Source organism: Paenibacillus sp. FSL R7-0345 (assembly GCF_038595055.1).
GTDB lineage: Bacteria > Bacillota > Bacilli > Paenibacillales > Paenibacillaceae > Paenibacillus_AQ.
In genome coordinates, this window is the sequence record NZ_CP152002.1 from 6,786,200 (window position 1) to 6,979,603 (window position 193,404).

Genomic DNA, 193,404 nt, shown 5'->3' on the forward strand with positions numbered 1-193,404 from the left:
GAGCCTCGGATTATATCTCCAAGCCAATCAACACTACCCAGCTGGTAACTGTATTGAAGGTATGGCTAATCCAATAGCTCTAGCTATCACCACATGTTATTTTTCATTCTATCTTGTCCCGGGAGGAACTATGGATTATCCAGTTAATATTTTGCTTGTAGACGATCGTCCTGATGAATTCCTCTCCATACAAGCCCTGCTTGCGGATAAGCCTTATCAGCTGGTACATGCCAATTCAGGGATGGATGCCCTGAAGCATCTGCTGGAACAGGAATTTGCATTAATTATTATGGATGTCCTGATGCCTGATATGAATGGTTTTGAGACGGCCAAGCGGATTAAGATGCGCAAAAAGTCAAAGGATATCCCCATTATCTTTCTGACCTCGCTCACCTCGGAGCTGGAGAACTATATGATGGCTTACACGGCCGGAGCGATTGATTTCCTGACCAAGCCGTTCCATCCTCTGGTGCTGAAGAGCAAGATTGACGGATTCGTCCGTATGTTTCAGACCCGCAGGGAGCTGCAGCTCAAAACGCAGGAGCTGGAGTCGGCCAATATCGTGCTTACCGAGCTGAAAGACACGGCTGAGGTGGCACTCCGGATCAAAAGCGGTTTCCTTGCCATGATGAGCCATGAGATCAGAACTCCGCTTAACGGGATTATTGCGATGTCAGATGTACTCCGGAGCTCCGATCTGTCCGCAGATGATCTGGAGATGGCGGAGATTATCCATACCAGCGGTCATGCGCTGCTCTCGGTAATCAATCATGTGCTGGATTTTACCAAGATTGAATCGGGTAAAATGGAGCTGGACTACGAGCTGTTTAACCTGCACTCCTGCCTGAAGGAAACGCTCGATCTGTTCAGAGCGCTGGCTATGGAACGCAGCCTGACCCTCGAATTGATTATTGACCCTAATATCCCCGCTCTGCTGGTCGGCGATTCCAACCGTCTGAGACAGGTGCTTAACAATCTGATCGGCAATGCCATCAAGTTCACTGCCAGCGGCAGTGTGAAGGCGAGCGCCCGGCTTAGACAGGAAATGGACGGCGTACTGCAGCTGGAGTTCATAGTTGAGGATACCGGCATAGGCATTCCTGACGATAAAATGAAGTACTTGTTCCAGCCCTTCACCCAGGTTGACGCAACCATCAACCGGAAATTCGGCGGGACAGGCCTCGGCTTGTCCATCTGCAAAATGCTCGTCGAATTGATGGGCGGCACCATCCATGCCAGATCAGGCATGGATCAAGGGGCGGCTTTTATATTCACCATCCAAGTCACGGAAGGCAGCCCCGATTAAGCTTTTCGTTTATTCCCGACAAAAAAACCGCAAGTCTCCGGCATCAGGAGCACCTGCGGTTTTTTTTAATGTTATGATCCAGCTAATCCGGCAAAAGAATTACAGCTGCTCTGTACCCGCCGGCTGAGCGTTCATTTTCTTATGGTTCAGCATATTGTCTTCCAGTACGGCGAACTTATCACCGTACTCTCTGATAATATGCCGCTCACCCCAGGCACAGAGCGAATCAAGAATGGCGCGCAGCGACTGCCCGTATTCACTAAGCTCGTATTCCACCTTGGGCGGTACCTGATTGTAGCTGATCCGGTTGACGATCCCGTCCTCCTCCAGCTCGCGGAGCTGCTGGGTTAGCATCTTTTGCGTAATATTCGGCATATGCCGCTTCAAATCGCTCGTCCGCAGCTTGCCATGGGTCAAATGGCAGAGGATGACGCATTTCCATTTGCCTCCGATTACCTCGAGTGTAGCCTCAACGGAAATATTATATTTTTTAGACATGAAGTCCTCCTATAAGTTTTATGTTATAGGTACTTTTTAGTACCTATAGTACTTTAAAGTACGTACTATCCACTATTGCCCGCGTGGTTCATAATAGCATTTACCGGCCGGTGATTACCATACTACAGGAGTGGAAAACATGTCCTTGAATCAAAAAAGAAGCACACTCGCGCTGCTGGCGCTGGCAATCAGCGCTTTTGCAATCGGAACAACCGAGTTTATCAGTGTCGGGCTGCTGCCGCTGATTGCTGATGACCTGCATATATCCGTAACGGCGGCCGGACTGACGGTCACCCTCTACGCGCTTGGCGTTACCTTCGGGGCGCCTGTACTGACTTCGCTGACAACAGCGGTCTCCCGCAAAACGCTCCTGCTGGCGCTGATGGTGCTGTTCATCATCGGCAACAGCCTTGCCGCCGCTGCCGGCGGCATTGCCCTGCTGCTGACAGCCCGGGTCATCTCCGCCTTATCCCACGGCCTGTTCATGTCGATCGCCTCGACGATCGCGGCAGATCTGGTGCCGGAGAACCGCAGGGCCAGCGCCATCTCCATTATGTTCACCGGCCTGACCGTCGCCACCGTAACCGGCGTACCGCTCGGCACCCTGCTGGGCCAGCACCTGGGCTGGAGGGCAGCCTTTATTGCGATCGCCGCTGTCGGCGTCGCCGCTCTGGCCGCCAACCTGCTGCTCATCCCATCCGGACTGCGCAAGGGTCAGCGTACACCTCTTAACGAGCAGATTAAGCTCGTGACGAACGGACGGCTGCTGCTGGCTTTTGCCATCACAGCCCTCGGATACGGCGGCACCTTCGCCGTCTTCACCTATCTGTCCCCGCTGCTGCATGAAATCAGCGGCTTCAAGGAGCAGACGGTTGCCGTGATTCTGCTTGTCTACGGCCTGGCGATTGCCGCGGGCAACGTAATCGGCGGCAAAGCGGCCAACCGCAAGCCGATGAATGCCCTGTTTTATATGTTCGCCCTGCAGGCGGCCATACTGCTGGTCCTGACATTCACCGCGCCGTTCAAGGCTCCGGCACTTATTACTATTATCTTCATGGGTCTGCTGGCCTTCATGAACGTACCCGGCCTGCAATCCTATGTCGTCATACTCGCCGACCGGTACGCTCCGGGGGCCAGAGACATTGCCTCTGCGGTAAATATTGCCGCCTTCAATGCCGGCATCGCCATCGGCGCCTACCTCGGCGGATTCGTCACAGAGCATCTGGGTTTGATTCATACAGCCTGGGTTGGTTCGGTTATGGTGCTGGGAGCGGTAATGCTTACCGCGCGCAGCCGTTCGCTTGAACGCAGCGATGAGCAGGTCCCCCGGCGGCAAACTGCATGATTCAGCAGCATCTACTATTATTATTCATTACATTACGGAGGTTATTTATAATGACACAGCATACAGCACAGCATTTACAGGATACAACCGAACTACAGGGAGGCGTTAAGATGCCTTGGCTCGGACTGGGCGTATTCCAGGTGGCCGATGGCGAAGAGCTCGTGCAGGCGGTAAAGTCGGCCATTGCCCATGGTTACCGGAGCATTGATACTGCAGCCATTTATCAGAATGAGCGTGGCGTAGGACAAGCTATTGCAGAGGCACTGGCGGAGAACGGGCTGCGGCGCGAAGAGCTCTTCATCACTTCCAAAGTGTGGAATTCCGATCTCGGCTATGAAGAGACGCTGGCCGCTTATGAGGCCAGCTTAGAAAGACTCGGCCTGGATTATCTGGATCTGTACCTGATCCACTGGCCGGTAAAGGACAAATACAAAGAAGCCTGGAGAGCGCTTGAAACGCTCTACAAGGCAGGCCGGGTCAAAGCGGTCGGAGTCAGCAATTTTCAGATTCACCATCTGGAGGAGCTGCTGAAGGATGCGGAAATCCGCCCGGCGGTTAATCAGGTCGAGCTGCATCCCTACCTGTCCCAGCAGGCGCTGAGAAGCTACTGCCGGGAGCAGAGCATTCAGATCGAGGCCTGGTCGCCGCTGATGCAGGGCGGGCTGCTTGATCAGCCTGACCTGCAGAGCATAGCTGCCAGAGCCGGCAAATCCGTGGCCCAGGTCATTCTCCGCTGGGACCTGCAGCACGGCATTGTAACGATTCCGAAGTCAACCAAGGAGCAGCGGATTACGGAGAACGCCGCGCTGTTTGACTTTGAGCTGAGTGCTGAAGATATGGCCGTTATTGACGGCCTGAACCGGGACCAGCGGGTTGGCCCGGACCCGGACAACTTTGATTTCTAAGGCTGGACACTGCCCACCGCTGTAATCAGCACAGGCAGCACCAGGAAAGAGGCCAGCGTGGTCCAGACAATGCAGCGCGATACCAGCGAAGGTGAGCTCCCGAACCGCTCGGCCAGCACGACTGAATTGACGGCCACCGGCATCGAGGCCAGGACGAGCAGCACCGAGAACAAGGGGCCTGAAATATTCAGCAGCAGCAGGACCAGCAGGGCAAGCAGCGGGGACAGCAGCAGCCGGACGGACAAGCCTGTCCAGAAGGCCAGCTGCACATTTCGTTCGGTATGGCCGGCTCTGACCCTGACCATCTGCGCACCGAGAATCGCCAGTACAACGGGCGAATACGCTCCTGCTACCATAGATACGCCTGAGGCCAGCTCATGCGGCAGCTGCAGGCCAAGTCCCCGCAGCAGCAGGGCAAGCAGCGCCGCATAGACGGCCGGCAGGGCGAATACGGATTTGACTGCGCTTTTTACATTAAACTGTGACCGGGCTGCAAAGTAGACGCCAATGGTATTCACAATAACCATCTGGACGATCACATAAACCGAGGCCTTGTCGAGCCCAAGCTGGCCGAAGGCCAGCAGGACAAGCGGCAGCCCGTAGTTGACACTGTTCGTAAAGGTGGAGATCAGAGTCAGCCCGGCTGCCTCCGGCGGTGCCAGCTTCAGCAGCTTGCCGAGCACAAGCGATACAAGCCATAGGAGCAGCAAATTTAGCAGCGCGAAGGCAATCGTCTGATATACATCGCCAAAGGATATTTCGGCATTAGCCAGCGTATCCAGAATAATCGCCGGGGTCAGAAAGTACAGATAAAGCGTCAGTAACGGCTTGGTGTCCAGATTTTTGTAGCGGGCCAGCAGCGCCCCTGCCGTAACGGGGATGGCCAGCGGCACAATAACCTCCACTAAAGTCGATAACACCTGCTGTATCACGGGACAGGACTCCTCTATTCGATAGTTAATCCCTACTATACCCCCGGATGCAGACAGCGTCTAAGATATGGAAACAATATGCTTAATAGACACTGCCTATGGAGAGACTAAATATCATAGGCGGGTGCTCACAAAAAACCCCTGTCCCCGGAAGCCGGGAAACAGGGGTTTTTGTCTATTAATCTGCTTTGATCTCCAGAAGCTCATATTGAATGACGCCCATTGGAGCATTAACACTGATGATGTCGCCTACCTTTTTGCCGAGCAGCTCTTTGCCCAGCGGGCTTTCGTACGAAATCTTGTTTTCCAGCACATCTGCCTCGGCCGGACCCACTACTCTGTATTCAATCTTCTCAGCGAATTCCACATCATTAAGAATAACAACGGTACCCACGCTCACTTTGCTCAGATCCATGCTGCTGGCATCGACAACCTGTGCTTTAATCAGCATTTTCTCCAGAATCATAATGCGGGTTTCCATGAAGGACTGGTCTTCCTTGGCCGAGTGATACTCACTGTTCTCCTTAAGGTCGCCGTAGCTGATCGCCAGCTTCAGGCGGGCGGCAAGCTCTTTACGTCCTGCTCCCTTGAGCTCTCTAAGCTCTTCCTCGAGCTTGGCCAAACCTTCCTTGGTCAAGAATACTTCTTCATTAGACATGTTCACAACTCCTATTTTTGCCTGCTTTATTGTATTCTACCCTATATTTCAGTTCTGTAAAAGGATTGACGAAAAGCAGCACAGCTGGTAGATTAGATTAAATTAATCACACGAATTGACTCGGAATTACATTTTAGCCAAAGGGGCTGGTCACCATTAACTTTGTTTTCTTTTCCCCTCATTTCCCTAAAAACAGTGCTGATTTCTGTATTCAGCTGCAGCGCCAGGGAGTGTTCGTGCTCGGGATCGGTGATGCCGAATATGATCATCTGGAGGATCGGCTGCAGCTTGCACTAACGGAATACTACAAGGTATCGGACCTCGAGAATTACGAAGAAATTCTGCGGGCCGTCGGCTATTTCACCCACAAATACGGCAAGATCGACCGGTTTGAGTCGCTGAATGAGTACTGGCTGGAGCAGGATGCCGCGATCCGGACTGATTTTAACATCTACGGCACCAAAAACGATTTCGTCCAGAACCTGAAGCAGAAATCTAAAATGAAGGAATTTTTCCGCAAAAGCGGGGTAAGCACGGTCCAGTTCTCCACCGGAACCACCCGTGAAAGCGTGGATGAGTTCATCCAAAGCGCCGGCTTCCCGCTCGTGGTCAAGCCTGACCTCGGCTCAGGGGCCAGCAACACCTATAAGATCAGTAACGAAGCTGAGCTGCAGCATTTTTTTGACACCAAGCCTGCGGAAGTTTCATTTATCATTGAGGAATTTATCGACGGGGTGATTCTCACCTATGACGGTCTGGTTGATCGAAATGGAGAGGTGCGGTTCGCCGTCAGCCATCTGTTTGAGAACAGCGTTATGGACGTCGTTAACACGGACAACCACCTGTACTACTTCTGCCTGAAGGACATCAGTCCGGAGGTTGAGGAGGCCGGGCGGAGCATTCTGAAGGCTTTTGACATCAGGGAGCGGTTCTTCCATATCGAGCTGTTCAAATCGAACAAGGATGGGCGGATCATTGCGCTTGAAGTGAATATGCGGCCGCCCGGTGCCTGGATGACGGATGCCATTAACTTTTCCTATGATGTTGACGTGTATAAGGAATGGGCGGGCATGGTGGCCCGTGATGAAGTCGGCGGCCCTTATGAAGGCAAATACTACACCGGCTATGCCAGCCGCAAGCAGCACAAGCACTACACCCACAGCCATGAAGACATATACCGGACCTACGGTGATAAGATCGTGAACTACGCCGAAATTGAAGAGGTGTTCAGCAGAGCGATGGGCAACAGCGCTTATCAGTTCCGCTCACCGGACCTTGTAACTGTCAGGGAAATCGTGAAGTATATACAACAAGAAGAAGGATAGGATGTGCTAACGGATGAGGACAAGCTACCGCAAGGAATACAGCCGTCACCTGAACAGGGACATGGAGTATAAAGTATACGGCCACGCCGGCAAACCGATGCTTGTCTTCCCCACCTCGCTCGGCCGGTTCTACCAGTACGAGGACTCCGGGATGATTGCCACACTCTCCAGTTTCATTGAAGCCGGCAAGCTGCAGATCTGGGCCTGCGACAGCATCGATGAGGAGACGTTCTTCTCTACCCACTGGAATCATGAAGATAAGGCGGTCCGGCATGAGCAGTACGATAAATACATCACGCAGGAGCTCATTCCCGCTATCCTCCATGAGAGCAAAGGGAACAACGGCGGGGATGACCAGAAAATCCTGATTTCCGGCTGCTCGATGGGCGCCTATTACAGCGGCAGCTTCTTTTTCCGTTATCCGCACTATTTCGATACACTGATCGCCCTGAGCGGCGTCTATTCCACTTACTACTTCTTCGGCGATTATATGAGTGATAATGTCTATTACAACTCTCCGCTTCATTACCTGCCAAGCCTTGCGGATGAGGACTACCTGAACCAGTACCGCAGCAGCCGGATTATCCTCTGTGTCGGCCAGGGTGCTTACGAAGATGAAATGCTGCATGAAACCCGGCTGATCGAGGAGCTGCTGGAACGCAAGGGCATTCCGGCGCAGGTGGATTATTGGGGATATGATGTGGATCATGACTGGTACTGGTGGAACAGACAGATTTATTATTATATAAACAGCGTTTTGTAAAAAAATTTACGGACAGCAAAAAGCCCCGGGCACTTGGCTCCGGGGCTTTAGAAATTTCTGCGGTATACGCCGTTACTCCGGCAGATGCTCTTTGCAGAACTGCGCCAGCTCGGCTTCCTCTTCATCTTCCAGGTCAAATTCAAGCAGCCTGCCGGTGGTTGTCTCCAGCAGATCGTAAGTGACCAGCACCGCTTCGCCCGCTTCGGCCTTGACTATGGCCCGTACCGATACTCCGCTCTCCTCGTACAGCTCATCCTCTTCCGGAATATCCAGATTAATCATGAACTCGTACCGCTTGCCGCTCAGAATGCCAAACGGATCTTTAACATCCTCGACCGTATAACTTGTAAATGTCAGCACAAACGAACCTTCTCTCTTTAGATAGCTTCTTGGGTTTTCTTGATCTGCTTGCTGCGCAGCTGTCCGCAGGCAGCATCGATATCCACACCATGCTCCAGCCGTGTGCTGACACTGACTCCCTGCTTCTTCAGGGTGTCAAAGAAGGCGCGCACTACTTCACGGTCAGTCCGCTTGTACTGGCTGTGCTCATCGACCGGATTGTAAGGAATCAGGTTGACATTAACCAGCTGACGGCGCTGTTCACCGATCAGCTCCGCCAGCTCCAGCGCATGCTCATGCTGGTCATTGATATCCTTCAGCAGAATATATTCCAGCGTAATCCGCCGGTTCGTCTTCTCCAGATAATAATCGATCGCCGGCATCAGCTTCTCAAGAGGAATGGCACGGTTGATCTTCATGATCGAGGTCCGCAGCTCGTTATTCGGCGCATGCAGTGAAATAGCCAGATTCACCTGCGTGTTCGCATCGGCAAATTCCCTGATTTTGCCGGCCAGGCCGCTTGTCGATACAGTGATACCTTTGCCCGCAATTGCCAGACCCTTATGATCCTTAACTGTAGTGAGGAAGTTCAGCAGGTTCGTGAAGTTATCGAACGGCTCACCAATCCCCATCACTACAACATGGCTGACCCGCTGGCCCAGACCGGCCTGATCCAGGTGCAGCTGCACCTTCATAATCTGCTCGACGATCTCTCCGCTCGACAGGTCACGGCTCTTCGCCAGCAGTCCGCTCGCACAGAAGCTGCAGCCGATGTTGCAGCCGACCTGGGTGGTTACGCATACAGACAGTCCATATTTCTGCCGCATCAATACGGTTTCAATCAGGTTGCCGTCCTGCAGGCGGAACAGGAACTTGATAGTACCGTCCGCTGACTCCTGCTTCACATGCTCTTCCATCGTCTGAAACACAAAATGCTCGGACAGCAGCTGGACACATTCCTTGTTCGCCTCTGTCATATCTCCAAAATCAGTAACCCGCTTGCGGTATACATATTCCCAGACCTTGGCAGCGCGGGACTTCTTATGCCCGTGCTCCATCAGCCATGACGACAGCTCTTCTAAAGTTAATCCATAAATGGATTGTTTATTCATGGTTTACCTCTTTTCAAAACATCTTCTCAAAACACTAAAGTCCAATCTATTCTAACGTTCTCAGCCCATTATGCCAACAACAATATCTTCTCATTCTCTCAAATTTTACGTATTAAAACAAGGGTATTCCGTGACCCGGCCCCGGCAAATGCCAGAATACCACAAACTGTTCACAGGCCTGCCCGGCGCCCGGATCACAGACAAAAAACGCAGCCCGGAGGGACTGCGCTGAATGCTGGGATGATGCTTACTTGTACAGCACCTTTTCCACATTGTATTTCGCTCTCTGCTTATTCACAATGTACGTTTCATAAATTTCGCGGTCAACCGGATCTTCAACGATGCAGACCTCAATCTTGGTCACTTCATCACGGTGCGGCTTCATTACCGAAACATTGTCTTCGAAATGCTTTTTGATGCGTGGTCTGAGCTTTCTTGCCTTGCCCACAAACAGCAGCTCATCCTTATCGTTGTAGAACATAAAGATGCCGCCGGCTTCCCGCGTAATCAGGTGAAAGTCGGTAAATCCGTAAATATGGCTCAGCACAGGATTCTCCTGCTTATAAATAGTGACTTCCGGTGCCGGAATGGTAATATTGATCATTCTTGCTCACTTCCCTCTTACTGGACTAAGATTCCATAGTATCACAGATCAAACGGCCTGACTATTGATGAAAAGGGCATTTCATTTCCTGCACATGGACTGCAGGCTCCTCTTGGCTGGCGGGCTCGTCACGGTCCGGATTGCTGTCCCGCCCTGCAAAAGCCGGCTTCTGATAAATCAGGCGAGGACTAAGGTTAAGCTCCCTCAGCTTGTTATCTTCCCAGATGGGTGTCGAGGAAGGTGACATCGGCGGAATCAGCCAGTGCCATTTGCCGGATACCTCCCGGCCCTTCTGCCTCTCCTGCTCCTGAAACCGGACGAACTGGTCAGCAGCAGTATGATGATCTACTATGCTGACCCCCGCCTGTTTGAATGAATGGAGCACAGCACGGTTCAGCTCCAGCAATGCCCGGTCCTTCCACAGCGAGGTATTACTCGAACGGTCCAGGCCCAGCAGATCTGCTACCGCCGCCAGCCGGTTATACCTCCCCGTATCCCCCAGATTGCGCGAGCCGATCTCTGTTTCCATATACCATCCGTTAAAAGGTGCCGCCGGATAGTCGATGCCGCCAATCTCCAGCAGCATATCGGACACGACCGGAACGGCATACCAGCGCAGCCCGAGTTCACTGAACCGCTCCACTTCCGGATGTGTGAGCGGCACCTCCTGTACTAGCTCCTCCGGGATTGCAAACCAGCAAGGGGGTTCTTCCCCGATGCTGATGACCAGCGGCAGCACATCAAAATCACCGCCGGTGCCCTGCCAGCCGAGCCGCTGGCAGACGGCTGTAAAAGCATCCGAGGCCGGGTCGCCGCTGCGGGCCTGGCCGTCCTTATCCGGGTAACCAGCGTACCGGATTAGCTGATGATTCCAGATCCGGATGGCTTTATCCGGTTCTGTGCCGCTGCGGAACACGGTCATTACCGGACGGATACGGCCGCCGTTGCCTGCCCGTTCGAGATGACGGAAAAGCGCGGCCGCCACCTGAGAGGCGGTTTCAGCTTGCCGGGCATCTATAACCTCAAGTGAATGCCAGAATAAGCGGCCAATACAGCGGCTGTTATGCCGCCAGGCCATTTTTGCGCCTTGGGTTAACTCTTCCTGTGTATGAAGATATGTTCCCGTTCTGATAATTTCTTTATGTACAGATTCTATGCGCCCGTTCAGCTCAGCCGGTGATTTCTCCAATTCACTGTAACACTGCCGCAGAAATGACTCTGCCTGCTCCAGCAGTTCATTTATATCCAATCCTTCAGGAATGTTTGTATCCATATAATCCTCTTTCTGTAAATAGAATAAGTCATTCCGGGTCGGACAAGAACCGGACTTCTATATTATTTACCCCAGACGCCGCGATCATCAAGGAAAAGACAGAGCAACTGTTGAATATAGGGGTTTAGAGTGAACAACTTGTGAAAAGGGAGGCTGAAAAAAATGAGCAAATTCGGTATGTATGCCAAATTCACCGCCAAGTCTGGTGAGCGTGATGCGCTGGCAGCCATTTTGCTGGAAAGTGCCGCTGCGGCTGAAGCCGTGGCAGAATGTGAGCTGTATATCATTAATCACTCTGAGACAGAGCCTGATGTCCTCTGGGTAACGGAGGTATGGAACAGCCGGGAGGCCCATGCAGCCTCGCTTACTCTTGAAGCTACAAGGGCGGCGATCCAGCGGGCCATGCCGCTGATTGCGGCTGTCGAGTCTACAAAGATCAGGCCGGTCGGCGGAAAAGGGCTGGTGTTCGGCGGCAGGTAGGCTGCTGATGCCATAGCAGACCTTAGAAAATGCAAGTAAACTTTAGCTGCACCCCTGCTGTGCTAGGTACGGCACAGGTGCAGCCACCCCCTTATTCCTCATCCAGCTCGGCCAGCCGGGCCATGATTCTCCGTTTGCGGTAGAGCATCTGCGCTGCCTCCGCCACATCCTCCAGCGCCTTGCGGTTGGTATACGCACCGAAGAACATTCCGGCTACCGGGACCGTCTGCAGCAGCTTCTTCCAGCCCCAGTTATCGCGGTATACAGTAATGACTTCCTTCCAGCCCTGAATTTTGGAGACTGCGGCGTTCGTTCCGGCTGTAATATCGCCGTCCCCTCCGGCCTGCAGATTCAGCTCCTGAAGAATCGTGCGCTTGCCGACGACATCGGATGAAGCGAACTGCATGACTTTTACCGTAAAAATCCGCTCCGCCTTATCGGTAGGATCATAACCGTAGCATAAGCCGATTTCCTGTATGACCTTCAGCGACAACCCCAGAATGGCAGGGATATCCGCAGCCAGCATAAACACTCCGCCGAAGCCCGTTGTCGCCCCCTGCACTGTGGCAACATTCCGGCTGTTCCCGCTGAGCTTCTCCGCGGCGGCATCCATAACGGCCAGCGGATATGGCCCGTGTTCCGGCGCTCCCGCTGCTCTGCCTGCAGCCTCTACAAGCTGCCCTACCTTGCGTCCGGCTACCAGATAGTTACCGCCGTTCTGGATGTAGCTGCCCAGCTCGTCCAGCAGCTTGCCTATTTTTTCATGAATGATTTTGGGAGTGACCTTGTCGAGCAGCTTGAACGGGAGACGGGTAATCCGGTCCCAGATCATCAGCTTATTCTGATCCTTCTCCCACGCGGCTATTCCGGAAAGTGCGTTCAGCAGCTCGTCCCGCGTCTCCATTGATCCTGCATTTCCTGAGTAATCCGGCATCTTATTCCCTCCTCATGGTTAAACTTCAGCCCGGCGCTGCAGGCTGGGCTATGTTCCTGAAGTTCTACGCTCGGCCTGCACAGCCGGTTTCGTCATCTCTCCAATGATTAACCGGAAATGACAGGCTTGAATGCCGGGATGCCGGATGAAAAAAGGGCATTCCCGGATAATACCGGAAATGCCAGGGTGCGGTGCACGCGATAACCTAGTCCTCAAAACCGCCCAGCTGCTGCTTCAGGCCGTCCAGTCTTTCCTGTTCATCGGCCAGCCGCTCTTCTACCAGCTCCACGCCATGGCCGTTCACCGAGCCTTCCGGTGCATGACTGACAGCTTCCTCTGCATGCGCCAGGCTGTTCTCCGCCTGGGCAACCGTCTGCTCATCAGGATGGCTTAACGCCTGAGAGACAGCATTATGCAGCCTGGTGACTGAATCATGCGCCTGATCCACCGTACTGTTGGTCCGCAGACTGGATTCATAATGTGGTTTCATCCTTGATACTCCCCCTTCTCTCACACTGTTGTTCTTCCTTAGGATGGATAGGGGGAGCTTATCTTATGCACCTGCTGGCCGGGCAGGGCGGCCTAGATCAGGAACATGGCGGCTACTGTCATCGCCGCCAGACCCAGCAGGACCGGCTTCAGATTGCGCCGGGCCAGCTCGAACGGGCTGACGCCGCAGATGGCGGCAGCGGGAATGAGCGCCCACGGGATCAGTGTGCCTCCGCCAACCCAGATGGCGGCCACCTGCCCAAGGGCGGTGAGCGTTGCGGCGCCGGAATGGATCGCCGCCGCGAACATCTGGGCAATCGAGCCGGCCAGCGAGATGCCCGAGAAGCCGGAGCCGTCGAGACCGGTGATCGCGCCGATCACCGTCAGTGTTACGGCTCCCACTGCGCCGTTAAGCGGCACATGCTCCGCCAGGGCGACGCCGAGGTCGTTGACGATGCCGTGCGAGCCGTCCGGCAGCGCGTTGCCGTACAGCGCGGTAAAGGCTGAGTCGCCAAGATAGAAGAAGGCGGCGATCGGGATAACCGGGCCGAATACTTTGAAGCCGAAGACAAAGCCTTCGATCAGGTAGGACGTCGTTTTCTCCAATCCCTGATTGCGGTGTGCCAGCAGGGTAGTGACGATCAGAATGAGTACAGCGGTGCCGCCGATGAGTGCTGTAGCATCCCCTCCCTGCAGTTTCAGGACGAACATGCAGATCACATCGAGCAGGAACAGCAGCGGGATGGCGATAGCCAGCCCTTTGCGCAGCCCTGCACTCATATAGACAGGAGCCGCATCATCCGGTCCGGCTGCCGCGAGGTCTGATGGCCCTTTTCCCGTAACCAGCCCGTCTCTCCACGTCCCGTTCTTCTGGTCCCGGCGCATCATCCAGAAGGCTGTGACGGTGGTGACAAGCCCCATAACAATAACCAGCGGCACGCTGGCCTGCATCACACTGGATACCGGAAGGCCGGCGGCATCGGCAGTCAGCTTGGGTGCACCCTGGATGATATAATCTCCGGATAAAGCGATGCCGTGTCCGAACAGATTCATCGCCATCGCTGCACCGAGCGCCGGCAGGCCGACCCGCACAGCCACCGGCAGCAGCACAGCACCAACCAGCGCAACTGCCGGTGAGGGCCAGAAGAAGAAGGAGGTTACCATCATAATCAGACCGATTCCCCAGTAAGCCATTGCCGGCGTGCGCAGAAAACGGGTGAGCGGGGCGACCATCGTTTCGTTCACACCTGTAATGATCAGAATCCGGCTCATCGCCACAATAATGGAGATAATCATAATGGTGCCCATCAGTTCCTTGGTCGCGTAAATAAACGAATTGAATATTCCCGATACGGAGCCTGTTACTGTCGTTGTAGCCAGCAGACCCAAGGCGAAAATCCCGGCCACACAAATCATTGTCGTATCACGCCGCCGGATCAGCAGCGCCAGAATGAATACGATGAAGACCAGATATACATAGTGGATTGCACTTAAATGGATACCCATTGCGAAGCGCGCCCCCTTTCTTCTATAGCAGAATGGTGCTATATGCTATGCAGAAGGATGGGCTTATGTTCGCAGGTTCCGGGCTGAAGCGACAATATTCGCCGGGTCTAGAGAAGAGAGAGGAGCAATTGCCCCCTGCTGTACCTAAAAGACCGCCCCGGAGCCGGAGCGGCCTGAATCATTCTTATCTTTTCACAGCAACGATCATAAAACGGTGTTCCATGCTTTCAATATAACCTTCCCGCTCAAGCTGCTGTTGAAGCCGGATAAGCCGGTCATAGCCTTTTTCAACCGAGAAGCCGGGAAATTCCCACTCTATTATTTTTGCAAAGTACACCAGCGCCCCTACGTCCCTAAACCGCAGCAGCGGAAACGCCTCGGCAGTCTCTATAACCTTGAACCCGCTGCGCTGCAGCTCACTGCAGACCGGCTCCAGGCAGAAACCATAATCGGCAGGCGCTGCATCTTCACCAAGCAGCAACTCCGATAAAGCCCGGTTATTCCGGCCTCCGACCTGCTGGGTGATAAAGGCCCCGCCCGGCTGCAAAATCCGGTACACCTCCCCGGCGGAAAAGGCCTCATGCCGGTTCATAACCAGCTCAAACGATCCGTCCGCAAACGGCAGCGAATCATCCGAGAATACCTGCCTCAGCTCAATCCCATGCTGCGGGAGCAGCTTGCTGCAAATCTCCACATTAGGCGGGTAAGCCTCCGTAGCGTAAGTCCGTCCCGGCGGAGGCGACAGTGACAGCAGAAATTCTCCGCCGCCTGTGCCCATATCCAGCAGGTTACCTGCTGCAGCATTCATATATGTTCTAACCGCCGCTTCATAATTCCAGGGCAGCTCTTCCCCTTCCATCCGTCCGGCCAGCGCGGAGAAATCCCATCCCCGGAAGGAGCGCCGCTCCTCCTGCAGCCAGCTTTGCTTCCATTGATCCATTTCCGTTTTGCCTTTTCCCATTATAATGCCCCTCTCGCATGTGTATATTGTACGCTCTGCGGATGAGGTGCAGCCCGGGACCAGCCTGATAACAAATGATATCCTTCTATTGCCCGGTGCGATCCTGTTATCAGCTCAGTCTGGCTGCACCGGGCAGTTACCTCGTTTAATCACCATCGTTAATGCCTCACTTTCATAAGTAAGCTAGTATTCCCCCTCATAGTAGCATGCAGGCATGACAAGGGGAAGCCTGACGGCTCCCCCTGATTGCAAACTATAGTGTTTCTACTAAAATGCTATTTCCCCAGCGCAGCTGCCGCCGCATCCTCGCCGCCGAGACGCCCGGAGGTGAAGGAGTATCCGAGGCCCACGCCATTGCCGACATAGGTGTCATTATACAATACGCCTTCGGATTCCAGGCCGACAGCATACAGCCCATTAACCGGCACCCGCTTGTCGTTCAGCACCTGGAACTTTGTATTGACCAGCAGGCCGCCGACAGAACCCAGATTGTTGATCTCCGCAATTACCGCATAATAGGGGCCGCTTTCGCCCATCGGCAGCAGATATTCCTTTGCTTTGCCGAACTCGCTGTCCACGCCGCTCTTGGCAGCCGCCTCATACTTGGTGAAGGCCTCCTTGAACACAGCAGCATCCATGCCGGCGCTTGCAGCGAGCTCTTCAATGGTATTGCCTTTAAATCCGTCACCGTTTGCAGCCATGGAATCAAATACCTTGTCCACATCCTGCCAAGGATTCTCCAGGGTGAACTTGTCTGCAAAGGCAGCGTAGAACTCCGGCGGCATTCCCGGCAGGCCGGGTGCTTTTACCCCGTTCATTCCCTTGGCCTTCAGCGCGTCAAGCTGTGCCTTTGAGACAATAACCAGATGATAAGCCCCGTTAAAAGCACTGGTATTCGCTGCCGCTACAGCAGTAAGCGTCGCCGCCTCGTCCCTGAATCTCGCTCCCGATGGGCCAACGTTCATAAAGTTAGGCAGGTAGGTGGTCATGAGCGGATAACTGGCCTGGAACGGCTCATACTGGGCCTTCAGCTTCTCTGTTGCTCTGGCCAGCGTCTGGTGCAGCATCTGTCCGCCGAAGTTATCCGGCACCTTGGCTCCGGCTTCCCAGGCCATCTTCAGCCCTTCCCCGATATTCTGGCCGAGCCCGCCGTTTACGCCCTCGAACCCGAAGGCTTCCTTGACCATTTCCTTGTTGGCGGCATAACCTCCGGTTGCCATTACAACGCTTTTGCCGGAAATCTCTAGCGTCGTGCCGTCAGCTTTCTCAGCTACCACCCCGGTTACTTCACCGCCTGCGCCTGTAAGCAGCTTCTTAGCTGTCGTTTCGGTGAGAACCTGTCCGCCGCCCTTTTCCACTGATTCAGCCAGCATGGCCCGCAGCAGATCCTGGCGTGTCTCATAGGCCGGAAGCATGTGCAGCTGTTCACCGCCGAAGTTGATAAAGGTTGTCTGATAGCCCTTCCCGGTCAGCCAGTCGTAGGTTTCACCGGACTTGGTTACATACTGGCGGACTGCTGCCGCATCCACCCGCCAGTGGTTGTTAACGATCCAGTCGGAAATTTCCTTCTCGACGCTGACTTTAAGCCCGCTGCTGACGGCGGCTGAGGAATTATAAAATTTCCCCGCCCAGGACAGATTGCTCGCCCCGCCGATGGTTGCTGTTTTTTCAATAAGAATAACCTTCGCACCTTTATCTGCAGCTGATACTGCCGCCGACACGCCGGAGGCTCCTGCACCGACAACCACGACGTCTGCCGCAAGCTGCTCTGTTTTGCCTGCACCGGCTTTGGCCACTTCCCTCGATTTAAAAGCGGCAACATCGCCGCCGGCCTGGTTAAGGGCATCTTCAACCGCAGCCAAAATGGCCTTGCTGGACTCGGAGGCACCGCTGACGGCATCCACCTTCAGGGTCTGGCCGGCAATAATCTGCTCTTTAATCTTGTCGATCGCCTCAACGCCGATTCCTGCCGTTTCGGTCTGGCTGAGGACTTTAATGTCCGTAATCGTCTGTTTGTCATCCAGTGTGACCTCCACCTGGACCTTGCCGTCTTTACCATCAGCTTCCGCCTTATAGGTTCCTGCTTTAAAAGAAGCCGGTATCCCGCTGTTATCTGCCGTCTGCTGCGTAGCTTCAGGCGAGGCTGACGGCTGCTCTGTTGCCGCCGGCTCTGCAGAGTTTCCGCTGCAGCCGCCAATGATGGCCAGGAGCATGATCAGACTGATTGACACATTGAACATTCTGGTTAAGCTTGGCTTACTCACTTCCTTGTTCCCCCTGTCGGATAAATAGCTATCCTTCTTTTCTGTCCGCCCTAATGCAGCGCTGCATTCTCGAGGCTGATGCCACTGAGTGTAAACCTTGGTGCTGCACCAAGGTCAATGAAGGAGTTGTGAATTTTTTCCCAAAGTAAGATTGGCCGAACGGACCGGATATTCAGATGCTGATGGGAATATTGATTTCCAGGTACGTCCTGTTCTCGTCCTGCAGCCGTTCTGTAAACAGGATTTTGCCGTAAACATCGCCGTCTACGTTATAGCCCTGCTCCCAGGCGTAATCCAGCATGAACTGGAACGCCTCTTGTTCCAGATAATCCTCATATGAGGTTACAATTACCGATGAGATGCATGTGCCGGACGGGATGTACTGCATGCTGTCATCGATACATACACCCAGCTTTTGCTGATCCTCCTCCAGCAAGGCCAGGCCCCAGTTGTAATCAAGCTCCCCGCCACTGCCGAGGTTATCCGTATTCTCCGTGCGGAAAGAATAAAAAGTGAACGGCAGCAGGTCCATCCAGGCCTGGACCGTCTGCTTCAGGCACTCCTTTTGCAGCAGCTGGTTCTTCTCCGTCTGCTGTAGCCGGTACATTCCCGGCATTTGCTTGATCCGGCACTTGCAGAGCTTATCTTCAAGCCCAACAAGCTCGTTATGGATAGTCCTGATCGTATCCAGCAGCATGGTGCTCCACCGGATCTCCTCCTCCAGCTGCAGCTGCGCGGTGTATATGGAATCTACCACCCGCTCTGCCGGTGCCCCGTTAATCAGCCCGGCCACATTTTGCAGCGGGATCTGCATACTGCGGTACCAGCGGCTCGACAGCAGATTCCGGGCATCGAGATCATTGAAATACCGGTAATTGTTGCGGCAGCCTTTTTCAGGCCTGACTATATCGTGCTTCTCGTATAAACGCAGCGTATCCGCCGTAATGCCAAGGATCGACGCGAACTCCCCAATTGAATATTTCATAAAAAAGCCCCCCAGCTTCAATGATAACGGGTTACTCTGGAAGACTTTGTAGTGTTTGTCACATTGCTGTGCTGCAGCACGCGAAATCCCCCATAATGCGGGCCCCCCCAAGAACATTGAATTCTTATTCATCAAAAAAAGCGGCCGGGGGCCGCTTCTTGTAAACAATATGCTATTGAGGCCGGGAGATGCCTATTGAGCCCGTCCCTCGCCCAGCGTCTGAACCGCCTTGCTGATGCGCCGCTGCCGTGTCTCTGCCGTTTTGGCATCCTCAATGGATAAAACAAACCGCCGTTTGTTGCTGTAGGATAATCCGTCAAAAAAGCTCCGGGCCGCCGGCTCGCGGTCCAGTGCCTCACTGAAATCAGGCGGGACTGTCACTTCTCTCGGCTCGTTGTCGGGCGCAAGCTCTACCTCAATTTCCTCCCCGGCGTTCACCCCCGCCCCCTTGCGATTCTCTGCACTGAGCGGGAGCATGAACTGGCCGCCCATCACCGCTACCGTGCTCGCATACGTATAGCCGTTGATGGTTACTTTGACCGCCGGCTTCTTGCCTGGCCCCAGGCTGGATACCACCTCAGGCGGAACGGAAATACCTGTGGCCGTCTTGCCGCTAAGTATGACTGTTGTCCGGAATTTCATCTGAATACCTCCAGTCCGAGTACAAATCGTTAAGATTAATCCCATTGTAGAGCTAAGGCTTGTGCTTTTCCAGTCGCCTGCCGGTGTAAATTTCGTATATACTTACAATATACCAAACTATGCTATACACAGAGGTGAATCCTCAATGAATCTGAAGGAAAAAGTGCACAGCCTCCCGCTAACGCCCGGCGTCTACCTGATGAAGGACAGCCTCGGCCACATTATCTATGTCGGTAAGGCCAAGCAGCTCCGTAAACGGGTACAGTCGTACTTTTATAATAATAAAGGTCATTCTCCCAAGGTCGTTCAGCTCGTCCGCAATATCAGGGATCTTGAATACAGGCTGACCGATACCGAATTTGAAGCCTTCATGCTGGAGTGCCAGCTTATTAAAGAAATCAAACCGATGTATAACCGGAAAATGAAAAATCCGCTCGCCTACAGCTATATCTCCGTCCGTCAGGATAAAATCCGCCGCCAGCTTGAAGTCAGCTATGATCCCGGTCCTCCCGGGGAAAAGCTGCATTTCGGCCCCTATACAAGCAGGAGCACTGTGGAGCGGGCGCTGCAGGGCATCAAGGAGAGTCAGCGGATTCTTTGCAGCAACCCGCATATTCAGGGCTCGCTGTGCCTTAATCATTCACTGGGCCTCTGCATCGGCATGTGCGGCGGCGGCGCTGCGCTTGATGTCTATAATAGAATTATAGACAAAGTGATCGCGCTTTTAGACGGTCAGGATCTGAGTATCCTGACCGCTCTGGAGCAGCGCATGAACGAAGCGGCGGAGCGGTTCGACTTCGAGACTGCGGCCAAATACCGCGACTATGTAGGAGCGGTCCAGGCACTGCTGCAAAAGGAGAAGGTCTCGCGGTTCACCGGCGAGAACAATAATATCGCCGTGCTGGAGCCGGTGGACACGGACAGCATTAAGCTGATCCTGATTAAGGGGGCACGGATTATATTCCGTACCACACTCGATTTGCAGCACATGGACCGCGGGCAGCTGCAGGCAGCGGTGCATTCAGCTATTCTGGAGCAGTTCGCTGCCGCAGCTCCTGAGGACGCTTCGGGGATTAACCGCCACACGATTGATGAGGCGCAGATTATCTACAGCTACCTCAAAAGCAGCTCCGGCAGCTATCTGATCGTTCCGCCGGAGTGGCTCACCGCTGCACCGGATCCGCTGCTTGCAGACGCCGTGGACAAGCTGCTGGCCGGGTATTTCGAGCAGCTGGAGGGGGCGGATTAGGCGGGAATGAGTGGCATTGAACAGGCTGAATAGGATAACGGGATAGTGGGATGAGCGGAATGTGCTGGATGAGCAGGGTTGTGCGGGGTTGTGCGGGTTGTGCAGATTTATGCGGAATTGGTCTTCTTCCTGTGACGCGCGAGGGTGTACTGAGACAACTAAGTGAAAATTCGACACTTAGATTCCCGAAATCAGCAGCAGCCGGACAATTAGGTGGAAAATCGACACTTAAAATGACACTTTTCACCGTACATGCGGGATATCGGCGAAAATAAGTAGCAAATTTCCACTTAATGCTTATAAAACCGGAGAAATGATAGAATTAGATGACGTTTTTACAACTAATTATGTAGGAAAATCCAGCCACGCCGGGGGCAACAGGATTTTTCCCCTCTATTCCTGCGTTCAGCAGGGCTGGGTGTGCTACTTTATTGAATTTTTCCCTCTATTGCCGCGCTCAGCGGGGCTGGGTAGGCTACTTTATAGGATTTTCCCCACTCTTCCTGCGTTCAGCGGGGCTGGGCGGGCTACTTTGTGGGATTTTCCCCTCTATTATCGCGCTCAGTGGGGCTGGGTAGGCTACTTTACGGGATTTTTCCATCTATTCCTGCGACTAAGCCCTATTACTGAGGTTAGCAGGCTCGATGAACACATACGCTTCGCTTAGCCGGCTAACCATATGTACAACAAAAAAAGCTGCCCCGGTCATTGACCGGAGGGCAGCTTTTGTCTAACCAGCTATCTGTCCATCAGCTCATTGCTGTCTCTCGCATGCTTACGCCTGCGCGACGTTCACTAGAGCGCTGATTCCCTCGCTGAGCGGGGTCTGCGGACGCTGCAGCAGCTTTTCCAGGTCGCCGCTCTCAATGTCCAGCGCGCCCTCACGGATTGCTGCCTGAATAGCTACCACAATCGGCAATGCCGCTTCAGGTACGCCTGCTCCCGCCATTACGCTTGCGTAAGTCTCGTCGTCTACCTGCTGCACAGGAATGTCTTTGCCGAGTACACCGCCGGCAACTGCGGCCAGCTCTGCCTGGGTCAGCGGCTTGCCGGACAATTCGTATACGGTATTGTCATGGCCTTCACCGGTAAGTACTGCTGCTGCCGCCTCTGCATAGTCGCGGCGCGTAGCCCAGCCTACCTTACCTTCGCCGGCGGAAGTCAGCCAAGGTGCTCCGGCTGCGGCTGCCTGGATGGAGCCGGCTTCATTTTCCAGGTACCAGTTGTTGCGGAGGAACGCATACGGAATCCCGGATTCACGGATGAATTGTTCAGTGGCCTTGTGTACCGGTGCCAGGAACAGGGAGCTGGATTCCGCATGTCCGACACTGGTGTAAGCAATGAAGCCCACGCCTGCCCGGACAGCCGCATCTACAGCCGCTTTATGCTGGCGGATCCGTGTGTCATTGTCGCCGTCTGCCGAAACAAGCAGCAGCCGGTCCACACCGGCAAACGCCTGATCCAACGTTTCCGGCTGGTCAAAATCACCATGGCGCACATCGACGCCGCGGGACCGCAGGCTTTCTGCCTTCTCCGGGTTTCTTACACTCGCTACGAGGCTGTCTGCGGAGACAGTCTTCAGCAATGCCTCTGCTACAATAGAACCAAACTGTCCGGTTGCTCCTGTGAATCCGATTTTCATCTCAAATTCCTCCATTACGATTTATTTTTATCAGAAAATACTGCCTGTATCTCACTTATTGCCTGTTTTGTATTACCTGTAACTATTGTAGTTACAATTTGAGCGGATGTCAAATCCTTTGTTATTACTTGTACCTCTTTAATAGTAAAAAAGGCGGCCTGTCCACATCCGGGGGTCCGCCGCAGCATATGCATTTGTTAGCCTTCCCGCATGGTGCTATTCTTACAACATGTACTTATACCGAACAAGAAAGGTTCTGTCCTCATGTCTAAACCCGGAGTATCTATTTACACACGCTACCTTCCGTCTGTCACACCTGATCCGCAATATACCGGCTCTGTCTACTGGCTTGTTACCCATTCCGGCAAGCTGCTGGTAACGCAATCGCCGGAGCGGACAGCCATTCCGCTGCTGCCTTCCCTTGAGCTGCTTGCAGCCGTTCCGAGCCGCACGCTGTATCTCGGCACTTTTGCAGGTACTCCCTGCTTCGCGGTTGAAGTTCCAGCCGATACGCCTGAGCCGCCGGGTATGGTCTTCCATCCGCTGCGCACTTTGTACGATGCGCTTGACGAGGATGTGTTCCATCTGGCCGGAAGGGCCCTGCAGCTGCTGGCCTGGGATGAGACCCACCAGTTCTGCGGCAAATGCGGCGCCGCAACAGTGCTCTCTACAACAGAGCACGCCCGCAGCTGCCCTGCGTGCGGACAGCTCTTTTATCCGCGGCTGGCTCCGGCTGTCATTACCGCTATCCTGAAGGACGGCGAGATTCTGCTCGCTCATGCCCCTCATTTTCAAAACAATATGTACGGGCTGATTGCCGGCTTTGTCGAGCCCGGTGAGACGCTGGAGGACTGTGTGGCGCGCGAGATCAGGGAAGAAGTCGGAATTACGGTGAAGAACATTACCTATTTCGGCAGCCAGCAGTGGCCGTTTCCCCATTCGCTGATGGTCGGCTTCCTGGCCGAATATGAGAGCGGTGAAATCAGCGTGGACGGGATCGAGCTCGATCATGCCGCCTGGTTCCGGCCGGACAGCCTGCCGGTGATACCGCCCCCGGTCAGCATCGCCCGCAAAATCATTGACTGGTACGTGCAGCAGTACAGCTAAGCTCTATGCACCTCCAGCTGCAGGACAAGCGGCCCCGCGGGATAATCCTTTCGATGGTTCCCTCCGCGGGGCCGCCGTTTATTTACTAAATTGCTGCCGTCTTGAAGTAACGATATACCCGCTCAAGCTTGCGTGCATGCTTGCCGCGCGGACTCTCCATGCTGCCGAACTCAAAAAACTTTACCTTACGGATGCCGACATAGTTGAACAACGCCTTACGCATCAGGATTTTGTGCGCATTCCCCAGCCACAGCAGCGGGTAGTTTGCCGGTCCTTTCATCACCGAAATGCAGACTACCGATTTTCCCTTAAGCAGTCCCTCCGGAAACAGCCCGCCCTTATCCTTATAAGCAAATCCTGAAGCAAACATCTGGTCGATGTAGCCCATCAGCATGGCCGGAGGCCGTCCCCACCATATCGGATAGACCAGTACAATCCGGTCAGCCCAGATCAGCTGCTCCCGGTATTTGGCCAGCCTTGGGTCACTATGCATATCCCGCCGCCGCTTCTCCTTATTGAAGACCAGCACCGGATCAAACCCCTCTTCATATAAATCCAGCACCTTTATTTCCTTCACCGTTTCATTATCCCGGCTGCCCCGCAGCACCTCCTGCAAAAAAGCATAGCTTAGGCTCTGATGGTTCGGATGTGTATAGATAACCAGTGTATTCATGCCGCCGGCACTCCTTTACTTATCATTTGATAAGTAAATCCTAGCACAATGGAAAATTAGTTGTCAATTGATAATTGTTTTATGATAATGTTTTTGCTATCGTCAAGGCAGAGGTGATCCCATGGACAATAACCCGTTATTCCAGCAAATCGTAGCTTTTACTGCTGCCGTGCATCAGGTTGCAAGCGATATAACCAAGGATGTGAAATCAGGGGCACTGACTCCTGTACAATATAAAATTCTCGAATACATTGCGGTGAGCCAGCCGGTAACACTGAGCGAAATCAGCGATTGCATGCATATGTCGATGCCCAATACGAGCCGCGAGCTGAAGAAGCTAACCGAAAAACAGCTCTGCTCCAGGGTCACCGACCCGGCCGACCGCCGCAGGCAGGGCATTACCCTCTCACCCGCCGGCGAGGCAATGATGGGCGAGGCTTTCCAGACCATCGGCGCCCGGTTTGAAGAGCGCATCGCCCATCTTAGCGACGCAGAACGCAAAGCGATCGGGCAGGCGCTGGAGCTTTTGCAGCAAAAGGTTTATTACTGAGCATTCCCGTACAGCACCGGACCCGCCCAGCATTTACCACAAAACCATTACGCCAGGCCAGCGTCCAACTATAGACTAAAAATCTATAGGCAAGGTGATACACACATGACAAAATGCAAACCTGCCCTGCTTCCGCTGCTAATCCTATCGCTATGCGGAGGAGGTGCGGCCTATGCAGATGCGCTTCCTCAGGAGACGGCAGCCGCTCCGGCTATCTCAGTCTATCTGGACGGAAAACCGCTGCCATCAGAGGTACCGCCCGTGAATGTTGACGGAACGGTGCTTGTACCGATGCGCGGGCTGTTCGAGGCGCAGGGAGCCGTGCTGAGCTGGGACAACACCGACAAAATTGTCACCGCAACCAAGGATAATACCAAGCTCAGCTATCAGATGGGTGCTTCCTCGGCAGATTTAAACGGCCAGGCCGTTAAGGTCGGCGTTCCCGGTGTAATCGCTGATGATACGGCGATGATCCCGCTGCGGATGGCCAGTGAGGCTCTGGGCAACAGTGTCAGCTGGGTCCCGGCTACCCAGTCGGTGCAGATCTCCTCGACTTCAGCAGCAGTCATCTTTGAAACCTCAATCCTCCGGGGTGTGACACTGCGCAGTAAGCCCGATGGCGAAAGCAAGCCTGTGACGGAGAAAATGCTGACTGAGGGAACCAGGGTCCATGTAATCAGCGTGGCCGACGCGCTCTGGCTGAAGGTCCGGACCGAGGACAATCAGACCGGCTACATCTCTGCCAAACCGAAGTTTACCGACTACACCAGTTCCTCCCTCGCAGACAAGCAGGCTGCCGCATTGATCGCCTACGGCAAAACGTTTAACGGCACACCTTATGAATTCGGCGCTTCTCCCGATCAGACCAAAACGTTCGACTGCTCCTCTTTTGTAAAGCGTCTGTTTGAGGATATTCTATCCGTCGAGCTGCCGCGGGTGTCCTATAAACAGGCGAAGGAAGGCAGCGAAGTCGGGCTGGACGAGCTGCGTCCGGGCGATCTGCTGTTCTTTACCGCACGCGGCCTGGATATCGGCCATGTTGCGATCTACGCCGGAAACAACAAGATTTTGCACACCTATTCCCCTAAGGAAGGGGTTCACACAGAGACCTTCGACGGCCAGTGGAAAAAGCGCTTTGTGACTGCCCGCAGAATTTTGTAGCAGGAGCCGAGGCAACAGCAGCAATACCAAAAGCCCCCGACAGATGTCACCGTAAGGTGCGCTGTTGAGGGCTTTTATCTATATTATGACTAATCGGGACTACATTAACTTTGCGGCAAAATCAAAGCTGTGCGTCACACGGTTTCTTCCGTTTTCTTTTGAAGCATAGAGGGCGGCATCGGCTTTGTGGAGCAAGGTCTTTTCCGAATCCTCAGCTGTGCATGTAGCGATCCCGATACTGACCGTAAGACGCCCGGTATCCCAGACAGCAAGCTCAGTTACCTGCCGCAGGTTTTCAGCAACCAGCCTGGATTCATCAGCTGTCAGACCAGGCAGAATCAGCACGAATTCCTCTCCGCCGTAGCGGGCAGCCGTATCCTTTTCACGGGAATGGAATTTCAGCAGACTCCCCAGCTTCTCCAGCACATAATCGCCCGTCTGATGGCCGAAGGTGTCGTTAATCCGCTTAAAGTAGTCGATATCCATAATCAGCAGAGAAAAGGGCTCTCCGGTCTCCCGGAACAGCTCCAGCTGCCCGCTCAGCATGTCCTCGAAATAACGTCTGTTCTTGAGCCCGGTGAGCTTATCCGTCGTAGACAGCTCTACCAGAGCGGCATTAAGCTCCATCAGCTCACTTTGCTTTTGCTGGATTTCGGAGTGGATCTGGCCCAGTCTGGCCAGCGCCTGCTCTTTTTCCCAGTAAGCCTCCTCAATCTGCTTCTTGGCCGAACGCAGCTCCTGCTCGTAATCAATGCGTTTGCTCATCTGCATCAATACACAGTCAATAACCGCCACACCCCCGGCTACCAGGCTACGACCGTTCAGCATATACGGAACCGTTCCACCGCTGACATCCTTCAGGCTGATAAACAGCTCCTCGACATGGCCATGCAGATTAATATTAGGGTAAAAATAAGAATGGAAAACAAGCTGGTTCGCCTTCGACATAATGGTATCGATATGTTTATGCAGCAGTGCCTCCCTCGTGTACCCCAGCAAATAAAGGAAGGTATGATTCATATCCGTAATGATGCCCTGATGTGTAATCGATATATACCCGCACGGGGCGTATTCCAGCCGTTCATTCATTTTAAATAACCTCTCAATACCGCGTAGTGTTCTAATTCTTCTTATAGATAACCGTGGATCAGCGCAATGGTCTCCTCCGGATGGCTGATATGCGGATAATGCCCCTTGGCCTGCATCAGCCGGAACTCGCTGTTCTTCAAATGTTTGTGCAGATATTCACCTACCTCAATAGGCACAATACTGTCATCCGAGCACTGCAAAATCAGCGTCGGTACGGTAGCTTCAGCCAGCAGCCTGCGGTGGTCCGACAGGAAAGTAACCTCGGCGAACTCCCGGGTTATTACCGGATCAGCAGAAACAAAGCTGTGTTCCAGATTCTGTGTCAGCTCAGGCAGATGCGGATTGTTCATGGCAAGCGGTGCCATAAAGCTGGCCCAGCCGCTAAAATTCATCTCCATCATCTCCAGCAGCTCGGTAATATCGCTTTTTTCGAACCCGCCGAAGTAGTCCTCACCGTCATTCAGATAGCGCGGGGAAGGGCCGATCATCACCATTTTGGCAAAAAGCTCCGGCCGTTCAATGGAAGCCAGCATCCCGATCATGGAGCTGACAGAATGTCCTATAAAAATGATATCGGTCAGCTGCAGCCATTCGATAACATCGAGTAAATCCTGCACATATCCGCGGAATTTTCCATACCGCTCCGTAGTGTATGCGCTTAAATCGGAATTCCCGGAACCCACATAATCAAAGAGCACCAGCCGGTACTCCTGCTCAAAAGCCGGTGATATAAACTGCCACATGCTCTGGTCACAACCGAAGCCGTGGGCAAGCACGATGGTCTGCTCACCTTTTCCGATCACCTTTACTTTATTTCTGGCTAAAATATCATTCATATGCCAAAACCCCTTATCCTCCAAATGCTATTCACTAATTGTGAAGGCGGATGCCCTAATTGACAAGTAAATCGTTATGCCAATCCCCCTGATCGTTCCAGCTAAAATGTGGAATTGTGAAATGCATTAGCCCGTCCGCAGACTGCTGCGGACGAGCCGGAGCTACAGCTTCTGGGCGAATGCATTCAGCTGCTCGGACATCTGCTGGATTTCATCGATAAAAGCCGAGATCTGCTCCGACGTTGCCGCCTGCTCCTGGACAATTGAAGCGATCTGTTCAATAGAGATACCCATCTGGGCCGTCGCTGTCTTGAAAGCCGCCAGTGTATCCTGAATCGTTCGGGCCCGGCTGACCGTTTCATTCGACAGCTTGCGGATTTCCTGGGCTACGACTCCGAAGCCCCTGCCCTTGTCCCCCGCATGGGCTGCTTCGATTGCGGCATTGATACCCAGCAGATGCGTCTGGCTGGCCACATTATTTATAATCGTCAATACCTTATCTGTATTGCTCACCTGCTCGCCGCTTCTTTGTGCAAGAACAAGCAGCTGCTGGGTAGAGGCAGCCAGTTCATTTGAGCCGTCGGCGATCTGCATCAGCCGGGTGCTCGCCTGGACGAGCGAGCCGGCGATCTGATCCGATATGATCCGCAGCTCACGCTGGCGGCGCAGCTGCACTGCAATCCCGCCGATGATCCGGCCTTCGCGGTCATGGACCGGGGTAGCCGTGCCGGTGAACTCGAAGCCGTAAAACTCCGCCGGCACCTCCGCCCGCAGCGGCGCATTATCGCGGATGGCCGCGGTCAGCGGCTCCTCGGCATGCAGGAGCTGACCCTCCCGGATATGCAAATCTATATTTTCTCCCGGCCAATAAGCGAGGAACTTCTCCAGGTCGCAGATTGCGATCGATAAATCAGCAGGGACGGCCGCCCTGATTACCGGGATTGCTGCCATGAGCTGTTCCAGTGATTCAACCTTGTACATTGTGTAGCCACCTTTTTCAGTAAATCTGGTATGGCAGATATATTTAGGAGTCACAGACTCTTAATTTCATTTCATAATGGTAATCATAAAATTTTAAGCAATTAGTTTTTATATCGGCTCACTACGACTGTTATTCAAGCGTTGTACCGCGTTTTGCAGCAAGTTGGGAAGAACGGCTTAACCGGGTAAGGGGGTCAAGAGGACTATTTCCTATTCGTGCCGGCTGCAGACTGCGGGCTGTGGACGCGCTCGGCGGAGTGTAGGCTGGGGCCGCTAGTCTTGTGCTAACCGCGGGCTGATGCGGCTCATTTAGGGGATTTTTCCCTTTATTCTGCACTAACTACTGCCTGGAGTAGCTCGTTAATGGGATTTTTCCCTTTGTTCTCTACTAACTACCGGCTGGAGTAGCTCATCAATGGGATTTTTCCCTTTATTCTGTACTAACTACCGGCTGGAATAGCCCATTAATGGGATTTTTCCCTTTATTCTGTACTAACTACCCGCTGGAGTAGCTCATCAATGGGATTTTTCCCTTTATTCCAACCCGACTACGGGCTTCACCAGCATATCAGAGGCATTTTTGCCCTTCATTTCGCACTTTCAGCCACTTGGGCCAGAATCAGAGGCATTTTTGCCCTTCATTTCGCGTTTTCAGCCACTTGGGCCAGAATCAGAGGCATTTTTGCCCTTCATTTCGCGTTTTCAGCCACTTGGGCTGGAATCAGAGGCATTTTTGCCCTTCATTTCGCGCTTTAACTTGCCAGCAGTAACTACAGATAAGATTCAAGCCCCTCTCAGAGAGCTTTAGATTCACACAAAGCATAATCACAGAGGCAATCAGTTAAAAAAGCGCCCCCTATAGGGCGCTGGAATATGTGTATTAGTTTACAGGGTGCGGGGTGCGGGGTGCGGGGTGCGGGGTGCGGGGTGCGGGGTGCGGGGTGCGGGGTGCGGGGTGCGGGGTGCGGTCACGTCTGCCCTACGGCCTTCGAGTACCACTTTCAGCACTTTAGATTCCCTGCTCCGCAACTCCTTATCCCACCTAAACGACTTCAGTCTTTACTCAGTCTTTACTAATCCTTTATCCATCCCTTTTACCTGCGCGACTCCACTTGGCATCTCCTAAAATGAATACCCCGCATACCTCTCCGCATTCCGGATGCTGGTCCAGATGTCCGGGCTCTCGCCGCTGATGTACCAGTAGGCGATCCCGGCGAGCTTTTGCTGGGCGGCCAGATTGATCTTGGCCGTCAGGGAGCGGCCATCCTCCAGCCAGATCGTGTGCTTCAGCTGTCCGGTATAGCTGACCACATATTGCCCGAGTGTGCTGTTCCAGACCGGCCGCAGGCCATAGCTGCCGACCAGCTGATTCTGCTCCGTAAGGGATAGCTCAGTTGAATAAGGCTGCGTGGAGCCTTGCTTCAGCACCCAATCCCGGGTGTACAGCGGCATGGCCAGAATCGTCTTCGCAGCCGGCACCGTCTGCAGCAGCTTGCTCACCGCCTGCCGGACGTACGGCAGCGAAGCATTTGAGCCGGGAGTCGGACTCCCGCTGTAGTGCTCGTCATAGCCCATCATCACCATGTAATCGGCCTGTTTGCCAAGCGCTGCATAGTCGAAGGCCTCCGTCCAGTCTGTCCCCAGATCAGGCGATACATCCACCGAGAGCACAGCGCCGAGCGCATGCAGCTTGCCGGCCAGCTGTGTAACAAAGGCAGTCAATGCAGCCTTGTCGGCCGCAGCCACATTCTCAAAATCGAGATTCAGGCCGTCCAGATCATATTTGCTGACCAGCGCCGCCAATTGATTAACCGCTGCCGTTCGTGCGGCCGTGCTGGACAGCAGCTGATGCGTCGCCGCCTGGTCAAACCGGTTGCCGACCTGCGGCCAGATCTGCTTGCCGTTCTGTTTAGCCCAGGTTACCAGAGAAGCCGCCGTTGAATCCGAAACCGTACCGGTACCGCCAACAAAATACCAGCGCGGAATCAGCGTGTTCACATTCGACTTTAAAATACTGCTCTGGTACTGTGCGGTCGTCTGGCCATACTGCCAGCCCATCACAATCTGCGTGTTCTTCTGTCCGGCAAGCTCGGCCGCCCACTTCTGCTGCTGCAGCGCGCGGTAGAGGAGCACCGCAGTCTCCTGTCTTGTAATAGGAGCCGCCGGCCGGAAAGCGCCTGTATCGTCTCCCTTCATCAGGCCTAAGCGGTTCATTGCCGCTACTGCACTGCCGGCCCAGCCGGCGACTGTACTGCTGTCCCGGAAGGCAGTCTGCACATCCGCAGCGTTGCCCGTCTGCTTAAACGCCCGGGCCAGCAGCACTGCGGCCTCCTGGCGGGTAACCGGCTGTGCCGGGGCAAAGGTCCGGTCTGAGGTACCGCCGGCCAGCTCCAGCTGAACAGCCGCCTGAACCCAGCCATAGTACCAGGCGCTCTTACCCACATCGGTAAACGGCGAGACCGGACTGTTGACGGGTTCCAGCTTGAGCAGACGGCCCAGCATGGTAACAAGCTCTGCTCTGGATACCAGCCCCCGGGGCGAGAAGGTATCTTCTGAAGTACCGGTTATAATCTTTTTGTTATATAAGTCTATGATTTCATTCTTGGCATAACTGCCAGCTATATCGCCAAACGGCAGCCCGGCCGCTGCTGAAGCGGCCGGGGTGTATGTAGTAAAAACAGCAGCTGCACACAAGACAGCGGCCGCTCCTGTTGCCATTCTTCCCAATACCCTTTTCACGTTCCGCCGGCCCCTCTCATGCTATCATTTTGCCGAAAGTATATCAGAGATAGAGTCTCTTATCACCGCGCAAATACTGGTAGAGGCAGAAGTGCCGACAGATTGTATGTCATCGGGGCATGCGGGGGTTTAATTCGAAACCCGCGTGGTTATGAATGAATTAGGGGTATAAGTCTCGGGTTCTATTAAATAAGAAATTGCCCAGGAGGGAATAGCACGATGAGAGATTCCAGTTCACCCGGCAGTATGCCGGCAGCGGAGAACAACGGCCTTGCCGCAGAAGCTGTTGATGCTATAGAGGGATTATCCGGTGTTCACCCGGGCTACCGCCGCGCCCATGCCAGAGGCATCTGCTGCCGTGCCGTGTTCCGGCCTAATGGGCTTGCTGCCGCCTTTACTACCGCTGCGCACCTGCAGGAGCAGGAGTCAGCGGCGGTAGTCCGATTCTCCGGCAGCTCCACCGATCCGGCGCTGGCTGATCTGCTGTCCCCGGCCAAAGGCATAGCGGTGCAGTTCAGCCTGCCGGACGGAGGGACTACAAGCCTTGTCGGCGCTACCCTGCCGGTCTTTTTCGCCCGGACGCCTGAATCCTTTATTGATATCGTCCGCACTGCGCATAAAGCGCGGGAAGGCAATCTGGGTCCGCTCGAGCTCATCAAAGAGATCACAACGCATTTCAGCGAGAGCAAGGAGAGCTTTCTCAGCCTGAACAAGCTGAAGCCGCCGGCCAGTTATGCCGAGTCGCATTATTACTGCATTCATGTCTATATCTTTGTAGACGCGCAAGGCAAAAAGCACCCGGTCAAATTTGAATGGGTGCCTGACGCCGGCGTGCGCAATCTTTCGCTCACAGATGCCCGGCAGCAGCCGGACCGCTATCTGGAGGATGAGCTTGAGCTTCGCCTGAAGGCGGAGCCTGTGGTCTTCCAGCTTAATGTTATTTTTGGCAAGGATGGAGATCCGACCAGTGACCCGACCAAAGCCTGGCCGGAGGACCGGCGGCAGATTGAGATCGGGCGTTTGTACCTCACAGAGGTCATAACGGAACCGGAAGAGCTGCTCATGGACCCGGCGGCCGTTACAGAAGGGATTGAACTCTCGGATGATCCTATTCTTCATTTCCGCCGCACCGCCTACGGAGAGTCCTTCCATAGGCGCCGCGGAGAACAATAACCCAAGAATGGAAGGACGGGAGTACTGATGGAGCAGGCTATGATTATTGTGAATCCAACCTCCGGGAAGGAAGAAGGCGCAGGGTACGTCCAGTTAGCCATGGATATTTTGGCGGAGCAGGGGTATACGGTCACTGTGATGGAGACGCAGAAGGAAGGGGATGCTACCATTTTCAGTACTACTGCATGTAAGCAGGGCTTCAGCCTGGTGGTATCGATCGGCGGGGATGGTACACTGCATGAGGTGATCAACGGGCTGAGCGGGGAGCCGGACTGTCCTAAGCTCGGGATCATTCCGCTGGGAACGGTTAATGATTTTGCCCGGGCGATCGGGCTTTCACTGAATCCTGAAGAAGCAGTCCGTACGCTTGCTTCCCCCGCTGCCCGCGCGGTCGATGTCGGACGGCTGAATGGACGGCTGTTCATCAATGTGGTAGCTGCCGGTGCCATTGCCGAGTCCGTATCTGCGGTAACCTCAGAAGATAAATCACGGCTCGGCTCGCTGGCTTACTTCAGGAAAGGGCTGAAGGAGCTCACAGGTAACACGCCTAACCATTTGACCATCACTCATGACGGCCAGGTATGGGAGGGTGACTCGCCGCTGTTTATTGCCGCCCTGACGAATTCGGTCGGCGGCTTTGAGCGGCTGGCTCCGGGCGCTGCCGTTGATGACGGCCTGATTCACTGCTTTGTCATCAAGGATCTGACAATCCTGAGCACTCTTTCCGTCAGCATTTCCCTGCTGCTGGGCAATCTGAAGAATCACAAGGAGGTTGTGTACTTTACAGCCCGCAGCGTGTCTGTAGAGTCCGCCGCCCCGATGCGGACCAACGTGGACGGCGAAGAAGGACCTGCACTGCCGGTGCGGCTCAGCGTCCTGCCGCGCCATATCCGGGTGGTCGTGCCTGAGGAAGAACACGGCTGACAGCCGGTTTCTTATCCCCCGGCAACTCCCCGCCCGGTAACTTCCTAACCGGCCATTCGCCAGCCGGCCTACACCTGCCGCTGCAGCTTCCGGGCATAGACAATCTGCCCGATGTGATAAGCATTGTGCGTGGCGGCATTGCTGATAATCTCCCACCACAGCGCGGGTTCCGGAAAACCATTCACCTGCGCTTCCAGGCTGTCCTCGGCAAGCAGCGTCTGCCAGTTTAGCAGCACCTCCAGCAAACCGCTCTTCAGCTCACCAAAGGAGACATTCTCCGGCAGAATAAAGCTGTTATTGTTATCACCTATGGGCGGTACGGCATCCACCCGGCCGGCCCCATAACGGGTCTGCCAGGTCTTATTCCAATACAGCAGATGCTGTGTCAGCTCGGCGATACTATTCAGGCCGGCACCCGGCTTCCAGAACGCCTCCTCTTCCGTCACCCCTTCCACCGCCTGCATGAATGGCAGATGCCAGCTCGGATCATTGGCACCGGCCAGCAATTGATTGGCTAATACTTCTTTTGCATGAGTCATTCTATTCCCTCCCCGGTCTGTACTGGTTGAGCTTGCCCTGATAGATCAATTCCAGCCGCTCACTCTGGCGGAAATCATCCGGTGTCACGAGCGCCGGCAGCTTATTCCACAGCTTGATCCCGGAACGGTCAAGAATTTCCGCAACGAACTGTGAGCAGAAATAAGAATTGCTGAACTCAACCGGCTCCTTAAGGGCGATGCCGATCACACCCAGAATGTTATACAGGTACTTCTGCCGGCTGCGGATAAAAATGTGCAGCACTCGCTGCATTTTTTCCACTTCCCGCTCTGTAACCTTTAGCTCATAGATAACACATGTAGTATTCGGATATTTACTGAACGTCCCCGTATGCAAATCTTCCTTTACAAACCCCCCGTTCAATGGATTGCTGGGATGCTTTCTGCCGAAGCTGTACATCTCCGACAGATCACGGGTAAAAGAGATGGATGCATGGTTGTACGGAGCCTTGGTATAGCCCTGAATAAGCCGTGTAAACAGTGTTCCGGTATTCGTAAGCAAAATAAAGACCGATTGGTTACCTTCCATTTACAAATTTTCCCCTTATCATGTTCGGACATTTCCTTCATAATAACATATGATTCCTTTATTGGAATCTATCCTGGAACAGGCTGGTGATCGGCTCTTGAACAGCTCTTTATTCACGCTACTCCTTATTACCGGCGGCCTTTCCGTCATCCATCTGATCTACCTTGCCGTCAGCCGGCTTCAGAAGGACAAGGATTATACCGGTATCGGCTTCCGCATTAAAACCTGGTGGGGCATGCTGTTTATTTTCTGCCTGGCCACGCTGTTCAATGCAGTGGTGTCCCTGCTGTCGCTGATGGTGCTGTGTTTCTTCTCGCTAAAAGAATATTTCTCCATGATCCGTACGCGCAAAGCCGACCGCAGGCTGTTCCTGTGGGCTTACCTGGCGATTCCGCTGCAGTTCTACTGGATTTATATCGAGTGGTACGGGATGTTCATCGTCTTTATTCCGGTCTACGTCTTCCTGCTGCTGCCGCTTCCGCGGCTGCTGAACAAGGGCACGCTCGGCTTTCTGCGCAGTGTCAGCTCCACCCAATGGGGAATGATGCTGATGGTGTTCGGGCTTAGCCATCTCGCTTATTTCCAGTTTGCCACCCCGGAATACGGCGCGGGACTGGTCCTGTTTCTGGTTGTGCTGACCCAGCTGAATGACGTAGTGCACTATCTGGCCTCCCTTTATTTCGGCAAGCATAAGGTCGTTCCGACCGCGAACCCGCATTTGACCTGGGAAGGCTTTGTGTGCGGATTTGTAGTAACAACCGCGGTTTCCTATCTTATCTATCCGTACCTGACCCCGCTCACTCCGCTGTTCGGGCTGCTGTCGGGAGTATTAATCAGCCTGAGCGGATATTTCGGCAGCCTGACTGTCTCTGTATTAAAGCGCGACCTGCTGATCGGGGACGATGACAAATTCGCTGCCCTGCAAAAAAGCTACCTGAGCCGGGTCGACAGCCTGGCGTACACCTCACCGATCTTTTTCCACGTCATCCGGTATTTCTTTGATTTCATGTAGCTGGCCGTGCGATAGGCATTCCTTTCAAGGGGATGTCTATTTTTTTGCAAAATAAAACGGATGACCTGCAGGGTTTAGAAAAGAGCCTTCGTCTATAACGGTGGGAAGGGGGAGAGGACTCATTGATGAGGAACGTTTGATCAAACAGATTTTACAGGGCGACCATGCCAAGTTCCGCTGTCTTATCGACAGTTACGGGCGGCACATCTACCAGGTAACCTATTCTGTGCTTCATCAGGCCCAGGATGCCGAGGATGCTGCCCAGGAGGCTTTTGTCCAAATTTACAGATCTCTCCCCCAGTACCGTTCAGAAGGCTTCAAGACATGGATCACCCGCATCGCCCTGCATAAAGCAATCGATATCAAACGCAAGCTGGAGCGCCGGAAGGCAGAGGCTAATAACAGCGGGGATATCATCCTGCAGATCGCTGACCATCAGTCAGACATTGTCCGCCAGCTGCTGAAGAAGGAGGAGAAGGAGCTTTTGCGGCAAAATATATTGTCCCTCCCCCGCCAGCACCGCGATATTATTGTTGATTTCTATTTAAAAGAAGAAAATTATGAGCAGATTGCCCTGAAGTCGCAGATTTCGGTAAGGACGGTGGAGTCAAGGCTGTACAGGGCCCGGCAATGGATCAGAACACACTGGAAGGAGAGCCCGCAGGATGAATAAACCTGATCAGCATGAATGGATACGTTATGTACAGGGAGAGGTGACCGGGCCGGAGCGGGAACAGATGGACAGACTGCTTCTTGAGGATCATGAGGCGCTTGACTCCTATATGGCCGCTCTGAATTACTCTACAGTACCGCCGCTGCCTGACGGGGACGCCTTTACCAAGGCGATTATGGACCAGATTACGCCTTATCCGTCTGCAGCAGAGCCCGTAACCAGACAGACAGGCGGCCGGCTTTACAAGATCCTGGGCAATCAATGGGTGCATTACATCGCAGCTGCCTGTATAACAATGCTGTTTATCTCCGCCGGCGTATTTGACCGGATTGCTCCGGGTAATCTGGATGCCGATGCCGGAATAAAGCAGCCTTACAGCGAAAAGATGGTCCAAAAAGCAACGGGATGGCTTAAAGACATCAAGCCTGCCCTCCATAAACCATAAGAAATGAAAGGATGGAATGCCAATGCCGCAGCAACGCAGCAAAATGCTGGCTTTTTTGCTTAATATGGTTCCTGGCCTAGGACACTATTATTACGGAAGCCGGCTGAAGGGGTTTATATACGGATTTATCTTTTTTGGAGGCCTGGGTCTTGCCTTTCTTGCACTCGTTGCGGGAAGTGATGAGGGCCTTGCCGCCTTCTGTCTTTTAGCAGCAGCCGTTCTCTGGTTCATCAGCATGTTCAGTATGGTGATCAGACTGATCCGGGAACCGGATTATCCGCCATACTACCAGCATTATCCCCACACTCAGGGGCACATGCCGGGCGGCCCCGAAGGGCCGCTGGAGCAGCCTGCGTACGGATACCCGCCGCAGGAAGGATATGAATATCCTCAGCAGAATATAGAGCCGCGCCGGGAGAGTGAGCGGTTCTATACCATCCTTCTCTCCTTTGTTCCGGGTCTCGGCCATTTACACTTAGGCCTGCTGCAGCGCGGGTTATCGTTCCTGATCGGGTTCTTCGGCCTTGGCATTATGCTCGTATTTGTAGCCGGCATTACCGGACAGCAGACGTTTCTGATCTTCCTGCTCCTGCTGCCGGTATTGTGGCTGTACTGCATGTTCGATGCCGCCCAGCATGTGAACCGCAAGCAGGCGGGCGAGCTGCTGGAGGACAAAACCATCTTCGAGCAGCTTGAGCACGGCAGCAGCGCCGGCAAAAAAAGCAAGGTCATCGCCACCCTGCTGGCCGCCTTCCCCGGAGCCGGACATATGTATCTGGGGCTGCAAAAAAGAGGCCTCCAGCTGATGCTCATCTTCCTCGGAAGCATCTATATTCTGGATCTGCTGAATCTTTCGCTGTTCCTGTTCTTTATTCCGATTGCCTGGTTTTACAGCTTTTTTGACGGGATGCAGCAGGCCGGCAAATACGGCAGGGAACCTCTCTATGACAGACCGGTCATTGAAGGCTGGACCCGGTATCAGGGCTGGATCGGCGGCGCTCTCCTGTTCCTGGGTGTGTATTACCTGTTCATCCGGGTTGTTGTTCCGGAGCTGGACTTTAGCTACGGCATGTATATTGCCCGGATTCAGTCGTATATGAATACACTGGTCGTTGCCCTGCTGATGATCGGCGGAGGCATCCGGTTATTAACGAATTCACGGAAAAAGAATACCGAAGCGGAGCGGTTTCTCAGAGCGCTGGAGCGCGAAACCGAGGTCCCGCCGGTCCGTGACCGCACTTGATTCCATAAAGCGAAAAGCACGTTCCCGGGTTAACGGGAACGTGCTTTTTGCTGTTCTTACATCTGAGTTGCGCTGTCCGTTCCGGCTGGTGCGGTAGTGCCAGCGTCCGCTGGTGCAGTCGTGCCGGCATCAGCAGGAGCAGTGCTGCCTGCGCTTCCGCGGTCAGGTCTTGTGCCGCCGCCCATTCCGCCCATGCCCTGGGTGGCTTCGGTGACACCGGACTCATTCAGCCAGGTCACACTGCTGGAGAGGTCGAAGCTTACAACGTCTGTGCCGCCGCTGTAAGTACCGCCGGTATACACTCCGTCAACTGCGGTGCCTGTAGAGCTGCCGCCGGTGGAGAGGGTGTACGAGCCGCCTTCTTTCAGGTCAGGCGAGCTGATGACAACCGAGCGGTAGCTCTTTGCTGGTGCAAAGGTTGCAACAGTGTTGCCGTCTTTATCCTTCAGGTTCACCAGCTGTCCGGCTTCCTGAGAATCGGTGAAGGTCATGGCGATGGAGTACTGGCTGGAGGTGTCACCAGGTGCCTGAAGCATACCTGCACTTCCTGCCGCGATCAGATATCCGCCGGTAATTTCAAAGGAACCGTCATAATCCAGTGCGCCGTTGCCGTCATCGGTCGGGCCGTAGACGGTAACAGTACCGCCGCTCATTGTGATTGACCCGTTGGAATCAAGGCCGTCACCAGAAGCATTTACGTTCAATGTGCCGCCGGTAATCGTCAGCATATTACTGCCAGAGCTTGCGAACTGATCCTGGCCGCCTGCAGTTTGTCCGGCATTAGTGTCATTGCCGCCCGCTACGTTGACACCGTCATCAGAAGCCACCACATCAATGTCACCGCCGGAGATGGTGATATTGCCGCCTTCAATTCCTTCATAGCTCTTGTTGATATTCACGGTTCCGCCGGAGATTGCGGTCAGGCCGTCAGCGTGAATACCGTCATCGCCTGCTGTAATCTCGAATTCGCCATCCGTGATCGATACGTTGCTGTTGCTGTGAACGGCATCATCTGCGGAGTCGATGGTGAAGCTGCCGCCGTTAACGGTCAGATCGCCGCCGGCTTTCAAGCCCTTCATGCTGGCTGTTTCTGTCTCAGTAGTGGTTGCGGTGGCGGCAGATGCTGTAGTGCTGCTGTCTGCTGCAGGAGCTGCCGCTGTTCCATTTGCTGCATCGCCTGATGGCATTTCCGGCGGCGTCCCCTGACCGGCTCCTGCATCACCTGCCGGCATGTCCGGCGGTGCTGCCTGTGTTCCGTCCGCTGACGGAGCCTGGCCGCGCATTCCGCCGCCCATTCCGCCTTTGCCGAATCCGCCGCCGCCAAAGCCTCCCTGATCGCCTGTCTTCACTTCCGCGTTGGCACTGCCGCCGCCGGTAACCAGGTTATACGTACCGCCGTCGATGACAAGGGCAGTTTCACCCTGAATGCCGTCGTTGGCAGCTGTGATGTCAAAGGTACCTCCGGCAATGGCGATGAAGCCCTTCTCGGTATCTTCATCATTGGTCGACTTGATGCCGTCGCCCTCTGCCTTAATGGTAATGCTGCCGTCCTGCACAGCTACCAGGTCTTTACCGACCAGGCCGTCATCCGCAGCCTGTACTTCAATGGTGCCGGAGACGATTTTCAGATCATCTTTACTTGTAATCCCGTCGTTGTAGTTACCGGTAACCTTCAGCATGCCTGTACCGTTAATGGTCAGATCGGCCTTGCTGAAAATCGCTGCACCCGGCTCATCCGTAGCGGCATCCGGGTACACATATTTAGCCGCATCTGTTACCGTGTTCACCGTACCGTCTTCCAGCGTCATGATTACCTTGCCGGCTTCCTTAATGTAGACCGGTGCGCTGCTGCTGTTCGTGAGCGTAGCCCCGTTCAGCACGAGATGCACGCTGCTGTCATCCTGAACATCGATGATAATCTGTCCGTCATTCAGTGTTCCGCTCAGCACATAGGTTCCTCCGGCCGTGATCGTTACGGTGCTGCCGGAAGCTGTTGCTCCCGAACCGGTTACCGCAGCAGTGGTGCCGCTAAACGCGATTGTTGTGGCAGTGTCAGCGCTCCAGGCTGTAGTGATATCTTCTTCATCAAAGCTTACGAGGTCCGCTGCTTTCACGCTTGCCAGCTGGACATTTGCGGCAGTTCCGCTTGTAGCGGCTGCTGTAGTTACTGCTGCCGTAGCAGCCGATGATGATGTAGCTGCGTTGTTAGTTGTACCGCAGGCTGACATGACGGCTGCCAATAACAGGACCAGCCCCGCTTTACTTCCCATTATAAATTTACTCATATCTGATCAATCCCTTCCATTCTCGTTTTAGTATTCCGTGGTAGTAGGACTCATGGTCAGCGACAGATCCAGATTGCCGTTCCGGGTGCGGATGGCGTCAAGGAATTCCTTCTGGCTGGTCTGCTCATTCAGGGTAACGCTGTATACCAGCTCGTACAGGCTGCCGAGCTCGGTGGTTCTGATTTTTTTTAGCTCATAAGCGACATTGAACTTATTGAATACTTCAGCAAAGGCTTCTTCGTAGCCCAGGTTTTCGGGAATAGTAACTTTAAGCGTCTTCTGTACTGATTTTCTTACGCCAAAGCCGGTACGGTTCAGCACAACCATGATAATGCAGAGAATGACGGTGAACAGGACCGCGTAGCCGTAAGCGCCGACGCCGCAGGCCAGACCGGATGCCATAGTGAACAGGACAAAGGTGATATCTTTAGGATCGCCGGGGGCACTTCTGAAGCGGATAATCGAGAATGCTCCGGCCAGGCTGAAGGCTCTGGCAACGTTGCTGCCGATCAAGAGAATGATGATGGCTACAATGACCGGCAGCAGCACCATGGTGAGCGTGAAGCTTTGCGAATAGCCGGCCGGGCTTGTTTTCATATAAGTGAAGCTGATCAGCGCACCCAGCGCCAGGGAAATCAGAATCGTCAAGACCGCGTTGCCAAAGGTTAAAGCCGTACTGTCAGAGACGGCGGTGAAGATGGAATCAAGCATACAGGACACTCTCGCTTTCTACTTTGCTGTTTCTCAGCATTTTTTTATATTCGTTGCCGTATTTGGAGAAGCTGGTGCGGTACATCTGGTGCTCGGAGAGCATTTTGGACAGCCAGACCGGAATGGTCTTCTCGGCTTTGACCTCCATCAGCCACTGGCCCGGCTCCATCAGCTGTTCGCCATAGGTGCCATGCTCCATTTTCAGATCACAGCGCCGGCTTCTGATATTCGTATCAAAGGTGATGCGCAGATCGCGGTTATTTTTGCAGAACAGCGCTTTGCGGTCATAGGACAGATACACCATCGGCTTCAAATCGTAGCAGCTCAGGAAGTATTTGATTTCCTCGACCACCTGCTTGTTCATATAGTCTTTGTATTCAGGTGCGATCCCTGTGCGGACAAAATCGTAAGCTTCGTGCAGCTTGAGCGAGGTTCTTCTTTTATTGACCAGGCCGAAGACCTTCTTCTTGATCTCCAGATAGACCTTGGAGTCACCATTCGGAACACCGTAAGCCCGCAGGCGGAGCTTCTCTTTGTATTTCGGCTTGGACAGGCTGTTGCGGATCAGCGTATTGCTCGGTGTGTCGTAGTACAGATTAGTAATGGAATAAAACTCGTGCTGTTTGTTGTAATCATCCGGTTCCATATATTCGAGCAGTTCGTTATAGAGCTTCAGATAGGCTGCATGATCGAACAGGTATTTGTTTTCGTAGCGGTTAAAAACCTCGATAGCCATTGGTATCAGATCCTTTCTTAGTGAAGTGTTTCGTGTGTCTCGCTTGCCTATGAATGTATCTTAGCTGGCGAACCTTTAATGAATCTTAAATGGATTTTACACTGCGTTTATTTTTTTACACTGGCTTTACAAAGGTTCCGGCGCGGCAAAAACACCTCCCGTCTATAGTAGAAGCTTTAAATTTCGCCTTCACGGTTAAGGTTGGTTAAAGGTAATCTTGCTATAATGGCGTAAGTTACAACAGACACTAGCTAACCAGGGGATGATAGACCTATGAGAATATTAATTGTGGAGGATGAGGTGCATCTGGCCGAGGCCGTGACCCAAATCCTGAAAAAGCATAACTATTCCGCAGACGCCGTGCATGACGGCAGAACGGGGCTCGATTACGCACTGAGCGGGATTTATGATCTGCTGCTGCTCGATATTATGATGCCGGAAATGGATGGAATCAGCCTGCTGCGGGCCTTGCGCAAAAAAAGCATTCCAACCCCCGTCATCTTCCTGACCGCCAAAGGCGATACAACCGACATGGTGACAGGGCTCGACTACGGGGCTGATGACTATATTGCCAAGCCGTTTTCATCGGAGGAGCTGCTGGCGAGAATCCGGGCGGTGCTGCGCCGCAAAGGCGAGGTGCTGCCGGATGATGCGCTGAAATACGGGGATCTGGAGCTGAATACGACGAACCTGAAGCTGATGGTGGGCGGCAAGGAAATGAAGCTGAATCTGAAGGAAAGCGAGCTGCTGGAGCTGCTGATGGTCCGCAAGCAGTCCGTCACCTCGAAGGAGCAGATTATTGAGAAGCTGTGGGGCTTTGACTCTGAGGCTGAGCATAACAACGTGGAGGTCTATATTTCTTTTCTGCGTAAAAAGCTTACGTTCCTCGGCGCTTCCACACGCATCAGCACAATCCGTAATGTGGGCTATGTATTAGAGGTGAACGCCTGATGTTCAAAAAGCTCAGAAACCGCTTCCTGATCGTCAACCTGGTGACCATTTCTGTAATGATGCTGGTTGCCTTCGCTACTATATATATTATTAACTACTTGAATGTTCAGAATGATATCCGTATGGATCTGCAGCGGATTACCGAGGCTTTCCAGAAGCCGGGCAGCGGCGAGCACCGCGGCGGGATGGACGACGGACTGGGCGAAGGCATCGGCAGCGCGCCGGAAAGTGCCATAGACAATGGAACACAGCGCCAGGATATTGGCGGCGGCACCTTCGGGCGAATGGGCGGAAGTCCGCCTCCGGAGCGCTCGATCTCTTTCATGATTCAGACGGATAATGACTGGAAGCAGACCGGTACGCCAGTCTCACAGCTCAGCATGGATGATGAATTCTATGCCCAGGCGCTGCATGAAGCCGCCGGTACGGACAAAACGACCGGAAGATTCGAGCTGGACGGCAGCCTCTGGGCTTTTGAAGTCAAGCAGACTGCTGACGGGCATATGCTGGTCTTCCTGGACATTACCTCCCAGCAAAAGATTCTCACAAACCTGATCTATATCTTTACTGTTGTCGGTATCATCATGCTGATCATCCTCTTCTTTATCAGCCGGTATTTTGCAAACCGCTCGATCAAGCCGGTACAGGAAGCCTTCGACAAGCAGAAGCAGTTCATCGCCGATGCCTCGCATGAGCTGAAAACGCCGCTGGCCATCATTAATACGAATACGGATGTGCTGCTCTCTAATCCCGAAGATACTATTCTGGAGCAGTCCAAATGGCTGCACTATATCAAATCGGAGACAGAGCGGATGGCCAAGCTGACGAATGATCTGCTCTACCTGACGGAAATGGATGACTCCCGCACCGGGATGATTCATGCCCCCTTCAACATCAGCGAAGCGGTGGAAAATATCATCCTGACGATGGAAGCCGTCATCTTCGAGAAAAATGTGGCGCTGGAGTATGACATCGAGCCTAATCTGACCGTGCACGGCAACAGCGAGCAGATCAAGCAGGTCGTCATGATTCTGCTGGACAATGCCGTCAAGTACACCGGGCCGAAGGGTGAGGTGACCCTGTCTCTGCGCAAGCAGCATAACGACGTGCTGCTGTCCGTCACCAATACCGGCGAGGGCATCGCCGCCGAGCATCTGACCCGGATCTTCGACCGGTTCTACCGCACCGATACCTCCCGCGCCCGCAAGCAGGGCGGCTACGGCCTTGGACTCGCAATCGCGAAGTCGATCGTCGAGCAGCAGCATAAGGGCAAGCTGTATGCCAAAAGCACGGTCGGGGAATCAACTACGTTTTATGTGCAGCTGTCTTAATTAATTGAAATTTTAGATAAACGGCTGAAACCCGGCAGAGGATACCTCCGTATCAGAGTTATTACCGATAAGGAGGAGATTCACAGCAATGTCCATGTTCAAAAGAATGCTCGCAAGCGCCGGAATCGGTGCCGCTGAAGTGAACCTCATGCTTCACCAGGATGCAGTAAAAGCCGGTGATACACTCAGCGGGATTGTCCGCATTCAGGGCGGCCGTGTGGATCAGAAGGTTGACGATGTTTATGCCTTCGTCAAGACACGCTACGTGAAGGAAAATGATAATTCCAAGAGCGAAGCAGAGGCGACGATTGCCAGATTCCTGCTGGCTTCCGGGTTCACCGTAGAGGCAGAAAAGGTCTATGAGTTTCCCGTATCCTTTCAGCTTCCCGCAATCACTCCTGTAACGATGGGCAGAACGCCTGTATGGATTCATACCGGACTTGATATCAAAGAAGCACTGGACCCGAAGGACGAGGACTACCTCAAGGTGCTGCCTCATCCGCACTCGGCAATTGTTCTGGATGCCGCGGCCCAGCTCGGCTTCCGGCTCCGCGAGGTCAGCTGTGAATATGCTCCTCATTACGGCCAAAGAAATGGGCTCCCCTTCGTCCAGGAATTTGAATTTCAGCCTTCCAGCCAGTTCCGCGGCCGGCTGGATGAGCTGGAGATTATGTTTTACCCGCATGAGGAGGGCGTTGAGCTGCTGCTGCAGATTGACCGCAAGGCCCGCGGCTTATCCGGGCTGCTGGCCGAAGCGCTTGATGCCGACGAGAAATTTGTCAGGCTGCGCCTGGACCGTACCCACCTGGAAGCAGGCACCGGCCATATTGCCAATCAGCTGCTTAACACGATCAACAAGTACGCGTAACAGAAAACGGCTGGACGGAATGATACTCCGTCCAGCCGTTTTTTTTAATATATGGCATGCCTCTTAATTTATAACCCTTGTTTGCAGCAGTTCCTTCAGATAGCTGCTTAACGTACCGGCTGCCTGCTCGTGGGCTGATATGCCCGGATGGCTTCGTGCCCCGGCACTTTCCGGTGTCATATTGGGCAGCTCGCAGACAGAGACCCTCTTGTCTTCCGACTTGCTTACATAGCTGTCCACCGCGCGGCGGATCGCCGGCATCATCGGAACGCCCAGCATTCCATAGGCCCAGACCAGATGCGCCTGCGGATTGTGGTGTCTGAGCTTCACCAGAAAATCTTCTGCTGCCTGCTCAAAAGCCTCCAGATCGCACTCATTAAAGGAGCCGTCTTCGTTCAGCCGCTGTTTATAGATTTTGCCGCTTACCGGGTCCTTCCAGTCAGGCGAGTAAAACGCGCCGCCGTCGTTGGTACCCAGATTAATGACCACTGCATCCGGCTGCCAGGCCGCAAAATCATTGGCCTCCAGCGCTCCGAGTGCTTCATTGCGCTGACCGCCAAGCAGGCCGCACACCTGGCTGTAATACATAGGGATATTACGTCCGGGATTATTGTCCCAGCTGGTCAGTACTCCCCAGCCGCTCTGGGAAATGACCCGGTAGTCCGCGTCCAGCGCCCCGGCCGTCATAGCGGTATAATTGCCGGTTGCGCTGAACCACATCGGAATCCAGTCTTCTTCGGCCTGGGCGCCGACGACGCCTTCACCCGAAGTAATGCTGTCCCCGATGAATTCCAGCTTCAGCGGTTTATCTGCCACCGGCAGAAACTCCCCGTCACACCTCACTGCATGGATCTGCAGCAGACAGCCCGGGTCATCGCTCATTGCCTGCAGCTCCTTAACGATCTTTACGTTCTTCACTGCCTGTTCATTCATGCCTCTGAAGACGCAGATCCAGTGTCTGCCTGCGGTTACCATCTGTCTGCTGACAGGAACACCGTTGATGACGATGCTGATCCACGGCTCATACGTGTCGTAATCAGCTTCTGCCTCGATCCACAGCTCTGATCCCCTGATATTGAATTCAAGCGCGCTGCCTGTCCAGAACAGCGTCAGGGGAGCAACGCTCCCCGTTGTTCTGCCATGAACCTTGAGATGTGCAACCTCAGACAACGCTGCGGCCTGCAGCTTCCCGTTCATTCTCATTGTTATGCTCCTCCCGGCTTTCTCCCAAGATCAACTATCCTTGCTTGATTGGTGCCGCCAGTACAATCTGCCCTCTGGGTGCTTCTCCGCCGCTGTCCGGCTCCAGTGTAATGGCAACAGTATCATATTGCTGCGGATCAAAGGTGTAATACAGCGCCCCGTTGCCGCCCTGTGATAAGAAGGTGCCCGCATTCTGCGGAGTATCCCCTTTAATCAGCCAAACCTGGTAGACCTCAGTACCGGTAAGCTCCGGCAGCCCTTCGGCCTGGACAACGAGATGCGTACCGCTGCTGTCGGAAGTGATGGTTGCCAAACCTTTGGTTGCAGATTCAACTGCTGCCGGACTCAGTACAACCGACTCCTCCACTTTAAGTTCCTGCAGCGGTCCTGAGCTGACTGCCGCCTGGCGCTGCAGCTGATCGATATCCTGGCGCAGCTGGCTTGTATAGATAAGCAAAACAACAACTGCTGCAGCAAGCCCTGCACTCAGATACCGCAGCACCGGCTTCTTGGAGGGAACCGGTACAGCCTTCACTTCACTTTCCTGCTCCTCCCGGACCGGAATCGCCGCAGGCACCTCGCCTACAGGCTTTTGAACCTTCTGAGCGGGAGCCTCGGCCTCCAATACCCGGGATAAAATGCGCTTCTTCATGCCTGTCGGCGGTTCCGCAGGCTCAGAGGCAAGAGGGAGCAGCTCAATTACCTGGCGGTATTCTTTTACCAGCTTCTCGCATTCAGGGCATTCCTGTAAATGAACCCCGAACTGCTCCATTTCATCGTCCTGCAGTGCACCAAGTGCATATAATTCAGCCCATTCACACAAATCTGTATTCTCCTCAGTCATGAGCCTGATCCCTCCTTCCCCAGTGGATTAACCGTTTCTGCAGCTGCTTCATGGCCAGCCTCACCCTGCTCTTAACCGTACCCAGCGGAACAGCCACGTGATAAGCTACCTCCTGCTGCGTAAGGCCCTGATAATAGATCAGATCCACTACCTGCTGCTGGTCCCTGCTCAGTTCAAGCAGGGCTTCTCTGACCAGCTCCCCTGCCATCAGCATTTCTACCATTTCCTCCGTCATCACTCCGGTATCACGGAGCTGCTGCACTTCCTCAGCATCGGCGGATTGCTGCGGCGGCCGTGTATTATTTTTACGCAGCTGGTCAAGCGCAATGTTCCGTGTAACCGTAAACATCCAGGTAGACAGCTTGCCCTTAGTGGAGTCATACTGCTCCGCGTTCTTCCAGATCCGCATAAATAATTCCTGCATCACTTCCTCTGCCGCCATTGAATCCTTCACAATCCGGTAAGCAAAGCTGTAAACCATCTGCTCATACCGGTCGTAGAGTATTTCGAGGGCATCCGGGTCCTTTTGCCTGATGCTCTTCATTAATTGTACGTCGTCAGCGGCTTCGCTCAATTGTTACCCCCCATTTCCCCAGCGTAGTTGGATGATGAATATTTAAAATTTTATTCTCTAAAAGTGATCCAACTTTAGAATACTTACGTTCCACTGAGTATAACCGCTTTTGATTAGCGGCTCAACTTTGAATGAAGGAGTGAACTGAATGAAAAAGCTACACAGTAAGCTGGCCATCCTGATGCTCTGTCTGAGTTTATTTGTACCTGCACTAGCAAACGCCCATGAAGTAGATACCAATGGTGCTGCACCTAACCTGCAGGCTGCGCTGGGTGAACTGCTGGGTGAGCATGCTCTGCTGGCCGTCATTGCCATGCAAAAGGGCTACGACGGCGCAGCGGATTTTAATGATGCTGCAGCCGCACTCGGCAAGAACACAGATGATCTCTCAGCCGCTATCGCTTCCGTATACGGCAGTGCCGCCGGTGAAGCGTTCAAGCCGATCTGGTCCTCCCATATCGGATATTTTGTAGATTATGTGAAAGCGACTGCTGCCGAGGATGAAGCCGGACGGCAAAAAGCAGTTGCTGATCTGGATAACTACCGGATGAAGCAGGCAGAGTTCTTTCACAGTGCCAACCCTGTATACTTCGAGACCACTACCATTACAGAAGGGCTGAAAATGCACATCAATCACCTGCTGGACGCCTTTAACAGCTATGTGAACAAGGACTATACAACCGCTTATAAGGACACACGGACTGCTTACGCTCATATGTTCATGACTGCAGGCGAGCTGGCTGCCGGCATTCAGGCCCAATTCCCTGCCAAGTTCCCTGCCGCTACCACAACCTCGCCAGGAATTGACCTGCGCGCAGGAATGGGACAGCTGCTGGGTGAGCATGCCACACTCGCTGCACTCGCCATGCAAAAGGGCATCGACGGCGCTCCAGACTTCACTGCAGCAGCAGCTGCCTTGAACAGCAATACCGATGACCTGTCTGCGGCGATTGCCTCCGTATATGGTACAGCAGCCGGTGAGGCCTTTAAGCCAATCTGGTCTTCCCATATCGGATATTTCGTCGATTATGTAAAAGCTACAGCCGCTAAGGACGAAGCCGGACGCCAGCAGGCGGTTGCTCAGCTGGAGGACTACCGCATGAAGCAGGCAGTATTCTTCAACAGTGCAAATCCTGCCTATTTTGAAACTGCAGCAATTGCCGAAGGCCTGAAAATGCATATCGGCCATCTGCTGGACACCTTCAACAGCTATGTAAATAAGGATTATGCCAATGCATACAGCCTGGAGCGTACCGCTTATTCCCACATGTTCATGACAGCAAGCGAGCTGGCCGGCGGGATTGTCGCCCAATTTCCGGACAAGTTCCACGGAAAAACTGCAGCCGCTGCTGAAATGACAACTATATCAATGAAGAAAGGCAGCACCGCTGTAACGGTTAACGGAACAACCAGCCGGATGGACGTTACCCCGGTCATGAAGAACGGCAGCCTCTTTATCCCGCTCCGTTACCTCGGTGAAGCCATTGGCGTCGATGTTACCTGGGATAATGCCAAGAAAACACTCTGGATCATGGACGGAGACAACACCGCCGTATTCTGGGCCGGACAGTCTTATATGGAATTGAACGGAGAGCGCAAGAACATCGGCGCACCGGTCTTCCTGGACAACGGCCGCGTGCAGGTGCCTGTCCGTTTCATCGCCGAGCTGCTCGGCTGGGATGTGAATTATACTCCGGCTGACGGAACCGTTACATTGACCAAAGCTATGGCGGCGGCAACTGCAACAATGGAGCATAGCCATTAATAACTATTTAAGAAGGGTAAACGAAAGGCCATCCCGCCGGGGATGGCCTTTTGGCTTTTTCTATTCTATTCCGCCGCATAGGGAACCCGTATACTTCATCGCTGATATGCACGAGACTCGGCTCGCATCCGTTAGTCAGATTAGTAGTTCTCCCCGCGGTAATAACGCTCCAGTTTATGCTCAAGATGGACAAGCTGGGCCTTCTTTTTCTGAATATCGTCCAGCAATACCTGCTTCTGCTCCTCAATCATTCTCGTTCTCTCCGGCAGGGTAGACGTTCCGGTCTTGACCATATCATAGTACCTCTTAATTTCCTCAATGCTCATCCCCGTCTCGCGCAGACACTTCAGAAATTCCAGCCAGCCGAGCTCTTCCTCTCTGTACAGCCGGTTGTTCTGCTCATTTCTGACTGCCGGCTCCAGCAGACCCTTACGCTCATAAAAGCGGATCGCTCCGATGTTCAGCCCGGTTTTCTTGGCAACCTGTCCGATCGTTAACATTGTGCCTGCCTCCCGAAAATTTAATGTTGACCTACACTAAGTGTAGCATAGTAATCTTCAGTTTATTGAAAGATATTACTTAGAGAAAAGAGGAACGATGATGACTAAAACTGCTTTTGTAACAGGAGCCAACAAAGGAATCGGACTGGAAACGGCCAGACAGCTGGGTGCAGCCGGATGGAAGGTAGTGCTCGGATCTCGCAGCGCAGAACGGGGAGAGGCCGCAGTTGCTGAGTTGGCCGGCCAGGGGATTGACGTAGAGCTTTTGCAGCTGGATATGACGAGCTTGGAAAGCATCGGGCAAGCCGCTGCCATAGTTCAAGACCGCTACCCTGAACTTACGCTACTGATCAACAACGCCGGGATGCCGGGTGCGTTCTCCAGCTCCTTCAGCACTACCCGTGAGGAGGATTTGCGGCAGGCTTTTGAAGTAAACTTCTTCGGCACGTTCCGGTTAAACCAGCAGCTTCTTCCGCTTATTAAGCAGAACGAAGGAACGATTATTAACGTTTCGACCGACATGGCTTCACTAAGCCTTATGCAAAATGCGGAATATCCGCTGAATTGCTTCGACTACAACGCCTCCAAAACGGCCAGTAATGCGATGACCACCGCTATGGCTATCGAACTTAGAGACAGCGGTGCCCAGGTCTTTGCAGTCACTCCCGGGTTTACAAAAACAGACCTCAATCACAACGCCGAGGGCGGACAATCCAAGGAAGCGGGGGCAGCGATTATTGTGGGCTACGCCATTGACGGCAAAAGGCATAACGGAGAGTTCCTGGATATGAACGGGGTTTATGCGTGGTAAAATGATAAGAATGACTGTCATGATTTCATGCGCATTCTATCTGATCTAAGGAGCCTGCTTAATATGCCTATTCAAGCGGTACTGTTTGATTTCGACGGAACGCTGGCTGACACGCTGCCCTTGTCATTCACAGCTTTCCGCACTGTGTTTAAGCAATACGAAAACAGAGAGGTAACGAACGAAGAATTGGTAGCCATGTTTGGCCCGACCGAAGAGGAGATAATTGAAGTTAACTTTACTGATAAGGCTGCTGCGCCGCAGGCTGTTCAGGATTATTTCTCTATTTATGAAGCCGGCCATAATGGGGAGTCAGTCCGGAACAGCGAGATTAACGGTCTGCTGCAGCTGCTGAAGGACCGCGGGATCAGGATGGCTGTCATTACCGGCAAAGCTGCCGGTCTGCGTACCTACGGTGTACGCTGGCTGTCTACTTTCCAGAGTCAGCGTTATGATGTGGAGCCGGACGGTGTTTTTAATAGTGTAGCTGAGTTCGTGGAGCTGCTGGATAAGGACCGTTTATAGTTATATAGAAGACCGCGGGCCTGCGCCTGCGGTCTTCTATATATTGAGAAAAAAGCAAAATCCGGCCGCATTATGTAGAACCATAAGCCGCTGCCTGTCTCGGCTTTGCTCGTATTACCACTTTGTTTAGCGAACGGGCACCACCTTTGTCACCCGTGCAGGGAGTCGCTTCAGAAGGGCGAATAGGTATATCACCAAATACCCAAGCGGAGGAATGGAAATGGAAATATTTAAAACAAAGGAAGTCGCAGAGCAATTGTCCGTCAGCCAGACCACAATTAAACGCTGGGCCGCAATGTTCCCGGCCAGCTTTCCCAAGGACCGGTTCGGGCACTATATCTTCACATCGCAGGAAGTCAGCCTGCTTAAATCGGTTAAAGAACGGCTTGAGCAAGGCGAGTCGCTGGACAGCATCACGCTGGCAGAGAATAAGCCGCTGAATGAGAACCAGCCGCAGGCAAAGCCGCTCCCTAATATCCGGTCGTTGACCGCCACTGAGCCTCCAATGCAGGAGGTATGGTCCCGCCTTGTCCGTATTGAGCGTTCGCTGGATGAGAAGGCTGACGAGGTTGTCTCCGTGCAGCTGCTTCAGCAGCGCCAGGAGCTTGAGGATCTGCGCCAGATGGTTCAGCAGCTTGCGGCATCCATTGAAAGCATCCAGCAGCCACGGCTACAGGCCGCTGCCGCCTATGAGGACATGCATCCCATTGCCTCCATGAAGCTGAAGGCCCCGTCCAAGAAGCGCGGGCTGTTGCGCACTTTTTTCTCACTGTAGCGTTAAAAAGCCTGAGCCCCGCAAAGCCGATGCTGTGCTCAGGCTGCCTGTTTTACTGTGTCAATAAGCTCACCGCCGCTAAAACTAACCTGCCGTTTATCAGATCCCGCGCCGCTGCCGCTCCTGCCAATCCAGCCACCGCCGTTCTTCCCAGCCGGGCCAGATTTTTTTAATCTCGGCTAACAGCCACTCCCCTGCAATTGTGATCGAATTTTCATGCGAAGCATAGATGACCCAGTCCATTTCAGCGGAAAACCAGTAGCCTTCACCGTTAAGGGTGTAAACAGGGTTGAATCCTTCTACATCAAGCTGATACTCAGGGGAATGTTCGAACTCACGCAGCTCAAAAATCCGCCCGATCCCGTGAGCACTTAATATCGCTCTCAATGCATTGAAGCCTATCTCTGCCGCAAAATAGTCTTCCATAAAAGCCTCAGTTTCCGGCGGCTTAGGCTCAGTCAGCGGATACCAGAAATCACGGATTTCCCACCTCCCGCTCAGGTCTTCCCATAGTAAAGTCCGCTCTATCTCCGACAAGGTTCGCCGGTACGGCAGCGGAGATACATGACTTATCCCTGCTGCAGCTCTTTTCTCCAAATAGCCGGCCAATGCTTGCCGCTCAGCTTCCGCAGTCCGCTGGAACACTCCCGGTTTATTCACGGTAAACAGGCTCTGGGCATTCCAGACAGCGGATAAAATCTTTTTATGCGCATCTTCCTCAGCGGCAAATTCTGCTCCGTCATACTGCTCAAGCTCAGCAAGGATCGCATCCAGAACTAAATAGCGGGGGAATAGCTCCTCTGCCTCTGCCGTATAGTCACCGCCCTCCGTCCTGTCCCCGCCGGAATTCATCAGCCGTGAATACTTTCTGCCCCAATATCCGGCCATGACCATGCAGTAACGCCTTGCGAGAGTATGAAGCTGTTCTGCCTGGTTCATAGTGCACCTCCTTTTTTATATACATCTATTTATATTTAAGCTGAAAAGCCTGAACCCCAACATACAGGGCCAGGCTTCTATTATATTACTCCTGTATTAAACTCTCAGCAGCCTCAATGAGCTGATCCTTAGTCACCGCCGCAGAATCAGTCTGTACATGGTAGGCAACAGACCTTTCCCCTGCATCGCTAACCCAGGTCACATCCTGATGGATACTGCTCTGCCCGTACAGCGACTGGTCGTTCTTGAGATAGTGTGCCGTCAGTCCGCCGAATTCGACATCTTCAGCCGTTATTCCGGGCGGGCTCAGCTGGTGTATAGCAGGATTCACATCCTCCCCGGCGATCTGCCAGGTTACATAGATGGGGTCATTGGATGCATTACGGTATACCGAAGTATAAGTATTAATAAAATCAATTGTTGCATCGCTTCGGCTCCACAGCACCTCATTTCCCGACGCGTTCCCTTCGGCCTTCAGCTCATCAAGAATACGGTAGGCATCTGCCCCTAAAGTGAATTGAAAAGGGGAGTCCTCCATCCCTTCCTGCAGGCTGTAGGTTCCTAGCAGGGTATCCGGGAGCTTTTCCTGGACATTCTTATTCTGCAGCAGTGTCCGCCACGCTTCTAACGGAACCCGTACAGGGTTGTTGATACCAAAGACAATCGGTGCTTCTCCAACTGTCAGGTCGAAATCACGAAGATATACGACGGCTGATTCCCCGGGGATTAGCTGCGCTTGTACCTTTTCCAGCTCGCCGCGGATTTTCGTCACATCCTCCTGCTTGAACTGCAGCTGCTGCTCCGTACGGTTGCTAACGGACAGCTTACCATGATCGGAGTACAGCAGCCTGCTGCCGGCATAGCCAAAGCCGCACAGCATAACTACAATGAGCGCGATTAAGAGATATGCGGGCATTTTTCTTTTCGTGGACATAAATGAGACTCCCCTTTGCTGCATCACCTGCTGCCTGTATTCCGCCCTAATCCGGATCTCCAGGCCCTCAGGGCATTTCCGGGAATCCTGCTTGAATTCCTCTGTCAGCTGCTGCTCAATAGACAAAGCCATCCCCCTCCTTCTCCAAGCCCTGCTGGGCGAACCGGCGGCGTAACTGTTTCAGTGCATGATGATGCCTCGATTTTACGGTGCCTAATGGAACCTTCAGCAGCACGGCGATTTCCGTCAGCGGGCAATCCTGATAATAACGCAGCACGACAACCTCCTTGAGCTTGAGCGGCAGCGTCTGGAGCAGCGGAAGCAGTTCCAGCTGGTCATCCAGCGCAGTGAACTTCAGCTCAGCCGCCGGGTCTGCAGATCTGCCGGTGCTGAGCTTCAGCTTTTCCGTAATCCGAAAAAGACGCCACTCCCTCCGCTTCCAGTTCCGCACCTGCCTGATCATCAGGCCGCTAAACCATGCACGGAAATTCTGCTGCGGATCATACGTGTGCACGCTTTTGTACAGCTCAAGGTAGACCTCGCTCATAATATCTCCTGCATCCTGCTGGCGGGGCGCAAGGTAGCTGATGAACCGGTACGCATGATCTTTTGTAGCTTCATACACAACCTGAAACGCTTCCTCATCCCCTTGACTCATCCGGATAAGCCACGGGTTTAAATCTAAATCCTTCATAGGACCGGCCTCCATTCAGGTGTTACAACGGATATTGGCCCGCTGGGGCTAAAAAGGTTCAAAGGGGGGAGGAACTATTTTGCTGTTAAAACTGACTTAGCCAGCCGCATGCCGGGTATTCGCCCTCGCATATGTTATCCTATAATTGAGCTAAATACCGACAGACCTTGCGGCAGCAAGCTGAAAGGAGTCCCATGTCTATCATTGAAATCATCCCCTGGATCGTCTCGTTTGCCGTTCTGCTGTCCGTACTCTGGATTGTACTCCTAAGCTGGAAGAATGGAATCTCGCCGATGCCTGCATCCGGGCCTGTCCGGCTGGCGGTGATTGCAGAGGTGCAGCGGATCCGGGGCTACGGCAATATTATCGAGGCGGGGTCCGGCTGGGGAACGCTAGGGCTGGAGGTCATCCGCCATTGTCCCGATAAACGGCTTACCGGAATCGAAAATTCAAGGATTCCTTTAGGATTCTCCAGGCTGCTCACTGTATGGTACGCCCGCTTATCGACGGAAAAGGGAAGCCGGGAGAGTCTGCGCAAGCGGATTATTTTTAAACGCGGGGATATCTATAACTGCTCCTATAGGGATGCCGATATTGTGCTCTGTTATCTGTTCCCGGGAGCCATGGAGCGTCTTGCGGAGAAGTTCAGGCAGGAGCTGCCGCCCGGTGCGACGGTCATCAGTGTCTGTTTTGCATTGCCGGACAGGCGGCCCGTGCGTGTTATTACCTGTAAGGACCGTCTGCGTACTAAGGTGTATGTGTATCGTTATTAACAGAGATTAGCCTCTTGAAATCATCAACCAATTCCATATGGTACTCCTTGTCAAACATGAAACCGCCGGACAGGGTTATGTCAGGCAAGCCTAAGCTATATTGGTGCTGAGTAAGAGAATGCAGGATCATAACGTCACCTTTTTTATTCGCACGCTTAACCGAGACTTTAAACTCCTCCGGCGACATTGCACTTAGGTCTGCATGTTCTAACGTATCCAAGTGTTCCAGCTCATGAACAAAACGCTGAAGCTGCTCCAGCTCAAACCAGACATTATGCCTCGAGCCGGTAAACTTGTTATTTACAACCTCAATACTACAACCCACACTGGGTAACCGTTCATGTATGTACTGTTCAAGATAAAATGTGATGTATGACGCTCTATCAGATGAGTATATTCTAAAATTGTAATCGGTTTGTCGGTTAAGCATGGCTCCCCCTAGCGAATAAAATGATTCCAACTCCTAAAATGTTCCAAACCTACTAATTTCATTGTAATCGCAAAATCTCCTCCCGGCCAATGCAGTTCTAACGGACTCAGCGGGCGTTATTTTCGTAATTTGTGCCTACCGGGAATTTAACGGACTCCAGCGACGTTATTTGCACCAAATTCACCCGCACCAGCACGTTTTCACCTAACTAACGTCATCTGAGTCCGTTAGCGCGCTAAAAACCCAAAAAGTAAGCAAATAACGCCTCCTGGGTCCGTTAGAGCGTCTCCTGTATCGCCGATGCCTTACACTAGCGATGCCCTCTCCGCCGCAGATACCCCGTGCGCTACCTATACTCCGTCTGCTATGACTACTGTCTCCCCCCAGCCGCACAAAAAAAACAGAGCAGCGCCCCCTATCAAGGGAGGACAACTGCCCTGCTCTTATCAACACACTATTACTTGTTCGCCAGGAACGCATCAATCTGCGCCTGCAGCTCCGTTTGAATCTTATCCAGACCCGCAGATTTCAGCTGCTTGTTCAGTTCAGCCAATCCTTTGTCGATGTCTTCGATTACGCCGTATTCCAGCGGAATAGCGTAGCGCAGCATCACGTTGCCGACGTTGGCGATTTCTGTCTTCACTTTGCTGTTGTCGAACACGAAGGTCTCGAGATCATAGTGGTATACACTGGCTTCCCAGCTGTTTACCAGATCGGAAGCTTCCTGCGGGAACGCTTCGTTGTCGCGGTTCAGCGGCGAGTTGAAGTTCCAGTTGGAGAAGCCGGTGTAGTTCGGGTTCTTCTCAAGCGCTTTGTATTTGTTGTCACCAACCGGCTCGTAATGAACGCCGTTGATTCCGTACATGATCAGGTCATGCAGCTGTTTATCATTTTGCATCAGTTCGATCATCATCAGGGAGCGCTCCACATTTTTGGAGGTCGCATGGATGGACGTACCGTTCTGCGTGGAGATGGCGATCGATTTCTTCTTGCCCTGGTTGATGTCGGCCAGCGCTACTTCATAAGGCGAATTCTCCTGGCGCATCAGGGCCATCAGGGCACCCAGTGTACCGTTGTTGTGCGTGATCGATGCCGTTTTGCCGGCTTTGAAGTCGGCCTGATGGTCGTTTTTGCTGTTCAGCACGTTCTTGGACCAGGCGTTGTTGTCGGCAAGATCCTTGTAGTACACCAGCAGATCCTTGAATTCCTGAGTTTCATAGACGTTGAATACTTTACCTGTCGGATCATCCAGCTTGAAGGCGAACGGCAGATCGAGGTCGAACATATTCCATTCATTCTGCTGCTTCAGCAGGACACGGTCGAGGTTATGATATTTCCAGTCTCCGGTTTCCGGAGTGAACGGGGCAACGCCCTTTTCTTTCTCAGCAATGGTTTTCAGGTAAGTCGCATAGGTTTCAGGGCTGTTAATCTCAGGCAGATTGTACTTTTTGCGCAAGTCTTCACGGTAGAGAATCAGCTTCTCAACAGACTCCCCTCTGTTCTGCGGAACCATGTACAGCTTGCCGTTCACTTTGGCCTGATCCCAGCTTACCTGCGGCATAGCCTTCATGGTTTCCGGCATATATTTGTTCAGCAGCTCATCGGTCAGCTCCAGGAAGCCGCCTTTCAGCGCCTGGTCATTGTAACCGGCCCAGTTCGCCGAGTAGATCAGGTCAAAATCCTCATTCGCCGCCAGCTTCAGCGGATATTTCTGCGCCCAGTCGGACCAGTCGAGGAACTCGCCTTCGATGGTGGCATTGATCTTTTCCTTCAGCACTTTATTGATTTCGGCGAACACGCTGTCATAATCGACCGGCTTAGGTCCGACAAAAATCATTTTTAGCTTCACTTCTTTGGATGTATCAATGGTACCGGAAGCCGCAGGATCTGTTGCAGTTCCTGTATCCGTGCTGTTACCGCCTGCCTCTGATGCATTATTAGTAGGCTCTGCCGGTGCATTGGCATTATTATTGCCGCCGCACGCACTTAGAATCATAACGAAGGTTAATACGAGCGCCAGCAGCATCATTCTATTTCTTTTCAGCATCTCAAGCCTTCCCCCTTGTAGTTGAATATGAAATCTATTGATAAACCGGATGACTCCGGGTTCACCCTTTGACAGCACCGATCGTTAAGCCTTGGACAAAATAACGCTGCACGAACGGATAAGCCAGCAAGATCGGGCCAGTAGCAACAACCGTCATCGCCATTTTGAGACTCTCGGTCGGAATGGACGTGGTCACAACAGCACCCGCACCCATCATCGCCTTGCGCATACCGTCCATGTTGCCCAGCATTTTGTATAGATAATACTGCAGCGGCATCAGATTCTCATTGGAAATGAACAGCAGCGCATTATACCAGTCATTCCAGTAAGCCAGGGCGAGAAACAAACCAATCGTAGCCAGTGCAGGCTTGGACAGCGGCAGAATCAGGCGGACATAAATCTTGAAGTCGCCGGCGCCGTCGATTTTGGCCGATTCCACAATGGCTTCCGGGATGCTGCTCATAAACGACTTCATGACGATAATATAGAACACATTCAGCATCATCGGCACAATCAGGGCCATCGGTGTGTCCTTCATATCGAGATAGTTAACGATAAGCAGGTACCACGGAACGAGTCCGCCGCTGAACAGGGTAGTGAAGAAGAAGAAGAACGAGAACTTGTTGCGCCATTTGAAATCCTTGCGGGACAGCGCGTAAGCGGTCATCGAGGTCAGGAACAGCCCCAGCAGAGTGCCGGTCACCGTAACCCCGATAGTCACCAGATAAGCATTAATCATTTCCTGAGGGTATTTGAAAAGAATGCTATAAGCCTCAGTGGAGAAGGCCGTCGGTATAAACTGATAGCCGTCCGTTACGATTTTGGTCTCTTCCGTCAGGGATGAGGAGACAACCAGAATGAACGGGAAGATACATAGCACGGCGAGAAGGATCAGTGAAACATAACCTATGGCTGAGAAAATTTTACGGTCAAGCTGCTTCATATCGTTACCTCCATTTCCTGTTTGTCCCTAGAACAGGGCGCGGTCTTTGTCGTATTTGCGGACAGCGTAGTTCACCGTCATGATGGTTGCGAATCCAAGCACCGACTGGAACACGCCTGCTGCAGCCGACATTCCGATGTCATTGGAAGTAATCAGTGACCGGAAGACAAAGGTATCGATAACATCCGTCGCGGAGAACAACAGCCCGTTATTACCGACCATATTGTAGAACATCCCGAAATCACCGCGGAATATGTTCCCGACCGCCAGCAGCACCAGAATAATGACTGTAGGATACAGGTTAGGCAGGGTCACTTTCATAATCCGCTGGAAAATATTAGCTCCGTCAATTTCAGCCGCTTCGTACATTTCTGTATCGATACCCGAAATCGCCGCCAGATACATTACCGTTCCGTACCCTAGACTCTTCCAAGCTGCTACAATAACCAGGATATAAGGCCAGTAGGCCGGCGTATTATAAATATCTACAGGCTCAAGACCAAGTCCTCTAAGCAGTGCATTCACTGTACCGATATCATAATTGAGCAGGTTATAGGCAATCGCACCAACTACGACCCAGGAGATAAAGTAAGGCAGGAACAGCGCCGATTGTGTAATTTTGCGGAACCATTTGCCTCCCACCTCAAACAGCATAATGGCAGCGAAGATCTGCAGGGCATTGTTTACCGTAATAAAAGCGATGTTATAAAGTGCTGTATTCCGCGTTACCCGCCAGGCGTCGCCTGATTCGAAGAAAAAGCGGAAGTTGTCCAGCCCGTTCCACGCACTGCCGAAGATACCGCCGGCGTAATCGTATTTTTTAAAAGCAATGATGATACCCGCCATCGGGATGTACGCGAACAGGAGAAAGAAGGCAACCGCCGGCAACAGCATCAGCAGGATAACCTTATAATTTTTTAAATCACTCCAGAATGTATGCCCTTTCATTTCTGCACCCCTCTCATCTCTATATCTCACATTATAAGCAGGGCGTGCTTTCGGCATAATTCAGCGAAACAACTAAACTTAATACTAATTCAACGATTTAATATAAAAAACAGCCCCGTCCCGTCAGGACAGAGGCTGCAATCATATTTTATTCCGCTTCCGGTACTCGCCTGGTGACATGCCCATGTACTGCTTGAACTGCCGGTTGAAGTAGATGATATTTTTGTAGCCGGCCTGCTCGGCAATTTCATAGACTTTTTTGGTCGGGTCCTCCAGCAGCTCGCAGACCCGCTTCATCCGCAGCTCACCGACATAGTCGCTGAACAGGCTGTCTGTTTCCACCTTGAACAGGTGGCCCAGGTAGTTAGGTGAGAAATCGAAGTGGGCGGCTACCTCGTTCAGTGTGATTTTCTGGTCCAGCCTTGCTTTTACATACTCCGTAATTTCATCGATCAGCTTGCGCTTCTGGCGCTGACGCTTCAGGTATAGCCGTTCCGACAGCTCGAAGAATCTCCGTCTCAGCCAAGAGAGGATGTCATGTACCGTCTCGAATTGAAACAGCACAAAAGGCTGATGGGCATCCCAGTTTAGAATCTCATACAGATGCTCGTTCATCTGCCGCAGATCGGCATGCAGCTTGGAGGTGATCCGGATAATGATGTCGTAGATATCATTTTTCTGGGAGATCGGGCTGTCCCCGGCAAACAGCTGCAGCAGGCAGTCATCAACGGTAGTAAGGTCATATTCCAGCATCGCTTTCAGCATCCGGTCGACAATCTCCTCCAGATCGGACGCGATTCTCTCCTTCGGATGCCACTCCGAGGCATCTTGAATGAGCCTGTTCTTGCCGACAATCCACTTAATGCTCAGCGCAGCCTGGGCCTGACGGTAGGAGTCGTGCAGCTTGTCCGGTTCAGCAGCATACATCCCTCTGCCAATAGTAATGGAGCAGGCAAACTCCTGGTAGAACGAGCGGATCAGCTCCTCCAGCAGAGCAGTGAAATGCTGCTCCTGAACCGCGGCCAGAATAATAAAATGATAGTCATAGCCGGTAATCACCATGCCCAGATTATGCTCCCGGGCGAACTTCCGGATGAACCCTCCGGCATTGCTGCTCCAGGCGGACCGTTCTTCCTCGGTCCAGCCGCGTATTTTCCAGGCGATATCATCCAGTTCAACAATGGCAACCGCTGATGAAGCCTCCAGATAAGGGGTGAGCACACTGCGGATATGCGCTTCCGCAAGCCCCGGAGCAGGTTCGCTGAACCAGCGCAGCAGCAGCTCCTGATTCACGAGTGACAGTGTCTCCGTCAAGGAATGATGCTGTCTTCGCTCCTGCTCAATCTTGGAGCAGATCCGGCCCAGCATGCCGCTGAGCTCATCATCATCCACGGGCTTCAGCAGATAATCAGCAGCATTCAACTGGATCGCTTCTTTGGCATAGCTGAAATCCTGATGGCCGCTAATAAAAACAATTTCAACCCCCGGATTCAGCTCCTTGGCCTTGCGGGCAAATTCGACCCCTGTCATGATCGGCATCCGGATGTCGGAGAGTATAATATCGATAGGGTGCTGCTCCATCACCTTCAGCGCAGCAAAGCCGCTGGCTGCCGTTCTTACGCTATGCAGCGGCAGATGGTCACTTCCGGCCACGCGCCTTCTCAGCCACTCCAGGTCAACAGCCTCATCATCCACCAGTAAAATATTAATCTCCACTGCCATAATCCTCTACTCCCCCATTACTTCGCGGATTTCCGCATTCTCTACCGGCAGGACAATCTGCACAGCTGTCCCGGCTCCGTAATAGCTGCCAATCTGAATACCGTAATCATTGCCGTATCTAAGCTTGATCCGTTCCTCCACGTTCTTCAGGCCATAGCTTCCCGGCTGAAAAGAGCCTGCGCGCATACTGCGCAGCGTATCCGGCCGCATACCGATGCCGTTATCAATCACCTTCAGTTCAATGCGGTCACCCAGCCGCCGGCCGGTAATCCGGATGGCAATACTTTCGCCGAACCAGGCGTGCTTGAATATATTTTCTACAAACGGCTGCAATATCAGCTTGATGACTGGAACCTGTAAAATTTCGGGATCGACATCATAATAGACCTCAAAAGCACCGGCATATTTCACCCGCTGGATTTCCAGATACATTTTGACCTGCTCCAGCTCTTTTTCAATGGAAATATAGACCCGTCCTTCGTTTAAGGTCAGCCTGTAAAACTTGGACAGTCCCTTCACCATCCGCGTAACCTTCCCGACCTCCCCAAGATTGGCCAGACTGCCGATGGTGGACAGGGTATTATACAGGAAATGCGGGCTGATCTGAGCCTGCAGCACATCCAGCTCGGCCTGTTTCTTCTGAAGGCCCTGAACATAGACGTTTCGGATCAGCTCCTGAATGCTCGCCGCCATCTGATTAAAGCTGTTGGCAATATAGACAAATTCATCATTTCCGGGGAACCCGATCCGTTTGTAGAAGTTCCCTTCCTGGAAGGAACGGGCCAGATAGACGATCCGCTTGATTTTTTTGCCGGATATACGGGCTACAAGGAACCCGATCGCTGCCATAACAGCAAAGCTGATCGTGCAGACAGCGCCGATGGCCCTCTGCATTCTGCTTGCATCCTTGTTGAGATAGCTCTGCGGCACCCGCGCCTCAATGACATAACCGGGTATCGGAATATCCTCGCTGATAATCAGATAATTGTCCGGCTTATCCGGCTTGTCCGGGGCTCCCTGCTCATAAATGGTCACGCCCTGCGCCCTGTCCACCAGCCGGAGCTCCAGCCCCTGATCCACCGGAAAAGTATCGAAGTTGCCAAACAGCTCGTCTATTCTCGCCGTGACCCGGATATAACCGATAACTGAAGGCGCCGCATTGGAAGCAACGAGCTTGCGGAAATACGAAATGTTGCCAAGCCCGCTGTCACTGTCGGCCTGCAGCCACAGGCTGTCCAGATTATTCATCAGGATCGACCGGAACCACTCCTTGTCCTCGATGACCCGCTCAGGCATCACATAATAATCGCTTCTGCCGATAGGCTCCGACATATCGTCTCCGGTAATCTCAAGCATGGTCTCATTAACCGTATACAGCGCCAGCCGCAGCTTGTTCCCGTATAACTGCAGCGGTGCCTTCATATAGGGAACGATATCATCCCGCATTTTCAGCATATTCTCCAGCGGATCGCCTTTGAACTGCAGCGCGTTCTGAAAATTTGTATTAAGAAACAGCGAGTTGCTCATCCGTTTAATCTCATCTGTCTGGTATTCTATATTGCTCCTTGTCTGCTTCAAGGCTGTCCGCACGTTCGTCTCCGCCATCTCGGTTCTTGATTCTACAAGCATCGTGTAGGCGATATAGCCGACCAGCAGATCGGTTAGCAGGACCAGAATCAGATAGGGAATCATCATTTTGTAGGTGAACGGAATGTACTTTTTATCCGGCAAAAATTTCTCCATACCAAGGTGCTCCCCCGTAACCGTTTAATAGCAGCTTCCCGCTATTGTCATCCATTCTACAACGAAGCGAAAGCGGTTACTACCACTTGTATGCAAAATAACCCCACAGAGTGGGGCTATTACCTGAAAGCCGGCCTAGCTTCCATACGCAAAATAACAGGGATATATCCTTTTTCGGAGTGCCGCTGCACCTCTTCATCTGGTAGAATTAGGATTGGCAGCCGGTTACGGCTGCATCCCGTCTTCAATCCGTTTCATGAATTCTTCGACGGCGCTGTAGCCCAGCTGCTTGAGATACCAGTTATTCGCGGCCGCTTCAATCAGTCCGGCAACATCACGTCCCGGCTGAAGCTGAACTTCAATATGCGGGATTTTTACGCCAAGATATTCAGTAAACTGCGGCACCAGCTCCAGCTCATTGTTGAGCGCATTCTCGCGCCAGGGGCATAGCTCAATATCCAGCACAATCCGTGTCTCATCCTGGAACGCCTTGCGCCCGTACTGGCGGACCACATTGATCAGGCCGATGCTGCGCAGCGCGAGGAATTCGCGTGTGGTTTCGTTATGGGTTCCTAGAAGTGTCGCCGGGCCTAGCTTTTTTAGCACCACAATGTCGTCTGCTACGAACCGGTGGCCTCTGCGGATCAGCGTGTGCGCGGTTTCGCTTTTGCCGATGCCTGATTTACCGCGCAGCAGGATGCCGATACCGGATACGTTAACACATACCCCGTGAATAGACAGCTCCGGTGCCAGCGCCTTAACAAGATAGCTGTCCAGCTTGGCAATGAACTCATTGGTCGTTTCTGCTGTCCGCAGCAGAGGAATCCCCTCCTGGTCACAGAAATGGGTAAGATAGGGGATTTCCTGCTGTCCGGTCGTTACAATGAAGCACGGAGGATGATATTTGACGATATTGCCGATATGCATCACACGGTCCTCTACGCTTAGCGTAAGCAGATAATTAATTTCCTTGCGGCCAAGCACCTGTACCCGCTCCATAGGAAAGAAATCAAAATACCCGACAAATTCCAATCCGGGCCGGTGTGTCCGCGGCCGTGTAACCAGACGGTCCATCCGGCTGGCTCCGGCAAGTACTTCCAGCTGGAACTTCTCGGTAAGACTCTGAACGGTGATCGATTTCATAGGGTTCTCCTCCTGCTGCTAAGGCGTATCCCGGATACGCCTGACTTTTAATAGTATAGTTGTCGGTTATATTCAACGGCTGGGGTAACTCTACCTTCTCTTTATTATAGATTCCCCTAAAAATCTTGTAATCTTGCATTGCTGATTATATAGTTAGAAATATTACCTAAGTCTCAAGACCCATAGAAGTTCATAATCTACCAATTAATGCAAGAAGGTGCGGCGTATGGATTTGGGATCATGGATCGATTTAATCATGTGCTTTATCTTGTTCCTGCTGTTTATATACATATTTGCTTCCGTTACTATAACCAAATTGCACAAAGTATACCTGGGCTTTCATTTTTCAATGATGGTATGGCCCTACTGCCAGTTCGCCATCAAGACGGTAGATGACCCGGTCTTTCAGCTGTTTTACGTAAAGGCAGCCTTTGTCGATGCTTCCCTGCTGATTGCCGGCTGGATCTTCTTCACGATTCTGATTTCCGGCCAGTCCCAGTTTCTTAAGCGCAAAATCTTAATCCTGCTGTTCCTGCCGGCTGCTTTTTCATCGCTTGGCGTGATTCTGAATCCGTATGAATGGTTTGTCCGTCCGGTAAACGGGGGGTACGTTGAACGGATTTACGGTCCTATTTTTTGGATCAACATTTCGATTCTGGTCATTCATGCGCTCGTATCCCTGTACATTATTTATGTTGCCCTTGTGTCCGATCAGGCTTCCCGGATCAAGAATCAGATCATGTCCATGCTCAGAGGGATTCTTGCGGTAACGATCTTTTTGCTGCTCGATGTCCTGCTCAACGTTGTCCTGGATGATTATCTGCCGGTCATTCCGGGGTTCACTTCGCTGGGCATTGTAATCTCGGCTATTTTCTTCGTGATTACAATTCATCAGGATAAAGTATTTGATATTGTGACGATTGCCCACCAGGATATCATTGATACGATGGAATACGGCATTCTTGTACTGGATGATCATGAGCGGGTAGTGGAGATGAATCAGGCCCTGTATCCTTACTCCAGGCTGGAGCCCGGAGACCGGTTCCATATGGAGGCTTTTCTGCCGGAGACGACCGATTCCATCAGACGCTTCCTGAACAAGTACCGGGAACATCCCGATGAGGTTGCCGAGATTGAATGTCTGCACCCCGGTGGCCGTATGTACATTAGCATTCATGCGGCGCCCATCATGGTGAGCTCGGTCAGAGTCGGGCGTACCATTACTTTCCAGGATATCACCGAGCTCCGCCGGCTTATTGATGAGACCAATCATCAGAATACCATTCTTCAGGAAAGAAATGAATCCTTGATCAAGGTTCAGGAGGAGCTGTTCCAGACCAACCGCAAGCTGACGAAGATGGCTATAACGGACAGTCTTACTGAATGCTATAACCGGCATTATCTCACACAGCAGCTGGAGAGGGAAGTGACCGAGAGCCGTGACCAACGGTTTCCTTCAGCAATGATCCTGATCGATATCGATTTCTTCAAGGCAGTCAATGACCGTTACGGCCATCTGGCCGGCGATCTGGTCATCTGCGGTACTGTAGAGGTGCTTCAGCAATCGCTGCGGGAGAAGGATATTCTGGCCCGCTATGGCGGCGAGGAATTTATCATTTATCTGCCGGATACGGAGGAGAAGGAAGCGGTCGCAATCGCAAAGCAGCTCAAATCTGCTGTGGCTGCCAATAAAATAAGCATAGACAACGTAGACCATCCTGTATGGGTTACGATCAGTATGGGAGTCCTCAGCATCAGCGATTTTAAGACGGGACAGCCCAAGGATGCATCAGCCTATCTGAACGATCTGTTCAAAACCGTAGACAAAGCGCTCTATGCCGCCAAGCATCAGGGCCGCAACCGGATTGTTTCCGTGCGGCAGTAAGCAGGGCAGACATTCCCCGGCGCCGTTCAGATATAAAAAAGACCATTCCCGGAAAGAGTATTCCCGGGAATGGTCTTTTTATTATAACTAACCTATTGCATCGCTTCTGCCAGTCCAGTAAAAATCACACCCAGCGCATAGGCGCCGGCATCCGGGTATCCAAGGCTGCGTTCGCCGACTGTACCGGCTCTGCCCATCCGGGCAACGATCTCCCCGGTCTGACGTGCTCCCTCCACGGCAGCCGCAGCCGCCTTGGTTGAAGCCGTGCCGAAGTCAACGCCCTGGGCAGCACTATCTTTCCAGGATTGCGCATACGGAACCAGCGCGTCAATCAGCGTCTTGTCGCCGACAACCGCCCCTCTGCCGAAGGCACGCTCGCCTGTATCCTGAATGCCCTTAACTACAGCTTCCAGCATTTCGGCCAGCTCTGCCATGCTCAAACCACTCCGGTCTCCGGCATATTTGCCGGCCGCCCGGAATGCAGAGCCCCAGATCGGGCCGGAGGCCCCCCCGCAGTGCTCCATAATAATCAGGGAGCAGGCATCCAGGAAGCTTCCCGCATCGGCTGTGTGATTGGCCATAATCTCCGGCCATTCGGTCTTAAGCTGCTTGAACCCTTTGGCCACGCTCATACCAAAGTCGCCGTCACCGGCATGGGCATCCAGCTCACAGAATGGAACCTCATTCTCAATAATGATCTCGCTCATTTTATCGATAGCATATACCAGATTATTCAGAGTAAACGTGTCTCCGGTAACCTTGGCATGCGCTGCATCTGTATCGCACTTAAAGGAAACTTCCTGCTCCGTTTCCGGCTTCAGGACAACCTCGGTGTATTGCACCGGCTCGAACGGCCCCTGCAGCACCAGTGCAGGCGTATGACATTCATCAGCCAGCAGCTCTTTAAGCTGATCGTCCAGCTTCATCAGCGACAGGGAGGCTCCGGCCATATCAATGCTTGTCATATAGTTGCCGACCAGCACATTATGCACCTTAACTCCTCTGGCATCCAGCTCGCGGATAACCGAGTTGCCCAGCAGGTACAGCTCTTGAAGCGGTGTCGCCCCGAAGCCGTTGACCAGTACAGTAAGCTCGGGCGATCCCGCCCCGCCGGAAACCGCCAGGCTGTCCAGCAGTGCATTCACCATTCTGGATGCCAGTTCATCAGCGCTTACAACCGGCTCCCTGCGGATGCCGGGCTCTCCGTGAATGCCTACTCCGTACTCCATCTCGTTATCCTCAAGCTGGAAGGTCGGTGTTCCCTTAGCAGGAACTGTACACGAAGTGAAGGCGAAACCGATGCTGCGGATATTTGCGATTGCCTTCTCGGCGGCCTCCTTAACCTCAGCCAGCGGTAAGCCACGCTCGGCCGCCGCACCGGCGATCTTGTGCACCAGCACGGTGCCGGCTACGCCTCTTTTACCGACAGTATACAGGCTGTCTTCAACGGCGATGTCATCATCGACCTTCACATAATCCACTTCAATGCCGTCTTCGCCGGCAAGATAAGCGGCATTCTTGAAGTTCATCATATCGCCGCTGTAGTTTTTAATAATCAGGAGAGTTCCCTTTTGCCCGGCCGTAGAACGGATCGCCTGGTATACCTGAATCTGCGACGGTGAAGCAAAGATATCGCCGCAGACCGCTGCATCCAGCATTCCTTTGCCGACAAATCCGGCATGAGCCGGCTCATGTCCGCTGCCGCCGCCGCTGATCAGCGTCACTTTATCCGGACTCAGCTGTTTTTTCTGAACAACCTTATGTTTACTGTTGAACACAAGAGACGGATGAGCCAGCACCAGCCCGCTGCACATCTCCCGTACCAGCGTCTCCGGTGCATTGATAATCTTCTTCATGTTATGCCCCCTTGCTCTGCTTGTAGTTCCGGCCGAGCTGATCCGCTACCCGGATCGCTGCCGCTACAGCCTCTACCGTAATAGGGAACGGCATGGAATGGATCGACTCCTCTGCAATGCAGGCCTTCCGTGCAACTTCCAGCAGCTCTTCCTGTGAAATGCTGTCTACTCCGATATCCTCAAGGCAGACCGGCAGGCCGATGGACAGGCAGAAGCCGAATACTTCGTTCAGCTCACTGGACGAAGCATTTTCCAGTACCAGCTGGGCAATCGTGCTGAAAGCTACCTTTTCCCCGTGGTAGTAGTGATGCGTTCCCTCAAGCGAGGTCAGGCCGTTATGAATTGCATGGGCTGCCGCCAGCCCGCCGCTTTCAAAGCCCAGTCCGGACAGCAGAATGTTCGCTTCAATGATATTTTCCAGCGCAGGCGTCACCTGATTGCAGTCGCTGGCTACTTTCGCATGTAAGCCGTCTTTCAAAAGAGTCTCATAGCAGAACTTAGCCATCATCAATGCCGTATTGGTTCCCTTTGCAGGTCCGCACACGCCCTCACGTACACCGCTCGGCAGGCCGGCGTTGACATTGGAGTAGGAATTTGAGGTAGCTCTCGCTTCAAAATAAGTCGAAAGCGCATCCCCCATCCCGGATACCAGGAACCGTGTCGGCGCATTGGCAATTACAGTCGTATCAATCATGACCACACTAGGGCTTTGCTTGAAGTAAGCATAGTCATCAAATTGTCCGTCCGGAGTATAGAGAACCGCCGAATGGCTCGTCGGTGCATCTGTAGCTGCAATCGTCGGCACGATAATCAGCGCTTCGCCTTCAGCTACGCATTTGGCAGTATCGATCGCTTTACCGCCGCCGAGGCCGATGGTACAGGCACAAGCATGCTCACGGGCCAGCTCCTTCAGGCGGGCAACCTCCTCACGCGAGCATTCGCCGCGGAAGTTGCTTTCGACGAGAGTGATTTTAAACGTTTCGGCTGTGGCATCCAGCTTGGCCTGCACACGCTTCACATCATCCGGGTGAGCAATAAGAAGCGCAGACTGGCCGAATGTCTGTACAAAATAACCCAAGTTAAGCAGCTCATCTTCACCCTGCACATATTTGGTCGGGCTGATAAAAGCTTTTCTCATCTTAATTCCTCCTAAAAGTGTGGTGAGCTATGCTTCCTGTGAACACCCGTACAAACGGGATTTCGGAGCATCCGCTTATTCCTTATATAGATCAAGTATAGTCTGCCCATTCTTTTTAAGCATTGTACTCTGCCTGCTACATTAAGCGTTTTCACATTGTGTTTTCTTGTTGTATACTTAGTTAATAGTATTATCTTGCACTTGGTACCCGATAGGAGGATCTTACACTCATGAGCAATCCGCTGTTCAAGCTGGAAAACATTATAGATCTCGAGAAATGGCATGTGCTCCAGGACTCTCTTGCGCTGGTCACCAAGATGGCGATCATCACCGTCAATTACAAAGGGATTCCGGTCAGCAGGCACAGCTATTGCCAGCCCTTCTGCCAGGGTGTGCGAAAGGATGACGTACTCTCCCCCTTCTGCCAGAAATGCGATGCCCGGGGCGGTCTTGAAGCCGTCCGGCTGAATGCCCCCTATATCTACAAATGCCACTTCAATATTATTGATATTGCCGTGCCGATCATAATAGACAATCAATACATAGGAGCGGTCATGGCCGGGCAGATCCGGCTGCGTGACTCTGACCAGCAGCTGGAGCAACTCGTTTCCCGGCCGCCCAGCGCCGATACGGAGCTTAAGTTCCAGGCGCTTGAAGCTGAATATGCCTCACTGCCCGTTTTGACCTATGATGAAGTATCGACCACGGCCAACATGCTGTTTCACCTCTGTAATTATATCGTCGAAGAAGCAATCACCAAGAATGCCACCATTCAGATGTACAAAAAAACACTGCTCGCCGAAGCGCCTCTAAGCCAGGCCGATGATTACGCCGCCGCGCCCGTACCCGCTGTCGGCAGCCTGCAGGCGATTCAGAACGAGCTGTCCAATACACTGGTCGAGCATTCGATCAAAGAGCTGAGCGTAAGCCAGTACCGCGCCGCCAATCCGCTGCTGCAGCCAGCCTTTGATTACCTCTACCAGCACAAGAATAAAAACTTCACCTTGGCCGATCTGGCCCGACAATGCCACATCAGCCCCAGCTATTTCAGCCGGATTTTCACGAAAGAAACCGGCGAGAACTTTTCTACCTTCGCACCACGGCTGAAGATCGAATGGGCTAAACAGCTGCTCAAGGCGACAGAGCAGCCCGTTAACCGGATCAGCGATGCACTGGGCTTCTGCGATGCCGGCTACTTTATCAAAACCTTTAAGAAGTTTGAGCATCTTACCCCTGCCGTATATCGGAACAGATACCGGGATGAGAAGTAGCGGGCTTCCCGGGGGAGGGGGAAGTGGCCCCGCTCCTGGAAAATCAGGAGATTGGTAGATATAACATGTGCGATGCGCGTAGCTAAGTGGAAATCTGCTACCTATTTCTTCTGTAAATCCTACTCTCGGGAGACTAATTGGAAAAATGCTACTTCATTCGGCTAAAATCGCTCATGGAGCAGTAAAGGACCCACTTTAGATGACGTTTTTCCAACTAATAGCCGAAAATACCGGGAAGCGCCAGAAATAAGTGACGAAAATCCAACTAACCGTCCGCTTCCCGCTGTCCCCGGTGACAAAGGCAGCCGCTAACGCTCTCAAACCCACAGCTTCCAAATCGGCAACTCAGGTCTTATCCCTTTTCACAGCTACAGCTTACAGCCCATAGCTCACAGCTCCAGTAACGCAGCAAAGGCAGGCCCCTCTGAACAGGGACCTGCCTTTGCACATTTCTATCTGAAATTGGCCTGCTTCTGCGGCTCCTCTTCACTGAGACCCAGCGTCTGGGTCACCGAGGTCATAACCTCTTTGAGCAATTCCGGCCGGGAGGCCAGTGGAACGCCGTAGGAGGGAATCATTTCCTTGATCTTCGGCTCCCATGACTTGATGTGCTGCGGGAAGCACTTGTTAAGCACCTCCAGCATGACATGAACCGCCGTAGATGCACCCGGCGACGCGCCGAGCAGTGCAGCTACCGAGCCGTCTGCGGCACTGACTACCTCGGTGCCAAACTGCAGCGTGCCCCGGCCGTCAGGTGTATCCTTGATAACCTGTACACGCTGGCCGGCTACGACCACCTTCCAGTCGCCGCTTTTGGCGTTCGGAATGAACTCGCGCAGCTCGTTCATGCGCTGCTCGCTCGAGAGCATCAGCTGCTGGATCAGGTATTTGGTCAGCGCCATTTCCTTGGCGCCGGCTGCCAGCATCGTAAACAGATTGTTCGGCTTCACCGAGCCGATCAGATCCAGGTTCGAGCCGGTCTTGAGGAACTTCGGCGAGAAGCCGGCGAACGGCCCGAACAGCAGGGCCTTCTTGTTGTTGATATAGCGGGTATCCAGATGGGGCACCGACATCGGCGGAGCGCCCAGCTTGGCTTTGCCGTACACCTTGGCATGATGCTGCTCCACAACCTCAGGATTGTCACAGACCAGGAACAGCCCGCTCACCGGGAAGCCCCCGATATGTCTGGATTCCGGAATCCCGGTCTTCTGCAGCAGTGCCAGACTGCCGCCGCCCGCGCCGATAAAAACAAATTTGGCGGAATGGGCCTCCGTCTGCCCGCTGCTCAGATTATGCACCTTAACCTTCCATAAGCCGTCCCCGGTACGCTTGATGTCTTTAATGGCGTGCCTGTAGTGAACCTCAACCTTCCGGCTCTGCAGATGGTCGAACAGCAGCCGGGTCAGTGCGCCGAAATTAACATCCGTTCCGGCAGTAATCCGCGTGGCTGCGACCGGTTCCTGCGAGGTGCGTCCCTCCATCATCAGCGGCACCCATTCCTTCAGCTTCCGGGGGTCTTCGGAGAATTCCATGCCCTGGAACAGCGGATTTTGTGAGAGCGCTTTAAATCGCTTATTCAGAAAGGCCACATTCTTCTCGCCTTCGACCCAGCTCATATGGGGAATTGGCATAATGAAATCCTGCGGGTTGCGGATCAGCTTATGCTTGACCAGATAAGACCAGAACTGCCGGGACAGCTGGAACTGCTCGTTGATTTTGACCGCTTTGCTGATATCGACCGAACCGTCCGGCTTCTCGGAGGTATAATTGAGCTCACAAAGGGCCGCATGGCCGGTACCGGCATTATTCCATTCGTTGGAGCTTTCTTCACCCGCGCCTGCAAGCTTCTCAAACACTTTAATGTTCCAATCCGGCGCCAGCTCTTTCAGCAGGGCTCCCAAAGTCGCACTCATGACTCCTGCACCAATCAAGATAACGTCTGTTTTTTTGTGTTCGCTGCTCATTAAAAAACCTTCCTTATCTCTTTGAATTTGCCAAAAGAGCCAGGCCGCTTTGATAGCTTGCAAGACGCATGGCTCCACTAGGAAAACTATTAAAATGTTCATCGGCTGTTATCAGATAATTATATACAATTTGAAGAAAATAAAAAATCAAAAATTCGCGCGGACCGCAGGGAATTTGGATAATCTCTAATCCAGCTCCGCCCGGGAAAACAAGTCCCGGATCAGCTCCTCATTCTCGCAGGCCTGCTTAAATCCGGTAATAAAGGCTCTTAGCGCTGCCCCATCTGCCGAATAGGCGCAGAACATATCCGCTTCCGGGTCAAAATGAATCTTCTCCTGCAGCTGCGGCAGCTGCTCTTCAAGGAATACTGCGGCCAGTGAAGCCCAGTCATAACCGTTGCCCTCAAAACCCTCGTCAGCCCTCGCAGCAAACACTTCCTGCCTGTAGCTGCCGACAACGAGAATGACGGACATTCCGCCGTTAGCCTGTTCGATCAGCTTAAAGGGGGCGACTTGCTCTTCGGCCGCTGCAATCTCCGCTTTTGTAGTCTGCGGTGTCTCTGCCGTTTCCAAAATGGCTCCATCCTGCTCCGCTGCCAATGCCGTCTCCGCCAGCCGTTCCTCCACCTGGCTTCGCGCCTCAGCAGTGAAGGCCAGCTTCCCGTGCGACTTCACAATCTGGCCCTCCTTGATCCGCCGGTCCAGCCAGTCACTGATGAAGCCGGGGGCATAGCCGCCCTGCCCGAACGCACCGCCGAAGGCAATCATCTTCGGATAAACCTCAAGATATTCGTCCCGCGTTGGCTGCGGGTAGCTTTCCGTATACAGCCAGAACTGTACATCATACATCAACAGCGACAGCTCATCGGCGTGGAAGGAGAAATAGCCCTTTTCGCGGACAACACGGTGGCACACAGCCCTGATCTGATTCTCCAGCTGCTCCGGATCAGGCAGCCTGCTGCACAGTTCGGCAAGCAAAGGCGAGAATTCGCCCTCTTTTACCTTACGCAGATCCTCTTCCCGGTCCTCTGCAGAGGTATCATATAACTCTTCATGCACCAGACCGCAGATAAAGGTCTCAAAGTCCGGGGCCAGATACGTAATCTCGTAATCCGCTTCCTGGTCCACATGAATGACCTCAGGCTCCCCGTCTTTGCCGCAGTGGCGGTAATCCAGCATAATGACATCATGCCCGGCGGACGGACAGTCACAGATAACCACTCCGATATCCGGATAACCCCATTCTTCAATCATGAACGGACTGCCGAGATCGCCGCACAGCGAATAGGATTTATCCCGGCCGATCCCCATAATCCCGGTGATGGCGACATGATCATCTGCCCATGAGGTAGGCACATTCGTCGGGAAGCAGGTGTTGTGCGGTACACCGCCGTTATGCTGCTTCATCAGCGTAATATAAGAAGCCGGCAGCTTGTAGCCGAGCTCTCCCTCCACCGAGGCGATCAGCCCGTCATCCGGCGGGTCGAGGACATAAGAATCCAGCGCATAATCGCTGTCATCCCAGAAGGCTGCCAGGTCCATCCCTTCAAAAGGCACACCCTTACGCCCTCCGGCCCTGCTGCGCTCCCGGTTAGCCGCGATCAGCCGCTCCTGCTCCAGCTTCCGCCGGCTCCAGTCCAGCAGCATAGCGGACTGCTCATCGGCCGGATCAAGTGCAATCGCCGTACTGAACGCCTGCACAGCCTCCTCATGCCGGTCCAGATAATAATAGGAATAACCGGTGCGGAAATGCCACAGCGGGTCCTTTTCCCCTTCTGCCGCAACCTGCTGAAACTGCTCCAGCCCCTCCTCATACCGGCCTAAATTGTTATATGCCCGCCCGAGGCTGCTGATGATTGCGTAACCGCGCTCCGCCGGAGGGATTTCCATGATTGTATCTGCTATTTTTTGATGCTCGCCGTCTTCATGCCACTGTGCCAGTTGTGCGCTTAGATCCTTATCCATAGTCTGCGGCCTGCCTCCCAGTGAAAATGTGATACTCTTATTCTACCAGACCGGGAACAGAGAATGAAAACCGGACTGCCGCCCGTGCTAAAGGTAATGAGGCCCTTTTGTCGAATAGTTATGCCTGAACGCGGATTTTGCAAGTATCAGCAACTACACACTGAACACGACAGGAGGAAGGACTCACTATGGCTTTTACCATTAATAATCTCAAAGACAACAGCAATGTTATTATCAAGGAGCAGCTTGGCGGTTTTACAGTGATTGAGTATAAAGAGGACCTGAGCAGCACCACCATGATGGAAGCGCAATTAAACTACTTCATGAGCAGAAGCAATATGCGCAACAAGCAGCTGATGATAGAGCTGAATAACAGCGAGGTTGTGCTTAGCGCAGGCGCTATGCAGTATATGGTCGGGAATATTGAAATGACCTCGGGCGTTAAAGGTGTCGGAGGGCTAATGCGCAACATTATGTCCAGTGCAGTTACCGGAACGACGGCCATCCGTCCACAGTACAAAGGAACCGGAACGATTCTGCTGGAGACCACTTACAAATACCTGTGGCTGATTGATGTCGACAACGATCATATTGTTATTGATGACGGCATGTTCCTGGCCTGCGAGAGTTCACTTGAGCTTTCTGTTTCTGCCCGCAAAAATCTGTCCTCGGCCGCACTCGGCGGAGAAGGCCTGTTCAATCTGAGCGCCCGCGGCAAAGGAATTCTCGCGCTGGAAGCGCCGATCCCTTCCGAAGAAGCGGTTGTGGTCGAGCTCAACAACGATGTGCTGAAGGTGGACGGCAATTTTGCGCTGATGTGGTCCAATACCCTTGATTTCACTGTAGAAAAATCCGGCAAAACCAAGCTCGGCTCCGCCGCCTCCGGCGAAGGGCTGGTCAACGTGTACCGCGGAACCGGCATGGTCTGGCTGGCCCCGCTGATGCAGTACAAGAACAGTATATTTACGCCTAATGCCTGACGGAGCAAAAGGGCAGCCCCAAGGCCGGATACCGGCCGATGGGGCTGCCCTCTTTTTAGACACCTACAGGTTCAATATACTTGTCCGCTTATCTGGCAATCCAGTACGTGTTAAGAAAGGCAAGCCTGAACCCGGCCCGCTCCATATTGGCATGGCTGGCTGAGCCGAACTCCACATCGGTATATACGGTCGTGGCACCGCGCTCTGCAGCATCTGTGAGGCGGCGCTTGATCAGTGCCGACTGGCAGCCTCTGGCCCGGAATTCCGGAAACGTGTAGTCATTAGCCAGATAGCCCTCTTCTCCGCTCAGAAACAGTGACCCCATCGATGCAGGCTTCCCGTCTATGCTTAACATATAATTCAGGAAATCTTCCCTGTAAAAATACTCCCGCGTCCGCGCAATCATCTCCCTGGTAACCCTCAGCCCGCCGGCAGATTTTCGGATCCATTCGATAAATTGTTCGGCTGTTTCTTCCGTCACCCTCTCAATCTGAAAGCCTGAAGCCTGTTCGGCCATACCCTGCAGATTTATATACAAGAAAGCAAGCTGTTCAGCGGGAATGAACCCTTTCTCACTGAGCGCCCGTCCTACCTCCTCCGTCATATGATCGGGAGTCATATCAAAGCAGGGGGCCGCCTCAGGATAATGGCTTAACAGCGTATCCAGCGCTGCAAGATCACCAGGACCAAATCCTTTGATCCGGTTATAGTAGCTTGAACCTCCATCCGTACGGTCACGCAGCATAACTGCCCCGCCTGCAGGCAGCACTTCCAGCTGACGCGGTATATTAACCAGCGAACGCGCCGCATTCAGCCGGGTCAGCTCAAGCTCAATCCGCTCAATATTTTTCAGATAATCCAAAGGCTTCACCGTACAATCCTCTCCTCTCTGACTCATTATAATGCCAACCTGCCAGCAATTACATAACAACAAGAGAGCAGTCCTGCCTCAAAAAAAGAGGAAGTACCGCTCTCCTGCGATCGCGCTATTTCACTACCGTGTCCTACTCCCGCTTCCTGTTATAGCCCTGCGATTAGCGCCTTAACCGAGCTGTCGGTTTCCAAAGCACGGATAATGAGCGTCACAGCTTCAGCTCGGGTCGCATTATGGCCCGGTGCGAACGATGAAGCCGATACCCCCTGCACCAGCTTGGCCGAGGCAGCCTGCTTAATCGCTGCGGCAGCCCAGTTATTGCTGCTTACATCGGTAAAATCAGCCGCGCCGCCGCTTTCCAGCACGCCGAAGTTCAGCACGCGCGAGAGGATCGTCACCATCTCGGCACGGGTGATGGTTGCATTCGGCTTAAAGCTGCCGTCCGCATAGCCGGTTACGATGCCTTTACCGGCAAGGGCACCGATAGATCCGGCAGCCCAGCTTGTGCCGGTGTCGCTGAATCCGGCTGCGGCCGGATTCCCGGCCAGCCCGAAGGCACGGGCGATCATGGCGGAGAACTCTGCTCTGCTGACTGCCGCATCCGGCCGGAAGGTGCCGTTCTCGTACCCGCTGATAATCTGCAGCTTCACAGCCGCTGCAATGGCATTGCTGCCCCAATGGCCTGCGGTATCACTGAACGACGTATTCGTGTTCTGTGTTCTGGCGATTGCATCGCTCACCGTCTTCAGCACGGCCTCCTGGCTGATTACAGCAGAATGGAACGGATTCAGGGTGGTTACCGGATTGGTGGTGCCCGGCTGTTCACTTGGAGTCACAGGTGTAGTTGTTCCGCCTGAAGTCCCCCCTGTTGTTCCGCCTGTATTATTGTTTGAGCCGCCGGAATTGCTGCCGCTGGTTGTGTCGGTAACCAGCAGGGCAACCTGGTTGGACTGATATACGACCTGGGCGCTGCGTGTGCTTGGCAGACCGTTAATCTGGACAGAAGTAAACTGGCCGGACCGCTGGTTGTCGCCATGTAAGATCAGCGGAATCAAGCCGCCGGCAGGCACGTAGCTGTTTTCGAAATCGATCTGCAGCTTACCGCTTGCTGCTACTTTGCCTTTAACGTCGAGCACATCGCCCGCTCCGGTAAGGTTCAGCTCCAGCGTACCTTCAGCCGCTTGGGTGAATGCGCCGCCGATTGTTATTTTGCCATAGACATTTTCGACTACAGAACCGTGTGTATTTACAACATCGCCGCTGCCAAAGGCTGTGGCCGAATCACCTTCGAGCCTACCCGCCTTCACCTCGGTGCCGCCCGAATACGAATTGCTGCCGGTCAGCTTCAGCGTTCCGGTTCCTTCCTTCGTCAGTCCGCCTGTGCCGGAAATATCATTGCGCCAGCGGTCGGCTGCATAGAAGCCGCTCTTTGCCGCATCCAGGGATACCGTCACATCGCTGTTGAATGCACCGTAGCCGTCAGCTGCAGCGAACAGGTTCAGACGGCCCCAGCCTTCAGGGTCATCCAGCAGCGGGTAGCCGGACTGAATCGCGGTTGTAGCCAGCACCGCACGGCGCTGCTCTGCGCTCAGATACGGCAGGCGGGTCTCCAGCAATACTTCTGCCCCTTTGGGAACAACAGCAGGCTTAACAGCAGAGTTAATCTGCGGGAAGTTGTAGGTCAGCCTTTGGGTGAACTGGGCTTTATTTTTGGCATAATCACTGAACCGGTCCTCTGCCGTTCCCGTTTCGGTCAGCAGCTTCTCGTGAGCCTGATCATAAGCAGCTTTCTTCAGCTCTGCATTATCCGGATCGGCCAGGGTTGCCGCCGCCAGTGCCGTTGCCATTACCCGGCCGCCCATTACATCAAACGGGGAGTGCATGCCGGCGACAATCCGGTTATTGCCCATTTCGGAAGCACGGGTCAGCAGCTCCTGGAACCGTTCAGGCACCGCATAGGCCAGCGACAGCGCAGCCAGATACGAGGCGTTGGTATGGCCGCTCGGGAACCCGCCGTCCGTAGCCGGTGTACTGCTCATCGCAGGCACAAGCGTAGGCACAATGACAGAGGTATCGAGCCAGCGAAATGGACGCATATAGCTGTAGAACGCTTTTGCCGGATTGGTTGAAGCATAATTGCCGCGGATGACGCCGATCAGATCCACCATCTTGCCCAGCTCCGAGCTGGAGTCACCCGCTTTGTTCGAGCCGTTGCCGTCATTATATTTCACTGATGTAGCATCGGCCGGAATGTCAGTAATCGTCGTGTACGTCCCTGATTTGGTGCGGTATACCTCAGAAAGGGAACCCAGGCCGTCAGCAGCACCGTAAGTCTGGTTCCGCCGGTCATCGAAATAGGCCATGTCCTCCTCTGCCTTGGTCCGCGTGGCCGCAACGTTAGCTACATATTGAATGTTTGCGTCAAGCACACTGCTGTTCAGCTTGGTGCCGTTGTTCCAGGAGGTACCCGGCGTCCACAGCTCCAGAAATCCGGAGAGGATGCCGATAGCAGGATTGGCATAAACGGCCTGATTAACAGAAGTGTTGTTCTTGTAGCTGTCTACGAAATGTCCCCACTCGGGAGCAGCCGGTACCGGAATTGATGAATCCGCGGGAGCGGCGGCTGCAGGCTGCAGCGCAACAGAATTAGAGAGGATGGCGAGACCGGCAGCAACAGATAACAGCTTTTTGGCAGTCTTTTTTTTCAAGTGGATTGGCTCCTATCGTCAATTGTAGTCGATTCGAATCGGTCTCAATGTAGCATCAGGCCGCGTGAACCGGCAATAAGACGATTTCTCTTTTGTATCACTTTGGGAGCATTACGGGCAGATTGCCTGATTTAATATTCTGTTAACAAAAATCGTGAATAGGCTTGTCAGAGGGTGGTGTATAATCCGCCTGGGAGGAGAATGTGCCGTGAAAAAATGGAACTCAGCATTTACCAGCCTGGCTCTTTCATATCTGTCCGTCGTTCTGGTCATCGTTCTCTTGCTCTGCTCCGTCTTCTCTGTCTATTTCTCCGGACATTATAAAGAAGAGCTGCGCAGCCGCAACCGCCTGGTGCTGGAGAATACCGCGCGGACCATTGACACCTCGGTGCTTCAGCGGGTTCAGCAGATCTATCTGGAGCTCTCTCTGGACAGAACCTCGGCCCTGCGTTTATTCAGTGATACTTCCTTCCAGCACAATCTCAGCAAAGTGAGTGGTCTGCAAAATCTGCTGAAAGCAGAGGTTGCCGGCAACTCCGATATCATCCAGGCGGTGCATCTGTATGCCCCGGAGCAGCAGGTCATGCTGTCGTCGCTGTATGGGCTGAGATACCAGGCTGACCAGGGGGACAGCGCAGCAGCTTTTATGGACTGGATCGGCGGAATGCGGAGTAATCCGGGCAACAGCTTCTGGACTCCGGCCCGTGAGGTGCCTGAGGATATTTACTCCAGCTTGCCTGGCGGCAAGCATAACACGCTCATTACCTATGCCCGCAGCTACCCTTTTCAGTCCTCCGGGGCTGAGAGTGATCTGATTGTGGCTATCGATGTTAAACAGAGCGCGGTCAGCAATATTATTCAGAATATGATGCCCTTGCAATATGAAGGTACTTTTATTGTTGATCCTTCCGGCCAGCTGGTTGTACCGGATACTTCTGCGGATCAAGTCTCCAGTGTCAGCGTGCCGCTAGAGTCTGCGGCCGGAGCCGGAAGCTTCAGCAGCAAGCTGGACGGTACTTCCTATGTCATCACCTATCAGACCCTGCCGGTTACCGGCTGGAAAATAGTCAGCGCTGTGCCGTCCAGCTTCTTTTATGCACCCTCCAATGGGATGCAGCAGCTGATTGCGGGACTATGTCTGCTTACCATATTACTTGGACTTTTTATGTCGGGAATTCTGGCCAAAGCCAACTATACACCGGTCAAACGGCTGGTCGGCAAGATCAGGGACCTCTCCGGCCATGCGCCTGAGCCGGTCGCTAATGAGTACCGGCTGATCGATACGGCCTTCACCCGGCTCAGCGAGCAGGTCAGCAGTCTGGAGGAAAGCCTCCAGGCCAGCGCGCCGGTTATTAAACATAATGCTGTGCTCAGTCTTTTGGACAGCCGCTCCAGCCGGGAGGAGAAGGCCGAGGCGCTTCAATGCCTGAGTATCTCCTGGGATTACCATCACTATTGCTGCCTGCTTGTAAATACACAGGGAGCCTGGAGCCATATGGGCTCAGCGCATATCCAGCATATGATGAGCACCATCATCGGACAGCTGGAGGCCGTCCGCCTGCCGGAGTGCCGCACCATTGCCGAGGAGCTGCCGGACAAGCGGATTGCCGTCATCGTATGCGCAGGCAGCGCTTCGGACAGTCTGCTGGACCAGCTCTCGCAGCGCATCACTTTGGAGGGCAGACAGCCGTTTCAGGCAGAGGTCCAGCTGGCCCGGGGCTGCTGGGTACAGGAGACTGCTGATCTTCACAGCAGCTATTCTGAAGCACAGCTTTTGATGAAGTATGCTTATTTTTTGCCGGAGCAGCCTGTCCTGAAGGGACGCAGCCTGCTGGAGCGGGAAAGCAGCCTGGATGAAATTCCGCAGGCGCTGCTGATTAAATTCAAAGACAAACTGCAATCGCGCCAGCCGGATGAGCTCACAGCCGTTGTCGGACAGCTCGTCACCGCCATGCGGGAGGGGTTGTATCCGGCCGATTATTGCCACTTTATGCTGGGGAATACCGTGTTTGTCTACTCGGATTATCTGAAGAGCGTCCGCTATAAGTCCGGCGATCTTTATCAGCAGTATATCGGAATGCCTGACATCCTCAGGTTTCAGAGCTGGCTCACCGGCTCGCTGACCGCCTTCATTAATGAGACAGACAAGCGTAACAGCGATAGGGCTGTGTCTACGATTGAAGCAGCCAGGCAATATATCGCGGAGCATCTGGCAGAGAATCTGTCACTGGATGCCGTGTCGTCCAAGGTCTATATCAGTCCGAAATATTTAAGCAAGCTCTTCAAAGAAGAGCTTGGAATCACCTACACCGACTATGTCACCGCCCGGCGGATGGAGCGCGCCAAAGCACTGCTGGAGAGCAACAGCATGACTGTTGAGCAGATCGCGGGGAGCGTGGGCTACGGGACGGCGGCTTATTTTATTAAACGGTTCAAAGAGATGTATGGCTGCACGCCCGGTAACTATTTGCGTACCCTTAATGAGGGTTAGTTCGAAGCGGCTGGAGGCAAAGCTGGCAAGGAGGGAAACTTAATGAGCATGATTAACCGGCGGTATGCTGTTCTCCTCACAGTCCCCGTCATCCTCACGGCTCTGGTTCTGCTCAGCGGCTGTGATCTGCGGGGCGAAAACGGTGTAAGTCCGTCGTCTGCTGCTTCGGCAAAACAACCGGAAGACGGCAGCACTAATTCCCCTGCCCCCGCTTACACGATCTCATGGACGATGCACCAGAACCTCCCGGTCCCTGAAGATGCGGCGGTAGTCCGTGAAGTGGAGCAGAAATTCGGCGCCAATCTCGACGTCTGGAATCTGGAAAACAACAAATATGAATCCCTGCTTGAGCTGAAGCTGGTACAAGGTTCCATTCCTGATCTGTTCCGGATCAGGCAGACCCAGGATCTGCTGAAATACCAGCAGCAAGGCGTACTGGCGGAAATTCCGCAGGACCTGCTGGACACCTATGCGCCTAATATCATGAAGGCGATCCGGGTAAATGCGCCTGCTTATCAGGATTCCGGCATCATTAACGGGGCTTACTACGGCATTCCTGTCGTAAACCCGACTAACATCTATCGTATTCCTGTTGTCTACCGCCAGGACTGGCTGGATAAGCTCGGCCTGTCTGTTCCGGATACACTGGCTGATTTTGAGAAGGTGCTTTATGCGTTCGCTAATGGGGACCCGGACGGCAACGGCGTCAAGGATACGTATGGCCTGTCACTGGAGGGGATGAATGTTGTCTTTGGGGCGTTCGGGCAGATTGTTTTTGCCGACCAGCTCTATTTCAGCAGACAGGATCAGCAGCTGGTGATCGGTGCCCTGCAGCCGGAAATGAAGGAGGCGCTGCGCTATCTGCGCAAATGGTATCAGGACGGGGTTATTGATCCGGAGTTTATCACCGGGGAGAATAAAGGCGGCTACAAGCATCTCTCCCATGCTTTTATTAATGGCCGGATCGGCATGACCTCCATGGGCAACTATTACCACTGGGTTCAGGACGGCGATTATTCCACCTGGACCACGGATGAGCTGGGCAAAACCGTGGAGACGCCGGTTGGCGCCACTTTTAATGTGAAGGAGCTAACGGCAAAAAATCCGCAGGCGCGGATTGTATTTGGCCGGCCCGTGAGCGGGCCTGACGGCAAGCGCGGTTCCAAAGCCTACGATATGCTGATGAGCTTCACTGCCATCGGCGCAGATGCCGTGAAGGAGCCGGGCAAGCTGGAGACCATCCTGAAGATTCTTGACTACGTCAGCGCCAATCCCAACCCGCAGGAGGATACAGCGATGAAATTCGGCATTCAGGGGGAGCACTGGGACTGGGCGGACAACCTGAATAAAGAAGTGGTGGTGCTGCCGCCGTATGACCAGACCTTCAGCTACCAGAACACCATCGGCGCAGGTCTTGGCATGACGGTGCCTGTGATGCCCGGCGACCGCAGAGAGCAGTGGGCGGCGACCCTGGGTCTCGACCGGGACGGCATCTACAATGCCCTGGAGGTCGCAACGCCCTCCCTGGTCAAGAACGGGCCGGAGCTGATCCAGCTGCGGAACGAGGCTTACATCGCCTTCATTACCGGCGAACGTCCGCTTGAGGCGTTCGGCAGCTTTGTTAAGGAATTTATGGCAGCGGGCGGGGCTGAGGTGCTGCGGGAGGCGAATTAGCCTGCAGCTACACCACATACTCAGCCATAATCTGCTCAATGTGGTACGGAGTAATTCCCTGCTCTACTGAGAATACAGTATCGGCATGGCGCGGCGATTCAGCAAGCTGGCCCCGGGCTTTGACATGGAGCATGAACAGGTCGTACAGATCCGGCTTTTTGAGTGCGGCCATTGCTTTGCCGATCAGTACCATTCCTTTCTGGTTACCCTCAACATTATTGTAGTACTGGGGAGCTCTTGTCAGCGACAGATCGGTCCAGATGACCTTCCTTTCAACCAGATCCAATATGACAGGGATGGCTATCTGGGTATCGGCAGTAACGTCAATCTTATTGGCTACAGTCGAAGGCTCAAAAATCTCACCCGAGCCAGGCTTCTTCCGCATCATCCAGCCGGCAAAGCATTCCGGCAGATTACAATACGGCTGCTCCGTGAAGGAATTCAGCGACGCCACCACGTATCTTCCGCCATATTCGACGATAGAGGGAATATGCAGATCAATGAACTCGCAGGCCCCGTGAGGCGCCGAGACAATATCCCCGCTGTGCGCCGCCAGATAGTTGGACGAGCGCAGATTCGTGTAGGAGATATGCTCCACATAATTCCAGTTCTGGTCATACATGACCGCAGACAGATCAATATCGACCCGCCCTGTAGATACACCGTTAACCTTCCCCTCTTTCCACCAGCTGAAAAAGCGGATCGTATCCCCTTCCCCCATCGGCAGCCGGCTTCCCCGTACAAGCGTATGCAGCGCTTTGCTGGCCGATCTCTGGGAAAAGGGAACATTGTAGCTTTTGAGCCGCTCATCCACGTAAGCATTCCCTAAAGGCGGCAGCTCCGCGAAGCGCCCGATTAACGCCTGCTCGCATACGTCCACGATGTCCTGGCAGGCTCTGGAATCAATCTCCGGCAGCGTATCAGGAATTGCAAAGGCTTTGGCAACATTTCCTTTCGGGAAAAAGACACGCAGCTCAGGCGAATCCAGCCGGTTAGCAAAATGGTTCTTCACCTGCAGCAGCACCGGAGTCGATACCTGTCCTGCCACTTCACCAAAAGCCAGCACAACGTACTCTGTATGTTCCGTTCCTCGCAGCAGCTGATCCAGTCTCCGCGCAAACTCGCCCGGGCGTTTGATCAGCAGATCCAGCGCATCCCAGACCTGTTTGTACTTTATCGCCAGCTCCACGCTGCTGTTAAAGGTCGTAACCGGTTTGTTATTGCGCAAAATATCCCAGGCTTCTTCACAGCGCACATACCGCTGCTTGTATTCAGACGGATGCAGGATCTCGCCCAAGCGAATCCAGCGGTCCTTATATCTCAGCATATCCTCGGTAATCGGATGGCACTGTTCAAGTAACCCGAGCAGCATCCGGCGTTCACTGCGCTTGAATTTGCGGAAACGCACCGGTACCGCCAGGCTGACACCGCCGTCCGACCAGGCTACGGCCAGGCGCAGCACATCGGTAGCTGTTTTGAAATACCGCCCCAGCCGCGCCAGGTTAGCCTTGTCATAAATCAGCAGCGATGACGCCACGAACGCGGCATTTTCCTTGAACGGAATATCCTCCGGCAGAATCGCATCCAGCTCCTCCGGTTCAAACGCCGCTATCACGGCATCAATATCCTCTTTGTCGGCTGCAGAGATCGAGCCTTTGGCCTGAATAAGCCGGCGGATCATTAAGCAAAAATCCTCTTTGTCCCCAAGCTCAATCACCTTCAGCTTTCCCTGTTCCTGCAGCGGCGGTCTCTTTACGGCCTCATCGTATTGTGGGAAATCCCACGTATAGTAATGGTACATTGCATTCAGGTACAGGACGGCATCGTGCTCCAGCATCACCTGCTCGGGAAACCCGGGATACATCGGCGTATATTTTACATGCGCACCAACCATAACCTTCAAATCTGCAACCAGCTGCTGGTACAGCGCCTCAAACTCTTCCTTCGGCAGCCCGCGCACCGCGCGGAACAATGCAGGAGACAAAGCAAAGCCCAGCGCTTCCAGATTGCGGACCGCCGCCGCCAAATACCCTTCCGGCAGCCGACCGTTCCCGTTATATGGATCAACAATGATCTTGCGTGCTCTTTGCAGATAAATCGAATTTTTTTTCATAGTAAAAGTGTCCAGGAAAGCCGTATCCCTATTTAGATCATCCTCTGGGTTTAGAAGGAAGGAATACAATAGCCTGGACGCCTCCTCTCTGGATGAGCATCCTTCAGGAAAGCTGCGGCCCTGTGTCATTTACAGTGAGTTAGAAGGAAGGACCGCAATAGCCTGAAGTTCAAGCGTCCGGATTCGGGTGAACCCGGCCGTTTGATGCCCTTATCATCGCATACGGGGAGGAGTGTAAACAGGGCGGAAGTATTACGACAATGGAAAAAACGGGAAAATTTTGTTCCTTACAGTTTCCTTATAACTCCCCTTTACACTGTCTAAGTGGAAAGGATGATATAATATGCCGGACATTATTTTAGAAACGAGAAACCTATGTAAAAGCTTCAAAAAACAGCCCGCTGTAAGCAACGTATCACTGTCAGTGCCCCGGAATTCCGTTTACGGGCTGCTCGGACCGAACGGTGCGGGGAAGTCGACGACGCTGAAGATGATCGCAGGCATGCTGCGTCCAGGCTCAGGGAGCATTCTTTTCCAGGGCCATGAGTGGGTACGGAAGGACTTGAGCGAGATCGGCGTGCTGATTGAGTCGCCGCCGCTGTACGGGAACCTGACGGCCCGAGAGAATCTGCAGGTGCGGACGCTGGCGCTCGGGCTGCCGGAGTCGCGGATTGCCGAGACGCTCGCCATCGTCGATCTGGCCCATACCGGGAAGAAGCGGGCCGGCCAGTTCTCGATGGGCATGAAGCAGCGGCTGGGCATCGCAATTGCGCTGCTGAACCAGCCGAAGCTGCTCATTCTGGATGAGCCGTCGAACGGGCTCGACCCTATTGGAATTCAGGAGCTGCGGGAGCTGATCCGCTCTTTCCCCGGTCAGGGAATCACGGTCATTCTGTCGAGCCATATTCTTTCCGAGGTGGAACAGGTAGCGGATCAGATCGGAATTATTGCCGGCGGGCAGCTGGGATATCAGGGGGCTGCGCCGCATGGAGCAGAGCTGGAAGCTCTGTTCATGCAGGTAGCCGCTGCGAACCGAAGGGCGGGTGAAGCCAGTGCTTACACTCATTAGTGCGGAGCGCCTGAAGTGGCGCCGCACCTTTATTCCGCAGCTGTTGTGGGTTACGCCGCTGTTTACCCTGCTGCTCTGCGGTGTCCTGATGGGCGGGCGTTATTTTCAGACCGGGGCATATAACTGGTGGTATACGATGCTCCTGCCGGGCGCACTGACCCTGGTATGCGCACTGGCGGTGCAAAAGGATGCCAAGCTGCAGTACCGCGCCCTCTTGGCGCTGCCCCTCCGTCCGCAGAAGCTCTGGTCGGCCAAAATCGCCGCCGTCACCGGCTGGCTGCTGGCCGCAAGCCTGCTGTTCTTCGCCGGCATCTCGTCCGGAGGCTGGCTGTTTGGCGCTTCAATTCCGCTGATGAACAGTGCGGCAGGGAGCCTGCTGATTGTCATCACATTCCTGTGGCAGATTCCGCTCTGCCTGTTCCTGGCTGCACGGTTTGGCCTGTTCACAGCCGTGCTGATCAATATGGCCTTGAACATTGCAGGTGTAGTCACCTTTGACACCGGCGGGCTGTGGGATTTCATGCCCTACACGATTACGTTCCGGCTGATGTGCCCGGTGCTGCATATTCTGCCGAACGGCCTGCCGGTTCCAGAGGGCAGCCCGCTGAGAAGCACAGACACCATTCTACGGGATGTGCTGGCTTCTCTCGTCTGGTTCGGCAGCCTGTTTTTCCTGACAGCGCGCAGATTCCGCAGGCAGGAGGCGAAGTAGGATGGCCTCCTTACTTTGGCTGTTCAAGGCGGACCTGCTCAAAAACCGCCGCACGCCGTTTCTGCTTCTTCATATCCTGGCCCCGCTTAGCGCGGCGGCGATATTCCTGGCGTACTACTCGTATTCTCCATGGAGCGACACTGATAAGGTACAGGCTTATCTCCAGGCACTGGGCTGTGCTCTTCCAACGCTTATTGCCCTGGTCTGTTCAATGGCAGCGGAGCAGGAAGCGCTGGCCGGGCATTTTCAGGGGATGCTGGCGCTCCCCGCCGGACGAACCAGGGTTTACGCCAGCAAGTTGCTGGTTCTGCTGTTCTACGGCCTTTGCGCGGTTTTGCTGGCCGCCGTCATGTTCGGCACCGGATTCCGCTTTGTACTGAATCAGGACAACCTCGGGATGGCTTTTTACTGGAGCAGCGCATTGATCCTGTCGGGAAGCACGGTATTTCTCTATCTGCTGCATGGATTCATCAACCTGCGGTTTGGCCGGGGCCCGTCGATTGGAATCGGCATCGCAGGCAGTCTGACTGCGGCCCTGCTGCTTACCGGACTCGGTGAAGGTATCTGGCTGTATGTCCCTTTTGCCTGGGCAGCACGCTTCATTTCCATATGGACAGCCATCAGCTCGGGGGCCCCGCTATCACCCGCCGCAACACAGGCCGATACCGGAGCCCTTGTATGTGCTGCTGCAACAATACTCGCTGTCCCCCTGTCCTTCCTCTGGTTTCAGCGGTGGGAAGGGCGGTCTGCCGATAATTAAATTAGAAACGTTTTTTGATACACAACTATTATTAATAGAGGGAATGCATATGGCTAAAATACTTGCCGTCGACGATGAGCCCGCCATCCTGGCGCTGATCCGCAGTGCCCTGGGCGCAGACCGTCACTTGGTAACAACCATTCAGGATTCAACCACTGTGCGCCAGAGCGATCTGGGTACCTATGATCTCATTCTGCTCGATGTGATGATGCCCGGGGTAGACGGCTTTACACTATGCCGGGAGATTCGCGCGGCGGTGGATAGTCCGATCCTTTTTCTGACCGCCAAGACGCTGGAATCCGACTTGATGTACGGGCTGGGATTGGGCGCGGACGACTATATTATGAAGCCCTTCAGTATTGGCGCGCTGCGGGCGCGGATTAACGCCCATCTCAGACGGGAGACCCGGGAACGGAGGAATGTGCTGTACTCCGAGCATATCCACTTCAATCTCTCCGGCAGAGAGCTGCTTGCCCGCGGCAGCAAGGTGCCTCTGACCAAAAGCGAATACGATATTTGCGAGTTTCTGGCGAAGAGCCGCGGACAGGTTTTTTCCAAGGAGCTTATCTATGAGGCGGTCTTCGGGTTTGACGGGGAAAGTGACAGCAGCGCCATCACAGAGCATATCAAGAATATCCGCGCCAAGCTGAACAAAGCGGACATTGAAGCCATTGAGACAGTCTGGGGGATCGGTTACAAGTGGAAGCTGTAAAAAGAGCACCGGGGATGCGCCTGCGCACCTTTTTTCTGCAATATCTCCTGATTCTAAGTGCCGGAACCATTTTACTGCTGCTCCTGCTGCTGGGCTTGTTCACGGCGACTTTTTCGGCCAATGTGATTCTGCCCGCCAATTATGCAGAGAAGGAGATCGAGGCTGTTAAGCATGAACTTGAAGCGGGTGACGAAGATGCCGCTGCTGTCATTCCGAAGCTGGCGGACTACGCCATATTTACAGCCGAAGGGAAGCTGCTTACAGGCAGCCTGAATACAAAGGATGCGGATCACGCCCGGGAGCTTATACTGCAAGGCAAAAACCGGGACTCCTATTTCTACACTTCCTTCCGGCATGAAGGGGAGCTCTGGATTTTCCGCTACACGCTAACTCCGCAGTTCGCCTCCCCGCTGCTGCGCAGCTACTTGCCTAATCCGCAGCTGGTGGCCGTGCTGCTCTTCATCCTGGGTGTACTGATTCTGGCCGCTGTGCTTGCCGCCCGATTCGGCCGCAGGCTTACCCAGAAAATGGCCGGCTTACAGGAGGCGACCGACAGCATCCGGCAGGAAAATCTGGCGTTCACCGTCCGGCCAAGCGGAATCATCGAAATCGACGAGATGCTGGTCTCGCTGGACCAGATGAAGGAAGCGCTGCAGGCCTCACTGAAACGCCAGTGGGAGCTGGAACGGTCCCGCAGAGAGCAGATTTCTGCGCTCGCCCACGACATTAAGACCCCCCTCACGATTATCCGGGGCAACGCCGAGCTGCTGCAGGAAACCGTCCAGGATGAAGCCCAGCGGGAATACAACGAATATATTCTGCAAAGTGCAGCGGATATTGAAGCCTTTGTGCAGGAGGTCATTGATCTGTCCAGCCAGCAGGCAGCTCCCCGGAAACGTAAAGCGCTGACGCACCTTACGGATTTAATGGCCGAACTGGAGAGTCAGCTGCGGGCCTTATCCTCAGGCAGGGACATTTCCGCACAAGTTACTATGGACAACGCGCTGCCTGAAAGGATTGTTATAGATAAGGAGCTGCTCCAGCGGGGAATTATCAATATTCTTGCAAATGCTGTAGAGCATACGCCGCCGCAAGGGAAGGTTACTCTGGATATCCGCCGGGATGGGGACGGGGCTATTTCTTTTACCGTTACAGACACGGGCAGCGGCTTCTCCCCGGCCGGATTACGGGAGGCGGCAAGTCAGTTCTACATGGGCGACCAGAGCCGCAGCTCCGGCAAGCATCACGGGATGGGCCTGTACATTGCCGAATCTGCTGCTCAGCAGCATGGGGGAACACTTACACTGGAGAATGCTGCGCCTTCCGGCGGAGCGAAGGTGACAGTGCGGATCAAGACGGATAGCAACACCGGTCCGAGCTGATCCACCGAGCACAGACCGGATCAAACTAAGTGGAAATCCGATATCTATTTTCAGGGGAGACCGCTGAATGAGGATAATAGGTGGAAAAAAGCTACTTAATTCTGCTGAATTTAGATATACGGAGCGTTTTTGGCCCAAATAAGTAGCAATTTTACACCTAATGCTTATAAATCTTAAGAACCTACAGATCTAAGTAGCAAAAATCCAACTAGGTGCCAGACCCTCCGTTTTACCGTAATATATGAATCTATTAGAAAGGAGAGCCTGCATGCACAGAGTCGACAAAATCAGATTTACGCTCTTTTATGGTGAAGCTCCTCCAGCAGACAGTTACGGCTACATGGAGCTCAACCGGGAGGGAAACATGCTTGCGCTCTACACCAAAGACGGTGAGGAAATGGACATCTATGGCGGGCATGAATTCGTCAGGTTAGGTACACTCGGCAGATTCGATGATAAGGACCGTGATCATTTCTATTCGTTATTGGAAAAGGATGGGGTAGGCTGAGCCGTACAGCTGACCGGGAAGCAGAAAAGGCCACCCCTCACGGGATGGCCCATTACCTATACTTGAAAAGATAAATCAGAACGGATTCGTAGCAATGAAGCTCGCCGTCTTCACATACACACGCGGGTTCAATTTAAGCTGGTCGATAATAAACTCCGCGATATCCTCAGGCTGAACGAACTTGGAATCATTGTTCTCCTTGATCAGGTTCAGGTCGAGCGCCAGATCTGTTGCAATGGTGCTCGGGGTCAGCGCCGATACACGGATGTTGTTGCGGCGGACCTCCTGGGCCAGGGATTCGGTCAAGCCGATCATGGCGAACTTGGAGGCGCTGTATGCACTGGAGGTAGCTGCGCCGTTCAAGCCGTTGGTGGAGGAGATGTTGATGATGTCTCCGGCATTTTTTTCAATGAGCTGCGGCAGCACCGCACGTGTTACATAGTAAGTACCCATCAGGTTGACGTCGATCATGCCCTTCCACTCTTCCGGGTCCATCTCCAGCAGTGTGCCGAACGTAGCGATCCCCGCGTTATTGATCAGAATGTCCGCAGCTCCCAGCTCGCTCTTGAGTGCTTCAACCGCTGCATCTACCTGTTCCTTGGAAGAAATATCAGCGACGGCAAAAGCAGCCTTAACTCCGTAGCCCTCAATCTCGGCAGCCAGTGTCTGCAGTGCAGCTTCACTTCTGGCCAGCAGGCCGACGCTGACGCCCTCCTTGGCAAGCGCAACAGCGGTTGCCTTTCCGATTCCTCTTGCTGCTCCGGTTACAATTGCCACTTTTCCTTGCAATGATTGTGCCATGTAAGCAGGCTCCTCTCCAATCTTCTTTTAAAAATCCTCTTCTATTATACTATGTCCGGACAACGGGAGCTAAATGCTCCAGGTGATATTGACGTCTCAAAACTGTCATAAATGCTATCAATCCAAATTTAATTTACCACTTTTTTATTGACACTGCTGGAAATTCCATATATATTGTTCGATAATGAGAATCGTTATCAAGTATTGTTAAATACACAATATAAAGGATGGGGTCACACAAATGAAACACATGAACACAACAAGAAAGTATACTTTCAGAACGCTGCTTGCTCCGCTTGCGCTTACACTTGCGCTGGTAGGCTGCGGTAACAACAATGCTTCGAATAGTGCGGCTTCCCCGACAAACGCTGCGGCTACCACTGCACCAGCTGCTACAGAAGCACCGGCTGCTACAGATGCCGTTCAATATCCGGTTACAATCAAAACTGCACTGGGCGAGGCTGTACTTGAGAGCAAGCCTGAGCGTGTTGTTACCATTCAATGGGGTAATCAGGACGTTGCCCTCGCGCTGGGTGTTGTTCCAGTGGGCTTCTCGGCAGCAAACTTCGGCGTTCAGGACGACAGCGGTCTGCTCCCTTGGACCAAACAGAAGCTGGACGAGCTGGGCGTAACCGATCCAAACGTATTCCAGGATACAGACGGCCTTGATTTCGAAGCGATCTCCGATGCTGATCCGGACGTCATTCTTGCCGCTTACTCCGGCATCACACAAGAAGACTTCGACACACTGAGCCAGATCGCTCCGGTGGTCGCTTACCCGGTTTCCCCTTGGACCACCACATGGCGTGAGCAGGTTAACCTGATTGCTGAAGGCATGGGCATGAAGGCCGAAGGCGAGCAGTTGATCAAGGACACCGAGGACCTGGTGAACGAAAAGCTGACTGCCTATCCGCAAATCGCCGGCAAAAAAGTCGTATGGGTTAACTTCTCCGCTGACGACCTGTCCAAGCTGCATATCTATGCGCCACTTGATTCCCGCGTCTCCTTCCTGTACGAGCTGGGAATGGAATATCCGGAAAGCATCACCAGCCAGATTACGGATCCGACAAGCTACTCTCTGAGCCTGAGTTCCGAGAACGTAGAAGCACTCAACGATGCAGATTTGATTATCGGATATGGCAATGACGAACTACTGAAGGCTCTTCAGGCAGATTCCCTGCTGGGCAAAATCCCTGCGATTGAGCGCGGTTCAGTTGCTTTCATCGACAGCGATACACCGCTTGTTGCTGCCGGAACGCCTAACCCGCTGCCTATTGCCTACACTATTGATGAGTATCTGAAGCTGATCGGCGGAGCTATCGACAAGATAAATGAATAGTTCTGAGACTTCTGAATATAAAAAGCCAGCCCTGCATACCCCGCGGAATTTCACGCTGGTCCTGATCCTCTGCTTCATCCTGCTTGGCTTATGCATTGTCGCCTCGCTGGCCTTGGGCTCGCGTGTGACCAGCTTAAGAGAGCTGCTCGACGGTTTATTTCATCCGGACGTGCAGTCCTTCGGAGCCAACGTAGTCCGCAAGCGGATATCCCGGACAGTATTCAGCATAATGTGCGGTGCAGCGCTCGGCGTATCCGGGGCGCTTATGCAATCGGTCACCCGCAATCCTATTGCGGACCCGAGTATACTGGGAGTCAATACCGGCGCTGCCTTGTTCGTAGTGTGCGGAATTGCCTTTCTAAACATAAGCTCAGCCAGCCAATTCATTTGGCTGGCTTTGGCCGGAGCTGCGCTTACTGCAGTATTCGTATTCGGAATAGGTTCAATGGGGCGTGGCGGAGCCACCCCCATTAAGCTCGTTCTGGCGGGTGCTGCGACAAGCGCGGCCCTTTCGTCTCTCGTCACTGCGATCATGATCCCGCGTTCCTATGTTATGGATAAATTCAGGTTCTGGCAGGTGGGCAGCGTCGGTTCAGGAAGCTGGGATAACATCTCCACCTTCATCCCTTTTCTGATCGCCGGCATGCTGATTGCCGTGCTGACAGCGCCTGCGCTGAATGCGCTGGCCCTGGGCGATGATGTCGCCACCGGACTCGGTGTTAAGACAGGCTTTCTGCGGTTTACCGCCGCTCTCGCAGGAGTTGTCCTTTGCGGTGCAACAACGGCGCTTGCAGGCCCGATCGGTTTTATCGGCCTTTTATCCACCCATGTTATCAGGCTTATTCTGGGCCCTGATCTGCGTTTTGTCATTCCCATGTCGGCGGTTGCCGGAGCTATTATTCTGACCGTAGCCGATGTCGGCGGCAGGCTGCTCGGCAGCCCCGGAGAGCTTGAAGTCGGTGTTGTGACAGCGTTCATCGGAGCACCGATATTAATCATATTAGCTATGAGATCGAAAGTGCGGTCCTTATGACAAATTATCTACCTTCAACCGAATTTATCATGGCTGGCAGACGGCAAAGACGCCGCCGCTGGATACTGGTTACCAGCCTTTTGGGCGTTCTTGCCTGTGCACTCTGTATAGCTATGCTGCTGCTCGGAAATACCATCTATCCGCTTTCGGAGGTAATCCGGGCCCTTTCGGGAGAGCAGATTAAGGGCGTTTCCTTTGCTGTGAGTACAATCCGTCTGCCGCGGATGCTGGCCGGCCTGTTTGCCGGGTTTGCTTTTGGCGTTGCAGGCTACACCTTCCAGACGATGCTGCGTAACCCGCTGGCTAATCCGAATGTCATCGGGATTACGTCCGGCTCCAGTGCGGCTGCTGTGTTCTGTATTGTTATCCTTCATGCCGGCGGGGCTGTGGTTTCTCTGGCCGCCGTCCTTGCCGGTCTGGCTACTGTCATTCTGATCTATATCCTGTCCAGAGGAAGAACCTTTTCCATCGGGCGTCTGATCCTTGTTGGTATTGGCGTACAGGCGATGCTCGATGCCATAATCTCCTATCTTCTGCTGATCAGCTCGGAGAAGGATGTACCTACAGCTATCCGCTGGCTGACAGGCAGTCTCAACGGCTCGCAGATGAGCGAGCTGCCTCCGCTTGTGCTTACAGTGATCATTTGTGCGCCTATCCTAATTCTGCTGGGCAAGCACCTTGATATTCTGGAGCTCGGCGAACAATCTGCATCCTCACTTGGCGTACATACGGACAAGACCCGGATCCTGCTGATTGTCGGCTCTGTCTGCATGATTGCTATAGCCACTGCAACAACAGGTCCGATAGCCTTTGTCTCCTTCCTTTCCGGACCGATTGCCAAAAGACTGACCGGGGCCGGCTTCTCCGGCATTGTCCCTTCAGGACTGGTTGGCGTTGTTCTGGTTCTGGCGGCAGATCTGATCGGCCAGTTCGCCTTCGTGACCCGCTTCCCGGTAGGTGTAATCACCGGGCTGCTCGGAGCGCCGTATCTGATATACCTGCTGATCCAGATGAACCGGAAGGGAGAATTATAATGAATCAGGCGCATACTTTTAAAGTCGAACGCCTCGTAGCAGGCTATGAGAATAAAACGGTCATCCAGGATGTCAGCCTTGTGCTGCCGAGCAGCAAAATCAGCGTCATTATCGGCTCCAACGGCTGCGGCAAGTCCACGCTCCTGAAGACGATGGCCCGGCTGATCAAGCCCTCCTCCGGCACCATTACGATTGACGGAAAGCCGCTTGCCAAAATTGCCTCTAAGCCCCTGGCCCGCACGGTCGGAATGCTGCCGCAGTCGCCGATTGTTCCGGAGGGAATTTCCGTAGCTGATCTGGTTGGCCGGGGCAGATTTCCGCACCAGTCGCTCTTCGGCAGCTGGAGCAAAAAGGACTATGAGGCCGTTGCCGAAGCGATGGAGATTATGAAGATTACGGAATTTGCCAATCATCATATTGATGAGCTGTCCGGCGGCCAGCGCCAGCGCGTCTGGATCGCCATGGCACTGGCGCAGCAGACCGATATCCTGTTCCTTGATGAACCGACAACGTTCCTCGACATCACCTACCAGGTAGAGATTCTGGACCTGCTGACCGATCTGAACCGCAAGCACGGCACTACCATCGTCATGGTGCTGCATGATATTAACCTGTCGGCCCGGTATGCCGACCATATCTTTGCCCTTCATTCAGGCAAGCTGGTTGCTGAAGGCACACCGGATAAGGTTATTACGAGCACCCTGGTCAAAGACATCTTCGGACTGGACTGCGCGGTAATCAAGGACCCGGTTGCCGGCTCGCCGATGATTGTGCCCAAGGGACGCTATCACGCCGATTATGTGCCTGTTCCTTAGCGGATACAGATAGCCCGATATAAATAAAACCACCCCGGTTAACGGAGTGGTTTTTATTGTGTCTACAGCTGGATATGGTTCCCGGCACCGGTATTAATTCCGGTCTCCCCGCGGCTCTTCTGCTTCCTGCTTCTCACCGAATACAGGACGAACAGCAGGATGAACCAGACCGGAGTGAACAGCAGCGCCGGACGGGTCTCCTCGGCAATCAGCATAATGATCAGGATTGCTGCGAACAGCGCCAGAACCATATAGTTAACTGCCGGAGTGAACGGTGCCTTGAATTTGGAGGCAGCCTGCAGGTCCGGACGGTTCCGCTTGTATTTGATGTGGCATACCAGCACTACGCCCCAGACCCAAATAAAGCAAATGGCGCTGACCGTAGTCACAATGCCGAAGGCCTGCTCCGGAACCAGCTTGCTCAGCAGCGCACCGGCTGAAACAACCAGTGTAGAAATGAACAGCGAATTGGCCGGCACATGATTTTTGTTCAGCTTGCCGAACCGGGCAGAAGCCTGATCCTTGCGGCTCAGATTGTAGAGAATCCGGCTGGTCGAGAACATCCCGCTGTTGCAGGCCGACGCAGCTGAGGTCAGGACGACGAAGTTGATAATCCCGGCAGCAACCGGAATACCCACGAGGCTAAAGGTTCTTACGAACGGGCTCTCCGCCGGGCTGAGCTGGGTCCACGGGTTAACGCACAGCAGAACGAACAGCGCGCCGACGTAGAAGAACAGAATCCGCAGCGGGATTTTGTTAATCGCTGACGGGATATTTTTCTCAGGATCAGCCGTTTCTGCCGCCGACACCCCTACGAGCTCTACACCGACATAAGCAAACACGACCATCTGGAAGGAGAACAGGAAGCCTGTGATGCCGTTAGGGAATACTCCGCCATGCTGCCACAGATTGCGGACCGTTACCGCTCCTGCATCTGTCTTGAAGCCCATGACGAGCAGGACAATCCCGAGCCCGATCAGGGCAAGAATCGTAACCACCTTGATTAATGCGAACCAGAACTCCAGCTCGCCGAAGCTTTTGACGGTCAGCAGATTAAGTCCCAGCAGAATAATCAGACAGATGACGGCAGGTATCCACTGCGGGATATCAAACCAGTATTGCACATAGACCCCTACCGCAATGACATCGGCCATCGCCGTCATAATCCAGCAGAACCAGTACGTCCAGCCTGTGACAAAAGCGGCCTTAGGCCCTAAATAATCCTCAGCTATATCCGTAAAGGACTGGTACCCCGCCTTGGACAGCAGCAGTTCCCCCAGTGCCCTCATTACAAAAAACACAGCGATTCCCACAATCAGATAAGTGAACATGATCGACGGACCCGCCTTTTCAATCGCCCGCCCTGATCCCAGGAATAACCCTGTTCCAATCGTTCCTCCAATTGCGATTAACTGTACGTGCCGGTTAGCCAGCTCTCTCTTTAACTCTGCCATGCCTGTTTCCCCCTTATGATTACAGCCTGCTGCTGCCAATAAAAAAAGAGACTGGATACGATCATCCAATCTCCCGGCTCATAAGAATATCAAACACTATCCGCCCTGCGGGCAGCAGCCCGCAAGGCAGATAAATATTCAGTACTCTTCTGTCCTTTTGCCTGAGATTGTGAACCCTTCGGCGCTGCGGTAGCCCGCAGTCTCTCCAGAAGCTGCTCCTGCTATAGTGTGATCCATAGCATTCATAGCCTGTAGTGTATTAAGTTGGTGAAGCGTTAATGCATTCTGATATTCTAACATATTACTCGCGGTGTGAGTATTAGAGCTGTGAAAAAAGTCTCATTGCCAATTTTATACTTAACGTGCGCCTAACCCTGTACCTGCTCCTCCTCAGCCTTTCCGTAAAACTTGAGAAAAACAATGATACCGATCACCGCTACAACGATGCCCGACCAGAAAAACCACACCTGCACCCCGTACCGGTCTGCAACCGGCCCGGCCAGGGCCAGCCCGATTGGAGAAGACAGCATCCCGATGCTGGAAACGAGCGAAATGACGCGCCCTAACGTTTCCGGCTCGTAAGCCTTCTGGATCATAGCCATATAAGGGCCGTTGAACAGCGGAGCAGCAGCGCCCATGAAGAAGGACAGCACAGCAAAGACCACGAAGGCTCCGCTGCCGACAACTCCGCTCAGCAGACAGGTCAGGCCGATAATAACAAGGCTTACGCTCATATAGGTGGAGTCACGCCACTTGGAGGACAATACCGACAGCAGCACGCCCCCGATGATCATGCCGATGCCGAATACCGCCTCTATAACACTCGCGCTGTATCCGCCCCGGCCAAAGTGCTCCAGCGTCATCAGCGGGAACAGCATGGCCAGCGGCATGAAGACAACACTAAAGCCTGCCATGGCAATCGTGATAAAGACAATCTGCTTAGAGGAAACAAAGGTCCGCCAGCCGAGAATGAACTCCTGCCGGAAGGACAGTGCCTGCACCACTTCCGGCTTCGGCTGATGAATCTTCACCATCAGCAGCATGACGTTAGCGATCAGTGCGCCCGCCACATCAAGCAGCAGCACGGTTCCCAGCGATGTAGCCGAGTATACGGCGATCCCAAGCGCCGGTCCCAGGATGCTGGAAGCGGAGAAGACCATCTGCTGCCAGCCCGCTACCCGGGTTAACTGGTCCTCCGGGGCAATCAGCGGGACGGCCGCCTGGAAAGACGGCGCGTGGAACGAAGAGGCCACGGAGCGGATGAACAGTACGACATACACAACCCACAGGCTCGGGTCGCCCCATAAATAGTAAGCGCCCAGGATCAGGCTGGTGACAGCAATCATGCTGTCGGAGATGATCATGGTCCGCTTGCGGTTCCAGCGGTCCAGCCAGACGCCGATGAACGGCCCCAGGATGGCCTGCGGCAGGAAGCCGACCAGCCCGGCGATCATCAGCACAGAGGCTGACCCTGTCGTTTCTGTCAGATGCCAGATAATCGAGAACTGCACCATCGATGAAGTCAGAATCGAGAAAATCTGACCGCTAAAGATAAAAGCGAATGTCCTCTTCCAGTGCATATGATTCATAAATTGTACCTCCCAAAAGTAAATGGATTTCGTTTCTGAAGCAGCTATGCCGTTAGTCAAAAAAAACAGACCCAAGTCCAGTGGGCTTGAGTCTGCTTGCTTTACGTGTCGGAACAGGGCATAGCCAAATAAGGCTCTGCATATAAACCGTCAGGATTACGGCCTATGTCCATACGTATAGATAAGCAACCCAAAAAAGCCCACCTTAATGGTGAAATTTGCTCTTTCGGGTACTCATCTCAAGCGCATGGATGGGGTCATAGCCGCAGTCCTCCTTTTCATAGTTAGCCGTATCTTATCATCGGTAACAGAAGCTGTCAAACCTAAAAAAGCGACAAAAAAAGCAGGCAAGCCAACGCTTACCCGCTCCTCTGAATAATTAGATTATTTAATGATTACATATTCCAAGCCTACGAGCTTAGCGTAGCTGACGATCTGGTCGGTAGTCAGGTTCAGGGAAACCACGGTGTGGTGGCCGCCGCCGTTCTCGATCCAGGCCTTCACTCCGTCCTGGAAGTTAGGCTTAACCTTCCACAGAACACGCGCTACCGGAAGGTTAGGAGCCGCAACCTCAGGCTCAAAGGCTTCCACTTCATTGATCAGCAGCTTGTAGTGTGTGCCGAAGTCTGCCATCGATACAACGACGCCTTCGCCTGCTTTGCCGTCAAATACGAGGCGGGCCGGATCTTCACGGTCGCCGATACCCAGCGGTGATACCAGCACCTTAGGCTTGCTGCTTGCCAGGCTTGGATCAACCTCAAGCATGTGGGACTGCAGAATCGCTTCCTTGCCTTCTGCCATTTCATACGTGTAATCTTCCATGAAGCCGGTGTTCACGTTATGGGCCATTACCTTCAGCAGGCGGTCAAGGGCAGCCGTCTTCCAGTCGCCTTCGCCGGCGAAGCCGTAGCCTTGTGCCATCAGGCGTTGTACGGCCAGACCCGGAAGCTGCTTCATGCCATGCAGGTCTTCAAAGTTCGATGTGAAGGCATTGTAGCCGCCGTTGTCCAGGAAACGCTTCAGGGCGATTTCGTAGCTGGCCTGAACCTTAACGCTCGCTTCCCATGCTTCCTTGCTGTAGCTGCCGTAATCGAAATCGTACTGCTCTGCATATTCAGCGAACAGGGCATTGATCTCTTCTTCCGTTACTTCGTTTACATAAGCAACAAGGTCGCCGATACCGAAGTAGTCAACGGTCCAGCCGAACTGGATCTGAGCTTCTACTTTATCGCCTTCGGTAACCCCTACATTGCGCATGTTGTCGCCGAAACGGGCAACCTTGATGTTGAAGCTCTCGTTGTAAGCAACCGCTACGTCCATCCACTCGGCAATTTGCTTCTGTACATTAGGGCGCTGCCAGTAGCCTACAACCACTTTATTCTGTTTGTTCAGGCGGGCATTGATGAAGCCGTACTCACGGTCACCATGGGCAGCCTGGTTAAGGTTCATGAAATCCATGTCGATCGTTGCCCAAGGAATGCTCTCATTGTACTGGGTAGCCAGGTGAAGAAGAGGCTTCTGCAGCAGCTTGGTGCCGCGGATCCACATTTTGGCCGGGGAGAAAGTGTGCATCCAGGTGATTACACCCGCAACCTCATCACGGTAGTTAACTTCCTTCATGATGGTGGTGATTTTGTCCGCGCTGACTGCCAGATCCTGCAATACAAGCGGGTAAGGCAGAACGCCGCTGTTATTCAGTGCATCGACCATTTCCTGGGCGTGGGCCTTAACTTCTCCGAGTGCTTCTTCTCCGTACAGATGCTGCGATCCAACAACGAACCAGAACTGCTTGTCACTAACTGTTGTCATTTATATTCATCCTCTTCTCTTAAATTGTGATAGTAGGGTAATCCGTACCCCCATATTACTTCTGGCCGTAGTAGGCATCCTTGCCGTGCTTGCGCAAATAGTGCTTATCCAGAATCCGCTGCGGCAGCTCCTCGGCGAAATGATTCAGCTCACGGGCAAAATGGTTCATCTTAGCCACTTCCTCCAGCACCACACTGTTCATAACAGCGGAATGGGCATCCTTGCCCCAGGTGAATGGTCCATGACCCTTCAGCAGTACGCCGGGAACCGCCATAATATCAATGCCCCGCTGCTCAAACGTCTCGATGATTACATGCCCTGTCTCTGCTTCATACCCGCGGTCAATCTCCTCTTGTGTGAGGAACCGGGTACAAGGTACAGCGCCGTAGAAGGTGTCAGCATGTGTAGTTCCCATAACCGGAACATCAAGGCCCGCCTGCGCCCAGACGGTTGCCCACATGGAGTGCGTATGCACAATGCCGCCGATTTCCTTATAATGCTTATACAGCACAGCGTGGGTCGGTGTATCTGAGGAAGGTCTAAGATCGCCCTCAACAACGTTACCGTCAAAATCGACAACGACCATATCGCTGGCTTTCATTTTCTCATAGCTGACTCCGCTTGGTTTAATGACGAACAGGTTACGCTCACGGTCAACCGCGCTGACATTACCCCAGGTGTACTTGATAAGTCCTTGCTTAGGCAGATCCAGATTGGCCTGGAATACCTCTTCCTTCAATTGCTCTAACACATTAACCCCTCCCGTTCTCTACCAGATGATCTACAGCAGCCTGCTCAATCGCCAGTCCTTCCACATACCGCTCCATAAAGAGCTCAAAGCCCTTAACGTCAGCTGCATCCGGATGAATGACCTGTCCTTCCGTATCCTTAAATACCTTGTTATCGAGAAAATCGTCCAGACGCTCCTGCTGCTCCCTGTTCTGCATGAACGCGGCCAGAATCGCCATCCCCCAGGCACCGCCCTCGCTGGCTGTTGCCATTACGGAGACAGGTACGTTCATCGAGGCTGCCACGATCTTTTGACCGACCACAGGTGTTTTGAATAAGCCGCCGTGCGCCAGAATGCTGTCAATTGCGACATTCTCCTTCTTCGTGAGGATGTCCATCCCGATCTTCAGCGCGGCAAAAGCGGTAAACAGGTGCGTACGCATAAAGTTAGCCAGATTGAAGCGGCTCTCAGGCGAGCGTACGAAGAGAGGGCGTCCCTTCTCGATGCCTGTAATATTTTCCCCGGAAAAATAACCGTAGCTCAGCAGACCGCCGCCGTCGGCATCTGCCTCAAGCGCCTTGCCAAACAGCACGCTGAACAGCTTGCCGGAATCCGCCTGGAAGCCCATAGCCTCCGCAAATTCACGGAACAGGCCAACCCATGCGTTGATGTCACTGGAGCAGTTATTCGCATGCACCATCCCTACCGGACTGCCGTCCGGCGTAGTAACCATATCAATCTCCGGATACACGGTGGACAGATCGTTCTCTAGCACGATCATCGCGAATACGGAGGTACCTACAGAGATGTTACCGGTGCGTTTTCTTACACTATTAGTAGCAACCATGCCTGTTCCGGCATCCCCCTCAGGAGGGCACAGCGGAATACCTGCCTGCAAGTCCCCGGACACGTCCAGAATCGCAGCACCCGCTTCAGTTAGTACGCCTGCATGCTCGCCTGCATGATACACCTTTGGCAAAAGCTCTCCAAGCTTCAAAGAATAGCCCTTAGCCGCTGTCAGCTCGTCGAACTGCTTTACCATTGCCGGATTGTAATCCTGCGCAGCTTCATCAATCGGGAAAATCCCCGAAGCATCGCCGATGCCGATCGCTTTAGTTCCGGTCAGCAGCCAGTGGATGTACCCGGCCAGTGTGGTTACAAAATCAACGTCCGGCACATGCTCTTCCTTGTTAAGAATCGCCTGATACAGATGGGCAATGCTCCACCGTTCAGGGATGTTGAACTGGAATGCCTCAGTAAGCTCCTTGGCCGCAGCTCCGGTTGTCGCATTGCGCCAGGTCCGGAACGGAACCAGCAGCTCTCCCTTGCTGTCAAAAGCCATATATCCGTGCATCATGGCCGAGAATCCGATCGACCCCACCTTGCTCAGGGTGACTTCGTATTTCTGCTGTACTTCCTGCTTCAATTCACTGTAGGCAGTCTGCAGGCCCTTGATGATATCATTCAAATCATACGTCCAGTATCCGTCAACCAGCTGGTTCTCCCACTCATAGCTGCCGGAGGCAACCGTCTCAAACTTCCGGTCAATCAGTACCGCCTTGATACGTGTGGACCCAAATTCGATACCCAGTGAGGTTCCTCCCTCAAGTATCGCTTGCCTGATGTTCTGATCCATGCCCACGTTACTCCTCCCTAAGCCAACCTGTTATAATTTTAACAATAAAAAGAAGGCGCTTCCCTTTAACAGCTCCAGTATATTTTTTGTTCGTACATTTGTCAATACAACTTGTAAGATATACATACAAATTAACTTTATGTTTATACATATACGCTCATAGACTATAATAAGCTAATATCTGTGTTACAATATGTACGTACAACTTTTACACAGGCAATACATTCCGTTCTGAACTACCTCGAAAGAAGTGAGTCCGATGAAGACAAAATACCAGATTATTTTTGATGATATAAAAAGCAATATTCTATCCGGAGCCTATAGTGTGGGCGAACAGATTCCTACCGAGCTGGCCTTGCAGGAGACTTATAACGTCAGCCGTCAGACGGTGCGCAAGGCGATTCTGGAGCTGTCTAATGAAGGGTTTTTACGCAGCGAAAAGGGCTCCGGCACCTATGTCAGCAGCCAGTTCCGCTCCAAAGCGGCAGGCGGCTCCAGCAAGCGGACGATTGGGGTCATTACCACGTACCTCTCAGATTATATCTTTCCTTCTATTATCCGCGGGATTGAGGGACGGCTGAATGAGGATAATTATTCGCTGCTGTTGGCCAGTACCAATAATGATGTAGCCCAGGAGAAGAAGGCGCTGGAGATGATGCTGTCCTTCGGGGTCGACGGCCTGATTGTGGAGCCTACGAAGAGTAACCTGTACAATCCTAACATCGCCTACTACCTGTCCTTCAAGGAGCAGGACGTACCGTTCATCATGATCAATGCGTATTATGAGGAGCTGGAGGTGCCGTTCTTTTGCCTCGATGATGTGCAGTCCAGTTATCTGGCTACCAAGGAGCTGATCTCTAAGGGCCATACCCAGATCGGTATCATTGCCAAGATGGATGACCTGCAGGGCAAGTACCGGATGAAGGGCTACATCAAGGCGCTCGGCGAAGCGAAGCTGCGGTTCCATCCCGAGCAGGTATTGTCCTTTGATACCGAGACGAAGCAGGTGCTGCAGGGCAGCCTCAAGACATTCCTGAGCGAAAATAGGGACATGCTGACAGCCATCGTCTGCTACAACGACGAGGTCGGCCTGGAGGCAGTAAATGTATGCCGCCAGCTGGACATCTCGGTCCCGGAGGACCTGTCGATCATCGGCCAGGACAATTCCTACATTGCCAAGAACGCCAACATCAAGCTGACCACCCTGACCCACCCGCAGGAGCAGATGGGCCGCGACGCCGCCGAATGGGTAATCAAGAAGCTGCAGGGCAAAAAGGATCTGCGGAACAGCACCTACTACCAGCCGGTGCTGGTGGAGGGGGAGACGGTGCGGGAGCTGGAGTGAGGGTTTGATGTGCAGAGAAGTGTAAAAGGTACCCGGTTGGGTACCTTTTTGGTTGGGCCAAACAAGCCCGGGGATGGTAGCGATTAGAGGCACTTTTGCCTTTCCTTTCGGCCATTGGGGTAGCGTCAAGAAGTTTGTGTAAGAAAGTGAAAAGTGGGTTCTCAGGTCTTTATTATTTCAATATGGGTGTTCTAGGGGCGGGGGAACCCCGGCCCTAGAACACGGGAATTAGGTTGCTTGCTACAGGTCTTCTAGCACCGGGTACCTGGCTTCAAACATAGCAGTCAGTTTCTTCCGGACTCCCGGATCGCCAAAGCCACGAGTGACTCGCTCGGCAAAACGGCTGTTGTACTCCATTATTTCAAGGTAAATAATTTTCTCTGCTGCGTCCATGTTCGTCAGACTGTTCATCGGCTTAAGACGCTTGCGGATTTCCTTGTTCATTCGTTCAATTGGATTCGAGGTGTAAATGGCCTCCTTTATGAGCGGAGGGTACTTGTAGAATGTCAGCAAGGTAGAGAATTGGTTCTCCCAAGACTGTAACTCTTTTGAATACAACTTGCCCCATTTCGCCTTCACCGTATCGAACGCAGCCAGTGCTAATTCATGGTCTACAGCTGTATACACTGTCTTCAAATCTTCAAAAAAATCGGTCTTGTGCTGAACCCGAATATTAGGAAAGGTTCCACGGATTTTGTGGACGACGCAGTGCTGCACATCCGCCTTGGGATAGGTTTCACGGAAGGCGGTATCTAGTCCTGGCAGCCCGTCAAATACACCCAGCAAGACTTCATGGACGCCGCGGCTGTACAGATCTTTAAGCACCTCACGCCAGCCGTTTGCGCTCTCCTGGCCGCCGACATAGAAGCCAAGGATCTGGCGCTGTCCATCTTCGTCGATTCCCATCGCGAAATAGACGACTTCACCACTCACGGTTCCGCGCTTCAGTTTGACGTATAAACCATCCAGATAGATGACCGAGTAACGTTTGTTTAGCGGCCGTTTCTGCCATTGCTGGATGTCTTCGAGTACAGTTGCTGTAATGTTGCTGACGGTGGTCGCAGAGTAGTGGCTGCCAAACATACTTTCAATGAAACGGGCTACATCCCGTGTGCCCATGCCTGCTTTGTACATTTGGATGACAGCCTCTTCTAGCCAACCGTCTCGTCTTTGGTACGGTTCAAACATCTGAGTCTGGAATAGGCCCTGACGGTCGCGGGGGACCTCTAGATCCTCCACATTGCCATACTTCGTGTGTAGATTTCGGGTGTAGTATCCGTTGCGGCTGTTGCGTGTACCGGCAGCTTCACTGGACATGAAGGCCCCAATTTCCGCACGCAGGATCGATTCCAAATTTTCTTTTACGAAGTCAGTGACAAGTTTTTCAAATAGATTATTCAGCATATTTTCGGGTACAATAGTCATTGAGTAGGGCTCCTTCTCGGTGGTGTGGTAATCCCGAGAATACCCTACTTTTTTGTTGCCTGCTAGGCTCCAAATCTTGGTACACAACTTATTTTACGCCATCGCCATTGGCCTTCTGAGCCGAAATCAGAGGCACTTTTGCCCTTCATTTCGGCCATTTGGCTGTCCGGGCCGAAATCAGAGGCATTTTTGCTCTTCATTTCGGTCACCGGCCTCACTCATATAGCCAAATCCCCGCCACCGTCATCACCCCCGGCAGGCGATCCTCATCCACCGCTACATTGTTGTCGTACCAGCCGCCCAAGGCCAGGTTGAGGATCAGATAAAACGGCTGGTCGAACGGCATACCGGGCTCCAGCCGGCGCTCGGCGAAGCAGTGGCCGTCCACCAGCCAGCGGATGGAATCCGCACTCCACTCCAGGCCGTAATCACGGAACTGGCTGATCGTACCGTCCGCAAGCTCATGGGTAAATTCCTCGACTACCTTGCTGTCCAGATCCTTGCCATAGTGCAGCGTACCGGCAATCTCCCGGGGCAGGCGGCCCTTGGCCTCCAGCATGTCCAGCTCGCCGGACGCCGGCCACGGGCCGTAGGCGTAATCCTGCGGCATCAGCCAGATTGCCGGCCACAGGCCCTGGCCGACAGGCAGCCTGGCGCGAATAACCAATTTGCCGTAGCAGAAGGAGAAATGGTTTCTTGTATCAAGTCGGGCTGAGGTATAGCCGAAGCTCCGCCCGTCCTGCTCTATTTTTTCACGGCATGCCCGAAGGTTCAGCCCTTGCTCATCAAAGTAAAGGTTATCGGCACGGCCTGTATAAAACTGCTGCTCATTATTGCCCCAGCCCGGATAGACGGGCTTATCATTCAGATCGAGCAGATCATTGCCCGTCCGGATGTTCCAGAGGCTGAGATCGCCCCCGTTCTTTACAAAATCCTGCTCCCACACCAGCTTGCTCATCGCTTGGCACACTCCTCTCATGTAAACACAGCATACTGCATTTCGGAACACGCATATCGGAATCCAAAAAATTGGGATGGCGGCAAAAACGGTGGCCTTTTTTTCCCTGCCCTTTTTTCTTACGATGAAGAGGAAAGGGGGGACATAAGACATGGTTCGATTCCGGGGGGAACAAATGAAAGCGTTTTTTAGACAGTGGCAGCTGCAAAGCATGGTTATTCCGGGCATTGTCTGGATGGTTATTTTTTGTTATCTTCCGATGTTCTGGCTCGTTATCGCCTTTATGGACTACAGTATCGCTAAGCCCATGCTCGAGTCACCGTTTGTCGGGCTGAAGCATTTTGAGGCCTTCGTGAGCGATGACCGGTTCTGGCGTTCGATCCGCAATACGCTGGGGATGAGCAGTATCAAGCTGATCTTAGGCTTTCCGATTCCGATTCTGTTCGCGCTGCTGCTTAATGAAATCCGCAGTTTACGCTTCAAGCGTACGGTGCAGACCATATCGTATCTGCCGCATTTTATCGCGTGGACGATCTTCGGCGGGATTGCGCTCAACTGGCTCGGCGAAGGCGGGGTGGTCAATCAGCTGATGATGGCGATCGGGCTGCAGGACCGCGAAATTTTGTTTAACAGTGATGCCAAATACTTCTGGTGGATTACCTTTTTTACCGATACGCTGAAGGAAACGGGCTGGAGTGCCATTATTTACATTGCGGCTATCTCGGGCATTGATCCCGGATTATATGAAGCTGCGGAGCTTGATGGTGCAGGGCGCTGGCAGCGGATGTGGCATATTACCGTGCAGAGCATCCGTCCGACGATTGCCATCCTATTCATTCTCGCAGTGAGCGGTATTCTGGGCAGTAATTTTGAACAGATTTTTATGCTGAAAAACAACATGAACATGAAAATGGCGGAAAGCCTCGACCTGTACATTTATAACATGGGGCTTGTGTCAGGGCGGCATTCTTTCTCCACAGCTGTACTGTTTGCCCGTTCCATCGTGGCGCTGGGGCTGCTGTTCATGGCGAATCAGACATCCAAAAAACTGACCGGGGACAGTATCTTCTAGAAAGGGGGCAGACCGGTGAAAAGACGCACAGGCTTAAGGAGCATCGGCGTATTTGAAGTCTGTAACACCCTAGTAATGCTGGGGGTATGCTTTCTGACGCTGTACCCGATGTGGTTCGTGCTGATTAACTCGCTTAACGCGCCGGAGCAGGCGCTGCTGGGCACCGTCAACTGGTTCCCGGAGCAGCTGTCGCTGGCCAGCTACAGTGTTGTTTTTAATGATAAAACGATGATGAACGGGTTCCTGATCACCACGCTGCGTACCATAATCGGCTCGGCGGCACATGTGCTGTTCACCGCCATTATCGCTTATGGGCTGAGTAAGACGACGCTGATCGGACGTAAGGTGTACATGAAGGTGGCCCTGGTGACCATGCTTTTCTCAGGCGGACTCATTCCTACCTTTATTCTGATGACGAAGCTGGGGCTGTATGATAACTTCTGGGTGTTCGTCATTCCCGGCATGTACAGCTTTTTCAATATGGTGATTTTTATGAGCTTCTTCCGTACCATTCCTGACAGTCTGGAGGAGTCGGCCAAAGTGGATGGGGCATCGGACTATGGTGTGCTGTTCCGGATTGTATTGCCCAACAGTATGGCTGTAATCGCTACCATCTCGCTGTTCTCCGCCGTCTATCACTGGAATGACTATTATCAGGGTGTTATTTATATCCGTTCGCAGGATATTTTGCCGCTGCAGACGATCCTGTACAAAATCATCGCTGAAAACTCCATGTCGTTCATGCAGCAGCAGGCGATGGCCCAGTTCGGGGCAAGGCTGCCCGGCAACTCGATCAAGTTCGCCTCCATGATGGTAGCTACACTGCCGATTCTGCTGTTCTACCCCTTCATTCAGCGTTATCTGGTCAAAGGGGTTATGATCGGCGCAATTAAGGGATAACCAAACCGAAAGGATGATCTTCTAATGAAGCGTAACTCCGTTAAAAGAAGTCTGACCCTGCTGCTGACGGCGATGCTCTCGCTGTCCCTGGCCGCCTGCAGCGGCAATTCTGCCAATAACGAAAGCGCACCGACGGCAGCACCTCCGGCTGACGCTACTGCTGCACCGCAGGAAGAAGCCACACTGAATCCCGATGAGCCGGCCTGGAAGCTGGACACAAGCCCGATTGACCTGACCTGGTTCGTCGGAGCCAACTGGTACGCCCATTCCTGGGGGGAGAGCCTGACCTCGAAATACGTTACGGAAAAAACCGGCGTCAACGTCAAGCTTGAAGTACCTTCCGGTGAAGCGAACGAGCATATTACTCTGATGATGACCTCCGGCCAGCTGCCTGACCTCATCTCCATGGGCTCCTGGGAAACCGCTGTCAAAAAGCTCTGGGAAGGCGATCACGTCTTCGCCCTGAACGAGCTGGCCGACCAGTACGATCCTTATTTCTATAAAGTAGCCGGCGACGGCACGCTGAAATGGTACCGCCAGGAGAACGGCAACACCTACGGGGTTCCGAATGATTCCTATAGCCCGAATCTGATGCATGAAACCGGCATGACAGCGGCCAATCAGACCTTCCTGGTGCGGAAGGACCTGTATGAGGAGATGGGCAGCCCGGACCTGAGCACACCGGAAGGCTTCCTTGGCGCATTACAGCTGCTGAAGGATAAGTATCCTGAATATAAGGGACAGCCGATGAGCCCGTTTTTTGCCCAGGGGAATGTGCCCTACGGGATGACTGAGTATCTGCAGAATCTGCTCGCTGTCCCGCATGAAAAAGACGGCAAGGTGTATGACCGCGTAACCGATCCCGAATACCTCACCTGGCTGAAAACCTTCCGCACCGCTTACGAGCGCGGACTGATCAATGTCGACTTCCTCGTGGATTCCGATACACAGGTGGAGGAGAAAACGAACAATGCCCGCTATTTCATGATGATCCGTGAATGGACCGGTATGACGGCGGTCAATCCGCTGCTGGCTGCAAGCGCCAACCCGGATTCCTACTATATCGCTGTAGACGGCCCACAGAACAGCAAAGGCGACAGCGCCAAGCTGTTCCCCGGCAACATGGACGGCTGGATGGTCACGATGATCAGCAAATCGACCAAAAACCCGGAACGGGCGATCCGCTTCCTCAGCTATCTCGCCAGCGAAGAGGGGCAGCAGGATCTGTTCCTCGGCAAGGAAGGCGAAACCTGGGAGACTGTGGACGGCAAGCCTCAGCTGAAGGCAGATATGGTGAACCTGATTGCAAGTGATATCGAAACACTGGAGAAGCAATACGGTGTGCTGGATACGTACTGGATGATGCGTAACCCGGTTATTGTGAACCAGTGGAGACCGGAGAAGGCGCCAGTAATCAAACAGATGGAGGACTTTGCTAATGCCCAGGCTGATATTGACAGCGGCATTTATAAGGGCCTTGACCCGCTGGGCGATTCCGAGGTTGCGGTAGCCTGGTCGCGGATTTCGCAGAACTGGGAGGAAGTGCTGCCGGAGCTGATTACGGCCAAGGATGAGGCTGCTTTTGACAAGGTGTTTGCAAGCTTCCTTGAGCGGCGTGACGAATACGGCTTCCAGCAGGTGGTGGAATTCCGCCAGGCTGAGCTGGATGCACGGAAGACCAAAATGGCGAATTAGTTGATAAAGATGCCGGCTGCCTGAGGGCGGCCGGTATTACCTGCTTATACAGAGCCTTTTGCAGCGCCTGTTGTGGAGTCTGCAGTGAATAGGTGCATTTTGCTGATTACCTGCCTGTATTTTTGTAATACATGGTATATTACAAATATGGGGAGGTATGGGAATGAAGGCCGTACAGACAACAATAAGGAAGCTTTACCGCAATTCACGGATCTCACAGAAGCTGTTTCTGGCCTTCAGCCTGATGATTGCGATCCCGGCCATTGTTATATCCTTTCTGTTCATCCGCACACAGGAGGCCCAGCTGTATAAGGATGCCATGGCCGAGGGCAGCAGTCATGTGTCCCGCTTGGAGGGGCAGCTGCGCAGCCGGCTGACGATGCTTGAGAACGCTTCCTCAACTGCGCTGACACAGAAGGGCTTCGTGGATTTCATCCACTCTGACATGCAGGCTGACGGTCTGCAGCTGGTAAAGTTCCGGCAGAACCAGTATGAGCAGATGCATAATATCATCCAAAGCTACGATCTGGTCAGCCAGCTCAGCTTCTATGTCGATAACCCCGGCCTGCATGAGATATGGCCGGAAATCTACCGCTATGACCGTTTCTGGCCGCAGGATTACTGGATGACGCTGCGTGAAGAGAACGGGGCGGCTTTCCGCTTATTTTCCCTGCAGGAGGGGGAACACACTTTATCTTACTATAGACTGGTCCGGCTTCAGGGCAAGCAGAACGAACGGCCGACCATTATGGAGATCCGGGCCCGGCATAGCGCGATTTTCAGCGATTTACTGGAGGAGAGGGACGGCAGCTTTTTCTCCGTCGTTATGGATGGAAGCCAGCCTTCCCACAGCGTATATAATGCCGTGCATGCGTCGGCTCTCGTGGCAGACGGGCAGCTGGACGATATCCTCACCCGCGTCCACAACCGGCTGGATGTGCTGCAGCACGATGAACCCGTCCAGATCACTTCCGGCGATCAGACCTACTATGCATTGTACCGGTACATCGCACCGCTGAACGCCTATATCGTCGACATCACCTCCCACCAGGAGCTGATGAAGGGGCCGCGGAACTGGTATTTTCTTGTGGTGGCTATTACACTATGCGTCCTGCTGATGATGATGGTCATGATCTCCTATATGACCCGGCGGATCTTCCGCCGGCTGGAGATGGTGCTGGCCTCTATGCGCAAGGTGCGTCAGGGCCAGCTGGATGCCAAGATTCATACCGGACTTAGCGATAGTGATTCCGGCGATGAAATTGATTATGTCGCTGTCAGCTATAACAGCATGCTGGACGAAATCCAGCGGCTGATGACCCAGGTGGTTGATAAGCAGCTAATCGCCAAAAATGCGCAGCTCCATTCCCTGCATTCGCAGATTAACTCCCACTTCCTGTACAATGCGCTGGAATCGATCCGGATGCGCGCGGAGGTAGAGCGGCAGCCGGCCATCGCCGGAGCGCTGGTATCGCTGGGCTCACTGCTGCGCTACAGCATGCAGTGGCGCGGGGATACCGTCAGCCTGGGCGATGAGCTGGCCAATATCCACAGCTATATCCGCTTCATTAACTTTATGGAGGGAAGCAGCCTCGAGCTGCGTGCCGAGCTTCTGCCTGAGGTGCTGCGCTACCCGATCCCCAAAATGTGCATGCAGCCCATTGTTGAGAACGCCGTGCATCATGCGGCGCCTCCGGGAGGGAGCGTAGCCATCGAAATGAACGTGAGGGTGGAGAACAGCTTCATGCTGCTGATTGAAATCCGTGACAACGGCACCGGCATTGATCCGCAGACGCTCAGCCGCCTGCAGGAGGAAATGGCCGATGAGTCCGACCGGCCGATTGTCGCCAGCCGCAACGGGCTGGGACTGGCGAATGTGCATAAACGGCTGCAGCTGCATTACGGCAAAGGCAGCGGGCTTTCGATTGAAAGTGTACAGGGTGCCTACACCAGTGTCACCATACGTTTGCCTTGGGAGCAAGTCAATCTGGGAGGATGGTAGAAGTTGATGAACCTGCTGATTGTGGACGACCAGAAGCATATCCGCGACGGGCTGCAGGCGATGGTGAGCCAGTTCCCGCAGCAGCCGGACAGTATCTATAGCGCGGCCAACGGTATTGAAGCGCTGCAGCTGCTCCGCCAGTACAGCATCCAGCTTGTCATTACCGACATCCGCATGCCCGATATGGACGGCCTTGAGCTGATGGCAAGGACCCGGGAGGAGCAGCTGACCGTCGATTACCTGATCATCAGCGGCTATGGCGATTTTGCTTATGCCCAGAAGGCAATCGGCCTGGGAGCAAAAGGTTATCTGCTCAAGCCTGTGAACCGCGAGGATCTGCAGGCCTCGGTGGAGCATGTGTGGCAGGAGATCATGACCCGGCAAGCGCTTTCCCGCGATATGGAGCAGCTGTCCCGGATGGCCCGGGAGACGGACCGCAAGGAGCTGAGCCTGTACATGCAGGGCTCGGCCTACGACGAAGCGTGGACTTTCAGGACGGAGCAGCAGCATCCGGAGCTGTGGGCCAGCTACCGGCTGTGCCTGCTGAGCGAGGAGCGGCGGATCAACCAGCCGGGCGCGAGCAGCGCCCACAGCATGGAGTCGCTAGCCTACAGCGTGTACGGCAGCGGAGGCTGCATCTGCCTGCAGCGCCGCCCGCATCTGATTCTGGCGGTAGACGCCGCCGCAGATACGGGGAAGCTGCCCGAGGCGCTTAAGGCTGCGCAGATCGCGGCGACAGCGGCCATAACCGGGCCGCAGCAGGGCTTAAAGGCGCTGCCCGCTGCCTACACCGAGGTGCAGGAGCTGTACAGGCACAGCTATCTGTTTCCTGAGCTGCGCTGCATTCTGCCGGAGAAAACGGCCGGGCTGGTGCAGCAGTGGCAGCTCCCCCATGAGGAGCTGTACGCCCTGTTCCGGTTCATCGGAGCGGATAGCGGCAGCCGGATCACCGAAGGCATCTCTATGCTTTTTCATAAAAATGTACTGCAGCGCTATCACATCGGCTATACAGAACGGCTATGCCGGGCGGTGGTGCAGATGCTGGAGGAGTACGAATGGGTAATCCGCCCCTACATGGGCGAGGATGCGCTGGATATCGATCCGCTGCGCAATCTCTATGATCATCCGGGTATCCGCGAATATATTCAAGCGCTCCAGCAGCAGATGCTGCGGCTGAGCCAGTTCTATCACGAATTCAAGTGCAGCTACCGCAACTCCCAGGACCTGAACGAGGCGATCCGCTTCATCCACGAGAATTACCACAAGCCGCTGGATCTTGCGATGGTGTCCAACCATGTGTCGCTGAACTACGCTTACTTCTCCAACCTGTTCAAGAAAAACGTTGGCAAGGGCTTCGCCGAATACCTGCGCGATGTGAGACTGGATAAGGCGCGCCGTCTCCTGGCCGAAACGGAGTATAAGATCGTCGAGATTACGCCGCTGGTCGGCTACGAAAGCTACAAAAGCTTCACCCGCGCCTTCCGCGAGGTCATGGGCATGCAGCCCACGGAGTACCGGCAGATGGTGCGGCGCAAGCAGGGGTAGCGCACGGTTTGCGCAGAAAAAAAGGCCTTAATCCAGCGAAGCGCTGGACTAAGGCCATCTTTTTTTATACAGACTGGGTCTGCCAGTATTGCTTGGCAATCCGCTGCCCTTGGTTGATTTTTGCCCATTGCTCGTCTTCTGTCAGCTCATTACCGCCGTCGCAGGAGGCAAATCCGCACTGATGGGAGAGGAACAGCCGGTCTTTATCAATAATCGTCGCTGCTTCATTCAGCAGTCTGACTACGCGCTCTTCATCATCAAGCGTATTGGTCTTGGAGGACAGCAGGCCGAGTACAATCTCGGTATCCGGGCGATCCTTGAAGACAGCGAGAGCCTCAAGCGAACCCGCGCGCTCATCATCCCACTCCAGGAAAAAGCGGTCATACTTCAGCTGCTTCAGGAACAGGTTGGCGATCTTAACGTACGAGCCCCCGCCCATGTTGCGGGAATCATAATTGCCGCGGCAGTTGTGCGTCCATACCTTCAGGCCAAGGCTATGTCCGTAATCAATCACGGTGTTGTTAATATCAATGAATTCAGTGGCAAGCGCCTGTACTTCCTCCTGATTGATATTTTCGCCGGTATACGGGGAGTTTGGGTTATCGTCTGCAAAAAGCTCCCACAGGCAGTCGTCGAACTGAATGATTTTTCCGCCAAGAGCCGCAAATTCCCCCACGAATTCCTTATAGGCCTTAACGAGGCCGGCTTTCAGCTCCTGTCTGTTCTTGTAAACGGCATCCTTGCCGCCAATGTTGTCAGACCAGGACAGCTCTCCAAAAATATGCGACGGTGACGGAACGCACAGCTTCGTTTCACGGTCACCGGCATGCTCCTGGAACTCCTTGAATATTTTGATAAAATGATGGTTCTTCCCGCTCAGCTCACCTGTAATCCGCAGGCCGATATCCTTGCGCGTCTCATATTTAGAAGTGCCGTCTGTATCCCGGAAAAAGTACCCGTGATCCGCGATATAACGCTCAACTCCTTCAAAGCCCCAGACAAAATCCAGATGCCACATCGATTTGGAATACTCGCCGTCCGTGATTACCGACAGGCCGTGCTCGATTTCCTTGTTCACTACATCCTTTATCGCCGCAGCCTCGCAATTCTCATAGCCCGCAAAATCCTCATAAAACGGATAGCTGATATCGTCCCGGTGCTCAATCTGCGTTTTATATTTTAACAGTTCCGACGGCCGTAACAGGCTGCCTACAATTTGAAATTTATTACACATGATAAAATCCTCCTCCGTTATGCTCGCATCAAGTTCTTCGTGCTGTGATTGTAGCATGCGGCTGAGGCCGGCCGATAACACCTAAATGTCATATCTGGCTATAGGGAGGGGCTATAGCTCCCCAAAACCAAAATATTGGGCCTGTATATAAAATCCTGTACCTTTTACCGGGCTTGCCCATTCGCTAGAATGAAGATGTACCCTATTGTAAGCGGTTTCCATAATGCCAGACTATTCTAAAGGAGGGCAAGTATGAAACGATTGTATAAGGCTGAGCTCCGGTTCTCGCACAAGGTATGGAGTCTGTTTCTCGTGCTCGTAATGTTATCGGGCATAGGGCTGCTACCGGCTTCTAAGGTTCAGGCAGCGGCTACTACGGTATCGTCCATGGCTTATTTCTCGGCGGCAGACGGGCCGGTCATCTCCAAATCAGGTGTAGGACAAGCCAGCTACGGGTTTGTTATGCCAATATTCAATGGCGGTGCTGCAACCTGGAATGATGTATCCGGCGATGTCGGCGTCAAGGTGAAGAAAAATGGCAACTGGGTAGACATCGACAGCGCAGGCGGCTTCGTCTACAACCAGAACTGGGGGCACTGGAGCGACGGCGGTGCGAACGGCTACTGGTTCACTCTCAGCGCGACTACTGAAATTCAGCTCTACTCCAAAGCCAACAGCAACGTTACGCTGAATTACACACTGGCGTTCCAGAACGTTAACACGGCGACCATTACGTCTATGGCAGCCACACAGGGGCCAGTGCTTACTGCAGGCTTTACTGGCAGTGCGGGCTTTACGTATCCGGTGTTCAACAATGATCCGAATCTCATCTACGCCGCTGTAGCCCAGGATCTGAAGCTGTCCGTCAAGCCGGTCAGCAGCAGCCAGTGGGTTAACATCGACAACAATGCGGCCAGCGGCTGGATCTACGACAGCAACTTCGGCCAGTTCACCGAAGGGGGCGGCGGCTACTGGTTCACAGTAACGGAATCCATTAACGTGAAGCTGGAATCCAAAACCTCGGGTGCCAGCCTGGTCTACACCATTAACTTCGATCAGCCGGTCCGCAATTCGTATGCGCTGTCCGCCTACGACAGTAATACGACTTACACAGCTGACAACAGCGGCTCCATCGGCTTCCCGCTCCCGAAAATTGACGGAGGCGCGCCGATCGGCAGTGAGCTGAATAAATTCGTCTATCAGATTAAAAAATCCGGCGTATGGGTCGATCTCAGCAGCTCCGCCCAAAGCGGCTTTGTCTATGCAGGCAACGGGTACAATAACATGTCCGCCGCCAACCAGTGGGGATACTGGGCTGACTATATCTACGGCCTGTGGTTCCAGCCCATCCAGGAGAACATGGAAATCCGCATCGGCTATCCGCTGAACGGACAGACCGGCGGCAATGTTGGCACCAACTATGTCTATTACAATTTTATCGGCAATCCTAACGCTCCCCGCCCGGATGAATCTGACCAGGAGGACATCGCTATCGGTACGCCAAGCGACCCGGCCATCGCCGGCATGAACCTCATCTGGCAGGATGAATTCAGCGGCACCGCGCTTGATACGAGCAAATGGAATTATGAGACCGGCTATTACATCAGCAACGATGTGAACAGCTGGGGCTGGGGCAACGCCGAGCTGCAGCATTATACCAACAGCACGCAGAACGTGTTCGTGTCCGGCGGCCAGCTGAATATCCGCGCCCTGAACGACCACCGTTCGTTCCCGCAGGACCCTAACCGGTATGCGGAATATTCCTCCGGCAAAATCAACACCAAAGATAACCTGTCCCTCCAGTACGGCCGGGTAGACATCCGCGCCAAGCTGCCTACCGGAGACGGCATCTGGCCGGCGCTCTGGATGCTGCCTGAAGATGCCGCCTACGGCGCCTGGGCTGCTTCCGGTGAGATCGACATTATGGAAGCCAAGGGCCGGCTGCCGGGCACAACCAGCGGCGCGATCCACTTTGGCGGCCAGTGGCCGGTGAACCGCTACATTGCAGGAGAGTATCACTTCCCGCAAGGGCAGACATTCGCGAACGATTACCACGTCTATACGATGGTATGGGAAGATGACAATATGAAATGGTATGTGGACGGCCAGTTCTTTTTCAAGGTCACCCGCGAGCAGTGGTATTCAGTAGCCGCACCGAACAATCCGAATGCACCGTTCGACCAGCCGTTCTACCTGATCATGAACCTGGCAGTCGGCGGACATTTTGACGGCGGCCGGGTACCGGCAGCATCCGACATTCCGGCTACCATGCAAGTGGACTATGTACGCGTGTATAAGGAAGGCACCGGCGGAAATCCGGGTAACCCCGGCAACGTTGCGGTCAGCGGAGTCACGGTGACACCGGCCTCCCCGCAGATTGAAGTCGGTCAGAGCGTTCAGTTAGTCGCTAATGTAGCGCCTTCGAATGCTACCAACAAGGCAGTCAGCTGGTCCGTTTCCAACCCGGCGGTTGCTTCCGTTAATGCCAGCGGCAGCGTAACCGGAATTGCGGCGGGCACCGTCACAGTAACCGCTACAACCGCTGACGGCGGCAAAACCGCCTCCAGCACCATCACCGTCGTAACCCCGCCGCCTGTCACCGTAGTCATCGGCGATAGCGTACGCGGCCTCAAAAAGACCGGCAATAACCTGCAATTCTACGTCAACGGCGCAACCTTCGCCGATCTGCATTACAAAATCAACGGCGGCGGCCAGCTCAATGTAGCCATGACCTCCACCGGCAACGGCAACTTCACCTACCCTGTGCTGAACCTGCAGCAGGGCGACACGGTAGAGTACTTCTTCACCTACAACCCGGGCCAGGGAGCACTCGACTCCCCTTGGCAGACTTATGTGCATGGGGTGACGCAGGGGGTAGCGGAGTAAGGTCCGCAGCCGTGGTATGAAAAGAGACCTCAATTCCGCTCAGCAGAGCGTGTTGAGGTCTTTTTTTTTAGGCAGGTTTAAGGTCTAACACTAAGGATTTTTAACCGCCCGTTTTTGACAGCCGCCCAATAAACAGCTCCATCATAATATACCGGACGCTCAAATGAGTTTAACGGTTGTCCGCCTAGTGAGGTTGCGGGGGTGATAACCGTTCCATCTTCAGATAAAACCATGTAGAAGGTATCCTCATTGGTTGACCATAATATAACAATGCGGTCATTAGCCGATACAACCTGTGGGGCAATAACATCTGTATCGTTATAATCAGTAAGCCAGTGCACACCGTAGTCCGTTACACTTTCGAGCGGTGAATTATCCCCGTCATTTATATCTGTTGAAAGCGCACCACTGCGAACCTCTCCACCTGTAAACATAGCTTCAGAGACCTGGGCTGCTTGCGGGTCAAAGATTTGTACAAATAAATTTTGCTTCTCACTCTTTGCCTTCTCGCTTATTGATTTAGCAGATGCACCAACCAAGGCGACACCTTTACTTGTTTCTGCAAGCCCTCCAAGCTGGGCAAACGTTGTATTCACTATATACATATCATAGTTTGAATTTGCTTCAAGATAGAAATGGAACAGTATTTCTGAGTCATCGCCATATTTTCCGGAGCTATTATTAACTCTGAACCCGCGGGCGTACGCATCACCATGACTGGCAAACAGAAGACCCGATGACTTCTTGCTGTAAATCAGACTTTGGTTAAAAGAATGTCCGCTATAGGTATCATTAGGCAATGAATATGCCGACATATCGGCTATTTTTACAGCAATGACATTATCACTCTGATGCCCGTCGTATCTCTCTTTGGAATGATAATTGACCAATATGCCATCTGATATAACAGATACGGAGTTGCCGCTATCAAAAGGAACCTTAGTTTTTGCTGAATCAGCCTCACGCCATGGTGTAGATTTCCCTACAAACCCGGTTGTTTTCAGCTCTTGTCCTTCTGGTGAGTATTTTGAAATAAAGACCGTTTCAATTGAAGCATTTTGTGTATTATTTGCTTTTCCCCAAACGACATAAAAATTACCATCGTCATCTGAAATGACATCCCCAAGAATGGGATACTTCACTTCTAAGGTCATCGTTTTGCCGGGAGTTGTTATCTTAAGCTGATTACTGTCGGCATAGGCGTACGCGAGACCTTCATTTTTATAAGGAAATTGGTGAACCGGGGAGATTTGTGCCCAATTATCAACTCCATACGCTTGTGTATTCTCCAGATCATCCACGATAATAGCGCCCTCTTGCTCAATGGAAAGGGTCTGCTCAGCTACGTTCCACGTTACTTCATAACCAAGGTTCTCAACTACTGCACGAATGGGCAATAATGTGCGTCCATTATAAATCTGTGGCGGAACATCCAGTTGCACCGGAGATCCTCCGCTGACTTGCATTAGCTGGCTGTCGATTTGCAGACTTAGTGTTTTATTACCTTTACTTACAGTCGTAGTCCGGGTACTAACATCCCATTTAATGGTTGCACCGATCTTCTCACAAACCGCACGAATTGGAACCAGTGTCCGGCCTTCAAAAATAACGGGGGGCTGATCAAACACGACACCGTCCCCTTCAACGTTGACCTTTATATCCATGCTAGCCGCAGATGCGGTTGTACTTATCGCCGGTAAACACAACGATAATCCTAATAATAACGTAAGACACTTTTTCAAATCCTTCAGCCTCCAATATGTAAGATGAACCTGCCTTTCAATTCTCGATAACCCATTCGCCTTCGCCCTTTGGCTCTTCAAAGCCGCTAAGAAAGGTATTTAACAGCTCCTCTGTAATCGTAAAAGCAGCATTTGCATCAAAACGTTCACTCCGTACCTTCAGCCGCCTCCGCAGCTCATCCGGATGCACCTTCAGGTAGATCAGCTTCCACCTGCCCCCTGCCTCTTCGATCAGCCGTTTATACTTATCCCTTTCCGCCTTGTTCCAGAAGCTGGAGTCCACCACAGCCGGTTTGCGCTCTTTAATGCACTGTGTAATCTGGTTGTGCAGACTGAGATGCGCCTCATTCAGATACTCCCGGTACTTCTCGGCCGGATAGTCAATCCCGTACCGTCCATGAACCGCCCACACCTCTTCATCAATAGACAGGCGCGTGAAGCCGTACGGCTCTATTTTCTGCGAAAAGGTCGTCTTGCCCGAGCCCGCTATCCCGCACATCAGTACAACCAAAGGCTTATCCGAATCATCGTCTGGGCCGAGCAGCTGCTCCAGGTCTGCTTTTTGTAACATTGTATGTCCCTCCTATCTGGCAATTAGCTTATGAACCAGGCTTCGTATCTCCGTGCTTAGTCTTGGATTGGCCGGGTAGACCGCTTCAATGAACTCTAAAATGCATAGCGCCGACTCTGGTACACGATCATATCCCTGCAGCATACCGCCAAGCTTTTCGGCAAAACCGGGGTACCGCTTCTCTAAACGGCGCTCATTCCCAAAGGGGTCGGGATAGTAATCGACCTCCGGCTCCAGCAGATGAAGCACCGACAAAATCCGGTCAATCGCATGCCCCTGAATAAACCGCGCTGCCGACAGGCGCTCTCCCCTCGCATAACGGCCCAGTCCCACATACAGGTTGGTTAATGCCTCGTTCAGCGGAAAGTCCAGAGCATCACACTTTTGACTCGGCAGCACTCTGCGCGGTTTGGCAATGGCAGTGTTGCTGTACAGCGGATCCTTCCACACCACCCGGCCTTCCGTATAAGCGGCATCCGTCAGCTCCCGCTCCTCAAATATCGCGTATTCCCCGTAGATCCCGTCCTCGAACAGAATTTTACAGCCTACATCAGAATTTTTAAAAGCGTACGCAAGCGGATATGTCTCCTCCAGCCAATCCAGCCGGTCAATATACCTGTCCTTCTGCCCTGTTTCCACAATAACAAAAAAATCCAAATCCGAATACTCATCCATCCGCTCCAGCTCCACCCCCACCGACCCCACACCCAGCAGCAGCAGCGCCCCGCCCTTACGTCCGAGCGTCTCCCCAATCTCATCCAGCCTTTGTAAAAGCAATTCTGTCCGCAGCACGCTAATATTCCTCCCTATGCCGGAATGCAAAAAGGGCCCAACCCACACTTGTCAGCGAGGTTGAACCCTAAGGTTACATTGCCTTTGATATTCTAGAGTAAAAATAGCATTTGGTGGGGGCGGGTGTCAATTAGAGATAAATTTAGATACTTATCTCATGATTTTACTAAAAGGTAGGAGCAGGCGGTTCGGCTATTTTCATACGTATTAAACATTTCATAGTCTCCAGCGTACACGTTCCCCTTTTCATCGGTGATCATTCCATCTGAAGCGTCTACGGGTCAGCAGTGCCGAACTGCGACCGTCGTCATCGAGAACGGCAAAATCATGGAAGACAATTTCGCCCACAACAGGCTGACCGTCCAATGGCTGGAGCAGGTGCTGCAGCAGCGGAGCAAGTCTGTCTCCGATGTGTTCTATGCCGTGAGAGGTACGCAAAATCAGTTATATTTTGACTCATGAAGATCAGTTAATCAATGCCTGCCCCTGAACCGTTTAATCGCATCCTCGGTCACCGGCTCGAAAAGGTTAAGAAGGTTGCCGTCGGGATCGCGGAACAGCATAGAACGGTTCCCCCACGGCATCGTGGTCGGTTCCATTACCCAATTATCGACAAATGACTTCAAGCGCACATATTCGGCCTCGACATCGTCGACGCGGAACTCAATGATGACAGTGCGATTATTGGCCCCCACTACGGAACCGGCGCCGAATAGCTGCGTCGTCTGGGAGTGGCCGATTGCAAGGGTGCATGATGGCACAACGAGTTCGGCAAATACGGGCGCGGGTCGCTCCGCTGAAACCCCCATGACTTTCTCATAGAACTCGACGAGACGATTCACATCGTCAGTAATGATGCGTACAGAAGCAAAATTCACAAAATATCATCCTTCCTATACTCCTTTATGTCTACATACCCGATAATAAAATAACGCTACTGACAGCGTTATGTCAGTAGCGTTCTAAGATTTTTTGGGCTTCCTCACGAATCTTATTCCGGAATGATTCAGGCTCCAATACGATTACACCCGCTCCCCAGCCGAGCACCCATTGAAGCAATTCATCCAGTTGGCGTACGCGTAAAACCACATCTAATCCAGCTTGATGCTCTTTCATTCCTTCAATGTAATGATAGTTGGATTGCTTCAACTTATCTGCGAGGTCATGATTAAATCGAAGATGAACTTGCAAGTGGCGATCATCCGGAGGGGTATACTCTCTTAAGTCAAAATGCACAGGAAGCTCGAATCGCTCTTCCAGTTCTACAAGTTCAGTCATTCGGGCCAATCGGAAATGGCGAATGTCGTGGCGTAAGTCGCAATAAGCCACGAGCATCCATGATCCTTCAACGAGTACGAGGCCATAGGGAGCTACGGTGCGATCGCTATGGTGGTTCCCCGTGGAATCGGTATTTTTCTTCGAATAATGAAATCTGATCTTTCGCCCATCTAATATTGCCCGGCGAATCTTTTCAAGATTATCCCTTTCATTTGATAGAGCTTCCTGTTTGCCCGGAGCAAGCAATCGCAGCGCCTTGCGTATACGGGAGGTCTCATTGCGGACACCGTCTGATAAAGTGGCCTCGATCTTCCTCCGCGCAGCATTAGCTCTGTCTCGATAATCATCATCAAATCGAAGCTTGATAAAATCCGTCCCTATGAGTAAGGTCACGGCTTCTTCTATAGTGAAGCTGATCGGCGGCAGAAAATATCCCTCCATTAAGGAATACCCTGTACCTGTAGTGCCTATAATCGGCACGCCTGCTTCGCTGATTGCCTGAATATCCCGATAAATAGTCCGTACACTGGTTTCAAATAGTGCCGCCAAATCTTCGGCACGTACCACTTGCCTGCCTTGCAACTCCAGCACGATGGCTAATAAACGGTCTGTTTTATTCATTGCTGCCCCCTCGAAACGGTATGCTGTGCAACAGAAGCTTGCCCCTACTTATGATACGGTTCACCGTAACATCTGTAGAGCGAAATTTTTATAAACAACGCAAATTTCTATAATACAATGAATGATCCTGAGTTCCATATTCTGAACCATACAAAGAAGGAGATTGTTGTCATTTATAGAATTATAACTTATGTATTGGGAATTTTGTGAAGGGGGTCATCCTTAATGGAAAAGGCATTCTATGCTTACTCTAGCCAACGGCAAGATTTATTAGAAGATATTAGAACAGCAGTCAAAGCAATAAACAGTACCAATCCAGAAATAAGCATTAGCACATGGGAAGATTATGCAATAAGTGGGAGATACATAATTAATGGAATCTTAGAAGGAATTGCAGCTTGTGATCTTTTTATGTGTGATCTTACATATCTAAATTATAATGTACTTTATGAATTAGGTTATGCGATTGGGATGGGTAAGAAAGTCTGGATCACCCTAAATAATACCCACCCCAGATCAACAGTTAATTTCAAAACTTTAGCGCTACTATCAACTATAGGATATTCCGGTTACCAAAATACAAAAGAATTACAGAACAATTTTTTCAGTGAACTCCCCTATGTTAATACTCAACCTAACATCATTATTCCGGACGGTGGCGTCGATCGGCATATTTTATATCTAAAATGTGAAGCATCGACAAGCGCGTCAGCAGAGGTAAACGAACGTATCAGTAAATCGCAGATACCTACTACAATTGATGATATCTCAGAAGAGAGAAGACCATTAAGTTGGTACTTAGATTTACTACCTAGTTCATTTGGAGTAATTATTCACTTTCACACATTAGGAAGTGAGAAAGAGTCTCCTCATGATGTAGCAAGAAAAGCACTAATAGCCGGACTTGCAAAGGGGATGGGAATAAAAACCCTGCTCCTGGCACACGCACCATTTGAACGTCCCCTAGATTATCATGATGAAATAAGAGAACATAAAAACAGTAATATCTGTGCTAAAATTACGAAAGAATGGTTAGAACCTGTCGCATCAGAGTATCGAGATATGCAAGAGCAACATCGAGAATATAAAATAGAGCGCAAGGCAGCTAACAAACTTTCAAATTTCACTCTCGGTGATTATGTTGCTGAAAATGAAAATCAAGATTTAATTGATTATTTTATGGAAACTGCGGAATTTAGGGAGGCTTTAGTGGCCCAACAAATACTATTTGTTGGTAGGAAGGGTACCGGTAAAACTGCAAACCTAATTAATTTAAGAAATAGAATGCAACAAGACAAAAGAAATTTTGTTGTGGTTATACAACCTCAAAATCATGAGTTTGAAGGCGTACTTTCTATTATGGAACAAATGGTTTATAGCTCTGAACAAGGGCACTTTATCGAAAATATATGGAAATTTTTGATTTATACTGAAATTGCACGTCAGTATTTTAATTATCTAGAAAAACAACCTCTACATGTCGAAAAAACCGAAGATGAGAAACAGCTAATACAGTTTGTTTCAGAACATAAAAGAATTATTGATGCTGACTTCACACTGAGATTGGATAATATCGTAACCGATCTTAAGTCTGTTGATACGTATGATACAGTAGAACAACAGCGCTCAAAAATCAGCGAATATCTGCATAAAAGTATGCTGGGTCATCTTAGAACTCATTTAGGCAAGGTGCTTCAAAGAAAACAAAATGTAAAGATACTTATTGATAATCTGGATAAAGGCTGGAATGATAGCGCAAACTTAAGTAATCTTGGAGATCTTTTGTTTGGTTTATTGAGTGTTGTCCACAAAGTCACTGGGGAGTTTCAAAGAAATGACTACAGGCATGTGAGTGTTAATCTAACTTTAGTTGTTTTTCTCAGAAGCGACATTTTCTCTAGAATTATGAGTCATGCGCCAGAAAGAGATAAAATTGCAACGAAACATCTAAACTGGTCAGACCCAACACTGCTATTTCAAGTGATTGAGAAGCGAATCAATTTCAGTAGTAATGGTGTGACAAGCCCAACTACTTTTTGGAGGGACTACTTTACAGAGACTGTAGATGGTCTTCCTTTGAGAGAATACGTAACAAACTTAATAATCCCTCGTCCTCGTGATATTATTCTTTTATTCAAACTCGCCCTGGAAGAGGCTGTGAATAACGGTCACGGAATTGTAGAAGAAATAGACTTTAAGAAAGCTGAATACAAGTACTCTGAATATGCTTTACAATCACTATTTCCTGAAAACGGAAAAAGAATTCCTGATTTAGAGTCAATCCTTTATGAGTTTGTGGGTAGGGATCATATTATGAATAAACCTGAACTGGAAGACTGTATACGACTTAATACAACTGAAGACCCTGATTTTATAATACAAGTTTTATGTGAATTGACCTTTTTGGGATTAGAGGTAAAGGATAATTCATTCGAGTATTATAGTGAGCGACGTCCTGATAAAATTACAAATAAATTAGCTCTAAGACATTCTGAGCGTACTGGCCAACCTATCAGATATAAAATTAACCCTGCTTTCTATAAGTATCTTGACATAAACTTTAATGAGTGACTAAATACAATATCAACAGAGCAAATGAAACTTTTTAACAATAGGCTACACATTGATTATTCTCTGATAACAAAGAATTTTTAGATGGAGTCCCTTCTGCTATTTAGCTGAAGGGGTTTTTATTTTCCTAAGTGTTTATAACTTAATCTTTTACAAGCCGAATGAACTAACAAAATTGTGTCTAAAGAAAATAGGAATATATATTATTAAATTGAAGAATACCTTGTATAGCCTATTCTATCTATGGAGGTTTACTTACTCATGCGCATCATCCAAACTCAGCAAGACCTCACCTCTCTACATTCCTCTAGCCTTACCCCACCTCTTTTGTCCCATATCGAACGTTATTTCAATCAACTGAAGGAAATGCACGGCGACACTGAAGACACCGTCTTCTCTCTTCAAAAGCACGGCTACATTGTTATCTTGGAGCCAGGTGACAATCTATACGATCTGAGCATTGTCGGACTAAACCGGGAAAATGCTGGCCTACTCGGTAGCAGGCCAGAATATGTAGAGGCCATTGGTCTCAATGGCCTCATGTTGTACAAGATTGTAGTTATGTACACGGACGAATACCTTATGACCTTCTTCACCCTCGCCGGTTGGCATGATGAAGCAATTGAAAGTTGGCTGAGGCAAGAAGCCGGAATAGAATCGCGGGCAGACGAGCAAATAGCAGACAATGTCAGGAATTTGTTTGAACGAAATGATCTCAATCCTGAAAGCCAATCCGGAAGCAACGTCTGGGTTGCTTTAGCCGCAACTCTTTCAATCAACGAGAAAACACCCACCAGTATGATCCCCGATTACGCCCAACCATTCACTTTCGATAGTGACCCCTTCTCCCTAAGCAATCAGCCTACTCATATTGTCCGTGCTGTTCTACGTACCACACACCCAGATACCGGAACCAACGAATATGTAGATGGGAACACCCTTCTATTTCGAGTCAATGAAGCAACAAATCAAGCAGAACTCATGTATGAAGAGGATGCTTTCGGTGACACGCCCGATTTCCAAGGTGGCAATGTCCCTGATGCCTATCACTGGGTATGCGAGTTGTCCAAGCCCTTCTTTATACGTCTGAAAGATCCTTTCCTCACTTCAGCGCAACGCACTCTCCTCAATGGCCACGATCAAGACGAGCCGCTCCCCGACCTCACAGTAACGTCAGCCACTCCTCCATCTTCTGATACGATCGAATTCTCTCCTGAAGATTTAGAAGGCCTCTTCTAGCTCCCCAAAATACCGTCATTTCCGCCAGTCCTGAATACTAAATGAATAGGAGTCCTGTCCAGTGAATCCTTCCCTCAGTGAAAGCAAGAAAAAAGCGCTCTATGGCCTTATCACCCAGCGCTATGATGTGCATATGTCCCGCTTCCCTTACGCCAAGTACCCTTCCGAACCGCTTAACGAATGGCGGAAGCAGTTTGCTGATCCTCAGCATGTCCGCCCCGACATGATACGCTCTGCCCTGAACTGGCGGTGTGGCTTCTGGCAGCGCAGTAACGCGCCTTTTCCACAGAAGAAAATCACCATTACCGCCATCAAGTCATGGCCGGAGTTCATTGAACAAAAACTAACTGACCATGCAGCAATTCTATCGTTCTGGACGGACAAGTTCAGAGATACTGCTTTCGGTTTTGACGCAGCAGCCTTTCTGCTGCATCTTCTCCATCCCTCCGAACTGGAACTGGCCGATACACATCGGCTAGCTGCGATGCGTGATCTGCTTGCCGAAATTGGCCATGAGTTGCAATCTGAGGCATCTGCTTCTGATCTGGTCGTCTTGTCCCTTTACACCGAGTTTTTCCGTGGCCTCCTGCCCAAGATGCAGTCACAGCACGGTGAACAATCGTCCGTCAGACTCGACCGCTTCCTCATGGCCTACGGAAACCGGGAGGCGCTTGCCAAGCTCTCTGAGAAGTTTGGTCCCAGCGTCGAACCAATCGTTCCCTACGTGGACTGGAACGATCTGACCAGCGAGCATTTCCTTCCTGGCAAAATACTCGGACGCGCCAACGCCGATATCCTCTTTGCCTGCCTATTACTCACCTTGGATCACAATCCCGAGAAAGCATCCATTCTGACTGTTGAAGGTGTTGTCGAGCTTCTCCCTCTGGGTAGCGGGGGCATTTGCAATCCGGGTAGCTATCATTACGCCATGATCGCTATGTTTGGAGGACAGAAGGAGCGGGATTTCTTCGTATTTGAGGATGAGGCTCTCTCAAAAGCGTTCACCGAGCAGGCCAACAACTCTACGCGTGACATGCGCTTCTATCGCAAGCATGGACATGCCAAGATCAGTATCAACCCCAAATTTACCAAAGACTAAACAACACAAAACTACGTACATGCCGACACGTAAAAAGGCAAGCCAACTAGCCTACGCTAATCGCTCGCCCCCTTTCTAACCTTCTATTTTCTCCTGATCCAGTGTATCGAACATATCTCTGATCATGCGCTGGACTAGCTTCACCTCTGCCAGACTACGTTCGCGCAGCAAGGAATTATGGATATCCAGAACATTTTGCTTGTCCTCTTCCTCCTCCAACACTTCCAATCGACCGAACTTTAGAGCCTCCGCCGGGTCGGCCTCCAAGGCTGACATAATCCTTTCCAATGAGTTGAGAGATATATTCCGCTTTCCCCGTTCCACTCCACCAATATACGTATCTTGAAGGTCAGCCATTTCAGCAAGCTTAGCTTGCGACAGACCTTTTTGTATTCTAAGTTGCTTGATTCTGGCTCCTACCAGCGTCAAAAAATCCGCCATCCCCTACCACCTCTACTCTCAAGCGTAAGGATTAGAGGATTCTTTAGACAGGGCAACAAACTACAAGAAAATGCTGTAAATATAACTTATAAGTTCGTATAATGGAATTACTGAACGATTAGTGCTGGTAAAACACCCCTAGAAAGCTAATCGACAATCTATATGAAGGGATGAAATAACATGTCACGCATAGAAGTCATCCAGGAAGCGCCTCTGACCGACAATCCCCTTTACGTTCACGAGATCATTGGATACGTTCTCGTCACCTGCAAAGAGCTGGGTATGGACAAGTATCATGGGGAACATCTCGCGGTGCAGACGGCTATCCAAATCAAGAAGACCAGCCCCGAGGTTGCCGAACGCGCCTTCAACAACGCCAGTGAACTAAGCAAGACAAAAGGCATGGGCGTAGGGGAACTGATGAAATGGAACAAAGCTAAGTCACTAATGAAGAAACCAGTGTCACCAGAGTATCTGGATAGAATCTCTGATGATAAGGAACTGGATAGCAAAGAGGTTTCCGAAATTCAGGCGGCTGGATACCTAAGTCTGGCTGCTCTGGAACTGAATTTCTTGAGTGGGCAGCTTACACCGCTTGAGATGGAGTTCAACTATCAGCTTAGAGTATTGCCCCCAGATAAGGCTAATACTATCGGCCTGAACTTTCTAGGGCTGGAACTAGACGAAAACTAAACTATCATTGAGAGGAAGATCAAACATGTTAGACTTTTTGGCAGGCGCACTCATCCTGGGACTTGGAGCCTTCTATTATGTTATCCTGAACAAAGTATTCTCCATTACCTACATAGGGTTCTCTGGATTTTTCAAGGTTGTCGGAGGATGCCTCGTTGCCTCATTACTGACTATTGGCCTTACATTGGACTGGATTCAGTCTCATCCTGTATGGGCAAGCATTATCGGAGTCGTTCTTTTAATAATCATCATCGCGGTGTGGGTTGGCAAGCCCAGTTCAGAAAATGAAGTGCCTGAATCCCAAGACGAGGTATTTTGAGAATGACTTACTCTACTGAAATCGCGTATTCTTAATTTCCCAAGATTCTTGTTGACAGATGTGGAATTTTCCTGATATTATCCTAATACAATTCAATACTTGGCCGAGGCAATGAAGGATCTGATAATGGGAAACCTATCCCTAGGATCGAAACGCCACGTAAAAGCGAATCTTAATATGATGAGCGCCAGTGAAAAGACCTGCAAGTCAGGGGTCTTTTTGCTGGCGCTCTTTTTTTGTCTCTTTTTCGCGCCATGACCTCAAAACCCATAACGAAAAGGAGTGCAATGCCAATGTCTACTAATCAAAAATCGTCAAAAAAACGAACCAAAAAGAAGGACCCCAACCACTCGAAGGCTACATCAAAGGTGCAAACTGAATCCACCCTTGACTTCGACTTCAGCAGCCTTCGTCCAGTCCGCAGCAAGCAAGGCAGCTACAGATCAACCGAGCCTAGCATGCTGACCATTGTGAACACCAAGAAGAATGGAAAGCGGATCGTGCTAGCCATGGAAATCGTTGAGACGATTGGCTCCCCATCGGAAGTTGAGATACTCCTCAATGACTCTGGACTGGTCATTACTGAGGCTCTCGTTAGCGGCGACAATACCTTTCAGTTGAGAACATCTGCGAACAAGTACGTCATCTACGCGGCCGAACTGGTGCAGGAGGTCACGGAAATTTTCAATTTGGATTTTGACAACACAACATCCTTGTCATTTCGAACGGTGCAGTATATTAACCGGGAGGACGATACCGTCGCCTTTGTCGATCTAACTACGCAAGGATAGGTTTGATTGGGTAGAGCTGCTCGATTCTCCAATCCGGCAGCTCCATTCCTTCAGGTCTCAGTAAAGATTGGGAGAACAGTGAAATTCAACGCAACGATACGGAGTTGAAAATAAATGACAAGAAGTACGGAACCTAAACTACTGACTGCAAAAGCCTTGAACGCAATGAAACCAGGAGAAGCGGCGGAAGCTATGGCCTCAGCCAAACTGGGACCCAAATACCTTCCTCTTTGCCCTCCCGACCATCAGCATGTTTCCAAGCCGCATGCCGCAGCTTGCATGCGTCCCGGAAAAGTGCCCACCATTGAAAAGTGGCGCGAAAAGGCATCGGATGATCTGACTACTTTGCAGAAATGGTTCGGACACCACCCGAACCGTAACCTTGGGATGACACTGGGAGGAGAGGTCGGTATCGTCGGATTCGATGTTGATGGCGAATACGGGAAAGTGAGAATGGAAGAGATTTTTGATGGTGAAATTCCCGTCACTTGGCAGTTTTCTACCCCCGGAGGTGGAATGCGATTTCTGTTCGGTGTATCCAAGGAACGGCGGATTCGGAAACTTACTGATGCCCTTCCAAATGCTGAACACCAAGAACTGGCCCTTCTTGCTGACGGTCAAATGACTGTCCTTCCACCATCCCTGCACCAAAACGGCGGGCAATATCGCTGGATGCCAGGAAGAGGCCCTGGAGATGTGCCGCTGGCAGCTCTTCCCGAAGAAGTGCTCACCCAGATGCGAACACATATTAACAGGAGCACTTTCCTTAAAACAGAAAATGCGAACATGGGACCCGCCGGGCGGAAAACAGCGAGGATTAGAAAGGGCAACAGACCACCTAGTCCGGCATCGTTCACCACTTTGCCCGACCCAGACTTGCAGAAGCTGGCTGAAAAGTGCCTCCAAGTCCGGCAAGCCGTTGACGAGCAAGCCTGTGGCGGATGTCATGAGGAGCGCTGGCATTTGATTACCTCCATGCTCGCCAATGCAGGGTTTCCAAATGCGGCTCTTGCCTTCTCAGAGCTGAGCGAGAAGCACGATAACCGCAGTGAAACCCGTATTCGAAATATGGAGGCTGAGAAGGAAAGTTCCACTTATGGACCGACTCGCTGTGTGACTCTCGGATGTAATGCTGAGCAAATCGCCTCTTGTCAGGGCTCAGTAAGGAAAAGACAGCCAACAGAGGCACCCTCCAATACCCCTGTGACGTTTCTTTCCGCTGGGACTATAACCGTGGCGGGAAAGCCAACGTCACCCGCCGATTATGCTAATCTGATTGATAATAAATATGCTCTAAAGAACGACAATCTCTGTGAAGTACGTGTTAACGGGGACGGCTCAGCACACTACAAGCCGTTAGCAAACTTCGTTGCACGAATCGCTATGAGTGTCATGAGAGACGATGGAGCAGAACGTACCACTATGTACGAAATCGACGGAGTCATTATCTCCACCGGGAAGAAACTGCCTTCCGTGCGCATTCCCGCCAGTGAATTTGAAAGCATGAAGTGGTTGTCCAACTGGGGTCCGGAGCCGAACATCCAGCCGGGTAACATCATCCGGGATAGTGTACGTCACGCCATCCAGTCGACAGCGCTAGGAGCCGAGAACAAGCAGGTCTTTGCCCACTTAGGCTGGATCAAGATCGACTCAAAGTGGAAGTACCTCCACGCCGGAGGGGCACTCGGGGATACAGACATAGAGGTAGAACTAGAATCAAGGCTACAAAACTATGCACTTCCTAATGTTTCACTCGACCCCCAGGATGCCATGGTGTCCAGCCTCAAGCTCTTGAACATTGCTCCGCGCAGAGTGACGCTTGTGCTCTGGAGTCTGGTATTCCTCGCCCCACTTTGCGAGATGCTGCGGCAAGCGAGCCTGGAACCGAAGTTTCTCGTCTGGCTTCATGGCTACACCGGGTCAAGGAAGACCACGATCGCGAAGCTCTTCCTCAGCCATTTCGGAAATTTGCTGGAGCATCCGACTGCCAGCTTCAAGGACACAGCGAACTCTGTTGAAAAGCGGGGATTCGACACAAAAGACTCGCTCCTGCTCATAGATGACTATCACCCGACCAGTTCCCCGCAGGAGGGTAAGAAGATGGAACAGCTCGCGCAGCAAATTCTAAGGGGCTACGGTGATCGGGTCGGACGAGGAAGAATGAAACAAGACACCAGCCTAAGACCAGATTACCCTCCGCGCGGTATGGCAGTCATCACCGCAGAAGACATGTTAGGTGGCGCTTCCAGCGTCGCCCGCCTATTTCCCGCTGAGCTCAAACCAGCAGATGTCAAACTCAAGCGATTGACAAAAGCACAGCAACAATCCAAAAAGCTAAGTGAAGCAATGGCAGGCTATATCATATGGCTAGAAAAAATGATGAACGCCCCCCACGATAACAACCTGAAAGATATGTTTGCCGAAAAACGAAACAATGCGTCTAGTCAGGGTATCCACGGCAGACTGGTTGAGGCTTCTGTACTGCTCCACATCGGGCTCGAATTCGGACTTAAATACGCCGAGAGCGTCGGCGCAATTGAGGCAGCACAGAAAAAGCAGCTTCTTGAGCAGGGTTGGGGACTGTTCCTAAGCGCAGCCAATGAACAGGGGCTGAAGGTGAATGAGGTCAAAGCGACTACTCGGTTCATCACGATCATTTCTCAGTTGCTTGCGAACCATAGCATCTATTGCAAAGAGCTGCAAGGAACTCGTGAGCTAAACTTAGCACCACAAAACGGTATTCATGTTGGATGGTATGATAACAACTATTACTATTTTCTACCTGATCCGCTCTACAACGCAGTGAGTCTGTTCTTGTCCAAACAAGGAGAGCAATTCCCGATCTCCTCCTCAACACTATGGCAAGAACTTGGTAACGAAGGGTTGTCGCATACGGAAACCTCCTTGGATAATGGAAAGAAACGCCGCCACATGCTTGCGAAAAAGACAGTACAAAAACGACGTCAACGACTACTCTGTTTGAAACGCCAGGTATTGCATGAGGAGACCAACAAAGCGATCTCTAAGCGAAAGAAGAAGCCTATTTCTCTCAACCTCAGCAACGATGATCTCGAAGAGTTGAATTTCTGAAACCTCATGCCCCCTAGGCTGGGACATCGCCCCTCGAAAACTGTGGGATGGGGGCATAAGGAAAGCCATGACGGACAAGGGATTTCGGTAACGGTGCCCCCTTTGCCCCCGCATAAAAAAGAAAGAGAAAAGGAAAAAGGATTCCCCCCTGACAAAAAAAGTTTTTTTCTCTCCCCAGTTCCGGGGGGCACTGGGGGCACCGAGCCAAACACGATGAGTTGTAAGGATTTCCTGTACTCAGCGTCCGGGGCGCGGTCCAACTGGCAGGGGCAAAGGAGCTTTCTGGGACGAGGGACCGAAAACGCGGCCTACGGAGGTCGGCCAGATAAGTAGCTAGACAGACGACACGTAAGTACGAATCAAACACAATTATAAATGGATATTATTACCATGTACCCCTGGAGTAACAGGGGCTCTACTATCCATTTGGAGGCGATCCACTTTGAATCAGATTACATGCAAAACCGACCTTTACCACATTGGTGGCAAACTAGCCGCTCCCTATTTAGGAGTTGCCAAAAGAGAGCTTTCCCAACTGCTCGACATGCTTGACTCGGAAAGCACCAATCCAGACTTCCGGATCGACTCCGCAGGCTACCGAATTGTCTGCCTAGAGCATAAGGAACCTGATGCCGAGCTGGCATCCGTCAGTCTCTCCGCTCCCTTCCAGCAAGTAGAGTACGTTGAACTGTGTGAGGTCTACAAGATGCAATTCTATCGGATGCTGCTAATGCACGATAACGAATGCTTTACGATTGTGCTATCACCAAAAGAAGCGCAGAATGTAGGGCTTGAAACTTGGTTACACGAGCAATGTGGACAGGAGAGTGATCTGAGATGACCAAAGCCAGCAGTCCAGCCAAGCGCATTCAGGTTGTTAGCCTTCGCATGGTGAGAGAGCGTACGTCACTTCTATATCCTCAGCGCAAGATCACCAATCCCAAAGATGCCGCCGATCTCTTTCACCAGTTTATAGGGGATTGCGACAGGGAAGTATTCTGCATCATGACGCTGGACACGAAGAACCAGCCGACCGCCTTGCATGAAGTCTCCAGCGGAACACTGAATGCCTCTCTGGTGCACCCGAGGGAGACTTTCAAGCTCGCCATCTTGGCCAATGCGGCTTCCATTATCGGATGCCATAACCATCCTAGCGGCGACCCGACTCCAAGCCCCGAAGATGTGGAAATCACGGAGCGTATCCGGGATGCGGGCTCACTTATGGGTATTGATCTTCTCGACCACATCGTGCTTGGTGAGGGAAACTTCATCAGCCTGAAAGAACGGGGACTTATGTAAGTCATCCTTAGAACAGGAGTTGAACCTGTGATGCATACAATTCTAGAACCAAACGAACAAGACTTGTTCATCGACATCCTGGCCGATATGATCTGTCGTTACCTTGACGACGAAAAGGAACGGCAACAGCGTGCAGCCTTCTGGCTAAGATTCTTTGAAGATTTAGGCATCGAAGCCCGAATCGTAGCGTAAGGGCAACTACATGAATCACGAACAGCAACTAGCTGCCCTCTACATTCGTGTTTCGACAGAAGAACAGGTCGAAGGCTTTAGCCTAGATGCCCAGCGGTTAGCCCTTCTGGATCACTGTCGTAAGGCTCAGATCAGTGTTTACAAGGTATACATCGACGCTGGCCGCTCGGGCAAGTCCATTGATGGCCGACCTGCACTATGCGAACTTCTAGAAGACGCCCGTAGTGGACGCTTCCAGCAAGTCGTGTGCCTGCGGCTGAATCGGCTGTCTCGCAAGCTTACAGACCTCCTGCATATCTACGAATTGCTGGAGAGGCATGGAGTCGCTCTACGCAGTCTTACGGAGGATCTCCACACGGACACGCCGATGGGCAAGTTCGCTCTCCAGATGTCCGGAGCAGTTGCCGAACACGAAAGACGGCAGATTGCACAGAATGTACGTCAAAGCATGCAGCGGCGTAGTAGGCTTGGTAGGTGGAACAGCGGAAATCAGGTTCTCGGATACCGCTGGGTAACCCATTCTGGTAACCCTCACCTTTCCTATGTAGAGATCGTACCCGAGGAAGCAAAGCAGGTCATCTCCATTTTCGAAATGTATGCCAGCGGTCTTGGCCTGAAAGCCATTGCCAACCGACTGAACAATGCAGGCTACAAAACCAAACGAGGAAAGGCATTCTATAGCATCTCGGTAAGAGGCATTTTGACTAACGTTAACTATATCGGCAAGATCACCTACACAGACGAAAACAATAGCAGAAAAATCGTGAAGGGAGAACACGAGGCGATCGTCCCAACAGAGCTTTGGAAGAAGGTGCAGCAAAGGCTTGCTGGACAAGCCACTCTATCAGTCAAGCAAATTGTCCGGCCCTTCCCACTTGCAGGACTACTCAAGTGCCCAGCCTGCGGAAGCAGCATGATCCCGTGTCATGTATACCGGAAGCGAAAGAGCGGTGTACATTCCAAGAGCTTCTATTACATTTGCTGCCGCTACAACTCTGGGGGAAGTGCAGTCTGCTCACCTAACCATATCCGGGCAAACGAAGCTGAAGTCTGGGTAGAGTCTCAGCTCCGGCATTTCATAACCCAGCCTACCGTTGCCGAGCAGTTGGTTGCCGAGATCAATCGTAGGCGAGACAAGAAGCTGCAACCTATCCGACAACGTATAATGAAAATCGACAACCAGACCTCCTCCTTAAAGAACCGCAGCATACGCTGCTACGAACTTTTTGAAGACGGGCATATTGATGCCCCGGAACTCAAAAAAAGGCTTAGCGAGATTCGCTCAGAGTCAACCCTTTTGGAGGGAGAACGGAAAGAACTAGAAAGGGCTGTAGCTGAACAACCCGATCGCTCCATTCCTCCGGCGAGCGTTCGGCAGGCGCTAGACAACTTTCGGCCACTACTGCGAAGTGCTGTCCCTGAGCAACAAAGGAAGCTTTATCGAAGCCTTATCGACAAGATTAACGTCCCGCATAATCGGGACATCACAAAGGCGACTATTCAAGGAACATCGGCCCTGCTAAATCTACAGATTCCGCCGATTCCAATAAAGGGGAATGAGAGTTCATGAATGAAACAGTAAGAGTCGCCATCTACGCCCGCGTCAGCACGGAGGAGCAGGCTGAATTCGGCTACTCCATAGACGCGCAGCTTGAAACCCTACGGAAATATTGCGAACTCTACAACAGAGTAATCGTCGGTGAATACGTGGATCGTGGCGTCAGCGGGAAGAGTATTGAAGGCCGCTACGAGTTGCAGCAACTTCTTCGAGATGCTCAAGAAAACAAGTTTGACCTGGTGTTAGTTTGGAAATTCAATCGGATGGCACGGAAGAATATCGACCTTCTTCATATCGTTGAACTACTTCAAAAAAACAACGTCGCCTTCCGGTCATTTTCCGAAGATTTTGACACGACCACATCTATGGGGAAGTTTGCCTTGCAGATGATGGGTGCGGTAGGAGAACTTGAGCGGAATACTATCGTTGACAATGTGAAGATGGGGCACAAGCAACGCGCTAGAACAGGCAAGCATAATGGAAAGGTGCCTCTCGGATACCGGAGCGTCAAGATCGACGCACGAGGAAGGGAATCCAAGATCGTCATCATCGAGGAGGAGGCTGCGCTCGTTCGAAACATTTTCGAGCAGTATGCCGCCGGTCACGGCCTGAAGGCCATCGCCAACGATTTGAACCACCGGGGCCATAAAACTAAGTCCGGAAATCCTTTCTCTACTTGCTCCATCCGGGACATTATCGACAATCCGATGTTTGTCGGAAAAATTCGTTACAACCGCTATGAGAATTGGGCAGAGAGACGGCGCAAGGGCAAAACCTCTGAACTGATCCTTGTAGACGGACATCATCCAGCTATAATCACAGACGAAGTATGGGAGAAAGTGCAACTTCTGCGGAAGAAAAAAGCTACCATGCCGAAAAAGCGTTTTGAGGGTGAGTACCTGTTGACTGGGCTCATCCGCTGTCCCGAATGCGGCGCGGCAATGACCGCGAGCCTTACAGTGAACCGGGCAAAGGACGGCACGAAAATCGTACGGATGTACTATTCCTGTGGGCGTTTCCGCAGCCAAGGGAGCTCCGTCTGTCACGCCAACAGCGTCCGCAAGGACGAAGCGGAAAAGGCGGTGACTGAACGTATCCAAGAAGCGGTCACAAAGCCCGAAATCCTCAAAAAAGTCGTCCGTAGCGTCAACGAGCATAGATCAGGGCGTATCAAGCCTCTACAGGACGAATTAGCAGGAGTACAGGTCAGGATCGACAATCTGGAGGAAAAGAAACGTAAATACCTTGGATTGTACGAAATGGACGAGATAGACCGCGACCTGTTCGCGGGACGACTGAACGACCTGAACAAGGAGCTAGACACCGAGCTCACCCGCCGATCCAAGCTGCAACTGGAGCTCCGAGATGACCAGGCCGATCCCATCTCCTACGAGCTCGTGCGCTCCCTGGTGAGCCGGTTCGACGCACTGCTCCAACGCTCACCGTTCCCGCAGCGCAAGACCCTGCTGCATCTGATCGTGAAGCGGATTACGCTGGACGACAGGAAGCGCGTCGGCAACATAGAACTTGCCTTCAACGAGGAGACCGAGAAGCATTTTTTAAGTGTAGCCCCTTCTGCTGAACAACAAGCAGAAGGGGCTTTTCCGTTATCCGGAAAAGCCCCCCTTCTCAAAAAAACACTAACCATCTTCATTTAGGTTAATTCTGTATTTAAGCCAGCGTAGCACCCGATGCAACTAAGTTCGTAGCTAACGCCCATCCGGTCTCTCCAACTGCTTTGACTAGACCTTTAACTCTATCCTTTAATCTACGCTTCATAGGCGTTCCCTCCTCTTTGGTGGCCTCTTTACACGATGAAATTCTATCTAACCAATATCTCACCAACGAAAGAATGACCAGAGGGACAATGTAGCATACGAACCCGACTGGATTCGAACCAATTGGCGCTGACGATGACCTAAATACAGAATGTCTTTGTTATTTATGCTTCTCTCTATAACCAACTTGGAGTCTGTCTTACTTTCAATATCTCAAAAAATCTTTCTTCCAATTTCCTTGACAAACGAATAATAATCCCTTAATATTACATTAGGGGATAGTGTATCTATTTCTGTGGACTCTTCCATTCGGGATTCCGATGCTACCAACATCAGAATTGCGTTGCTTACACTCACCATAACCGACCTTAGGAATTACTATACACGAGATAATTCGCTTTTGCAAGCGGCTTTCGTATGCTTCACAAGTATACATATGATGTTCCCATCATGTTCGTACATATACAATGACTGAGGTCCTCTGTGTCAGCTTCGACCAATGCAAACCAAAAAGAGTCCTAATCTAGGGGCTGAATACCGAATAGGTGCGCTGATCTCCGAGTACAAATAAGGAGGTCACACACATGAAGGTTTGCTTTTATCCCAAGAGCACCCATGTGAGACAACACGACCGTAAGCCGCACCCAGTGCGTGCCCACTACCGTGCTGGAAGGTACATTCCGTACAATCCGATGCGTAGCGGTTCCGTTGTCTCCGAACACTGCCGAAGTTAGGCAGCCGCCGTCCCGTCCCTAAGTCACAGCACTAATTTGCAGTACAAGCCCTCGGTCCTTATGACGAGGGCTTTTTTCTTATTCCATGCAAGCCTTGATTGATTTCAAGCAGTCTCCAAACTCCTTTCCAAGCTGCTTGGTAAGTATAAACAGCTCGACGAAGTAATTCACACAGCCTGTTGATATATGCAAGAACAGCACAAGCGTTATAGTGTAGGATAGCATATTTCGCCCTACTTATGGTACGGTTCCCCCCGATTTATCTTCACCGCGCGATAAATCTGCTCCACCAGCACCAGCCGCATGAGCTGATGGGGCAGCGTCATGCGGCCGAAGCTCATGCGCTGCTGGGCGCGGCGCATCACGTCATCGGAGAGGCCATGGCTGCCTCCGATGACGAACACGACATGGCTCGTCCCGTAGGTGCCGAGCCGGTCGATTTCCGCGGCAAGCTCCTCGGAGCTCCAGAGCTTGCCATCAATCGCGAGCGCAATGACATGCGCATCGCTCTTGATGTGCGCGAGGATGCGCTCTCCCTCGCGCGTTTTCACCTGGACCACCTCAGCGTCGCTGAGATTGTCCGGTGCTTTTTCATCCGCCACCTCAATCACCTGAAATTTGAGATATGGCGTCAACCGCTTGGCATATTCTGCGATGCCGCTGACCAAATATTTTTCCTTCAATTTGCCTACGCCAATAATTTGAATGAACATGATATCCTCCATATGCCGGCCGGAAGCCGGCTTTTGCTCGTTAATGTGAATGTATAATAAGAAGGCAGAATGTAACTGCCTGCTCCGCCTTAATTTGTCCTAAAATAAGCAATTCCATAAAACACACCCACAACCACCACGGCCAAGACTACAAAAGCAATTATGCCGGTCATAAACGACCCGCCTGCCGATTCTTTTACCAGTTCTTTTTCTCTCTGCTTGGCTGCATTTTCCTCGGAACCATTCAAGTTGCCAGGCTTCATAAACACTCTACACCAGCTCCTCTCTATGACCATAGCTTACCATATACCGCACCCGCTGTTTATTGGTAGAACTTCTGCTTGAGCAATAGTCTGTCAAAATTAAGTGGAATTTCGGCATTTATTTCCGGCGTTTTATAAAATTTGCAATCAATAGGTGGAAAATCAACACTTAGTTTGGTCCAAAACCCCTTAATGGAGCAAAATCCGAGATATTAAGTGTCGTTTTTCCAACTAGCACCCTCTCACCTATGGTAAGACTAAGAAATAGTTTACCTTTTTCCACTTAGATTAGTCATGGGTAGCCTGTAAAGTTACTTTCACTCATTCGTTAAGTACAAAGCCACCATAACTCCACACCTCAGCTACTTTTCTGCCCAAAAACCCCATATCCTTCACCAATCACACTGTGTAACTTACACCGCCAAGCATACAACCACGCAAAGAAGACCCTGCTACCGCAGAGTCTCCCAAATCTATGTTACTCCAGACACAAAGCCCGGCATTCGACGTCCCACTCTACAACAAACTATCCCCGCATCCTAGAGCAACTATTATTGCAACTCTTTTACTCTTCACTCTTCACTCTTTACTCTTCCATCCGCTCCCCAAACTCCACCGCCCCACCGGCCGCCTCATACGCCTCTAATATCGAATCCAGCACCCCCGGAAACCGCTCATTCAGATCCTCTTCCCGCAGCGACAAAATGCGCTGGGTGCCCTGTGCCCGTGTATGCACAACACCTGATTCGCGCAGGGTTCGGGCGTGATGGGACAAGGTGGATTTGGCGATCGGTACCTTAAAGCTGTTGCAGGCCTGCTCGCCGTGCTTGCGGATTTCTGACACAACATATAAACGGATCGGATCGCTAAGCGCATACAAAACTGAAGCAAGCTGTATGTCCTTGCGGTCCGGATGATGGAGCAGCTTCATATATAAGACCCCTTTATAATAGAGATGATTATTTTGCATCTTCCTAATTGCATTTTACAACTTTGCATGCTATATTTCAATTGTTCGTAAGGAATCGAACTATTAAACAATAGAAACAAAGGAGTGGCGCACCCACCATGAACTCATTACATATATCCAGCGATACTGCCGGCAAAAAAAGCGATCCGCTCAATGGAGCGCTCAACCCTGCTGCCTCAGAACCCACCCTCCCCCGTGAAGGCCTGCTAACCCTGTTGTTCAGCGTCGCCGTTGTGCTCGTCATCATGAACACAGCGATGTTCAATCTGGCGCTGCCGGATGTAACTGAGGCGTTCGGCATTACGGCAGCATCGGCATCCTGGATTGTGACCGGGTATTCCATTATGTTCTCGATTGCTTCTATTACGTACAGCCGGCTTTCCGATTTCCTGCCAATTCGCCGGCTGCTGATTATCGGCCTGCTAACGCTGGGGCTGTCCGCTGTAGCCGGCTTCTTCAGTACTAACTTCATCTTCCTGCTGATCGTACGGATTCTGCAGGCATCCGGTGCGGGAGCCGTTATGTCCCTGTCACTTGTCCTGTTCACCCGTTATGTTCCACAGGCCCGCCGTGGCAAAGCCATGGCAACCATCATGTCCGCCGTCTCGCTCGGACTGGGACTTGGCCCGGTAGCAGGCGGCTCCATCGTCGAGTATCTGGGCTGGCACTGGCTGTTCGCCGTTACAGCAGCGATTTTGCTGCTGGTGCCACTGTTTATGGTTCTGCTTCCTAAGGAAATACCTGCACGCGGCTCGTTCGACATCCTGGGAGGGCTTTACCTAGGGATCGGAACCACCGGCTTGCTGCTGTTCCTGACCAGCGGACTATGGGTTGCGCTAATTGCCGGAATCGTCGCGATTGCCCTGTTCGTTGGCCGCATCCGCAGCACCCCTGATCCGTTCGTGATGCCGGCGCTGTTCGCCAACCGCTCATATCTCGTGCTTGCCCTGGTCGGGGTCGCCTCTTACCTGTGCAGCTTCGCTACCCTGTTCCTGCTGCCGCAGATTTTGACCCACCGCTTCGGGTTCACGGCCAGCCATGCCGGGCTGGTGATTTTCCCGGGCTCACTGCTGGCGATCTTCGTCTCCCGTGCCGTCGGGCGGGTCATTGACCGATACGGCAACGCCGGAATCCTGCGTTACGCACCGCTGCTGGTGCTGCTGGCAACTGTGCTGTTCGCCTTCCTGGCTGGCCAGTCCTGGGTCGCTGTCATGCTCGTTTATATGATTATGAGCTTGTCCTTTACCGTACTGTCGAGCAGCGTATCTAACGAGATTTCACGTATCCTGCCATCCTCGCAAATCGGCTCAGGCATGGGACTGTTCCAGCTGCTGCAGTTCTTCAGCGGAGCATTCAGCGTAGCGATGGCTGCCAGCGCCTTGGAATGGCAAAAGAGTCTGCCGCTCTCTACAGCCTACTCCAACATTTACTGGGGGCTGTCCGTTGCCGCAATCATCGCAATCGTGTCCGCATTTGCCTACCATCGCAGCAGCCGGGGCGGCCGCCTTACCCAGATGGCAGATGCAGCAGACGCCTAATTCCTTACTATCTTGCTACTTATCTGTAATGGCCTTTCTAACGAAAGGCTTAAAATAAGGTCCCATTGCTCCACATACACCAAAACACCCTCCAGACCGCTTCCGCGGCTGCAGGGTGTTCTTTTTCATAAATGACAGCAGTCCTTAGACCACCAGATATTCCGCATTCTTCTCACATTCCGCACATTTCGCCGGCGGGTCCCAGTCCGAGAACTCGGTCTCCTTCAGATCCACAACATCCGGTGCATCCTCGTACTCGTCCACAAATCTGTCGATGGCCAGCTCAACGTGTTCTTTACACACTACATACATTCAATCAAGCATCCCTTTCTGCGCCGCTGCGGCGTATACTTCTACTATTGTTCTACCACACTTCCCCCTAAAAAGGAACCTTCCTCCGCGCAAAAGTCCTTCTTACTCCGCTCCAGCGAACTTCCTGGCATCTCCGGCAATCAGCTGAAGCGCATCCCGCCAAAAAGCCAAAGAATGAACATCAATATCCATCAGCCTGGCGGCATCGGCAATATTCCGTGTGCTGGAGGCTGAGAGGAACTGCTCGTACCGGCTGACGAACGCCTGCCCCTGCTTTTTATACTGCGCATACAGCCCTTTGGAGAACAGCAGCCCGAACGAATACGGGAAGTTGAGGAACTCATTACCTGACATATAATATCCGGCCTTGCTGATCCACTGATAGGGATGGATGGAGTCCGGCAGCACACTTTCGCCGTAAGCAGCGGTTATCGACTCCAGCATCAGTCCGTTTAACTCGTCCACAGAGAGGTTTCCGGATTTTCTGCGCTCATACAACCTGCCCTCGAAGCAATACCGCGCATAGAAATCAACGATATAATATCCGGCATCCGCCAGATTCCGCTCCAGAATAGCTTCTGCTTCGCTTGCAGGTACATTCTGCAGCAGCTCACTACTAATCAGACTCTCGCAAAAAATCGACGCCGTCTCGGCAACCGGCACCGGATAATCGGTATTCACCATACTCTGCCCGGCAAGCCGGCTGCTGTGGTAAGCATGTCCAATCTCATGCGCCAGCACGCTCACATCTATATAATTGCCGTGGAAGCTGGTAATCATCCGGCTCTCCCCAATCGGAAAGATATCAACACACATCCCGAAGCTTCCCTTACCGCTGCGCGGCTCGGCATCGATCCAGCGCTGTTCAAACACCTTTTGGGCAAAAGCGCCCAGCTCCGGACTGAAGCTGCTAAAGCCGGAGATAATCATCGCCTGCGCCTGCTCATAGGTCATTACACCTGACGATTCTCCGCCAACAGGCGCAAATATATCATAGAACGGAAGCGCGCCGGGATGCCCCAGCAGCTCAGCCTTCTTCATATAGTACCGGTGAAACACCGGCAGACTCTCCCGGATTGCCTGCAGCATCACTTCCAGTGTTGCTTCATCCATCCGCGAAGCTTCCAGCACCTTATGCAGCGGCGATGCATATCCCCGCAGCTCATAGACTGCCGCCGCTTCACCGGCTACCGCATTAATACAAGCAGCACTCAGCGTAGCTACACTCCGGCAGGCTTCGCCCTCGCCCGCTGCCGCGGCTTTCCGTACGGCTGCATCTGAATCATATGCTAAATTCCGCAGATCAGCCAGCGACATACTCCGCTCCTTGCCATCAATCTGCATATCTACCCGCAGCGTAGACAGCGTCCGCATATACAGCCGCTCCCAAGCCTTCGAGCCGTTGGCCTGCATCCGGGCAATGACCGCTTCGCCCTCTGCGCTCAGCAGATGCCGCGACTTGGCCTGCAGCTCACGCAGATAGAAGCTATGCTCTCCCAGATAAGCGCTTGACCCCACACTTCCTTCCAACTCCTCCGCACTAACCCGGGCCAGCCATTTGCTGAAGCTCACCCGTGCTTCCTCTGCCCCGCTGCTGAGCTCCTCCAGCTCATCCAGCAGATCGACGGCTTCTGTGTTACTGCTGTCTGCGCTGAAGACCAGCTCCGCATAGCTCAATAAGCGAAGGTAAATGCTTTTATAAGCGTTATATTGTTTAAGGAACTGCTCCATAACTTCAGAAGCATCCTGTAGATTCTCCAGCTGTAAGTCTGCCCATGCTGCAAGCTCTCCGGCTAATGTCTCCACAAGCCTGCGGTCCTGCCGGAAGGGCTCCGACTGAAAGCCGGGATATATGCTGCTCAAATCCCATGTTAACTGCATTTTTAACATCTCCTTATATTAGCTGCAGTAACCGCTGCTCCTCACATGCTTCCACCTCATTCTTCATATCCTTCACGGGGTAATTTCTTGTAAGTATATCACGCTTGCCAAATTGCTAGTCTATGGAAATAATAGATTTAGTTATATCAGTCTCGAAAGGAGCATCACCCATGGTTAACCAGACGATTACCGAAGGGGTCATCCGTACACGCACGAAGCTGCGCAGAGACCTGCTGATTTCTATTTTAGATGAATTTGACGGCGGTATCATGTCTTTAAGTCATATCGACCGGGCAGAGAAATACGGTAAAATGGCGCAAAGCGCCTTTTCCTTCTACCGCGGCAGCGCCTATCTGTTTTATTTTGATACGACCAGGCAGTACTTTCCGTATCACAGCGCACCGGAGCGTCCGACCTGGATTCAGGGGGACCTGCATTTTGAGAATTTTGGCGCTTTCCGCAGTGAGGACGGGGCCATTGTCTATGATGTGAATGATTTTGACGAGGGGTATGTCGGCTCTTATCTCTATGATCTGCTGCGCATGGCGGTCAGTATTTCCCTTGTCTGCAGACAGCTTGGTTACGGCGGAACGGAGCAGCAGAGCTTTATTACCCAATATGCAAAAGCCTATGCGCGGCAAATCCGCCGCTTCTGCCAGGGTAAGGATGATCCCGCTGATTATATGGTGGACGAGGCTAACGCCAAAGGCCCGGTCAAAAAGCTGCTGCGCAAGCTGGAGAAACGCCGCCAGAGTCATTTTCTGGAGAAGGTTACGGCCCATATGCAGAGCAGCAGAGTGTTTCTGGAGAACGCCGAGCTGCTGATTCCTGATGCGGACGAGCAGGCACAGCTGGAGCAGTCGTGGGGCTTCTATAAGCAGACGGTTGCTTCCCGCAAGCTGCAGGACGAGCATTTTCAGATTAAGGATATTGCGGTCAAGCGCGGATCAGGCACAGCTTCAATCGGACTCGACCGTTATTATATTCTGATTGAGGGCGGTCTGGAGCAGGAAGGGACAGATGATCCTGTGCTTGAGGTAAAAGAGGTGCGCGCTCCCGTCCCGGCCTACTTCATGCCGTATTCCGAATCCTTCTGGCAGGCCTTTGCCCATCAGGGCAAACGGGTAACCGCTACCCAGCAGGCGATGCACCATAAGGCCGATCCTTACCTCGGGTTCCTGACTATGGGCGGACGCGAATTCTACGTCAGAGAACGCTCCCCCTACAAAAAAAGACTGAAGCCCGAAGACATCTCCGACGCCGGTGAACTGACCAAAGTGCTGGAGCTGATGGGCAGCCTGACCGCCAAAATGCACGCCCGGGCCGATGCCGATGTGGACAAAGGAATTCTCGATTACCATAGCGAGCAGGAAATTGCCAGAGCCATGGGCGCGGATGCGGACGCTTTTGCCCGTTATATTGCCGAGTGGGCTTTTGGCTATGCTAATCAGGTGGAGAAGGACTACGCCATGTTCAAGGATTGGGTAACCGCAGAATTCGGCCTATAAATTTGTGCAAAAAAGGAAGCTCTCACCGCCCGGCGCCGGGCAGGAGAAGCATCCTTTTCTATATAACCTATTTCTCTTCCTGAGTATCCGCATCTATAAACTGAACCGGCCGGTCCAGCTCATACAGCTTGCGGTAGCGCGGTGCGCGGTCCATCAACTCATCATGGGTACCGCGCATCTCTACCTGCCCGTTCTCCATAAAAATCACCTCATCCATCTGCTCTGCACCGACCAGATGATGAGTCACCCAGATCAGCGTCTTGCCGGCCATCGCCTCGAACATGGTGGCCAGCAGCTCGCGTTCTGTCCGCGGATCAAGACCCACCGTCGGCTCATCGAGCACAACCACCGGCGTATTCTGCAGCAGAATCCGGGCCAGGGCTATCCGCTGGCGTTCACCGCCGGAGAAGCGCTGCCCGGCCTCGCGGACCGGAGTGTTATAGCCTTCCGGCAGCGAAGAGATCAGATTATCCAGCTTCGCCAATGCTGCCGCTTTGCGGATGTCCTCCTCTGAAGCCTCAGGATTACCGAGCCGGATATTGTTCGCCACCGTAGTGTCGAACAGGTGCGGGCTCTGATTCAGCACGGCAATGAGCTGCGGAATCTGCTCACCATAGGCGGAAGCATCCACGCCATTAATGGTTACCGAGCCGGCTGCGGGAGCAAGTACGCCCTGCACCATCTTGAGCAGCGTCGATTTACCGGCTCCGCTGCGGCCGATCACAGCAACCTTACGGCCCTGCGGCAGATCAAGACTCAGATTCTGAACAGACCAGCTGTCATCTGATGAATACCGGTAGCCAGCAGACTTCAATTCAATATGCGCCCGGCCGTCAGCCTGGATACTACGTACCTGTGCTGCAGCCTCTGCATTTACAGTATCAGCAGCTGCCCGGGGCACAGTTCCTTGCGCTTCTTCTACCCCGTTCAGCCGCTCCAGTGAATTCCGGTATTGCGGAATCTTCTCGATGGCCTCTGATACCGGCAAAAAGGCATCCGCCACCGGGAAGACCACCAGCACGAACGCGGCAATCAGCGTTCCGGCAATGGCTCCGTCTGCGAATTCTCCGGCTGACCAGTACAGCATCGACAGCACGGCAACACCGACTACAGCTTGCCCGATGAACATCCGCAGGCGTGCCCAGCTGCGCAGCGCCCCGTCCGTACGGGCAACTTCCCGTTCGTCTGCTTCATAAGTGGCTACGAACTGCGCCTGTCTTCCGCTGATCATCCAGTCGCCCATACCGAGCACAGCATCGGTCAGCTTCTGGTAGAGCCGGTTGCGCTCCTGCTTGACCTGCCGCTGCCGTCTTTGGGTGAACAGCAGCGAGATCAGCGGCAGGACAACCACCAGCACCAGCATGTACAGCCCCATCAATAGAGCAAACGCCAGATCAAAGGTACCCAGTGAAATGATGGCCACTGCATAGAGCAGCAGCGCAATAATACTTGGGAACACCGTGCGGAGATACACGTTCTGCAGGTATTCAATATCATCAGCCAGCATGCCGAGAATATCACCAGTGCGGAAGCGCGAAGACAGAAACAAAGCCTGTGGCTCCAGTATGTTATACAGACGAATACGCATCTTGGACAGAATCCGCAGAATCGTATCATGTCCAACCAGCCGCTCCACATAGTGAATAACAGCGCGGCTTGTCCCGAAGGTGCGTACGCCGACAATCGGCACATAGACCATCAGGATATTTTCGGGCGGGATCGATGACTTGGAAATCAGAAAGCCCGAAGTGTACATCAGGGACGAAGCCGAGAAGATCGTCAGCGCACCCAGGACAATAATCAGTACAAAACGCCAGAAATAGCTGGAGGCATAAGGAGCAAACCATCCTTCACGTTTCAATGGATTCCCTCCAGTTGACTTTGAATAAGCCCGTAATAAGCGCCCCGGCGCCGGATCAGCTCACGGTGTGTACCCGCTTCCGCTACCCGGCCTTGCTGCATCACCACAATCAGATCCATATCCATCATCCAATGCAGCCGATGGGTCGCCAGGAATACCAGTTTTCCTTCGAACAACGGGAGCATCGTTTCCTTAAGCTCATATTCCGTCTCAATATCAAGATGAGCTGTCGGCTCATCAAGCAGCATGACCGGGCGGCTGCTGAGCAGCGCACGGGCCAGAGCGATACGCTGCTCCTGCCCGCCGCTGACCACCCGTCCGCCCCCGCCGATCATTTCGTTTAACCCGTCCGGAAATGATGAGACAAGCTGCGATAAACCTGCGGCCTTCATTACCGCCTCTACCTCCGCAAGCGTCGCCTCCGGATAGTAAAAGCGCACATTATCCGCCAGCGTGCCGCTGAAGATGTACGGACGCTGCGGGATATAGGCCGTCTGTCTGCGCCATTCTTCATCCGTCAGCGCACTGACACGGTTTCCGTTAATGCTCAGGCTGCCTGATGTAGGGTGAAGGAATCCGCCCAGAATGTCGACAAGCGTCGACTTTCCGGCTCCGCTTTCCCCGATAATTCCAATCTTCGCAGCTCCGGTAAAGGCCAGGTTCACATCTGTAAGAGATGAGATCCCGTCGGCTTCATACTGAACGCCAATTCCTTCAAGCGTAAGAGTACTATCCGACTTCCAGCCGAATGCTCCTGCCTGTAATGGCTGCGCAGATGTCAGTCCGTCCACGGAAAGCGGCTCAGCCTTCACTGTATCACGGTCAATAATATCCTTCATCGCTTCACCGGCTTCTTTGCCGTCCAGTGTCGCATGGAAATCGGCACCGACCAGCCGGACCGGCAGGAAGTATTCCGGTGCCAGAATCAGAATCGTCAGACCGGTAACCAGGGTCATCTCTTCATTGATCAGCCGCAGCCCGAGGCTTACGGCGACAGATGCTACAGATAACATAGTGAAAAAATCGAGTGCAAACGAAGAGAGGAATGCTACACGAAGCGTCCGCATCGTTGCCGAGCGGTACCGGTCGCTGACTGTGGCAATACTCCCGCTATGGCTGCGGCTGCGCCCGAGAAATTTCAGTGTCTCCAGCCCGCGCAGCGAATCGACGAAATGATTGGACAGCGTCCGGTAGGACTTCAGCTGGCGGTCCATCTGCTTGCGTGCTGTCATCCCGATCAGAATCATAAAAACAATAATGATCGGCATCGTTAAGGTCAGAATGACCCCGCTTGAAGTATCAAGCCAGTAAATATAGGCCAGCAGCAGCCAAGGTGTAACGCCCATCCCAACCATCCGCGGAATAATCAGCTCCAGATACGTACGGAACTTGGTCACTCCCTCAAGCACAATTGTAACCAGTGTTCCTGTTCCCCGGTCGCCTGCCAGCCTTGGTCCCAGCTGGAACAGCTTATCCATCATTTGTCTCCGCATGCTGCTGCCGGTAGCCTCCGCGAAGCCGTAGGAGACACGGCTCATCAGCATCGCACAGGCATGACGCACAAGAAACGCAAGAAGGAACAAGAGCATTCTTGCCCCTTGTTCCTTCAGCGGTTCTCCCGCAAATAGCGCCGAGACAGCTTCTGCCAGCGACTTGGCCAGCAGAAGAATGGACAGGCTTTGCACCAGGGTAAGGAAGCCAACGATCAGAAAGACCGGCTTAACTCCTTTATACCCAAGCAAATTTTTATCCATTAGTATTCAAGATGCTCCTTCTCGTGAACCCGTTTGTGGAAGATAAAATAGCTCCAGATCTGATAGCCGAGTACGAACGGCAGCAGAGTCAGTGCTACAATGGTCATTACTTTAAGGGAGTAATGGCCGGATGCGGCATTGGTAATAGTCAGGCTGAATGCCGAATCAATCGAGCTGATCATCACCCGCGGGAACAGTCCCACGAAGACAGACAGTACAGACAGAGCCATTACGGCACCCGTCATTCCGAACGCCCAGCTGTCTTTCTTCTTGCTCATGAAGTAACCGGAAAGTACAAATGCAATAACTCCTATAACTACGAGAATTGTAAGTACCGTTCCGCGTTGTTCAAAGATATCAGTCATGAAATAAGTCATAACAACAAAGGCTGCGAGCAGCACTGCCAGCGGAATCAGCAGCAGCTGGCCAAGCTTGCGGGCTCGCACCTGAAGATCACCAACTGTACGCAGGGTAGTGAACATCAGTCCATGTACCAGGCACAGCATAACAACGGTAATACCCGCTACTACTGTATAAGGATTAACGATATCGAAGAATCCGGCATACATCTGCATGTCGCCGTCAATCGGCAGCCCTTTAATGAAGCTTGCGAAGACAACGGCAAGCAGGAACGGCGGCAGGAAGCTGCCGAAGAAAATGCAGACATCCCAGGTTTTTTTCCAGGTCTGTGAATCCCGTTTGCCTCTGAATTCAAAGGCTACACCACGTGCAATCAGCGCCAGCAGCGCGAATACGAACGGAATATAGAATCCGCTGAACAGCGTAGCATACCAGTTCGGGAAGGCGGCGAACATCGCCCCGGCTCCTGTCAGCAGCCATACCTCATTCGCATCCCAGAAAGGTCCGATCGAGTTAATCAGCAGACGGCGTTCTGTATCATTCTTGGCCAGAATCTGCGTTTCCATGCCTACGCCGAAGTCGAAGCCCTCCAGGAAGAAGAAACCGATAAACAGGACCGCAATCAGCACAAACCACAATTCATTAAGAGAAAGCATGTGTAGTTCCCTCCTTGCTATACGGGTCATGGGCATCTCCATGATCGTGATCCATGTGATAAGGGCCCTTTTTAATAACTTTAATGAACAATCCAACCATAACAATACCCAGAATGGCATAAATGGCGTTAAAAGTAATTACCGAGAACAGGACAGATCCTGCAGAAACGTTAGGCGATACACTGTCTTCCGTCGTCATCAGGCCGAACACGGTCCAAGGCTGACGTCCAATCTCGGTCATAATCCAGCCGGCGGTATTCGCAATCGGCGGGAGCAGAAGTCCCCAGAACATAAAGCGCAGGAACCAGGTATTCGGACGCTCCATCTTTTTACGCCACATCAGATACATCGCATACAGGCCAAACACTACCATAAGCGAACCGGCGGCCACCATGATCCGGAAGCTCCAGAACGTAGTCCGCACAGGCGGAATATAATTACCCGGGCCATATTCCTGTTCATATTCCGCCTGCAGCGTATTCATCCCTTTAACATCACCGGAGAATTTACTGTAGGACAGGAAGCTGAGCAGATATGGAATCTTGATCTCACCAGAGTTAACTTTATTCTCAGGATCAATGAAAGCAGTCACTGTCCAGGCAGCAGGGTCCCCGCTGTCTTCCCAGAGACCTTCCGATGCAGCCATCTTCATCGGCTGTGTCTCTACCAGATACTGTGCCTGGGCATGCCCGGCAACGGCTACGCCGACAGAGGATACGATACCGACAATTGCTGCAATTTCAAACGATCTTCTGAAAAAGGCAACGTCCTGCTTCTTTAGCATTTTGTAGGCACTAATCCCGGTTACCAGGAAGGCGCCAGTTGCATAGGCAGCCAGCAGGGTATGCGGCAATTCAACAAGCAGTTGTCCGTTCGTAATGAGCGCCAGGAAGTCATTCATTTCAGCCCGGCCGTTATTTATTTCAAACCCGACAGGGTGCTGCATAAACGAGTTGGCAGTAAGAATCCAGAACGCTGACAGCGTTGTTCCCAGTGCAACCATCCAGATCGACAGCAGGTGTATCTTCTTGGAAACCTTGTCCCAGCCGAAGATCCAGATTCCGATGAAGGTAGACTCCAGGAAGAAGGCCAACAGCGCCTCAATTGCAAGTGGAGCTCCGAACACGTCACCGACAAAGCGGGAATAATCTGACCAGTTCATCCCGAACTGGAACTCCTGCAGAATCCCTGTTACTACACCTACTGCAAAGTTAATCAGGAACAGGTGTCCCCAAAACTTTGCCATTCTTTTGTACTCTTCATTGCCATTTCTGACGTACATCGTCTCCATAATAGCAATCAGCAGTGCCAGACCAATCGACACCGGTACAAAGAAATAATGAAAGATCGTCGTCGACGCAAATTGTATACGCGACAGCATTACTGTATCCATATTTCTCCCCTTCCTTCTCCCCATTCAATACGTCTATTCTGTCAAAAACATAAAGATTAAAGTGTGATATATATCACATTATACGCCTCGTTTTAGGCTAATTTTTAATGAATTTGTGACAAATATCACAATATTCCGTATAGAAAGCAAAAAAAATAAGACGGTTTGACCGTCTTGGATTTGTTCATCATTTATATTGTAAGGTTGACTTATAATAGGTGATGGTCAGGTAATGGAAATACCCTTTTTAAGTGATTTCAGATCGCCGTTGGAATTCACCAGCTGCGGCAGCATCTTCATATTACGGGCCATTGGAGCATGGCAGAGGGGGCAAGACGGCGCATGTTCAAATGCGAAATTATCCCTCATCCATCCATTGCAGTCATCGTTGGTACAAGCCCAAATAGCGGTATTCTCTTCCGGTACTTCCTCGACAGGCTTTTTCCGGTAGTTCATTGCCGTTCCTCCCTTCCTTATATGTCACATGCCTGGACAACAAGTAAAAAAGCATCTAGCGATGCCCTTGCAAGTTGCTGACTGACAAATCCTTTGTTACAGAACGTGTGCCCAGCGTTATTTTGCTTAGATCAAGCTGTGTTTACAAGGGTGAGTGACTTCTGATCTTTATAAAAAAAGACCGTCCCGACTTACGTGTAAGCAGGGACGGCGCTTCTATTATTACAGTTTTACAACGTTTTCGGCTTGTGGTCCACGGTTGCCTTGAACAACGTTGAATTCAACGCGTTGGCCTTCGTCCAAAGTTTTGAATCCTTCGCCAGTGATAGCGGAGAAGTGTACGAATACGTCGCTTCCGCCTTCAACTTCGATGAATCCGAATCCTTTTTCTGCGTTGAACCATTTAACTGTACCTGTTTGCATGTGTGTTACCTCCACAAATTTAAATTAATATGTTCTTTTTATCTTCAAACAAAGAAAAAATTCACACATTGAAAAGGGTTGTATTCCATTGTGACAGCCCTTTTCAATACGAGAATTAGGTATCAAATGTATTAATATTCTCATGTTACCACACCTTCGGAACAAAGGCAAGCTGGTCTTTCCGGAATTCTCCGTTTTTTACCTTATAAGGGTTGTCTTCCAATGTAAGGGCTCCCAATGAGAGATCAACCGGAATTTTCTATCGTTATTTCTTAATTACCCTGCTTATTCCGCTTTGAAACGTATGAAACGGAGCCGCCCCAAACTTTTTTTATTCAGGACGGCCTGGCCGCTTCACTCCTTCATGACTGCCTCTTCATTATATACAGCCTGTGCCGTTTTTATTCCACCGGCTTCTCAAGAAGTTTCACAGTCGTCTGCTTCAACTCCCCGTTCCGGTAATACGTAATTTTCAGTTCATCCCCGATCTCCGTCTGTTCATAGAGATATTTGCGCAGTGACAGCGTTGAGGTAATCGGCTGGTCATCAAACTTTGTAATCACATCATTGAACTGGAGACCTGCCTCCTCGGCTGGGCCTACTGCATCCAGTACAACAACCCCTTCTTTGACTGAAGTAGGCAGATTAAGCTCCTTCACCTGATCCTCAGCCAGCGGGACATAGGGATTACTCAGATCCACTGAATATACACCCAGGTAGGAACGTGAAATTTTGCCCTTTGAAGCCAGCTCATCTGCTGTCTTCATCACATGGTTGGCCGGAATGGCAAACCCGAGTCCTTCTACTCCGGTGTCAGAGATCTTCATTGTATTGATCCCGATCACTTTGCCGTTCAGATCAACAAGTGCCCCTCCGCTGTTGCCTTCATTGATTGCTGCGTCTGTCTGGATAACCTGCTGCTCCCAGTCATAAACCCCGTCCTGGTTCAGCGATACCGGAATCGTCCGCTCCGTATAGCTGACAATTCCGGAAGTCAGGGTATCCCCGAGACCCAGCGGGTTGCCGATGGCAATAACCGTCTCGCCCAAACGCAGCTTGGAGGAATCACCGATCTGGGCAACGGTTGTCACATCCTTGGCATCCATGGACAGTACGGCAATATCCGTAACCTTGTCTGCGCCTACCAAAACCGCTTTGTGCGTCACGCCGTCAACCGTCACTACTTCAAGCTTGCCCGAACCTTCAATGACATGATTATTTGTAATGATAAAGGCTTTATCATCGTCCTTCTTATAAATAACTCCCGATCCCAGTGCCGATTCATCGAGAATATTAAGTTCCTCGTTATCTTCTTTATGATTAATAATACTCACAACCGCTGGACGTACCAGTGCGGCAGCCTGAACAATCCGGTCAAACGGATCACCGCTGCTCGCCGTAACCTTCTGTCCGATCTGTGGTATATAGGCTTCCCTCTCCGCAGTGAACTGTCCTGTAACGAGACTGAACAGCAGCACGGCAACAACTGCACTGACTGCTGAGCTGATTACAGACACCTGCCATGTCGCCATCGTACGGCGGGATCTGTGAACCGTCCATTTCCTGCTGGTGAGCACTTTGCTTCTCTCCAGCTCTTTTCTTTTGCGGCGCGGTACTTTGGTTGAATAGAAATCGTCATCGAACAATCCCACGGGTACATCCTCTCCCCTCTATTGCTACTGCATCCAAGACTGAACGCCAAGCAACTAGCCCGGACTTCTCGCTTTCTCTTAGACTCCGCAGAGTGCTAAAAGGTTTCACTTTATTATATATACCGCCAAAAGTGCAGCTTATAAGCGCCAAGGGCCTCTGATTCTTGCAGATGACTACGAAAAGCACCGTGAGTCTCAGGAATATTTTGCAGCTTAAAAGAGTACAATAATAGAAGTAGTGCGTAACTGATGCTTATATCTGCCTTTTGCTTATAATTGTATCACATGCAGGCATACCGCCCACATTTTTATTGGAGTAACCTGTATGAAATTATTTACAGCATCAGTATCTGTTCCACCGGAAAGGAGCAAGTATTATGGAATCTTTTTCAACGAGCATGGATCTTGTGCAATTTATCGGTAAGCTCGGTGACCTCAAGGATGAACACTATCATTTGCTGCTGGTACAGAGTGCTCTGGTCGAGCTTATGATTGATAAGGGATTGTTCTCCCGTCAGGAGTTTGACCGCAAAATGGCCGAACTCGACCGGCTTATGGCTGGCTCACCTTATCCCATGGCGTAGGCCGGTCATAGTAGGTATCACATAGTTTAAACTCACTGTCTTTGTAGAAGCAGCCCCGGTCCTCCATAGCTCCGCGTACCGACATTCTGGCCAAGTCAATCATATTATGATCCAGGCTGAGATGCGCCAGATAGGTCCGTTTGGTCCGTCCGGTCAGAATCTCGCTTAACGCCGCCCCGGCCGCTTCATTGGAGAGATGGCCCATATCGCCAAGAATCCGCCGCTTCGTATTCCACGGGTAACGCCCCATCCGCAGCATCTCGATATCATGGTTGGCTTCCAGCACCAGCACGTCCGAGCCCTCCAGCGCCGCTCTGACTTTATCGCTGACATAGCCCAGATCTGTCGCTACGCACAGCTTCTCTTTGCCGTCATAGAAGTTATAGCCTACCGGTTCAGCAGCATCATGAGAGATGGCAAAGGACTCTACTCTCATACTGCCAAAATCACGATGCGTGCCGGTCTCGAGAAGAATCCGGTTATGCTCGGCGATTTTGCCTATTCCCTTGTCGATTGCCCCCCAGGTCTTGCTATTGGCGTAGATCGGCAGATCGTATTTACGCGCAACAGCCCCCAGTCCTTTTATGTGATCGGAATGCTCATGGGTAACCAGAATTCCGTCTATATCCTTGCCTGTCAGCTCGCGCATACCCAGCAGCTCGTCAATCCGCTTGGCGCTGAGCCCTGCGTCAATCATCAGTGTTGTTTCCCCGTTGCGTACTACTGTCACGTTACCGGTAGAACCGCTGGACAGCACTGTAAATGAAATTCCCATCTCTCCTGCTCCCTCTACTCTGTTGTCTTAGGACTGATAATGTCCGCACTGATCGCATCCACGTAATAGGCGCTGCCGTCCTCCAGCCAGAATCTCCACATCGGTGAAGCCACCTGGCTTTCAGAGTTAAACAGCTCCCCGTAATAGCCCAGTTCAATCTCCTTCACTACCGCATCCGCCGGAAAATATTTCTCGATCAGACTGCTGAGCGCCTGGGAGGCCGGAAGCACCTTTTGCACATCCTTATTTTCGTTGACGCTGCCCGCTGCTACAATTTCAATTTTCGGCGAACGGTAAGCAACGATTTTCTGGTTGCTGTTGATCAGCTCCAGCTTCACCCGGAATAAGGAGTATTTCTGATCCACCAGCGGGTGAAGGACGAACTTGCCGACTTCGCTTTCCTGGGAATCAAAACGGTAGCCTGCGATATCCGGAATCTCTTCCTGCAGGGCATCGCTCAGCTCTGAGAAGGAAGAGTACATCAGTCCGCTGTCAATAGGCTCCTTCAGCTGGACCGGAAGATCATGCTGCTCCTCCCCGGAGTAAATATAGGTGATATCAGGCAGCTGAGGCGTAGCCGCGGGAATCGGGCAGAGTACACGAATGCCCTTCTGTTCCATTACGGCCTGCGTCTCTGCCGAGAGGGAAGTAAAATCCAGGTTGGCAGTGGCCTGATCGCGCAGATCCATCCACAGCTGATAGCACAGCAGCAGATTTAGAACCAGAAAAGCGTAAATCAGCACACTTTTTGCTCTGCCCCAGTCCATACTTTCCCTCCTCTATGTTTATAACTCCGCAAATATTCATTATACCGTCTAGCTGATCGTAAGCACACTTCCATCATTTAGGGTAACCCGCCATACCGGTGTAAGGCGCAGCGTTTCCCGCTGCAGCACAGGTATATACGCCGGAATCAGATCCTTCACTGCAGAACCTGAGCTGATCTGGGTTAGCTTGGCCCTAAGCTCGTCACCACCGGGAAGCTCTACAATCCGCTTCACAGCCTGCTCTTCCTCTGTATACATCAGCGACCGCTCATAGGAAGAGACGGTGCCCTGCTGCAGCTCCAGAATAATAACCCCGTACTGCAGCTGCGGCCGGCTCATAATCGGATAAGAGCCGTAATACTGCTGGAATGATACCTTACGTTCCTGCTTTTCTTCTTCCGTGGAAGCCAGCCGGTACGTCCCGTTCCAGCCCCCGTGCTGATTAACGAAATCGACGGCCTCCAGTGCATCCTTCGCAGGCGTACTCTCCCCGGCCGGCAGCGCCGCAGGGTCACTGTAGCTCATCCAGTTGAGCTCCTGATCCACCTGGAGGCTGCGCTTGCTGTCGGTATAGATCTTGGAGCCGTCTTTTTCCGGAATGTACCGGGTGCTCCCCGCATCAAAGAAAAGATTGCTCTGCATCTGTTCAATGGTATACATTCCGGATGGAATCTCAGCCTCAACCAGCCCCAGCTTCTCTTCAGGCACATAATAATCTCCGTTCACCACCGTATAAGGGGTCCAGTTGATACCGAAGTCAACATGCTGCTGCACATCCTGTACGGTAAGATCCGCTTTGGCCGCCTCATACACAATATCACCTCTGGTGCTGAAAAAGACGGCATGCGCCTTGGAGTCATTTTTGACATTATAAATCCAGATCCGGTCAATGCTCTCTCCCTCAAACAGCGAATCCGGGGACAGCTGCATTACCCGCTGCAGCAGCGTAACCGGGATGCCTGAGCCGAAGCTCAGCTCAATTCCGGCATTCTCGCTGCGTATCTTGTCCCAGTCAAAGTCCCCAACTGAACGCCGCTGGAAGCTTTCAAAGCTCCGGCCTTTAAGACGGTTAAAGATCAGATCATAAAAGGTGGAATCAGGGTAGAACAGCGTATGCTTGTCCCCGCCCATATGAATAATCATCCGGTCGGGATAGAGCAGGCTTTCAACCTTTTCCTCCGGGCCCATATTATCGGTTTTTACATACAGATTCTCGGACATTACCGCTGAATCACTGCCCGGAAGCCGGTAGATCAGATAATAGCTTTCTACCAGACTGCCGAGAACCAGGACAGCAAGAATCCAGGTTTTGAGTCTTTCCCTCATCCCTCACTCCCCCTTTGCTGATTCAGCAGAGGCAGCGTAAATGTGACTAACGAGCCCTCGTTAAGCTCCGATTGCAGGGAAATCGAACCGCCGTGTGCTTTGACAATTTCCCGGGCAATTGAAAGTCCGAGGCCGGTGCCGCCCATGTTCCGTGAACGGGCCTTGTCCACCCGGTAAAAGCGCTCAAAGATACGCTCGATGTCCTTCTTGGGAATCCCGATCCCGGAATCACGTACGGATATGGCCAGCATTCCGTCTTCGCTTAGTACTGCCTGCAGACCGATTTTACCGCCCTCCGGCGTATATTTCAGTGCATTGGACACGAGATTGCCCAGCACCTGGTCAATCTGGTCACGGTCCAGCCAGGCCAGGGCGACATCCTTGTGCACGATCGTGCTGATGTGAATCCGCTTCTGGCGGATCTGGAACGAGAAGCGGTCGGCCACATCCTCCAGCATCTCGGAGATATCGGTCTGCTGGATGCGTAAGCTCGACTCCTTGGAATCGAGCCGCGACAGATGCAGCAGGTCTGTGACCAGCCGGATCATCCGCTCCGTCTCGTTGCGGATAACGCCAACGAACCGCACGGCCAGCTGCTGGTCATCCAGCGCCCCGTCATCCAGCGCTTCCACGTAGCTCTTGATCGTCGTCAGCGGGGTCCGCAGCTCATGCGAAACATTGGCCACGAATTCACGCCGTGACTCCTCCAGATTCTCCTGCTCTGTAACATCCTGCAGCACGGCAATCGTCCCCGCGATCCCGCCTTCCCGCCGGTGAATCGGAGTGAACGTTACCCGTACGATGTTCGGGTCTCCGCCGCCCATCGGTGACAGGTGAATCAATGCCGACTGGGCATTTCCCTCAGCAAGTGACCCTGTCTGCTCATGATCCAAGCCGAGCAGTTCATCAAGCGGAGCTCCCTCCGGCAGCGGACCTTCCGATCCCAGCATATCGGCAGCACGGGTATTCATCAGGATGACCCTGCCGCTCTCGTCGGTAGCAACCACGCCATCGCTCATATTGGTCAGAATAGAGGCCAGCTTCTCCTTCTCTTCCTCATTCTGCGACAGTGCCTCGCGCAGCCGGCCTGTCATATAGTTAAATGCCTGGCTCAGCTGGCCGATCTCATCGTTGCCAAACTCCGGCATCCTGCGGTTGAACTTGCCTTCGGCAAGCGCAGTGGCATGACGGGTCATCTCCTTAATCGGATGGGTTATCGTATGGGCCAGAATGACGCATAGTACAGCCGTCAGCGCCAGGGCCAGCAGCAGGCCGGAGAGAAATACGCTGTTAATCCGGCTCATCGTTGCATACAGGTCCTTCATATCAGCAGCGATATAAATGGCTCCGACGACTTTATCGCCGGCCAGCACCGGCTTCGCTACCACCTTTTTGCGCACATTATCATCAGCAATAATATATTCCTCATTGTCGCTGATCCCCTGCAACGCCCGGCTGACCACGGTCTGGGTATTGCGCTGGCCCACATAGTCATTCTGGGACGGAACGGAAGTCGTAATAATCTTGCCGCTCGCATCCAGCACCTGAATTTCCGCACCGTTAATGTACAGGTTGTTGACCATCCCGCGCAGGCTCTCCACCGCAGTCTCCTCATCCGTCGTTCCCGTTTCACTGCCCAGCTTATCCGCAGTCAGGATGGACAGCATCTCCGCCCGCGCCTTCAGATCCTTGGTGAAGTTCTCAGTCAGTGAGTTCTTCATCGAGCTGACAAAATAAACACCAATCAGCTGCATCGCCACCAAGATCAGCAGTACATAAATAATAGTCAGCCTGGCCTGGATTGTCCGGAAAAAGGACAGCCATTTCTTCATCACAGGCCCCCGCTTTTGGGGCTATGCATCAAATAACCCAGTCCCCGCCGGGTAAAAATGTACTCCGGCTTGCTGGGATTCTCCTCAATTTTCTCTCTCAGGCGCCGGATTGTTACATCCACAGTCCGCACATCACCGAAGTATTCGAATCCCCATACCGCCTGCAGCAGATGCTCCCGGGTCATGACTTTACCGGCATGGCGGATCATATAATAGAGCAGCTCATATTCACGGTGGGTCAGATCCAGCGGCTCCCCGTCTTTATAGACCATGTACATATCCGTATCGACGAACAGCCCGAAGTGCTGGACACCCTGCTTGCTCTCGGCTGTTTCATTAGGTGAGCCTGCTGATACCGGCTTATGCTGGCGCCGCATCTGAGCTTTAACTCTGGCCAGCAGCTCACGTGTGCTGAAGGGCTTTGTTACATAATCATCGGCCCCAAGCTCAAGGCCCAGCACCTTATCGATCTCCCCGTCCTTGGCGGTCAGCATAATAATCGGAATATCCAGATGCGCAAGGCGTACCTCGCGGCATACATCCATTCCGTCCTTGCCGGGAAGCATGAGATCGAGCAGCATCAGATCAGGCCGTTTGGACAATGCCAGCTCTACTGCGCTGTTGCCGTCAAAAGCGCAGATTACCTCATAGCCTTCTTTTTCTAAATTGAACTTTAAAATATCCGCAATCGGCTGTTCATCGTCAACTACCAGAATCGTCCCCATCTGCATATGCTCAGCTTCACCTTTCTCGCCATTCTTGTCATTGATTCTTTTATTTTAACATACCTGTCCTGGTGTCACATCCTACTGAGGGTAAATATAAAGCCGCCCGAAACGGTTTCGGACGGCTGGGTATAAAGAATGAATTATTTCAAATATTTCAGCGGATTGACCGCCGTACCGTTCTTGCGGATTTCAAAATGCAGATGGGTACCGGTTGAACGCCCGGTGTTACCCATAATGCCAATCTTTCCGCCTTGCTCAAGCCGTTGTCCGACAGATACGGATATTTTGCTCAAGTGCCCGTAATAAGTAACATAGCCGTTCTTATGATCAATAATAACTACATTGCCATACCCGCTCTGCACCCCGGCAAACGTAACCGTTCCGGAATCGGCGGCTTTAATGGTACGGTTACCCGATACGAGGTCTACTCCCTTATGGGAACGTCCCCAGCGTTCGCCGAAGCTACTGGTCAGCGTTGCGCCGCTGACTGGCCAGGCAAACATTCCTGTTGCTTCACCGGTAGCCTTTTTGGACTCACTGGCAACCTTTGTGCTTTTGGCCACAGCGGCAACCTTTGTTCCCTTGTAAACAACCTCAGGCAGAGAAGCCTTGACTACAGTCTGTCCCAGCCACTCTTCCTTGACGACCAGGCCGTTTTCCTTCGTTAACCGATACTGCATCTCCTTAAGGCCCGTCTGGCCGGGACGTACAACCTTCCTCCTGCCAGCTTCCAGCAGATCGCTGGTGCGGACTACAACCTCGGGTTCGGTAACCACTTGCTCCGATACCTGCTCGACCGTCACTACAGTAAGCTCCGGCTGCGGCACCGTCAGCTGCAGCTCATCCCCGATCTGCATCGTGAGCTCCTTCACTGTAGGGTTGTTGCGGAATATATCAGCCTGAGTGATGCTGAACCGTTTGGCAATTCCGGAAACGGTATCGCCTTCCTCTACAGTGTAGACAAGCGGCTGTACCTCGCCTTCAGTCAGCCTCTTAACAGCTTCCTCCAGTGTTAGCACCTTGTTCGGGTCAGCCTTGACCGGAACAATCGTTACATCTTCCTGAATGGAGGCTGAATCTACCTTCCCAGCATCCGCAGAAGCTGCCGTTTTGCTTGTTGCAGCCGTCCTCTTCAGCTGTGCGCCCGTTGTTTCCGCTGCCGCCGGAAGATAGTGCTCCTTCACACCCTGCAGAACAGCATTGGCTGTTTCCTGATCCTTAACAATGCCGATTGATTTGCCGTCTACAGTCAGCTGCACACCAACTGCATAGGCTTTGAGCAGGCTATCCAGCTTGTCCAGCGTAGCTGAAGTATCTACCTCCGGCTTATAAGCCGCTTCTTCCTTGGTAGTAATTCCGTCTGTCTGCAGAACCATCAAAGTATCCGGATACTTGGTCTGATATTCCTCGCGTTTCTGTTCAAACAGCTGGTTCAGCTCAGACTCCTGGCTGATCTTGCCGATTTCCTCGCCCTTCACCAGCACCTTGTAATAGGTGACTGTATTGGCGGCTACGTATTTCTTCTCTGCCCCGATTAGAAAAGCAGACAGAAGCACCAGCCCGGCAGACGCCGCAATCCAGGAACGCCGCAATCTCCGCGGTCTGGGTTCCTGATGAAAGACAATAGCTGCGCCGGAGGCACGGGTGCCCTGTTGACTCTCTGCACCGGATCCTGCGGATGTTTCTTCGCTGCCCCGCAGCTTCCCCATCCGGCGCATGAACTTAAATCCCTTCATGAAACTCTCCCTTTCAATCTGCCCGTTCAGTCCGCTTTGGAAGCGGACAAGCTTGTTTTGCGACCCCTTTTATATATTCTGCTGCATCTATTGTTCTCTCTACATTAGCGCGGATGATCATCTTGTATGTTATAAATATGACGAGTAAAAAAACTGAGCCTTTAAGCATCTAAAAGGTTACAAAAAATTAACCCCTTCTAGTCCTTTTTTACTGTACCATAGCCGGGAGAAAAATTTCAACTTTGTGTACACAGCAAAACCCGCGTTTATCGCGGGTTTTTATAGAGAATATCCGTTTTAAACAGGATTCCTGTGTCTATTGCGTGACAATTTTGAAAATTATGGATTTCCAGATGATTCTGGTGTAAGCATTTTCATCAAGAGCTCATATTCATCCTGATTTACGTATTTGGCAATAACCTCCTGTATTTCCTTAACTTCGGCTTCAGTCAGACCGTCCTCCATTGCCGTAGAGATCGCCTGCATCTCCTCCTGCGGAAGCTTTGTCATCAGAATATTGAAGATACCCACTTTGTCCTCTTCCGGTATACTATCCTTCATCTCACTCATGGCACCGGGCGTCATCACAAGCTGCTGATCCTCACCCGCCGCATCAGCTGTATCTTCCTCCGCCGGCTGTCCCATAACGGCTACAGCATCCTCTGGCACTTTCTCCTCGACCGCCTTATCGTCTTCTTTGGCCGGAATTTCTCCGGAATTCTCTTCATCCTGCTGGCCGGTGAGCTCACCTGAATCAGCCTTGCTGCCCATTCCCGTCAGACTCTTCACAAAGCCGCCGATCCCCGGCGCCGGGCTGTCCAGCTTAATATCAAAGCTTGCCAGCACCGACTGAATATAGGTATTCACCACATAGGCAGTGGTCAATACGGACAGCCCGCTGGCCAGTACAACAATCAGGCATATGCCAAGTGCACTTTTTACCAACTTCATCTTCATCGCTCCCTTGCACTCTGTCAGACTCCATCTCCGGAGAATTAGTCCTTTACCGCTTTATAATCCCAGTATTGACCATATTGCGCGGCGGGAAACGTATTAATGCTGAGCAGAGTGAAGCACTCAGGGAATGCAAAAAGGACCCCGGCAGGGGTCCTCATGATTATAAACGGTCTATTATACGTAAATCGGCAGCACTTGATTAGTCTGCTCCCGGTTTCGTCCAACCGAGAAGATAGCAATCGGAATACCTGTCAGCTCGGACACACGTTCAACATAACGGCGGGTGTTAGCCGGAAGGTCAGCCAGTGTTTTGGCACCGGTGATATCCTCACTCCAGCCAGGAAGCTCTTCATACACCGCTTCACACTCAGCCAGCATTTTGAGGCTGGCCGGATAGTGGGTAATGATCTCTCCGCGGTATTTGTAGCCTGTGCAGATCTTGACGGTTTCCAGTCCGCTAAGCACGTCCAGCGAGTTAAGCGACAATCCGGTAATTCCGCTTACGCGGCGGGCGTGGCGCACAACAACACTGTCGAACCAGCCTACACGGCGCGGACGTCCGGTTACTGTGCCGTACTCATGTCCGGTCTCGCGGATCGCATCGCCGGTTGCATCATTAAGCTCAGTAGGAAACGGGCCGTCTCCAACACGTGTAGTGTAAGCCTTGGCAACACCGATGACCTGCTTGATCTTCGACGGGCCTACGCCGGAACCGATACATACGCCGCCAGCAGACGGATTGGAGGAAGTTACGAACGGATAAGTTCCCTGGTCGATATCCAGCATGACACCCTGCGCGCCCTCGAACAATACTTTGTGATCAGCATCGATTGCATCATTCAGAATAACGGAGGTATCTGTTACATAACCGCGCAGCACCTCTGCATATTCCAGATATTTTGTCAGAATCTCTTCTACATCAAGCGGCTCTGCGCCGTATACCTGCGTAATTACCTGGTTTTTCTCAGTCACCAGATGACGCAGTCTCAGCTCGAATTCCTCGGCATCCATCAGATCAGCAATCCGGATACCGTTACGGGCGGCTTTGTCCATATAAGCAGGGCCAATCCCTTTGCGGGTCGTTCCGATCTTGTTCGGACCCTTGCGGTCTTCTTCCAGCGCATCCAGCAGCATATGGTACGGCATGATAACATGGGCGCGGTCGCTGATGACCAGATTCTTCGTATCAAAGCCATTTTCATGAATATAATTAATTTCTTGGATCAGGGCTTCAGGATTGATGACCATTCCGTTACCGATTACACAAGTCTTCTCTTTATAAAATACACCAGATGGAATCAGGCTCAGCTTGAACTTCTTACCGTCAATCAGAATCGTGTGACCGGCATTGTTGCCCCCCTGATAACGGGCGACCACATCTGCGCTCTCTGCCAGAAAGTCTGTGATCTTCCCTTTGCCTTCGTCTCCCCATTGTGTTCCCACGACGACTACCGTTGACATATTCATTCCTCCGTTGGTGCCAGCTTTAGCACCATTATTTATAATAATATGGGCTCTGTACAGCAATCTTATGTACGCAGCCCTCCGGACGCTATGCGGGTTTAACCCGCTAAAGCACAATAACCAGTGTAACAGCGGTACTTTTCAAAGTCAAATAAAAACGAACGATCACACAAGTAAATGTATGATCGTTCGGATATTGTGCTTAAACTGCCTAACCTGCAAACGGTTCGGCGTGCGCCCGCTCGTAGTTGACGAACTTGTTAAAGTTCTTCAAAAACACTAGCTCTACGGTGCCCACCGGGCCGTTACGCTGCTTGGCAATAATGATTTCAATGATATTTTTCTTCTCCGTGTCCTGGTTATAGTAATCATCACGGTACAGGAAGGCTACGATATCGGCATCCTGCTCGATTGAACCGGACTCACGAAGGTCACTCATCATCGGGCGTTTATCCTGACGCTGCTCTACACCGCGGCTGAGCTGGGACAGGGCAATGACCGGCACATCCAGCTCACGGGCAATCTGCTTCAGTGTACGGGAAATCTCGGAGACCTCCTGCTGACGGTTCTCCCCGGCCTTTCCCCGCCCCTGAATCAGCTGCAGGTAGTCGATGACAATCATGCCAAGGCCCTTTTCCTTCTTCAGTCTGCGGCATTTGGCACGGATATCGGTAACCGTAATTCCCGGAGTGTCATCGATGTAGATTTCTGACTCGCCCAAGGCCTGGATGCCCATCGTCAGCTTGGACCAGTCATCATCATTTTTGAATTCACCGGTACGCATCACATTGGCATCCAGATTCGCTTCGGCGCAAATCATACGCTGCACCAGCTGCGCTGCTGACATTTCCAGACTGAAAATAGCTACGGTCTCTTTGGCACGGACCGCTACATTCTGGGCTATATTCAGGGCAAACGCCGTCTTGCCGACAGATGGGCGGGCAGCAACAATGATCAGGTCATTGCGCTGAAAGCCGTTAGTCATATGGTCAAGATCGACAAAGCCGCTCGGGATTCCCGAAGTACCGCCTTTATTCTGATGGAGGAGCTCAACACGGTCAAATACCTCCATGACTACATCACGAATAGCGATGAAGCCGCTGCCGCTGCGGCGGTTGGAAATTTCCAGAATCCGCCGCTCGGCATCGCTCAGCATAATGCCTACATCTTCACCGCCGGTATAACCTTCGCTGACAATCTGCGTTGCTGTACGGATAAGCCGCCGCAGCATCGCCTTTTCTTCAATGATCTGGGCATAGTAGTCCACGTTGGCTGCGGTCGGCACTGCATGCGCCAGCTTAGCCAGATAGCTGACACCGCCGATATCCTCAAGCTCTCCCTTATCCTGAAGGCGGGAGGTCAGTGTAATCAGGTCAATCGGCTGGCTCTCTTCTCCGAGCTGCACCATCGCCTCAAAGATCATCTGATGCGGTTTGTCGTAGAAGTCTTCGGTTTGTACCCGCTCCATCGCTGTAATCAGCGCCTCATCATTGAGCAGAACAGCACCTAGTACGGCCTGCTCCGCCTCCAGATTCTGCGGGGGGATCCGATCGAAAAAGAGATCTCCACCCATTTTACTCCTCCGTTACCTGAACCGTGAGGTTAGCCTTTACTTCAGTATGCAGCTTCACATGAATCTGGAATGTGCCAATATGGCGGATTGGATCGTTCAGTTCAATTTTGCGTTTGTCGATAACGATTCCCTGGGTTGCCGCCAGCGTCTCAGCGATTTGCTTGCTGGTAATGGCTCCAAACAGCCGGCCGCCTTCACCTGATTTGGCTTTGAGCGTCAGGGTCAGCTCGTCCAGCTTCTTGCCAAGCTGTACCGCTTCCTCTTTCTCCTGATCCTTCTTGCGCTGCTCAGCGGCAGCCTGGTTCTCCAGTGTCTTTACGTTGCCGTCAGTAGCTGCACGAACCAGCCCGCGCGGCAGCAGGAAGTTCGTTGCATAACCTTCAGATACCTCTTTAACCTGACCTTTTTTACCTTGACCCTTAACATCTTTTATAAAAATGACCTTCATTCGAACAGCCCCTCTTTCGCTTCAATTTCCGCCAGTACCTCAAGCAGTCTGGCCTCTGCTTCCTTACAGGTTCCTTCAAGCTGCACCGCCGCGTTGGACAGGTGTCCGCCGCCACCCAGCTTCTCCATCACGACCTGCACGTTCATCCGTCCCAGTGAGCGGGCGCTGATGCCGATCAGTCCGTCAGGACGCTCGCTGATGACAAAGGATGCTACCACGTTCGTCATGCCCAGGAGTGTATCTGCAGTCTGGGCAATCAGCAGCTGCGGGATCTTCATGCCCGGTGACGTTACAACCAGTGCAATATGATCATACACCATCCGCGCATGCTTGATAATTTCGGCTTTGGAGATATACTCCTGCAGATCCTCCTTAAGCATGCGCTGGATCAGGATCGTATCCGCACCGATCCGCCGCAGGAAGCCTGCTGCCTCAAATGTGCGTGAGCCGGTATGGAGGGCAAAATGCTTCGTGTCCACCGTAATACCGGCCAGCAGCATCGTCGCCTCCAGCGGGCTAAGCTTGATCTTGTCGTGAATATACTGCAATAGCTCTGTTACAAGCTCACAGGTTGAAGATGCGTACGGCTCCAGATAAACGAGCACGGCATCATTGATAAACTCCTCGCCCCGCCGGTGGTGGTCAACGACTACAATGCGGCTGGCATACTGTACGAGCCGCGGCTCCATTGTCATAGAGGACTTATGGGTATCTACAACGATCAGCAGTGTATGCTCGGTCATCATCTGCAGAGCCTGCTCTGTAGTAATGAAGTTCCGGTACAGCTCCTCATCCTTTTTAATCTGCTCCAGCATCCGGGTTATCGACGGATTGGGCCCCTCCATAACAATACTGGCTTCTACATTGTACATCTGCGCTGCCTTCAGCAGGCCGATTGATGCACCGATCGCATCAATGTCCGGCGTGCGGTGCCCCATAATCAGCACCCGGTCACTCTCTTGCATCAGGTCGCGCAGCGCATGGGCAATAACTCTGGCCCGGACTCTGGTCCGCTTCTCGGCCGCATTGCTCTTGCCGCCGTAGAAGGAGAGACGCTGCCCTGCCTTCACAGCAGCCTGATCGCCGCCTCGTCCCAGCGCCATATCCAGGCTGGATTGCGCCAGCGCCCCAAGCTCACTGGCAGACTCCGAGCCATAGGCAAGCCCGATGCTCAGCGTCATCGGCACCTTAAGATCAGCTGTCATCTCGCGTATTTCGTCGAGAATGACGAACCGGCTCTCTTCCAGCGCCTGGAGGCTGCGGTGATTAAGCAGCATCAGATACCGCTCTGACGACAGCCGCCGCAGATAGACTTCGAATTGCTTGCTCCATTCCGTAATCTCGCTTGCCACCTTGGCAATCAGTGAGGTACGCTGCTGGTCATCCATGCCTTGTGCCGCTTCATCCAGATTGTCCATCATTACAATACCGATGGCCAGCTTCTCTTCCTCATAACGTTCACGAAGCACGACAAGCTCCGTAATATCGTAAAGGTACAGCATGCGTTCGCTTGGAATGATCACCGCCTGGTAATGCCGGTCATCCACTGTGAACTCCTGCCTCACATCCTTCAGTGTGCCGATATCCCGGGCGGCCTCCCTTTTCACAGGTCCGCCTGCAGCCAGTGCAGGCACAACATCGGGCATGAGCTCCTGGAGCTCTTCCCCCACCAGGGTTTTACGGCTAAAGATATCACCGGCATTACGGTTATGCCACTCCACAGTGCGGTCCTCACTGTACAGGATGATGCCGAGCGGAAGCATACTGACCGCCTCGCCCTCAACCCGCTTGATCCGGAAGGACAGCCCGTTGATATACTCCACCAGATTGCGCCGGAATGAGAGCTCCGCCTGCAGCATCGAGAAGCACAGCGTGCCAGCCAGAAACAGGCTGGCCACACCCAGAACCCAGTTATAGCTGCTGACAATGATAATAAGGACCAGCATCAGCAGGAACGCCCATACGGTATGATAGCCGTGCCAGCGTCTTTGCAGAAATTTAGGCATGACCTCTCACCCTATCGTTTCGATTTCTTCACAAACTCCCGCAACGGGAAGGCAATGTCGATAACACCGATAATCCATAGTCCCGGTATCCAGAGAACGAGCAGTGACAGCACAATCGCTATAACCTTGCTCCATTTAAGCTGATGCACAATATAGAACATAAAGCCGATCGTCTGGATGATAAAGACAGCCTGGAGCAGCGGCATCAGGTTGGCACTAATCATCGGCATAAAGCCGCTGTCCGAATTGCCAAAGATGAAGCTGAGGATAACGCCGATCAGGTAGTACCAGATAAACGATCTGGAGAGTCTCCATTCACGTGCAGGCTTCAGTCTTGGAACCGCATATTCCATACTGTTAAGTATAGGGCGGACGATGGAATGGGTAATTACAGCCATTATAAAAGAGCTCATGATCAGCGTTATAGGAATAACCTGTATGGTCATAAAGCTGATATCACTTACATCTTTGGATGTGAGAATGAATTCGCTGGCCAACGGGTTGCCTGTACCGAGTTCAGCCAGAATGTCTGCAATCATCTGCACCGTATCCGTCACATATCCGGTAAGACTAAAATCAAACAGCGCCGTACCCAAGACCAGCAGCAGCAGGAACTGCCCGAGAATCGTGATAGTTCCGGCCAGAATGGTGGACAATGCCGTGGCGCGTTTCTTGTACCATCTTCCCATAACAAGCGCAGGAATCAGGAAATAGAGCGCTAACAGCACATAAACAGGTGTAATCAGGCCTACGATCAGCAGGACCGGTAACAGATGAAGAATAAACTGTTTCGTGTTCAGCGTAGTGAACAGCACTACAGCCGGAATAATCAGAAATAGTGTAGTAATAATGAGCAGCGGGGTGGATAGGGATAGCAGCAGCAGTAAGTATGCGATGCTCCAAGCCACAGATGTCCAGCGGAATTTCAACAGTTTTCACCTCTTACGCATATGTTCTTCTAATGCAGATATATCCTGGTACCATTCTTCAAGCTGATGCCCTTCCTGCTTGTGCTTTCTCAGCTTCTCCAGCAGCAGATCATCAAGCTCGCGGTAAGGAATACCCAGCCGGCGCCCCAATATGTAGGAGCTCATAATCAGGCTGGCCAGGCTGTCACCGACACGGGCGGTACTTCCTTCCCAAAGCGCTTTAAACAGCCGTGAGACTTGGTCAATCACTTCGGTCTTTAACCACTCAATTACCTTGGCGCGTTTAGCTACATCCATATCCCTCGGCACATTGGGCACGTCTCTCTACCTCCGGCAAAAGCATTATTCTCCATTATAGCATAAATATTTCCCGGTCACACGGGACGCACCTCAGGCAAAAGCCTGCCTCTTGAAGCCTTTCAAAAAAGGCCCGCATTCCGTAATATGCCGGAAATACAGGCCTTAGTGTTCCCATCTGCTTACTGTAATCACTCAAAAATTATAATGATTCCTGCGCCTGTGCCTGCGATTGCCGTGAAACAACCTTTTCACAGTACTCAATAATCTGGCTGCGGCGGACAATACCGATGAAGCGGTTCATATCATCGACCACCGGCACAAAGTTCTGCACCTTGGCCAGATTAATCAGATCCTCCATATCTGCGTCGATCGAGACCGGCAGATTGTTCATCCGCAGCGGCACATCCTTAAGCAGAAATTTGGAAGCATTCTCAAAAGTAACCGTTCCGCCTGAATCCTTCATGTACCACAACAGATCACCTTCCGTCACTGTCCCGGCATATTCACCGTCTCTGTTCAGAATAGGCACTGCAGTATAGCGGTGATATTCCATCCTCTCCAGGGTCTGGCGCAGCGTCGAATCCAGCGTAACGCAGGCCACCTCCTGTTTAGGAAGTAAAAAAAACGCAATATTCATCTCCTGATCCTCCTCAAAGAATTCCGAAGGAATTAACCCTGCTTCTAAGGGCACCCGTAGTAATACGTTTCACCCGGCGAGTAGTTCCACTTCATTATACCACGAAGACAGTAAGCAGCAGCCACTAACATTACACATGGCTGCTGCATTGTACTGCTATGGTATTTCCCGGGGATTACTCTGCTGTGGCTGTAGCCTTAGGCTCCAGTGCATTAGCGGCTTTTCCGGGCTCAATCAGCTGGCTGACCGGTGTGCTGGCACTCATCCAGTTATCAATCATGGCCTGTGCTTCGCTCAAATCCTCTTCATCAACGATATCATAATACACACCGTCGATCTTTTTGCCTTCGCCCATAACGGTAAAGCTGGAGATATCCATATCTTTACCGCCCATGAACTTCTTGGCCAGGCTGATAATCAGTGACGGCTCCATATCTGTCTTGAAGTTCTCGCCCATAATATCGAGCAGCTCAGGAATTTTGCCGATCTGGCTGATCGATAACATTTTATTCGCAACTACATCAATAAAGACCTGCTGACGCTTGGTCCGGTTAAAATCGCTGTCCTCCCGGTAACGGGTGTAATTGAGCGCTTCTTCACCGCTGTAATTCGACTTGCCGCCTACAATAGTGAATTTCTCGTGATCGGCACCTTTGTTGACAATATCCTTCTTGATGGGCAGCGGAACGCCGCCGATGGCATCAACCGCATCCTTCAAGCCCTGAAAGTTAATGGTGGCATAATACTGAATATCATGTCCGAGCAGGGCTTCCAGTGTATCCTTAGCCATTTGCTGGCCGCCGAACGCATAGGCATGGGTGATTTTATCTTTTTTGTTATCGCGGTGTCCGATAATTTCCGTGTACGTATCCCGGGGAATCGAGATCAGCAGAAGCTTATAATCCTCAGGACGGACAACGGCGTAGATCATCGTATCCGAGCGTGCAGTTTCATTGCCGCGCTGGTCCGTTCCGAGCAGCATCAGCGAGAACGGGTCGCTTTTAAATACAACAGGCTCCGGTTTAACAGTAGTTGTACTATCCTTATCCAGCGGCACATAGGATTCCTTTTCCAGCTTCGCCTCTACCCGGTCAGAGAGAAACAGGTCAAAGGCCAGAACGGCAAGCTGCTTCTGGAACAGAAATCCTCCTGCGATAATGACGACCAGCGCTATAAGGGCGATATACCTTTTCTTCATCTTTTTCATATTCATAAAATAAATTCCTTCTTTATGGTGGAATAAAATCATTGCTTGCGATCTATTTACAATGGCTGCCCGCATCCTGCCAGGCGCTCATGTCCGGACTTCTCTCGGATGTTGTTTCTTTGCCCTATCCGGTGTTTAGTGTTCCCCCTTTCAGGAATTAGGGTCATTCTAATTGTAGAATAAACCTGGAAAACGGCTTTGACACAAACAATATTTCTATTGTAATCACTTGGCCTGCAAAAAGAAATAACAAAAAACGACAATTTTGATAAGCAGCCGCCGCTCATTCCTAAAGTATATGACGTGCCAAATCAGGTTTTGATTCTATTTTCGCAAAAAAAAAGCAAAACCACCGGTCCGCAGCATACCTGCCGCTAAAACCCCGGTCCTGCCAAGCCAAGCCTACAGCATTATTTAATCCACCATTTATCCGGCTCATTGATATTGCTGATTGAATTAACACGCACTCCCTGCAGGCGTTCGCCCACAGCGGTAATATTCGTCCTTTCAGCAAAAAAGATCATCGGCACCTCATCATTAACCAGCTGCTGCCATTCGTGGTAAATCTGCTTCCGGTATTCCCTGTCATATGCCTTGGTCTCTACGCCTTCACGGATCAGCTCGTCACTGGCTTCAGAGGACCACCGGGAATAATTCCACAGATCAGATGCCCGCCACAGTCCGGAAGGATCGGGATCACTGGCCAGCCCCCAGACCCCGTTAAACAATTCCACTGAAGGATCATCGTTCTCCACTGCCTCATAAAAGAGGTTCAGCTCCTTAAGCTGCCCGCCGTTAAGCCGCACATCAAGCCCGACATCGCGCCAGTCCTGAATAATTGCCTTTGTCCGTTCCTCTGCTGTTTTGCTGCCGCTCATGGCATCATAATGAATAACGAGCTTCTGCCCCGCAGCGTCCTCACGCCAGCCGTCACCGTCAATATCGGCATAGCCTGCCTCATCAAGCAGCTCCTCTGCCTTTTGCGGGTCAAACGGATAAGTGTTAATTTCAGTGTCGGGTATCTTCGCCCAGCTGGTGCTGGGAACCGGAGTCTCAATCAGCTCGCCCAGCCCGTAAGAAAAGCGGTCAATGATGTCCTGACGGTTAAGCGCGTAATACATCGCCTGACGCAGACGCTTGTCGGCAAACTTAGGATTGTCCATCACGTTCTGCTGCGCCGCCTCATCCCACTGCCCGAATTTGAAGCCTATGTATTCATATGACAATTCTGCCGATTGCATAAGCGTTATGTGGTCAAGCTGCTTCAGTGCGGAATAGGTATCCCTTGTTATCGTTGCGATATCAATGCTGCCATTCTCCAGCAGACCGGTTAACTCGCTGTCTTTGACAACGGTGTAGTTAATTCCGTCCAGCAGCGCCTTGCCTTTATAATAGTGATCGAACCGCTTCATCCGGACAAGCTGGCCTGGCTGAATCTCCTCCACCTCAAACGGGCCTATGCCGATCGGTCTTTTGCGCACCTGATCGCTGTCCGCCATATCCTTTACTGCGACGCCATCAAAATATTTCTTATTCATCGGGTACGGCCACAGATTGTCAATGGTATTTACCCGGGCGGAGTTCATCGTGATCTTTAAAGTATACGGGTCAACGACCTTGATCCCCGACAGTTCGTCCGTTTCTCCCCTGTGATAGGCTTCAACCCCTTTAATCATCTCTACGCTGTAATACCGCGGGCCTGTGTAGTCCGGGCTGGCAATCGTCTCAAGGGCAAACTTCCAGTCCTCAACGGTCAGCTCATCCCCGTTATGCCAGCGGACACCCGGCCTGATTTTGAAGGTGAACACCGTGTGGTCCTCGGATTCTCTCCAGGATGCGATATTGGGGACAGTCGTCAGGTCATCCCTTACCGTGAACATGCCCTCAGTAATGAAATCAAGTACATTCGAATCATCCTCGCCTTCAAAAAAAGCCGGATCAAACAGCCCTTGAAACGGGGAGGTATAAGCATAGGTAACAATACCGCCCGGTACAGCCCTTTCCTCAGTCTTACTGTAACGTACCGCGTAGGAATCACTGCTTGTCCCCGCGCCATTGCATGCTGTTAATATACAGGTAATCAACAGCAGCAGTGTGCCGATCTTGGATTTATGCATGTAGTTCTTCCTTTCTAGGGTACAGCCACTAATGAAAGCGTTTTCTATCATCTATTATTTTAAATCAAAATGTGTATAATTCCAATTCCATTCCATATTAAGTTATATATATCATAGAATGCGTAAATTTTGAATTTATGAATTTTATCAGCTCCAACTTAGAGAATAACGAATATCAGGCAGAATGGGAAGTCAATAATTGGAGACGGCCGGATCGGACGCTATTTTATGCATATGAAAAGGCCCGCCTTTTCAGGCAGACCTTAACGCTGTACGGGCAGTTCACACCTCTTCTTCCGTATGGATAATGCTAAGTCCCTCCACATGTTTTTTCCGCATCAGCTTGCGCTTTTTCCGGTTTTCTTTACTCTCAAAAAGAATATCAAAATCATAGTCTTCAGGATACAGCTCATCCTTTGACAGATACGGCTTCAGCCGTTTATGGTTTATCCGCAATTTTTCTTTTTGCACCATTACTCCGACAATCCCCATATTGTCCTGCCCCGCATAGACAATTCCAGTCCGATTAAGCGAGCTGATATATACCGCATCTCCGATTTCAAAGCCTTGGCCTGCAGCTTTTGCGTCCTCAGGCGGCTTGCCCTCACGCTGCTCGGCTTCAGCCCCAGCCACATTGCTTCTGTCCGTCTTATATCTGGTACGAGCCTTTATGGCCGCGCCGTCAGCAGTTATCCGGCTCCCCGTCGGCCTCTGCTGGCCTGCAAGCTCATGGGACCGCTTAATTACCTCTGACGGGATACCGAGCTTCTCAGCAATCTGCAGGGCGTAGCTCTCGCCAGCCTCTCCGATGGTCAGCTTATAGAGCGGCTGCAGTGTGTGCTTGTCGAACTCCATCCGCGCATTTTCGAATCCCGGTGTAGAGGCTGCGAACGCTTTTAACTCATTAAAATGTGTGGTGACGACAATATTGGCCCCCTTGCGGTTCAGCTCTTCGAGGATGGCGATTGAGAGGGCAAAGCCTTCGCCCGGGTCGGTTCCCGCGGCCAGCTCATCGATCAGCAGCAGCACGCCGCTGCCTGCGTTACGCAGCATCCCTTCGATGCTCTTCATCTGGGCTGAGAAGGTGCTCAGCGACTGGGTAAGGCTCTGTCCGTCTCCGATTACACTGATAATTTCTCTGAACACAGCGAACTCACTCTGTTCCTCTACAGGAACCAGTAAACCGGATTGCACCATAGCCGCCAGCAGTCCCAGTGTCTTGAGGACAACCGTTTTCCCGCCGGTATTGGGGCCTGTAACGATCAGCGACTTATAACCATGTCCGAACTCCAGACTGACCGGCACCATGCTCTTCAGCTCGGGATGCCTGCCGCCGTTCATTCGCAGAAATCCCCGGTCATTCAAGGCTACCCTCCGCGCCCCTATAGTCCGGGCATATTTAGCCTTGGCAAAGATGAAATCATATGTGCCTGTTACTTCAATGTTAATGCGCAGCGCCTCCTGTTCCCGCTCTACAAGGCCGCTCAGCATACTCAGGATAATGCCTTCCTCTCTGGCCTCCTCTGCTGCAAGCAGCTCAAGCTCGCCCTGCAGAGCAGCAACTTCATAAGGCTCTACAAAGACCGTCTGTCCGCTTGTCGACTGATCGAGCACAGCGCCTTTTACCTGCTTATGGTACTCTCTTTTCACTGGAATAACGTACCTGCCTCCCCGCATGCTGACCAGACTCTCCTGCAGGATAGACTGATGCCGGGACATAATACTCTCCAGCTTGCGCTGCAGCCGTTCCTTGGCCACAGTCAGCCGTTTCCGCACCCGCTCCAGCCCTTTGCTCGCCTGGCTATCAATTACACCAAACCGGATGCAGCGCTCAATTTCGTCCCTTAACAGCCGCAGCTCCTGTAGTGAAGCCCCATAAGCTGCGATCCGCGGTGCGCTCTGCTCCTTGGAGGCCATGTATTTGCGCAGCTGGCTGCAGCTGTTCAGAAAAGTGGCAATCGCCGTGAAGTCCTGCTCATTGTACAAATATCCTGTGCCCATGAGCGAGATGATCCATTCAATCCCCTCAAGCGAAGGCAAGGGAATGCTTGCTCCGCGCTCCAGCAGCTCCTTGGCCTCCTCTGTTTCCTCGAGCGCCCTGTGTATTGCCGGCAGATAGATCATCGGGACAAGCTCTCCTGCCAGCCTTCTCCCTTCATAAGAGACCGCATGCCGCATAACCTCCTGCTTAATTTCCTCATATCCGAGTGTGCACAAGCTTTCTGTATTCACTGGTAATCCTCCTTTAGGTCGTGCCTGTTATTTGAGTTGCTCCTGAATAACGCAAAAAAGGGCAAAGACTGCACAACGCAGTCCTTGCCCTCTTTTAGATGGTATTGCCCCTTTGGAAAACAGAAAAAACCGTGCTCAAGAGCACGGTTTATCACAAAGAGAACAATAGCCGGTAAAGAGGCCAATGTTGACGCTTCGCGTGTTCTTAACTAATCATCCACCTTTACGGTAATTGTTAAGTACGTACGTTGTAGTACATACCTAAACAGAGCAAGCCCTCAGCCCAAGCTGATCCTGCTGCTACTTACCTTCAGATGATATGAAATTGCTTAGTTAAGAACGCTCACCGACATCAAAATTTCCCCTTTAGTTATAGGATACCTGTAATTTACTACATTCTGCTAAGCACGTCAATTCCCGGCGAAATAATTAAACACCCATGTGATTCCGTTTCTGACATCCGATACTTGTCCATGCAGTGCGCCAAAAAAGGTTTTTTGCAGCTCTACCTGTACCTTTCCGCCGTCTTCTACCAGCTTTCCGTAGATCGTGCGCAGCTCTTCTTCACTATCCAGTGCCATGATGATGCTGACATTCCCTGTCTTGGCTCCGCGGCCGTAATCATCAGAGAAATGGATCAGGCTGGACCCGAGGTGCAGCTCAGCATGCAGCAGCTTGCCGTTATGCTCATTCAGCACCTTAATTTCACCGCCGAATACGCTCTGGTAATACTCCACCGATTCCCGCACATTTTCAATTATTACATAAGGGCTTGCACTGATCATGATCATGCCTCCAGGGAATTTGATAGGACAGGTGCAGTATGCAGCCGTCATTGCTTTTATTATATACAATTGCAGTAAAAGCTACCAAGTCTGTGTTTGCTGCTGAAATTCCGCCCGGAACGCAGCAAAAAAGCAGCCGGCTATGCCGGCTGCTTTATAAAACGTCCTATTCCGTTGTGTAAGGCAGCAGCGCGATTTGACGCGAGCGTTTTACAGCAATGGTCAGAGCGCGTTGGTATTTTGCACTTGTACCTGTTACACGACGCGGCAAAATCTTTCCGCGTTCGCTGATGAACTTCTTGAGAAGCTCAGTGTCTTTATAGTCAATGTGAGTAATTTTGTTCACAGTGAAGTAGCACACTTTTTTGCGCTTGTTGCGTCCACCACGACGTGCCGGTCTTTTGTCGTTGTCTCCGCCTTCTCTTTGTTTGAAAGCCATGTTCTTTTCAGTCCTTCCTTATTAAAATGGCAAATCATCGTCCGATATATCGATCGGTTTTCCATCGCCCGAAAAAGGATCTTGATTATTGTTGCTGCGCGAGAAATTGTTGTTATTTCCGCGTGCACTGTTACCGCCGTTACCGCCGCCATAGGCAGGCTCTTCAGGCATACTTCCGCCGCTTGGTGCATTTCCGCCTTCACGGTTCTGCGAGGATTCCAGGAAACGGACATTATCAGCAATAACTTCAGTTACGTATACACGTTTGCCTTCGTTATTCTCGTAATTCCGTACTTGGATGCGTCCTTCTACGGCTGCCAGACGTCCTTTGCGCAAATAATTGGCACAGGTCTCAGCCAGCTGTCTCCAGGTTACTACCGGGATGAAGTCCGCTTCGCGTTCACCGTTCTGGCCCGTAAAGTTACGGTCTACGGCAAGCGTAAACTGTGTTACGGCAACACCAGCAGGAGTATAACGAAGTTCCGGGTCACGGGTCAACCGACCGATCAGAATGATACGGTTCAACAATACAATCCCCTCCTTAAACGCGATTTGTTACAAAGCTTGTCTCGATCTTAGGCAACGTCGTTCGTAATGAGATAACGAATTACTTCGTCGGAAATCTTCATGATACGCTCAAGCTCAGTAACTACTGCAGGTTCTGCAGTGAAGTTAACCAATACATAAACGCCATCACGGAATTTCTTGATCTCATACGCAAGACGGCGTTTACCCTGCACATCGTGCTTTGTAATTTCCCCGCCGTTGGAGATGATGCCTTGGAATTTTTCGACTGCTGCTTGAACGGCTTCTTGTTCAATATCAGGACGAATAATGTACATCACTTCATATTTGCGCATAAATTTCACCTCCTTATGGTCTTCGGCCCCTGATCATGTCAGGAGCAAGGAACGAGCACAAACATAGACTCGCACCAAATCAGTTTACCAAATTGCTCAGCTGATTGCAAGCAATATCATACAACAGATCCCGCAGGTACTTTTTAGCTACATGAAGCCTTCCTCTGCTGTGCACAATAGACCTGTAATTATAACTCTTGAACAGGAGGAATTATAATGGGCGAGCAGACAGAGTATGAAAAAGGGGACCGTGCACCGAATCCCGGTGTATACACAGAGGTAGGCGAAGCGCGCAGCTTCCACACTCAAATCCAGAATCCGAAGCGGATTACAATGGAGAAAGGCGACATTTTCCCTGAGACCACCAATAAGGACCGCAAGTGGAAAAAGGTCGAGAAGGCGCGTGTCCATTAATTTTTCCGGAGATGTATAAAACATGAACAAAAGCACATAATAAACCCAGGCAGTACAAAAGAGAGGTGTGGTTCCGTTGTACGTCGTAGACGAACACAATCACTGGGATTCTGATTCAGCAACTATTGTCACCCGGGAACCGTGAAGCTGGCCCTCAAGCAGAAACGGCTTCTCCGTCCTCATTGGACGGTGTCCGTATCTGCGTGAAAGATAAAGCCAAAGTTATGGCGCAACCTAAACTTTCTTATCTTTAAAAAGGCATCAGCTTTTGCAATACCCAGCGCTTTAGCGGCTTTAGACAGAAATAATCCGAACATCATTGATGTACTGCCTCTGAAGGAAGATCCGCAAGGATCTTCCTTTTTGCGTTGCACAAACAACACCGCATTGATTTATCGAGGCAACAAAAAAACCTCCGCAGCAGCGAAGGTCTGAAGGGTAATGTTATAAAATGCTGTAGTGGCGGAGAGGGTGGGATTCGAACCCACGCACGCTTTGACACGCCTAACTGATTTCGAGTCAGCCCCCTTGGGCCTCTTGGGTACCTCTCCGCAGCAAGACCTATTGTATCATGATGCCTTTACTTTTGCAAGCTTAAATATTCTGTGTTTCAGTCCCTGTTGAAGCACTCTTTGAGCGGAGCACCTTTTTAAGGTTCTTCTCAAACTTCGCGCGGGGAACCAGCACACTATGCTGGCAGCCGGTGCATTTAATACGGATGTCCATCCCCATGCGGATAATCTCCATCTCATTGGTCCCGCAGGGATGAGGCTTCTTCATTAGCACAATATCCCCAAGCTCAAACACCTTCCGTTCCATCACTTATCCTCCTCTTCACCCTCTTGCGCAGCAGCAATTTGCCTTCTCGGGTTTACTCCAGCCGTCTCACTGGCCTCCCTGGCCGCCTTTACAAGCTCGGCTTCAATGGCCGCTCTGGATGCCTGCTGTTCCTGCTCCAACGCCTTACGCGCCGCTTCCGCTTCCTCCTGGCCGATCTGCTTTTCCAGCGCCTGCTTAATATCGCTCTGGATCTGCCTTTGTGCCGCATCACGGGCATTAGGCTGGCAATTAGCGGCTATCCGGATCACAAACTCCGAAGTGCTCATCGACTGAATACCCAGAATATTCGGGTAAGCGATAATGTTGTCACTGCGCTCCTCGATTCCTTGCAGAGCTTCACCAATCAGGGCAAGTGTATTTTCCAGTCCCCGCTCAATCTTCACCGGCACATCCACTACAGCCATCGCATTAGCCAAAGAATAGTTGGTTACATTGACAATCGAACCGTTAGGAATAATATGAACTTCACCTGTAAAGCTGAGCAGTCTGGTCGTTCTGAGCCCGATCATCTCTACAGTTCCTTTATAAGTGCCGGTCTGAATCACATCACCTACTGCAAACTGATCCTCAAAGATAATAAAGAACCCGGTAATTACATCCTTGACCAAACTCTGCGCTCCGAAACCGATAGCCAGACCCACTACTCCTGCCCCTGCCAGCAGCGGACCGAGGTCGAAGTTGAATTCGGAGAGAATCAGCATAATCATCACAAAATTGCAGATGACCGTAACGACATTTTTCAGAAGTCCGCCCACGGTAGAGAAACGCCGGCTGTTCGCCAGCAGCCTGCTGCTGGTCACCTCTTTTTCCATCGAACGGTCGATGACTTTATAGACCACTTTGATAATCAGCCGGGTCAACAGGAAAATGGATACGATTCTGAGTCCCGAAAACAAAAAATTCGCCCACATATCAGCATCCGTTACCCAGTTCCACACTCTGTCTTTGAACCGGACAGCGTCATCCAAAGCACCAGTTGCTGCAGATTCCAACCTCCAGGTTTGCACTCAGGTCCCTCCCTCATTAATCATTTATCTCTATATACCCGTTACCCTCTTGATTTCTGCTAAAAATTCCGCGGATTTCAACGTTCTGCCCGGTGATGATTTCCTTTACCCCTGTCAGATCCTCTCTAAAAAACTGAATCGACATCGCACAGCCTGCTGTAATCTCCTTGGGTGTCGGGAAGATATCTATTTCAATTTCCGCATATTCCAGCAGCATTTCTGCACGCAGTGCCTGCTGGGTCGAATCGAACGCAATCAGCAGCTCTTCCCCCATCTCCATCGCTCCCTCTGGGCTTATGGTCCTATCTCTTGCACCTGTAGTATAAAAAGCCTTTTCCATCCATATACTAGGATCATCAAGTCTCCCGCGGACCGCTGCATTACTGTATCAGCAATCTTTGAAATGGGATATCTGCTGGTATTTTCGTAGAAGCTCCGCTCCGAAGAAAGGAAGTTTATATGAACTTATCATCTAATGCTGCCCCTCTGCCAGAGCCGTCCTGCCTTAAAATATCGCATGCTGACCCTAACATCTACTCGACAATCACTCACCGTCTGCTGTTCCACTTTTCGCGTACCCGCCCGGACACTCCAATTGTTATTGTCTGCGTAGGCACTGACCGCTCTACCGGCGATTCTCTGGGCCCGCTTGTAGGCACTGCTTTATCCCGCTTCCACAGCCCCCTGTTCCACCTGTACGGAACATTGGACGAGCCTGTGCATGCCGTTAATCTGGAGGAGACACTGACCCTCATTTATAACAAGCACAACGACCCCTTTATCATCGGTATTGATGCCTGTCTGGGGCACTCCGCCAGTGTAGGCTGCATTCAGGTTGTCGACGGTCCTCTGCGTCCCGGTGCCGGCGTGAACAAGCAGTTACCTCCTGTCGGAGATATTCATCTGACCGGCATTGTTAATGTCGGCGGATTCATGGAGTACTTTGTCCTGCAGAATACCCGGCTCAGTCTTGTGATGCGTTTATCAGACATTATTGCAGTCAGCCTGTTCTCTGCCTTAAAACAGTGGAATATCCACGCTAATTCTGCTGCTGCGCTTGAGCAATAACCTCCTTCTCTTCCGGGGATAACGGATACTGTGATGCTCCGTTCTCAAGCGGCTTGGCATAAATATATGAATTCTCGCGGTTATGCAGACTTGTTAAGACTACCCCATTACCGCCGTCGTCAATAATCGCCACAGAAAAACTCAGGTCGCTGCCGCGCTCTCCAAAAGCATTATACCGCTTCACAGCAACTTTTGATTTCATAACGCGCATTTTATTTTGCGCCGCTTCAATCATCAACTTATGCTCACGCTGTCCTTCATCCAGACGCTCAGCCTGGTTCTTTAGATCAATCAGCAGGCCTTCGAGATCCTCAACACCATTTCCGTTCATCATTGCCTCATATTTACGCCGCATCCTGCGAAGCCTGTTGCCTTGAACAATCTGCATAATAACCAGTATTAAGATAATAATTACTGCAGCAAACATAATCAGTGAGATCTGTTCATTAATTATTTGATTCAACTCTAACATGTATGGACCATCCTTTGTATTTATCTGCTGCTGCGGGCCCGGCCGTATAACTCCTCCATGGCATCCAGCATTCTGTTTATATCATGCTCAGTTGAGCTGATGCCTACACTTGCTCTGACAGCCCCGCTCTCCAGCGTGGCAGCTGATTTATGGGCTAAAGGAGTGCAGTGCATGCCGGCCCTTACAGCAATGTTATACTCACGGTCCAGCCGGTGGGCAATCGCTGCTGATTCCTGTCCGTCGATTGTAAAAGACACTATTCCTGTCCGCGGAGCCCCTAATTTGGGTCCAATCAGCCTTAGGCCCGGAATTGCCGCTAAACCTTCCATCAGCTGCTGGGTCAGCAGCCATTCCTGCTGATGGATATTATGTGTGCCCAGGGACTTTATTTTACGTACCCCCGCCAGTAACCCGGCAATGCCGACTGCGTTCTGGGTTCCTGCCTCATAACGGTCAGGGCGGACAGTCGGCTGCTCACTGCTCTCAGACTGGCTGCCGGTTCCCCCATGCATTAAAGGTTCAAGTTCAAGCTCCGGTGAAATATAGAGTCCCCCTGTCCCCTGTGGTCCAAGCAGGCCCTTGTGCCCCGGAAAAGCAAGCAGATCAATATTCATCCTTTGCACATCAATGTCTAGTGCTCCGGCACTTTGTGCAGCATCCACCAAAAAAACGGCCTTATGCGCTTTTACGATTTCGCCAATTTCACCTACAGGGAGAATGCTTCCCAGCAGATTTGAGCTATGGTTGCAGATCACCATTTTGGTATTAGATCTAAACAGCTGTTCGAGCTCCCGCAGGTTCACCTGCCCTTCTTCATTCACACACACATAATCAACCTCTATACCAGCTGTTCTGCGCAGGTATTCCAGCGGACGCCGCACCGAATTGTGCTCAGTCATGGTTGAGATGACATGATCCCCTGCTTGAAGCGTACCTTTAATAGCCATATTAAGCCCCATAGTCGTGTTATGGGTAAAAGCAATATCCTGCGCATTAGATACCCCAAACAGGTCAGCAAGCATGCTGCGCGTTCTCACAAGCACTCTACCTGTCCCTATGGCCAGCGAATGGTTGCCGCGTCCTGCATTGGCTCCTGACTGTTCCAAGGCCTCCATCACCGCTGCAGCTACCTCTGGCGGCTTAGGCCATGATGTAGCCGCGTGATCTAAATATACCAATGTGTCCATCATCCACCTCCTTTAAAAGTGTAAAAAACATACCCCTCCATATCCGTGTTAGGGATACCTCAGGATATGTTTTCGCGTTTGCATATTTAGAATCAGTTACCCAATAGCTCCAACAATCTTTCCAGGTCCTGGGCACTATAATAATTAATTTCGATTTTCCCTTTATCCTTGCCCTGCTTAATTTTCACCGTTGTTTTAAATCTCTCCCGCAATCCTTCTTCTACATTATCAATGTATGGATCACGTTTCACTACCTTTGTTTTTTCCCCTGCAGCCGGTTTGCGGTCAAGGTTTTTGACTACCTCTTCCAGTTGCCTTACACTCCACTGCTGCTCTACACACTGCTCAGCCAACTGTTTAATAACCTCAGAATCTTTTAGACCTACAATTGCCCGGGCATGTCCCATAGAAATTGTTCCACGTGAAACATAATCCTTAACTTCCTCAGGCAAAGACAGCAAACGTAAAAAGTTAGCAATATGTGATCTGGATTTCCCAACCTTTAAGGAAAGCTCTTCCTGGGTCAGCGTAAACTGATCCATCAGCCCCTGATAAGCAACAGCAATCTCCATTGCATTGAGATTCTCACGCTGCAAATTCTCAATCAAGGCAATTTCCATTACCTGCTGATCACTCAAACTTCTTACAACAGCAGGAATTGTTGCTTTTCCACAATACTGTGAGGCCCGGAATCTTCGTTCACCGGCTATAATTTCGTAACCCTTAAGTACACTGCGAACAATAATTGGCTGGATCACTCCATGCTGTCTAATGGACTCAGCCAGCTCTTGGATCGCATCCTCATTAAAGTCTTTGCGCGGCTGATAAGGATTGGCCCGCAGTTGGCCTAAAGGAATCTCGACAACCTTGTCATCTTCATTAATCGATAAGGATGGAATCAGTGCATCTAGACCTTTACCTAAACGCTTACTCATATGAAACCACTTCCTTTGCCAACTCTAAGTACACTTCTGCTCCCTTGGAACGGGGATCATAAGTAATAATGGATTGTCCATGTGAAGGAGCTTCACTAAGACGGACATTGCGGGGAATAATCGTTCTATATACCTTCTCTTGAAAGTACTTTTTAACCTCTTCAATAACCTGTATCCCCAGATTTGTCCGGGCATCCAGCATAGTCAGCAATACACCTTCAATGCTTAAATGAGGATTGAGATTCTTCTGCACCAGGCGTACCGTGTTGAGCAATTGGCTCAGCCCTTCGAGTGCATAATACTCGCATTGAATTGGAATGATTACCGAGTCAGCTGCAGTCAGCGAGTTAATAGTAAGAATACCGAGAGATGGAGGGCAATCAATGATAATGTAATCATAGTTGCTTTTTACGGTATTCAGCGCTTTTTTGAGCTTCAATTCCCGTGAAATTGTTGATACCAACTCAATCTCTGCACCAGCCAGCTGAATCGTTGCCGGTATAATATGCAGCCCATCTATTTGGGTATGCAGAATTGTCTCCTGCGGATTAACCTCATTAATAAGAATATCATAAATGCAATTCGCTACATCCGCTTTGTTGACGCCAACGCCGCTTGTAGTGTTGCCTTGCGGATCAATATCGACAAGAAGCACTCTCTTCCCCAGTTTAGCCATGCCGGCACCCAGGTTGACAGAGGTTGTCGTTTTTCCGACTCCGCCTTTTTGATTTGCAATGGCAATAATCTTGGACACTTATTTCACCTCGAATTGTTAGAAAGAATCATCTTGTAGTTCGTGAAGTTGTAACGTATTGAACGGCAACAGTTATGCGAGAAAATAGACAAATATACATATAGTAGCTTCAATAATTAGTATACAGCGGTACAATCCGCATGCAGTCACAGAAAAGGCGGCCAATCACCTCAGGGCCGCCTTCAGCTTTTGAAACAATTTATCGTTTAGGGATCTGAATCACAATCTCATAATGGTCACCACGGTCATTTTCCGAAGTCTTAATCTCCATTCCTGAGCCTGTTACCATATCAATGGATTGACGAATTGTATTAAGAGCTAGACGAACATCCTTAGTGTAGGAAACCCGTTTTGATTTTTTGGTAGTCTGGCTAAGTGCCTTGTAGAAAGCAATACGCGCTTCTGTCTGCTTAACATTCAGTTCCTTAGAGATGATCTCTCCCAGCACCTTAAGCTGCATCTCTACACTATCCAGGGAAAGTAAAGAACGGGCGTGCCGCTCCGTGATCTGCCGCTCCATAAGCGCTGTCTTCACTTCTTCCGGGAGCTGCAGCAGGCGGATCTTGTTGGCGATTGTGGATTGGCTTTTACCTAAACGCTGGGCTAGGCTTTCCTGAGTCAGTTGATGAAGATCAATCAATTTCTGATAAGCAATTGCTTCCTCAATAGAAGTCAGACCCTCACGCTGTAAATTTTCAATTAGAGCGATTGAGGCAGCTTGGGAATCATTGAACTCGCGGACGATCGCTGGAACGGTATCCAAGCCGAGCTTTTTGACCGCGCGCCAACGCCGTTCCCCGGCAATAATCTCATACTGGGAATCGCGTACGCGTACAACAATCGGTTGAATCACTCCGTGAGTTTTGATGGTCTGACAGAGCTCGTCGATCTTCTCGTCATCAAAAATCGTCCGGGGCTGATAAGGACTGCTGATAACCTCATGAACCGGGATTTGTTTGACCTCTTCTCCGCTGCTCCGCTCGCTAAATCCAAAAAGCTTGGTGAATTGTTCTTTCATTCCGTCCATAACCACCTAGTTTCAATATAGTACGATCCTCTTAACCTAGCCTGGCACAAGCTTATCGTACAGCCTTCTCTAAAATCTGATACTATATTATTCTATCACTTTTCCTCTGATAATCATATTCTCCGTAAAGACCTATTTTTCCTGCCTTTTAAAATAATTGAAATGTTATTCATTTAAATAGAACGAATGATTTTATGTTTTGGGCTTTGCCGTGACTCCAGAGAATGTGTGGACTTCCGGCCGCTGTTGTCTGCAGATTTCTCGATTTATGCCGTTTTTAACGGTAGAAATCCGCAGACAGCTTATGCTTCCGAAGTGAGCTTTTCTGCGAAAAGCTTTCAGGCGGTCACTACCGCTCCTACAGCTCCAAAATTCCCCTCCGCCACTTTTCCCTTTATTTATTCTTTAGTTCAACCTATAGCATTTTCAGACAAAATAAAAAGCCCTTAGCAACTAAGGGCTTCCTATCAAACGAGCTAATAAATTGGATAAAAATGTTTCACGTGAAACATCTATACCAGTGGTGCTTTAGCCGGCATTCCTGCCTTGCGGGGATATTTGGCTGGTGTAGCTCCTGTCTTGCGGATCATTACAATATGCCTCGCCGACTCTTCCACCGGAAGACTGAACGATTCAACCTTCTTCAGTTCAGCACGCAATTCCTTAAAGCTGCGCTTTGCTTCAGTCAATTCCTCACCCGGGTCATTTCCCTTCATCGCTGCAAAGATTCCATCCTTGCGGGTAAATGGAAGGCAGAATTCATTCAGCAGGGACAGGCGGGCCACCGCACGGGCAGTAACTACATCATATGCATCACGATGTTTCAACTGTCTTGCAATGTCTTCCGCCCGCCCATGAATCAGCTGTACGCCGTCAAGTTTCAGCGTGTCACAGATATGCTGAAGGAAGGAAATTCTTTTGCTGAGCGAATCAACAATGGTCAGCTTGATATGCGGGAAGCAAATTTTAAGCGGAATACCGGGAAAGCCTGCACCTGATCCGATATCTGCCAGACTATTTACTTCATTTAGATCAATATAAAAGGCAAGTGACAGCGAGTCATAAAAATGCTTGGTATATACCTGATCGCGCTCCGTAATACCCGTTAAATTCATCTTCTCATTCCAGGAAACCAGCTCCTGAAAATATAGCTCAAACTGTTCAAGCTGCCGGGAAGAAAGCTCAATGCCCTTCTCCTGCAACAGAGTAACAAACTGTGTTGTTGTGCTGTCCATAAGTTATCCTTTCGCTGCTGTCACCCGGTTATAATGCTCTAAGTGCACAAGCAGAATCGAAATATCAGCCGGAGTGACTCCGGCAATCCGGGAAGCCTGTCCAATTGAAATCGGCGCAATCTTGGTCAGCTTCTGCCGGGCTTCCATTGCCAGTCCATGAATTTCATTATAATTAATATCATCAGGAATCTTCTTCTTCTCCATCTTTTGCAGCTTCTCCACATGAGCCAGCTGCTTCTCGATGTATCCGGCGTACTTAATCTGGATTTCTACCTGTTCCTTCATCTCTTCATCCAATGGTTCGGGTGAGGGAGAAATTTGGTCTACAAAGCTGTAGGCAACCTCCGGACGGCGCATCAGGACAAGGAGGTTCGATCCGTCAACAATAGGAGCCGATTCATAAGCTGCCAAAACTTCATTAACCTCCACCGGCTTAACCTTAGTTTCCTGAAGGCGGACAATCTCACGTTCAACCGTTTCTTTCTTATGAATAAAGGCGTCAAAGCGCTGCTGCGGAATAAGTCCGATTTCATGTCCGATTGGTGTAAGACGCAGATCTGCATTATCATGGCGAAGCAGCAGCCGGTACTCGGCACGCGAGGTAAGCAGGCGGTAAGGCTCATTAGTACCTTTAGTCACCAGATCGTCGATCAATACCCCGATATAACCCTGTGAACGGTCAAGCACTACAGGTTCTTTATCCTGTACCTTACGGGCTGCATTAATGCCGGCCATTACGCCCTGCCCTGCGGCTTCCTCGTATCCGGAGGTACCATTAATCTGTCCCGCAGTGAACAAGCCAGGCAGACGTTTTGTTTCCAGTGACGGCCACAGCTGGGTAGGTACCATGGCATCATATTCAATCGCGTAACCATTGCGCATCATTTCTACCTTTTCCATCCCTGGAATGGAACGAAGCACGGCTAACTGCACATCCTCAGGCAAGCTGGTGGACAGGCCTTGTACGTAATATTCAGAAGTGTTTTTTCCTTCCGGTTCAAGAAAAATCTGGTGCTGTGACTTGTCGCTGAAACGTACCACCTTATCTTCAATAGATGGGCAGTAACGCGGACCTGTTCCTTCAATAATACCGGTGAACATTGGAGCACGGTGCAGATTATCATTGATGATCTGGTGCGTTACAGGCTGTGTATAGGTCAGCCAGCAGGGCAGCTGTTCATTATCCGAGAATTTGGTTTCAAAAGAGAAAAACTTCGGTTTGTCATCACCCGGCTGAATTTCTGTCTTCGAAAAATCAATCGTATCCCTGTGTACACGCGGCGGTGTACCTGTCTTGAACCGGACCAGCTCAAAGCCAAGCTCACGCAGATTTTCGGACAAGCGTACAGAAGGCTGCTGGTTGTTCGGTCCGCTCTCATACGTCAGCTCACCCATAATAACCTTACCGCGCAAATACGTTCCGGTTGTCAAAATAACGGTTTTACTACGGTACACTGTCCCTGTCTTTGTAATCACGCCAGCGCATTTACCGTCCTCGACAATCAGCTCCTCTACCATCCCCTGGCGAAGTGTCAGATTCGGCGTCTTCTCCATCGTTTCTTTCATGGCATGCTGATAGAGGAACTTGTCCGCCTGGGCGCGCAGCGCATGAACCGCCGGCCCTTTGCCTGTATTAAGCATACGCAACTGAATAAAGGTCTTATCAATATTGCGGCCCATTTCGCCGCCAAGCGCGTCAATTTCACGGACTACATGGCCCTTGGCCGGTCCGCCGATGGACGGATTACATGGCATAAAAGCCACCATATCCAGGTTGATAGTAATCATCAGTGTATTGCAGCCCATCCGGGCTGCAGCCAGAGCCGCTTCGCAGCCGGCATGGCCGGCGCCTATGACCACTACGTCATAGCTGCCTCCTTCATAACCCATTCCAATTCCTCCTGACTGCAAATATGCAGTTAATATATATTCGTGAACCTTTTATTTGCCTAGACAAAATTGTGAGAAAATCTGGTCAAGCAGCGAGTCGGCAGCGGTATCCCCGATGATCTCCCCGAGCTGCTCCCAGGCCAGACGCACGTCAATCTGGATCATATCAATCGGCACCAGCATCTCTGCTGCCTCATAGGCATCCTGCAGTGATTTGTGTGCTTTTTTAAGCAGAGCGATATGCCGTACATTGCTTACATAAGTCAGATCGCCTGATTCCAGCTTGCCGCCGAAGAACAGCTCTGAAATAGCCTCCTCCAGCTTGTCCAGCCCTTCCTCCTCCAGCACAGACATCGGCACAATACTGGACTCCTCAAAAAAGGTAAGCAGCTTGGCCTTGTCCAGCTGTGGCGGTAAGTCCATTTTATTCATGATGACTAAAGCTTGTCTACCGTGGATTTGTTCCATTAGTGCCAGTTCGTCCTCATGCAGCTCTTCATTTGCATTAAGCACAAGCAGTATAAGGTCGGCATCGCTGAATGCGGCTTTGGAACGCTCCACGCCGATTCGCTCAACCACATCCATCGTTTCCCGGATACCCGCAGTATCCAGCAGCTTCAAAGGAATATTGTTAATCGTTACATACTCTTCTATTACATCACGCGTTGTTCCCGGAATATCGGTTACAATCGCCTTGTTGTCACGGGCAAGCGCATTAAGCAAGGAGGACTTGCCAACATTAGGGCGGCCGACTATCGCCGTCGTAATGCCTTCGCGCAGAATTTTACCTTCATTGGCGGTCTTCAGCAGTTTATCAATACCGGCCATAACCAGGCTGCTCTTCTCTTTAATAAAATCTGCAGTCAGTGCTTCCACATCATGCTCAGGGTAATCAATGTTAACCTCAATATGAGCCAATGTTTCAATTAGAGTATGGCGCAATGTCTTAATCCGCTCAGACAAAGAACCGCTGACCTGCTTCAGGGCAACGGAGAAGGCCCGGTCTGACTTCGAACGGATCAGGTCAATCACCGCTTCAGCCTGGGACAGGTCAATCCGGCCGCCCAAAAATGCACGCTTGGTGAATTCACCCGGCTCGGCCAGACGGATATCCTGCTGCAGCAGCAGATCCATTACTCTTCTTACTGAAATTACCCCGCCATGGGCGCTGATTTCTACCACATCCTCTGTAGTAAAAGAACGCGGTCCCTTCATCACCGTAACCAATACCTCTTCCATCCGTTCCCCGTCCGCAGGATTGATAATATGGCCGTATTGGACGGTATGGGAGTCAACCTCGGTAAGAGGAGCCCTGCCGCGGAATAAAGGGGCCACCTGTGATATCGCCTCCGGCCCGCTTACCCGGACAATCGCAATTCCTCCCTCGCCCAGTGCCGTCGATACGGCTGCAATGGTGTCACTAAGCATGCTGTTTCTCACCTCAATATAATGTTTAATATCTCAAGTAGACTTTATTAGTAGCCAATACATAACTTATCATCTTTCAAAAAAAGCAATGACCCCTTACATTGGACAAGGAGTCATTGCAGCATATTTAGTCTCTACTTCAATGTTATAACAACACGCCGGTTTGGTTCTTCGCCCTTGCTGAGTGTATTAACCTGACGATGATCCTGCAGTCTGGAGTGAATGATCTTACGCTCCTGCGGTGACATCGGCTCAAGTACAACCTCTTTGCGGGTTCTGACCACACGGCCGGCCAGACGGTCAGCCAGCTCCTCCAGAGTCTTCTTACGGCGCTCCCGGAAGTTCTCCGCATCCAGCACCAGACGGACAAAGCTGTCAGAATAACGGTTGGCCACAATATTAGCCAAATACTGCAGAGCATCGAGAGTTTGTCCTCTTCTGCCAATCAGAAGGCCCAGATCCGGACCGGAAATTTGCAGAATGGTCGATTCCTTGGTATGAACGATTTCTACTTCAACAGTAAGCCCCATGCTCTTGGCGACATCGACAATGAAATGAACGGCCTGTTGGTAAGCTTCCTCTGCCGGTTGTCCGGAATCTTGGCGCGGCACACCGCCGCCAGCCTCCTGTTTGCTCTCTCGTGGTGACTGCTGAGGCAGTGACGGAGCACTCGCCGCTGAAGCCGGTGCGGCTTCAGGTATCAAGGTAAGCTCTACCTTGGCGCCTTTCGCACCGATCAATCCAAGGAATCCTTTTGACGGCTGTTCAAGTACGTTAACCGTTACCCGGTCTTTTTGAACTCCAAGCTGACTAAGGCCACGTTCTACAGCTTCTTCAATGGTTTTCCCTGTTGCGACGACTTTGCTCATTTTGACTTTTTGGCTCCCTTCGCTTTGCCGCTATTGCCTTTTGCAGCGGGAGTAACATCCTTGCGGGCGCCTGAATCCTTGCCCTTCACAAGATTGACTTCTTTGCTGTTACCGGCACCTGCGACAGCCAATGTGGTCTTATCGTTGTTGCGGTATAAGAAGTAGTTCTGAATGATGGTGTAAAGGTTACTATAGAACCAGTACAACGGCAGCGCTGAAGGGAAGTTGTATGACATGATGAAAATCAGAACCGGGTATACCATCATCATGAACTGCATCGGACCCTGCTGCTGAACCGGATTCATCTTGGTCATCATCCGGGTCTGAAGGAACGTAGTAGCCGCAGCTAACAGCGGCAGTATAAACAATTTATCCGGTTCGCCGAGCTGGAGCCACAGGAACGAATGCAGGCGCAGATCCGGATTATAGTAAATCGAGTTGTAAAGCGCGATAAAAATTGGCATTTGCACAATCAGCGGCAGACAACCCGCCATTGGATTGACTTTGTTCTCCTGGAAGAGGCGCATCGTTTCCTGCTGCACCTTTTCAGGCTGATCCTTATATTTTTTCTGGATTTTCTGGAGTTCCGGTTGAATGGCCTGCATCGCACGCGAGCTTCTTACCTGTTTCATGGTAAGCGGCAGAATCAGCGTGCGGACAATGATAACCATTACAAGGACTGCCAGTCCATATTGTCCGTTAAACCAATTAGCAAACGTATCCAGCGCTATGGCGAAATAATATACCACATTACTTTGCCAGAAGCTTCCGTTTTTTAAATCCTCCGTAGTATGCGTCACTGTAGTCGACGACGGAGAGCATCCCGACAGAACAGCGATCATCAGAATCATTAACCCGAGGAGAAGAAACATTTTTCCTCGTCTAGTCTTCAATAGAGACACCTCAAAACCCCTCTCTTAAACATTGCACTGCACCGTAAATCATACCATAATTATGAAGACAAATAAACAAGCCTGTTCAGCGGCAGCTACTTGCGTGAAGCCTTGAGCAGCTTGGCTTTGCGGAGCACATGAAGCGCGCTTTTTTCGAGCTCTGCATAATCCTTATCCAGGGCTCCCTTTCTCACGATAAACACCAGATCCAGCCCGCCGGCTATTTCCGGCTCATGATGGCGGACAATCTCTTTCACCAGCCGTCGCATGCGGTTTCGCACGACAGCGTTTCCGACCTTTTTGCTGACCGAAACACCAAGCCGGAACCGCTCTACCTCTTTTCTGCTGAACCAATACACAACAAACTGATGATTCGCAAATGACTTCCCATGGCGGTATACGCGGCTGAAGTCCGCACGGTTTCTTAATCGTAGACTTTTGTGCACGGGAATCTCCTATTCAAATACCGGAAGCTCGGTTAGCTCCGGAAAATATTCTTCTACTAAGTATTGTCATCCTGCTGCCGTCATAAACGGCTGTTCCCCGGACCAGGCATGTTACTTCCCCTATATGCGTATACATAAAATAGCCCCGCAAAGTGATGTCTTTATACAGTTGCTAATTCAAGTGCGTTGAGGGATTTCAAATATAATTAAAGCTTTACCATCTAAAAAAGGCCCGCAAACTGTAGCAAACAGCCTTTGCAGAGCCTCATCCATATTCATACACAACCGGCAGAAGCGGAGCGATCCTCTGCTTGAGACTGGTATCCGTTTCTGCCCTATATAAGGAAGCAAAAATTCAGGACAGCTTAATAGCCCCTTATATTTAAAAAAGGACCACCGCAGTGGTCCCTAAGTGGCCTAACTTACGCACTCAAAACTTTTCTGCCTTTCAGGCGGCGGGCTGCCAGCACTTTACGGCCGTTTTTCGTGCTCATTCTTTTGCGGAAACCATGTACCTTCTTGCGTTTGCTCACATTCGGTTTGAACGTCGGTCTCATGTATTGCACCTCCCTTACAGGATCTTAATTACTGTCATATTAGCAGAAACGGTCTAAGCCGTCCTTTTGAGTAGGGACAGTATCTACAAGTATCATCAATTAATTTTGGAGACATATCCTCACAGAAAACACCTTTATATATTAAAGCATACCAATGTCCCAAAAGTCAACTGTCTCTCACTGCTTCCTTCCTCTTTTTATAAATCGCCTTATCCACAGCCTCCGCCGCCGAAAAAAGTATCCACAAGCTTATCCAGTTATCCACCTGTGACTAAAAACGTTATCCACTCCCGGAATATTGAGCACAACCTGTGTATAAAAAAATAGACGTCTGACAGAAACTGTCGAACGGTAAACAAATTATCAACAATATCTTGTGTTGTGCTTAAAAATTATACACAAGTGATTGAATTTGTGGATAAAATGGCTCGGCTCATTGAAAAACAAGGGACGTTTTGCTATGATGGTATTACTTTTGAATGTGAATAGATTTGTTTGTTCTATATATTATCAACAAGCTGTGGATAAAGTTGTGAACAATTCAAGTTTATCCATATTTTTTTGTCTCTATATATTGCTTATTGGGGATAAGATTCAGCACGAACCCATTTTCTTCGACATTTCCACTTCATGGCTGACGCCACATTGGAAGATTTAAAGGAGTGACAGTCT

Annotated in this window: 174 protein-coding genes, 1 tRNA gene, 1 pseudogene and 1 riboswitch (1 of these 177 running past the window's edge); of the genes and pseudogenes, 65 read left to right on the forward strand and 111 right to left on the reverse strand. The window is 51.9% G+C overall.

Going from position 1 to position 193,404, the window contains the following annotated elements:
* On the forward strand, positions 1–77 hold the end of the coding sequence (locus NST84_RS29355) for a response regulator (protein ID WP_342563530.1). It extends 3,655 nt beyond the left edge of the window; only the last 77 of its 3,732 coding nucleotides appear in the window; its start codon lies off the left edge, out of view; it ends in the stop codon at positions 75–77.
* 53 nt (positions 78–130) lie between these two features.
* On the forward strand, positions 131–1,306 hold the full coding sequence (locus tag NST84_RS29360; RefSeq protein ID WP_342563531.1) for an ATP-binding protein: 1,176 nt from the start codon (positions 131–133) through the stop codon (positions 1,304–1,306).
* Positions 1,307–1,405: 99 nt separating this feature from the next.
* Here NST84_RS29360 and NST84_RS29365 read toward each other — a convergent pair whose 3' ends face one another.
* Positions 1,406–1,804: a winged helix-turn-helix transcriptional regulator gene (locus NST84_RS29365; RefSeq protein WP_342563532.1), complete on the reverse strand. Its 399-nt coding sequence runs from the start codon at positions 1,802–1,804 to the stop codon at positions 1,406–1,408.
* Between the two features lie 139 nt (positions 1,805–1,943).
* Here NST84_RS29365 and NST84_RS29370 point away from each other — a divergent pair, with 139 nt between their 5' ends.
* Together NST84_RS29370 and NST84_RS29375 are read left to right on the forward strand one after the other, a co-directional pair.
* Positions 1,944–3,149 carry an MFS transporter gene (locus tag NST84_RS29370; RefSeq protein ID WP_342563533.1) on the forward strand — a complete coding sequence of 402 codons (1,206 nt, stop codon included), beginning with the start codon at positions 1,944–1,946 and terminating at the stop codon, positions 3,147–3,149.
* Between the two features lie 50 nt (positions 3,150–3,199).
* Positions 3,200–4,054, forward strand: coding sequence for an aldo/keto reductase (locus NST84_RS29375; protein WP_342563534.1), 855 nt, complete (start codon positions 3,200–3,202; stop codon positions 4,052–4,054).
* Here NST84_RS29375 and NST84_RS29380 read toward each other — a convergent pair.
* Positions 4,051–4,986, reverse strand: coding sequence for an AEC family transporter (locus NST84_RS29380; protein ID WP_342563535.1), 936 nt, complete (start codon positions 4,984–4,986; stop codon positions 4,051–4,053). The two genes, NST84_RS29375 and NST84_RS29380, sit on opposite strands and share 4 nt — an antisense overlap.
* Positions 4,987–5,164: 178 nt before the next feature.
* Entirely contained in the window at positions 5,165–5,644 is a 480-nt protein-coding gene (greA, locus tag NST84_RS29385) for a transcription elongation factor GreA (RefSeq protein WP_342563536.1), read from the reverse strand.
* Positions 5,645–5,880: 236 nt separating this feature from the next.
* Here greA and NST84_RS29390 point away from each other — a divergent pair, with 236 nt between their 5' ends.
* Both NST84_RS29390 and NST84_RS29395 read left to right on the forward strand, forming a co-directional pair.
* On the forward strand, positions 5,881–6,969 hold the full coding sequence (locus NST84_RS29390) for an ATP-grasp domain-containing protein (RefSeq protein WP_342563537.1): 1,089 nt from the start codon (positions 5,881–5,883) through the stop codon (positions 6,967–6,969).
* A gap of 13 nt (positions 6,970–6,982) precedes the next feature.
* A complete protein-coding gene (locus NST84_RS29395; protein WP_342563538.1) occupies positions 6,983–7,732 on the forward strand; it encodes an alpha/beta hydrolase-fold protein in 750 nt (249 codons plus the stop codon).
* Between the two features lie 72 nt (positions 7,733–7,804).
* Here the strand turns inward: NST84_RS29395 and NST84_RS29400 are convergent, their stop codons facing one another.
* From NST84_RS29400 to NST84_RS29415, 4 genes are all read right to left on the reverse strand, one after another.
* Positions 7,805–8,092, reverse strand: a complete 288-nt coding sequence (locus tag NST84_RS29400; protein ID WP_342563539.1) for a DUF6509 family protein — start codon at positions 8,090–8,092, stop codon at positions 7,805–7,807.
* Positions 8,093–8,109: 17 nt separating this feature from the next.
* On the reverse strand, positions 8,110–9,183 hold the full coding sequence (gene rlmN, locus NST84_RS29405; protein ID WP_342563540.1) for a 23S rRNA (adenine(2503)-C(2))-methyltransferase RlmN: 1,074 nt from the start codon (positions 9,181–9,183) through the stop codon (positions 8,110–8,112).
* A gap of 247 nt (positions 9,184–9,430) precedes the next feature.
* On the reverse strand, positions 9,431–9,787 hold the full coding sequence (locus tag NST84_RS29410; RefSeq protein WP_342563541.1) for a nucleotide excision repair endonuclease: 357 nt from the start codon (positions 9,785–9,787) through the stop codon (positions 9,431–9,433).
* Between the two features lie 61 nt (positions 9,788–9,848).
* On the reverse strand, positions 9,849–11,060 hold the full coding sequence (locus tag NST84_RS29415; RefSeq protein ID WP_342563542.1) for a nitric oxide synthase oxygenase: 1,212 nt from the start codon (positions 11,058–11,060) through the stop codon (positions 9,849–9,851).
* A 162-nt stretch (positions 11,061–11,222) separates the two neighbouring features.
* Between NST84_RS29415 and NST84_RS29420 the strand changes: the two genes are divergently transcribed.
* Positions 11,223–11,540: an antibiotic biosynthesis monooxygenase gene (locus tag NST84_RS29420; protein ID WP_342563543.1), complete on the forward strand. Its 318-nt coding sequence runs from the start codon at positions 11,223–11,225 to the stop codon at positions 11,538–11,540.
* 91 nt (positions 11,541–11,631) lie between these two features.
* Here the strand turns inward: NST84_RS29420 and NST84_RS29425 are convergent, their stop codons facing one another.
* From NST84_RS29425 to NST84_RS29455, 7 genes are all read right to left on the reverse strand, one after another.
* Positions 11,632–12,474, reverse strand: a complete 843-nt coding sequence (locus NST84_RS29425; RefSeq protein WP_342563544.1) for an EcsC family protein — start codon at positions 12,472–12,474, stop codon at positions 11,632–11,634.
* 205 nt (positions 12,475–12,679) lie between these two features.
* Positions 12,680–12,964 carry a hypothetical protein gene (locus NST84_RS29430; RefSeq protein WP_342563545.1) on the reverse strand — a complete coding sequence of 95 codons (285 nt, stop codon included), beginning with the start codon at positions 12,962–12,964 and terminating at the stop codon, positions 12,680–12,682.
* 92 nt (positions 12,965–13,056) lie between these two features.
* Entirely contained in the window at positions 13,057–14,469 is a 1,413-nt protein-coding gene (locus NST84_RS29435) for a hypothetical protein (protein ID WP_342563546.1), read from the reverse strand.
* Between the two features lie 184 nt (positions 14,470–14,653).
* Entirely contained in the window at positions 14,654–15,430 is a 777-nt protein-coding gene (locus NST84_RS29440; RefSeq protein ID WP_342563547.1) for a methyltransferase domain-containing protein, read from the reverse strand.
* A gap of 275 nt (positions 15,431–15,705) precedes the next feature.
* Positions 15,706–17,694 (reverse strand): FAD-dependent oxidoreductase, encoded by a 1,989-nt coding sequence (locus NST84_RS29445; protein ID WP_342563548.1) that lies wholly within the window; start codon positions 17,692–17,694, stop codon positions 15,706–15,708.
* Positions 17,695–17,866: 172 nt separating this feature from the next.
* On the reverse strand, positions 17,867–18,679 hold the full coding sequence (locus tag NST84_RS29450) for a MerR family transcriptional regulator (protein ID WP_342563549.1): 813 nt from the start codon (positions 18,677–18,679) through the stop codon (positions 17,867–17,869).
* A gap of 192 nt (positions 18,680–18,871) precedes the next feature.
* Complete coding sequence (locus NST84_RS29455; RefSeq protein WP_342563550.1) at positions 18,872–19,321, reverse strand: YdeI/OmpD-associated family protein; 450 nt, start codon at positions 19,319–19,321, stop codon at positions 18,872–18,874.
* Between the two features lie 145 nt (positions 19,322–19,466).
* Between NST84_RS29455 and NST84_RS29460 the strand changes: the two genes are divergently transcribed.
* Positions 19,467–20,570: a UvrB/UvrC motif-containing protein gene (locus NST84_RS29460; RefSeq protein ID WP_342563551.1), complete on the forward strand. Its 1,104-nt coding sequence runs from the start codon at positions 19,467–19,469 to the stop codon at positions 20,568–20,570.
* Positions 20,571–21,345: 775 nt separating this feature from the next.
* Here the strand turns inward: NST84_RS29460 and NST84_RS29465 are convergent.
* Positions 21,346–22,212 carry an SDR family oxidoreductase gene (locus NST84_RS29465; RefSeq protein ID WP_342563552.1) on the reverse strand — a complete coding sequence of 289 codons (867 nt, stop codon included), beginning with the start codon at positions 22,210–22,212 and terminating at the stop codon, positions 21,346–21,348.
* Positions 22,213–22,476: 264 nt separating this feature from the next.
* On the opposite strand from NST84_RS29465, the gene nudC reads away from it, so the two are divergent.
* A complete protein-coding gene (nudC, locus tag NST84_RS29470) occupies positions 22,477–23,319 on the forward strand; it encodes an NAD(+) diphosphatase (RefSeq protein WP_342563553.1) in 843 nt (280 codons plus the stop codon).
* An 85-nt stretch (positions 23,320–23,404) separates the two neighbouring features.
* Here the strand turns inward: nudC and NST84_RS29475 are convergent, their stop codons facing one another.
* Entirely contained in the window at positions 23,405–23,992 is a 588-nt protein-coding gene (locus NST84_RS29475) for an NAD(P)H-dependent oxidoreductase (protein WP_342563554.1), read from the reverse strand.
* A gap of 121 nt (positions 23,993–24,113) precedes the next feature.
* On the opposite strand from NST84_RS29475, the gene NST84_RS29480 reads away from it, so the two are divergent.
* Positions 24,114–24,542, forward strand: coding sequence for a MarR family transcriptional regulator (locus NST84_RS29480; RefSeq protein WP_342563555.1), 429 nt, complete (start codon positions 24,114–24,116; stop codon positions 24,540–24,542).
* A gap of 105 nt (positions 24,543–24,647) precedes the next feature.
* Complete coding sequence (locus tag NST84_RS29485; RefSeq protein WP_342563556.1) at positions 24,648–25,703, forward strand: NlpC/P60 family protein; 1,056 nt, start codon at positions 24,648–24,650, stop codon at positions 25,701–25,703.
* A 99-nt stretch (positions 25,704–25,802) separates the two neighbouring features.
* Here the strand turns inward: NST84_RS29485 and NST84_RS29490 are convergent, their stop codons facing one another.
* The 4 genes from NST84_RS29490 to NST84_RS29505 form a co-directional block, all read right to left on the reverse strand.
* Positions 25,803–26,792, reverse strand: coding sequence for a diguanylate cyclase (locus NST84_RS29490; RefSeq protein WP_342563557.1), 990 nt, complete (start codon positions 26,790–26,792; stop codon positions 25,803–25,805).
* Between the two features lie 41 nt (positions 26,793–26,833).
* Positions 26,834–27,628 (reverse strand): alpha/beta hydrolase, encoded by a 795-nt coding sequence (locus NST84_RS29495; RefSeq protein WP_342563558.1) that lies wholly within the window; start codon positions 27,626–27,628, stop codon positions 26,834–26,836.
* 162 nt (positions 27,629–27,790) lie between these two features.
* Positions 27,791–28,609, reverse strand: a complete 819-nt coding sequence (locus NST84_RS29500) for a methyl-accepting chemotaxis protein (RefSeq protein WP_342563559.1) — start codon at positions 28,607–28,609, stop codon at positions 27,791–27,793.
* 1,122 nt (positions 28,610–29,731) lie between these two features.
* Positions 29,732–31,327, reverse strand: a complete 1,596-nt coding sequence (locus tag NST84_RS29505) for an S-layer homology domain-containing protein (RefSeq protein WP_342563560.1) — start codon at positions 31,325–31,327, stop codon at positions 29,732–29,734.
* A gap of 240 nt (positions 31,328–31,567) precedes the next feature.
* On the opposite strand from NST84_RS29505, the gene NST84_RS29510 reads away from it, so the two are divergent.
* Both NST84_RS29510 and NST84_RS29515 read left to right on the forward strand, forming a co-directional pair.
* Positions 31,568–32,521 carry a catalase family peroxidase gene (locus NST84_RS29510; RefSeq protein WP_342563561.1) on the forward strand — a complete coding sequence of 318 codons (954 nt, stop codon included), beginning with the start codon at positions 31,568–31,570 and terminating at the stop codon, positions 32,519–32,521.
* Positions 32,522–32,548: 27 nt separating this feature from the next.
* Positions 32,549–33,445, forward strand: a complete 897-nt coding sequence (locus tag NST84_RS29515; protein ID WP_342563562.1) for a diacylglycerol kinase family protein — start codon at positions 32,549–32,551, stop codon at positions 33,443–33,445.
* A gap of 68 nt (positions 33,446–33,513) precedes the next feature.
* Here NST84_RS29515 and NST84_RS29520 read toward each other — a convergent pair whose 3' ends face one another.
* Positions 33,514–33,984 (reverse strand): DinB family protein, encoded by a 471-nt coding sequence (locus tag NST84_RS29520; protein WP_342563563.1) that lies wholly within the window; start codon positions 33,982–33,984, stop codon positions 33,514–33,516.
* Position 33,985: 1 nt separating this feature from the next.
* Positions 33,986–34,531, reverse strand: a complete 546-nt coding sequence (locus NST84_RS29525; RefSeq protein WP_342563564.1) for a hypothetical protein — start codon at positions 34,529–34,531, stop codon at positions 33,986–33,988.
* Positions 34,532–34,628: 97 nt separating this feature from the next.
* Here NST84_RS29525 and NST84_RS29530 point away from each other — a divergent pair, with 97 nt between their 5' ends.
* The 4 genes from NST84_RS29530 (at position 34,629) to NST84_RS29545 (ending at position 37,904) form a co-directional block, all read left to right on the forward strand.
* Positions 34,629–35,543, forward strand: a complete 915-nt coding sequence (locus NST84_RS29530) for a phosphatidate cytidylyltransferase (protein WP_342563565.1) — start codon at positions 34,629–34,631, stop codon at positions 35,541–35,543.
* A 136-nt stretch (positions 35,544–35,679) separates the two neighbouring features.
* Complete coding sequence (locus tag NST84_RS29535; protein WP_342563566.1) at positions 35,680–36,216, forward strand: RNA polymerase sigma factor; 537 nt, start codon at positions 35,680–35,682, stop codon at positions 36,214–36,216.
* Positions 36,209–36,661: a hypothetical protein gene (locus NST84_RS29540; protein WP_342563567.1), complete on the forward strand. Its 453-nt coding sequence runs from the start codon at positions 36,209–36,211 to the stop codon at positions 36,659–36,661. Before NST84_RS29535 ends, NST84_RS29540 begins: the two co-directional genes overlap by 8 nt.
* Positions 36,662–36,683: 22 nt before the next feature.
* Positions 36,684–37,904 carry a hypothetical protein gene (locus NST84_RS29545; RefSeq protein ID WP_342563568.1) on the forward strand — a complete coding sequence of 407 codons (1,221 nt, stop codon included), beginning with the start codon at positions 36,684–36,686 and terminating at the stop codon, positions 37,902–37,904.
* Positions 37,905–37,960: 56 nt separating this feature from the next.
* Here NST84_RS29545 and NST84_RS29550 read toward each other — a convergent pair whose 3' ends face one another.
* From NST84_RS29550 to NST84_RS29560, 3 genes are read right to left on the reverse strand one after another with little or no spacing between them, the layout of a single operon-like run.
* On the reverse strand, positions 37,961–40,174 hold the full coding sequence (locus tag NST84_RS29550; protein WP_342563569.1) for a carbohydrate-binding domain-containing protein: 2,214 nt from the start codon (positions 40,172–40,174) through the stop codon (positions 37,961–37,963).
* Positions 40,175–40,216: 42 nt separating this feature from the next.
* Entirely contained in the window at positions 40,217–40,900 is a 684-nt protein-coding gene (locus NST84_RS29555; RefSeq protein ID WP_342563570.1) for a DUF4956 domain-containing protein, read from the reverse strand.
* Positions 40,893–41,636: a polyphosphate polymerase domain-containing protein gene (locus tag NST84_RS29560; RefSeq protein WP_342563571.1), complete on the reverse strand. Its 744-nt coding sequence runs from the start codon at positions 41,634–41,636 to the stop codon at positions 40,893–40,895. Before NST84_RS29560 ends, NST84_RS29555 begins: the two co-directional genes overlap by 8 nt.
* Positions 41,637–41,909: 273 nt before the next feature.
* On the opposite strand from NST84_RS29560, the gene NST84_RS29565 reads away from it, so the two are divergent.
* From NST84_RS29565 to NST84_RS29575, 3 genes are all read left to right on the forward strand, one after another.
* Positions 41,910–42,587 carry a response regulator transcription factor gene (locus NST84_RS29565; protein WP_277467966.1) on the forward strand — a complete coding sequence of 226 codons (678 nt, stop codon included), beginning with the start codon at positions 41,910–41,912 and terminating at the stop codon, positions 42,585–42,587.
* A complete protein-coding gene (locus tag NST84_RS29570) occupies positions 42,587–43,918 on the forward strand; it encodes a HAMP domain-containing sensor histidine kinase (protein WP_342563572.1) in 1,332 nt (443 codons plus the stop codon). Before NST84_RS29565 ends, NST84_RS29570 begins: the two co-directional genes overlap by 1 nt.
* Before the next feature lie 88 nt (positions 43,919–44,006).
* On the forward strand, positions 44,007–44,786 hold the full coding sequence (locus NST84_RS29575; RefSeq protein ID WP_342563573.1) for a sporulation protein: 780 nt from the start codon (positions 44,007–44,009) through the stop codon (positions 44,784–44,786).
* Positions 44,787–44,849: 63 nt separating this feature from the next.
* Here the strand turns inward: NST84_RS29575 and NST84_RS29580 are convergent, their stop codons facing one another.
* Genes NST84_RS29580 through NST84_RS29590 form a run of 3 tightly spaced genes read right to left on the reverse strand, consistent with a single transcriptional unit; the run spans position 44,850 to position 47,407 of the window.
* Complete coding sequence (locus NST84_RS29580; protein ID WP_342563574.1) at positions 44,850–45,989, reverse strand: GDSL-type esterase/lipase family protein; 1,140 nt, start codon at positions 45,987–45,989, stop codon at positions 44,850–44,852.
* A 34-nt stretch (positions 45,990–46,023) separates the two neighbouring features.
* Positions 46,024–46,833, reverse strand: coding sequence for an anti-sigma factor (locus tag NST84_RS29585; protein WP_342563575.1), 810 nt, complete (start codon positions 46,831–46,833; stop codon positions 46,024–46,026).
* The gene (locus NST84_RS29590; RefSeq protein WP_342563576.1) at positions 46,826–47,407 is read right to left on the reverse strand and encodes a sigma-70 family RNA polymerase sigma factor; all 582 of its coding nucleotides are present in this window, start codon (positions 47,405–47,407) and stop codon (positions 46,826–46,828) included. The genes NST84_RS29585 and NST84_RS29590 overlap by 8 nt, the downstream gene beginning before the upstream one ends.
* 148 nt (positions 47,408–47,555) lie before the next feature.
* Here NST84_RS29590 and NST84_RS29595 point away from each other — a divergent pair, with 148 nt between their 5' ends.
* Positions 47,556–49,172, forward strand: coding sequence for a copper amine oxidase N-terminal domain-containing protein (locus NST84_RS29595; protein WP_342563577.1), 1,617 nt, complete (start codon positions 47,556–47,558; stop codon positions 49,170–49,172).
* A 140-nt stretch (positions 49,173–49,312) separates the two neighbouring features.
* On the opposite strand, the gene NST84_RS29600 is transcribed toward NST84_RS29595, so the two are convergent.
* Complete coding sequence (locus NST84_RS29600; RefSeq protein ID WP_342563578.1) at positions 49,313–49,672, reverse strand: MerR family transcriptional regulator; 360 nt, start codon at positions 49,670–49,672, stop codon at positions 49,313–49,315.
* 100 nt (positions 49,673–49,772) lie between these two features.
* Between NST84_RS29600 and NST84_RS29605 the strand changes: the two genes are divergently transcribed.
* The 3 genes from NST84_RS29605 to NST84_RS29615 all read left to right on the forward strand — a co-directional run bounded on the left by NST84_RS29605 (position 49,773) and on the right by NST84_RS29615 (position 51,780).
* Entirely contained in the window at positions 49,773–50,483 is a 711-nt protein-coding gene (locus NST84_RS29605) for an SDR family NAD(P)-dependent oxidoreductase (RefSeq protein WP_342563579.1), read from the forward strand.
* Between the two features lie 63 nt (positions 50,484–50,546).
* Positions 50,547–51,005, forward strand: a complete 459-nt coding sequence (locus tag NST84_RS29610) for an HAD hydrolase-like protein (protein WP_342563580.1) — start codon at positions 50,547–50,549, stop codon at positions 51,003–51,005.
* 220 nt (positions 51,006–51,225) lie between these two features.
* A complete protein-coding gene (locus tag NST84_RS29615; RefSeq protein ID WP_342563581.1) occupies positions 51,226–51,780 on the forward strand; it encodes a MerR family transcriptional regulator in 555 nt (184 codons plus the stop codon).
* Positions 51,781–51,879: 99 nt separating this feature from the next.
* Here the strand turns inward: NST84_RS29615 and NST84_RS29620 are convergent, their stop codons facing one another.
* From NST84_RS29620 to NST84_RS29630, 3 genes are all read right to left on the reverse strand, one after another.
* The gene (locus NST84_RS29620) at positions 51,880–52,719 is read right to left on the reverse strand and encodes a hypothetical protein (protein WP_342563582.1); all 840 of its coding nucleotides are present in this window, start codon (positions 52,717–52,719) and stop codon (positions 51,880–51,882) included.
* Between the two features lie 85 nt (positions 52,720–52,804).
* The gene (locus tag NST84_RS29625) at positions 52,805–53,779 is read right to left on the reverse strand and encodes a hypothetical protein (RefSeq protein WP_342563583.1); all 975 of its coding nucleotides are present in this window, start codon (positions 53,777–53,779) and stop codon (positions 52,805–52,807) included.
* A complete protein-coding gene (locus tag NST84_RS29630; protein WP_342563584.1) occupies positions 53,769–54,347 on the reverse strand; it encodes a sigma-70 family RNA polymerase sigma factor in 579 nt (192 codons plus the stop codon). The genes NST84_RS29625 and NST84_RS29630 overlap by 11 nt, the downstream gene beginning before the upstream one ends.
* Positions 54,348–54,541: 194 nt before the next feature.
* Here NST84_RS29630 and NST84_RS29635 point away from each other — a divergent pair, with 194 nt between their 5' ends.
* Entirely contained in the window at positions 54,542–55,120 is a 579-nt protein-coding gene (locus NST84_RS29635; RefSeq protein ID WP_342563585.1) for a class I SAM-dependent methyltransferase, read from the forward strand.
* Here NST84_RS29635 and NST84_RS29640 read toward each other — a convergent pair.
* The 7 genes from NST84_RS29640 to hprK form a co-directional block, all read right to left on the reverse strand.
* Positions 55,095–55,445 (reverse strand): hypothetical protein, encoded by a 351-nt coding sequence (locus tag NST84_RS29640; RefSeq protein ID WP_342563586.1) that lies wholly within the window; start codon positions 55,443–55,445, stop codon positions 55,095–55,097. The two genes, NST84_RS29635 and NST84_RS29640, sit on opposite strands and share 26 nt — an antisense overlap.
* A gap of 562 nt (positions 55,446–56,007) precedes the next feature.
* Complete coding sequence (locus NST84_RS29645) at positions 56,008–57,597, reverse strand: ABC transporter substrate-binding protein (RefSeq protein WP_342563587.1); 1,590 nt, start codon at positions 57,595–57,597, stop codon at positions 56,008–56,010.
* Positions 57,598–57,658: 61 nt separating this feature from the next.
* Positions 57,659–58,540: a carbohydrate ABC transporter permease gene (locus tag NST84_RS29650; protein ID WP_342563588.1), complete on the reverse strand. Its 882-nt coding sequence runs from the start codon at positions 58,538–58,540 to the stop codon at positions 57,659–57,661.
* A gap of 27 nt (positions 58,541–58,567) precedes the next feature.
* Entirely contained in the window at positions 58,568–59,488 is a 921-nt protein-coding gene (locus NST84_RS29655) for an ABC transporter permease subunit (RefSeq protein WP_042181735.1), read from the reverse strand.
* A 141-nt stretch (positions 59,489–59,629) separates the two neighbouring features.
* The gene (locus NST84_RS29660; RefSeq protein WP_342563589.1) at positions 59,630–61,210 is read right to left on the reverse strand and encodes a response regulator; all 1,581 of its coding nucleotides are present in this window, start codon (positions 61,208–61,210) and stop codon (positions 59,630–59,632) included.
* A gap of 6 nt (positions 61,211–61,216) precedes the next feature.
* The gene (locus NST84_RS29665) at positions 61,217–62,953 is read right to left on the reverse strand and encodes a histidine kinase (RefSeq protein ID WP_342563590.1); all 1,737 of its coding nucleotides are present in this window, start codon (positions 62,951–62,953) and stop codon (positions 61,217–61,219) included.
* Positions 62,954–63,178: 225 nt separating this feature from the next.
* On the reverse strand, positions 63,179–64,096 hold the full coding sequence (gene hprK, locus NST84_RS29670; RefSeq protein WP_342563591.1) for an HPr(Ser) kinase/phosphatase: 918 nt from the start codon (positions 64,094–64,096) through the stop codon (positions 63,179–63,181).
* A 256-nt stretch (positions 64,097–64,352) separates the two neighbouring features.
* On the opposite strand from hprK, the gene NST84_RS29675 reads away from it, so the two are divergent.
* On the forward strand, positions 64,353–65,981 hold the full coding sequence (locus NST84_RS29675; RefSeq protein ID WP_342566554.1) for a diguanylate cyclase: 1,629 nt from the start codon (positions 64,353–64,355) through the stop codon (positions 65,979–65,981).
* A gap of 92 nt (positions 65,982–66,073) precedes the next feature.
* Here the strand turns inward: NST84_RS29675 and dhaK are convergent, their stop codons facing one another.
* Positions 66,074–67,837 carry a dihydroxyacetone kinase subunit DhaK gene (gene dhaK, locus NST84_RS29680; RefSeq protein ID WP_342563592.1) on the reverse strand — a complete coding sequence of 588 codons (1,764 nt, stop codon included), beginning with the start codon at positions 67,835–67,837 and terminating at the stop codon, positions 66,074–66,076.
* Position 67,838: 1 nt separating this feature from the next.
* The gene (locus NST84_RS29685; RefSeq protein ID WP_342563593.1) at positions 67,839–68,975 is read right to left on the reverse strand and encodes a glycerol dehydrogenase; all 1,137 of its coding nucleotides are present in this window, start codon (positions 68,973–68,975) and stop codon (positions 67,839–67,841) included.
* Between the two features lie 230 nt (positions 68,976–69,205).
* Here NST84_RS29685 and NST84_RS29690 point away from each other — a divergent pair, with 230 nt between their 5' ends.
* On the forward strand, positions 69,206–70,246 hold the full coding sequence (locus tag NST84_RS29690) for a PocR ligand-binding domain-containing protein (protein WP_342563594.1): 1,041 nt from the start codon (positions 69,206–69,208) through the stop codon (positions 70,244–70,246).
* Positions 70,247–70,698: 452 nt separating this feature from the next.
* Here NST84_RS29690 and NST84_RS29695 read toward each other — a convergent pair whose 3' ends face one another.
* Complete coding sequence (locus NST84_RS29695) at positions 70,699–72,210, reverse strand: malate:quinone oxidoreductase (protein WP_342563595.1); 1,512 nt, start codon at positions 72,208–72,210, stop codon at positions 70,699–70,701.
* A gap of 186 nt (positions 72,211–72,396) precedes the next feature.
* The gene (locus NST84_RS29700; protein ID WP_342563596.1) at positions 72,397–74,175 is read right to left on the reverse strand and encodes an Imm51 family immunity protein; all 1,779 of its coding nucleotides are present in this window, start codon (positions 74,173–74,175) and stop codon (positions 72,397–72,399) included.
* 188 nt (positions 74,176–74,363) lie between these two features.
* Here NST84_RS29700 and NST84_RS29705 point away from each other — a divergent pair, with 188 nt between their 5' ends.
* Positions 74,364–75,155 carry an AIM24 family protein gene (locus NST84_RS29705; protein ID WP_039877948.1) on the forward strand — a complete coding sequence of 264 codons (792 nt, stop codon included), beginning with the start codon at positions 74,364–74,366 and terminating at the stop codon, positions 75,153–75,155.
* 88 nt (positions 75,156–75,243) lie between these two features.
* Here the strand turns inward: NST84_RS29705 and NST84_RS29710 are convergent, their stop codons facing one another.
* From NST84_RS29710 to NST84_RS29720, 3 genes and pseudogenes are all read right to left on the reverse strand, one after another.
* Positions 75,244–76,026: a GNAT family N-acetyltransferase gene (locus NST84_RS29710; RefSeq protein ID WP_342563597.1), complete on the reverse strand. Its 783-nt coding sequence runs from the start codon at positions 76,024–76,026 to the stop codon at positions 75,244–75,246.
* Positions 76,027–76,175: 149 nt separating this feature from the next.
* Positions 76,176–76,865: an S-layer homology domain-containing protein gene (locus tag NST84_RS29715; protein WP_342566555.1), complete on the reverse strand. Its 690-nt coding sequence runs from the start codon at positions 76,863–76,865 to the stop codon at positions 76,176–76,178.
* Between the two features lie 87 nt (positions 76,866–76,952).
* A pseudogene (locus NST84_RS29720) lies at positions 76,953–78,713 on the reverse strand (phosphatase PAP2 family protein); the annotation flags it as partial.
* A 232-nt stretch (positions 78,714–78,945) separates the two neighbouring features.
* Here NST84_RS29720 and NST84_RS29725 point away from each other — a divergent pair.
* A complete protein-coding gene (locus NST84_RS29725) occupies positions 78,946–81,228 on the forward strand; it encodes an AraC family transcriptional regulator (RefSeq protein ID WP_342563598.1) in 2,283 nt (760 codons plus the stop codon).
* 42 nt (positions 81,229–81,270) lie between these two features.
* On the forward strand, positions 81,271–82,902 hold the full coding sequence (locus NST84_RS29730) for an ABC transporter substrate-binding protein (protein ID WP_342563599.1): 1,632 nt from the start codon (positions 81,271–81,273) through the stop codon (positions 82,900–82,902).
* 7 nt (positions 82,903–82,909) lie between these two features.
* On the opposite strand, the gene NST84_RS29735 is transcribed toward NST84_RS29730, so the two are convergent.
* Positions 82,910–85,015 (reverse strand): TerD family protein, encoded by a 2,106-nt coding sequence (locus tag NST84_RS29735; RefSeq protein WP_342563600.1) that lies wholly within the window; start codon positions 85,013–85,015, stop codon positions 82,910–82,912.
* A gap of 343 nt (positions 85,016–85,358) precedes the next feature.
* Here NST84_RS29735 and NST84_RS29740 point away from each other — a divergent pair, with 343 nt between their 5' ends.
* The 6 genes from NST84_RS29740 (at position 85,359) to NST84_RS29765 (ending at position 90,158) form a co-directional block, all read left to right on the forward strand.
* Positions 85,359–86,084, forward strand: a complete 726-nt coding sequence (locus NST84_RS29740; RefSeq protein ID WP_342563601.1) for a lantibiotic protection ABC transporter ATP-binding protein — start codon at positions 85,359–85,361, stop codon at positions 86,082–86,084.
* Positions 86,068–86,796 (forward strand): lantibiotic immunity ABC transporter MutE/EpiE family permease subunit, encoded by a 729-nt coding sequence (locus NST84_RS29745; RefSeq protein ID WP_342563602.1) that lies wholly within the window; start codon positions 86,068–86,070, stop codon positions 86,794–86,796. Before NST84_RS29740 ends, NST84_RS29745 begins: the two co-directional genes overlap by 17 nt.
* A gap of 1 nt (position 86,797) precedes the next feature.
* Positions 86,798–87,556 carry a lantibiotic immunity ABC transporter MutG family permease subunit gene (locus NST84_RS29750; protein ID WP_342563603.1) on the forward strand — a complete coding sequence of 253 codons (759 nt, stop codon included), beginning with the start codon at positions 86,798–86,800 and terminating at the stop codon, positions 87,554–87,556.
* Positions 87,557–87,605: 49 nt separating this feature from the next.
* Complete coding sequence (locus NST84_RS29755) at positions 87,606–88,268, forward strand: response regulator transcription factor (protein ID WP_342563604.1); 663 nt, start codon at positions 87,606–87,608, stop codon at positions 88,266–88,268.
* Positions 88,256–89,650, forward strand: a complete 1,395-nt coding sequence (locus NST84_RS29760; protein WP_342563605.1) for a HAMP domain-containing sensor histidine kinase — start codon at positions 88,256–88,258, stop codon at positions 89,648–89,650. The genes NST84_RS29755 and NST84_RS29760 overlap by 13 nt, the downstream gene beginning before the upstream one ends.
* Before the next feature lie 268 nt (positions 89,651–89,918).
* Positions 89,919–90,158, forward strand: a complete 240-nt coding sequence (locus tag NST84_RS29765; RefSeq protein WP_342563606.1) for a hypothetical protein — start codon at positions 89,919–89,921, stop codon at positions 90,156–90,158.
* 75 nt (positions 90,159–90,233) lie between these two features.
* On the opposite strand, the gene NST84_RS29770 is transcribed toward NST84_RS29765, so the two are convergent.
* Positions 90,234–90,959 (reverse strand): 3-ketoacyl-ACP reductase, encoded by a 726-nt coding sequence (locus tag NST84_RS29770; protein WP_342563607.1) that lies wholly within the window; start codon positions 90,957–90,959, stop codon positions 90,234–90,236.
* A 250-nt stretch (positions 90,960–91,209) separates the two neighbouring features.
* Here NST84_RS29770 and NST84_RS29775 point away from each other — a divergent pair, with 250 nt between their 5' ends.
* The 4 genes from NST84_RS29775 to NST84_RS29790 are packed head-to-tail and all read left to right on the forward strand — an operon-like array spanning position 91,210 to position 95,180.
* Positions 91,210–92,298, forward strand: a complete 1,089-nt coding sequence (locus NST84_RS29775; protein ID WP_039879567.1) for an iron-siderophore ABC transporter substrate-binding protein — start codon at positions 91,210–91,212, stop codon at positions 92,296–92,298.
* Positions 92,291–93,331 (forward strand): iron ABC transporter permease, encoded by a 1,041-nt coding sequence (locus tag NST84_RS29780; RefSeq protein ID WP_039877972.1) that lies wholly within the window; start codon positions 92,291–92,293, stop codon positions 93,329–93,331. The genes NST84_RS29775 and NST84_RS29780 overlap by 8 nt, the downstream gene beginning before the upstream one ends.
* A complete protein-coding gene (locus NST84_RS29785) occupies positions 93,328–94,365 on the forward strand; it encodes an iron chelate uptake ABC transporter family permease subunit (RefSeq protein ID WP_342563608.1) in 1,038 nt (345 codons plus the stop codon). The genes NST84_RS29780 and NST84_RS29785 overlap by 4 nt, the downstream gene beginning before the upstream one ends.
* Positions 94,365–95,180, forward strand: coding sequence for an ABC transporter ATP-binding protein (locus NST84_RS29790; protein ID WP_039877975.1), 816 nt, complete (start codon positions 94,365–94,367; stop codon positions 95,178–95,180). Before NST84_RS29785 ends, NST84_RS29790 begins: the two co-directional genes overlap by 1 nt.
* Before the next feature lie 62 nt (positions 95,181–95,242).
* Here NST84_RS29790 and NST84_RS29795 read toward each other — a convergent pair whose 3' ends face one another.
* The 5 genes from NST84_RS29795 to NST84_RS29815 all read right to left on the reverse strand — a co-directional run bounded on the left by NST84_RS29795 (position 95,243) and on the right by NST84_RS29815 (position 102,398).
* Entirely contained in the window at positions 95,243–96,634 is a 1,392-nt protein-coding gene (locus tag NST84_RS29795; protein WP_342563609.1) for an amino acid permease, read from the reverse strand.
* Positions 96,635–96,773: 139 nt separating this feature from the next.
* A riboswitch (glycine riboswitch) is annotated at positions 96,774–96,853 on the reverse strand.
* A gap of 149 nt (positions 96,854–97,002) precedes the next feature.
* Positions 97,003–98,223 carry an MFS transporter gene (locus tag NST84_RS29800; protein ID WP_342563610.1) on the reverse strand — a complete coding sequence of 407 codons (1,221 nt, stop codon included), beginning with the start codon at positions 98,221–98,223 and terminating at the stop codon, positions 97,003–97,005.
* Between the two features lie 384 nt (positions 98,224–98,607).
* Entirely contained in the window at positions 98,608–100,032 is a 1,425-nt protein-coding gene (gene araA, locus NST84_RS29805; RefSeq protein ID WP_039877978.1) for an L-arabinose isomerase, read from the reverse strand.
* A 55-nt stretch (positions 100,033–100,087) separates the two neighbouring features.
* Positions 100,088–100,783, reverse strand: a complete 696-nt coding sequence (locus tag NST84_RS29810; protein WP_039877979.1) for an L-ribulose-5-phosphate 4-epimerase — start codon at positions 100,781–100,783, stop codon at positions 100,088–100,090.
* Between the two features lies 1 nt (position 100,784).
* A complete protein-coding gene (locus NST84_RS29815; RefSeq protein WP_342563611.1) occupies positions 100,785–102,398 on the reverse strand; it encodes an FGGY-family carbohydrate kinase in 1,614 nt (537 codons plus the stop codon).
* A gap of 259 nt (positions 102,399–102,657) precedes the next feature.
* Here NST84_RS29815 and NST84_RS29820 point away from each other — a divergent pair, with 259 nt between their 5' ends.
* Positions 102,658–103,743, forward strand: coding sequence for a GntR family transcriptional regulator (locus NST84_RS29820; RefSeq protein ID WP_342563612.1), 1,086 nt, complete (start codon positions 102,658–102,660; stop codon positions 103,741–103,743).
* Positions 103,744–103,983: 240 nt separating this feature from the next.
* Here NST84_RS29820 and NST84_RS29825 read toward each other — a convergent pair whose 3' ends face one another.
* Complete coding sequence (locus NST84_RS29825; protein WP_342561696.1) at positions 103,984–105,168, reverse strand: IS256 family transposase; 1,185 nt, start codon at positions 105,166–105,168, stop codon at positions 103,984–103,986.
* Positions 105,169–105,382: 214 nt separating this feature from the next.
* Positions 105,383–106,126 (reverse strand): glycoside hydrolase family 16 protein, encoded by a 744-nt coding sequence (locus NST84_RS29830; RefSeq protein ID WP_342563613.1) that lies wholly within the window; start codon positions 106,124–106,126, stop codon positions 105,383–105,385.
* A gap of 175 nt (positions 106,127–106,301) precedes the next feature.
* On the opposite strand from NST84_RS29830, the gene NST84_RS29835 reads away from it, so the two are divergent.
* The 5 genes from NST84_RS29835 (at position 106,302) to NST84_RS29855 (ending at position 113,340) form a co-directional block, all read left to right on the forward strand.
* Complete coding sequence (locus NST84_RS29835) at positions 106,302–107,198, forward strand: ABC transporter permease subunit (RefSeq protein ID WP_231574805.1); 897 nt, start codon at positions 106,302–106,304, stop codon at positions 107,196–107,198.
* 15 nt (positions 107,199–107,213) lie between these two features.
* Positions 107,214–108,098: a carbohydrate ABC transporter permease gene (locus tag NST84_RS29840; protein ID WP_342563614.1), complete on the forward strand. Its 885-nt coding sequence runs from the start codon at positions 107,214–107,216 to the stop codon at positions 108,096–108,098.
* 24 nt (positions 108,099–108,122) lie between these two features.
* Complete coding sequence (locus NST84_RS29845; protein ID WP_342563615.1) at positions 108,123–109,793, forward strand: extracellular solute-binding protein; 1,671 nt, start codon at positions 108,123–108,125, stop codon at positions 109,791–109,793.
* Positions 109,794–109,956: 163 nt separating this feature from the next.
* Positions 109,957–111,795: a sensor histidine kinase gene (locus NST84_RS29850; protein WP_342563616.1), complete on the forward strand. Its 1,839-nt coding sequence runs from the start codon at positions 109,957–109,959 to the stop codon at positions 111,793–111,795.
* 6 nt (positions 111,796–111,801) lie between these two features.
* The gene (locus tag NST84_RS29855; protein WP_342566556.1) at positions 111,802–113,340 is read left to right on the forward strand and encodes a response regulator; all 1,539 of its coding nucleotides are present in this window, start codon (positions 111,802–111,804) and stop codon (positions 113,338–113,340) included.
* A gap of 64 nt (positions 113,341–113,404) precedes the next feature.
* Here the strand turns inward: NST84_RS29855 and NST84_RS29860 are convergent, their stop codons facing one another.
* Positions 113,405–114,574 (reverse strand): cobalamin-independent methionine synthase II family protein, encoded by a 1,170-nt coding sequence (locus tag NST84_RS29860; RefSeq protein WP_342563617.1) that lies wholly within the window; start codon positions 114,572–114,574, stop codon positions 113,405–113,407.
* Between the two features lie 252 nt (positions 114,575–114,826).
* Here NST84_RS29860 and NST84_RS29865 point away from each other — a divergent pair, with 252 nt between their 5' ends.
* Entirely contained in the window at positions 114,827–117,460 is a 2,634-nt protein-coding gene (locus tag NST84_RS29865; RefSeq protein ID WP_342563618.1) for a family 16 glycosylhydrolase, read from the forward strand.
* A gap of 77 nt (positions 117,461–117,537) precedes the next feature.
* Here the strand turns inward: NST84_RS29865 and NST84_RS29870 are convergent, their stop codons facing one another.
* From NST84_RS29870 to NST84_RS29880, 3 genes are all read right to left on the reverse strand, one after another.
* Complete coding sequence (locus NST84_RS29870; protein WP_342563619.1) at positions 117,538–119,124, reverse strand: copper amine oxidase N-terminal domain-containing protein; 1,587 nt, start codon at positions 119,122–119,124, stop codon at positions 117,538–117,540.
* A 115-nt stretch (positions 119,125–119,239) separates the two neighbouring features.
* On the reverse strand, positions 119,240–119,773 hold the full coding sequence (locus NST84_RS29875) for an AAA family ATPase (RefSeq protein ID WP_342563620.1): 534 nt from the start codon (positions 119,771–119,773) through the stop codon (positions 119,240–119,242).
* Between the two features lie 12 nt (positions 119,774–119,785).
* A complete protein-coding gene (locus NST84_RS29880) occupies positions 119,786–120,565 on the reverse strand; it encodes a hypothetical protein (protein ID WP_342563621.1) in 780 nt (259 codons plus the stop codon).
* Between the two features lie 252 nt (positions 120,566–120,817).
* Between NST84_RS29880 and NST84_RS29885 the strand changes: the two genes are divergently transcribed.
* Complete coding sequence (locus tag NST84_RS29885) at positions 120,818–121,027, forward strand: YetF domain-containing protein (protein WP_342563622.1); 210 nt, start codon at positions 120,818–120,820, stop codon at positions 121,025–121,027.
* 11 nt (positions 121,028–121,038) lie between these two features.
* Here the strand turns inward: NST84_RS29885 and NST84_RS29890 are convergent, their stop codons facing one another.
* Complete coding sequence (locus tag NST84_RS29890; RefSeq protein WP_342563623.1) at positions 121,039–121,443, reverse strand: VOC family protein; 405 nt, start codon at positions 121,441–121,443, stop codon at positions 121,039–121,041.
* Positions 121,444–121,516: 73 nt separating this feature from the next.
* Entirely contained in the window at positions 121,517–122,464 is a 948-nt protein-coding gene (locus NST84_RS29895) for a YafY family protein (RefSeq protein ID WP_342563624.1), read from the reverse strand.
* 225 nt (positions 122,465–122,689) lie between these two features.
* Between NST84_RS29895 and NST84_RS29900 the strand changes: the two genes are divergently transcribed.
* The 3 genes from NST84_RS29900 (at position 122,690) to NST84_RS29910 (ending at position 127,373) form a co-directional block, all read left to right on the forward strand.
* On the forward strand, positions 122,690–125,035 hold the full coding sequence (locus NST84_RS29900) for a hypothetical protein (protein WP_342563625.1): 2,346 nt from the start codon (positions 122,690–122,692) through the stop codon (positions 125,033–125,035).
* A gap of 261 nt (positions 125,036–125,296) precedes the next feature.
* Positions 125,297–126,274 carry a hypothetical protein gene (locus NST84_RS29905; RefSeq protein ID WP_342563626.1) on the forward strand — a complete coding sequence of 326 codons (978 nt, stop codon included), beginning with the start codon at positions 125,297–125,299 and terminating at the stop codon, positions 126,272–126,274.
* 61 nt (positions 126,275–126,335) lie between these two features.
* Positions 126,336–127,373: a hypothetical protein gene (locus tag NST84_RS29910; RefSeq protein WP_342563627.1), complete on the forward strand. Its 1,038-nt coding sequence runs from the start codon at positions 126,336–126,338 to the stop codon at positions 127,371–127,373.
* Positions 127,374–127,448: 75 nt separating this feature from the next.
* Here NST84_RS29910 and NST84_RS29915 read toward each other — a convergent pair whose 3' ends face one another.
* Positions 127,449–127,814 (reverse strand): helix-turn-helix transcriptional regulator, encoded by a 366-nt coding sequence (locus tag NST84_RS29915; RefSeq protein ID WP_342563628.1) that lies wholly within the window; start codon positions 127,812–127,814, stop codon positions 127,449–127,451.
* A gap of 180 nt (positions 127,815–127,994) precedes the next feature.
* Between NST84_RS29915 and NST84_RS29920 the strand changes: the two genes are divergently transcribed.
* From NST84_RS29920 to NST84_RS29960, 9 genes are all read left to right on the forward strand, one after another.
* Positions 127,995–128,507, forward strand: coding sequence for a hypothetical protein (locus NST84_RS29920; protein WP_342563629.1), 513 nt, complete (start codon positions 127,995–127,997; stop codon positions 128,505–128,507).
* Between the two features lie 25 nt (positions 128,508–128,532).
* Entirely contained in the window at positions 128,533–128,826 is a 294-nt protein-coding gene (locus tag NST84_RS29925) for a hypothetical protein (protein ID WP_342563630.1), read from the forward strand.
* Positions 128,827–129,119: 293 nt separating this feature from the next.
* Positions 129,120–129,617 (forward strand): hypothetical protein, encoded by a 498-nt coding sequence (locus NST84_RS29930; RefSeq protein WP_342563631.1) that lies wholly within the window; start codon positions 129,120–129,122, stop codon positions 129,615–129,617.
* Between the two features lie 114 nt (positions 129,618–129,731).
* The gene (locus NST84_RS29935; protein WP_342563632.1) at positions 129,732–132,707 is read left to right on the forward strand and encodes a bifunctional DNA primase/polymerase; all 2,976 of its coding nucleotides are present in this window, start codon (positions 129,732–129,734) and stop codon (positions 132,705–132,707) included.
* Between the two features lie 442 nt (positions 132,708–133,149).
* A complete protein-coding gene (locus tag NST84_RS29940) occupies positions 133,150–133,548 on the forward strand; it encodes a hypothetical protein (protein ID WP_342563633.1) in 399 nt (132 codons plus the stop codon).
* A gap of 47 nt (positions 133,549–133,595) precedes the next feature.
* Positions 133,596–134,006 (forward strand): DNA repair protein RadC, encoded by a 411-nt coding sequence (gene radC, locus NST84_RS29945; protein ID WP_342563634.1) that lies wholly within the window; start codon positions 133,596–133,598, stop codon positions 134,004–134,006.
* 27 nt (positions 134,007–134,033) lie between these two features.
* A complete protein-coding gene (locus NST84_RS29950; RefSeq protein WP_342563635.1) occupies positions 134,034–134,198 on the forward strand; it encodes a hypothetical protein in 165 nt (54 codons plus the stop codon).
* A gap of 10 nt (positions 134,199–134,208) precedes the next feature.
* The gene (locus tag NST84_RS29955; protein ID WP_342563636.1) at positions 134,209–135,768 is read left to right on the forward strand and encodes a recombinase family protein; all 1,560 of its coding nucleotides are present in this window, start codon (positions 134,209–134,211) and stop codon (positions 135,766–135,768) included.
* Positions 135,765–137,414 carry a recombinase family protein gene (locus NST84_RS29960; protein WP_342563637.1) on the forward strand — a complete coding sequence of 550 codons (1,650 nt, stop codon included), beginning with the start codon at positions 135,765–135,767 and terminating at the stop codon, positions 137,412–137,414. Before NST84_RS29955 ends, NST84_RS29960 begins: the two co-directional genes overlap by 4 nt.
* Positions 137,415–138,501: 1,087 nt before the next feature.
* On the opposite strand, the gene rlmH is transcribed toward NST84_RS29960, so the two are convergent.
* The 3 genes from rlmH to NST84_RS29975 form a co-directional block, all read right to left on the reverse strand.
* Positions 138,502–138,981 carry a 23S rRNA (pseudouridine(1915)-N(3))-methyltransferase RlmH gene (rlmH, locus tag NST84_RS29965; RefSeq protein ID WP_039878000.1) on the reverse strand — a complete coding sequence of 160 codons (480 nt, stop codon included), beginning with the start codon at positions 138,979–138,981 and terminating at the stop codon, positions 138,502–138,504.
* 89 nt (positions 138,982–139,070) lie between these two features.
* On the reverse strand, positions 139,071–139,244 hold the full coding sequence (locus tag NST84_RS29970; RefSeq protein ID WP_342563638.1) for a hypothetical protein: 174 nt from the start codon (positions 139,242–139,244) through the stop codon (positions 139,071–139,073).
* Positions 139,245–139,830: 586 nt separating this feature from the next.
* Complete coding sequence (locus NST84_RS29975; protein WP_039878001.1) at positions 139,831–140,175, reverse strand: helix-turn-helix domain-containing protein; 345 nt, start codon at positions 140,173–140,175, stop codon at positions 139,831–139,833.
* Positions 140,176–140,312: 137 nt separating this feature from the next.
* On the opposite strand from NST84_RS29975, the gene NST84_RS29980 reads away from it, so the two are divergent.
* Positions 140,313–141,752 carry an MFS transporter gene (locus tag NST84_RS29980; RefSeq protein ID WP_342563639.1) on the forward strand — a complete coding sequence of 480 codons (1,440 nt, stop codon included), beginning with the start codon at positions 140,313–140,315 and terminating at the stop codon, positions 141,750–141,752.
* Positions 141,753–141,896: 144 nt separating this feature from the next.
* On the opposite strand, the gene NST84_RS29985 is transcribed toward NST84_RS29980, so the two are convergent.
* Both NST84_RS29985 and NST84_RS29990 read right to left on the reverse strand, forming a co-directional pair.
* The gene (locus tag NST84_RS29985) at positions 141,897–142,064 is read right to left on the reverse strand and encodes a CxxH/CxxC protein (protein ID WP_066377900.1); all 168 of its coding nucleotides are present in this window, start codon (positions 142,062–142,064) and stop codon (positions 141,897–141,899) included.
* 102 nt (positions 142,065–142,166) lie between these two features.
* Positions 142,167–143,945, reverse strand: a complete 1,779-nt coding sequence (locus NST84_RS29990; RefSeq protein ID WP_342563640.1) for a M3 family oligoendopeptidase — start codon at positions 143,943–143,945, stop codon at positions 142,167–142,169.
* 170 nt (positions 143,946–144,115) lie between these two features.
* Here NST84_RS29990 and NST84_RS29995 point away from each other — a divergent pair, with 170 nt between their 5' ends.
* Entirely contained in the window at positions 144,116–145,453 is a 1,338-nt protein-coding gene (locus NST84_RS29995; protein WP_342563641.1) for a DUF2252 family protein, read from the forward strand.
* A 67-nt stretch (positions 145,454–145,520) separates the two neighbouring features.
* Here NST84_RS29995 and cydC read toward each other — a convergent pair whose 3' ends face one another.
* The 7 genes from cydC to NST84_RS30030 all read right to left on the reverse strand — a co-directional run bounded on the left by cydC (position 145,521) and on the right by NST84_RS30030 (position 154,008).
* Positions 145,521–147,314, reverse strand: coding sequence for a thiol reductant ABC exporter subunit CydC (gene cydC / locus NST84_RS30000; RefSeq protein WP_342563642.1), 1,794 nt, complete (start codon positions 147,312–147,314; stop codon positions 145,521–145,523).
* Positions 147,311–149,068, reverse strand: coding sequence for a thiol reductant ABC exporter subunit CydD (cydD, locus tag NST84_RS30005; protein ID WP_342563643.1), 1,758 nt, complete (start codon positions 149,066–149,068; stop codon positions 147,311–147,313). The genes cydC and cydD overlap by 4 nt, the downstream gene beginning before the upstream one ends.
* On the reverse strand, positions 149,068–150,084 hold the full coding sequence (cydB, locus tag NST84_RS30010) for a cytochrome d ubiquinol oxidase subunit II (RefSeq protein ID WP_342563644.1): 1,017 nt from the start codon (positions 150,082–150,084) through the stop codon (positions 149,068–149,070). Before cydB ends, cydD begins: the two co-directional genes overlap by 1 nt.
* Positions 150,071–151,477: a cytochrome ubiquinol oxidase subunit I gene (locus NST84_RS30015; RefSeq protein WP_342563645.1), complete on the reverse strand. Its 1,407-nt coding sequence runs from the start codon at positions 151,475–151,477 to the stop codon at positions 150,071–150,073. Before NST84_RS30015 ends, cydB begins: the two co-directional genes overlap by 14 nt.
* A 225-nt stretch (positions 151,478–151,702) precedes the next feature.
* Positions 151,703–151,933, reverse strand: a complete 231-nt coding sequence (locus NST84_RS30020; RefSeq protein ID WP_039878009.1) for a cold-shock protein — start codon at positions 151,931–151,933, stop codon at positions 151,703–151,705.
* Between the two features lie 222 nt (positions 151,934–152,155).
* Positions 152,156–152,356 carry a cold-shock protein gene (locus NST84_RS30025; protein ID WP_039878010.1) on the reverse strand — a complete coding sequence of 67 codons (201 nt, stop codon included), beginning with the start codon at positions 152,354–152,356 and terminating at the stop codon, positions 152,156–152,158.
* Positions 152,357–152,757: 401 nt separating this feature from the next.
* Entirely contained in the window at positions 152,758–154,008 is a 1,251-nt protein-coding gene (locus NST84_RS30030) for a trypsin-like peptidase domain-containing protein (RefSeq protein ID WP_342563646.1), read from the reverse strand.
* A 377-nt stretch (positions 154,009–154,385) separates the two neighbouring features.
* On the opposite strand from NST84_RS30030, the gene NST84_RS30035 reads away from it, so the two are divergent.
* Entirely contained in the window at positions 154,386–154,592 is a 207-nt protein-coding gene (locus tag NST84_RS30035; protein ID WP_342563647.1) for a hypothetical protein, read from the forward strand.
* Here NST84_RS30035 and NST84_RS30040 read toward each other — a convergent pair.
* The 21 genes from NST84_RS30040 to rpsF form a co-directional block, all read right to left on the reverse strand.
* A complete protein-coding gene (locus NST84_RS30040; protein WP_342563648.1) occupies positions 154,561–155,367 on the reverse strand; it encodes an MBL fold metallo-hydrolase in 807 nt (268 codons plus the stop codon). The two genes, NST84_RS30035 and NST84_RS30040, sit on opposite strands and share 32 nt — an antisense overlap.
* A 14-nt stretch (positions 155,368–155,381) precedes the next feature.
* Positions 155,382–156,134: a two-component system regulatory protein YycI gene (gene yycI, locus NST84_RS30045; RefSeq protein WP_342563649.1), complete on the reverse strand. Its 753-nt coding sequence runs from the start codon at positions 156,132–156,134 to the stop codon at positions 155,382–155,384.
* A gap of 48 nt (positions 156,135–156,182) precedes the next feature.
* Positions 156,183–157,460, reverse strand: a complete 1,278-nt coding sequence (gene yycH / locus NST84_RS30050) for a two-component system activity regulator YycH (RefSeq protein ID WP_342563650.1) — start codon at positions 157,458–157,460, stop codon at positions 156,183–156,185.
* A complete protein-coding gene (gene walK, locus NST84_RS30055) occupies positions 157,457–159,292 on the reverse strand; it encodes a cell wall metabolism sensor histidine kinase WalK (RefSeq protein ID WP_342563651.1) in 1,836 nt (611 codons plus the stop codon). The genes yycH and walK overlap by 4 nt, the downstream gene beginning before the upstream one ends.
* On the reverse strand, positions 159,292–160,023 hold the full coding sequence (gene yycF, locus NST84_RS30060; RefSeq protein ID WP_342563652.1) for a response regulator YycF: 732 nt from the start codon (positions 160,021–160,023) through the stop codon (positions 159,292–159,294). The genes walK and yycF overlap by 1 nt, the downstream gene beginning before the upstream one ends.
* A 137-nt stretch (positions 160,024–160,160) precedes the next feature.
* On the reverse strand, positions 160,161–161,756 hold the full coding sequence (locus NST84_RS30065) for a M23 family metallopeptidase (RefSeq protein WP_342563653.1): 1,596 nt from the start codon (positions 161,754–161,756) through the stop codon (positions 160,161–160,163).
* Between the two features lie 339 nt (positions 161,757–162,095).
* Complete coding sequence (locus NST84_RS30070) at positions 162,096–162,707, reverse strand: hypothetical protein (protein WP_342563654.1); 612 nt, start codon at positions 162,705–162,707, stop codon at positions 162,096–162,098.
* 180 nt (positions 162,708–162,887) lie between these two features.
* On the reverse strand, positions 162,888–164,174 hold the full coding sequence (locus tag NST84_RS30075; protein WP_342563655.1) for an adenylosuccinate synthase: 1,287 nt from the start codon (positions 164,172–164,174) through the stop codon (positions 162,888–162,890).
* 214 nt (positions 164,175–164,388) lie between these two features.
* On the reverse strand, positions 164,389–165,750 hold the full coding sequence (gene dnaB, locus NST84_RS30080) for a replicative DNA helicase (RefSeq protein ID WP_342563656.1): 1,362 nt from the start codon (positions 165,748–165,750) through the stop codon (positions 164,389–164,391).
* A 1-nt stretch (position 165,751) separates the two neighbouring features.
* The gene (rplI, locus tag NST84_RS30085; RefSeq protein WP_342563657.1) at positions 165,752–166,198 is read right to left on the reverse strand and encodes a 50S ribosomal protein L9; all 447 of its coding nucleotides are present in this window, start codon (positions 166,196–166,198) and stop codon (positions 165,752–165,754) included.
* The gene (locus NST84_RS30090) at positions 166,195–168,204 is read right to left on the reverse strand and encodes a DHH family phosphoesterase (protein ID WP_342563658.1); all 2,010 of its coding nucleotides are present in this window, start codon (positions 168,202–168,204) and stop codon (positions 166,195–166,197) included. The genes rplI and NST84_RS30090 overlap by 4 nt, the downstream gene beginning before the upstream one ends.
* Before the next feature lie 11 nt (positions 168,205–168,215).
* Positions 168,216–169,133, reverse strand: a complete 918-nt coding sequence (locus tag NST84_RS30095; protein ID WP_342563659.1) for a DUF2232 domain-containing protein — start codon at positions 169,131–169,133, stop codon at positions 168,216–168,218.
* A gap of 6 nt (positions 169,134–169,139) precedes the next feature.
* Positions 169,140–169,442, reverse strand: coding sequence for a MazG-like family protein (locus tag NST84_RS30100; protein WP_342566557.1), 303 nt, complete (start codon positions 169,440–169,442; stop codon positions 169,140–169,142).
* A 190-nt stretch (positions 169,443–169,632) separates the two neighbouring features.
* Positions 169,633–170,070 carry a CBS domain-containing protein gene (locus NST84_RS30105; protein WP_342563660.1) on the reverse strand — a complete coding sequence of 146 codons (438 nt, stop codon included), beginning with the start codon at positions 170,068–170,070 and terminating at the stop codon, positions 169,633–169,635.
* A gap of 175 nt (positions 170,071–170,245) precedes the next feature.
* Positions 170,246–171,277: an LCP family protein gene (locus NST84_RS30110; protein WP_342566558.1), complete on the reverse strand. Its 1,032-nt coding sequence runs from the start codon at positions 171,275–171,277 to the stop codon at positions 170,246–170,248.
* A gap of 410 nt (positions 171,278–171,687) precedes the next feature.
* The gene (gene opp4A, locus NST84_RS30115) at positions 171,688–173,394 is read right to left on the reverse strand and encodes an oligopeptide ABC transporter substrate-binding protein (RefSeq protein WP_342563661.1); all 1,707 of its coding nucleotides are present in this window, start codon (positions 173,392–173,394) and stop codon (positions 171,688–171,690) included.
* A gap of 282 nt (positions 173,395–173,676) precedes the next feature.
* The gene (locus tag NST84_RS30120; protein ID WP_342563662.1) at positions 173,677–175,626 is read right to left on the reverse strand and encodes a DNA mismatch repair protein MutS; all 1,950 of its coding nucleotides are present in this window, start codon (positions 175,624–175,626) and stop codon (positions 173,677–173,679) included.
* Positions 175,627–176,036: 410 nt separating this feature from the next.
* A complete protein-coding gene (locus NST84_RS30125; protein WP_342563663.1) occupies positions 176,037–176,411 on the reverse strand; it encodes a glyoxalase/bleomycin resistance/extradiol dioxygenase family protein in 375 nt (124 codons plus the stop codon).
* 166 nt (positions 176,412–176,577) lie between these two features.
* Positions 176,578–176,850 (reverse strand): 30S ribosomal protein S18, encoded by a 273-nt coding sequence (gene rpsR, locus NST84_RS30130; RefSeq protein ID WP_019914552.1) that lies wholly within the window; start codon positions 176,848–176,850, stop codon positions 176,578–176,580.
* A 21-nt stretch (positions 176,851–176,871) separates the two neighbouring features.
* Positions 176,872–177,378 carry a single-stranded DNA-binding protein gene (gene ssb / locus NST84_RS30135; protein WP_039878032.1) on the reverse strand — a complete coding sequence of 169 codons (507 nt, stop codon included), beginning with the start codon at positions 177,376–177,378 and terminating at the stop codon, positions 176,872–176,874.
* Between the two features lie 47 nt (positions 177,379–177,425).
* On the reverse strand, positions 177,426–177,710 hold the full coding sequence (rpsF, locus tag NST84_RS30140; protein ID WP_025706808.1) for a 30S ribosomal protein S6: 285 nt from the start codon (positions 177,708–177,710) through the stop codon (positions 177,426–177,428).
* A gap of 216 nt (positions 177,711–177,926) precedes the next feature.
* Between rpsF and NST84_RS30145 the strand changes: the two genes are divergently transcribed.
* Positions 177,927–178,124: a YjzC family protein gene (locus tag NST84_RS30145; protein WP_039878033.1), complete on the forward strand. Its 198-nt coding sequence runs from the start codon at positions 177,927–177,929 to the stop codon at positions 178,122–178,124.
* Positions 178,125–178,584: 460 nt separating this feature from the next.
* On the opposite strand, the gene NST84_RS30150 is transcribed toward NST84_RS30145, so the two are convergent.
* From NST84_RS30150 to NST84_RS30165, 4 genes are all read right to left on the reverse strand, one after another.
* A tRNA-Ser gene (locus NST84_RS30150) sits at positions 178,585–178,675 on the reverse strand.
* A gap of 43 nt (positions 178,676–178,718) precedes the next feature.
* Positions 178,719–178,943 carry a DUF951 domain-containing protein gene (locus tag NST84_RS30155; RefSeq protein WP_342563664.1) on the reverse strand — a complete coding sequence of 75 codons (225 nt, stop codon included), beginning with the start codon at positions 178,941–178,943 and terminating at the stop codon, positions 178,719–178,721.
* Entirely contained in the window at positions 178,943–179,971 is a 1,029-nt protein-coding gene (locus NST84_RS30160) for a mechanosensitive ion channel domain-containing protein (protein WP_342563665.1), read from the reverse strand. Before NST84_RS30160 ends, NST84_RS30155 begins: the two co-directional genes overlap by 1 nt.
* A gap of 16 nt (positions 179,972–179,987) precedes the next feature.
* Positions 179,988–180,245: a DUF3343 domain-containing protein gene (locus NST84_RS30165; RefSeq protein ID WP_342563666.1), complete on the reverse strand. Its 258-nt coding sequence runs from the start codon at positions 180,243–180,245 to the stop codon at positions 179,988–179,990.
* A gap of 185 nt (positions 180,246–180,430) precedes the next feature.
* Between NST84_RS30165 and yyaC the strand changes: the two genes are divergently transcribed.
* Positions 180,431–181,039, forward strand: coding sequence for a spore protease YyaC (gene yyaC, locus NST84_RS30170; protein ID WP_342563667.1), 609 nt, complete (start codon positions 180,431–180,433; stop codon positions 181,037–181,039).
* Here yyaC and NST84_RS30175 read toward each other — a convergent pair.
* The 12 genes from NST84_RS30175 to rpmH all read right to left on the reverse strand — a co-directional run bounded on the left by NST84_RS30175 (position 181,011) and on the right by rpmH (position 192,732).
* Positions 181,011–181,511, reverse strand: coding sequence for a DUF4446 family protein (locus tag NST84_RS30175; protein WP_342563668.1), 501 nt, complete (start codon positions 181,509–181,511; stop codon positions 181,011–181,013). The two genes, yyaC and NST84_RS30175, sit on opposite strands and share 29 nt — an antisense overlap.
* 20 nt (positions 181,512–181,531) lie before the next feature.
* Positions 181,532–182,698 (reverse strand): aminotransferase class V-fold PLP-dependent enzyme, encoded by a 1,167-nt coding sequence (locus NST84_RS30180; protein ID WP_342563669.1) that lies wholly within the window; start codon positions 182,696–182,698, stop codon positions 181,532–181,534.
* Positions 182,699–182,790: 92 nt separating this feature from the next.
* Positions 182,791–183,633 (reverse strand): ParB/RepB/Spo0J family partition protein, encoded by an 843-nt coding sequence (locus NST84_RS30185; RefSeq protein WP_342563670.1) that lies wholly within the window; start codon positions 183,631–183,633, stop codon positions 182,791–182,793.
* The gene (locus NST84_RS30190) at positions 183,626–184,387 is read right to left on the reverse strand and encodes an AAA family ATPase (protein ID WP_342563671.1); all 762 of its coding nucleotides are present in this window, start codon (positions 184,385–184,387) and stop codon (positions 183,626–183,628) included. Before NST84_RS30190 ends, NST84_RS30185 begins: the two co-directional genes overlap by 8 nt.
* Positions 184,388–184,586: 199 nt before the next feature.
* Complete coding sequence (gene noc, locus NST84_RS30195; protein WP_342566559.1) at positions 184,587–185,405, reverse strand: nucleoid occlusion protein; 819 nt, start codon at positions 185,403–185,405, stop codon at positions 184,587–184,589.
* Between the two features lie 521 nt (positions 185,406–185,926).
* Complete coding sequence (gene rsmG, locus NST84_RS30200) at positions 185,927–186,649, reverse strand: 16S rRNA (guanine(527)-N(7))-methyltransferase RsmG (protein WP_342563672.1); 723 nt, start codon at positions 186,647–186,649, stop codon at positions 185,927–185,929.
* Positions 186,650–186,652: 3 nt separating this feature from the next.
* The gene (mnmG, locus tag NST84_RS30205; protein ID WP_342563673.1) at positions 186,653–188,539 is read right to left on the reverse strand and encodes a tRNA uridine-5-carboxymethylaminomethyl(34) synthesis enzyme MnmG; all 1,887 of its coding nucleotides are present in this window, start codon (positions 188,537–188,539) and stop codon (positions 186,653–186,655) included.
* Between the two features lie 51 nt (positions 188,540–188,590).
* The gene (gene mnmE, locus NST84_RS30210) at positions 188,591–189,967 is read right to left on the reverse strand and encodes a tRNA uridine-5-carboxymethylaminomethyl(34) synthesis GTPase MnmE (protein ID WP_342563674.1); all 1,377 of its coding nucleotides are present in this window, start codon (positions 189,965–189,967) and stop codon (positions 188,591–188,593) included.
* A 134-nt stretch (positions 189,968–190,101) separates the two neighbouring features.
* A complete protein-coding gene (gene jag / locus NST84_RS30215) occupies positions 190,102–190,836 on the reverse strand; it encodes an RNA-binding cell elongation regulator Jag/EloR (RefSeq protein WP_342563675.1) in 735 nt (244 codons plus the stop codon).
* Positions 190,833–191,738 carry a YidC/Oxa1 family membrane protein insertase gene (locus NST84_RS30220; RefSeq protein ID WP_342563676.1) on the reverse strand — a complete coding sequence of 302 codons (906 nt, stop codon included), beginning with the start codon at positions 191,736–191,738 and terminating at the stop codon, positions 190,833–190,835. Before NST84_RS30220 ends, jag begins: the two co-directional genes overlap by 4 nt.
* A gap of 86 nt (positions 191,739–191,824) precedes the next feature.
* Positions 191,825–192,175 (reverse strand): ribonuclease P protein component, encoded by a 351-nt coding sequence (rnpA, locus tag NST84_RS30225; protein ID WP_342563677.1) that lies wholly within the window; start codon positions 192,173–192,175, stop codon positions 191,825–191,827.
* A 422-nt stretch (positions 192,176–192,597) separates the two neighbouring features.
* Complete coding sequence (rpmH, locus tag NST84_RS30230; protein WP_019914530.1) at positions 192,598–192,732, reverse strand: 50S ribosomal protein L34; 135 nt, start codon at positions 192,730–192,732, stop codon at positions 192,598–192,600.
* Positions 192,733–193,404: the final 672 nt, after the last annotated feature.

Excerpts from the sequence above, each read along its gene's own strand:
- NST84_RS29360 (WP_342563531.1), top strand. The coding sequence starts at position 131 with ATGGATTATCCAGTTAATATTTTGCTTGTAGACGATCGTCCTGATGAA.
- NST84_RS29365 (WP_342563532.1), bottom strand. The coding sequence starts at position 1,804 with ATGTCTAAAAAATATAATATTTCCGTTGAGGCTACACTCGAGGTAATC.
- NST84_RS29370 (WP_342563533.1), top strand. The coding sequence starts at position 1,944 with ATGTCCTTGAATCAAAAAAGAAGCACACTCGCGCTGCTGGCGCTGGCA.
- NST84_RS29375 (WP_342563534.1), top strand. The coding sequence starts at position 3,200 with ATGACACAGCATACAGCACAGCATTTACAGGATACAACCGAACTACAG.
- greA (WP_342563536.1), bottom strand. The coding sequence starts at position 5,644 with ATGTCTAATGAAGAAGTATTCTTGACCAAGGAAGGTTTGGCCAAGCTC.
- NST84_RS29395 (WP_342563538.1), top strand. The coding sequence starts at position 6,983 with ATGAGGACAAGCTACCGCAAGGAATACAGCCGTCACCTGAACAGGGAC.
- rlmN (WP_342563540.1), bottom strand. The coding sequence starts at position 9,183 with ATGAATAAACAATCCATTTATGGATTAACTTTAGAAGAGCTGTCGTCA.
- NST84_RS29410 (WP_342563541.1), bottom strand. The coding sequence starts at position 9,787 with ATGATCAATATTACCATTCCGGCACCGGAAGTCACTATTTATAAGCAG.
- NST84_RS29415 (WP_342563542.1), bottom strand. The coding sequence starts at position 11,060 with ATGGATACAAACATTCCTGAAGGATTGGATATAAATGAACTGCTGGAG.
- NST84_RS29420 (WP_342563543.1), top strand. The coding sequence starts at position 11,223 with ATGAGCAAATTCGGTATGTATGCCAAATTCACCGCCAAGTCTGGTGAG.
- NST84_RS29425 (WP_342563544.1), bottom strand. The coding sequence starts at position 12,474 with ATGCCGGATTACTCAGGAAATGCAGGATCAATGGAGACGCGGGACGAG.
- NST84_RS29430 (WP_342563545.1), bottom strand. The coding sequence starts at position 12,964 with ATGAAACCACATTATGAATCCAGTCTGCGGACCAACAGTACGGTGGAT.
- NST84_RS29435 (WP_342563546.1), bottom strand. The coding sequence starts at position 14,469 with ATGGGTATCCATTTAAGTGCAATCCACTATGTATATCTGGTCTTCATC.
- NST84_RS29440 (WP_342563547.1), bottom strand. The coding sequence starts at position 15,430 with ATGGGAAAAGGCAAAACGGAAATGGATCAATGGAAGCAAAGCTGGCTG.
- NST84_RS29450 (WP_342563549.1), bottom strand. The coding sequence starts at position 18,679 with ATGAAATATTCAATTGGGGAGTTCGCGTCGATCCTTGGCATTACGGCG.
- NST84_RS29455 (WP_342563550.1), bottom strand. The coding sequence starts at position 19,321 with ATGAAATTCCGGACAACAGTCATACTTAGCGGCAAGACGGCCACAGGT.
- NST84_RS29460 (WP_342563551.1), top strand. The coding sequence starts at position 19,467 with ATGAATCTGAAGGAAAAAGTGCACAGCCTCCCGCTAACGCCCGGCGTC.
- NST84_RS29465 (WP_342563552.1), bottom strand. The coding sequence starts at position 22,212 with ATGAAAATCGGATTCACAGGAGCAACCGGACAGTTTGGTTCTATTGTA.
- nudC (WP_342563553.1), top strand. The coding sequence starts at position 22,477 with ATGTCTAAACCCGGAGTATCTATTTACACACGCTACCTTCCGTCTGTC.
- NST84_RS29475 (WP_342563554.1), bottom strand. The coding sequence starts at position 23,992 with ATGAATACACTGGTTATCTATACACATCCGAACCATCAGAGCCTAAGC.
- NST84_RS29480 (WP_342563555.1), top strand. The coding sequence starts at position 24,114 with ATGGACAATAACCCGTTATTCCAGCAAATCGTAGCTTTTACTGCTGCC.
- NST84_RS29485 (WP_342563556.1), top strand. The coding sequence starts at position 24,648 with ATGACAAAATGCAAACCTGCCCTGCTTCCGCTGCTAATCCTATCGCTA.
- NST84_RS29490 (WP_342563557.1), bottom strand. The coding sequence starts at position 26,792 with ATGAATGAACGGCTGGAATACGCCCCGTGCGGGTATATATCGATTACA.
- NST84_RS29495 (WP_342563558.1), bottom strand. The coding sequence starts at position 27,628 with ATGAATGATATTTTAGCCAGAAATAAAGTAAAGGTGATCGGAAAAGGT.
- NST84_RS29500 (WP_342563559.1), bottom strand. The coding sequence starts at position 28,609 with ATGTACAAGGTTGAATCACTGGAACAGCTCATGGCAGCAATCCCGGTA.
- NST84_RS29505 (WP_342563560.1), bottom strand. The coding sequence starts at position 31,327 with ATGGCAACAGGAGCGGCCGCTGTCTTGTGTGCAGCTGCTGTTTTTACT.
- NST84_RS29510 (WP_342563561.1), top strand. The coding sequence starts at position 31,568 with ATGAGAGATTCCAGTTCACCCGGCAGTATGCCGGCAGCGGAGAACAAC.
- NST84_RS29515 (WP_342563562.1), top strand. The coding sequence starts at position 32,549 with ATGGAGCAGGCTATGATTATTGTGAATCCAACCTCCGGGAAGGAAGAA.
- NST84_RS29520 (WP_342563563.1), bottom strand. The coding sequence starts at position 33,984 with ATGACTCATGCAAAAGAAGTATTAGCCAATCAATTGCTGGCCGGTGCC.
- NST84_RS29525 (WP_342563564.1), bottom strand. The coding sequence starts at position 34,531 with ATGGAAGGTAACCAATCGGTCTTTATTTTGCTTACGAATACCGGAACA.
- NST84_RS29540 (WP_342563567.1), top strand. The coding sequence starts at position 36,209 with ATGAATAAACCTGATCAGCATGAATGGATACGTTATGTACAGGGAGAG.
- NST84_RS29545 (WP_342563568.1), top strand. The coding sequence starts at position 36,684 with ATGCCGCAGCAACGCAGCAAAATGCTGGCTTTTTTGCTTAATATGGTT.
- NST84_RS29550 (WP_342563569.1), bottom strand. The coding sequence starts at position 40,174 with ATGGGAAGTAAAGCGGGGCTGGTCCTGTTATTGGCAGCCGTCATGTCA.
- NST84_RS29555 (WP_342563570.1), bottom strand. The coding sequence starts at position 40,900 with ATGCTTGATTCCATCTTCACCGCCGTCTCTGACAGTACGGCTTTAACC.
- NST84_RS29560 (WP_342563571.1), bottom strand. The coding sequence starts at position 41,636 with ATGGCTATCGAGGTTTTTAACCGCTACGAAAACAAATACCTGTTCGAT.
- NST84_RS29565 (WP_277467966.1), top strand. The coding sequence starts at position 41,910 with ATGAGAATATTAATTGTGGAGGATGAGGTGCATCTGGCCGAGGCCGTG.
- NST84_RS29570 (WP_342563572.1), top strand. The coding sequence starts at position 42,587 with ATGTTCAAAAAGCTCAGAAACCGCTTCCTGATCGTCAACCTGGTGACC.
- NST84_RS29575 (WP_342563573.1), top strand. The coding sequence starts at position 44,007 with ATGTCCATGTTCAAAAGAATGCTCGCAAGCGCCGGAATCGGTGCCGCT.
- NST84_RS29580 (WP_342563574.1), bottom strand. The coding sequence starts at position 45,989 with ATGAGAATGAACGGGAAGCTGCAGGCCGCAGCGTTGTCTGAGGTTGCA.
- NST84_RS29585 (WP_342563575.1), bottom strand. The coding sequence starts at position 46,833 with ATGACTGAGGAGAATACAGATTTGTGTGAATGGGCTGAATTATATGCA.
- NST84_RS29595 (WP_342563577.1), top strand. The coding sequence starts at position 47,556 with ATGAAAAAGCTACACAGTAAGCTGGCCATCCTGATGCTCTGTCTGAGT.
- NST84_RS29600 (WP_342563578.1), bottom strand. The coding sequence starts at position 49,672 with ATGTTAACGATCGGACAGGTTGCCAAGAAAACCGGGCTGAACATCGGA.
- NST84_RS29605 (WP_342563579.1), top strand. The coding sequence starts at position 49,773 with ATGACTAAAACTGCTTTTGTAACAGGAGCCAACAAAGGAATCGGACTG.
- NST84_RS29610 (WP_342563580.1), top strand. The coding sequence starts at position 50,547 with ATGCCTATTCAAGCGGTACTGTTTGATTTCGACGGAACGCTGGCTGAC.
- NST84_RS29615 (WP_342563581.1), top strand. The coding sequence starts at position 51,226 with ATGGAAATATTTAAAACAAAGGAAGTCGCAGAGCAATTGTCCGTCAGC.
- NST84_RS29620 (WP_342563582.1), bottom strand. The coding sequence starts at position 52,719 with ATGAACCAGGCAGAACAGCTTCATACTCTCGCAAGGCGTTACTGCATG.
- NST84_RS29630 (WP_342563584.1), bottom strand. The coding sequence starts at position 54,347 with ATGAAGGATTTAGATTTAAACCCGTGGCTTATCCGGATGAGTCAAGGG.
- NST84_RS29635 (WP_342563585.1), top strand. The coding sequence starts at position 54,542 with ATGTCTATCATTGAAATCATCCCCTGGATCGTCTCGTTTGCCGTTCTG.
- NST84_RS29645 (WP_342563587.1), bottom strand. The coding sequence starts at position 57,597 with ATGCTGAAAAGAAATAGAATGATGCTGCTGGCGCTCGTATTAACCTTC.
- NST84_RS29650 (WP_342563588.1), bottom strand. The coding sequence starts at position 58,540 with ATGAAGCAGCTTGACCGTAAAATTTTCTCAGCCATAGGTTATGTTTCA.
- NST84_RS29655 (WP_042181735.1), bottom strand. The coding sequence starts at position 59,488 with ATGAAAGGGCATACATTCTGGAGTGATTTAAAAAATTATAAGGTTATC.
- NST84_RS29660 (WP_342563589.1), bottom strand. The coding sequence starts at position 61,210 with ATGGCAGTGGAGATTAATATTTTACTGGTGGATGATGAGGCTGTTGAC.
- NST84_RS29665 (WP_342563590.1), bottom strand. The coding sequence starts at position 62,953 with ATGGAGAAATTTTTGCCGGATAAAAAGTACATTCCGTTCACCTACAAA.
- hprK (WP_342563591.1), bottom strand. The coding sequence starts at position 64,096 with ATGAAATCGATCACCGTTCAGAGTCTTACCGAGAAGTTCCAGCTGGAA.
- NST84_RS29675 (WP_342566554.1), top strand. The coding sequence starts at position 64,353 with ATGTGCTTTATCTTGTTCCTGCTGTTTATATACATATTTGCTTCCGTT.
- dhaK (WP_342563592.1), bottom strand. The coding sequence starts at position 67,837 with ATGAAGAAGATTATCAATGCACCGGAGACGCTGGTACGGGAGATGTGC.
- NST84_RS29685 (WP_342563593.1), bottom strand. The coding sequence starts at position 68,975 with ATGAGAAAAGCTTTTATCAGCCCGACCAAATATGTGCAGGGTGAAGAT.
- NST84_RS29690 (WP_342563594.1), top strand. The coding sequence starts at position 69,206 with ATGAGCAATCCGCTGTTCAAGCTGGAAAACATTATAGATCTCGAGAAA.
- NST84_RS29695 (WP_342563595.1), bottom strand. The coding sequence starts at position 72,210 with ATGAGCAGCGAACACAAAAAAACAGACGTTATCTTGATTGGTGCAGGA.
- NST84_RS29700 (WP_342563596.1), bottom strand. The coding sequence starts at position 74,175 with ATGGATAAGGATCTAAGCGCACAACTGGCACAGTGGCATGAAGACGGC.
- NST84_RS29705 (WP_039877948.1), top strand. The coding sequence starts at position 74,364 with ATGGCTTTTACCATTAATAATCTCAAAGACAACAGCAATGTTATTATC.
- NST84_RS29730 (WP_342563599.1), top strand. The coding sequence starts at position 81,271 with ATGAGCATGATTAACCGGCGGTATGCTGTTCTCCTCACAGTCCCCGTC.
- NST84_RS29735 (WP_342563600.1), bottom strand. The coding sequence starts at position 85,015 with ATGAAAAAAAATTCGATTTATCTGCAAAGAGCACGCAAGATCATTGTT.
- NST84_RS29740 (WP_342563601.1), top strand. The coding sequence starts at position 85,359 with ATGCCGGACATTATTTTAGAAACGAGAAACCTATGTAAAAGCTTCAAA.
- NST84_RS29750 (WP_342563603.1), top strand. The coding sequence starts at position 86,798 with ATGGCCTCCTTACTTTGGCTGTTCAAGGCGGACCTGCTCAAAAACCGC.
- NST84_RS29755 (WP_342563604.1), top strand. The coding sequence starts at position 87,606 with ATGGCTAAAATACTTGCCGTCGACGATGAGCCCGCCATCCTGGCGCTG.
- NST84_RS29765 (WP_342563606.1), top strand. The coding sequence starts at position 89,919 with ATGCACAGAGTCGACAAAATCAGATTTACGCTCTTTTATGGTGAAGCT.
- NST84_RS29770 (WP_342563607.1), bottom strand. The coding sequence starts at position 90,959 with ATGGCACAATCATTGCAAGGAAAAGTGGCAATTGTAACCGGAGCAGCA.
- NST84_RS29775 (WP_039879567.1), top strand. The coding sequence starts at position 91,210 with ATGAACACAACAAGAAAGTATACTTTCAGAACGCTGCTTGCTCCGCTT.
- NST84_RS29780 (WP_039877972.1), top strand. The coding sequence starts at position 92,291 with ATGAATAGTTCTGAGACTTCTGAATATAAAAAGCCAGCCCTGCATACC.
- NST84_RS29785 (WP_342563608.1), top strand. The coding sequence starts at position 93,328 with ATGACAAATTATCTACCTTCAACCGAATTTATCATGGCTGGCAGACGG.
- NST84_RS29790 (WP_039877975.1), top strand. The coding sequence starts at position 94,365 with ATGAATCAGGCGCATACTTTTAAAGTCGAACGCCTCGTAGCAGGCTAT.
- NST84_RS29795 (WP_342563609.1), bottom strand. The coding sequence starts at position 96,634 with ATGGCAGAGTTAAAGAGAGAGCTGGCTAACCGGCACGTACAGTTAATC.
- NST84_RS29800 (WP_342563610.1), bottom strand. The coding sequence starts at position 98,223 with ATGAATCATATGCACTGGAAGAGGACATTCGCTTTTATCTTTAGCGGT.
- araA (WP_039877978.1), bottom strand. The coding sequence starts at position 100,032 with ATGACAACAGTTAGTGACAAGCAGTTCTGGTTCGTTGTTGGATCGCAG.
- NST84_RS29815 (WP_342563611.1), bottom strand. The coding sequence starts at position 102,398 with ATGGATCAGAACATCAGGCAAGCGATACTTGAGGGAGGAACCTCACTG.
- NST84_RS29820 (WP_342563612.1), top strand. The coding sequence starts at position 102,658 with ATGAAGACAAAATACCAGATTATTTTTGATGATATAAAAAGCAATATT.
- NST84_RS29825 (WP_342561696.1), bottom strand. The coding sequence starts at position 105,168 with ATGACTATTGTACCCGAAAATATGCTGAATAATCTATTTGAAAAACTT.
- NST84_RS29830 (WP_342563613.1), bottom strand. The coding sequence starts at position 106,126 with ATGAGCAAGCTGGTGTGGGAGCAGGATTTTGTAAAGAACGGGGGCGAT.
- NST84_RS29835 (WP_231574805.1), top strand. The coding sequence starts at position 106,302 with ATGAAAGCGTTTTTTAGACAGTGGCAGCTGCAAAGCATGGTTATTCCG.
- NST84_RS29845 (WP_342563615.1), top strand. The coding sequence starts at position 108,123 with ATGAAGCGTAACTCCGTTAAAAGAAGTCTGACCCTGCTGCTGACGGCG.
- NST84_RS29850 (WP_342563616.1), top strand. The coding sequence starts at position 109,957 with ATGAAGGCCGTACAGACAACAATAAGGAAGCTTTACCGCAATTCACGG.
- NST84_RS29855 (WP_342566556.1), top strand. The coding sequence starts at position 111,802 with ATGAACCTGCTGATTGTGGACGACCAGAAGCATATCCGCGACGGGCTG.
- NST84_RS29860 (WP_342563617.1), bottom strand. The coding sequence starts at position 114,574 with ATGTGTAATAAATTTCAAATTGTAGGCAGCCTGTTACGGCCGTCGGAA.
- NST84_RS29865 (WP_342563618.1), top strand. The coding sequence starts at position 114,827 with ATGAAACGATTGTATAAGGCTGAGCTCCGGTTCTCGCACAAGGTATGG.
- NST84_RS29870 (WP_342563619.1), bottom strand. The coding sequence starts at position 119,124 with ATGGATATAAAGGTCAACGTTGAAGGGGACGGTGTCGTGTTTGATCAG.
- NST84_RS29875 (WP_342563620.1), bottom strand. The coding sequence starts at position 119,773 with ATGTTACAAAAAGCAGACCTGGAGCAGCTGCTCGGCCCAGACGATGAT.
- NST84_RS29895 (WP_342563624.1), bottom strand. The coding sequence starts at position 122,464 with ATGAATAAAACAGACCGTTTATTAGCCATCGTGCTGGAGTTGCAAGGC.
- NST84_RS29900 (WP_342563625.1), top strand. The coding sequence starts at position 122,690 with ATGGAAAAGGCATTCTATGCTTACTCTAGCCAACGGCAAGATTTATTA.
- NST84_RS29905 (WP_342563626.1), top strand. The coding sequence starts at position 125,297 with ATGCGCATCATCCAAACTCAGCAAGACCTCACCTCTCTACATTCCTCT.
- NST84_RS29915 (WP_342563628.1), bottom strand. The coding sequence starts at position 127,814 with ATGGCGGATTTTTTGACGCTGGTAGGAGCCAGAATCAAGCAACTTAGA.
- NST84_RS29920 (WP_342563629.1), top strand. The coding sequence starts at position 127,995 with ATGTCACGCATAGAAGTCATCCAGGAAGCGCCTCTGACCGACAATCCC.
- NST84_RS29925 (WP_342563630.1), top strand. The coding sequence starts at position 128,533 with ATGTTAGACTTTTTGGCAGGCGCACTCATCCTGGGACTTGGAGCCTTC.
- NST84_RS29930 (WP_342563631.1), top strand. The coding sequence starts at position 129,120 with ATGTCTACTAATCAAAAATCGTCAAAAAAACGAACCAAAAAGAAGGAC.
- NST84_RS29935 (WP_342563632.1), top strand. The coding sequence starts at position 129,732 with ATGACAAGAAGTACGGAACCTAAACTACTGACTGCAAAAGCCTTGAAC.
- radC (WP_342563634.1), top strand. The coding sequence starts at position 133,596 with ATGGTGAGAGAGCGTACGTCACTTCTATATCCTCAGCGCAAGATCACC.
- NST84_RS29955 (WP_342563636.1), top strand. The coding sequence starts at position 134,209 with ATGAATCACGAACAGCAACTAGCTGCCCTCTACATTCGTGTTTCGACA.
- NST84_RS29960 (WP_342563637.1), top strand. The coding sequence starts at position 135,765 with ATGAATGAAACAGTAAGAGTCGCCATCTACGCCCGCGTCAGCACGGAG.
- rlmH (WP_039878000.1), bottom strand. The coding sequence starts at position 138,981 with ATGTTCATTCAAATTATTGGCGTAGGCAAATTGAAGGAAAAATATTTG.
- NST84_RS29970 (WP_342563638.1), bottom strand. The coding sequence starts at position 139,244 with ATGAAGCCTGGCAACTTGAATGGTTCCGAGGAAAATGCAGCCAAGCAG.
- NST84_RS29975 (WP_039878001.1), bottom strand. The coding sequence starts at position 140,175 with ATGAAGCTGCTCCATCATCCGGACCGCAAGGACATACAGCTTGCTTCA.
- NST84_RS29980 (WP_342563639.1), top strand. The coding sequence starts at position 140,313 with ATGAACTCATTACATATATCCAGCGATACTGCCGGCAAAAAAAGCGAT.
- NST84_RS29985 (WP_066377900.1), bottom strand. The coding sequence starts at position 142,064 with ATGTATGTAGTGTGTAAAGAACACGTTGAGCTGGCCATCGACAGATTT.
- NST84_RS29990 (WP_342563640.1), bottom strand. The coding sequence starts at position 143,945 with ATGCAGTTAACATGGGATTTGAGCAGCATATATCCCGGCTTTCAGTCG.
- NST84_RS29995 (WP_342563641.1), top strand. The coding sequence starts at position 144,116 with ATGGTTAACCAGACGATTACCGAAGGGGTCATCCGTACACGCACGAAG.
- cydD (WP_342563643.1), bottom strand. The coding sequence starts at position 149,068 with ATGGATAAAAATTTGCTTGGGTATAAAGGAGTTAAGCCGGTCTTTCTG.
- cydB (WP_342563644.1), bottom strand. The coding sequence starts at position 150,084 with ATGCTTTCTCTTAATGAATTGTGGTTTGTGCTGATTGCGGTCCTGTTT.
- NST84_RS30015 (WP_342563645.1), bottom strand. The coding sequence starts at position 151,477 with ATGGATACAGTAATGCTGTCGCGTATACAATTTGCGTCGACGACGATC.
- NST84_RS30020 (WP_039878009.1), bottom strand. The coding sequence starts at position 151,933 with ATGAACTACCGGAAAAAGCCTGTCGAGGAAGTACCGGAAGAGAATACC.
- NST84_RS30025 (WP_039878010.1), bottom strand. The coding sequence starts at position 152,356 with ATGCAAACAGGTACAGTTAAATGGTTCAACGCAGAAAAAGGATTCGGA.
- NST84_RS30035 (WP_342563647.1), top strand. The coding sequence starts at position 154,386 with ATGGAATCTTTTTCAACGAGCATGGATCTTGTGCAATTTATCGGTAAG.
- NST84_RS30040 (WP_342563648.1), bottom strand. The coding sequence starts at position 155,367 with ATGGGAATTTCATTTACAGTGCTGTCCAGCGGTTCTACCGGTAACGTG.
- yycI (WP_342563649.1), bottom strand. The coding sequence starts at position 156,134 with ATGGACTGGGGCAGAGCAAAAAGTGTGCTGATTTACGCTTTTCTGGTT.
- yycH (WP_342563650.1), bottom strand. The coding sequence starts at position 157,460 with ATGAGGGAAAGACTCAAAACCTGGATTCTTGCTGTCCTGGTTCTCGGC.
- walK (WP_342563651.1), bottom strand. The coding sequence starts at position 159,292 with ATGAAGAAATGGCTGTCCTTTTTCCGGACAATCCAGGCCAGGCTGACT.
- yycF (WP_342563652.1), bottom strand. The coding sequence starts at position 160,023 with ATGCAGATGGGGACGATTCTGGTAGTTGACGATGAACAGCCGATTGCG.
- NST84_RS30065 (WP_342563653.1), bottom strand. The coding sequence starts at position 161,756 with ATGAAGGGATTTAAGTTCATGCGCCGGATGGGGAAGCTGCGGGGCAGC.
- NST84_RS30070 (WP_342563654.1), bottom strand. The coding sequence starts at position 162,707 with ATGAAGTTGGTAAAAAGTGCACTTGGCATATGCCTGATTGTTGTACTG.
- NST84_RS30075 (WP_342563655.1), bottom strand. The coding sequence starts at position 164,174 with ATGTCAACGGTAGTCGTCGTGGGAACACAATGGGGAGACGAAGGCAAA.
- dnaB (WP_342563656.1), bottom strand. The coding sequence starts at position 165,750 with ATGGGTGGAGATCTCTTTTTCGATCGGATCCCCCCGCAGAATCTGGAG.
- rplI (WP_342563657.1), bottom strand. The coding sequence starts at position 166,198 with ATGAAGGTCATTTTTATAAAAGATGTTAAGGGTCAAGGTAAAAAAGGT.
- NST84_RS30090 (WP_342563658.1), bottom strand. The coding sequence starts at position 168,204 with ATGCCTAAATTTCTGCAAAGACGCTGGCACGGCTATCATACCGTATGG.
- NST84_RS30105 (WP_342563660.1), bottom strand. The coding sequence starts at position 170,070 with ATGAATATTGCGTTTTTTTTACTTCCTAAACAGGAGGTGGCCTGCGTT.
- NST84_RS30110 (WP_342566558.1), bottom strand. The coding sequence starts at position 171,277 with ATGAAAAAGATGAAGAAAAGGTATATCGCCCTTATAGCGCTGGTCGTC.
- opp4A (WP_342563661.1), bottom strand. The coding sequence starts at position 173,394 with ATGCATAAATCCAAGATCGGCACACTGCTGCTGTTGATTACCTGTATA.
- NST84_RS30125 (WP_342563663.1), bottom strand. The coding sequence starts at position 176,411 with ATGATCAGTGCAAGCCCTTATGTAATAATTGAAAATGTGCGGGAATCG.
- rpsR (WP_019914552.1), bottom strand. The coding sequence starts at position 176,850 with ATGGCTTTCAAACAAAGAGAAGGCGGAGACAACGACAAAAGACCGGCA.
- rpsF (WP_025706808.1), bottom strand. The coding sequence starts at position 177,710 with ATGCGCAAATATGAAGTGATGTACATTATTCGTCCTGATATTGAACAA.
- NST84_RS30145 (WP_039878033.1), top strand. The coding sequence starts at position 177,927 with ATGGGCGAGCAGACAGAGTATGAAAAAGGGGACCGTGCACCGAATCCC.
- NST84_RS30155 (WP_342563664.1), bottom strand. The coding sequence starts at position 178,943 with ATGGAACGGAAGGTGTTTGAGCTTGGGGATATTGTGCTAATGAAGAAG.
- NST84_RS30165 (WP_342563666.1), bottom strand. The coding sequence starts at position 180,245 with ATGGGGGAAGAGCTGCTGATTGCGTTCGATTCGACCCAGCAGGCACTG.
- yyaC (WP_342563667.1), top strand. The coding sequence starts at position 180,431 with ATGAACTTATCATCTAATGCTGCCCCTCTGCCAGAGCCGTCCTGCCTT.
- NST84_RS30175 (WP_342563668.1), bottom strand. The coding sequence starts at position 181,511 with ATGTTAGAGTTGAATCAAATAATTAATGAACAGATCTCACTGATTATG.
- NST84_RS30180 (WP_342563669.1), bottom strand. The coding sequence starts at position 182,698 with ATGGACACATTGGTATATTTAGATCACGCGGCTACATCATGGCCTAAG.
- NST84_RS30185 (WP_342563670.1), bottom strand. The coding sequence starts at position 183,633 with ATGAGTAAGCGTTTAGGTAAAGGTCTAGATGCACTGATTCCATCCTTA.
- noc (WP_342566559.1), bottom strand. The coding sequence starts at position 185,405 with ATGAAAGAACAATTCACCAAGCTTTTTGGATTTAGCGAGCGGAGCAGC.
- rsmG (WP_342563672.1), bottom strand. The coding sequence starts at position 186,649 with ATGGACAGCACAACAACACAGTTTGTTACTCTGTTGCAGGAGAAGGGC.
- mnmG (WP_342563673.1), bottom strand. The coding sequence starts at position 188,539 with ATGGGTTATGAAGGAGGCAGCTATGACGTAGTGGTCATAGGCGCCGGC.
- mnmE (WP_342563674.1), bottom strand. The coding sequence starts at position 189,967 with ATGCTTAGTGACACCATTGCAGCCGTATCGACGGCACTGGGCGAGGGA.
- jag (WP_342563675.1), bottom strand. The coding sequence starts at position 190,836 with ATGAGCAAAGTCGTCGCAACAGGGAAAACCATTGAAGAAGCTGTAGAA.
- rpmH (WP_019914530.1), bottom strand. The coding sequence starts at position 192,732 with ATGAGACCGACGTTCAAACCGAATGTGAGCAAACGCAAGAAGGTACAT.